This is a genomic window from Chitinophaga flava, assembly GCF_003308995.1.
Classification (GTDB): Bacteria; Bacteroidota; Bacteroidia; order Chitinophagales; family Chitinophagaceae; genus Chitinophaga; species Chitinophaga flava.
Genome location: NZ_QFFJ01000001.1, coordinates 3,633,304 through 3,863,989, shown reverse-complemented (window position 1 = coordinate 3,863,989; position 230,686 = coordinate 3,633,304). Strand labels below are relative to the sequence as shown.

Genomic DNA, 230,686 nt, shown 5'->3' with positions numbered 1-230,686 from the left:
AGATAACAATCTTTTTAAACAAGCCCCCAACGATGAGCGCCATTCCTTTACCGATATCTTCACCATTGAGCCTGTAGGGCTCATAGATCTGCGGAATAAAGTCCGCCGCCCTTACGATAGGCCCCATCATCAGCTTAGGGAAGAAAGACAGGAAAAACAGGTAATCCATGAAACGGTTCACCGGTTTTATTTCACCCCGGTACACATCGATGGTATAGCTGAGGTTTTCAAAAGTATAAAAAGAGATACCGATAGGCAGCAACAGGTGCAACGGACTGATATGTCCGCTGGTAACATCGTTGACGATACCGATAAAGAAGTCGGTGTACTTAAAATAGAACAGCAGCCCGATATTCAGGAGAATACTGAATATCAGCAACGATTTTTTGACGCGTAGACTGGTGGTAAAGTATATCCAGCGCGACAGATTAAAGTCAACAATGGCCGAAAGCACCACCAGACCTACATAAAAGCCGCAGGCCTTATAAAAGAAATAAAGTGAAAAAACAGTGTACACCCATACCCTGCCTGCCTGGCTACGGCTGACAGCCAGATAACACATCAGGAAGAGAGCGAAGAAATAAAAGAAGAAGGCACTGTTGAACAGTACCGGATCTGATGGGTTGTACAACAGCAGGGAATACAGCTTATTAATGTCGATCATCCGTGTTGACTTGGTTTTTCTTTTTTACCTGTAAATATTGATTATAGGATTGTTTCAGTGCCTCATACAGAAGCTGTCCCTGTAACTGATATCCTCTTGGATTAAAATGAATATGGTCTGACGCCCATCCTCCTGCAAAGCGGTCTTTCTCGTCTCTGTTTACAGCGTTAAAATTCCAGCAGGCCACCCCATGTTGCCGGGCATATCCTACAATCTGTTGTGTTGCCATGGATATATACGGATTGGGATAATAGGCGATGGAATGAATAGTGCGGTATTTTTTCTTGCCTATTTTTTTCCTGGTGGTTTTTCTCACAGCCCGCATACAGTCTGGCGGGGTGGTGAGCAGGATGCAGGCGGCAGGCATCTGTTGGCGAATCAGTTGTACTGTTTTGTCGATTTCATTTCTGAACAGCAAGGGGTCAAACTTACCATAGGCTTCGTTGGTACCCAGGGAGATGATGACCAGCCGGGGCTGGAATACCGACATTTGCGCCAGCAGCACATTACTAAGGTCGTTGTAATGCTGGTACATGGCACCGTTGATGCCTACACTATGATATAAAACACCGTTATGTCCATTCTGGAATACGGCGCCGTAAAAGCGGAAAGGAAGGTTGCCTGTATTTTCCCAGCGTACCTGGAAGGACTGGGAAGACTGAGGGAAGTTAAGTGTAGCCATTCTGATGGTCGGGGAGCCGGGAAATGGCATACCCGTTACCGTTACCTCAGCTTCAGGACATACGAGGTTATTGCTGTCGGTATTGGCATCATAAAGCAGCTGCACTTTGCGGAAGTTGTTGTCCATGGCAGCGTCCTGTTTACCGGTAAACGACAGAGCCGGAGCGGCCTGTGTTTGTATGGCGATGGCGCCGGGACCCAGTACAGGTGGTTTGTAGCGGTCTATTACCCTTTCCATGGTCCAGCGGGATGGACTGTTCCAGCGATAGTCTTCGGGACCGTTGGTACCGGCCAGGTTGTACGGGAAAACGAAACCTCTGCCGGCATAGCCAAACTGCTGTTGCAGCAGGGCTGCTGTGGCCAGAGAGAAATAGCCTGCCTGTACATGGGAATCGCCCAGGTGAAGTATGGACACCACATTACTGTCTGCTTTGGACAGCTGGTCGAATGCACGGAACAAGGCAGTATCCTGCTGGATCATGCCTGCATTTTGCGCATAGGTTGAAAAGGTGGTGAGCAACAGTGCCAGCACTGTCAGCATACTTCTTCCGAGGTTATTCTCCGTGCCTGTAGTCATTCATAATAGCTTTATACAGCAGCGCTCCCACTTTGGACGCACCCTGTCTGTTAAGGTGTGTATAGTCTTTATTGGCCAGTACGGTATCGCCTTCCACCCATTTCACCATAGATCCCTGGCCGCCCATGGCAGCGTAGAGGTTCCAGTAAGCGGTACCATATTCTGAAGCGAGGTCATGTTGTACTTTCAGCAGCGCTTCTACGCCGGGAGCGGTGATATATCTGTCACCTTTTTTATAGGATTTGTCTGCAGTACCTACTATCAGGAAAGAAGTACCAGGCAGGTCTCTGCGCAGGGAGTCCACTACTTTTTTCATGGGGCGCTCATACCAGCTATAATCCGTCAGTTCGGGGCGGAAGAGCACGTTGGCACCGTAATGCAGCACGATGAGGTCGTAAGGACGCTCCTGTTGCATGCGACGGACCATATCGGCAGACAGGTGACCTAGCTCTACACCGCTGATACCACGGAAAGAGAAGTTGTCTACGTACACGCCTCTTTCAGTTTCAAAGCAAACACCATAAAAAGGTACGGTAGGCCCGCCACCGTATTTGATGGTCAGGGAAGGGGCGCCGGTATCCTGGCGCAGGTCCAGCCTGTTAACCGGTGCATTGCCGGAAAGCGTGTAGGCTTTATCATTAATATTGATTGTACCGGCTTCTGACGGGCCGTAGAGTACAGATATTTCGTCAAACTTATCCAGGCGTGGCTTTTTGACAGGTGTGTATTTTATCCAGCTGTCGCCGCCAGGATAGAAGGTATGGCCGGAAAGGCCGAGTGAAATATTGGCAGGGGGCGAATTTTTATAGTGATAATCTTTCCAGTTGCCGGAAAAGGTGTGGGTAATGGTAGTCCGGTAACTGGCCACAACGGAAGTGATGGGAACAAAACCAACACCGGCACCGCCGAAGAAGGTCTGGAGACTATCACGCAAATCGGAGGTGATGAGGTCGCCTTCAATCATGGAGTCACCAAAGTAGGCGATGCGGACTTTTTTGCGTTTACCGGCTTTGAGTTCTTTGAGGGCCGTCAGGAAACGGCTTATACCAGCGTTGTCAACACTTCCCTCTCCGGGGGTAGGGTAATTGAGGATGCCTTTATACGCCATGAAGTCGTATGACACATCAGGATTGACGACAGTGCTGGCAGGAGTATTACCTGTAGCAGCGGCAGCCGTATCCGAATGAGAAAGCTTACTGCTGTTTTTACCAGCAGTAAGCTCCTTTTTTTCCGGATTGGACGATCGTAGCTCAGACAACATGTCCAGGCGCCGGAATTGAAAATCTTTAAATGATAAACTAAAGTTGAGCTGGGACAATATCACCAGACACACCAATGATCCTACAATAATGTAAAAAGGATAGGCAGACTTATTTTCGCCAGACATATTCTAAAGTCAATTAGCATCACCGGTCGTCGGTAACTGGCGGCATGCCTACGGTCAACCAGGTAGCTCCCCGCGCCACGCTATCCATTCCTTCGTCCAGTTTATATAGTTTATAACGGTTAATAATGTTTGTTACTTTTCTGATCCATTCATGACCAGCGGAAGAATAACCGCTATGGTTCATGTGTTTCAGCCAAACCGCAAATTCGGGGTTACCTTTCAGCTGGCTAAACCATTTTTTTCTGGCAAGCACTTCAACGAAGTGTTCATAAGAAGCTACCGCAGAAGCATATTGCTTATACCTGGATTTTGTACCAGGGGCAGTCTTCGAAAGATTGTTTTTACCTACAATACCAAAGTGGTTATTCAACAATTTGGCATTTCTACTGGTACCTACACCGGATTCGAGCATGGCTACCCCAAGGATAACACTTGCTGGAACACCGGTTTCCTGCATAAGCTCTACAGATACCGGTTTGTATTTTTTCAGATAGTTACTCGTGGACTGTTGAGCATATCCAACATTACTGAGCATCAGCAATAAAAGCACCGCACTTACGCATATAGACCGTTTGAGGAATGTTGTAAATTTACTCATAGGTGTACTGTTTGTTACAGGTGATAGATTGTTGTTTGTTTTCAGCATCATTTTCTCCTCACATATCAACGATGATCACACCGCAATATTACTTTAAAAAATTAGATAATACGTTCTTTCTCCTTCTAGCCTTATCTTCGTCGTTAATTTCTTGTTAAAAAAAATTGTTTTCTATATTAGCACCAATCCCCTTTGATGCGGCGAAACGGCCATATCAAAGGGGATTTTTTCGCTTAAAGTTCCCTGTTATTGCAAAGACTATGCCGGTAATCTACTTTACCAGACTGATCTTTAATTCATCAAGCTGGGCTTGATCCAGCTCACCGGGAGCATCCAGCATGACATCGCGGCCGTGGTTGTTTTTCGGGAAGGCGATGAAGTCACGGATACTCTCACTACCGCCCAACAGCGAGCACAAACGATCAAATCCGAAGGCGATACCACCATGTGGCGGCGCACCATATTCAAAAGCTCCCAGCAGGAAGCCGAATTTGCGTTCTGCCTCTTCTTTGGACATACCCAGCGCAGCAAACATTTTCTGCTGTAAATCACGCTGATAGATACGAATAGAACCGCCTCCGATCTCTGTACCGTTCAGTACGATGTCATACGCATTTGCCTTGATTTTGGCATATTGTGACATATCGTCCATTAATGCAATCTGCTCCGGTTTCGGAGAAGTGAACGGATGGTGACGGGCTACCCAACGATTTTCCTCTTCTGCATACTCAAACAGCGGGAAGTCTATCACCCACAACGGTTTATACTCATTTTTATTGCGGAAGCCCAGGCGCTCGCCCATTTCCAGGCGGAGCTCGCTCATCGCTTTACGGGTACGCTCTTCTTTGCCAGCCAGCACCAAGATGAGATCTCCCGGCTTAGCCTGACATTTTTGCGCCCACAGCTGCAACTGCTGCTCGTCAAAGAATTTATCTACCGAGCTCTTCAGCGTGCCGTCTGTATTATATTTCACATAGATGAGTCCGGTCATACCGATCTGCGGACGTTTCACCCATTCTGTCAGTTCGTCTAATTGTTTGCGGGTATATTCAGAGCAGCCTGATGCAGCGATCGCTACTACCAGCTCTGCCTCATCAAATACTTTGAAACCTTTTTGTTTTACGGTATCGTTCAGGTTCACCAGCTTCATATCAAAACGGATGTCTGGTTTATCATTGCCGTAAAACTCCATTGCATCATCCCAGGTCATCCGTGGGAAAGCGCCTTCAAACTCAATTCCTTTGATTTCTTTGAAGATATATTTCAGCATATCCTCAAATGTGTTGAGCACGTCTTCCTGCTCCACAAAACTCATCTCACAATCGATCTGGGTAAACTCCGGCTGACGGTCTGCACGCAGGTCCTCATCGCGGAAACACTTTACGATCTGGTAGTAACGGTCGTAACCGCTCACCATCAGCAATTGTTTAAAGGTTTGTGGTGATTGTGGCAAACCATAGAACTGGTTAGGGTTCATACGGCTGGGCACCACAAAATCGCGGGCACCTTCCGGTGTGGAGTTGATCAGGAAAGGGGTTTCAACATCCAGGAAGTTACGGGTATGCAGGAAGTTGCGGGCAGCACGACCTACACTGTAGCGCAGCTCGAGGTTCTGCCTTACCGCATTACGGCGGAGATCGAGAAAGCGGTATTTCATACGCAGCTCATCACCTCCGTCTGTATCGTCCACAATAGTGAATGGCGGTGTTTTGGCCGCATTCAGGACTTTATAGTCACGCACCGTGATCTCAATATCACCAGTGGGGATGTTTTTATTTTTGTTGGTACGCTCAGTAACAATACCGGTCACCTGTATCACAAATTCACGGCCCAGCGGTTGCTCATCCAGCTTGGCATTCAGACTTTCGTGAAATAACAGCTGAGTGATACCATAACGGTCCCGCAGATCAAAGAAATTGATGCTGCCAAATTTTCTGACTGTTTGTATCCATCCTGCCAGCGTCACCTCCTGGCCTACCTGCTCCATTCTTAACTCCCCGCAAGTGTGCGTCCTATACATGCAAATAATTGATTTTAATAGTTTTATGATTGAAGCCCCGAATGTACTGCCAGCTGTTTACGACCACTGTTCAGTTGTTCAGCCATACCCACAAGGGGGGCAAAGATACCCTTTTTTGTCCATCCTTGAGCTTCCTCTGATTTCATCATCAGATTCACAAGGGTCTGAAAGATACGATCTGATAACAAGATTTTACCCCCGTTTTGCTAAAAATATCTGTTCACATTTACTTCCGGCATCAGCTGGGCATCTCCCTGTAACACTGCCGTAAAATGCGCCGCCATGTAGGGTGCCAATGAACAACCTTTGGTACCCAAACCATTGAAGATGCCTACTGAAGGCATTTCAGGATGCAATCCTATCATTGGCCGGCGATCATTACCCGAAGGCCGCACCGCCGCCAGCTGCGCTTCTACCGTATAAGGCACCTTTAACAGCTGCTGCAGGCTTTTCTCCAGTATCTCCCTTTGTTTATCGGTGGGCAGATCATCAACATAATCCCAAACAAAAGAAGAACCGGCCCAAAATAACTCCGGTCCCTGCGGCACCAGTGTAATACTCTTTTTAATGATATCGTCCGTATGCAGTCCCGGAACCCTCACCAGCAGCACCTCTCCCTTGTTCGGCAAAAAAGTAAGGGTACGAAACCAGGGATTACCTGTTGTAGCTACCCCATCACAAAAAATGATCTTCTGCGCAATAATATCTTCATAAATCACCCTCTCCGCGTTTACATCCAGCGCAGCTATATCTACATGTGTTTCCCGCAAAGCCCCTTGTGCCTGCAAAAACTTACGCCAGGCAGGCAGCAGCTCCCGCAGATTCACTGTAGCCCCCTGCACAACAGCTGCCCCATAAGGCTGGTCCAGCAGCTCTTCGTACTCCAGCTGTTCCGGCAGTGCAGTGTACTTACCATCAGCAGCCTTTTTCATAAAGGCGTCCCGCATCTGTTGTGATGGAAATACATTCCATAAACGACGCTCTGTCAACACGGGCACCTGCAGCAGTTCCGACATTTGATGATAGGTATCCTTTGCAAAAGGATAAATGGTGTCATACATCCATGCCGGCTCAAACCGACGACCAGACACCGGATTAATAATACCCGCCGCTACCCGCGACGCACTGTTTTCTTTTGCATCATCAATCACTATTACCTTCTTCCCTGCCTGCCACAAAGCCCAGCTCAGCATAGTGCCAGCAATCCCCTGCCCTACAATGATATAATCTACGTTTACCATATGGTTTATCTGAGCGGTAAAAATAACCTATAAAGTTAAAAGCCCGCCTGGATGAATACCAGACGGGCTTTTAAAACTTTATATCCGTTTCTCCTATTCTACCACTTTCACGGTAATCCCTTCGCTGTGTGCGCTGAATTCAGGCGCATACATGCACTGGGCCGTGCTGATACCATTGGAGAATTTACCTTCATGTGTTACAAAAAGGGTGTATTCAAACACATAGGTACCTTTGGGCAGATAACTGAAGAAGAAGTCTGTTGAAGCATCTTTGGTGCTTTCGTAATAACTCAGACCATTCTGCCATTTAGCGCTGCTGATCACGTTCTGTGGCTCAAAGCAAGCCGCACGCATATCTTTCAGGTGGATGTATTCCATAGTCCTGTCTGCACGTAGCACGATCCTTACTTTTACTTTATCTCCTACTTTCAGCTCGTTGCCTTCTCCTACTTTGGTCAGCACCGGGCCTTTGTCGGTAGTCACTTCCTTGAACAGTTCTTTTTCCAGCACCAACGGAGTTTTGGCGGCAGTGATTTTATCGAGTTCTTCAAAATACTGCCAGTATACAGCACCCCAGGAAGGTTGACCCTGGCTGTTTTTCACGGTAACGCTGATATTACCCATCGCTGGTTTAACAGCTTTGCCATCAATACGTTCCTTGAAATAACCGGTGCCCGCTTCTGTTTTATGCGCTGTGCTGCTGATGGTTTCGTTGCCCAGCTGGATGTTTACTTCCGGGCTGGCAATCAGCCAGTTGCTGCCCTGGAGCAGCATAGCATAACAAGCATCAGCAGTGGCTTTGGTGGTGCTCCAGTTGTTGGTTTGTTTGTTTTTCAGCAACCATGTTTTCATATCAGCAACGGCAGCCATGTCCTGGCCTGCTACCTGGAATGCCTCTATCAGCAATGCCTGTGTTTCGATAGGTGCCTGATGCCAGCCATAACCGGCTACTACATCTTTCCAGTACATGCCCATCTCCTGGTTGTTGATCGCATTTTCTTTCAGCGATTTGAGGATAGCGGCAGCCGTGGCTTTGTCACCTTTTTTGAATTGTGACAGTGCAATCATGCCCTGTGCATAGCGGCCCATCTTGGTCCAATATTGTTGCTGTTGCGCAGCAAAATAGTCGAATGACTTACGCATAGCTGCCGGCACCGGACGCTCGAAGAAGCTGCGTGCATACAGGTATTGCACCTGCAGCTCACTGATATTTTGTTTTTTCAGATCATGTTTTAAGTGAACCAGATTGTAATAATCCTTGTCCAGCTGTGTATCCAGGTAGTCCATGGCTTTGTTGGCAATGCTGGCTGCTACTGGATCTTTAGCGCTGGTGAGCTGTTGCAGATGACCAAGACCAGCTACAATATATTGGGTGATATAGCGATCAGCCCACATACCGTTAAACCAGGCGAAAGAGCCATCAGGCATTTGTTTGGCTGCCAGCTGGTCCAGCGCAGATTTTCTTTCACGCTCCATCCGTTTCAGATCAAACAGCAGCGCGATGTTTTTCTTCTGCTGAGCCTCATTTTTAGCTTCCAATACCCATGGTGTCTGTTGCAGCAGGATGGATTTCAGCTCTTCATTTTTCTGCAGGTTGCTCATCAGCGCTGCGGTATCGGTCGTTTTCCATTTTTCGAAAATGGTTTTGATACCCGGAACTGTGTTGCTGATGTGAGAAGCCAACGCATTAGCGTAATAGCGATTGAACACCTGTTCGGAACAGTCGTAAGGATATTCCATCAGGTAAGGCAGCGCCTGTACTGCATACCAGGCCGGGTTGCTGGTGTATTCTACGGTAACGGCTTCCTGACGCAGCGTTGCAGAAGCATCTGAATGCAGCAGTTTATCGAAGGTAAAAGTATGTTTACCATCACCTCTTACCGGCAGCGGCAGCGATTCTGTTACCAGCATGGAGTTGGTCAGCACCGGCAGTGCATTTTCTTCACCATCGCTGAAGTTGCCTGCCTGTGCGGTAACACGGTACAGCAGCGCGCTGGTGAAGTTGTTGGGTACCTGTAGCTGGAAAGCCACCACAGTACTCTGTCCTGCTTTGGCAGTAAAGTGCTGTACCGGGAAAATGTTCTGGAACCAGCCATCTACAGGTTGCATAGTGGCGGCATCCAGCAGTTCCAGGTGAGCCTGACCAATCAGCAGAGAGTCAGTCAGGTTGCTCACTTTGGCAGTGAAATCAATTTTATCACCGGCTCTTACAAAACGAGGCGCATTAGGCTGTACCATCAACTGTTTCTGCGTTACAATGCTGGCTTTGATATTACCGAAGGCCAGGTCTTTGGTATGCGCCAAGCCCTGGAAGTTCCATTTGGTAAGGGCTTCCGGCATGGTAAATTCAAAAGAGATGTTACCCTCTTTGTCGGTACGCAGTTCCGGCAGGAAGAAAGCTGTTTCCTGGAAGTTTTTGCGGATAGTGATATTGCCGGTATTCTCGGTCTTTTCCAGAGTAGGAGCCAAAGCTGTTCCCTTATCTTCCAGATAACCTATTTCAACACCGTTTGCATCCCCAGCCACTTCGCGGTTGGACTTTGTCAGTTTAGATCTGGAAGCAGCCGGAGCAGGAGCGGCAGCCATAGCCATGACAGGACGGGCAACACCAGCACCACGGCTACCATAAATGGCTGAATTTTTACGCACAACACCTCCCATCCAGTCATTCATCATCCAGCCAAACAAATTGAGTGCATCATAACTTCTTTCCACACCTGGTATTCCCTGTTCATTAGTATTGAAATAATACAGTGAAGTCACCATCCGGAAGTTGTCGTAACCATGGAAGATGCTGCCTGATGAGATATTTGGATAGATACCGGGAGCCATCCATTGATGGGGCGCAAATGCATCCAGCGATGCATCATACATAGCGGCCAGCAATTCAGCAGCTACCTTTTCTCCTTTGTAACCTGAGATTTCCACACTCCACTTTTCTTTTTCTCCAGGCTGCAGTTTATCACGATGAGTGGCCAGTTTAACGTTCAGGGTTTTATTGTTCCAGGGAACAAATATCTGGTGCTGATCACTGAATACACGGTTGTCTTTTACAAACAGGTAATGTAGCATGATACCACCCCTGTCTTCTTCCGTGACATTATATTCATACTTTTTCAAACCTTCCAGTGTGAAGGCAGATAATTGCCTTGACTGATTCACACGTTCCATGATTTGCAATACATGCAGATCTTTAGCAGAAGATCCGAGTACGATACCAGCTTTTTTACCCGGTTCAGTCACTACTGCAGGATCGTAACTCCACAGGTAATCAGGCGCTGCCAGCTCTTTGGCAGCAGGGTCCAGCAGTTCAAAGACCGCTTTTTGTACCACCGGCTGACCGTTTTTATCTGTAGCGCTTACCACCAGCTCATAATAACCAGGAGTCAGTTTTTTGTTATCGATAGAAACAACGCCAGAATCAGTGCTGGTGAGCTGTTGCTCGGATACGGCTGCCTTACGTGCCCATTTGTCTTTGTTATTATCATCATTATAAATATCCAGCGGGAAGGCTTTTACATAATCCTCTTTCGTCATCACAAACTGGTCTGCCTGTTCCCAGTAGCGGGAACGTAACAGGCGTTTATTAGACTCCAGCGGCTGTAAAGCCACTTTGATAGTTGCTGGTTCAAAAGCACCGTTCAGGTTTTTAGTGAAGATATGTACGTTCTTCAGAGCAGCAGCTTCCAGGCGGCCTGGTACTTCCACGCTTATTTCCATTGACTGGTAACCTGCATGGATAAACTGATCTGCGCTGCGTGTTTCACCGTTCAGGTCTGTCACGTCGGCATGTACCACATAAGTGAAGATGGGCTTATTGTCCGGAGACACTGTTCTGTCTGGCACTGCCGGGAAGCTTACTTTGAAACGGCCCTGCTCATCCGTAGTGGTTTCGCCATGCGCGATCTCACGAGAGCTGCCAAATGGAACATATCCCTTAAACAGCCATGGATAAGGGAAACGCACTCTTCTTTCCACGCGGTATTTTACAATGGCTCCATTAATATTATTACCGGCATAGGCCAGCGCTTTGGCGTTGGCAGTAACGGTCTCCCCTAAACGATAACTCGTTTTCACAGTATCAAATGCCACATAAAACTTGGGGCGTTTGTATTCTTCTACCTGAAAAGGAAGATTCCCAAAGCTTTTCTGATCTCTCAGAGAAAACCAGCCATTCATACGGCCTTCGGGGATGGTGAATTTACCGGAGAAAGAACCGAATTCATTGGAAGTAACCACTACAGAATCCAGTTTTTCGCCATTGACATCATACATCACCACCGTGTTTTTCAGGCCGGCTATTATGGTGCTGGTGTTTTTACCTTTCTCATTTTCGAGCGCAATACCTTTGAAATAAATGGTTTGTCCGGGCCGGTAGATGCTTCTGTCTGAGAAGAAGTAAATGTGCGGCTTGGATTCCGAAGTCCGATCGTAGGTATTACGATACAGGTATTTATAATCATCCAGGAACAGCAGGTCGTTTTTCAGTTCCCATTTCAAGCGTACAGACTGGCCATTGCGGCTATAGGGCAGTTCAGCGCTACCATCAGCAACAGTAACAGTAGACTTGTCCACGGCCCATACATCTTCATTGTTCACTCTTTTGTTGATCCAGGAAGACAGGTTCACACCTGCCAGTGGTTTGCCGGAGGTGCGGTCCAATGCATAAAACCGGGTATTGTCTTCCAGGTAGCTGATGTTGGACACCCAGGTAAACTGCAGTGCCATGGGATTTTCGTTCAGGCTGAAGCCTGGCTTTAAACTGGCCAGGATGATATATTGTCCTAATGGCAGGGCGTCTACTTTTATCTCAGTGGAGTGGTCGCTGTAATCTTTAGGATCCGGCAGGGCCTGTTCCCATACCTTCAGGGGAGTTTTGCCTGTCAGCAATTTCCAGTAACCGTTTCCTCCGTCCTGGTAGTTATTCTGCGCTTTTTGAAGGGCAGCCCGGAAGGCTTCATCCACAGCGATGATGCGCAGGTATATTTTATCGGCGTTTTTGTATTTGACGAGGGTCCGAAAAGGAAGCGCTGGAACGTTTACCAGTTCAGTAGACAATTCCAGATACTGCGATTTTATCTGTTCGAGATAGGTGGCGCATTGTATACCGCCCTGTGTTTTAGGGGCCAGCCGGATTGCTTTTTCACAGATCTCTTTAGCCTTCTTGTTGTAGCCGCTGGTATCCGGTTTTCCGTGTTGCACTTTACTCAGGAAATCGGAAGCCATGAGTGCGTAGATGGTGGTTACTTCCTGTTCGCTGCTATAGGCAGTGACCATCTGCTCCAGGGCCTGGGTATATAGTTGTGCTTTGTTGTCGGACACAGCAACCTGGTGCATGTACTGAATCCTTTCCTGGTCGATATCGAGCAGGGCAGCCTTGTCATTTTCGTGCAGGCGTATCAGTTGCTGCAGCAGTACAACAGCCTGGTATTGCAGGGATGCGCTGTCTGTGGTTACAAAGCGGTGTGCCGCAAAGGTGGTGGCAGGTGCAAAGGCAGCAGGGTCGTCGAGTTCGAACTGGTTGGCTGGCTTATTAAGGGCGCTTTCACCGGATTTGAAGTAATCCAGGGCGCGGTGGGCCAGGAGGTCGAACAACACGGGGCGCAGCTGACGGGTGCCGGTACCTTTTACCAGGAGGGGGTCGAACTGGCCGATGGCCGTTTTCTCCAGCGTGGTTTTGTCAGCCAGGGAGGCCAGGTAGGCTGCGGTAATCTGGCTGTGGAGGTAATCGAGGCTCCAGGTACTGATATCCGGGCCTGGATTTTCGGCAGCGATGGCGGTACGGTTATAATATTTGTACCGGTTGTTCTGGAGGTAATTGAACAACATTTCCGCTTTGATGCTTTGCAGGATGGCCTGTTGGGCGCCACCGGACGCAGCAATACGCTGGTTGAGTTTATCCAGGTTTTGCTGGGTGCTGCTGTCGCTGACCTGGTCATTGTATTTCAACTGAAAGATGAGCGCTTTGATCTGTTGTGCCGGTAGCTTGTCTTTCACAGCCTGAGCAAAAATCCGGTCTACCTCTTCGAGGGCCGATTTAGGCAGTCCCTTTTCTTCGAGGGCCGTCACTTTCTTCCAGTAGTTGTCATAGTTGGTCTGGGCCATCATACTGTTGCTTATGAATAAAACAATGAATAATGAAAAGAATAAACGCATATGAATCGTTTTACAGTAGTTACTCTTATTGTACAGAGGATGCAGGTATTATACGGGTTTCCATAAGGGGGGCAAAAAAAAGGTGAAAAGTGATGGGAGACCCGCTTCACTTTTCACCTTTTCAAAATTTATAAGGGTAGGACAATTAAGCCAGTGCAGCAGTTTTGCTCAGCACTTCAGCCATTGTTTTACCGATGTTGGCAGGGCTTTCTACTACGTGAACGCCACATTCAGCCATGATTTTCATTTTAGCAGCAGCAGTATCTTCTGCACCACCGATGATAGCACCGGCGTGGCCCATACGACGACCCGGAGGCGCTGTCTGGCCAGCGATGAAACCTACTACTGGTTTAGTACCGAATTCTTTGATCCAGCGGGCAGCCTCAGCTTCCATGCTACCACCGATTTCACCAATCATGATGATACCTTCTGTTTCAGGATCGTTCATCAGGAGTTCTACGGCTTCTTTGGTAGGTGTACCGATGATTGGATCACCACCGATACCGATAGCGGTGGAAACACCCAGACCAGCTTTAACTACCTGATCAGCAGCTTCGTAAGTCAGGGTACCGGATTTGGAAACGATACCGATTTTACCTTTTTTGAAGATGAAACCAGGCATGATACCTACTTTCGCTTCTTCAGCAGTGATAACGCCAGGGCAGTTAGGTCCGATGAGGCGGGTAGAGGAGCCTTGCAGGAAGTTTTTCGCCTTGATCATGTCCTGAACAGGGATACCTTCTGTGATACATACTACCAGGGCAATACCAGCTTCGGTAGCTTCCATGATTGCGTCTGCAGCGAATGCCGGCGGTACAAAAATGATGGAAACATTTGCACCTGTAGCTTTTACTGCGTCTGCTACGGTATTAAATACCGGACGCTCCAGATGGGTAGTACCACCTTTACCAGGAGTAACACCGCCCACTACCTGGGTACCGTATTCAATCATCTGTGTAGCATGGAAAGTACCTTCAGTACCGGTAAATCCCTGCACAATCACTTTACTATCCTTATTAACTAAAACACTCATCGCGCTTGTTTTATTGGTTTATTATTTTATATGTTTCTTCTATAGGTGCGGCAAAAATAAGCCGATTTCCATAATTCTGCAATTTAGTGCCTTTAAGATAAAGCTACCAAAATGCAGTGGAAATTACTTTTTTTCGTCCCTTTTCAGCTGAGCCTGCAGCTGCTCTTTCCATGCATTGTCCTTGAACATGTCCAGCTGGCGCATTTCTTTGGCTTCCCGGAGGAACTCGGATGCAAAGATGAAGTCGTTTAATTTCTGGTCTTTACTGAAGACAATATCTTTATTACTGCCCTCCCACTGCTTCTGGCCCTGGTACATATACACAATATGGTCGCCACTTTCCATTACAGTGTTCATATCGTGGGTATTGATCACGGTGGTGATATCATATTCTACCGTGAGCTCTTTAATAAGCTTGTCTATCAGCAGGGAAGTCTGGGGATCGAGACCGGAGTTGGGCTCGTCACAGAACAGGTATTTAGGGTTGAGTACGATAGCACGGGCAATACCGACCCTTTTTTTCATCCCACCGCTGATTTCGGCAGGGAATTTTTTAGCGGCATCTTTTAGCTGAACCCTTTCCAGACACTCTGCCACTCTCTTTTTCTTATCTCTGAGTGTGCCATCACCAAACATTTCCAGGGGGAACATCACATTTTGTTCTACTGTCATACTGTCAAACAAGGCTGATCCCTGAAACAGCATGCCGATCTTCTGGCGGACGATCTTTTTGGCGTGGTGGTCCATGGCGGTAAAGTCCTGCTTGTCATACAGGATTTTGCCGGAGCCAACCTCCATCAGCCCCACAATACATTTCATCATCACGGTTTTACCACTACCGCTGGAACCGATGATCAGGTTAACCTTACCGGACTCCATTACAGCTGAAACGCCTTTCAGTATCTCCTTATCTCCAAAGCTTTTGGTTATATCTCTCAGTTCAATCATGATTACAGTAATATAGCCGTTAATGCGTAGTCCATAAATAATATCAGCACGCAGCTCACCACCACAGCGGTGGTACTGGCCTTACCGATTTCCAGAGCGCCACCCTGTACATTATACCCGTAGTAGGCCGACACGCTGGCAATGATAAATCCGAAGGTATATGATTTGGCCATAGCGAAAAATACGTTATAGGCCTTAAACTCCTGTCGCAGTCCCATCATAAACTGATCCGCTGAAAGCACACCGGAAAGTACACCGGCTTCTTTACCACCCCAGATTCCCAGGAAACCGGCAATAGCTACCAGCACAGGTATCATCAGGGTAGCTGCCAGAATTTTGGGAAGTATCAGATAACCTTTGGTATTGATACCCATGATCTCCAGGGCATCGATCTGCTCGGAGATACGCATATTACCCAGCTCTGAAGCTATTTTGGAGCCAATTACCCCGGCCAGTACAATACTGGTAAGTGTAGGCGCAAACTCCAGAATGATGGTATCTCTCACTACCTGGGCAATCGTGCTTCTCGGAATAATAGGGCTTACCAGCTGATAGGCTGTTTGCAGGGTGGTCACACCTCCCATGAAGAGGGAAATAATGAATACTATCCCAAACGACCCTACGCCAATATCTACACACTGCTGCATAAACTGTTTCCAGTACAATTTCATGTTTTCCGGCCGGGAAAACATGCCTTTCAGCATCAGCAAAAAGTTTCCAAAATGATAGAAGAATCTGAACTCCATAACTGGTCAAAGATATGAATGATTTTGCCAATCATATCCGAAATTAAGATTTTATAGTGCGGTTAACGTAAACTACTTACCAGCAAACGCTTCAGACTACGTTCGATGATTTCTCCCATAGTCTTGCAACGTGAAAAAGCAGCATCATGATAATATTCCGCCAGTTCATCGCCCAACTGCTGTACTTTTTCAGGGAAAGACACTTTGTCCGTCATAATCACATCACGCAGATCTTTGATGCGGTGACGCTGCACCTTGAGGCGGCGCGCCATCAGTGCCCGCTCTTCCTGTTGATACTGTTTCACTACCTCCGCATTCAGGTGTTTCATCGCCAGCTCCACAAACACCCTGTTCTCTTTAAAAAACTGCGGCATGTACAGGGTACGTTTCCCTTCATAAAACTGCTGGTCAAAATCGATGGCCCGGATACGGAACTGTACATCATCGAAATCAGGGGTAATGTCGATGATGAAGTTATACGACCGCATATCTCCCAGCAGCCGTACAAAACAACGTTCATTGAATTTCACAAACTCTTTGGCGATACGTTTGGGGTTGAAATCCAACCTGTTGAGATAATGCAGGATAAACTGATCACCGGGCACCCCGGCAATATGTTCTTCCACCAGGGTATTACCATCAATCAGGAAGTTCATCCAGTAAGGAGAAAGGATATGCTCCAGTTCCAGACCATAGATACGGGATGCATCTGCCACCTTGATATAGAAGTAATCGTATACTTCGTTGTAGTTGTTGACAATTTTGATGCGGAATGGGTGGGAATTGCCGAAAGTGCAGTAGTCGATCCGCTCAATATGCAGGTGTTCTTCTGCGGTCTGGTCACCACCGGCTTTCAGGATAGAGTAAATGCGCTTCAGGCCGGCATGGATAGGCCCCATCATACTTTGGGAGTAAAAGACTGTTTCCCATAGGGTATCCTTGCCGTCTTTGTCATATACCGAGATGGAATGATCATAATAGCGCAGTTCCTGGTAACTCAAAGGCAGCTTTACCTCCCGCTCATACAGCTTCAGATAGTTACGAAAAGACTCATTGATCGGGAAAAATATCTTCTTTTTCGAGATAGTCTGCATAATAACAAAATTAAACAAAAAACCCCGCGGGCGCTTCAAACTGCGGTATCCGCGCAAAACAAAGGCGCAAAAAACAGGAAGTTCCCGTTCTTTGCGCCTTTCTGCTTTGCATCTTTTATGGAGACTATTTTTTCTTCTTCTTATCTTTTTCCTTGCTCTCCACTATTTTCCGGCATTTCTCCTGGGCATCCACCACGGCGATGTTCACCATGTTGACAATCTGTCTTACGGTGCTACCCAGCTGCAGAATATGCACAGGTTTTTTCATACCCAGCAGTACGGGTCCGATAGCATCGAAACCGGCTACTTCCTGCAGGAGGTTATAAGCCACGTTACCGGCAGTGAGGTTCGGGAAGATGAGGGTATTCACTTCCTCGTTCATCAATTCAGTAAACGGATAGTTATCTTTCAGGATTTCCTTGTTGAAGGCCATAGCTGCCTGGATTTCACCATCTACCACCAGTGAAGGTTCGCGTTGTTTCACGATTTCGCGGGCTTTAGCTACCAGCTGCGCTTCCGGCGTCTGGCTGGAACCAAAGTTGGAGTAGGACAGCATAGCGATGCGTGGGGTGATATTGAAGTGTTTTACTTCTTTGGCCACCATCAGCGTAATATCTGCCAGCTCTTCGGCGGTAGGGTTGAAATTAACTGTTGTATCAGCCAGGAACAGCGGTCCGCGTTTAGTTTGGATGATGTACATACCAGCCACACGTTTTACGCCGTCTTCCATACCGATTACCTGCAGGGCAGGACGGATGGTATCAGGATATTTACGGGTAAGGCCGGAGATCAGTGCATCCGCTTCACCTGTTTCCACCATCATGCAGCCGAAGTAGTTGCGTTCACGCATGATCTTACGCGCTTCATAGTGGTTAAAGCCTTTGCGTTTGCGTTTTTCGAAGAAGAGATCACCAAACTGATGTCTTTTCTCCTGCATTTCATCGCTTTTAGGGTCGATGATCACCACATCATCGATTTCAATGGAATTCTCTTCCATTATTGCGCGGATCTTGTTTTCGTTACCCAGCAGAATCGGGAAGGCGATACCTTCGTCGTTCACTACCTGTGCGGCTTTCAGGATCTTCACGTTGTCGGCTTCCGCAAATACCACTTTACGCGGATCACGGCGGGCTTTGGTACCGATTACCCTGAACAGCTGGTTGTCGAGTCCGAGGCGATTGTTCAGTTCCTGTTTGTAGGCATCCCAATCGGTGATCGGGTGGTGCGCTACACCGCTTTCCATGGCAGCTTTTGCTACAGCAGGCGCTACGGTGCTCAGCAGGCGCGGATCGAGCGGTTTAGGGATGATATATTTAGGACCGAAAACGATATTCCTTTCGTTGTAAGCCAGGTTTACGATATCTGGCACCGGCGATTTGGCCAGCTCGGCTAATGCCCTTACAGCAGCCAGTTTCATGGCTTCGTTGATCTGGGTGGCTCTTACGTCGAGGGCACCGCGGAAGATGTAAGGGAAGCCCAGCACGTTGTTTACTTGGTTAGGGTAATCAGAACGGCCGGTAGCCATGATGATATCAGGTCTGGAAGCGATAGCAGTGTCGTAGGCGATTTCCGGATCAGGGTTGGCCATAGCAAACACAATCGGGTTTTTAGCCATGCTTTTCACCATTTCTGGTGTCACCACGTTACCTACAGAAAGACCGAGGAATACATCGGCACCTTTCATTGCTTCAACCAGTGTTGTTATTTTGGAAGTGGTGGCAAACTGCATATGCCTGTCTGTAAGATCTGTACGGGATTTATTCAATACGCCGTCCTTATCAAACATGATGAAGTTTTCTGGTTTGGCACCCAGGGCTACGTAGAGTTTTACGCAGGCCATAGCAGCGGCACCAGCTCCATTCACCACTATTTTTACCTTATCAACTTTTTTCTTTACAAGGTCCAGTGCGTTCAGCAGGGCAGCCGCAGAGATAATGGCCGTACCATGCTGGTCATCGTGCATCACTGGTATCTTCAGCTCCTTACGCAGCCTGTCTTCAATCTCAAAGCACTCGGGGCTTTTGATATCTTCCAGGTTGATACCACCAAAAGTTGGTTCCAGAGCTTTTACAGCAGCAACAAAACTATCCGGATCTTTGGTATTCAGCTCAATATCGAACACATCAATATCAGCAAATATCTTGAACAATACTGCTTTTCCTTCCATCACCGGTTTACCGGCTTCCGGACCAATATCTCCCAAACCCAAAACAGCGGTACCATTGCTGATAACGCCTACCAGGTTGCCTTTAGCAGTATATTTATAAACGTTTTCTACATCTTTGTGAATCTCTTTACAAGGTTCCGCAACGCCCGGAGAATAGGCCAGGGAAAGATCCCACTGCGTTTTCGTATCTTTTGTAGGTATTACTTCAATTTTGCCCGGCCTTCCCTTTGCATGATAGTCCAACGCATCCTGCTTGTTCAGTTTTCTTGCCATATAAATAAAAAGATTGTTATTGGGCGTGCAATATACGAAGTATTACACTAAGCATCCTACCAAAATAGTCAAGTCCCTATCAGATATTGCGCATTTCAACCGTTAAATTTACTTACTTTTACGCCGTTAAACATTCACAAATATCATGATACAACGCATTCAGAGTCTTTATCTGTTGTTGGCAGCCGGAGCCGGCGCCGCCTCATTATCCTTTGATCTGTGGAAAGCCAAGCTGAGCAATGGCACACAAACTGCTGTCAATGCCTCCAGCAACTACCTGTTATTCGTGTTGTACGTGATCATTATCCTGCTGGCACTGGGATGTATCATCCTGTTCAAAAAACGTAAACTGCAATTCCGCCTTACCATCTTCAATATCCTGTTTGCATTTGCAGCACTGGGTTATCAGTATTATGTGGTACAGCAAACAGCCAACAAGCTGGTAGCCAGTGGTGTAGCTATTTCCAGCGCTTCTTACCAATTCGCTTCTTTCCTTCCGATACTATTGATCGTATTACTGTTCCTGGCCGCCAGAGGTATTTACAAAGATGAAAAACTCATCAAATCCCTCGACAGGCTGAGATAAAAACTCATTATGCCTATATCCCTGTTTGCCGTTACCGACCATCATCTGACACCCTCCCAGATACTTGACCTGGGCTTGGTATTAAATGAAGATAAAGTACTGAGGCAGTTTTATACATTCCCCTGGCCAAGAAAAGAAAAGGGCATGCCTGACTGGCGGGAAATCTATGATGAAGCTACCCTGGAATACAAGTGGAAAAAAGCCAGAGGAGAACAACCACTTAGTGAAGAGGAAGAAGAGAACATGCCGTTTGTTTACTGGTGGCAGTTTCCTACTTTTTTCAACTATGTAGACTTTAATGAAAAGACGGTCGTCTTTCATGCTTTTGATATCGAGCTGTGGGCTCTGGACCCTGAGAACCGGCAGTGGGAGGATATGAGAGAAAAATACTCCAGGATTCTTTCTTTTTATGACAGGCTGGGGCAGATAATGCAGGAAAAATATTTCATCGTATTCACGGATGGCCGGTCTTCCTGGATAGAGAGTATGATAGGCGAAAATCGGACACTGGATGAAATACGCACAGCAATACTACAACGGACCGGTTCTAACCGTATAGAAGACATTACCGATAAATGGTTGGGAGACCATCATATCTACATCCATACAGTAAAAAGATAAAGGGCGCGGAATCCGCGCCCTTTATCTTTTTAAATAAACTTCCCGGTATAACTTTCTTTCACTTTTTTCAGTCCTTCCGGAACACCGGTATACAGCAGATTTCCGCCGCCGGCACCGCCTTCAGGCCCCAGGTCAATCACCCAGTCAGCACTGCGGATCACATCGAGGTTATGCTCGATCACCAGTACCGTATGCCCCTGATCAATCAATGCATTGAAAGAGTTGAGCAGCTTTTTGATATCATGAAAATGCAGACCCGTAGTAGGTTCATCGAAGATAAACAGGATTTTGCCCTGTGCTTTACCCTTACCCAGGAAGGAAGCCAGTTTCACACGCTGTGCCTCACCACCACTCAGGGTATCGCTGCTTTGTCCCAGTTTGATATAACCTAAACCTACATCACTCAGTGGTTTGATTTTATTGCAAACATCTTTTTCATCCTTAAAAAACTCCAATGCCTCATCTACACTGAGTTCCAGTATTTCGTAGATATTTTTGTTTTTATAGGTTACTTCCAGCACTTCGTCCTTGAACTTTTTACCGCCACAGCTTTCGCACAACAGGTGTACATCCGCGAGGAATTGCATCTCCACCACTACTTCTCCTTCGCCTTTACAAGCGTCACAGCGGCCGCCGTCTACGTTGAATGAAAAATGTTTGGGCTGGAATCCACGCATCTTGCTCAGCGGCTGCTTAGCATACAGGTCTCTGATTTCATCGTATGCTTTGATGTAGGTCACCGGATTAGAGCGGGATGATTTTCCGATTGGGTTCTGGTCTACCATTTCAATCTGGGTGATATCATCTACAGCGCCTTTCATGACTTTGTGATATCCTACCCTTTCGGCAAACTCTCCTTTCAGCTTCATGAGTGCAGGATAAAGGATTTGTTTTACCAGCGTGGTTTTACCGGAACCGCTGACACCTGTTACTACCGTGAGTACCTCCAACGGAAAGTCTACTGTAATATCTTTCAGATTATGCTGACGGCAACCTTCCAGTGTAATGGCCTTTTTCCATTTACGTAGTTTCTGTGGCGGATCTATGCGGAGGGTACCGCCGAGATATTTACCGGTAAGGCTTTTAGGGTCGGTCAGTATCTCCTGATAGGTACCGGCGAAAATCACTTCACCACCCAGATGGCTGGCCAGCGGCCCCATATCGATGATGTAGTCAGCTTCTTCCATGATCTGCTCATCATGCTCTACGATCACTACGGTGTTACCGAGATCGCGCAGCTCCTTCAGTACATTGATCAGCCGGTGTGTATCGCGGGCATGCAGTCCTATGCTGGGCTCATCAAGGATGTACATGGAGTTGGTGAGGTTACTGCCCAGGGTGCGGGTCAGCTGAATACGCTGACTTTCGCCACCACTGAGGGTATTGGCCACCCTGTTGAGTGTAAGGTATCCTAACCCTACGTCCAGCAATGTTTTCAGACGATGATTGATTTCAAACAGGATACGTTTGGCTACCTGCAGATCATATTCATTCAGTTCGAGGTTGTCGAACCATGTTTTCAGGTCTGCCACGGGCATGTCTACCAGCTGTGCGATGTTGTCGCCGCCCACCTTGATGTAGAGTGCTTCCTTACGCAGACGGCCGCCGCCGCAATCGGGGCATATGGTACGTCCGCGATAGCGTGCCTGCAGTACACGGTATTGCACTTTGTAGAGGTTCTGCTCTACCATTTTGAAGAACTCATTGAGTCCGTAGAAATGTTCATTACCGGTCCACAACAGCTGCACCTGTTCGTTAGTAAGGTCTGCTATCGGTTTGTGTATGGGGAAGTTAAATTTGCGGGCCACTTTAACGAGGGCCTCTTTGTATTCGCCCATTTTTTCACCTCTCCACGGCGCGATCGCTCCTTCAAATACACTCAAACGTTTATCCGGCATTACGAGATCAGCATCGATACCCAATACCTGGCCAAATCCTTCACAGGTAGGACAGGCGCCGTAAGGGTTGTTGAAAGAGAACAGGTTAGGTACCGGCTCTTCAAACTGGATACCGTCCAGTTCAAAACGATTCGCAAAGTGGGTGATATTTTTACCATCCACTTCCACGTAGCAATCGCCTTCGCTCTCGTAAAAAGCTGTCTGCACGCTATCGGCTATACGATGTTTATCATCCTCCTCAAAATCCTTGGTTACCAACCTGTCTATGAGCACCCATGCATCTGCCGGTACAGCAGGTTTTTTCTGCTCTATCAGCTCTTCGATGCGCAGCAGTCCGTTTCCTTCCGCTGCAGGAGAATACAGTCGGGAGAAACCTTTCTGCATGAGGATGTTGAGCTCTTCTTTCACATCACGTTTGGCATGACGACGGAAGGGCACCAGCAGCAATACTTTGCTGCCATGCTTCAGCGTGGTGATAAAGTCCACCACATCGCTTACCTCATGTTTTTTCACCAGCTGCCCAGACACAGGGGAATAGGTTTTCCCTATGCGGCCAAACAGCAGCCGGAGATAATCGTAGATCTCTGTCATAGAGCCTACAGTAGAACGGGGCGTGCGGGTGATCACCTTCTGCTCGATAGCGATGGCCGGACAGATGCCTTTAATGTAGTCAACATCCGGTTTGTTCATACGCATGAGGAACTGGCGTGCGTAGGCACTGAGGCTCTCCGCATAACGACGTTGTCCTTCAGCATACAGTGTATCCATTGTGAGGGAGGATTTTCCCGAACCCGAGACACCAGTCACCACTACCATTTTATTGCGGGGAATGGAGACGCTCACATTCTTAAGATTGTGGACCCTCGCGCCTTTTATGAAGATATTGTCCTGAGGGTTAACCTGCTGAGGATCAATGATGGTTTCTTTTTTCTTAGTTTTTGTTGCCATGACAGAACAAATTTAAGGGAAAAGATGTTAGTTGAATAGTAATTAGCCCCGCAAATCCTAATAGAAAATTAACCGGAAAAGGAGACCCCAAACAGGCTAAAAGCTAATATGCGTGCGCTAAAAAGCTATCTGGATTATTTGTTTTATTGAAGTATTCTTTTATATTTGCAGAGAACCTGTTCTATACCTTGGAATAAGTAACGAAATCTTTAACGCTTTAAACTGCTCACTATCGCATAAACTCTACTCAATTTAAACAACCAACAGGCTGTAAAGTCAGTATTTATTTACTAACCCGTTCTAGTTGTAGAAGTTTATGCAAATAATGTACAAATTGTGCGACGAGCAGTTGATTACCCTTTTTAAGAAAGGACACACTTCAGCATTGGAGGAATTGGTTCACCGTCATAAAGACAAGGTGTACACTTCTATCTTATTGCTTGTGAAGGATTCCTTTCTGGCGGAAGATATTTTCCAGGATACTTTCATCAAAATCATCGACACTATCAGGGCTGAACGTTATACGGAGAAAGGGAAGTTTTTACCTTGGGCCATGCGTATTGCGCACAACCTGTGTGTAGACCACTTTAGAAAAATAAAACGGACGCCGATGATCAAAACCGGCGACGATAAAGATATATTCGATGTGCTGGGATTCAGCGATGCCTGTGTAGAAGATAAAATCATTACCCGCCAGAGCCACGACCGTGTCCGGATTATGCTGGATATGTTACCGGAAGAACAACGTGAAGTCATTATCCTCCGACATTACGCAGAACTCAGCTTTAAAGAAATTGCAGATCTCACGCAAGTGAGCATCAATACCGCCTTGGGTCGTATGCGGTATGGCCTGATCAATCTCCGGAAGATGATGACGGAGAAGCAAATTTGTCTATGAACGACCCTTTTTTTTGCTTGCCAGCAGCGGGCGGCCGGATGTAATGTCCGACCGCTCGTTATTTTTAGGTCAGTCCTCAGCATTTTTCAAAAACCATCGCAGCCCCCTGCCCTACGCCAATACACATAGTAGCAAGGCCATACCGTGCTTCCGGACGGCGTTTCATCTCATGTAGCAAGGTAGCGGTAATACGTGCTCCACTACAGCCCAGCGGGTGTCCTATCGCAATAGCACCACCGTTTACATTCACTATATCAGGATTAACAGACAGATCACGCATACATGCCAGCACCTGTACCGCAAAAGCTTCGTTGAATTCGGCCAGGTGTAACTGATCTATTGTGAGGCCTGCCCTTTGCAATGCCTTCCTGGTAGCAGGTATAGGACCTACACCCATGATGGAAGGGTCTACGCCTGCCACTCCGATAGCACGCACCATCGCCAGCGGCTTCAGGTTAAATCTTTGCAGCGCTTTCTCAGAAACAATCATCACGGCAGCCGCGCCATCATTGATACCGGAGGAATTACCTGCCGTCACCGAACCATCTTTGGCGAAAGCCGGGCGCAACGATGCCAGCTTCTCCAGGGTTGTCTCCCGTGGGTGCTCATCCCTGGAAATCACCTGCTCTTCTTTGTTGAGCGTAATGGTAACCGGTATGATTTCATCATTCCAGCGGCCAGCCTGTTGTGCTGCTGCATAGCGCTGCTGACTGTTCAGGGCAAACAGGTCCTGTTCCTCCCTTCCTATCTTCCATTGCCGTGCTACATTTTCGGCCGTTTCTCCCATGGAATAAGGATGATAGAGGTCGGCCAGGGCTTTATTTGTAAAACGCCAGCCAAGGGTGGTATCGAACATCTCCGACTTACGGCTGAAAGGCCCGTCTGCCTTACCCATTACAAAAGGCGCACGGGTCATGCTTTCCACGCCACCAGCCAGGTACACCTCTCCTTCTCCACACATTACAGCCCGGGCAGCATCCATAATGGCCTGCATACCGGAAGCACATAAACGGTTTACGGTATTGCCTGCCACCGTTACGGGCAGTCCTGCCAGCAAAGCGGACATACGGGCCACATTACGATTGTCTTCCCCGGCCTGGTTGGCTGCACCGGCAATTACGTCTTCAATGGCGGCCGGATCTACAGAAGGATTACGGCTCATCAGTGCTTTCAGCACATGGGCCAGCATATCATCCGGACGAACAGTGCTCAGCACACCGCCATACCGGCCTATAGGTGTACGTACCGCATCTACAATGTAGGCAACTTGCATGTTGATCAATTGGTTTACTTGCAATATAAACTCTTTTTCCCTTCAGGCAGGGTCCGCAGAAATGAGGATGCCCGAACGCTCCAATTTACCTGACGCAGCCGTCATTCCCGGACAGATATAGGCTGACTCAACCAGCTGTTAGTGGTCTGAACTACCCACTAAAACCCTATCTAACTTATTTATTTTGAATAATTTAGTAACCAATTATGGTAAACCCAACGGGGCTAACAGCTATTTTATATATCTTTGCAGATGCTTTCCGACTGCCGTAAGGCAGCCATTTGCTCATATAACAGTCAATAATGAAGTCTGACAAAAAAAATATCCGGCATTTAAGCCTCCCAGCATTACAGGAATATTTCGGGTCTATTGGTGAAAAGGCCTTTCGTGCCAAACAGGTGTACGAGTGGATCTGGCTCCGTCATGCAGGTAGCTTTGAGGCTATGACCAACCTGTCAAAAGACCTGCGTCAAAAGCTGGAGGAGAACTTTACCCTCCCTGCCGTGAAAGTGGATGCTACTCAGCATAGCAACGATGGTACTATTAAAAGCCGTTTCCGTTTACACGACAACCACCTCGTAGAAGGGGTACTCATCCCTACCGACACCCGGCAGACTGCCTGCGTGTCTTCACAGGTGGGCTGCAGCCTCAGCTGTAAGTTTTGTGCTACCGGTTATATGGATCGCAAACGTAACCTGGATTACGACGAAATATATGACGAGGTGGCCCTGATCAATCAGCAAGCCCTGGAGCATAACGGGAAAAAACTCACTAACATCGTGTTTATGGGCATGGGAGAACCCCTGCTCAACTATAAAAACGTACTGCACGCCATCGAAAGGATCACCGCTCCTGATGGTTTAGGTATGTCACCCAAACGGATCACTGTTTCCACAGCAGGCGTCGCTAAAATGATCCGCCAGCTGGGCGATGATAAAGTTCGTTTTAACCTGGCCCTGTCTTTACACGCCGCCAACGATAAAAAGCGCAGTGAAATCATGCCCATCAACGATTCCAACAGTCTGAAGGAACTGATTGATGCCCTGAACTACTTTTATAAAGCCACACAAAACGAGATATCATTTGAATATATCCTTTTCAAGGACTTCAATGATTCCAAACAGGATGCCGACGATCTGATTAAAATCTACCGTCAGGTACCTGCTGACCTGGTGAACATTATCGAATACAATCCCATTGATAATGCCCGTTTCCAGAAACCAGACTCACAGACCGCTGAGGAGTTTATGGAATATCTCGGCAAACATCGTGTGAATGCAAGATTACGCCGGAGCCGTGGTAAAGATATCGATGCCGCTTGCGGACAACTGGCCAACAAAGGTTAATCAGAACAATAAAAATTTCTATGGGTCATGCCAGCATGACCATCAATTAATAATAATTTATGAAGAAGAAACAACCTGCTAAGAAGGGTCCCGCTCCTTTTAAAGGAAGAAAAACGGACAGCACCGGTAAACCGGCAGCAGGCAATCGCAACCGCTCCTCCTTTGATGGTGAAAGACCTGGAAGAGCATCTGCAAAAGATAATACCGGTGAGGGAAAGCCCACTTTCCGTAAACGTATCTACGGCAGTGACAAAGAAGGTAACACCAGCGACTTCCGCAAACGTTCCTTCGATGGCGAAGACAAACCACAGCGCAAACGCAGCTTCAGCAAAGACAACGACGATGCTAAACCTGCATTCCGCAAACGTACTTCCGGCTTCGAAGCGGAAGACAAACCACAACGCAAACGCAGCTTCAGCAAAGACAACGACGATGCTAAACCTACGTTCCGCAAACGTACTTCCGGCTTCGAAGCGGAAGACAAAACCCCTTCTCACAAACGCTCTTTCGGCGACGGTAAAAAACCTGTCCGCAAAAGCTTCAGAGAAGACAATACCGCAGATGAATCTGCCACTCCCCGTAAACGGACTTACGGTGACAAAAAGACTTTTGGAAAAAAACCTGCTGACAACTACTCCCGTAAAGAGGAAAGCTCTTTCCACAGAGATGCCAGCGAAGACACCGGCGCACGCCATAAAGAAACACCCAGCGGCTTTAACCGTAAAAAGTTCTTTGACCGTGTTAACGATCGTTTTACCGACAAAAAGGAAAGACGTGTAGCCACCAAAACTACTGGCAAAAGCAGCCGTGACTTCTCCAAAACCAGTAAGGAACCCAAAGAAAGCACTTTCGCGCCGGGCGAAATGCCGTTAAATAAATACATCGCGCACTGTGGGCTCTGTTCCCGCAGAAAAGCGGTAGACTTCATCAAGGAAGGTAAGGTGACCGTCAACGGACAAACCATCACAGAACCCGCTACCAAAGTAACCGGCGCTGATGTGGTGACACTCTCCGACAAAAAGATCAACCTGACCAAAAATCTGGTGTACATCCTTTTAAACAAGCCCAAAGGCTTTATCACCACCACCGACGATCCGGAAGGACGTAAAACTGTGATGGACCTGATCCAGGACGCTGCCGGTGATGAAAGGGTATATCCCGTTGGCCGCCTGGACCGCAACACCTCAGGGCTGCTGCTGCTCACCAACGACGGTGAACTGGCGCAAACACTGGCTCATCCAAAACATAATATCAAAAAGATCTACCAGGTAGAACTGGACAAACCACTTACCAAAGCCGATTTCGAAAAGATCGTGGAAGGCCTCACCCTGGAAGATGGTGTTGCCTACGTGGATGCACTGGGATATGTAGATCCGAAGGATAAAAAGCAGATCGGTATCGAGATCCACAGCGGTAAAAACCGTATCGTACGCCGTATTTTCGAGCACCTTTCCTATTCAGTAGAAAAGCTGGACCGTGTGATGTACGCCGGACTGACCAAAAAGACACTGAATCGTGGCCAGTGGCGCTATCTCAACGAAAAAGAAGTGATCCTGCTGAAACATTTTAAAAAATAACTACTGGTGCGATTAGAAGAGCATATTTTACTGGAAACACCTGATTTTGTAGTCGTTAACAAGCCATCCGGCATGCTAACACTGCCCGACAGGCACGACAACGAACTCACTTCCCTGATTGCCGTCATGAAAAAGGCATATGGGGAAATATTCACCGTACACCGTCTGGACCGCGATACCAGCGGTATTATCCTGTTTGCCCGAAATGAGGCCGCCCACAAATATTTCTCCCAGCTGTTTGAAAGCAGGGATGTACAGAAATATTACATGGGACTGGTACATGGAGAGCCTACGCCAGCAAAAGGCTCTATCAGCGAAGGCATCATGGAGCATCCGGTACAGAAAGGCAAAATGGTTACCAACCGCAAGGGGAAAGCATCTTTGACTGACTATGAGGTGTTGGAAACATTTGGTCTTTACAGTCTGGTGAAATGGCAGATCCACACAGGCCGTACCCACCAGATCAGGGTACATATGAAACATCTGGGACATCCTATTGCCGTAGATGAATTGTATGGCAGTCCGGAGCCGGTATTGTTGTCCGCTATCAAGAAAAAATTCAAACTGGGCAAACATACAGAGGAAGAACGTCCACTGCTGAGCAGACTGGCTTTACATGCAGCCATGCTGGTGTTTAAAGATCCATCCGGTAAAGAATATACGATAGAAGCTCCACTCCCGAAAGATATCAGTGCGGTGCTGAACCAGCTGAGAAAACACCGGAGTTAAGATATAGTGTCTGGTTTAATACTGGCCCGTTGGCATCATGCCGGCGGGCTTTTTTATGGGCAAAAAAAAACGGGGAAAAATCCCCGCTTCGTAAAAATCAAAAACCAACCATTAAAAACTCTTATAATAAAAAGCCGCTACCTGGTTGATAGTAAATCGGCTCTGTTGAATTCATTTTTTATTTGTTAGGCTGTGGTGTTGTTCTCAGATAAGGCTTAATGATTTTATGGCCTTTCGGAAAACGTTCCGGAATTTCTGCGGTGGGCACTGCCGCCGTAACAATCACATCTTCTCCATCTTTCCAGTCTGCCGGTGTTGCTACACTGTATTTAGCAGTCAGCTGCAGGGAGTCGATAACACGTAAAACTTCATTAAAGTTCCTTCCGGTAGAGGCAGGATAAGTAATTGTCAGTTTTACTTTTTTGTCAGGACCGATAATAAAAAGGGACCTTACAGTAAATGTTTCTGAAGCATTTGGGTGGATCATACCGTAGAGGTTGGCCACTGTCTTGTCTTCATCTGCAATAATAGGAAAAGTTACGTCACAATGTTGCGTTTCATTAATATCTCCTATCCAGCTCATATGTTTATCCAGAGGATCTACGCTGAGTGCCAGCACTTTAACGTTTCTTTTGGCAAACTCGCCATTTAAAAGCGCTGTTTTACCCAGTTCTGTTGTACAAACCGGTGTAAAGTCTGCAGGGTGGGAAAATAATACGCCCCAGCTATCACCGAGGTAGTCGTAAAAATCAATTTCCCCTATTGTGGTCTTAGCTTTGAAATTGGGAGCAGTATCGCCCAGTCTTAAACTCATAATTTCAGAATTTACTTGTCCAAAAATAGCATTTTCCTACAAAAATTATAGACTTTAAAGGAACTTTTTCTCATTTTGGACGCTTTTTTTTATGAAAGCTCTCCTGCTGTGTTTTTTCAGGGACAACGAACAGATGAACAGGTTTTGCTGCTTTTTCTTTTGCCTCCTCCGGCTCTTCGGGAATATTTTCCCGAAGAGCACGTCAGATACATGTTTGAGGGACCAGGCACACTTTCCGGACTGAGGCCGGGCTATCAGACAATCACTGAGGAATGAATGTCTTTATACCGGAGGCACTCTTTTGGAATGCGTTTTACCTGACTTCTCCCGGCAATGGTTTTTTCAATAAAGATGCAGGTTGCTTTCATTTTTGCATCTATGGGGTTAAATGGTAAAATAGGGTTATTGGGGTTAACAAACGGGCAAACAAACAGGATTCAATCGGGATTTTAAAAAAGTGGTTAACAAACTATCTGGATTTCAAGGGTTAAGGGACAATGGACAAGAGGTTTTACAAACGTTTGGATGATATGGGGTTTCAAATCATCATGGATGAGAAGATTGTAACTGCCAGGCATAGTAGGCCATGCTAAAGCTGAGATCATCGGCCAGGCCGGCTTTTATTCGGGCTGCTTCATCTTCCAATTCTATTTCAATAAATCCGAGGTACAGGTCATAATTGTTGCGCAGTGTTTGCAAGCACTGCTCCATTTTTTCAGTCAGGTCCGCACGAGCCGGAGGAGGTGGAGGTACCACCGGCATAGCCACTACCTTCTGGATGAAATAACAGGCATCTTCCGCACAGATTTCCCATTCATGGTGTTCGGGCCTGCTCAGATAAAAAATCATGTTATCAAACACCACGGCATTGCCCAGTTCTGTTTCCAGATCAATGATTTCCGGGATGTGACGCATATCTTCCAACTTCTTTACAATGGTCATTTGTACCGCATCATTTTTTTCATGGCTGTACCTTAACATTGTATTCATTACTTCATAAGTAGTTACAAGATCACAAGGATACCACACGCCATCCTGCTGCACATGACCCCATAATGTCAGATAGTTGGAATCGTCCATAATGATCTGGCCTATTGAAACGGCCTGCATTTGCATAGTTGCTGTTGTATGTGTTTGACTCATAACTGTCAGCTTTTTGATAACGATACAAAACTACCGGCTCTGCACGCAAGGGATTTGCGTAGTGACAACATCCTATGAAATTTTTTCCCTGCTACCCCCCTAAAGCCCGGAATTGCTTATTTTTAAGCACAAAAAATTAATTCTTGTGCCAAAAAACAAGGACGCAGTTTCGCGCTATCGCTGGATAGATGAGCGTTTGCGCAATAAAAGGCTGCCAAAACCCACTCTTGATAACCTGATTGAGTACGTATCTGAAAAAATGGATGCTGCCATCTCCACCCGCACCATTCAGAAAGATATACAGGATATGCGCCAGGATCCTGAACTCAACTATATGGCGCCCATCGTATACGACCGTAGCAGCCGCACCTACCGTTATGACGATGAATCCTTCTCTATCAGTAACATTCCCATTGAAGAAGCAGATCTCCAGGGCCTGGAAATCGCTATCGGCATACTCGAACAATTCCGCAGCCTGCCCGTAGTACAGCAGTTTGAAGACGCTATCCTCAAAATAGCCACCAGCCTGAAAATGAACAGGGAAGCCCTGCAACATAAAGGCCTGATCAAATTTGCACGCGCCTCCCAATACAAAGGCGCTGAATATATCCCTGAAATAGTAGACGCCATCAAAAACCTGGAGGTGATCCGCATCGCCTACCAGAGCTTCGATCGCAACGAACCCAAGGAACACTGGGTAGAACCCTACCATCTCCGGGAATACCAGCACCGCTTTTACCTGATCGGCAAAAGCCAGCAGACCCGTGGCGGCGCTGTTGTCACCTTCGCACTCGACAGAGTGGTGGCGCTATGGCCTACTATGAAGCATTTTGATGAAAAAAACTTCGATGATGCCAGCTATTTCAAACATGCCATTGGCATCACCGTACATGATGGAGAACCGGAAAATGTGGTGTTGTCCTTCTCTCCCAAACAGGGAAAATATATCAAATCACAACCCATACATGCCTCCCAGCAAGTGCTGGCAGACAACAGCAAGGAGTGCCGCATCTCCCTCAATGTGGTTATTAATCCCGAACTCACCATGACACTGCTCAGCTATGGTGCCCAGGTAAAAGTGTTGCAGCCGCAACATCTGGCCGATAAAGTGGCTGAAGAAGCCAAAGAAATGATGAAGTTGTACAAATAAAAAATACTGCCGGGGCATCTCTACCCCGGCTGCCATGTTATTTCACCGCCGGCTTCTCAAACAGTGAATCAGCTACCGGCCGATTCACCTCCAGATGATTGACCCGTATCTTTGCCCCTACCGGTGACTGTTCGGTCATACCCGGATAAACATATCCATCCACAGTTTTGCGGTAATCCGACAAACGCGTTACCAGCTCCGCCTTCCGGCCCTGGATATCAATTTCATTGGTAGCCTTCACCAGATAAAAACTCGTGGCATCCAGATAGGCAAACCCTGCAATACCTTCTGCTGTCGTCACTTTCAGCTTGTATACCGGCGCTCCGTCCAGCGTATCTTTGCCGAGCAATTCCACCTGTTTGCCCTTTGCTGCAATATCAAACAACTCACCGGTTACATCCAGCTGCGGCAGCATCAGTTTGCGCACTACCGGCTCAATTTCCTCCACTTCCTGTTTGCCTGTCACCGGCATATACTGCCAGCCGGCATCTTTTCTCAGCACCTGTATATTTTTAGTATCCTTCACATCAAACTCTACCCGCATGGCTTCTCCCTGCTTCACCCATTTTCTGATCGGCACCTTCAGGCCCTGCGCCTCCAGCATCATCTCCCCTTCCATATACTGCGTTTTGAGGGCTTTCAACCTGGAAGCCCCACCCATGGCCTCGGTATAATGATCCAACACCTCTGTCAGGGTTTGTGCCTGCATTGCCATACTACTCATCAACATCCCTGCTGCCAGCGAAAAAACCTTTACATATTTCATAACTATCGTTTGTATTTTTTTGAATGATCAATGGTTACCAAAAAACGTACCCTCCTTTTCATTCCTGCCGAAAATGCCGGCTATTCCTTAGCTTTACGGCATGAATACATACCAGATCTCCGGCAACCTTGTAGATATTCTGCAACAGGAAATTTATCCGGCCACACTGCACATTGCAGATGGACGTATACAGCAAATCGTTCGTAACAGTAACGAATACCCGAATTACATACTGCCCGGCTTTACCGATGCGCATGTACACGTAGAAAGTTCTATGCTCATTCCTTCCGAATTTGCGCGGCTGGCAGTTGTACATGGCACCGTATCCACCGTTAGCGATCCTCACGAGATCGCCAATGTAATGGGCGTGGAAGGCGTACAGTTTATGCTGGACAATGGGAAACAGGTACCTTTTAAATTTAATTTCGGGGCGCCCTCCTGCGTGCCTGCCACCACTTTCGAAACAGCCGGCGCCACAGTAAGCGTACACGATATAGATCAGCTGCTGCAACGCGACGATATCAAATACCTCACAGAAATGATGAACTTCCCGGGTGTACTCCATAAAGACCCGGAAGTAATGGCCAAAATAGCAGCGGCCCATAAATATGGTAAACCGGTAGACGGCCATGCACCGGGGCTCACCGGCGAAGCAGCCAAAGCCTACATCAATGCAGGCATCAGCACCGATCACGAATGTTTCACCCTGGAAGAAGGACGTGAAAAACTACAATACGGTATGCATGTGCTGATCCGCGAAGGCAGCGCTGCCAAAAATTTCGAGGCACTTATCCCGCTACTGCACGACTATCCGGAAAAAATCATGTTCTGCAGCGATGATAAACACCCCGATAACCTGGTGGAAGGCCATATCAACCTGCTGGTCAAACGAGCCCTCTCACACGGTATTGACCTCTTCAAAGTACTACGCGCAGCCTGCGTAAACCCGGTACTGCACTATAAACTCGACAACGGGCTACTACGTGAAAATGATCCTGCCGATTTTATTATTACTGACAACCTCCGGGATTTTAATATCCTTGCTACCTATATCAACGGTCAGAAGGTTGCTGAAAATGGTAAAACACTGATCAGCCCGGTGTCTTCCACGCCTGTCAACAATTTTGTCTGCAACAGCAAAACACCTGCTGACTTTAAAACACCTGCTAACGGCAACGGCTCTACGGCAAAAGTAAAAGTCATAGAAGCCCTGGACGGACAGCTGATCACCAACGCCCTCCAGGCAGCACTGCCGGTAGTTAACGGACTAATTATGACCGATACCGCGCAGGATGTGATCAAGCTGGTAGTAGTAAACCGCTACCGCGAAGCTCCCGTAGCCACCGCCTTTATCCGGGGCTTCGGTCTGAAACAGGGTGCTATAGCCTCTTCCGTAGCACACGACAGTCACAATATCATTGCTGCAGGTATCGACGATGACAGCATCTGCGCTGCCGTCAATGAAGTTATCCGCCACCGCGGAGGCATCAGTATTGCCGGCCCCGAAGGTGCTAAAGCACTACCCTTACCGGTTGCTGGCCTCATGAGTAACCTCGATGGCTACACGATTGCTGACCAGTACAGCTGGTTTGACCAGGCAGCTAAACGACAGGGGTCTACGCTGGCCTCTCCCTATATGACGTTGTCATTTATGGCCCTGCTGGTAATCCCTCATCTGAAACTCAGCGACCTCGGCCTGTTTGACGGAGATCAGTTTGCATTTACACCAGTAGATGCTGCATAATAATATTCGTATCTACATAAAAAGCCCCCGAAAGTACTGTACTTCCGGGGGCTTTATATTTCAGAGAAATTTCTACCTGTTTAATGACTGATCCACAGCGCACCATTGATGGTATCTCGCTCTGCACCTGTCACGGAAGACAACACATTCACTTCCTGTCTCCATCTTAATGTTCCGATCAGCGCCATGATCAAAGCTTCCTTAAACGCCACTGTCTGCTCATCGGGCACAACTACTTCAACACCCAGCGGGGCCAGTTGTTGACGAATATTCTCTACCAGAAAAGTATTAAAGGCACCACCGCCGGTAACCAGCAGTTGGGCAGGGCCTTCCGGCATTTTGGCCTTCAGCGTTTCCACCGCTTTCGCGATCTGCACGGCGATATGTTCTGTATACGTGCGCAGTTTACCCTGTACGGATATACGCAGTGCGTTGATCATCGGCAACACAGTATCAGTGCCAAACTCATTCGCCAGTGATTTAGGCGATGGCTGCTGATAATAAGACAATGCATTCAGCTGTTCCATCAACGCCGCGTCTGTTACGCCGCCGGCTGCCAGCGCACCACCTTCATCATAAGGTTTGTTGAGCATGGCTGCCAGCTCATTGAGCACACGGTTGGCCGGGCAAACATCGAATGCCACAAAACCTTCCGGCAGCTGAGCAGAAATATTGGCAATACCGCCCAGGTTGAGCCAGAACTGATAACCACCCAACAGATATTTTTCGCCTATTGGTACAATCGGAGCACCCTGACCACCCATTGCTACGTCTACTGCGCGCAGGTCGGTGATCACCGGCAAGCCGGTCACCGCTGTAATAGCTGCGCCATCGCCCAGTTGAGCCGTCATTTTACTACCTGGTATATGAAAAGTGGTATGGCCATGTGAGGCGATAAAATGTACTTTATGATCCAGTTCATTCTTCTCGATAAAAGACAGAATACGCTTTCCGGTGTAATGCCCATAGGCAGTATGCAACAGCAGGTATTCCCTGGCAGGAAGTGTAGTGGCCGACGCCAGTTTCTCTACCCATTCCGGTTCGTAAGGCAGGCTTTCAGATGCCTTGATAACATAAGACCATTGCCCCCTGATCTCCGTCAGCTCGGCGAAAACAATATCCAGTCCATCCAGCGAACTACCGGACATGGTACCTATTACGTTATATACCATCAACTAAAATTTTGGCAAAGGTAGGATTTCCCTGTCGGTAATTTTTTTTATTGGGTTTATGGAAAACAGATCTGACCCGACATCATGTGAGCAGAAAATTCCAACATTATGCAGAAATATCTTTCCTTACTCCTGCTGAACTGCCTGCTGGTCTTACAGGCTGCTGGCCAGCTGCGCGTGATTACCGGCAACGTGTTACGCAACGATAACAATACCGCTATCCCTAATGCGGTGGTACGGGTACAAGGCACCGATTATATGGCCGCCACCGATACCAAAGGACATTTCAGTCTGAAAGCCCCTGCCGGTGCGCTTATCCTGGAGGCGATCGCCGCCAGTTACAAAAACGCTGTGATGAATATTACAGCCACACAAAACACTGTGACATTTAAAATGCAGCCCCTTCAGGTTACCCCAAAACCAGAGCAGGAAGTGATGGTAAGCCGCGATGATAAGGCTATTATGATGGAACCTGCCAGCCCCACACCACTGGCAGGCCGTGTGGCCGGAGTGGCCGCCACACAGCATTATTACAAGCGACGCATGACCAATTCCGTCAAAATGGCCTATCCCGCTCCCCAGGGTAATTTTAATACAGAAGACTACAGCCCTATCAATGAAAATATCTTTCATGCTGTAACCGAACAGCCCCTAAGCACTTTCAGCATCGATGTGGACAGGGCTTCCTATAGTAATGTCCGCCGCTTTCTCAACCAGGGACAGATGCCTCCGGCAGATGCTGTACGGGTGGAAGAGATGATCAACTATTTTGATTATCACTACAAAGCTCCTGTCAACAATGATCCGGTATCTATCTATACTGATATGTCCATCTGTCCCTGGAATACCAGCCATCAGCTGGTACGCATAGCCCTGAAAGGCAAGCAGGTAGACGCCAGGGAGCTGCCTCCATCCAACCTGGTATTCCTGCTGGATGTGTCCGGATCAATGGATGAAGACAATAAACTGCCATTGGTGAAACGTGCCTTTGCTGCACTGGTACAACAGTTGCGGCCGCAGGACAAAGTAGCTATCGTTGTATATGCCGGCGCTGCTGGTGTGGTACTCCCTTCTACCAGTGGTCAGGATAAAAAGAAAATACTCGAAGCATTGGAATCCCTACAGGCAGGCGGCTCTACGGCCGGCGGAGAAGGTATTCAACTGGCCTATAAAATAGCCGCTGAAAACCGACATGCCAACAGCAACAATCGGGTAATACTGGCCACAGATGGTGATTTCAACGTAGGTCCTTCCAGCGATGGGGAGCTGCAACGCATCATAGAAAAAGAAAGACAGCAGGGTATCTTCCTTTCCGTACTGGGCTTTGGCATGGGCAACTATAAAGACAACAAGCTGGAACTGCTGGCTGACAAGGGCAATGGCAACTATGCCTACATCGATAATTTTGAAGAAGCACGCCGCACCTTTGTGACCGAATTTGGCGGCACCTTGTTTACCATTGCAAAAGATGTGAAGCTGCAGATTGAATTTAACCCTGCTTTCGTGCAGTCGTACCGGTTAGTAGGCTATGAAAACCGTATGTTGCAGAATGAAGATTTCAACAATGATAAAAAAGATGCCGGTGATATGGGCGTAGGCCACACAGTCACAGCTCTTTATGAGATCATTCCCGTAGCGGGCAAAGATCAGGAAGGTAAAGTAAATTGGGTAGATCCACTCAAATACCAGCATACCACAATAATGGGTAACAAACCAGAAGTGCTGACCGTGAAGCTTCGTTACAAAAGGCCACAGGAAGATAAAAGCCGACTCATGCAGCAGATACTGCCTTATAGCCGGCAGCATGTGGAAGAGGCGCCGGAAGATTTCCGGATGGCCGCTGCTGCAGCATCTTTCGGGCAACTGCTGCGTAATTCCGCCTTTAAAGGCACAGCTACTTATAACGAGGTGATGAAACTGGCTGCCAGCGCCAAAGGCAGCGACACCGAGGGTTACCGGGCAGAGTTTGTTCAGCTGGTGAAAAAAGCCAGTTTGCTTAGCAAGGAGCAGGAATAGGTTTCCGTGAATTTTCGGTAATTTGCCGGCTCAAAGGGAAGCAGAAATATGATAATCAATTTAAGTGAAACAAATTCGCTGGTTGGAGAATGGCTAAGCGAGATCAGAAATGCGGAAGTTCAGCAGGACCGTATGCGTTTCCGTCGCAATATGGAAAGGGTGGGTGAAGTAGCCGCCTACGAAATCAGTAAGACGCTGGAATATGTGGAGAAGGAAGTGACCACGCCTATGGGTATTGCTAACTGCCGGGTATTAAAAGAACAACCGGTACTGGCTACCATCCTTAGGGCCGGACTGGCGCTCCATCAGGGTTTGCTGCATTATTTTGACAAGGCAGACCATGCCTTCATTTCGGCTTATCGTAAACATAATCGTGACGGCTCTTTTGATATCAGCCTTGAATATGTGAGCAGCCCTTCCATTGAAGGCCAGGTGCTGATCCTGTCTGATCCGATGCTGGCTACCGGCGCATCGCTGGTAAAAACCATCGAACATCTGGAAGCTATCGGTAAACCCAGTCACATTCACCTTGTAGTGGCTATCGCCTGCACAGTAGGTATCGAGTATGTGATCCGTAACTGCAAAGCCAATATCACTATCTGGGCTGGTGACATTGATGATGAACTGACCGCCAAAGGCTATATTGTACCGGGCCTCGGTGATGCCGGTGATCTGGCCTTCGGAAATAAATTGCAACAATAATCCGGAATGGACGTTAAATAAAAGGATCTTCCTCTTACAGCATACGGATTTGGATGTTTAATGGTAGTAGATGTAACACGAATTTCCACTACCATCTAAATATCCAAATCCGTAATTTTATTTAATAGATCAGGCATTATTCCATTATTAATATTTTTACACATGGATTTAATTTGAAATATGATTTAATTACTGTACCTTCACCCGACTGCATAAACCCTATGCTTTTAAGCTTATCATATGAAAAGAGCTTTACTATTCTTGACCATATTCTTATGTATTAATTCTTTGCGGGCCCAGGATCCGCACTTTTCTCAGTTTTTTGCTTCTCCGCTTACGCTCAATCCGGCCTTTACAGGTTTATTTTCAGGTGATTATCGTTTATCCGGCAACTACCGCTCCCAATGGCGCAGCATCTCTACGCCCTTTGTGACTGGTACCGCTGCAATAGACTTCGGCATCCTGAAAAACGTGATTTCCTATACAGATATCTGGGGAGTAGGGCTGATGGCGGTATACGACAGAAGTGGCGGCGGAGCACTCACTTCGACCTATCTATCCGCCAGCACGGCTTATCATAAAGGTCTCGATCCGGAAGGCAACCATACCATTGCCATCGGCTTGCAAGGTACCCTGGTACAAAAACGGATAGACAACACCAAACTCCAGTTCGAAAACCAGATGGATAACAATGGCTACAATCCATTGATTCCCAGCAACGAAACACTGGTAAATCCTAAAATATCCTACTTCGATCCCAACATCGGGATTTTATATAATGGTTTGATCGGAGAATCATCCAACATCTACCTGGGTGCTTCCTATTACCATATCACCCAGCCGGTAGAATCTTTCATGGCCGAAACCCAGAACCGTCTCAGCTACCGCTGGACCATCCATGGTGGTGGTTCTGTACCGGTTAACGGGAAAGACCGTTTCCATACCAGCATTCTTTACATGAAACAAAGCACCGCTTCAGAATTCACTTTTGGCGGCGCCTATGGTTTCACACTCGATGATGTGGACGACAACCCCACTACCCTTTTCCTGGGTAGCTGGTATCGTCTGAAAGATGCGATCATCCCTTATGTAGGCATGCAATTCAAAGGCTTCCAGGTAGGGCTTACCTATGATACCAACGTATCTAGCCTGCGCCCTGCATCCAACGCCCGCGGCGGTCTGGAGATATCCCTGATTTATATCCATACCAGAAACGAGAACAACAAATACAAAACGCTTTGTCCGCGTTTCTAATCAGCTCTGTCACTTATCAATATATCACAACCGTGTGGCATTGCTGCACGGTTTTTTTTTATCATGAATGCAGCAAAATCAATTAATTCCATAAATACAGGCCGGAGTAAAATATTTTTGCCTTAGTTTCGTTCATCCTTCAATCATTCGGGATAAATATTTTCTGTCACTAAAAAAACATTCAGGCGTTGTTTTCATTCAGAGAGGTATTGTCGGCTATTCAAGCATATGGAAAGGCCCACCAGTTCATTATGCAGCATAAGTTGTGGAAGTGGATTCTGATACCCGGCATTATATACTGCTTATTGTTCTTTACGGGATTCTATTTTGTTTGGGGATATTCCGGCGATTTTGTGGAATATCTAACCCGACTGCTGCACATCACAGAATGGGTACAGGACCTGGAAAGCAGCTGGGTAAGTTTTCTTTTTATCCTCGTAGCATTTTCGGTGCGGATCATATTTGTATTCTGGTATTTCTCCTATTTCAAATACCTGTTCCTGATAGTAGCCTCCCCCGTTTTTTCGTACCTCTCTGAAAAAACAGAAGCGATCCTGGAATACCGTGAGTTCCCCTTCAGCTGGAAACAACTGGGGCAGGATATCTGGCGGGGCATCCGGATGTCATTCCGTAATATCGTATACCAGACTGCCGCTATTCTTGTTCTGCTGGTGGTTTCGTTTATTCCTGTTGTTGGCTGGATCACGCCCATGATAGGCTTTTTCATAGAAGCTTATTTTTATGGTTTCTCTATGATGGACTACAGCTGTGAACGTCACAAGCTGAGTATGGCACAGAGCATTCAGTTTATCCGCCAGCACCGGGGTATGGCCCTGGGCAACGGGATGGTGTTCTATATATTTATGCTGGTACCAGTATTAGGCTGGATGCTGGCCCCGTCTTATGCTGTCATTGCAGCCACCATAGATTTACAACATAAAAAACTGATATAATGAGTGCTACAGGCAAAGTGTACCTGATTCCGACTGTGTTGAGCGCTGACGCCCTGTTCAGCATTCCTTCCTATATCACTACCATTGCGCAGGAACTGCGTGTATTTTATGTAGAAAACGAGCGGACTGCCCGCCGTTATCTCAAAGCGCTGGATAGAAATATCAATATTGATGAACTGCAGCTGTTGCCCATGCACGAAAACCAGCCACCGGATGTGGCTCTGGCCAAAAAGCTGTTGCTGGCCGGTACAGATATCGGTATCCTTAGTGAAGCCGGATGCCCCGCCATCGCAGATCCTGGTCATCTCGTAGTACAGGCCGCCCACAGTATCGATGCCCGGGTAATACCCATGGTAGGACCCAACTCCATCCTGCTGGCCCTGATGGCCTCTGGTATGAATGGCCAGAACTTCCAGTTTACCGGCTATCTGCCTATCAAAGGGCCCGAAAGAGGAAAAGCATTACGGCAACTGGAAGACGAATCTGAAAGAAAAAAACAAACCCAGTTGTTTATAGAAACACCTTACCGCAACAACCTGCTGCTGAAGGACATTCTGGACCACTGTAAAGACCATACCCGGCTGTGTATTGCCGCTGATATCACCGGCCCGGCAGAATATATCAAAACAAAAACCATCCGGGAATGGCGAAAAGCCTTGCCGGACCTGCATAAACGGCCAGCAATATTTTTACTCTACGCTGTCCCCGCATAACGAAGCTAATTACATAAAAGACGAAGCCCTAAGCAGGATGCTTAGGGCTTCGTCTTTTATAGTCATTCATTATTTATGGCAGGTCCCTGCTGATCGGTTCTCTCACGCTGATCACACTGTCTACAATAAACGGGCTGTAACCACGCCAGGGCAATGCGCCCAGGTATTCCTTGTAATGCAGCTCCACCGTTTTACCGCTGGCCATCATCAGCTGTTGGGCAATCCGCTCATCTGCCACAGAAAACTGAAATTCGTTGGATTGGATTGTTCCGGCTGCACGGCCTTTATAGCCTGACTGAATCAATTTACCTTCATAGGTTTTGAAGATATAGCCTTTCTCTACAAAATAGTTGAGCTCTCCCGCCTTTACTCCTTTACCGAATACAAAGTAAAATTTGTAAAAGACAATGCCGCCCAGTACCAGGATAATGATAGAGACAATAATAAAAATAAACCGGCCCATGTGTATAGTTTAGTAGTGATTATGATCAAAAATAAAGATCTACCAGATAAATCAGGCCGGCCATACCCATGGCACCCAATTCCAGTTCACGTTTATTGACAGCTTCAAACACATCATTGGCAGCATGATGAACATCAAAATAACGTTGTGTATCCGGATAAAGTTCGGCCATCGGTGTGCCGAGGGCCTGATGCAGATGGCCAATATCGGCACCACCACCTTCGCCATCCAGGTCATAGAAGCCATAAGGCTCCAGCAGTGGCTTCCAGCTCAGCAGCTTTGCTTTTTTATCAGCTGGCATGGTGGAGGTAAAACCACGGGGCGCGAAACCGCCGGCATCGCTTTCCAGTGCAAAAACATGCTGTTCATTTCTTTGTTTGGCCAGCTGGGCATATTTTCTACCACCGCGGGTACCGTTTTCTTCGTTGGCAAACAGCACTACACGTATGGTACGTGCAGGTTTGAGGCCCATTGCTTTGAAAGTGCGTAGAGCTTCAATAGACTGTACACAACCGGCGCCGTCATCATGTGCGCCTTCGTTAACGTCCCAGGAATCGAGGTGGCCGCCAACGGTGATAAACTGATCCGGATATTTGCTACCGCGGATTTCCCCGATCACGTTGTGCCCGATGGTATCCTTCAGCATCTGACAATTGGTGCGCAGGTATACCTGGGCAGAATTATCTTTTTTAAGCCGGCTGCTCAGGCGGTCTGCATCCTGTAATCCGATGGCAACTGCCGGGATTTTAGGGTAGGCACTGTCATAAGACATGCCGCCGGTATGAGGGAAGTTATAGGCGCCATGTGTCATGGAACGCAGGATTATCGCCACGGCACCGTATTTCGCGGCCCTGCTGGCGCCCTGTCCTCTGTATATAACTGCGTCACGATAAGAGAGAAAAGTCTTGACGAACTCTGGTTTAAAATGGTAGTTATAAAAAACGATCTTTCCTTTCACCTGGTCTTTTTTGGCTTCCAGGTCTTCAAAGGAAGCTACTTCCAGTACCGGAGCGGTAAGGCCGGCCTTGCCTGTACCTACTGAATTACCGAGGGCCAGTATATTCAGCGGTGGTACAAAATCGCGGAGCTTGGATACGATACGAGCTTCTTCCTTTTCACCTCTTACCCAGTGGGGCACCATACATTCCTGCAGGTACACGGTGTCTGCTCCGGCAGCTTTCAGGGCTTTCACACCCCATTGCTCTGCCTTGGCCATCTGAGGGGAACCCGCCAGCCTGCCACCAACGGTTTTGGTCAGTGTACGGAGGTTTTCATAAGCAGTACTATTTCTCAGTACTTCATCGGCCATCTGTCTTAAAACAAGGGAATCCTGTTGTTGCGCCATGCTCACTACCGGCAGGAGGCAGGTAAGCGCGATTGGCAAAAGGTGTTTTCTCATATAAGCGGCTGTATTTTGCAATAAAACTAATTAATTGGCAGTGTTCTTACAAATAACAAATAAATGGTTTTCGGGCCTCCGCTAATTGAAAATTCAGCGTTACCTTCGTATACGAAGTAATCTGGCCGCTGGCACACATTTACAACAGGGCCTTTTTACTCATCGCTTTCCGTTCGTTAAAAAAAAGATCATGCGTATAGGAATTGTATGTTATCCTACATACGGTGGTAGTGGAGTATTGGCAACCGAGCTGGGCAAGGCCCTGGCAGACAAAGGCCACATGGTACATTTTATTACGTACCAGCAACCGGTAAGGCTCAATGCATTTCACGCCAACATATATTACCACGAGGTACAGGTCCCTACCTATCCTCTCTTCGATTTTCCGCCTTATGAATCTGCCCTCAGCAGCACCATGGTGGATGTAATCCTTAATCAGAAACTGGACCTGCTCCACGTGCACTATGCGATCCCACACGCCTCCACGGCATATATGGCCAAACAGATCGTCAGCAAACAAGGCAGGGTGGTGCCATTTATCACCACACTTCACGGTACCGATATTACACTGGTAGGTAAAGACAAGACCTACGCGCCGGTGGTAACTTTCTCTATCAACGAGTCTGATGCCATCACAGCCGTGTCTGAAAACCTCCGGGACGAGACCTACAAGTATTTCCAGATAGAAAAAGACATCTCAGTGATCTACAACTTTGTGGACACACAACGCTTCCGTCGCCGCGAGATGCCTCATTTCCGCAATGCCATCGCTCCCAATGGCGAAAAGATATTACTCCATGTGTCCAATTTCCGTAAGGTAAAAAGGGTGCCAGATGTAGTAAAGGTTTTTGCTAAAGTGAGAGAAAAGATACCTGCCAAATTACTGCTGGTGGGAGATGGACCCGACAGACCCTCCATCGAATGCCTTTGCCGTGACCTGGGTATTTGTGAAGATGTAAGATTTGTGGGTAAACAGGAACAGTTGGAAGATGTAATGTCGATCAGCGACCTCTTCCTGTTGCCATCTGACTATGAAAGTTTTGGTCTGGCTGCCCTCGAAGCGATGGCTGCCCAGGTACCAGTTATTTCCTCCAACGCCGGCGGTCTTCCGGAAATCAATATTCCAGGTCAGACCGGTTATATGAGTGATGTTGGAGATGTAGACGGTATGGCTGCCAATGCATTAAAACTACTGCAGGATGATGAACTGCTGGCTAAAGTCCGCAAGGGAGCATTGACACAGGCACTGCGTTTTCATATCGACAACATTATCCCGCAGTACGAGGCATTGTACGAGCAGGTGTTACAGCAACAGGCACTGCAGCAGGCACAGTTGCATTAACGATGGCGTATCCACCGTTCGGGGTTCTGCAGCACCATATTACGGTAAATCTGTAATTCTATTTCACCATTGCTGGCTACAGCACTGCCGGCAGCTGCTCCCAACACGTGGCCACGTTTTACTGCCATGCCTTTTTTAACACGCACATCCACCAGCCTTACATAGTTGGTAAAATACTTTCCGTGGCGCAGGGTAACCATATATCCTGCGCCCGGAACACTGAATACCATTATCACTTCTCCATCAAAGATCGCTTTTACAGCTGCCCCTCTGGATGTTGTTATCACGATACCATTGTGTTCTACCTGTACTTTTCCTACTGAGCTGGTACCAAAGCGGCCAGAGATCCTGCCGGCATCTACCGGCCAGGGAAGCCTTCCGCGGTTAGCTTCGAAATCACGTGACAATGACAATGCTTCAGGCGTTGCAGCCAGTACATCTTCTTTAGGCGTTTCTTTTACAGGAGGATCGTCATCGTCGTCGTCTTTTTCAGGTACGGTTATTTTAGGAGGTTTATGACCTGCTTTTTTAGCGGCTGCCAATGCCTTTTTACGGGCAGCTTCCCGGGCAGCCAGCTGTGCTTTCCGTTTGGCTTCTGCCTTCCGTTTACGTGCTGCCGCTGCAGCCAGCTCTCTCTTGCGGGCTTCTTCTATCTCCCGGCGGATAGCATTTTGAATGGCCTTGTCTACCTGGCGGGCTTCTGCCCTGCTTTGCTCCAGGTTTTGCTGTATTTGTTTCTCCTGCTCCTGCAGTTGAACGATCGTCTGGTCTGTTTCTTTTTTGTCGGCGATCAGTGTGCCTCTTACCTTTTGTTCGGAGTATAATGCGCCTGCTTTCTGTGCCCGCTGTTGCTCCAGGCTTTGCAGTTTCTGTCCCAGCTGTTCTTTGGTGGCCAGCAGGTTTTCTGCCTGACGGCGCCTGTTTTCGCGGTATTGCCGCAGGTAGTGGTAACGGCGGAGTGCATCGTTAAAACTGGTGGCCGAAAACAGGAAATTAAGTACATCGTACTCCCGTTTGGTTTTATAGGCGTACACGATCAGTTGCGCATAACGGGCACGCAAAGAATCCACTTCTTTCTCCAGCGTTTGTACGTTATCGTTAGTATTACTGATATCGCCATCTATCTGGTTTATTTCCTGGTTAATGCTTCTGATCTGAGCATTACGGTTTTCTATTTTCTGCTGTAGTTCCTTTTGCAGTCCCAGGTTTTGTTTGGTGGACTTGCGCGTTGACTGCAGGGCGCGGGTAGCTTCCTGAATTTCCTTCAACAGCTCTTGTTTACGATTCTCAAGTGCCGCGCGCGATTGTTTGTTACCGCGCTGTGCATATAGCAATGCCGGTAACAGCCAAAAAGCCATTAAAAACGGGATCAACTTTCTCAAAAAAGGTATGTTTTAGTAAGCAGGATATACTATCTGCGTCTTATCCACTGTTCCGGGTTCTGTTTGGTAACACCTTTCCAGATCTGGAGTTCCACCTCACCTGTGTTCTCAATATCATTCACACTGGCGGTACCGATTACCTGACCTGTTCTAACGTTATCACCTTTTTTCACCCTGGTAGTCTGCAAACGGACATAGGTAGTAAAGTATTGTCCATGACGGATAATAATTACATATCCGGAGCCCGGCATTACTACTACAGATTTCACCTCACCTTCGAAGATGGCTTTCACTGCGCCGCCTTTGTTGGTAGCGATGACGATACCATCTGATGGTACGGTGATATGTTCCATAACAGCATGCTGGTGTATACCGAAATGTTCGATAATATTACCCGCATCTACCGGCCATGGCAGTTTACCCCTGTTGGCTTCAAAGCTTTCTGACAGTGCCAGTGCTTCAGGAGTGGCTTCCAGCACGTTTTCAGTACGGGCCGGAGCAGGTTTTTCAGGTACCGGTGCCGGTCTTGCTGGCTCTGGTGTTGGCGTTGGCGTAGGTGTTGGTTTTACCGGAGCAGGTGTATTAGTAGCATTGTTATTGTTGTGGGCAGCAGCGGCGGCGGCATCAGCTTTTGCTTTTTCTGCAGCGGCCAACGCGGCTCTACGCGCTTCCTCTTCTTTTCTGCGTTTCTCTTCTGCAGCTTTACGGCGGGCAGCTTCTTCCTCCATAGCCTTACGACGCGCTTCTTCGATCTCACGACGGATTACCGCACGGATAGCTGCCTGTACTTTCTGCGCATCTTTGTTACGTTGATTAATATCGGTCACCAGTTCCTTCTCACGTCCCTTCAGTTTGGTGAGTACTTCGTCTTTCTCTTTCTTATCCAGTTCCAGCGTAGACCTTTGCTCCTGCTCAGACTTGAGTACGTCAGCACGTTTTACACGCTGGCTTTCCAGGCTCTGGATCTTTTTGTTCAGCTGGTCCTGGGTAGAAACGATATTGTCTGCCTGACGGCGGCGGTATTCGCGGTATTGTTTCAGGTATTGAAAACGTTTTACGGCATCATTGAAACTCTGGGCAGAAAACACAAAGTTCATCATGTCGTAGGCCGAACGGTTCTTATAGGCATATACGATCAGTTGTGCGTATTGTGCCTTCAGAGTATCCAGGTCTTTTTGCAGTGTTTTAACATCACGTGCGGCAGCGTTGATATCGCCGTTGATGAAGTTGATTTCCTCGTTGATATTATTGATCAGGCGGGTACGAAGTGTGATCTTATCTCTCAGCGCACGAAGCTGACCCAGGCTTTCCCGGGTAGAACGTTTGGTAACTTTCAGCTGTTCGTTTGCTTCTTCGATCTCCTTTTGCAGCTCTTTTTTCCTGCGCTCAAGTTCTTCCCGCGACTGTTGCTGCTGGCCGGTATTCTGGGCCACCAGCATAGCTGGCAACAACCATATGATCAATACAAACGGGATAATCTTCTTCAAATACAACATGACTATTTTAAGTAACTGCAATTAAATACCAGGTTCAAGTATATAAACGATAAATATACAACGTTTATTAGTTTATTGAAGATCAGAGTGCCGGGAAATCTTGTTACATGCGTTTATAGCTCGCCGGCGTATTGAATGGAAAACTTAATGGTACGTCAAAATCATAGCGGGTAAAGTCCAGCGCTATTTTGGTCACACTTTTCTCTTCCACAAAGATACGGCGCACTGTAGGGAACTTCCGGCCGGCCACATTTGCATAATCGCCATAGGTGAGTTCGCAGGAACGTCTGTTGGGATTAAGGCTGTCTTTGTCCATCACCTTGCTTTGCTGCAGTCCGTAGTCATCAGCAAATACATTGAACAGGCTGGTGAACTTCGGATTTTCGCAGCTGAAGGAGATAACGGCCGGTGTTTTTACCAGTCCAAATACAGAATCCGTCAGGTATACCGGGTTACCGATCAGCAGGTCCTGTAAGGTTTTGAAGTCAAATGGAATGTTAAGCAGGTCTTCCGCATCAGACATCTTCCTGAGAAAAACCTGTTTGTCCATACGGTTGTACAGCTTCAGGCTATCTGGGGTTATCACGGCTCTCATGACCTCATCTATGATAGGTGCTGCGACAGATACCCAGATGATGCTATCCTTTTTCATGCGGATAGTGGCGGTCAGGTTGTTATGGCTTTTACTTTCGTTTTCAAAAGCCAGTTTCATCCTGCCGGAGAAAGTATTGAAGTTGATATTATTGTTGCGGATACCTTTCAGCATGTTCTCGACAAAGGCATTCCGTTCTTCTGCCGATGTAGTATCCCGGTGGGCGGCCAGTTTGCTGGTGTCTGTTGCCGGGAAAGTATTGCGGGCCAGTTGTTTCGGGTGACGGCAGGCACTGAAAGCCATACCGGCTATTCCAATTATTAACAGTAATGTTTTTTTCATGCAGCTATAAGCTTTTAGCGGCATCAGCACTCGCCATGGGTAATCAGGAGATACCGGGCATTCTCAGCTGAAGGCTATTGAATATATTTTTTTTCTGCGATCTTACGGACCAGGCCCACGGAGGTAGCTCCTTTGTCTTTTGCCTTCTGCCAGTATTCTACCGCTTTTGTGACATCTTTAAGATTAAACAGGATATCACCATAGTGTTCCAGCACATTTGGATTCTGCTGTGATTCTGGAAACTCCAGGGCTTTTTCTATCCAGTGTTTTGCTTCTTCGAACTTGTCCTGCCGGAATAATATCCAGGCGTAGGTGTCCATGTAGGTTGGACTGTCCGGTTCTATTTCCAGGGACCTTTTGGACATCTCCTCGGCGCGATCCAGGTTTTCGCCTCGGAGTGACAGGTAATAACTATAGTTATTGAGTACCAGGGCATCCTGCGGCCGGAGCTTCAGCGCCCTTTCGTAACTGCTGTCGGACAGCTGGTGCTGGCCGGTAGCATGGTAAGCGTCTCCCAGGAGAGACTGTACGTCGGCCAGGAAACGTTTTTCTCCGGAGCCGATTTCCAGTGATTTGTTCAGCGCACTGATGGCAGCCGGATATTGTTGCAACAGGAAGCTGGCCACTCCTTTAAAGTAGTAGCCCATAAACTCTCTGGGGAATTTTTCTGTTACCGTATTACTGAGTGTGAGGAGAGCATTGGGTTCTTCCTTGCGGGAATAGATCCACATCAGCTGATACCATACCGAAAAGCGGGTAGAGTCCAGGCTCAGGGCTTTGGTATAACATTCCTGGGCACTGTCCAGCATATCCACCTGGGAAAACATATCACCTCTCAGAGCATATGCTTTAGGCTCTTTGGGATGGGCTCTCACTACCAGTGCGGTGAGTTCCAGTCCTTCTTCTACCTTGGTAGAATCCAGCTGCATCATCTGCAGGTAAGGATACACATAAGCTACTTTTTCGTCGATGCTATAGGAGGAATTAGCAAATGCACGGGTGAGGTAGGCCCAGTAGCCGGCTTTGTCATTGTTCTTTTTAGCATATGACGCGAGGCCCAGCAAAGCCCTGGCGTTGTCCGGGTCTTTCTTCAGCAGATTTTTGTAGATGGTGATGGCGTCCTCTGTACGGTCATTGGCATCATATACCTCAGCTAGCAAGTAATGATAACGCAGTTCCTGTGGGTTGACATCCATGAGTTTACGGATCTCCGCAGCGGCCGAATCTACCTGGCTCATTTTGAGCAACAATTTTTGTTTTTGGTAGATGATTTCTTCCACTACCCCTGTTTTCTGCTCCAGCTGGTTGAACGCAGTCAGGGCCTCAGCCGGTTTATTGGCTTTGGCGAGGAACATCGCCTTGTTGAACAGATAGTCTTCACTGTTAGGGAAGCGGGTTGTCAGCCTGTCAAATACGGTGGCCGCACTATCGAATTGCTCATTTACTGCAAATGCATCGGCCAGGGTGATCTGAAACCAGTGATTATCGGGGTCTATAGTGGCTGCACGGCGGGCGAAGCCCAGTGCATAACCCGGGTTCTGGACCTCAAGAAACAAACGGGCCAGTTCGTAATAAACGGTAGGATTGTTTTTGTTTAACCGCAGGTAGTCGGAGTATTGGGTGATAGCTGTGCGGTAATCACCCAGCATCTTGGAACGCTGGGCCGCAAAAAAAAGACTGTCAGCCCGCTGCTCCAATACAGCAGGATCTTTGATAACAGCACCACGACGCAAGGCTTTTTTAGGCCCGCTGCAAGCGCCTGTTATCAAAAGGCTGGTAACACCAATAACGGTTAAGAGTACACGCATTTATCAGGATTTACCGGTATGACCGAAACCTCCTTCACCGCGAACGGTTTCTGTCAGCAACTCCACAGGCTGTATCACCGCCTGTACAAATGGAGCGATGATCATCTGGGCTATACGGTCTCCGGGTTGTATCGTTTGTGGTTCGTTGGACAGGTTGATCATAATAACCTTGATCTCCCCTCTGTAATCCGCATCTATCGTGCCAGGCGTATTGAGCAGGGTCAGTCCCTGTTTGATAGCCAGCCCGCTGCGTGGACGTAACTGAGCTTCATATCCGGTGGGCAATTCCATGAACAACCCTGTTGGCACCAACATTCTTTCCAGTGGCTGGAGGGTTATCGCCGTCTCCAGGTGCGCACGCAGGTCCATACCTGCCGCTTCAGCAGTCGCATAAGCCGGCAGTTCATTACCAGACTTATTGATGATTTTCACAATTATATCAGCCATTGGGCAAAGATAATTTATTATTATTTAGCTATTTTCTCCAATAATACAACCGCATGGGCTGTCACCCCTTCTTCCCGGCCTACAAAGCCCAATTTCTCTGTAGTAGTGGCTTTTACAGACACATCTTCCAGACCGATACGCAGTATTTCTGCAATCACCGCCTGCATCTCCGGCACATAGGCCTTGATCTTAGGCGCCTGCAGACACAGGGTACTGTCTACATTCACTACACCATAGCCCTTTTCTCCTATCAGTTGTGCACAACGGGCCAACAGAATTTTGCTGTCAATATTTTTATAAGTATTGTCTGTATCCGGAAAATGTACACCGATATCTCCAAGCGACAAGGCACCCAGCATAGCATCACAGATAGCGTGTAACAGCACATCTGCATCACTGTGCCCCAGCGCCCCCTTATGATGAGGGACTTTTACGCCACCCAACCAGAAATCGCGACCTTCCACCAGCTGATGAAAATCTACTCCCAGACCAATACGTATACTACTCATAGCTTATATTTTATAACATTTATGCCAATGCGCAAGGTAGGCATTAAAAATAAAAATCCCCCCGTTAAAAAAACGGAGGGACTTAATATATTTCTGAATTCTATTATCTATTTTTTTCAATTACCAACCGGTCCTGCTTTCTTCGTTTCTGCCTCCGAGGTCAAAGGTAAGTGTAAACCGCAGGGTGTTGGAAAGTGGATTACGCTGCGTACCGGAACCTGTAGGCACCAGGTAAGAGAAGTTAAGTCCGAAGATATCATACTTGATACCGACCCCCGCCGTAAAATATTTGCGGTTTCCTTTATTCTTATTCTCATTAAAGTACCCGGCTCTCACAGCAAACTGCTGATTATACCAGTATTCCATCCCTACTGAATACATCAGTTCCTGCATCTCTTCCTTCAAACCTCCCGGTGCATCACCAAAGGAGCTGAACATACCTTGCAGCACACCTTTTTCCTTGTAGTTACCCAGGGAATCAGGCGTAGGCACCATCAACTTGTTGATGTCGAGGGCAAAAGTCAGCTGATTGGTTTCGTCCAGGCTGAGCGTATAGGCAGTACCGATAGCCAGGTTGGTAGGCAGAAAGTCTTTGTTCTGTGCAGAACTGGTATAGGAAATCTTGGTACCAATATTAGAGATGGCCAGGCCCACATTCAATCTGTTGGCCAGCCCGTCGGCCTTTTCAAATTCTTTGGTATAGAAAGCGGAGATATCTGCTGCAAAAGCTTTACCGGGCCTGATCATGGTGCTGCCGTTAGACTGCCCGCCGGCCAGGTTGGAATAAATATAACGCGCGGTCAACCCCATAGAAAAGTTATCAGACAACTTACGCGCGTAACCTGCATCCAGTGCAAATTCCCGCGGACGGAAATCGCCCAGGTCCTGGTTGGTGATATCCCTGAAGTTAATAGTACCCAGTGAAAAATAACGCAGTGAGGCGGAAACAGCCTGGTATTCGTCCAGCTTCGTATATCCACTAACGGTTGCCAGAAACACATCGTTTACCAGCTCTTTTAACCAGGGAGTGTAGGTAACAGCTACACCACCATTAGCCTTTGCGAACGGCAGTTTGGACAAGTTCCAGTATATAGAAGAGGCATCCGGTGACAGTGCTACACCCACATCCCCCATTGCTCCGCTTCTGGCATCAGGTGTAATCCGGAGAAAAGGTACTGCAGTATTGATAGTATTAGTACGGCCATCTATCTCACCTGTGTTTATCTGGGCTGAGGTTTTTAAACTTGTGAAAGTACTGTATATGAACACAAGGCTCAAAGTTACCTTTCGGATCATGCAACGTTCGTATTTAGATAGGGTGTAAAAATAAGCTTATTTATTAATATTAAAACGTAAGGGGGTTGATGTAGGGATAATGGCAAACTTGCTCTCCCAAATGCATAGGTCATAATAGTACCATTTTTCCACCCAACGTCCTGGTTTTACCATTACTGCTAATAATCAGCCTGTAAATATAAATGCCGGCGGGTAACCTAGCTCCCGAATCACCTCTACCGTCCCAGGGGCTTCCATCAAAACGACTGGTACCAGAAAATATTGTGCTCCGCATTTTCTTTACCAATCGCCCATCAGTGCTAAATACCTGTAAATCTACCTGTAGCTGTTGTCCTTGCTGATTGTGCAGAAAAGAAAACCTGGTTACATCGTAAAAGGGATTGGGATAGTTGACAACTTCCTCCACCGTCAATGACCCCGGCTCTGCTACTTTGAAGAAGATCGTTGTTACAGTGCTGTTGTTATAGGTGTCCCAAGCCTTTATGGTAATACGATGCGCCCCGGTTGGCAATGCTGTCAGCGGAAAACGTACCTGTCCCTTCTGATAACTGTCCAAAGATGCTTCAAAATAATCATTTAAAACAAAATATTCTGAACTATCCAGGATCGCCATCAGATGATGCTCCGGGTTATTACCTGATACATTGATACCACTACTGTCGGCAAGATCTATCATCAGCAAAGGAGATGGTCCGGTCATATCACCGTTGACAAAACGTTTGCTGTCCAGCCACACTTTTACATCCGGCCCTGTGACATCTGCCGGTGCATTATTCATCAGGCCCCCGGCTGTGAATCCTTGAAAATAACCACCACCGTCTGACATCTCACCGCAGGCATAATAACTTATCTTGCCACTTGCTTTTCCAGGCTGTAAATCTGCCGGAACTGTAAACGCTACGGTAAAACGACCATCCTTCACCGTTTGTGTTCCTTTGAATAAAACACGCTGCTGTAATTTATATTCCGCCACCTGGCTACGGGGATCATTTCCCCGGGTATGGTAAGTGGCTGGCTGGTCATAAACCACCGTTGTTACCGTTCCCTGATAACCCTCCAGTATATTACCTCTTTTATCTGCTATATGTCCTTTGATAATGCAAGGCTGCAGCCCTTTCAGGGTATCCGTTTCCGTGCCCGCCTTCTGCCCGTTGATACTGTCTGTTATAACGCGCCACTGTGGAAATGCAAGCGTCATCGACGGATCACCCAATAACTGGAACTTGCGGTTATTGATCACATCTCCTGAAGTGCTGTAGGTAGCATTTTTACCTTGTTGTATTGCTTCACCCAAACTACGCATATTACCGTCTGCCAACGGCGTAAATGCTGCCTGTAGGTAATTGGCATTCATCAACCGGTTGGAATTGGCGAAAACAGCCCGTGTGGTGGTCATCAGCGCAATTGCACCAGTATTTTGCTGCAGAAGCAACTGTGCCCCCAGGGAGTTTATGCCCGGATCATCGAAGGGAGCAAAGTCACAGGTAGCTGTAATCAGCAGCGGTAGCCTGTTTTCGTTCACCCATTCCCGTACGCTGGCTGCATCCATGATGGTTTCTTCTGCCAGCCGGTTGTTGCTGCCATGCCCTGTATAATTCATTACCAGAGTACCACTGTTGATCGTATTGGCAATGGCTTTGTTCACCTCAGGTGAGTGGGAGCCGGAGGAGGTATTTTCCTTCGGATAGGCGTCCAGGTATATTTTACCAATGTTGGCCTGTGCATTGCTTTTGGCGATCATCGCGCCCATGGCTTCGGCATCATTAAAATGCAGGTTATCATCTCCATCATCAGCCAGCAGTGTTACCTGATTACGCCAGGGACCAAAAGAAACCGGCTGCTGGTAACGGATGATTTTATCTACTGCCATCCTGGCTTCGGTTGTATTACGAACAGGCAACCGGCCGATACCGATATCCAGCAGGTTGGTGATATCTGTACGGGTAATATCTTCTGTATCATCCAGCAGGCCGAAGAAATCGTCTGACACGTAGGAATGGATAGCATCCAGCGAGGCCTCACTTTGCCAGGACGGTACCAGGTTGGTATTATTTTTCACCCGCTGACGGTAGTCATAAGATGCAGCGCCAAAGAGCAGCAGGTAACGGGGATGATCGCCCCGGTCGTAATGCATCTTCACATAATTCCGGATGGCTGTAGGGTCCGGCGATCCGGACGCAAACTCGTTGTATACCTGGCTGGTAGTCACCACTTGTACATTCAGCTGGTCGTGTTGCTGGCGCCAGGCCGCCAACCTCTCCGCCTCCGCGCGAAAAGCTTCATGAGTAACGATCAGCAGATCTGCCCCGGGAGCGCCATGCAGGTCCTGATTGATCACAGGCCCACCCAGGACGGGCCTCCCGGCACTTCCCGGGTTAAAGGCAATAAACTCCCGCAATGAATCCGCAGAACGGGTGAATGACAGAGAGTCTGCCCTTAATACAGTGCCCATAGCCAGCGGGTGAAGCTGGTCTGTCACTTCCCATATCTGCGTTTGTGCGGTAGCGTTAGACAATACATATTGTAACTGTTGAGGAGTACCCAGGTCAGTGGTGCTGCGAAAATCCAGCATGCCCGAAGCTGGTATCCGTAACGGACAGCTGGCTGTCAGCTCCAGATAATCCAGCCAGCCCCTTGAGTTAATATCTCCGGGTTGAAACTCCACCCCTGCTGATACTGTGGCCTGCGAGACAGCAGCCGTACCGGTAGCCATGGCCGCGGTAGCGATAGATTCAAATACGCTCCCGCCTACGGGCAACAGATAAGCGCTGGCTGCGGCTGTTCCGTTAAGACTCACCTTAAAATTACAACCCGAGGCGCTGCGGGCCGCCGCCCTGAACTTAACAGCAACAGGGCCTTCCGGAGCGCCTGGCAATACAAAGTCATAGGTACGGCTGTTGCCCACCACTTTACTGAATTCCTGCCCCCACCATTGTTTGCCGCTGCTGAGGAAATTGAGACTATCCCGTTCGTAAAAGGTATGGTAATCAAAAAAGAGCACAGTCTTGTCGGGGAGCCGGGCATTGTTATCCTGTCTGATACGGGCGCCGTCTCCGCCGGTGGTGATAAAGTACCAGGAGACATCGTTGTAAAGATTGTACTGGTGGGAGAAACCAGGCTGCCAGGGATTCCATTGCCAGCGGTGGGGACCGGGTGTGTAAAATAGGATATAGTCGTTGCCGTTGAGGTAACCGTCACCTCCGTCATTCACCTGCAGGGCTACTTCAGGCAGATCATCGGGATGAGGCTGACCATTGGCTTCGGGCAACATCTGGCCCCCGCTGCCATAGAGGCGTACGGCCCCTGAAGGCAGCTGCCGGGTGTCTATTCCCATCTGCTGCAACATCGGTACGTCAATCTTATACACGCCCGGGCCTGCTACGGATAATTTAAACCAATTGCCCGATGCCAGTATGCTATGATTATTATAGGATCTTGGTCCTGTTTGTCCGAAGGCTGTCCTGTTATGGTATAGAAAAATTAACAGGAGCACAGGGAAAATATACGAAGGTTTCATTATCTTGATGTCCCTTTTCCATGCTTTCCAAAAGGTTGGTGTAATGTAGAGAAAATATAAGATAAAAAATTCAAATATATCTCTTAATTTTCGCTGCAGTCTTGTTCTTGGCGATAGTTCTATCAAGTCGTGGCCGGGGCATATTACAAATTAATTTTTTTCGCCATAAAATAAAAAAGATTACATTTGCGTTTACTGTAAATATAATCGACTAAAGCTGTATCGCATGCGTAGATTAACCTCTTTATCATTGCTCGTTGGTACCGGCGTAATGCTATCCATGACTGCCTGTCACAAGGACGGTGGAGGACTTTTCGGCAAAAAGAAGGAAGCATCCTCTGCTACGGGCTGGAACTATAATGACCAGAAAATGGGTGGTTTCAGCGTAGCCAAAAATAAAAACCAGATTACAGGTCCGGGCCTTGTATTTGTACAAGGTGGTACTTTCGCCATGGGCGCCACTGAGCAGGATGTAATGGGCGACTGGAACAACATTCCACGTCGTATTACAGTATCCTCCTTCTATATCGATGAATCCGAAGTGGCCAACGTGCACTATCGGGAGTATCTGTTCTGGCTGGCCCGCGTGTACAACGAATCCTTCCCACAGGTTTACCGTAACGCGCTGCCGGACACCCTGGTATGGCGTAGTGAACTGGCTTACAATGAGCCACTGGTAGAATACTACTTCCGCCACCCGGCCTACAACGACTATCCGGTAGTAGGTGTAACCTGGAAACAGGCAACAGACTACTGTAAATGGCGTTCCAACCGTGTAAACGAAAAGCTGTTGATGGACAAAGGCCTGCTTTCCAAAGCAGACATTACCAACCAGTCTGATGATAATACCTTCGACACCAAAGCTTATAGCGCTGGTCTCTATGAAGGTACTCCGGGCAAAATGTCCAGCTCTGTTAAAAACCAGTTCAAAAACGCGGACGGTACTCCAAGGGCCGCCCAGTTTGAAGACGGTATCATGCTGCCTGCCTACCGCCTGCCCACAGAAGCAGAATGGGAATACGCAGCATTGGGTTACATCGGTCAGAACCCTGGCCCTTCCAAAAAAGAAGGCAAACACGGGGAAGAGCTGATCATGAACAAACAGGTTTACTCCTGGGGCACCAACACCAGCGGTCTGCGTGATATCCGCCGTGGTACCATGCAAGGACAGTTCCTGGCCAACTTTAAACGCGGTTCCGGTGATAACATGGGTGTGGCCGGTGGTCTGAACGACCGTGCCTCCATCCCTGGCCCTACCCGCTCTTTCTACCCTAACACTTTCGGTATCTACAATATGTCCGGTAACGTAGCAGAATGGGTACTGGATGTTTACAGGCCTCTCAGCCCTATCGATGGTGAAGACTTCAACTACTTCCGTGGTAACAAGTTCCAGACCGTTTACCAGAACGAAAACAAAGAGTTCGAAAAAGACAGCCTGGGTCACCTGAAAATGCGTGATGTTACTGATGAAGAAAGTGCTAACCGTCTTAACTACCAGAAAGGTGACGTAATCAACTACCTCGATGGTGACACCCTCTCTCAGGTAGAATATGGTTATGGCGTCACTACCCTGATCAACGACAAATCACACGTTGTAAAAGGTGGTAGCTGGAACGACCGCGCCTACTGGCTCTCTCCAGGTACCCGCCGTTACATGCAGGAAGACATGGCCACCAACACCGTAGGTTTCCGTTGTGCAATGGACCGCGTAGGTAGCCCTGAAGGTAACAAGTTCAAAACTGGTAACCTGTTCAAAAAACAAAGACAGAAAAGATAATCATCTCCCTAAAGGAGCATAAAAAAAACGCAAAGATGAAAGTCTTTGCGTTTTTTTATGCCTTTGAGAAACGAAGAAGGAACTACTTCCAGATCTCCAGGATCTCTTCCGTGTGGTTCTGTGTATTCGGCTTTTTGATGATATGATCAATCACGCCGTTTTCATTGATGAGGAAAGTAGTACGGTAAACTCCTTCATACTTGCGGCCCATCATCTGTTTTTCACCCCAGACACCATACTGGTTTACGATCTTATGGTCATCATCTGCCAGTAAGGTAAAAGGCAGGTCATATTTTTCTATAAACTTCAGATGGCTTTGTTCGTCGTCGGTGCTTACTCCTACCACTGCATATCCTTTTTTAGTCAGGTCCTGGTAGTTATCGCGCAGATTGCAGGCCTGCGCAGTACAGCCAGGAGTCATGTCTTTCGGATAGAAATAAAGTACCACACGTTTGCCTGCAAGGTCTTTCAGTGACACGGCTTTGCCGTGCTGGTCCCTGCCGTTGAATACCGGTGCTTTTTCTCCTTCTTTTAAGTTTACCATATCGTGTTTTTTAGGTTATGGGAAGACGATTATGTTTTGCACTAACGTTTGAAAGACAGATGATAGCTACCTTCATTACCTGCTACATCAGTCACTTTCATCACGAGCGTATGATTGCCGGGAGGACAATGCTCATCAAACGTATAGGTGAGCACGTTACCTTTCCGGGAAAACATCAGCCACTTACCATCCAGCTCTCCGCGGAAATCCTTGATACCACTGGCATCGCTCATTGTAAAAGACAGCTTGGCGGCTTTAGACAGGTTGGCGCCGGGTTTCACACCCACCGGCACTACTTTGGGCGCTATCGTATCTACTTCCAGGTGGAAGTTGCCGAAATCGCGGAAAGTGCCTTTGTACCAGCCGTCTTCCAGCACAGTACCGGATACGCTGGTACTGCCAAGTCCTTCCCGTACCATCACTATTTTAGGCTGCAGATATTCGGGTACTGTTCTGGTAGCCTTCAACCGCACGTCAAAGAAGTCGTGTACTGGTACCAGCGGAGTATGGAGGTGATAGATGTTGGAATAATATTTTGCAGATGCAGCCGGGATCTCCTGGTAATTAAAGCAGATCCGGTCATACAGCGCACGCTCATCCAGGTAGAACTCGACCTGGTTGTTTTCGAAGATATTGCGAGAATCAGGATACATGGTATTGGCACAAGGCTTGTCCGGTGTTTCCTCTCCGCCCTGCTGCAGGTTTACCTTCACGGTGGAAGTGTTGCCATAGGCGTCTTTCACCAGTAGTTTCACTTCGTGCACTTGTCCGTCTGCCAGGTTGATGGTACCATCACCTTTCAGATCGTGGTATATGTCCAGTTCATTGCCTGGCAGGGAAAACAGCAGCTGCAGATAAGGGCCTCCGCCTTTTTTCACCTTATAGTCGATATGGGCATTCAGATATCTGGTTTCATCATACCCGATATTATCCAGCTGGAAGTCGATGTCCGGCACATTATTATTCAGCATAAACACTTCGTAGATGCCATAGGTGTTGGGTGCGTCGTTCATGCGGTCGATAGCGTTGATACCAAGACCAACCTTATCGGCTTTCACTTTTACAACGGGCTGAGTGGTCACGTAGTGGTCGCCGGCTTTTTTAACAGCGAGTATCATAGGCTGTTGCTCATAGATGCTTTTCTCCATATCGTAAATGGCTATACGATAAACATCCGGCGGGCGGGTATCAGCTATGTTAAAGCCAAACAGCAGCGGGTTGAGCGGTTTTTCCGTCTGAGTGTTCCGGATTTCGAAGTGCAGGTGCGGGCCGGCAGAACCGCCGGTATTACCACTCCAGGCTACAAAATCACCTTTCTTCACGGGAAACATATTCGCCGGGATAGACAGGTCACTGGCCCAGCTTTCACTGGCATACTGTTGTTTTTTCACGTAAGCCTGAAGGGCAGGAAAGAAGCTGTTCAGATGGGCATATACGGTCGTATAGCCATTGGGGTGGGTAATGTACAATACATTCCCGAAGCCGGTATGCGACACGCCTATACGGCTCACATATCCATCTGCAGCAGCATGCACCGGCAGATTTTCCTTCTGCTGGGTTTTCATGTCCATTCCGGAATGGAAGTGGTTAGGCCTTAACTCTCCGAAGTTACCAGCCAGCTCTATGGGAACATTCAGCGGGTTCCTGAAATAACCCTGAGGGTAATTTTTTTCGGGAACGGATTGTGCCTGTAATAAATGTGGTAGTAAGCAAAATAAGCCAATAACTCTCTTCATAATATTGCAATGGTAGAAAAAAATTACGAATTACAAATTACGAATTACGACCAGGACCGGTGAAAAGACAGGAAGCTCAAGGGTTCTTCCTGCCTCATTCGTAATTCGTAATTCGTAATTCATAAATTTCTTCAGTACATTAGTTGCCGCAAAACGAGCTATCATACATGTCTATCCTGGTATCACAACTTAGTAAGGTCTATGGCGAACAAAGGGCGGTAGATGCTATTTCCTTTGAGCTGAAGAAAGGGGAAATAACAGGATTCCTGGGCCCCAACGGGGCGGGGAAGTCTACCACCATGAAAATGATTACGGGCTTTCTGCCTCCTACCAGCGGCAGTGCCAGTGTTTGTGGTTATGATATTGTCAGCCAGTCACTGGAGGTACGTAAAAGAGTAGGATACCTGCCGGAGTCGAACCCGTTGTATTACGACATGTATGTACGGGAGTTTCTGGAGTTTGTTGCCGGTGTGCATCAGCTGGGACAGACTACTGCGGAGCGTATCAGGAAGGTGATCGATATTACCGGACTGCAGCCGGAAAGCCGGAAAAAGATAGGGGCACTGTCTAACGGCTACAAACAGCGTGTTGGGCTGGCCCAGGCGCTGCTGCATGATCCCGAAGTGCTGATCCTGGATGAGCCCACTACAGGGCTAGATCCCAATCAGCTGGCTGATATCCGTCAACTTATCAAAGACCTCGGAGCCGATAAAACCGTGATCCTTTCCACCCATATCATGCAGGAAGTGGAAGCTCTCTGCGGACGTGTGATCATCATCAACAAGGGAAAAATAGTGGCTGACGACCAGCTGTCGGAGCTGCAGCAGCAAAATACCGCCAACGGCTATCTGCAGGTGACCTTCGGAGAGCCGGCCACAGCTGAAGAACTGGCACAGATCGCCGGTGTTGCCCGCGTCAAAGCTGCAGAAGGCAACAGCTGGCAACTGTATACCAACGAGATAGACCTTGTGCGAAAAAACCTGCTACAATTTGCTTTGATTAATAACAGGAACATCCTTTCTTTGCAAAGCAATTCACAAAGCCTGGAAACCATTTTCCGGGAAATAACCAAGAGCGTTTAGCTATAAGCTTTTAGCTCCCAGACTAAACGCCCGATGCTAACCGCTAATAGCTAACAATTATAACTTTCGAATTATGAGTACTATTTCAGAAATCCATGCCAGGCAAATTCTCGATAGCCGCGGTAATCCTACAATTGAAGTAGATGTAACTACTGAAGATGGTCATTTCGGCCGTGCTGCCGTTCCATCCGGCGCCTCTACCGGTAAGCATGAAGCAGTAGAACTGCGTGATAACGACAAGAGCGTTTATGGTGGTAAAGGTGTACTGGAAGCCATTAAGAACGTAAACGAAATTATTTCGGAAGAACTGGTTGGCTGGGAAGTTACAGACCAGGCTGGTATCGATAAATTACTGATCTCCCTGGATGGCACCCCCAACAAAGCCAAACTGGGCGCCAACGCTACCCTGGCTGTGAGCATGGCCGTTGCCAAAGCTGCTGCAGAACAATGCAATCAACCGCTGTACCGCTACCTGGGCGGCGTTAACGCATTTACCCTGCCTATTCCCCTGATGAACATCATCAACGGTGGTGCGCACGCAGACAACAAAATTGATTTCCAGGAATTTATGATCGTTCCTATCGGTGCATCTACCTTCTCTGAAGGTCTGCGCTGGGGTGTGGAAGTATTCCACAAACTGAAATCTGTACTGAAAGGTAAAGGCTATAGCACCAACGTAGGTGACGAAGGTGGTTTCGCTCCTGAAATCCAGAGCAACGAAGAAGCTATCGAAACTGTACTCGAAGCTATCAAAGCTGCCGGTTACACTCCGGGTGAACAAATCGCTATCGCCCTGGACGCCGCCAGCAGCGAAATGTACAGTGACGAAACCAAAAAATATAAATTCTACAAAAGCTCTCAGAAAGAAATCACCAGCGATGAAATGGTGGCTTACTGGACTGAGTGGTGCAACAAATACCCTATCGTTTCCATCGAAGACGGTATGGCAGAAGACGACTGGGAAGGTTGGAAAAAACTGACTGAAGCTGTAGGCAGCCGCGTTCAGCTGGTAGGTGACGACCTGTTCGTAACCAACGTTAAACGTCTGAAACAAGGTATCGATCAAAACATCGGCAACAGCATCCTGATCAAAGTAAACCAGATCGGTACTGTAACAGAAACCATTGATGCCGTAAACATGGCCCACAAAGCCGGTTATACTTCCATCATGAGCCACCGCTCCGGTGAAACCGAAGATACTACTATCGCTGACCTCGCTGTAGCACTGAACTGCGGCCAGATCAAAACCGGTTCTGCTTCCCGCACCGACCGTATGGCTAAATACAACCAGCTGCTCCGTATTGAAGAAGAGCTGGGCGAAGTAGCAATCTATCCAACTAAAGCTATCAGCGTTAAAAAATAAACCACTTTGATTTAGGGATTTTCTGATTTACGATTTTTTGATTGGATAAAAATGATGATTTACCCACATCAAAAAATCGTAAGTCAAAAAATCCCTAAATTGCATATATGTCTTTCTTCAAATCCATAAAACTGCCCAGGTATGTAAAGAACAAGTTCTTTATCACGGGCGTCGCATTTGTTATATGGATTGCCTTTCTGGACAAAACCAACCTGATGTACCAATATCAGTTCCAGTCTGAAGTCAACAAACTGGAAAACCAGAAAGATTTTTTTATCAAAGAAATCAAACAGACGAAGGAAGAACAACAGGAACTCCTGTCCAGCCCGGAAAAACTGGAGAAATTTGCCCGCGAAAAATACTACATGAAAAAGGATAATGAAGACCTCTTTATTATCACGCCTGCACCCCAAGAGTAGCCCCTCTCCTCCTTGCGAGTCTTAAAAATTTATCCTAAATTAACAATACAATTTATTATTCCGTCGTTATAAAGTTGGGATACACTATTCTTTCATCAAATTGATTATGCATGAGTAATTTTACACTATCCACCCTGTCAACCTTGTATCTTGTTACTGATAGCGATCTCAAACGTCAACAGCAGGAAGCATCATTAACGCGGGAAGAACAGGCTTGTTTCGAGGACACCAAAGCAGTCCTCAACACCATTCGTTATACTCCCCGGGCAGCCACCCTACAGATGATATTTGATTATGCCGCTAGTAAGCCCGAACAGAAATAGTTCAGGACACGGCTATTGATTCTTAACAAGTTACCTATATACTGCTGTACGATCCGTGCAGTTATCGCTTTCATTTTTCCTATCTTTACGGCATGACCAAAAAAGAGCGGTACGCCTTTGTGCTCAACTATTTTGAGACACATGTGCCTAATGCCGAAACAGAGCTTATTTACGATAATCCCTACCAGCTGCTGGTAGCCGTTATTCTCTCCGCACAATGCACCGATAAACGGGTGAATATGACCACTCCTGCCATATTTGAGCGCTATCCGGACACTGCCGCACTGAGTCAGGCTACTTTCGATGATCTGTTTCCCCTCATCAGAAGTATTAGTTATCCTAACAATAAAACCAAACACCTCATAGGCATGGCCCAGATGGTGATGCATGACTTCAATGGGGAAATACCCGACACCGTGGCCGAACTGGTGAAACTGCCTGGTGTAGGCCGTAAAACCGCTAACGTAATCACCTCCGTGATACACCAGCAGCCCAATATGGCCGTGGATACGCATGTGTTCAGAGTTTCCGCCCGCATTGGTCTTACCACCAACGCCAAAACACCACTGCAAACAGAACTGCAACTGCTGAAAAATATACCAAAAGAAAAGGTACATATCGCCCACCACTGGCTGATCCTGCATGGCCGTTATACCTGCCTGGCAAGAAATCCCAAATGTGAAGAATGCGGTTTAAGGCCCGCCTGCAAGTATTATCAGCAGCTTATCAAAGCACAATAACTACTTGTTGTTGCCAAAACAGGGGCGTATATTGGTATCCTAATATCTACCTGCATGCGCCCATTCCTGACTGCCAACTGGCGAAATCTGCTGATGCTGAATTTTGCCGCAGATGCCGCCACCTTACAGCCTTACCTCCCCGCACATACTGAACCCGATACCTGGAACAATACTCATTATGTAAGCCTGGTAGGCTTCCTGTTTGAAGATACCCGCGTAAAAGGGATCTCGTTCCCCGGTCACCGTACCTTCGAAGAAGTAAACCTCCGCTTTTATGTACGCTATAAAGATCAGGGGCAATGGAAACGCGGCGTAGTGTTTATCAAAGAACTGGTACCTAAACACCTGATCACCTTCGTAGCCAATACCCTGTACCGGGAAAACTATGCGACCCACCGCATGCGCCACCAATGGGAATATCCCGGCAACAACATCCTCCGGGTCACCTATGAATGGGAAACAAACGGCCAGCCCAATTACCTCAGCGCTACAGCTACCGAAACAGCCCTGCCACTTACTCCTGGCAGTGAAGCCGCCTTTATCACCGAACATTACTGGGGTTATACCCGGCTCAATGACCGCACCACCGGCGAATATCAGGTTACACATCCGCAATGGGACATCCATCCGGTACAACATTACGACTACCAGTGCAACTCCGCCGAACTATACGGCGCCGCCTTCGGCCCTATCCTGCAACAAGCCCCTCTTTCGGCCCTGCTGGCTCAGGGGTCTGCTATCGCGGTAATGCCCGGAAGGAAGCTACTGGCCTAAACTACAGACACCCGTTCCGTTTTTTTCTTCTATCATAAATTTCGAAACGATTTACAATAATTTGCTATCTTAAGCAGTTCATTAAGACTCAATTCTATAAAGCTAAAAATCCGTTATGAAATCAGCCGTAAGAGTACAATTGTCATTCATGATGTTCCTGGAGTTCTTTATCTGGGGAGCATGGTTTGTGACACTTGGGACATTCGTATTAAAAAATCTGCAGGACACTAACGCCAACCAGGTGAGCGTTGCCTTCCTCACACAATCTATCGGTGCTGTGATCGCACCATTTATTGTAGGAATTATTGCGGACCGTTTTATTTCCGCCCAGGTAATACTGGGTGCTATTCACCTGGCTGGAGCCGCCTTATTATGGACCTGCTCCGGTATGACCAGCTTCGACAGCTTCTATCCTATCCTGCTGTTGTACATGGTGCTATACATGCCTACGCTTGCACTGGTAAATTCCATCTCCTTCCGGCAGATGAGCGACCCCAGCAAAGACTTCTCCTCTATCAGGGTATTTGGTACCGCTGGCTGGATCGTGGCCGGTTTGCTGATCGGATGGCTCAACTGGGAGAAAAACAACACCCTGGACCTCACTTTCAAGATGGCTGCAGGCGCCTCTTTGGTGCTGGGACTTTTCAGCTTTACACTGCCTAAAACGCCACCGTTAAAGAAAGGTACCCAGATCTCTGTAAAGGAAATTCTGGGCCTGGATGCTATCCGGATGTTGAAAAACCGTTCTTATCTGCTGTTTTTCATTGCTTCCATTGCTATCTGCATCCCACTGGCTTTCTATTACAATTTCACCAATCCGTACCTGAACGAAATCGGTATGACTGCCGCCGCTGGTAAACAGTCCCTCGGCCAGGTGTCTGAAGTTTTCTTCATGCTGGTAATGCCACTCTTCTTTGTAAGGCTGGGCGTTAAAAAAATGCTGGCACTCGGCATGCTCGCCTGGGTACTGCGTTACGTGCTCTTTGCATACGGTAATGTGGACTCCAACTACTGGATGCTCATCGCTGGTATCGTGTTGCATGGTATCTGCTACGACTTCTTCTTCGTTACCGGTCAGATCTATACCGATAAACTGGCAGGGGAAGAGTTCAAAAGCTCTGCACAGGGCTTTGTAACCCTGGCCACCTATGGTGTGGGCATGCTGATCGGGTTCCTGATCTCCGGTCCTATTGTGGAGGCATATAAAACCGGCGAAGGCCACAACTGGCACGCCATCTGGCTGATTCCTGCTGCTATTGCCGCGGCAGTACTGGTATTATTCCTGCTCCTGTTCCAGGATAAACCGGAACAAGTAGCAACACCGGCCAAAGCATAATATTCTCGCATAAACCATAGCAACAAAGACGCCTGGCAGGAAAAACACTTCATTGCTGTGCGTCTTTGTTGTTTTCTCCCATAGCATTCCATCAATACGGAAATCCAATAACCCAATACTTGTACTATGGCAAAGATCGCAATGCTTGGCTCGGGCTTTATCGGGCGCTTTTATGCTGATTCCCTGCAGGGACAAAGAAGCAGGGATAAAATCGTGAGTATCTATTCCCGCCGGGAAGAGAGCGCGAAAAAGTTTGCTGCCGACTATGACGTGGCACACTGGACGGTGGATATGGAAGAAGCAATTGCCCGTCCGGAGGTAGAAGTAGTTTGTATATCGCTTCCCAACAACCTGCACGAAGCTGCTGTGCTGCTCTGTTGCAAGCATAAAAAGGCGGTGATCTGTACCAAACCGCTGGGCCGTAATGCCCAGGAAGCCAAAAGGATGCTGGAAGCGGTGGAAAAAGCCGGTATCTTCCACGGTTACCTGGAAGACCTGGTATATACACCCAAGTTCCTTAAAGCGCTGCAGAGCGTGAAAGCCGGCGCTTTAGGCCGTATACTCTGGGCCAAGTCGAGAGAAACTCACCCCGGCCCGCACAGCGAATGGTTTTGGGACAAGGAACAGGCCGGTGGTGGCTGTATCCTCGATCTGGGCTGTCATTGCGTGGAGATAGGCCGTAGCTTTATCGGGAAAGACATCAGACCGGTAGAAGTCATGTGCTGGGCAGACACACAAGTAAAACCAATCGACGCAGAAGATCATGCCATCGGGCTGGTGAAATACGAAAACGGCGCTATCGGCCAGTTTGAAGTAAGCTGGACATTCCGTGGTGGCCTGGACCTCCGTGATGAAGTGATGGGCACGGAAGGTACTATCTGGCTCAATAACTTCCTGCGTACCGGCTTCGATATGTTCACTACCGGTAAGGGCGCCGACTATGTGGCGGAGAAAGCTGAAAGCAATTCAGGCTGGCTGTTTCCGGTAGGCGACGAGCTGAATGAACTGGGATACAATCACATGTTCACGGATATGTTTAACGCGATGGAAAGTGGCACTGCTCCGCATGAAACCTTCTATGATGGTTATGTGGTGAATGCCATCCTCGATGCCGCCTATAAAAGCGCTGCATCCAAAAAGTGGGAACCGGTACACCTGGAAATATGGCGTGGCCAGGAAGGTGTTACCAAAGCCCAGACACTCAATGACTACAATGACCAATACTATCTTGTGAAGGAAGAGATGACCCATTTCGGGGCTAAAAAACTGATCCTGAAAGACAAGGAAACAGGACAGATCATTGAAAAAACAGTCTCCTGATTTATTTAGATATTTAGTTATTTAGATATTTAGGGTAATCACTAAACATCTAAATAACTAAATATCCAAATCAGAAAATTCGTCAGCTGTTTCTTACCAGCACCGCTCTCCCAAAGGTGTGGTTGACCTCTACTTCCACCAGCACCCCATTCATGTATTTGTAGATATTTTTCTTCCCTTCCGGCAACACCAGCTCATATTGACCACCTCCCAGTGAACGGATGGTGAGAAAGCGTCCCAGGGCTTCTGAGAAGATACGGGACAGCTGTTTAGGTTCTGTAAAATAAAGGTCTGCCACACAGTGATCAATCTCTGTATTATCCATCACAGATTTTTCACCGTTTAACACAATCGTATAGTCGTTACCGTTACGACGTGTGGTAGTTTCCTTATCTTCTCCGTTTTTACCCGCTACCCGGGAGGATTTGGCAAGTGTGAGCACATTGTTGTTGTACTCATTGAAGATGTCCGTATTAACCCTGGCCAGAAATGTCTGGACACGTGTTTTAATAGTGATGCTTTTGGCACTGCCACTTACCTTACGATGTGCTTCCAGTGTCCCTACAGCATGATTGGCAACCCGGACCTCAAAAGTGGTTGTCTGGGCCTGTGTCTGAAGGTACAATACAGCCACAATAGCAATGCTTAACAATACGCGAAAAAGGTATTTCATAATAAGAAACTTAAACCCAAAAAATAAATACATCAGGAGGAGTTAGCTGTAATAGTCCTCTTAATGAAAATACAAAAAATCCGGAGGATTTGAACAGGCAGTAGGTTGGGGTATTGGCAGGATTTGGGGGACTGGGGTGGGGCTAGTTACCTAATTATTTGAAATGCAATTAAAGACGGTGTTTGTTAACCGCTTTATTGCATTTCAAATAACCAAATATTAAAATCAGAAAACTAATTATAACATTTCCTTAATACGAGTGACGAGCTCACTTTTAGTGATGGGCACACCCATGATTTTGTGGTATCCCTGTGCATCGATCAGGTATTGGTCGCGAATAATCTTGATCAGTTGACCGTTGTTGATTTCCGGGATCAGTACTTTATCGTAGCTGTGGAGGATTTCGCCCAGGTTCTTAGGGAAGGGGCGCATATGGCGGATATGAGCGTGTGCCACCTGGTGACCTTCAGCCAGCAGATCGAGCACTGCGCTTTTAATGGCGCCAAAGGTGGATCCCCAACCGAGTACCAGTACTTTACCTTTTTCGGGACCTACTTCGATTTTCTGTAAAGGAATATGCTCGGCGATTTTATCTACTTTTTCCTGACGGATTTTCACCATAAGCTGGTGGTTTTCAGGATCGTAGCTAACGTTACCGGTGATATTCTGTTTTTCCAGGCCACCGATGCGGTGTTCCAGTCCTGGTGTACCAGGCACAGCCCAGGGACGTACCAGGTTTTCATCGCGATGGTAAGGCAGGAAATGTTCCTCTCCTTCTTCCAGCTGCTTTTTGAATTTCACTTCAATGGCAGGGAGGTCGGCACTTTTCGGGAAACGCCAGGGTTCAGCACCATTGGCGATGTAGCCGTCGCTCAGGAAGATAACGGGGGTCATATGCTGCACGGAGATGCGGAAAGCTTCGAAGATAGCATCAAAGCAGTCTGCCGGCGTGGACGCAGATATGATAGGCATCGGACATTCACCGTTACGGCCATAATAAGCCTGCAGGAGGTCTGATTGTTCTGTTTTGGTAGGAAGACCAGTAGAAGGACCACCACGCTGAATATCAATAATCAGCAGGGGGATTTCCAGCATAACTGCCAGACCCATTGCTTCACCTTTCAGTGCCATACCCGGACCGGAGGTAGTGGTTATACCCATATGGCCACCATAGGAGGCGCCAATAGCGGAGGTAATACCAGCAATTTCGTCTTCCGCCTGGAAGGTACGGATACCGAAGTTCTTCAGACGGCTCAGTTCGTGGAGGATATCAGAAGCCGGTGTAATGGGATAGGTACCCAGGAACATCGGCAGGTTAGCCTTCTGAGAGGCAGCCACCAGGCCATAAGCCAGGGCGGTATTACCGGTGATGCTGCGGTAGGTACCTGGTTCCATACGTGCTTTTTCCACACGGTAACGGGTGGTGAAAGCTTCTACCGTATCGGCAAAGTTGTAGCCGGCATGCAGTACCCGCAGGTTGCTCTCCAGGATCTCCGGTTTTTTACCGAATTTATCCCGGAGGAAGGTTTCGGTATTCTCCATATTACGGTCATACAACCAATAGAGGAAGCCCAGCACAAACATGTTTTTGGCGCGGTCTTTCTCTTTCATACCCAGACTGGTATCTTTCAGTGCTTCCCTGGTCATTTTGGTCACGTCCATGGTGTGCACCTGATAATTGACGAGAGAGCCGTCTTCCAGCGGGTTCACCCCTTCCGGGTAGTTGGCCAGCCGGAGGTTTTTATTATCGAAGCCGTCTGTATTGGCAATGATGATACCGCCCTTTTTGAGCCCTTTCAGATTAGCCTTCAGCGCGGCGGCGTTCATGGCTACCAGCACATCGCAGGCATCTCCTGGGGTAAATATCCTGTTGGAAGAAAAATGAAGCTGGAATCCGCTCACCCCTGCCAGGGTACCCTGCGGGGCCCGTATTTCGGCCGGGAAGTCCGGAAAAGTACTCAGGTCATTCCCAATCAAAGCGGTATTATTGGAAAACTGGCTACCGGTCAACTGCATCCCATCTCCACTGTCGCCTGCAAATTTTATCACTACGTCATCCAGTTGTTGAATCGAAGTATTAGGCATTAATTATTCTTTTAAAGTATTCTTTGATATAAGGTATTCTCTTCAAAGGTGTAAATTTAGGCAATCGGCAGGTGTTATCACCAAATATGAGCAAAATCATATCCACCTCCCTACAAAAGTACACAACTTCAGTAGACTATTACCAGCAAAAAAGGGGATTCGTATTACTTCTTGTTATGGCTGATAACCCTAGGTTATTGAATAATAAATGCTAATTTTAATACAAATTCATCCATAGCGGGAACTGGATGTCAAATCAAATTGTATTTTTATCCCGTTAAATTTAAACTATTTTTTATGGCACTGTTTCAATCGAACAACCCTGTATTAAAAGAAAGCATTTTCGACAAGGCTGCTCATGCGGAAGGCGCTACCATGACTATTCGTGGTACAGTTAACAAAATGTCCTTTCTGTTGATCATGCTGATGGCGGCGGCAGTATTTTCCTATGGCGAATTTTTAAGAGGCAGCTCCAATGTATTACCGATGGTATTCGGTGGTGCAATTGGTGGCTTTATCATAGCGCTTGTTATCATATTCAAAAAAGAATGGTCCGGTTATCTGGCCCCTGCCTATGCACTGGCAGAAGGACTTTTCCTTGGTGCTATTTCCGCCATGTTTAATGCAAGTTACCAAGGCATCGTTATTCAGGCTGTAGGGCTTACTATCGGCACTTTCATTGCCATGCTGGTATTATACCGCACAGGTGTTATCAGAGCCACAGAGCGCTTTAAATCCATTGTAATGACCGCTACGCTGGGTATTGGTATCTTTTACCTGATTGCAATGGTGCTGCGTTTGTTCCATATCGATATGCCTCTGATCCACAGCAGCGGAATGTTTGGTATTGGCTTCTCCCTGATAGTGGTAAGCATTGCCGCATTAAACCTGATCCTCGATTTTGATATGATTGAGCAAGGTGCTGCACAAGGTGCTCCCAAATATTTTGAGTGGTACGCTTCTTTCGGCCTGCTGGTGACCCTGGTATGGCTGTACCTCGAAATACTGCGTCTGTTAAGCAAATTAAACAGAAAGTAGTTTTTACCCCGTCAATACTTCTTTTAAAAGTCTTCCGGTTATTCCGGAAGACTTTTTTTTGTTTTGTTAATGTCTTCCCAAAGATTTGTTAAAGGCCTGTATGTGAAACCATTATGGCACCGTAATTGCAAAACTCTTATCAGAACACTCAATCAGCTGACACTTAAACCTGCAACTGATACAAATATGAGAAAACAGCAAACGTTTACTGATTGAGATATTCAAAGATATTATTTAGAGCAATAGTTGGTTTTCATAGGGGTTAATCAAAAGCCGGTTCCGTACGTCTGTACGGCCGGCTTATTTTTTTGGGGTTACCTGTAGGGGTATTTGTTTCTTCAGCCGTCATTTCTTGTGGATGCCCCTTAAACATATTTTTTATGAAGAAACAAGCTATCATAACCTACACCAGTCTCAGTGTAAGCTGGTTACTGCTGATGCTGGTAATATTCACTCTTATTCTCAGCAGTTGCACAAGAGATCACATTGCCGGTTCCGGCCATGTGGTAGCTGAAACCCGCAACACTTCCCCTTTTACGGAGGTGGAAATATCCGGTCCGTTTGAAGTGCACCTGATACAGGACAGCACAGCAGCTGTAGAGATCAAGGCGGAAGATAATATCATCAGTGCTATTGAAACAGGTACCCAGAGCAATACTTTATTTATCCGGCTAAAGAACCATGTCTTCCTGCAGCGGCATCTGCCAATACAGGTGTATGTACACAGCCGGCAATATCAAAGTATCAACTTCGCCGGTTCAGGACATTTAGATAATAAGGATACCTTACAATCAGGCATATTTTCCTACCAGATAGATGGCAGTGCCGATGCTGCGCTGACGCTGGCTGTTCAGAAGCTGAATGCTGAAATCAATGGCTCCGGCAACCTGGAACTGAAAGGTAATGCGGCGGCATTAAAAAGTGATATCAACGGCAGCGGACATATTGGCGCCATGGGCCTGGATACGCAGCAGGCTGATATTACCATCAGAGGTTCCGGCGATCATGTGGTTAAAGTAAAAAATGAACTTTATGTTGGTATCTATGGGAGTGGTAATGTGACTTATTCCGGCAATCCCGGGCGGGTAGAAACAGATATTAAGGGATCTGGTAAAGTAAGGAAGATTTAATTTTTTCGTATATCCTACACTGTTATACTGTGGTAATTCGCAGTATACATCAAAATAAAGGCCCCTGCAGCTGTAGCAGGGGCCTTTTGTTATTTAAAGACGGGCATTTATCAGGCGCCGCCCAGTTTGCATTTTTGCAGTACTTCCCAGGATTTGCCGTTATGACGGAGGAAGTAGAGGTTGTTTACTTTGAAAGTAGCCTCGTATTCCTTGTTTTCATATTCTGGCCATGACTTGTTGAACTGATCATCGGTGAGGTCTTTGAAGGCCACGGTAACGTGTGGCGTAAAGCCTGTACGCGCCAGCATAGTACTGAATCCGAATTCCTTACGCAGGAAGTTGATCAGTTGGCGGTGCATAGCGGACATAGTCTCGCTTTTTTCCACGTTGATGAACAGTACACGATTTTGTTTGTTCGGGAAGGTGCCGAATCCTTTCAGGGACACTTCGAAAGGAGCCTGTGTTTTGGCGAACTCAGTGAGTTCATCGCAGAAGGCTTTTTCCAGTGCCGGATCAGCGGTAAAAGGTACCTGCAGGGTGATATGTGGCAGCACTTTCAGTGCATACATTGGACCATATTGTTCTGCAAATTCCTGTTTGATTTTGATGATTTCCTTACCCACTTCTGCGGTAGGCAGCAGTGCGATAAAGTATATTTTATTGTCAGGTCTGGGTTCGGTACGAGGCCTTCCGCGCTGTTGTTTGTAGCCACCGCCACCGCCGCCGCGATCGTAGCCACCACCGCCACCGCGGTTGTATCCACCACCGCCGCCACGGTTGTATCCACCGCCGCCGCCGCCGCGATCGTAACCACCGCCGCCGCCGCCACGGTTGTAACCACCACCGCCACCGCGATCGTAGCCACCACCACCGCCGCCACGGTTGTATCCACCGCCGCCGCCGCCGCGATCGTAACCACCACCGCCACCGCGATCGTAGCCACCACCACCGCCACCACGGTTGTATCCACCGCCGCCGCCACCGCGATCGTAACCACCACCACCGCCACTACGGTCGTATCCACCACCGCCACTGCGATCGTATCCACCACCACCGCCGCTACGGTCATATCCACCACCGCCACTGCGATCGTATCCACCACCGCCGCTGCTGTTGTGATCTCCACCACGGTCGCCGCGATCGTAACCACCACGGTCACCACGGTCATATCCACCGCCGCCGCCACGGTTGTAACCACCACCGCTGCGGTCATAACCACCGCCGCGATCGTAACCACCACCACCGCTACCGCGGTCATAGCCACCACCTTCACGATTATAACCGCCATCGCGGTTGTACTCTGTACGCGGGCGATACCCACCTTCGCGATTGTACTCTGTGCGTGGACGACGTTCTGAGTCTCCACTGTTGTAGTCGGGTTTTCCACCCTCCCGCTCATTGTTTAAGTTGGGTTTGAAGTCACCTCTCTCCTTGTTGGGATCATTCTCTTTGTTGGTATCAGAAGAGTAGGGCCTGCGGGGGCGTTCGTTTCTCTCAAAATTCATCTTACTTAATTAAGCGTTTGAAGCAATATTTGCTATGATTTCATAAAAATGAAACACATCCTGATAAGAGTTATACATCGGCGCCGGTGAAACCCTGATGACTCCGGGTTCTCTCCAGTCAACGATTATACCGGCATCTGTCATTTGCTGATGTACCTCTTTTCCTTTTTCTAGGAACAGCAAAGATAGTTGTGCGCCACGTTCATTACAATTTTTAGGTGTAATAATTTCAAAATTAATGCCTTTCAACTGCTGCAGCAAAAACTCCAGATAACTGGTCATTTTCTGGCTTTTGTCTCGTAAAGCGCCGATACCGGCTGCTTCAAATAGTTCGAGGGAGGCTTTCAGGCTAACCATGTTAAATACCTGTGCGGTGCTGTGTTGCCATCCTTCGGCTTCTTTTTTAGGCACAAACCCTTTTTCCATTTTAAAACGTGCACTCTCTTCGTTGCCCCACCAGCCACCCAGGCGGAGAAATCCGCGGTCGCTGGCATATTTTTCATGCACAAAAGCGCCTCCTACTGCGCCGGGACCACCATTCAGGTATTTATATGAACACCAAACGGCAAAATCTACATCCCAATTGTGCAACTGTACCGGAATATTTCCTGCTACATGTGCCAGATCGAAACCGGCATAAGCGCCTGCAGCGTGTGCTGCTGCTGTAATAGCGGGTATATCAAAATATTGTCCGGTATAATAATTAATCCCTCCTAATAAAACTAATGCTAAACTATCACTTTCTCTATTAATTATCTCTAAAATATCTTCTATTCTTATCAAATGTTCACCACTTCTGGGTGAGACCTCGATGATGGCTGTTTCCGGGTCAAAACCATGATATCTGACCTGCGTTTCCACTGCGTATTGGTCGCTTGGGAAAGCCCCTGCTTCCATTAACACTTTAAACCGCTGTTTGGTTGGCCGGTAAAAACTTAACATCATCAGGTGAAGATTAACAGTAAGTGTGTTCATCACTGTTAATTCCTGCTGGCTGGCCCCTAAAATACTGGTCAAAGGCCTGCTGCAATATTGCTGATAATACAACCATGGATTTTTGGCACCCCAGTATCCTTCTACGGCACACTGTTGCCAATCGGCCAATTCCTGTTCTATGGCTGCTTTTACATTTTTAGGCTGTAACCCGAGTGAATTACCACATAAATAAATTGCGTCCTTTCCTTTGCGTTGGGGAAAATAAAACTGCTCCCTGAATTTATTTAATGGATCCTGCCGGTCCTGCTCTTTAGCAAATGCTAAGGTTGCTACGTACTCCATGGTCTTCCAATCTTTTGCCAGTCCTCATATTTTAATGGCTGAATGTATCTTTCCGTGATACCTGTGTCTTTTCTTCTCTATACTGATAATCTTAGTAAAACAGGCAAACCTATATAACTGTTTAAAACAGATCGTTTATGTCAAAGTTTAATTCCAATGATTTAATGGTATATAAGGTATATAGCTAGTAACGTGAACGCTCTGAGGGTCAAAAGTAACAATAGCTATCGAATTGCCCACCATCCCGATTGTTAAAATTTGTTAATAACCTAAAAATATGGTTTCATCCACAATATACAAAAAAAAATCCGTCCTGAAGAATCAGGACGGAGACTGTTAACCTACAACTGTTACACTGTATTACTAAAAAATGTACTTATCGAGTCTAATTCACTGATACTCCGTCTACTTTCTTGGAATTTTTCCGGAGCAACTCTTCCTGCTGCTCTTTTTCAGGAGACGGGAAGAAGTTGTAAGGCTTGGGCGACAGATACTTAGGATCATGCAGCTTCTTCACCTCTTCCTTCTTCATAAATAATTTTAATATCAGCACCAGGAATGGCACGTACTTCAGTGACCTTGGCATGCCATATCTGTCGAGTACATCAATGGAACGTTTGTTCATGGCGTACGTCACAGGTACCAGGATCAGGGTGAGGAAGGTCGCAAAAATCAATCCGTACACCATCGTCCATGCCAGCGGGCCCCAGAATGCCACGTTATCACCTCCGAAGAAGATATGAGGATTGAAATTACTGAACAGGGTGGCAAAGTCAATGTTAAGCCCCACTGCCAGCGGAATCAGCCCCAGGATCGCCGCAATAGCTGTCAGCAGTACCGGTGTCATACGGGTTTTGCCCGCTTCCACCACCGCTTCATATACCGGCATATTCTGCATTATCAGCAGGTCTGTAAACTCCACCAATACTATACCATTACGCACCACGATACCTGCCAGTGCCATAATACCCACACCGGTCATTACAATGGAGATATCCATCTTAAAGATGCTGAAGCCAAGGAATACCCCTATGATACTGAAAAGAATTTCCATAAAAATTACCAGCGGGCGACCAATGGAGTTAAACTGCGTCACCATGATCATCAGAATCAGCCCAAAAGCACCCAGCATGGCCATCATAAGGAAGTTCATCGTCTCCATCTGATCTTCCTGCTCACCGGTCATCTTGATTGTCACAGAGTTAGGATGACCGAAGTTGGTCAGCGCAGCCTGAATATGCTGCACCACCTCATTGGCATTAAAGCCGGTCAATACGTTGGAGTACAAAGTGATAACCCTTTTCTGGTCTTTACGTTTGATACCCGCATAAGTATTGGAATAGTGAACGTCTGCCACAGCCGACAGCGGCACCTGACGAACAGCTCCGCCCATATTCATATCCCTGTATACCAGGTTGAGGTTCATCAGGTTATTGATATTATTACGCTGATCTTCGCGTAATCTTACCATGATCTTATACTCATCTTTAGCATCTCTGATCTTGGAGGCTTCGAACCCGAAGAGAGCAGTACGCAGGGCGCCACCAATCTGACGCGTAGAGATACCTTCATTGTTAGCTCTTTCACGGTCAATGCTGACAACTATTTCAGGTTTATTGGCCTCAAAGTCGCTCTTCAGCTCTTCCACGCCGTCAATATGCAGGGAGTCGAGATAACGTTTAAGTCTGAACGAAGAATTGGTCAGCTCATCGAAGTTATCACCGGAGATTTCGATATTGATTGGTTTACCGGTAGGAGGACCACCTTGTTCCTGTTCCACAGTAATATTGGTACCGGGTATACCTTTTACGGCATTACGGATTTTCTCGAGATATTGTACCGTAGATTGTCCGTTTCTGGCGCCAAATTCCACGAAAGCGACGGTCACCTTGCCTTTCTGCGGCTGGGTGCTCATGTCCATCTGGGAAGGATCTCCGGCACCTTTGGCTACATTGGAGATGATAGACTCCACGATCGGATTGTTAGGACCCACCACTTTTGTAATACGCTGTTCTACAATACTGGTGATAGAATCTGTGTATTTCTGACCGGTACCGTTGGGCAGCTCTATGTAAGCATAGATAAAGTTGGGATCTGCCTGTGGGAAGAATACCACTTTGGGATTGCGGATACCGGTAAGGACAATGCTGAATATCAGCAGGGCGAAGGTCGCTACCAGGATCCATATCGGACGCCAGCCCACCAGACACCATTTCAATACCTGTTTGTAACGTTCCTGTACTTTGGGCCAGAATTCATTCTGGAAGCGGCGTGCCACGTTACCCAGCCAGAAACGTTCCAGCAGGATCATGAGGTAAGCAAAAACCACGAAGTTGCCCACTCCTCTGCCGTTGGCATAACCAATCAGCGCCAGTGCGGCGAATATACCGGTGAGTATTTTGAACTTACGGTCAAACTTAGGTTTGGGATGACCTTCCCCTTCGTGCCGGTCCATGAAGTCGACCGCAAACACAGGGTTAATGATATAGGCCACTACCAGGGAAGCACCCAGAGTAGTAATGAGGGTTACCGGCAGGAAGAACATGAACTTACCGATCACGCCTGGCCAGAATAACAGCGGTACGAATGGCGCCAGCACCGTCAGGGTTCCTGACAATACCGGCAGAAACACTTCTCCCGCCGCTATCTTGGCTGCTCTTACTATACCCAGGTCTTTTCGTTCATTAAAAATACGGTGTACGTTTTCTATCACCACAATCGCATCATCCACCACAATACCCAATGCCAGCAGGAAGGAGAACAACACCATCATATTGAGGGTGAAGCCATACATCGGCATCAGCAGGAAGGCGATGAACATGGAAATAGGCACGGAGAGAGCCACGAAAATAGCATTTACCGCACCCATGAAGAACATGAGGATGAGGGTTACCAGGATGAAACCGATGATAATAGTATTGATCAGGTCATGCAGGGTAACGCGGGTTGATTTAGACTGGTCAGCCGTGATAGTCACATTCAGTCCTTTCGGAAAGTAGTGAGCTTCCATGTCGGCTTTAATCGCCTGTATCTTATCAGATGCGTCGATCAGGTTTTTACCACTCTGTTTGATCACGTTGAGGGTGATCACATTTTTACCGGCGAGACGGGCGTAGCTTTCCTGTTCCAGGAAGCCGTCCACTACATCGGCCACGTCTTTGAGGTAAACGGTGGCGCCGGACTGTCCGCGGACAATGATGTTCCCAATGCGGGCAGGGTCTTTGTATTCACCTTTTACGCTGAGGGTACGTTTCTGGCCGTCCATAGACACCAGACCGCCGGAGATAGTGATATTTTCACCCTGGATGGCGCCAATGATATCTTCAAAGCCAATTCTGGCGGCATCCATTTTATATTTATCGACATTGATCTGTATCTCTCTTTCCAGCTCCCCTACCAGGTCTACACGGGTGATTTCATTGAGTGCCTCGATGCGGTCTTTCATATCATCTGCATACCGTTTGAGTGTTTGCAGGTCGAAATCACCGGAGAGGTTTACGTTCATGATCGGTATCTGGGACACATCCATTTTAATGATCTGCGGTTCCTGGGTCAGGTCTTTAGGCAGGTCTTTTTTGGCGTCGTCCACTTTTTCCCTCACTTGCTGGCGGGCAGCTTCGATATCTTCGTTGGCATTAAATTCGATGATAATGGCGGAGAAGTCCTGCATGGAAGTGCTTTTGATCTTCTTTACGCCGGAGAGACCGTTGAGCTCTTTCTCAATGACTTTGGTCACCAGTGTTTCCATGTCTTCCGGAGAAGTACCGGCATACACCGTATTGATAAAGAACTGCGGGAACACTACTTCGGGAAACTGTTCCTTAGGCAGGCTGTTATATGAAAGAATACCCGCCAGTGCGATGATAATGGTGGCTACATAGATGCTCACCTTATTATCGATGGCCCAGCTGGTGGGTTTAAATTCTTTATGGAGATTGTCTTGCATAAACTTGGTTTTGGCTGTTAGTGGTCAGCATTACAATTTGATCAGGTCATTGTCATTCAGCCCCTGGTATCCAGTGGTGATGATCCTGTCTCCTGCTTTGAGTCCGTCTTTGATTTCAGCCTTATCGTTGTAGGTGCGACCCATTTCAACGGTTCTGCGTTGGGAAGCCAGCTTGCCATTTTTGGATTCAGCCACCATTACATAGGGTTTTCCGGAAGAATACTGGATAACGTTTACCGGTACCACTAAAGCCTTTGAAGCGGTATAGTCCACTATTTTGATATGTGCGATCATGTTAGGACGCAGCGCATTGTCTGGTTTGAGTGGCACTTCAATTTTGATGGTGCGGCTGAGCGGATCGATAGTCCTGGAAGCGAAGCTGATGTTGGTTCTTATTTCGCGCTGGATATCAGGGAAAGAGAGGACTACAGGGTCTCCTGTTTTGAGGAGGCCGGCATAGGCTTCTGCTACGTTAGCCATCACTTTCAGGTTATTGGCATTTACCACGCGGAAGGCGGGAGCACCGGGAGCAGCGTTGTCGCCCACTTTGGCGATTACTGCGTCTACCGTACCGCTGATAGGTGCGATGATACGCATTTGTGCCAGCTGGTCCTGGAGGGTGGCCATTTTTCTATCGAGTGCTTCTTTCTGATTTTTGGCGTTGAGGTATTGTACTTCAGAGCCTATTTTCTGAGACCAGAGATTTTTCTGCTTTTCGAAGAGGGTGTTGGCGAGGTCCATCTGGGTGCGGAGTTCGGCCATATTGGCTTTCAGAACCTGATCATCAACCTGTGCCAGTGTCTGGCCCTGAGCCACGTGTTGTCCTTCTTTTACATGGATAGCGGTGATCACACCGGGTACGCGGGCGGAAACGTTTACGTTTTCGCGGGCATCTACACTGCCCTGTACATCTATATAGTGTTCAAACAAAGTATCTCTTAATTCGGCAACGGTCACATCTTTCATTCTTTCTACGGTGTCTTTCTTACCGACTTCCTTTTCCAGAGCAGCAATTTTGGAATCGAGTGCAGCCCTTTCCTGTTTCATTTTTTCCAGTTGCTGGGCTTTATTGCCTCCGCCACCGCAGGCAGCAATGATGACAGCGAGCGCAGGGACCATGAAAGCATATCTTTTGTTCATATTATTAGTAGTGAAAGGTGATTAAAAATGGGTTTACACTATAATTTGCCAGAAGCTTTCAGCAGGTCGATCCTGGCCACGATGGCGTTGTACAGTGCGGAGAAATAATTGTTCTGTGCGGTCAGCAGATCATTTTCGGCAGTAGTCATTTCCAGGCTGGACCCCACGCCTTCCCGGTATTTGATCTGGGTGGTGTTGTGCACATCTTCTGCGAGTTTCATGTTTTTTTCCTGCGCCTCGAGCGTGAGCACATTATTGCGAAAAGTGGAGGCAGATTGTTCTCTTTCGAGATCTATGCCCAGTTTGGCATTTTCGATGGCCACTTCACTTTTTTTCACGGCGAGGAGTGCCTGATCAACCTGTCTTCTGCGTTGCATACCGCTGAAGATGGGAACGGAGAGATTAAGACCGGTGTTGATATAACCGTACCACATCTGGTTTTGCAGGTAGTCGAATCTGTCGCTGCCGCGCATGGCGCCGGTGGCGGCGAATAGTTGCAGAGAAGGCAACGCTTTCATACGATATCTTTTCAGATCGTATTCATTGGCTTTTTTCTGTGACTGGAGCAACTGGTATTCGATCCGTTGTGAGTAGTCGAATTTATCTATATCAGTGATGTTTTCAGCGATCCTTTCGGTTGAGAGTGTATCCGTTAACGTTATAGGCTGTTGCAGAGGCATGCCCATCTGATATTTGAGGGCTGCTGTGCCGAGCTCGATGAGATTACGGAGTTTGGTCTGTTCTGTCTGGAGGTTGGTGAATTGCACTACCATCCTGTCTACATCAAGTTTTTCCACGAGACCGTTTTTATATATTTCTCTGGTATCGCTGAGCAGTTTTTCCAGTGTGTTGATATTGTTGGAGAGGATAGAAAGCGCTTTGTTGGCAGACAGCACATTGTAATAGGCTTTATACACGCTGGCTTTCACATCGATCTGTGATTTGGTAACATTCTGGGCAACAAGTTCTTCCAGTGTTTTACGGGCCTGGAGGGCAACGAGTACACTGGGATCGAAGAGGGTTTGTGTGAGTCTTACTTCACCCATGAGGTTTTGGGGGAGCTGGAAAGACACTACGGTGAAGGAATCTTTGGGAGCGCCAAAGTTCTTCATGTTAAACATCTGTTTCTGAATGATCGGGTTGTACTGGTATTGCCCGGTACCAGCTACATTAGGCAGTGCCAGACCGCTGACTTCCTTGTTTTTGGCCAGCTGGATCAGCTGGTCCAGTTTGGCCGTTTTAACGGCCGACTGGTTAGCCAGGGCGTAGTCTACAGCTTCTTTGGCAGACAGCCGTATGGGCTCCTGTGAAACTGTCTGGGCGCCGGCAGAGAGGGCCAGGGCCAACAGTCCCACCATGGAAGCCATGCCGGTGAGCCTTTTGAATAGTTGCATAGTATTATATGTTTAGCGATAGTTGTTTGTATTTTTCTATAAGCTTAAAACCTTTGGCGGATGCTACTCCGTACAGGTAATTCTCCAGCAATACTTTCTGCACCCTTGTCATATCTGAGTTGCCAGGGAACGTTTCCGGCTGGAAGCTGAGCATGCAGCCGTATACGCGGTATTGTGTTAATATTCTGATGTCGAGGTCCGGTCTGTAGAGTCCTTCCTGGATGCCGCGTTCCAGATTTTCGCGGATCATGCTGGTCAGTGAATTGTTCTGATAGTCGAGAAAAACCTGATATGCCCGGGCGTGGAACTTTTGCAGGTCGAGCAGGATCACGGGGTTCATGTTTCGCAGTCGTCTGTCCAGCATTTCCATGACAAGGAATAATTCCTGGATAGCATCGGCTGATTTTTCGCGGTCTGTCAGACATTCCTGGCCGACGATGTTGATAAAGCGGGTGATGGCCTGAAAGACCAGATCGTCTTTATCCATAAAATGGGCATATAGAGTCTTTTTGGAGATGCCCATCCTTTCGGCTATGTCATCCATGGTGATAGACCGGGTGCCATATTGACGAAACAGGCTGAAAGCCGTGTCCATAATACGTTCCTGCGTTTCCATAAGGCTAGTGCTTTAACAGGCTTTGAATGCAGAACAAAACTATGGAAACTTTTTAAACTTCCAAAGTTTCCAGTAATTATTTTTTATATGTGGCAACATCTGTTTTCCGGCAAAAGGGGTCACGAAACAGGATAACAATCTTCCGCTTATTTGTATAATTTTGTGCCTTCATTCCTTTTACCATGTCACCGAAACTCAAGTTTAAAGTGTTTGCGTCCCGTTTGTTGCGGTATTTCTTTCAGGGCCTGCTGATACTGGCCCCTATCGGGATCACTGCACTAACATTATACTGGGCGTTTGTTACGATTGATAATATTATTCCGAAGGAGATCATTCCTGCTAACGGCTCCTATAGCTTTCTGAAATACAAGGGGGTAGGTTTTGCGCTGGTACTGATACTGGTCGTAGTAGTGGGATATCTGAGTTCCTCTTTTATTATAGGGAGGATCTTCGATTTGTTTGATCATCTGCTGGAGCGTACACCTTTTATCAAGTACATTTATACTTCCATCAAAGATGTATTTGATGCATTTGTGGGTGAGAAGAAAAAATTTGATCATCCTGTGCTGGTGCAGATTTACGGGATTGATGTGTGGGAGATGGGATTCATCACGCAGACAGACGTGAGCAGTCTGGGTATGGAAGGATACATGGCCGTATATGTACCACATGCATATGCTATTACCGGTAAAGTATTTATTGTTCCGAAGGAGCGGGTGAAACCGCTGGAAAACATATCTGCCGGCGAAGCGATGAAGTTTGCCGTAAGCGGAGGAGTAACAAATATTTAGTTATTTAGGTATTTAGTTATTTAGGCATTTGACTGGAGCGAATAATAATCAAATGCCTAAATAACCAAATGCTTAAATGGCTTATATTTGAGATACCCTAAATTGTTTGTTATGTTAACCCGTACCCTGATTGTTTTCACAATAAGTTTTATTGTTTTTACTGGTTGCCATGGGAAGGTCTATGGATGGGGCTTTTTTGCCCATGAGCGGATCAACCGGCTGGCGGTGTTTTGTTTGCCGCCAGAGATGATGGTTTTATACAAGCCTTATCTGGAGTACATCCGGGTACACGCCACTGATCCGGACAAACGCCGGTATATGGTGGCGGCGGAGGCACCCCGGCATTATCTGGATATTGATGTCTTTGACAAGCCGCCGTACCGGCAGATCCCACGTAGCTGGCAGGATGCTCTGGCACGTTATGGCGCTGATTCATTACAGCGGAACGGCATACTACCCTGGCATCTGGAGAAGATGATGGCGATGCTGACCAAGGCTTTCCGGGAGCGGGATCAGCAACGTATACTGCAACTTTCAGCAGAAGCCGGACATTATCTTGCAGACGCTCATGTGCCTTTGCATGTATGTTCCAATCACAACGGGCAGCTGACGGGGCAACATGGCATTCATGGTTTATGGGAATCGCGGATACCGGAGCTACTGGCTGATGAGGAGTTTGACTATTGGGCCGGCAAGGCGCGGTACATTGCAGACTGGCGGGTGTATGTATGGCAGATAGTGACCAGTAGCGGACTTGCGGCCGACACGGTATTGAAAAAAGAAAGACTGTTGCGTGAACAGATGCCTGCATCTCAACGTTATGCATATGAGATCAGGAACGGTGTGTTAACAAGGACTTACGCTGAAGGGTATACGAAAGCTTATCAGCAGTTGCTGGGTGATATGGTATCCCGGAGAATGAAGCAGGCAATCGCTGCTGTGGCAGCCTGCTGGTACACGGCCTGGGTAAATGCAGGCCAGCCGGCACTTCAGGAGCTTCAACATACAGCCCTTACTGAAAGCGAGTTACAGGAGATTGAACAGTTGCAACGGCGATGGACAGAGGGACGGATGTTGGGCAGACAGGAATAATCAGCTAAAATATTTAGCCTGATACTGAAATTCTGGAAAAGAAATTTTATCTTTGTTCTACCATCTTTTTAACCTATCCTACACCACGCGCCTTACAGGTTTTAAAACACCCGTGCCGTTTTTTTTCCGTTTCCTTAGAAAAACCAAAACAAAGTGGAAAGATCAAAAAATGAATTTAATCTAGATCGTAACATGAAGGTGCATAATTTTAACGCAGGTCCTTCTGTATTGCCCAACGAGGTACTATACAAAGCCAGTAAAGCCCTTATCGACTTTGAAGGTTCGGGGATGTCTATACTGGAGATAGGTCACAGGACAGCACCGTTTATTGCGGTGATGGAGGAGGCGCGTAGCCTGGTTAGGGAACTGATGCAGCTTGATGACGACTTCGAGGTGCTTTATTTACATGGCGGTGCTACCACGCAGTTTATGCAGGTACCTATGAATCTGCTGGAAAGCAGTGAAACAGCCGCTTATGTAGACACCGGCGTATGGTCCAACAAGGCCATTAAAGAAGCAAAATTGTTTGGCTTCGTAGATGTTGTAGCCAGCTCCAAAGAAAGTAACTACAACCACATCCCAAAACAATTCAACATCCCTCAGCAGGCCAGTTACCTGCACATTACCACCAACAATACCATCTATGGTACACAGTGGCATATGACCCCGGTAACAGACGTACCCCTGATTGCGGACATGAGTAGTGATATCATGAGCCGTACCATGGACTTCAACAAGTATTCGCTGATCTATGCCGGTGTTCAGAAGAACATGGGCGCAGCCGGCGCTACCATGGTAGCCATCCGCAAAAGCATGCTGGGTAAAGTAACCCGCAAAATCCCGGCTATACTGGATTACAGAAACCATATAGAAAACGGGTCCATGCTGAATACCCCTCCCGTATTTGCGGTATATATCTCCATGCTCACCCTTCGCTGGTTGAAAGAGCAAGGTGGTATACCAGCCATCGAAAAGATCAATGATAAAAAGGCAGCCCTGCTGTATGACGAAATTGACCACAACCCGCTGTTCCGCGGCACCGTGGCCAAGGAAGACCGCAGCAAGATGAACGCCTGCTTCATCATGGACAAACCGGAGATGGAAGAAGAATTCCTGAAATTCTGTAAAAAAGAAGATATCGTGGGTATCAAAGGTCACCGCCTGTCTGGTGGTTTCCGCGTATCCATGTACAACGCACTGCCCTATGAAAGCGTGGAAGTTATGGTAGAAGCCATGAAATATTTCTCGCTGAAGAAAGCATAACAGTGCCTGCAAAGTCATATATAACAAAGAGTGCAAAGGTGTTTGAAAAAACAGGCCCCCTTGCGCTCTTTGCTTTTTTATGACTTTGCGGGCGTTGATTTTTATTATTATTTTTACCCCCTCACCCACATTTCAACCATGGCTATTATCAGACCTTTTAAAGGATTAAGACCCAAGGAAGAACTGGCGGCAAAAGTAGCTGCAAGGCCTTATGACGTGCTCAGTTCGGAAGAAGCTAAAGCGGCAGCTGCCGGTAACCCGCATTCCTACTATCATGTTTCAAAATCTGAAATAGACCTGCCGGAAGGAACAGATTCCCACAGCCAGCAGGTATATGATAAAGCAGCGGAAAATCTGCAAAAGCTGGTGAAAGAAGGCGTATTGTTCCAGGAAGAACAACCTGCCTACTACATCTACAAACTTGTTATGAACGGCCGCTCCCAGACAGGTCTGGTATGCGCATCCTCTGTTGATGACTATAACAAAGGCATCATTAAAAAACATGAGTTTACCCGCCCCGACAAGGAACTGGACCGTATTAACCATATCAAGACCACACAGGCCCAAACCGGTAATGTGTTTCTCGCCTATAACGACGTGCCCGAAATGAATGCACTGATCGACCATTGGCAGCAACAAAACAAACCTACCTACGACTTCACCGCCGACGATGGCATCCAGCATACCATCTGGGTGATCAACACTCCGGCTGCTGTACAGGAGATCACTACCCTGTTCGCCGAAAAAGTGCCCTGCACCTACATCGCCGACGGACACCACCGTGCTGCCTCCGCCAGCCTGGTACAGAAAGAATTCCAGGAAAAAGGGAAAATCACTTCTGTGGAAAATCCGGTCAACTACTTCCTGACCACCATCTTCCCTGCCAGCCAGCTGGCCATTCTGGATTATAACCGTTTGGTAAAAGACCTCAACGGCCTGAGCAAAGCTGATCTGCTGTCCCGACTCGACTACGACTTTACAGTAGAAGAAATCGGCCACCAGCCCCAGCATCCGTCTATGCTCCATGAATTCGGCATGTACCTGGAAGGAACCTGGTACCGCCTCGTTGCCAAAGAAGGTACTTACACTACCGATCCTATCGGCATCCTGGACGTAACCATCCTCTCCAACAATATCCTGGACAAACACCTGGGCATCAAAGATCAGCGTACCGACAAACGCATCGACTTCGTAGGCGGTATCCGCGGTCTGCAGGAACTCGTAAAACGGGTAGATAGTGGTGAAATGAAAGTAGCTTTTGCCCTGTACCCCGTTACCATACAGCAACTGTTTGATATTGCCGACAGTGGTAATGTGATGCCACCAAAAAGCACCTGGTTTGAGCCTAAACTGCGCGACGGCCTGATCACACACATGATTTAAAATATAATCATATTCTCTCCCCTGCCCATGACTGGTCAGGGGAGATTTTCCCTCTGACCTGCTACTGTATCCACCATTCCGCCTCCCCCATCTTTGACGATATTTTCCTTCAGGAACCTACTGATCTCAGGCCGCATCCACCTGCTGTGGACCAGTCATATAAATATTGTTTTTTACTTATTTGTAAACTGGCAGGACTGGAAATATTACGGCATCAGGATATCCGCCTGTTGTTTACAATACCCTGTTTGTTCCTGGTGTGGGGACATTTTTCCTTCGGCATATACTCCATTCTTCATAAATTCCAATCCTCTTTAATAAAAGCCCGGAGGTTGACCTGATGGGACATTACCCCATTTTCCTTACTTTTACAACAAACGACAGACAGGAATGCATATGAGGTCTTCTTTATTGAAAACAGTTTTTGTTGCGGGGGTATTATTTTCACAGGTGACAATGGCGCAGGATGCAAGGGAATTGTACAATACCGCCACCAATTTCATGCGTAATGGAGATTACTCCAATGCCGTACTGGTATTGAACCAGGCTTTACAATTGGAACCGGACAATTTTGAATTCCGGAAACAACTGGGCTTTACCTTTTATCTGAAAGGAGATCTTAACAAAGCAAAGAGTGTGATAGAACCGCTGCTCAGCAAAAAAGAAGCGGACGTGCAGGTATTCCAGATCGCAGGCAACATTTATAAGGGCCGGGAAGAATGGAAGACCGTACAGAAAATGTACGATAAAGCGCTGCGTAAATTCCCCAACAGTGGAGAACTTTATAATGACAATGGCAGTCTCCAGATGGGATTCAAAATGTATGATGCCGCTTTACGCAGCTGGCTCAAAGGTATTGAACAGGACCCTGGATTTCCGGGCAATTATTACAATGCCACCAAAACATACTATTACAGCAACACCCCGTTGTGGAGTATCATATATGGCGAGATCTTCATGAACATGGAGAGCTTTACCACCCGCACTGCTGAGGTCAGGAATATAGTGCTGGAATCCTATAAAAGGTTATTCAATGATCCTTCTCTGCTGGACAGTATGGTACCGGAAGAAGAGGGAAAGAAAGGCAGGAAAGGAAGAAGTGAAGATAGTTTTATACAGGCCTACAAACAATGCCTGGGTAAGCAGCTGAGTGTAATTACCGGCGGTGTGGACCCCGATGCACTGATCATGGCGCGCACCCGTTTTCTGCTGGACTGGTACAGTAATCAGAGTGGCCGTTATCCATATTCGCTCTTTGATTTCCAGCAGAAGATGCTGCAACAGGGTATGTTTGAATCCTACAACCACTGGTTGTTTGGCCCTGCCGCCAACCAGGCTGCCTATAAGGCATGGATAGCACTGCATAAGCAGGATTACGATGATTTTCTGAAATATCAGCGGAATCACCCTTTGAAACCCAGACCTGAAGAGTATTATAACGATGGTAAATTTACGCTGATCAACGCAGGATATTGATGGCCGGCAGTAGTGAGTGAAGTGTCAGCAGCATGATTAAGGTCGTTTTCTCAAAAACAATTATATCCCGGGGCCTCGCCCCGGGGCCACCATAATCTCAAAATCTGAATATGCTCGTTACGAAACACCAAAACACGATTGATGCCGCTGTTAAAGCGAATCACGCAAGAACTTTCTATTCGCATTACCCGGAGCATCCCAAAGCATACGGAGAAGAAGCCCATGCAAAAGGCGTACAGAGCTACCAACAGCTGCTCAACAAACCTTTCCGGCAGCTCCTGCAAACCGGCGAAACCGGATGGGTGGGTGAAGAAGTATCTCCCTATACCCAGGAAGTGCTGGGTGTTACCTATCCCATCTTTGCGATAGACGACCTGATAAAAAAAGCCACCGCAGCCGGTCAACAATGGGGCCATACTGATGTCAGGGAAAGAGCAGCCGTACTAACGGAAACGCTCGAACGAATCAAAGACTACTTTTTTGATATTGCCAATGCTACCATGCATACCACCGGGCAGAGCTTCATGATGAGCTTTCAGGCTTCCGGTCCGCACGCCAATGACCGTGCACTCGAAGCCATTGCCACCGGCTATCATGAACTACAGCGGTATCCTTCCGAACTGGAATGGGAAAAACCAATGGGCAAAACCACCATCCGCCTGAAAAAAACCTTCAAGGCTATTCCCAAAGGAATCGGCGTGGTGATTGGCTGTTCCACCTTCCCGGTATGGAACACATTGCCAGGAGTGTATGCCGATCTGATCACCGGTAATCCGGTCATCATAAAACCTCATCCACGGGCTATTCTGCCTATTGCTATTGCAGTAGGTGCCATACAACAGGTGTTGCAGGAAAACGGCTACGATCCTCATCTGTGTCAGCTGGCAGCAGACAGTTCCGATAATCTTATTGCCAAAAAACTGGCAGAACATCCGGATGTACAGCTGATTGATTACACCGGCAGCAGCGCTTTCGGTAATTATGTAGAGTCCTTACCCGGTAAAACCGTTTTCACAGAAAAAGCCGGTGTCAACTCTGTACTGCTGGACAGCGTGAAAGACCTGGACGCCGTTATTCAAAACCTGGCATTCTCTGTGAGCCTTTATTCCGGTCAGATGTGTACTGCTCCGCAGAACTTCTTTATTCCGGAAACAGGGATTTCCACTGCAGCCGGCCATGTAAGTTTCAACGAAGTGGTACAGCGGTTCAAAGATGCGGTGGTGGCCCTTGTTACCAATCCTAAAATGGGTCCTGGAACATTGGGTGCACTACAGAATGAAGCTACAGCTGCACGTGTACAAGAAGCCCAGCAGCTGGGCGGAAAAGTAGTGCTGGCAAGTACTGCTGTTAACAATGAAGAGTTCAGCAACGCCAGGGTAATGGCACCCGCCATCCTGGAGGTCACCAGTGCTGATAACAATATTTACGAAAAAGAGCTTTTTGGTCCGGTGGTGCTGGTCATCAAAACCAAAGACACCGCGCATACCATCCAGCTCGCCAAACAGATGGCCCGGAAACACGGCGCCATCACCTGTGCGGCTTATACCACCGACAATGCTACCAAAGAAATGATAGCCGATGAAATGAACAGTGTATTTACACCTGTTTCATTTAATCTCACCGGTTATATCTGGGTAAATCAGCATGCGGCCTTCTCCGATTTCCACGTCTCTGGTGGTAATCCTGCGGGCAATGCCAGCTTTACCAACCAGGAATTTATTATCAAACGGTTTGTGTGGGTAGGCAACAGGGAACTGATGGAATAGACAAATCATGCCAGCGTTCCGGCCTGCCGGAACGCTGGGTATTATAAATGCTGGGAGATAATTATGAGAAGTATTGTTTTTTTTCTATTGCTATCAGGTATGATAGCAGCCTGCGAGCAGGCTCCTAAGGCAGACAAGGCCAGCGCTACCAACGCGCAGACCGTTGGGACTGCTACCGGACACGCTTATCTGGCAGATACCGCCACCAGTGTGGTAGAATGGATAGGTACCAAACCTACCGGCAAACACCATGGTACCCTTCGGCTGGTAGGTGGTGCTGTGTATATCAAAGACACCCTGATTACCGGCGGCCAGCTGGTGATCAACATGCATTCCCTCCAGGATGTAGACCTGCGCGCAGATACCGCCATGAAAAACAAACTGGAAAGGGAACTGAAGAGTGATGCTTTTTTTAATGTGGAAAGATATTCCACAGCTGTTTTCGAAATCACTGCTATCAAATCTTACCATCCTGTTGTTGGTGAAGAAGTAGAACTGAAAGACGCCACCCACCTGATTTCCGGCAACCTTACCCTCAAAGGGATCACTGAAAATATTTCTTTCCCCGCCCGCATACAGCTTAACAACGATGAGCTGGTAGCCACTGCCAACTTCAATATTGACCGTACACTCTGGGGTATCAACTACCGGGCAGACAAATCCTTACAGGACAAACTGATCAATTCACAGGTGAATATCGGGTTTCATGTGAGGGCTGCCAGATAGCCTTCATTTTTCGCTTTTTTTACGTGAAGCCAATAAAATATTTTAAATTTAGTACAGCCACTATCACGTATAAAAACCACAGAAATGGAAACTACTCAGCAAAGAGATGAACGTCTCTGGCGTATTGCAAAAGCCAGGGCCGGCTTCAAATCTCATCTTATCATTTACCTGGTTATCAATATGGGATTATGGGCTGTATGGTTCCTTACAGACAGGGACATGTCTGAAGGGATACCCTGGCCGGCATGGCCAGCACTGGGCTGGGGCATCGCCCTGGCATATCAGTACTTTAACGCCTTCCGTAAAGACTATGATGATACGCTGAAAAGAATATGAGTGGTTACTACCAGCAGCATATCTGAGCCAAAACAAAACAACAACATGATGGAGCAACCGCAGCGATTATTTGATGTAATCCGTTATCAACTGGAAAACTATCCGCTTGAGGATATGTTGACCAGCAAGGAAAACGGCCAATGGAGAAAATATAGTACAAAAGAAGTGGCCGATATTACCCTGAAATTCAGTTCCGGCTTATTGAAACTGGGTATCAGGGCAGGTATCACCCAAAATGAGGAGAAAGACAAGATCGCTGTTATTTCGCCTAACCGGCCGGAATGGTTGTTGACCGACTTCGCCTGCCAGCAGATAGGCGCCGCCTTAACCCCCATCTACCCCACCATCAGCCAGCACGAACTGGAATTTGTACTCAACGATGCCGAAGCCCGCATCCTGTTTGTCAGCGATAAAGAGCTGCTGGACAAAATACTGGCTTCCCGCGACAGAATCCCTTCTATCCGGGAGATCTTCACCTTCAACAAGGTAGCAGGCGCCCGGCACTGGACAGAAATTCTGGAAATGGCCGATCCGGACAACTACGCCCGCATTGAGGAAATCAAACAAAATATCTCTCCGGAAGAACTGGTCACCATCATCTATACTTCCGGCACCACAGGCACCCCTAAGGGCGTGATGCTTAGCCACCAAAATATCATGAGCAATGTAATGGCCTGCAAGCCTTACCTGCCTGTGAGTAACAACGCCAGAGCACTCAGTTTCCTGCCGCTCAACCATGTGTTTGAACGGATGGTCACCTATCTCTATCTGACCAGTGGTGTACCCATCTATTACGCCGAAACTATGGAGACCATCGCTGACAATCTGAGAGAGGTGAAACCGACCCTCTTTACGACAGTGCCCCGGTTGATGGAGAAGGTATACGAAAAAATCATGACTACCGGGCTGGAGCTTAAAGGTATCAAAAAAGCTCTTTTCTTCTGGGCCGTTGGCCTGGGTAAACGTTATGAGATCAATCATAACATGGGCTTCTGGTACAACATACAGCTGAAACTGGCCAACAAGCTGATATTCAGTAAATGGCGGGCAGCCTTGGGCGGTAATGTTCAGGCTATTATAAACGGCGCCGCCGCCTGTCAGGTACGGCTGCTGAAAATATTCACTGCCGCCAATCTCCCTATTCTGGAAGGATATGGGCTTACCGAAACATCTCCTGTTATCAGCGTCAACCGCTACAACGTGGAAGATCGTATGTTCGGCACCGTAGGACCTGTTATCAGCGGCGTAGAAGTAAAAATAGCTGACGACGGAGAAATCCTCTGTAAAGGCCCCGGCGTCACCATCGGTTACTATAAACGCCCCGATCTTACTGCCGACGCCATCATCGATGGCTGGTTCCATACTGGTGATATCGGAGTACTGATAGATCATAAATTCCTGAAAATCACCGACCGGAAAAAAGAACTGTTCAAAACCTCCGGCGGCAAATTCGTGGCACCACAACCCATTGAAAATAAATTCAAGGAGTCACCCTACATCGAACAGATCATGGTAGTAGGCGAAGACCGCAAATTTACCGCGGCGCTCATCATCCCCTCCTTCAATAACCTCCGCACCTGGGCACAGAAACGGGGTATCCCCACCGACAACACGGAGGCTCTACTGCAAAACAAGGAAGTAATAGACCTCTATAAACAGGCCGTAGACAAATACAACCAGTTCTTTAACCATATAGAACAGGTCAAAAAATTCCTGCTGCTGCCGCAGGACTGGACCGTTGATGGCGGAGAGCTCACGCCCACCCTCAAGGTGAAGCGCAAAGTAGTCCTGAACAAGTACCGCAAGGAAATCGACAGCATTTATACTCCATCCGGCGGGAAAGTTGATATAGAAAGTCTTTAAATATTAATTTAAAACCCTTACTTTTGCAACCCGATACCCGTTTAGGGTATAGACGGCTGGTCCCGTAGTTCAATGGATAGAATAGAAGTTTCCTAAACTTTAGATACAGGTTCGATCCCTGTCGGGACTACAAAACGCTTAATTCGCCCAAACTTAGCTTTACTAAGTTTGGGCGTTTTTCATTTATGGACGTGGGTTTCAGAGGAAAGAGCGGTAAAGGGAGATAAAGGGGAATTAAGTAAAAATACCCCGAAATCCTTCCCCATTTTTCCCCAAACCTTACCCCAAAATATGCCACTATCAGGGCTTTGAATACAGGTAACCAGAGAAACCTTACCCCATATAGCTCGATTTGTTAACCTTAACCTGCGTAACTAGTGCTTACCAACAAATGCACTACTATCAATATTACCCACAGGGAAGTTATATAGGCAGCATATAGCAACTCCTTTGATGCAGCATTTCAGGATAGACTGTCCATAATTCTTATGCAGCGCAATAATCAGATAACCTCCAATTATGAACAGGTAAATAATATCGAAGTAACGCTGGAAGTAAGGAAGACATGGGATCATAACCGATGCCACTATGCCTGCAAAGGCATGGAGGTGCAGCGTAAAAAATCGCATGAACAGCATAGAGTAGAGCCATTGCTTATTCCTGAAGTAAATGAGCTTCAGGAAGTAAGCGAATAATAGTACAAAAGAGCATTATTTAGGGAAGTTGTGATAATACCCTTCCTCAAAGTCTCTATTCATTTATTAAATAAAAAACAAAAGTGTTGCCCATTAGCAGATCTAACCCATAAATTGGTCACAATATTCATTACTTACCTTTAAAGTTTAGCCTACATGAAACATTTTTCAAAGAGCTTATTGTTAATTCTATTTATGGGTGGTTTTGTTTTTGCCACGACCCCAACTAACAATAAAAATATTAGGAAACACCCTAAACCATCAAGAGTATCAGCATCAACAGGCACTCCCCTCTGTGCCGGGGTTCTGCCATGGAATTCATCAGTTGCTTATTATACTGGTTATGAAGTAGTTTATAATGGTCACAAATGGAAAGCGAAATGGTACTCATATAACAATACGCCAAATGGAGATCCATATGGTGTTTGGGAAGACGAAGGTGCGTGCAATTAACGCTTAGGGTGGGTTAAATAAACCCACCTTTATTTAAGATTTATGAGATCAGTTTTTCCATCTTTAAGTTCCCGCTTTATTACCATACCAGAGCCTATAATGGCTTAGTCTGTTTACAAACCGTTTCAAGGATTGTATCAGATTGACTCCCCTGAAGCCCCTGCCTCTTATAACATCCCTCCCCGAACAAAACCCCTTCCTCCACTGTATTTGTATTAGATCAATGTATGTCTTAAAAGCACAACCTGTAATGTTATGAAAAACCCCGAATTACCACTACACCAAACCAACCCAGAGCTATTTAAAACTTACCTCCTGGACAATTCCTCCCATGGCGAGATTTTAATGGTAAAAGGTGTTACGTTGGAGGACCATCTCCTAAAATCAGAGATCCATATCAAAGTCATCATCAAATTCCAGACAGAGGCCTGTGTTAAATTCAAGGGCTCCAGCCCGGTGAGGGTATTGACCAACCTCAGAAGGCGCATCCGGAATTTCATGCGTACTGAGGGTATGGAGATGATGAAACGCAAAGTGAATATGACCTTACCCGGGGACGGCCCCGCGTTGTACGAACTGGATCCTGATTTATTTGAACAGTTTGTATTGGATGATTTTACTATCCGTCCACGGCATGATCATATCAAAGGCATCACACAAAAAGATCGCATGCTGAAAATAGAGATAGCGCTGTTTATTCTCGATGATGAGATCATCCGGCTGAGTGCCAGAGTAAAAAACCAAAGCGTAGAGGTAGTACGCTCTGAGCATGCACGGAATGTAAACAGGGTGCTGGCCGCTTACGGCAGACTATTACCTGTTGACAATAATAACTGAACACTTTCCCTCTTTGTTTGTTACACCTGTTATTCACTTCGCGTAACCTTCCGCTTTAGTCAGACACCTTACGTTTATCAATCTCTAAAACAGCAACTCATGGCTGTTCACAACAGCATGTGCGTGATCATCACGGTACATCAGCCTTATATGTCTGCAGAAGAAGAAGTTTCTTTACTAGCCTGTTACCGGCACCTGAAAGCATATGACTGTTTTCTTGTCTTCCCTGCCGGCATGGATACTGTATCCTATCAGCATATCCATCCACAGCTGATACTGCAACCGGTGGCACCCGAATGGCTTTCTTCTATCCTTCACTACAACAGGATGAAGGTAAATCCCTCCTTCTATGCATTGTTTTCGGATTATCAGTTCATGATGACCTACGAGCTGGATGCGTACATCTTCAGTTCCGACATCGCTGCTCATCACGGATTTGATTATGATTTTATCGGGTCGCCCATCTTCGAAGGGTTTATGAATGCCACACCCGGAGCACCTTTTATGGAGATGCTCAATTCAGGGTTTTCTATCCGCAATATTAGCATTGGCAGAAAGGCTTTGAAACGGCTCCGGCAATACCGGGTAATATGGAAAGGATATCGTTTTCTTTTGTCAAACGCTGCGTGGTTGTGCAAGATGGTACCGGCCAGCACCAGGGAGCTGATCTACAATTATCATCTGACAAACTATTACAAAGGCTTCGACTTTAATGAAGATATTATCTGGTCGCAGGTGTTTCCTGCTATATATCCTGCTTTCAGGGTGGCGCCACTGGAGAGGGCCTACCGGTTTGGATTTGAGGTGAATGCAGCGGAGCTGTATGAGTTAAACCATCACCGGCTGCCGCTGGGATGCCATGCCTGGTCTAAGTTTCCGGGCTTCTGGAAAACTTACATCGAACGCTGATGCATATGATTTTGCGATTACTGTTCCCAGTTTTTTCCGCGCAGCTGGTATTTGTATTTTCTGGACAACAGCCGCAGGTATATCAACCAGCCCATGCTCCTTTTCACCAGCTGAAACTTCTCCTGTTGAAATACAAAATCCTTGTCTTTCGTGAGTGAAGAGAAACCATCCATATTGTACCGGGCAATAGTGATAGGGAGATGAATCTTGGTAAATGTTTTATCGCCCCACACCTGGATGTTCAGCGCATAGTCGGCATACACTTTATAACGCAGATTGTAATGATATTTTTTGAAGACATTGGCAGGATACAGAATAGTTTGATGATTCATACAAAACTTGGCCAGGCGGTAGTTGTTGAATTCCCCTTTCAACAGCAGGTATTGCGGACCTTCTTTCTCAAAAAATTCGGTAGTATTACCATAGTACACAGTATGTTCATCTTTCAGATATTGCATCATCTCTGCAAAACCTGGCAGCAGGCGGTCATCAGCACCCATAAAATAAAGCCATTTGCCGCGTGCCCTTTCCACACCTTTATTCAGGGCATCGTAAATACCTTTATCAGGGCTGCTTTTCCAGGACACCATACGACTATCGAAACTTTTTACGATATCGATGGTCTGGTCCGTACTTCCACCATCCACGATCACTACCTCGATGGTATTGACTCCCAGGGAAAGGATGGACGACAAACACTCGCGGATATATTTTTCCGAGTTGTAGGTGGCGATGATAATACTGACCAGTTTATTTGTTTCCTGCATGCCTAGCTTGTTTTCCATAACGCAATTTGGTAAATTTACTTATAGCATAGAAATTTATTATCCATTATTTGCCTGCTATGGCGCATTACACAGTGCAATCTCCTGTTTTATTACTGGTATTCAACCGGCCGGATGTGGCCCGGCGGGTATTTGACCGGGTGAAAGCTGTCAGGCCCTCCCGCTTGTATATCGCTGCAGATGGGCCCAGGCCAGGTGTGGAAAAGGATGGCCTCTTATGTAAGGCCACCCGGGAAATCTACAACCAGATCGACTGGGACTGTTCTGTGCGCACACGTTTCAATGAGGTCAACAAAGGCTGTAAGGTAGCTGTGGCAGAAGCGATCACCTGGTTTTTTGAGCAGGAGGAAGAAGGGATTATACTGGAAGATGATTGTTTGCCTTCGGCAGATTTTTTCCCGTTTTGTGACCAGCTGCTACAGCGCTACCGATACGATACACGCATTATGAACATCACCGGCACCAACCTTCAGATGGGCAGAAAATGGGGAGAAGCCAGCTATTATTTCTCCCAGTACAGCCATATCTGGGGTTGGGCCAGCTGGCGCCGGGCCTGGCAACATTACGATATGGAGCTATCGGAATACGATGAACCCTCCGTTAACAGACTGCTGGGCAATATTTTTACAGACCCCTTCCTGATAGAAGGCTGGACAGACATCTTCCGCAGACTGAAAGCCGGTCTGATTGACTCCTGGGATTACCAGTTCAACTTCACCACCTTCTTTCAAAACGGGCTGTGTATCGCGCCACAGGTAAATCTTATCAGCAACCTGGGCTTCAGGCCCGATGCCACACATACCTATAACGCCCCCAAAGACCATGCAGCATTGCCTACCGGCGTTATAGACAACCCACTCGTACATCCGTCATACTTTATACCGGAAAAACAGGCAGACTACTTTTTCCTGAACAGGGATTTTGACCTGGAAGGAAAGTGGCGCACTTACCACAAAAACAGGGTATGGAGACGGCGCTTCAAAAGATGGCTCCGCAGCTACTTCCGGCAGCCAGCCTCATAACCTTCGCCAACCAGGAGCAGTACTTCATCTGATAAAAAAATAGCATGATAGACTACTCACTGGTCATATGTACTTATGATCCCGATGAACGAATTTTACGACGCTGCCTCCAGGCTGTACAACTGCTCAACCGGAACGGGTTGCAGACAGAAGTGCTGCTGGTAGACAACAACAGTCCCATCCCACTCAGCAGCCTTTCATATGTAAAGGATTTTCTGCAACGTATCCCCAACATGCAACTCCTCCTGGTAAAGGAACAGGGAGTAGGCCATGCCCGCGTCGCCGCCATAGAAGCCGCCCGCGGGGAACATATCGTTTACATCGATTACGATAATGAACCAGACAGCCACTATCTACAGGAGCTGACTTCGTTGTTTAAAAAGTATCCACAGGTTGCCGCATGGGGCCCGGGACAGGTACAGGTAGACTTTATAGACGGTATAGAAAGCAATATCGAGCACTATGCACGACTGGCATTCCAGCAACGGACAGAAACAACCGTGACTTTCTCCGCAGTACCGGCCTGGCAATCGTGTTATCCTTTTGGTACCGGCCTATGTACCAAAACCTTTCTGCTAAAAGAATATGTTCAGCATGCCCGGAAAGGCACCTTTACATTGCCTGGCCGAAAGGGCAATCAACTCAGCAGCGGAGAAGACACCCAGATGGTACTGCTGTGCGTCCGTAATGGATATGCAGCCGGTGTGGCGCCGACATTAAAACTCACTCATATCATCCCTGCCGGCAGGGCCAACCGCCACTATCTTCAACGCCTCATTTACGGTACGTTTGTGTGTTATGATACCTGCCTCATGCAGGTGTTCCCTTCTCATCGCAATTTACTCGGTACCCGGCTGCTGTCTGCTTCCCGGTTCTCCCGAAAAGCAATCGGGAAGTTATGGAAAGCACGCTGGTCAAGCGATCCGCACCGGCTGTTTGAACTGGTACAGTATATCGCTACGCACGCCAGCGTATATACGGCATTAAACAAACCAGTACCCTTGCCCGTCAGCAGCATCATCAGATACCTCAAAGTAGGATAACATTTCAAACAGGAAATCATGTCTCAACAAGAATTTCATATAGGCGTTTCCGTTATTATCTGTTGTTATAACAGTGCAGCACGGCTACCGCTCACCTTAGGACATCTGCAGTCACAGGAAGTGCCGACAGATTTTTTGTGGGAGATCATCCTCGTCAACAATGCCTCTACAGACAAAACCGTCAGTCTGGCCCTGGACTGGTGGAACAAAGCCCATCCACCCAATGCCCAATGCAGGATTGTAGATGAACCCCGGCCGGGACAGATGCATGCCCGCAAAAAGGGAGCACAGGAAGCCCGTTATGAATGCCTGCTCTTCTGCGACGACGACAACCTGCTCGACAAAAACTATGTATTCAACGCATGGCAAACACTCAAACAACAAAAGATGGCCGGCGCTGCCGGCGGACAATGTCACCCCGTTTCCGACTGTAGCAGCTTCCCTTCCTGGTTTGATACCTTCAAGGATAAATACGCAATCGGTATTCCGGCCGAAACATCCGGCGACGTATCTCATCGTGGCTTTGTGCTGGGGGCCGGCCTTGTTACCAGAAAATCATTATTCCTTTCCGTATTCAACGAAAGATACCCTTCATTACTCAACGGCCGCAACGGAGAAAAGTTAAGTACCGGAGATGACTTTGAATACTGCAAACGCTTGCTGCTATGGGGCTACAGCCTGTACTACAACGAAGACCTGAAACTGGCTCATTTTATACCAAAGGAAAGACTAACCCTCAGCTATCGCGACAGGCTAATGGAAGGCATTGCAGCTGCCACACAAATATTGACACTCTATGATGAAGCCCTGAGCATTCGTCGGAAAACCAAACACAAAAACAAATGGAGACTGTTGCTGCTTACGCCCATCAGAATCTACCTCGCCCGGAAAGGATTATCTGACAGGCATCTGCCCACAGAGCAGCTGGTATTATTCTACCTATCTCCCTTCAACATAAAATCAGATCCTGTCAGGACATCTATCAAAAAATTTCTAAACAAACAGTAATATGTCCCATTCAACAACACAACAGTTCAAAGTCTTTTCATTCTACAAAGAGAATGTCAACCCCGAAGTACCTAAATACCAGAAAGCAGTATTCCGGAGGTTTGGTATTCCCATTCATCATATTACAGAAGAATCCTTTAGCCATGGCGACTTTCTGAACCACGTATGTACTACGGAAAAAGATACCGACTATCTTATATTTTTTGATATCGACTGCATTCCCACTCGTAAGGAATGGCTGTCACAGCTATTAAACGATCTTAGCGAACCCCGCACCATCGTGGGAGCAGCACAAACTGCCAACCATCTGCGTAATGCACAAAACCTGTACGTATCCCCATTCTTTTTCGGTATTTCCACCGCTTATCTGAAAGAACTGGGTTATCCCAACATGAACATGACCGAAGACATGGATGCCGGCCAGAACCTGACGGAACAGATCATACACCAGGGCGGCCAGGTTAAATACTGGTGGCCCACAGCAATCGAAGAAGAAAAATGGTACCTGCATCATCCGGAACACAACAGGTTTGGCCTAGGCACTACCTACAACGACGCCATCTATCACGCATTCTATTCCAGGGCAGACCTCTCGGCAAGGTTTATCAATAAATGCAAAACCATGTTATCTCCACTAGTAAAGTTGCAGCTAAAGCTGACCAGAAAAAAATGGGTACAACCACCGCAGGAATGGTAGTATCAGCAATATTAACTTTTCCTTTACGAAAGCCTTTTTATCTTACCGGCATCTAATATTTCCCTGATGCCTGCACTCAGATTCATCCTGCTATTAAGCCCCTTATTACTGCTATTATACAGTGCAGATGCGCAGAGCGTTGTACAGGGAACAATTACACAGGAAGATAGCATACCTATTACCGGTGTAACGGTGTTGAATAAACGAAATAATGCATCCGCGGTCAGCAACGACCACGGCATTTATGAGATAAGCGCCCGCAAAGGCGATACCCTGTTATTAAAAGCACTGGGCTATGTGCCTTTATTGGTCATCATTTCCAGAGATAGGTCTGCGCTCATTCATCATCTTAAGCGACAACCCCTGGAACTGAAATCAGTCAGCATCATCCATTACAACTACCTGCGTGATTCTCTGCGCCTGCGCGAAGAGTTTCGTAAAGAATTTGATTTCCGGAGGCCCCGGTGGAATGAAGTCATTCGTTCTGTGGGTCCTTTCGTAGGTGTTAATATCAACAAGCTGTATAAAGCCGTTTCTTTTAAACAAAACAAAAAGAAAGACAAGTTCAAAAAGATACTGTTGGCCAAAGAGAAGGAAAACCAGGTACAGCGTGTATTTAATCCTCTGCTGATCAATAAGCTCACCGGCCTGGAAGGCGACAGTCTTACACAGTTCATGACCAGATACCAGCCATCTTATGAGTTCATAAAAGATATCAATGATTATGACCTCTATGTGTATATCAAACAAAAGTATGCCAGGTATGTCAGTGATTCTATAAAATAATACAGCATACTACCCCAACAAAATTTGTCGGTTAATGCTTAATTTAACACCAAATTTACTGTCGGGTATGCACCATACACTGTTACTGATCCTTTCCTTATTATTTGTTGTTTTTATGTTGGTCATGCTGGGCCAGCGATTAAAGATCTCCTATCCTATTTTTCTTGTGCTGGCGGGGCTGGGCATAGGTTTTATACCAGGACTTCCGCATATAGAGATAGACACTGATATGATCTTCCTTATTTTCCTGCCGCCTTTGTTGTATGAAGCAGCCTGGTATACTTCCTGGAATGATTTCTGGAAATGGAAAAGACCTATTATGATGCTGGCATTCGGGGCTGTTATTTTCACCTCCTGTATTGTGGCTTATACTTCGAAGAGTATGATACCCGGCTTTACGCTGGCACTGGGCTTTTTGCTGGGTGGCATTATTTCTCCCCCCGATTCGGTGGCTGCTACCTCAGTACTAAAACATTTAAAAGTGCCTAAAAGGGTGCTTACTGTTCTGGAGGGTGAAAGTCTTATCAATGATGCATCCAGCTTGATTGTATTTCGGTTTGCCATGGTAGCAGTGATAACAGGGCAGTTTGTGATGCAGAAGGCTATCGGTGACTTTTTTCTTTCCGCTGGTATGGGTATTGTGATAGGGCTGGCAGTAGCGCATATCATGTATTATATACATCGCTGGCTGCCTACTACGGCCAGTATTGATTCTGCGCTGACAGTCATGACACCCTATTTCATGTACCTGGCAGCGGAGCAGTTTCATTATTCCGGTGTGTTGGCAGTAGTCAGTGGCGGCTTATTCCTGTCGTACCGCTCACATGCCATCTTTCCCAATGGGGCTACCCGTATGCAAATGCTGGGTGTATGGAGTACTCTCATCTTTGTACTGAATGGTATCATCTTTATACTGATAGGATTGGAACTGCCGACCATCATTCACTCACTGGGAGATTATTCCATTGCAGATGCGATCAGATACGGTGTGATCATCGCGTTTCTCACGATTCTTGTTCGTTTGCTGTGGGTGTATCCGGGTGCTTTTATTCCGCGGATGCTGAGTAAAAAGATCCGGGAGCGGGAACCTAATCCGGGCTGGAAAGGGCCATTGATAGTAGGTTGGGCCGGGATGCGGGGAGTGGTGTCGCTGGCCTCTGCCTTATCTGTGCCATTGTTATTCCCTCATCGTAATCTGATTTTGTTCATCACTTTTATTGTAATACTTGTGACGCTGGTATTTCAGGGCCTCACACTTCCACTGCTGATCCGTATCATCAAAATAGGGGAAATTGATGTCATTACGCCAGCAGATCAACAGGAAGCAGGAATACAACTTACACTAATGAAAGTGGCACTTAACATACTGGAAGAGAAATATGCTTTTGAAGCCACTGACAATGAACTGATAGGCTCTCTCAAAAAAAATCTGGAAAATAATATCCAGAACACCGGTGCGCGGCTGGAATCCCTCGAATGTAGTGAGACTGAAAAAGCAGAAGTAGATCTGTATCACGCGGTACTGAGAGACATTTATGCACTTCAGCGCAAAGAGCTGTTCCAGTTACGGCGGCACAATGTTTTCAGCGATGAGGTGATACGCAGTCAGGAGATGCAGCTGGACCTCGACGAGATGAAGATCATGCGCCCCGGCCATGAATAACCCATATACGCCATGAAAATAAGTATTTCCCGTACGAGGCTGTTAAGCCTTCTTTTTGTCACAGCCTGTGTGCTGAAACTACTGTCTCTCCTGCTGACAGGGCATGGGCACCGGCTTACAGACAATGTTTTGTCCGGGCTGATGGCCGACCTGTTGTTATTGCGGGTCATCATTATGATACATGGCACTGTAAAACACTACAGGATGCTCCGGGAAAGCCGCCCCTGTGAGGACTTCCCGGAGCTGTTACTGCCGGCTCTGCAGCAGGTGATCACGAATGGGAAAATAAGTCGGATGCTGGCAACAGAAAGCACGCTGATGTACTATGCTTTTTTTAAATGGAAAAAGGAGGAAAACGCCCCTGTTACTTCCTGGTATGCACGAAAAGGGCTTGCAGCTGTCTATGGCATTTTTATATTTCTGTTTTTGCTGGAAATGGCCGGTATGGGGTTGTTGGTTTCCCGGCTTCATTACCCGGTCCTGGACCGTATTTTACTGGCTGCAGGGGCCTATTCCATCGTCTTTCTGGTGGCACATCTGAAGGCGGTCCTCTCCCGGCCTGTTCAGGTAGATGCTACAGGTATCTACCTGCGTTATGGCATAGTATCATCTGTTTATATCCCTTTTGCGCAGATGGCCGCCATCCATGATTACCGGAAGGCAAAGCCCGACAGCCATACGGTACACTTCTCCCTGTTAAAGGCATTTGAACCCTGTAATCTTTTGCTGGAGCTGAAACAGCCCTTATCACTTCATCTTTTATTTAAACACAAACCAGCAGTCAGGCAGATAGCTTTCCGACTGGATGATGCTGAAGGCTTCCGGCGAATGCTGGACCAGCAGCTTACTTCCTGACGAGATTATCGAGCGCAAAGCCATTATAGCGTACAAATACCAGCAATACTGTAAAGAAGGCTGCGTGTATCAGCTGCGAAGCTAGTGCACCCCAGTCTTCTATCAGGGTGGTACCTAAGATGAGCATGATCATTACTATAGCTCCTGCTATCAGGGAGGTCCGTGTAAACAGCCCCAGTATCAGCAACAGGCCGATGGCAAATTCCGCCAGCGGTAATATATAACTGAAAGGCAGTACCAATATGCCGGGCAGCATGGATTTTTCAAAGCTTTTTACCATCCAGTCGCTGAAGGCATTCAGCTTGGGAAGTCTTACCAGACCATGTCCGAACATACTGGCAGCTATGGCCAGGCGAGTCAGTACAAATGCAATTGTATTGTTTTCCATTAGTGTAATTTTATATATCAAAGGTCCGGCGCTTCAGGCAAAAAAACTTGTACAATTAGAGGATCATTCAGTAATTTCATAAGATGATACAGGAAAATTTATACCAACCTTTCGAGATCGAATACCGGGAGTGTACAGAATGCCCGATAGACGCGCATAAACATAATTTTTTTGAGCTGGTATATATTGTAGAAGGCAGTGGAGTACAGTGTGTCAACAAGAACCAGTTGCCCTATAGTGCCGACAAGCTGTTTCTGGTCATGCCACAGGACTGCCATTCGTTTGAAGTAAAGGATGCGACGAAGTTTTTCTTTATCCGCTTCAATGATGTCTACTTAAAAAATCAGCATAAAGACTGGATTCAGCAACTGGAGTTCATCTTCCAGAACAACAATCATTTGCCGGGTTGTATTCTAAAAAACAAAAGTGACAAACCGCTGGTAAAATCACTGATAGAAGGGCTGATGCGGGAGTTGATTAATCAGCAGCCTTATCACAAGGCATTGTCGCAACAGATTGTGAATACTATCCTGACCATTGTGGCCCGTAATATCTCTTTTCAGCTACCTGAGCAAACACGCCAGCCTGGTAAAACAGAGGCTTCACAAAATATTCTCCACTATATCCATGAGTATATTTATTCACCGGAAAAGTTAAAGGCAGACCAGATTGCTGCGCACTTCAACATATCACCTACGTATTTGAGTGAATATTTCAAGCGCAACAACGGCGACAGCCTACAGCAGTATATCATGCAATACAAACTGAAGCTGGTGGAAACAAGGCTGCGTTACAGCAGCATGCGTGTGGGAGAAATCGCGGATGAACTGGGCTTTACGGATGAAAGCCATCTCAACAGGATGTTTAAAAAATATAAAGGGGTCAATCCATCTGCTTTCAGGAAGGAATTGCAGTTGCAACCCAACTGATATGCAGAAAAAAAGCGTCCGCAGTTGCGGACGCTTTTTAAATAACTTGCAGTTACTATTCTTCCTCTTCTTCATCATCTTCACCGGTTTCGCCTTCTTCCAGCCACTCCATGTAGGAGTAGTACCAGTCTTCCAGCTGTTCCAGCAGTTCCTGCTTTTTGTCCGGATCATTTTTGTAGAACTCCTCTACATTATCGATCTCTTCAACGATATCGATGTAGGCAGTTTCTTCGTCTTCTTCCACTCGTTTGGCAAAGAAGCGGGGTTTTTCGGTATGAAAAATATACTCATTTTCCGGATCTGTAACAGGATCGTCTGCGATCAGAAATTTAGGTAACTGTGCCATAGTTGATTATTTACGTTTAAATGATGCTATTACAAAAGTAGGTATTTCTTTCACGCAAAGACACAGACAACAAACAGCGTGAAGAACTTTTTAGCAGAAAATCATTTTGATGAAAAAGAAGCTGTTCTGTCCTTTATTACTTTGCTGAAATACCGCTTTTATTTATGGTGAATTTTTTACATCTTTATAGTCGGTACAAACCCACAACCATATGCAAGAATACTGGATACGATGGGAAACCTGGATGCGCCAGCATGCCCCCAAACTTCTGAATATCCTTAATCCTGGCGTGACATACGAAGCAGTAGAGTCTTTGGAAAAGCTGATAGATTCGCCATTACCGGCAGATTTTAAGGCATTTTACGCGGTCCATGATGGTCAGCGTAAAGCCAGGACCGGACTGGTAGACGGCGACCTGTTACTCTCTGTAGAAGATATCGCGGACAACTGGCATTACTGGCAAGACCTGCTGGATGCCGGCACTTTTACCTACAACGATCACCCCATCGCCTCCGAACCCGACACAGGCATTCGCAGCAGCTGGTGGAATCCGTTGTGGATACCCATTACCTCCGATGGATTTGGCAACCATCTTTGCCTTGATCTGGACCCTGCCCCGGAAGGACATCACGGCCAGATTATCGCCCTATGGCATGATGATAATCACCGGGAAATCGTGGCATCCTCCTTCCGGGAATGGATTTCCGGCTATATCGACGCTATAGAAAGAGGAGATTACGTTTTTGTTAAGAAATGGGGTATCGTCCATAAAGGCACCTCTTTCAACTACAATGACTGATATCCGGCCGGACTGCTGCCAGTCCAACGTTTAAACGCCCGGGTGAAAGCACTCAACTCATTATACCCCAGCATATAGGAAATATCTTTCAAAGGATAGTTGCCCGACGATATATAATAAAGGGCCAGTGACTTTCTCACTGCATCCGCCACTTCCTGGTATTTAACGCCTTCATCTTTCAGCTTGCGTTGCAAACTGCGCGGGCTCAGGTTAAAATTAGCCGCCATCTCCTCCAGCGAGATAATGCCCAGATAAGAATTCGCCAGCAGATGGTTGTATACTCTTACCTGCAAAGTATTATTGGTGGCTGGTTGTGGCTGTGATAAGCTGCTCACTTTTTTCAATAACAGGCTTTGTAACCCATAGTTCGCTGTTAGTATTGGCTCATCCCAATAGCGGGCATCAAATACAAGCGTATATTCATCGGCACGTTTTACCGGTTTACAGCGGAATGCTTGTTCATAAGCAGCAGGATCAGGCACTGTATAAGGCATTCGTACTGCCTGCGGTGCAATCTTTTCCAGCAACAGCCCCGACAACTCATGAATCGTAAGCACCATCAGAAACTCAATGAGCATACGAAAAGCCATCGTAGGTCCGTCACCGTGATCCGCTGCGGGAATAAAGCGCACTGTAAAGTTTTTATTGCCCCGGACTATTTCCAGCCGGCACTGGTCTGTTACCAGGTGTGTAAGGGCTACTGCGTGGGTAAGCGCTTCCCCCACTGTGGCACTCGTTTGTATGATCTCTCCCACTACCCCCAGGGCTGCAGGCTGCACTGATGCCGCAAAATGCAGTCCAAACAACGGGTCGTTGGTAAGACGGGCAGCATGCAGCCATAGCATATCCAGCTGATGTTGTGTAACGGGAGCGGTTGTTGTTTTTTTAAGGGCCGTCAGGTCGATGCCTGCCTGCTTACAGAGCTGTGCCGCATCTACATCACGCTGCACAGCGTAGGCGATAATAGCTAATACCAGTTGTTTCATAGGATAAAGTTATTCTTCTGTAATGGCATAAAAAACATTCTGTCGTGAAATGGTAATCGTTTGTCGTGTAATGATAAGTAATACCCTTCTTCCAGGTAGTAGCTTTGTGTCAACAAACAAACAAAACAAAAACAAAAAACATACAATCATGGAAAATCAAACTTTAGCAGTAGTAAAAGATTTCGTTACCGCAGTACAACAGGTAAATCTCGAAAAACTTGGCGCATTGCTCCACCCCGATATTACCTGGGAACAACCCGGCAACAGCCGCTTCTCTGGTACTAAAAAATCCAGCGGAGAAGTATTCCAGATGGTAGGTGGCATGTTTGAAGTATCTCAAAATACGATGGCACTGACAGACATCAAATCTATCACTGTCAATGGCGACCAGGCAGCAGTACTGTTACACTGGAAAGCTTCCAGACCAGGCGCGACACTGGATACAGATAACGTTGACGTATACACGGTAAAAGACGGACAGATAGTTGCCGCGAAAGTATATGCTGCGGACCTCGCTCAGGAGGATCATTTCTGGGGAAACTAACAGCCTCGGGAAGAAGAAAAACAAACCTGTTACAATAATGTCTGCTGGCTACTTTCAAAGAGAAAGCTGACAGCCACAACCCTCTGGAAAAACGGGCCTTCCGGAGGGTTATTTTATTTAAAAAACCAACGGCGTTTTTTGCTTTTCTGCCGTTCATTATCTGTAGGGTAGACGGGATCGACAGGCTTTCCTTCAGGATGTTTGAGCAAACTGCAGTCATCGCGCTGTTGAACTGTTGCTATTGTTGCGCCTACAATGACGACCATTCCTGTATGTGCAGAGTTGGAGAGCCGGCTTGCAAAGCTCGTCACAACCACTTCCGGCAGGTTATAGGATTTAAGGGAAGACTTAGTAGTATCCTCCGGCAACAACTCCGGCGGTGCTGTCAGCTGCATTTCCACCTCTTCCAGTGTTCTTGCTTCTGCATAACCCTGATTGGCAATACCGGTGATCATCCCCGCTGTGAGCAGCAGTGCAGGCAAAAAATTGCTTCGGGATGCCGGTGGTGGTGCAATCAATCTATTCAACTGTGAATGCTGAAAATGACCACACACCTCCCCATTGCTGTTACGAAGCAACTCCAGTATCTCAGCATCCGACATGGAAGAAAAATCTATTACCGTTTTAGCACATTGACTACAGTGTTTACCCGCAGCAGTATGAGTCATCTCATCCCAATTCTCACTGCAAGGCGTAGGAACAGACAGGAACAGACCTTTGGCGTACTTCATAGACACAGGTTATTATTCTTAAATCTACTAAATATGACTGATACCATTTTGCGGGAAAATCCCCGCCAGTTCTTGCCAGAAAAAAAACAGTCATTTGTAAGATAGTGTTTTTCAACAGTATCAAATCAGCATTTCAGGAATGGCATCAAAATTGGATCAGCTACTATCATAATGTTAACTTAAAAATCATACAGTTATGAGAGCTCCCAAAAGCATTTCCGCCATGTTATTTGCAGTAGCCTTTGGCGCAATAGCCACATTACCGGCACAGGCAGTATTTGCACAACACAAAATAGATAGTCTTCCTAAAAAGATAGGTAACAAAACCGCTTCTATAGCCGTAAAAGGCGCATCCACCCTTACCGACAAAACATACAAAGGGAAGGAAGGTCCAAATGGACAACCAGTATACATCGACAAAAAAGACCGGAAATTTATAGTTAACGATAAGGGTAAAAAAATATACCTGAAGCCATCTCAGATCCATGATAAGAAGGAATAGGTTGCAAGTTTTTAATCGCATTCTCATGAGCCGCCAGGTGTTTTACCTGCCGGCTTTTTTGTTGCCCTGCAACCATCATCAAAATTATCAAGGCTTTGTATTACTCATACCGCAACGCCTCTATCGGATCGAGGCGGGAAGCTGCCTGCGCGGGATAATATCCAAAGAAAACGCCGGTCAATGCACATACCAGGAACGATAACATGATAGATGATTCCGATACTATCGTTGGCCATCCCAATGTAAGCGTAATCACCTGAGCAGCGGTGATACCCAGTATCACCCCTATAACGCCACCGGTTACACTGATAATGATCGCTTCCACCAGAAACTGCAACAGGATATCGATACCACGGGCGCCAATAGACATACGCAGCCCTATTTCCCGGGTGCGTTCTGTAACAGACACGTACATAATATTCATGATACCAATACCACCAATAACCAGGGAGATGCCGGCGATAGCGGTGAGCAGTATTGTTAGCAGGCTGCTGGTGGAGCTGAGGGTTTTAATCAGTTCTTCCATAGTCCTTACCTGGAAGTTGTTATCATCGCTGGGGCGCAGCCGGTGTGTTTCCCGCAATATCGCTGTGATTTCATCGGTAGCCTGTGCAGAAGCGCCTTCACTAACCGCAGAAGCATAGATGCTCTGAAAATAGATAGTGGCGAGGATACGCTTTTGTACGGTGGTATAGGGCGTAAGAATGATATCGTCCTGGTCTTGCCCGAAAGAGCTTTGTCCTTTGGGAACCAGCGTGCCTATCACCTGCAGCGGGATGGAGTTGAGGCGTATGACCTTGCCTACGGGGCTTTCTCCACTGGGAAACAGATTGTTGATCACGGTTTGTCCGAGCACACATACTTTGGCAGCCGTGGTCACATCGGCATCGGAAAAGCTGACGCCATCGGCAATATCCAGCTTACGGATATCGAAGTAGGATGGCGCCACGCCCTGCAGGGTGGTAGGCCAGTTGAGGGCACCGTAGATAGCCTGTCCTTTGGTGGAAGACACCGGCGATACGGCAGTGACATGTTCCGCATTTTTCTGTATAGCTTTTACATCCACGATGGTGAGTGTCTGAAAACTGGCGCCTTCGATACGTACTCCTCCGGTCACGTTGCTACTGGGCAATACGGTGATCATGTTGGACCCCATGGCACTGAGCTGCGTTTGTATGCTTTCCTTTGATCCTTCTCCGATGGCCACCATGGCTATCACAGCGGCTACGCCGATGATAATGCCGAGCATAGTCAGGAAAGCCCGCAGCTTATTACGCTGCAAAGCCTTGAATGCAATTCGTATGAGGTTAATTACACTCATGGTGGTGAATTAATAGTCTTCTGCCGGAGGAAGGGCGTCCAGTGCTTCCCTCGCCGAGCGTACGTTTTCGTTGATCGTATCTTTTACTACTTTGCCATCGCGCAGCGTGACCGTTCTCCTGCTGAAGGCAGCGATGTCAGGTTCATGGGTAACAAAGACAATGGTTTTCCCCTCTTTGTTAAGATCCTGCATAAGCGACATGATCTCATAGGAGGTACGGGTGTCGAGGTTACCGGTAGCTTCATCTGCCAGGATCATCACCGGCTGGTTTACCAGCGCCCTGGCGATGGCCACCCGTTGTTGCTGACCGCCGGAGAGCTGGCTGGGCGTATGGTCCAGCCGGTCTGCCAGCTTCACTGCTTCCAGTGCGCTGAGCGCTTTATCTCTTCTTTCCCGTACCGTCAGGGAAGGATTGTAGAACAAAGGCAGTTCCACATTTTCCAATGCAGAAGTCCGGGGCAGCAGGTTATAAGCCTGGAATACAAAACCAATTTTCCGGTTGCGTACTCTTGCCAGCTCATTACGGGAGAGGGCGCTCACATCCGTACCATCGAGCAGGTAGTTGCCGGACGTGGGTTTATCGAGGCAGCCGAGGAGATTGAGCAATGTGGTTTTACCTGAGCCACTGCTACCCATGATGGTGAGGAATTCACCGGCATGTACTTCAAATGAAACCCCTTTGAGGGCATGTACTGTTTCGGTGCCCATCACAAAATCACGCCTGATCTGATTTAATTCGAGAATTTTGTTGTTCATCGTTTGCGCCCTCCCCCCATTCTGGGCAAAAACGGACTTTTAGCTCCGGATGCAGCTACCGGCCCGGTGTTGCCGTTGATGGCCGTTATCACTACATCGCTGGGTGTAAGCCCTGAAATAACTTCTATCTGTGTATTATCATTCAATCCGGTGCGAATATGTTTCTGCAGCAGCGTATCGCCTTTCAGCAGCCATACAAAGTTGGATGTTCCGGCACGCGCAGTGTTTGCAGCCCCTCCTGTGGTATCTGTTCTGTGCCGGGAGCCTCTTCCTACTGCACTCACAATCACATAATCTTTCAGCATTGTTGAATCCGGCCGGAATTTCAGCGCCTTAACCGGTAATAGCAAAGCACTGTCTTTCTCAGCAGTATAGATGGTTACATTGGCCGTCATGCCCGGCTTCAGCTTCATCGATTCGTTGGATGCATTGATGATCGTATTATACGTCACCACATTGGATGACACCGAAGGCTGCAGTCTTATTTCCTGGACCCTGCCGGCGAATACATCCTGCAGGTAAGCATCCACGGTAAAGGTTACACGCTGTGAGTCCTTTACGTTACCGATATCTGCTTCGTCTACGCTGGCTTCTACCTGCATTTTGGTGATATCCCGCGCAATCACAAACAGGGTAGGTGTGTTGAAACTGGCAGCGACGGTTTGTCCTACGCTGACATTGCGATTAAGTACTACGCCATCTATCGGGGAAATGATATCGGTGAAGGAAAGGTTTTTGAGTGCAGATGTCAATTGGGCATTTACGCTGGCTACGTTAGCCCTGGCCTGCCCGATCTGATTGGTAGCGATATCATAATCAGCTTTACTGATGGCGCCGGTTTTATAGAGCAGGTCCTGGCGGTGGAAATTATTGATCTGATAGTCCAGGTTGGTTTGTGCCACCAGCAGGTTGGCCCTGAACTGGTCTACCGGCGCCTGAAACAGCACCTTGTCCAGTTCTCCCAGCTTCTGCCCTTTTTTAACCTTGGAGTTATAGTCCACATACAGATATTTAAGCGTACCGGATACCTGGGCACCCACAGCCACAGTATCTACGGGCTGGATAGTACCGGTGGCAGTAACGGTGGTGGCTATATGGCCATACGCAGGCTGGACGGTCTCAAAACTAATCTGCTGGTGCTTCTTTCTGATAAAAAGGAACCAGATGATCAGCGCGATCAGCAAAACAGCCGCTACGATAATGACCCGTTTATACTTTTTCATACTTCATTGCATTTATAGTTTTACAGGGATGCCCCTGTAAAAATCATATATCCTGATTGTCAGTGCAGCATTGTATTTAGCCTGTATATAAGCCTGAAATGCCTGTATGTAAAGATTTTTCTGTTGAAGGAAAGTCACGATATTGGCCACTCCTACTCTCAGCTGTTCGGAGGCAATACGGTAGCTCTCAGATGCGAAACGCAGTTGTTCTACGGATGCATCATACTGTCCTTGCGCATTTATGACTCCGATATAAGACTGTTCAACGGTTTGGGAGAGGTTGGTCCGGGTATCTTTGAGGGTTAGCTTCGACTGGTCTATTTCTATTTTGGACTTTTCCACGGCTGTTTTAACGGCTCTCCGGGTAAATATCGGAACAGAGAGGGAAAGCCCTATCTGCTGATAGAAGTTGTTGTCCAGCTGTTTAAAGAAATTATTACTCGGATCCCTGAGATAAGAGCTACCAAGTGCTCCTCCGGCTGTTAATGTAGGCTTGTATCCCGTGCGGGCTTTGGCCAGGTCCAGCTCGGATACGTTGATGCCCAGTTCAGCACTTTTCACTTCCGGTCTGGTGGCCAGTGCGGTGTCTTGTGCGTCCTTCAGGGGTGCCACATAATGGCTGGATACCAGCGTATCGGGGGAATAGATATTGAAGTCGTAGCTGCTGGGCAATTGCAGCAGCTGTTTCAGTACCAGTTTATTGATCCGTTCCTGATTTTCGGCAGTGACGAGATTGTAGCGGTCGGCTGCCAGTTGTGACTGCAGCGATACCAGATTCACCAGGGCGATGCTACCAACATCATATTGTTGCTGGGCTTGTTTTACCTGGGCTTCGGAAGTAGTAACTACATCTTTCACATATACGATGTTCTCCCTGGTCAGCAGGATATTGAGATAAGCCTGTGTAAGCTGAATGGTGATATTGTTGACTTCCTGCGCGATGTTAAGGCCGCTGACCTGTAAGAGCAGGTCCTTCTGTTTGATATCATAGTTGAGAAATCCACCCTGGTAGATAGTTACACCGGAGTTAACGGAATAATTGCCTGAAAAGGCCAGTTCATAAGGCCTGCTGCCGGAGGGTGTAATGCTTTTGGAGCCATTCAGGTTTTGGGAAGCTGATCCGGTGAGGTTAGGCAACCGGGCAGCCTTTGACAACAGCAGGTCCTGTTCACTGCTCAGCCGGCTCAACCGGAGGCTGTTCAGCTGGATGTTATTTTTCATAGCGTAATCCAGACAGTCCTGTAAGCTCCAGACTGCAGGCAGCGCCGGTAAAGTGCTGTCCTGTGCCATCAGCAGATTGTTAAAACACGTCCAGCACAACAGGTATAACAAGATAACAAACCGCCGGGGAAGTATCATCGTGTAAGCATTGCTGTTAGTAAAAAACCAAGCGCAGATATGGGGTCAAATAGTACTTCTAATATAACAAAAAAAAACGAAGACCCGGGCAAAAATACCCGGGCCATCGTTTTTTCATTCGTTATACTCAATCCTACTTTCTTTTGTTATATCGCACCTTTAAAGGTAGTATTAACCCTTCCTGTGCCTTCAGGAGGTCCCTGTTGCCAGTCTTCATCATACCTTACAAAGAAAGCCATCCAGATGGTCCTGGACCAGCGCATCAGCAAGGGCTGAAGGGTCAGCAGCAGCAGGCCGTTAAAGCCCAGCCACCAGTAAATACTGTTATCATAGATAGAGAAGCCGATAAACAGCCACCAGGCTATCAGACTGGCTACACATACCGCTACAGACAAAGCATAACTAACATATCCGGTACCGTAATAGAAACCTACTTCCACTTCTACCGGCTGTCCGCACTCAGGGCAGTTGTCCGGCATTTTCATACAGTTTTTAAGATTATAGGGGTTTTTATTGGTGAAAATGGAACCTCTCCGGCAACGTGCGCATTTATTGGTAAATACGCTTTTGAAGATATTCGGTTTCTCGTGTTTTTTATCTGCACACATATATTGAAGCTTTTAATGTCAGGAAATATTTTTCCGAAATTCTTCCGGGGTCATCCCTTCATATTTTTTGAAGAACTTCGTGAAGTAGGAATTGTCAGCAAAGTTCAGCTGATAGGCAATAGTAGCAATGCTTGTATCAGCATTTATCAACAGTCTTTTTGCCTCCAGGATCACCCGGTCACGGATAATTTCACCGGCCGATTTCCCCAGCATATGACGGCAGAAAGCATTGAGATAATTAGGTGTCACATATAACATTGCTGCATATTCTTTGGGCAACCGCATCTGCATATAATGCTGTTCCACCAGTTTGCGGAAATTACTCAGCAATACATAGTTATACGGTGGCTCTTGCCTGGTATCGCTTTTCCGGGTTACCCGGCTTACTTTCACAAACATTTCCAGCAGCAGCAATCTCAGCATATCATAGCTGTACGCTTCTGTAGCTTCTATCTCCAGCAACATCTTTTCAAACAACACCTCTACTTCTGTGCTGGCTTCCGCGGGCAGCATCACCACCCCTTCCGCACTCGCACCACTGAAGAACGGGAAACGTTCTACATAGCCTGCATCCTGCAGAAAAGAATTGAAAAAGCTGGCAGCCACATTCACTACATACCCTTCTACCTGACCTTCAAAAAACCAGCTGTGTACCTGACCAGGTATCATAAAATACAGCTGACCCGCCTGTACCGGAAAACGCTCAAAATCTATCGTATGAGCACCTTTACCTTTTGTAAAAAATGCCAGGTGGTAAAAAGAGTGCCGGTGAGGAAATCTGATATCCTTATGTGCAGCCAGGTAATCAGTAAATCGTATCACCTGGATGTTCTCAGAAGCCGGTTTTCCCATTCCCAGCGTACAGATGTCATATGTATGGATATGTGCCTTTGACATGATATTACAAAGGTACGGGGCGGTATGGGAAGTTGATTGTGTTAAATGGTGCTTGAATGGTACTTTTCAACGATGATTCATTATGATACCTCTGATTCTCCTGATGGACGAAGAATAATATCGATGATAAAAAGCGAAGAACCCATTAGCGTTATTGCTAATGGGTTCTTCGCTTCTATCATCAGGAGCATCAGAAAAATCACATCAATCACAGTTGTTATTGCTTAACATACTTTATCAGCCAGTTATCCATTTCCCACAGCATGTGGAGGATGCTTTCCTTAGCAGCATAACCGTGGCTTTCCTGCGGGAGAAATACCAGTCTGGCTGTACCGCCGTTGCCTTTGATAGCATTGTACAGTCTTTCACTCTGGATGGGGAAAGTACCGGAGTTGTTGTCGGCTTCACCATGGATGAGCAGGATCGGTGTTTTGATCTTGTCGGCATAAGAGAAAGGTGACATCTTGTAGTATACGTCGGGTACCTGCCAGTAGGTACGTTGTTCGTTCTGGAAACCAAATGGTGTGAGGGTACGGTTGTAAGCTCCGCTACGTGCGATACCGGCTTTGAACAGGTTGGTATGAGACAGCAGATTGGCAGTCATAAATGCACCATAAGAATGACCACCAACAGCGATGCGGTTTTTATCACCGATGCCCATGCCGGTGATTTTATCCACGGCAGCCTCAGCATTCATCACGAGTTGATCCACAAAGGTGTCGTTGGGTTCTTTATCCCCTTCCCCTACGATAGGCATTTCGGTGGCGTCCATCACGGCAAAACCGCGGGTTACCCAGAAGATAGGAGAACCATAAGTCACACGGGGGAACTTATACGCAGAGCCCCTTACCTGGGCAGCATCGCTGGCAGACTTGTACTCACGCGGATAAGCCCACATCAGCACCGGCAGACGGCCATCTTTAGCCGGATCGTAACCTTTGGGCAGGTACAGCATAGCAGTGAGATCTACGCCATCTTTACGTTTGTATTTGAGTAGTTGTTTCTGCACACCTTGCAGCTGTGGCTGCGGGTGCGGGAAAGCGGTCAGTGCTGTGCCTGTTTTTTTCTTTCCGCCTTCCAGGTAGTAGTTTATCGGTGTAGTAGCGGATTCGCGGGCTACTACAAAGGTTAGTTTAGCCGGATCTATCACCTGTGTCACCTGTTCATAATATGGAGCTTTGGAGCGCCATACGATGGTTTGTTTGCCGTTTTTCAGGCTGAAAGTAGACAGGAACGGGCGGTCACCTTCCGGAGAAGCACCGGGCGCTGTCATCAGCAGTTCGTTAGCCGGAGAAATATATAATACCGATCTGTCATATTGATTTTTTACCATTACCGGCTCTCCAGGATCGTTGTAGCGATCATTCTCAGAGCGGTCGATGACAGTCACCGGCTTTTGTTCGGGATGAGACGGATCGATGCGGCTTACCTTCATTGTTTGTTTGGAACTGTTGCCTTCTGATACGAGGGCAAGCTGTTGATTACCCCAGTTTACGTGGCTGAAGCGGTCCACGGTTTTCACCAGTTCTGCAGGTGTACCGGTGAACGGAGCTTCCAGTGTGTTCACCACATCACGGAAAGGCACTTCTTTTTTAGGATCACCGCCGTCGAGGGCCTGCACCCAGAACACTGTAGCTGGAGCATCGTTGCGCCATGCATAACTGCGGGGATAGTTGCTGGTGGCATCGAAGCCTTTAGGTCTTACTTCATCCAGCGGATTTTTAGAGAGCAGTTTGATATTTTCTCCTTTCAGATTCCAGATACTGGTTTCTGTAGGGAAACGACCAGCGCCTACCAGGTAAGAATAAGGGCGGCTCAGTTGTTTTACCAGCAGATATTGGTTGTCTGGTGAGGGGCTGATATTCTCATAGATACCTGGTTTGCCGATCACTGTTTCGCCGGCAACACTGATGATCACTGGTTCAGACTGGAAATAGTAGTCGAACAGTTTTTCATCATAGGGATTCTTCAGCATATCCTGGAAAGTAGCTGCGGGAGCGGCTTTACCGGAAGTCTGTTGTACAGTAGGGCCTTCAGGTGCCAGTGGTTTCTCCGGGGCAGCACTGATGGTGGATGGTACAGACAGCACGAGGATGCGGTCTTCATCAATCCAGCGGAAAGCACCATCAAACGTGTCGTTGAGACGGCGGGCGCTCATTTGTTTGGCCACGCCGGTGGTTGCGTCAGCTTTCCACAGGGTGATGCTGTTGTTGGTAGTCACGGTGAAGGCTATACTTTTCCTTAGCGGCGACCAGGTTACATTAGCGATGCGTGCATTAGCTGGCAGGCCGGTTACGGCTTGCTCTTTCAGGTTGTTGACATCTTTGATACGGATACCGGTTACATAGCTGGCTCGGCTCGGGCCGAAGTTGGCCGGATTGATACGGAGGCCGGCAAGACGATATTCCGGCTGTGACAGTTCCTCAATAGTAGGAAAGCCCGTACGGTCCATAATCAGCATCCGATCACCTTTGCTGCTGAACGTTACTGAAGGCGATGGCGCAGCCATAGCCAGCTCCATAATACTTTGAGCAGGCGTCTGATATTTCAGCGCCTCCTGTGCATAAGCACGGAAGGTGATGAACACCGAAAGTGTTAGTACTAGTTTTCTCATAAAGCAATTAGTCTGAAAAAATGAATCTGGCCAAAATAGTACATTAATTTGGTTATCGGAAGCAGGTTATATGAGTGGTCAAATGTACTGGTCGGCCTTTCGGGCTGTTATCCGTAACTGGTTACCGTTTCAGTGTCCCGAATAAACGGTCCCAGATAGTAGTATAAAAGCCGAAGTTATAGTCTTCATGCCGATGGTGATCATGATGAAACGTAGATGTACCCAGGTATTTCATTAGCGGCCACTGCCTTATGTTTTCGGGCATAGGCTCCACACCCAGATGGCCGGTCATACCAAATATCACATTGGCAATGTGGTATATAAGAAGACCGTAGATATTGGAGTTGAACGGTAAGAGTATTATCAGTAATAAAGCGCCGAAGCTGATGGTTTCGAGCGGATGCAGCACAAAAAGGTCGATGGGTACCGGATCGGTTGCTTCGTGGTGCAGGCGATGCAGCGGACGATATAGAAAGGTTTTGTGGATGATATAATGGAAACCATACATCAACAGGTCCATGGCCAGGAAATACGCCAGGGCGTCTGTGAGGATACGCCAGGATACGGCTGCGTTGATACGGATATAACCATGTTTCCACAAAAGAAACCCGGTAAAGGTGACGAGCGCATTGAGCAGCGTGGTGAGCAGACAGACACGCCATTGTTGCCGGCTGTAGTTGAATATTTCTTTACGGGAACGGCGTAGCAGGATATTGCCCCATACCAGTACTATGAGCACAATCAGTGCGTTTTCTGCCAGGAAAAATATCCACAGCAACCAGGAAGGCCATTCGTGCAAAACATTCATGGGTTATTCGGAATTTTACCGGTATCTCACTGCATCAATATACAGTCAAATTCCAATATCAAAAAGACAAAGTTCGTAAAAACCGTGTAGGTGTCCCCGTTCAGGTCTAACGTCAAAAATTCAAAAAAATTCAAAATCTTTCCTTACCTTTGCAAACATCTGATGATATGATGATAACACCGCAACCTTTAAAACGTCAAAGTCTGGCTGAAGAAGTAGCTGCCAGATTGCAGGAACTGATCCTAACGGGTAAGTATACCACAGGGCAGCAGCTGCCTACAGAACCGGAGCTGATGCAACAGTTTGGCGTGGGTCGTTCCAGCGTACGCGAGGCGGTGAAATGCCTGGCCAACAGAGGGCTGGTACGGGTACAACAGGGCGTAGGTACTTTTGTGATATCACAGATCGGTGTGGGAGAACCTTTCTCCCAGCGCGTGCAGCGGGCGGATTTTGAAGAACTGAATGAAGTACGGCTTTTACTGGAAGTAAAAATCGCCGAAAGGGCGGCCATACATCGGACCAATAAAGATATTGAGAAGATGAAAAGCTTTCTGAAAAAGCGGTTCACACATGCTACCGCCAACGAGCTGGAGGCCTGCATACAGGCAGACATCAACTTCCATACGGCTATTGCAGAGGCGTCCAAAAATGAAATCATGCTGGACCTTTACAAGACTGTGGCCACCCACCTGAAAGAATCCTTTATCCTGCGCTATGGCAATACGGATTCTTTTATTGAGTCACAGTCACTCCATGATGCATTGCTGCAAAGCATTGTTGACAAGGATCCGTCAAAAGCGCTGCACTGGGCAACGAAGATCAGTAGCCATATCAAATAAATTTTTTTAACCTTAAACATCAGATGATCTGACCTTAAACGAGTTTAACAATGGCAACACTCACTCAACAAGCGCCCCAAAACGTAGCGCAACAAGCTGCCCAGCAGACCGTCTTTTCCATTCTGATAGCACTCAGCTTCACCCACTTCCTGAATGACACCCTGCAATCTCTGATACCGGCCATGTATCCGCTGGTAAGGGAATCGCTCAATCTCAACTTTACACAGGTAGGGCTGATCACGCTGACCTTCCAGATGTCTGCTTCTATACTGCAACCGTTGGTAGGTATGTATACCGACAAAAGACCACAGCCCTTCTCGCTGGCTATAGGCATGGCCTTTACATTGATAGGACTGGTAAGTCTGTCTTTTGCCCATTCCCTGCCTATGGTGCTGGTATCAGTAGCGCTGATAGGCATCGGTTCTTCTGTATTTCATCCTGAAGCCTCCCGTATGGCGCGTATGGCCTCCGGAGGTAAACATGGCATGGCACAGTCCCTGTTTCAGCTGGGTGGCAATGCCGGCAGTTCCCTGGGACCTTTACTGGCGGCCATGATCATTGTACCGCTGGGGCAGTTCCATATTATCTGGTTTTCCCTGGTGGCGCTGCTGGCTATCGGTGTGATGATCTATCTGGGTAAATGGTATAAGGTCAATACGCACCGGGCCAAACCCAAGGCGATGAAGCTTCCCGGTCAACAGCAACAGCTTCCTTCCACCACGGTAGTGATCTCACTGAGCATACTACTGATACTGATCTTCTCCAAATACTTCTACATGGCCAGCATGACCAGTTATTATACCTTTTACCTGATGGACCGTTTCGGTATATCTGTACAAAGTTCACAGGTATATCTGTTCATCTTCCTGTTTTCCGTAGCCGCGGGCACCTTTATCGGTGGTCCGGTGGGCGACCGTATCGGCCGTAAATACGTGATCTGGATTTCCATACTGGGCGTGGCGCCGTTTTCCTTGTTATTGCCACATGCCAATTTATTCTGGACTGCTGTGCTGAGTGTATTCATTGGCGTTATACTGTCTTCCGCATTTTCTGCCATTCTGGTATATGCGCAGGAACTGTTACCGGGCAAAGAGGGCATGATAGCAGGACTTTTCTTTGGACTGGCCTTTGGTATGGGTGGTATTGGCTCTGCCCTGCTGGGCAAGCTGGCAGACGCTACCAGTATACAGTATGTTTACCAGATCTGTGCTTATCTGCCGTTAATAGGACTCCTTACCGGGTTCCTGCCAAATCTGGAAAAACAGCAGCATAAATAATTTTGTTCCTTAAACAGGATAAAGGGCGCAGAGCTCGCAAAGAATTAACAGACTTTGCGTACTTTGCGCCCCCCTTGTTTTTGGGAGAAAATAAAAACAATTATCAACATGTGGAAAGGAATTCTGCTGGTGCTCACAGGCGCCATCAGCTTTGGAATATTATCAACGATTGTTAAACTGGGCTACCACGAAGGCTTTACCCTCGGCGAGCTGTGCAGCATACAGGCAGGCTTCGGGATGCTGGCATTGTGGGGTATCCATCTGTTATCCGGTCGTACTACCTACGGACTTAAAAACAAAGATGTCCGGACTTCTTTTATTCTGGGCAGTTCAACCGGATTGGTGAGCATCACATATTACCAAAGCGTACAATATATTCCAGCCAGTATTGCCATTATTCTGCTGATGCAGTTTACCTGGATGAGTATGCTGGCCGAATGGCTGATTTATAAAAAGCGGCCCAGTGCTATACAATGGGTGGCCGTTGTATTTATCCTGGCCGGTACCCTGCTGGCGGGCGGGCTATTCAACAGTCGCGGGCTTAACCTCGACTGGCGGGGCATTGGCTTTGGTATGCTGGCAGCCATTTTTTACACCACTTTTATTGTGGTGAGTGGCCGGGTGGGTCAAACGCTTACGCCAGTGCTGAAAAGTGCCTGGATTGTAACGGGCGCCTTCCTGCTGATCACCCTGATATTTCCTCCTACTTACCTGTGGAACGGACGTCTGACTACGCCGCCACTCTGGCTGTGGGGGCTGCCGCTGGCTACCTTCGGTACCGTACTGCCGCCTTTTCTGTTTTCCAAAGGTATGCCTCAGACAGGGGTGGCTCTGGGCGCCATTCTCAGCGCGGCTGAACTGCCAGTGGCCACCATTGCCGCAACCATTGTCCTGCACGAACAGGTAACGCCCCTGCAAATAGCCGGGGTATTGATCATCCTGTCAGCCATTGTAGCGGCTAATCTGAAAAAACCGAAAGCGGCCCTGGCCAAAAGCGAAGTATTAAACCCATGAGGTGTTTTTTTTATTTATCTTTGCCCCCGCTATTAGAACCTAGTGATTTACGAACAGTTTTTTCATGAAAGCATTTAACTTTTTTATCTTATATCGTTTCCCCATCGGGATCGTGTTATTGGTGGCCGGTATTGTACTCGGAGTTACTGTGGGATGGTGGGAAGCTACCCTCGTATTGCTGCTCGCTGCTATCTGTATTGCGACCCATCTTCTGTTTGGGCCAATGCGGCTGGTACAGGAAGCAGTAGAAGCTGGTGATATCGAACGCGCCACTGCCCTGATGAATATGGTGAAATTTCCTAAGCTGCTGTATAAACCAATCCGTTCTGTATACTTCTTCATGCAAAGTAACATGGCCATGTACAGCAACGACCTGGACAAAGCAGAAAGCACCATCCGCCAAAGCATCCAGTCCGGCAGCCCGATGAAGGAATATGAAGGTATGCAGTACTTCCAGCTGGGTACCATCGCTTACCAGAAAAATGATCTGAAAACAGCAGACCAGAACCTGAAGAAAGCAGTACGTATGGGCCTTCCCGATAAGGAAAACACCGCTGCTGCCCTGCTCACACTGGCATCCATTGCCATGAGCCGCCGCGACTTCAAATCTGCCAAGGAATATTTCCGCAGAGCCAAAGCACAGAAACCTACTACCGCTCAAATCGTCAACCAGATCAAGGAAATGGACAAATACATTTCCAGGATGCCGGGATGATAAACAATATTTACTGAAAGAAAGGGCCGGATGATAAACCATCCGGCCCTTTCTTATTCGTAATTTCGCGCATGATGAAACTGAAACTTTACACACTTCCACTTCTTTTATTGTCTGTTTCCGCTGCTGCACAGGACTCCCTATACAGGGTCAGCCAGCTGAACGAAGTTTCCGTGACCGCCACCAAAGGGCCACAGAAAGCCAGCGAAACCGGGAAGGTGATCACCATCCTCCCACATGAATACCTGGAGAAAAACAGCGGCAGAACCATCGCTGCGATCCTCAGCGAACAAGCCGGCATCACTATCAACGGCGCTCAGAACAACCGGGGCACCATCCCTGAAGTATATATCCGCGGCGCCTCCAACGGCAACGCCCTCATACTCATAGACGGCCTGCCCGTTAACGATGCCTCCCAGATCGCCAACACGTTTGATCTCAACTTCATCTCTCCCGAACAGGTGGAAAGAATTGAAATACTCCGTGGCAGCCAGTCTACACTCTACGGCTCCAACGCTGTAGCCGGCGTGATCAACATCATCACCCGAAAAAACAACGGAAAAAAATTCGGCGTTTCTGCCAACACCAGCTACGGCAGCTATAATAGTTTTCAGGGTAACGCCAACGTATATGGCAATGCCGGCAAATTCTCCTACCTGCTGGGCTACAAATATGAAAACGCTACCGGTTTCTCCGACGCCTACGACAGCACCGGCAAAGCCGGCTTCGACAAAGACGGCTTCCGGCAGCATACCGTATTTGCCAAATTAGGTCTGCAGGCTACTTCCCGGTGGAGACTCCAGTACCTGTTTAATTACAGCAACTACCACCACGACCTCGATGAAGGCGCTTTCATCGATGATAAAGACTATACCGGCAAATTCAAATACCTGCTCAATGGCTTCAGCAGCGAATACCAGTTCAGAAAAGGCAGCTGGCATGTGCTGTACAGCTATCAGCAAACCAAAAGGGACATCCTGAACGATTCCGGTTATGTGGCTGCCAACGGGTTTGGCAAATACGACCAGTCAGCATTCTCTTCCAACATCCATCAGGTAGAGTCTTATGTGAACTGGAATGCGACCGATATCATCCGCGTGGTGGCCGGTGGCGCCTTTACCCGGGCCAATATGAACCAGTACGACTGGTACCTTGGCAACTATCCCGGCGCAACACCTTATATCACCGAGCTAGCGAAAGACAGTTCACATGCCAGCCAGACCAGCGTATATGCTTCCATGTTACTGCATAATCTGGGGGGCTTCAACCTGGAAGCCGGCGGCCGTTTGAACTACCATAATCTCTATGGCAGCAATCAAACATTCTCCTTTAATCCTTCCTATCTCATCAACAAAAACAATAAGATATTTCTTAATATATCATCTGCTTACCGAATTCCTTCTCTGTATCAGTTGTATGCTGCCGGTTATGGCAACAAGGACCTGAAACCGGAATCTACTATCAGCTATGAAGCCGGCTACCAGGCTTCTGTAGCACATAATGCGGTGGATTTCCGGGTGACTGGCTTTGCCCGCAATACAAAAGACCTGATCATCTTTTACACGGAAAGTTCCGGTTTGAGTCATTATGCCAATGCTGACAAACAGCAGGCTTATGGTGCAGAGGCAGAGGTGAGCTGGCATATCACACGGCAGCTGAACCTGAATGTGAACTACACTTACGTTGACGGCCGTCTGAAAACGGTTCAGAACGGAAAAGATACTTCCTGGTATAATCTTTACCGGATTCCCAAACATGCGGTGAACGCTACATTGGGCTATCAGATAACCCCAGCCTTGTATGCCAGCGCTACCTACCGTTATACCGGTGAACGCTATCAGGCCAAACAGCCGATGGGTGATTATTACACACTGGACCTTTATGGTGAGTATAAATTTGGTAACTTGCTTAAAATTTTTGCCGGGTTCAGAAATATCACCGATTATCAGTATTTTGATATCCTTGGCTATAATTCCCGCCGGTTTAACTGGAATGCCGGTATCACTTTAAATTTGTAAACATTAAAACCAACATAATGTCTTTAAAGAATCTCAATCCCCGATTTGGTATACTGTTGCTGTTTATGCTGGCAGCTGGTATTATACGCGTGATGTTGGGAGCTGATCAGTCTACTCTCCAACCGATCGCCATGTTTACTCCGGTAGGAGCAATGGCCCTGTTTGGTGGTGCTTCCTTCTCCGAAAAATGGAAATCATATGCTTTTCCGCTGCTGACATTGTTTTTGAGTGATGTGGTACTGATGCAGGTTTTCCATCCCCAATATGCACAAGGCCTGTTATACAAAGGCTGGATGGCTAACTACATCAGCTTTGTGTTTATCGTACTGGTTGGTCAGCTGATGATCCGCAAGATGAGCGCAGGTCGTATTGCCCTGGCTTCTGTGGCAGCAGCACTGGTACATTTCACTGTTTCCAACTTCGGCGTATGGCTGAGCGGTTCCACTGATATCACTACCGGTTTGCCTTATACCAAAGACCTGGCAGGCCTCTCCAAATGCTATATTCTCGCCATACCATTTATGCAGTATTTCCTGGTAGGAACCCTGGTATACAGCGCAGTCTTCTTCGGTAGCTTTGCACTGGTACAGCGCAAGCTGCACCTGGCCCGCTAAGATATTTTTCTGATTTTTTTATTTAGAGATTTACTTATTGTTACAGAGCACGCTGGTTTTTAATAATCGGCAGCGCTGTAGCAATAGCTAAATCTCTAAATGTTTACATAAACAAATAATCCTACCATGCGAAGATTTACTCTCCGACTTCAGCAGCTCTTTCTACTGGCAGCGGCTGTAATGCTAACTTTTTCAGCCTGTACCAAAGAGAATGTTGCAGCAATTGTTGTTCCTGTGATCAGCAGCCCTGGCCTGAAAGACGGAAAAGATACCATTGCTGTTGGTGATACCCGAGTGTTAAGGCCCCAGCTGACCGATGCCAGCAACCCTACTTTTCTGTGGCTCGTGAATGGTGCACCTTCTGGCAGCGACTCTACATTTACCTTTACTCCCACTACCTCCGGCGACTATACGATTTCCTTAAAGATAAGCTCCGGCAACAGTTTCACTTCCTTCTTCTACCGGATCAAGGTTACCGATAAATATGACAACGGTTTCTTTATCGTGAACGAAGGCTGGTTTGGCCATGGCCCCGGAGATGTTAACTTCTACCGTTACGGAGATGATACAGTATATCAGAACATCTTCCAGCGGGAGAATCCTGGTAAGACACTGGGTACTACCACTGAGTTCGGTGCTATCTACAACAACCGGATTTATCTGTTGTCCAAGCAAGGACCGATGGTCATAGCAGATGCACACAACATGAAGGAAATAGGTCGTATAGCCCAGCTACCTGCTGACGGGCGGGCTTTCTGCGGTATCAATCCTAATCTGGGCCTTATCTCTACTGTTAATGGCATCTACCAGCTGAACCTGCAAACCCTGACTGTTGGGGCTAAAATAGCCGGTATTGACGGTCAGGTAGGTACTATGCTGAAAGAAGGCAATTATGTGTTTGTCATGTCTCAGAACAATGGTATCGTAGTGCTGAACGCCAGTGATTTCAGCATTGTAAGCACGCTGGTAAAAGCAGACATCGGACTGGCCCGCACACCAGACGGTACTATCTGGGCAGGAGCCGGTCAGCAGCTGTTTGCCATTAATCCGGCTACACTGACCGTTACCAATATCAATGTGCCTTTCACGCTCAACGGTGCCTGGGGAGCCTGGAACGCGACTATGATCAGCGCTTCCTCTATTGAAAACGCAGTGTTCATCGCTAAAATCAATGCCTGGGGTGCTGGTGGCAGAGAGATCTACAAGTACCAAACGGGCAACCCTTCTTCCCTGCAAACACCTTTTGTGACTTTACCAGCGAACAGAGAGCTGATTGGCGCCGGTTTCCGGTATAATCCGAATAACAACACCCTGGTAGCCACTGCTGTTGAGCCGGGCTATGGGGATCACTATAAACAGAACACACTGTTTATCTATGACGCCACTTCAGCAGCTACGATCAAAAGCATTCCTTATGAAGGCTTTTTCTTCCCTGCTATACCGGTGTTCAACAAACAATAAATTCACCCGGGTTGCGAATAACAAGGATCATGCGTTATTCGCAACCCGTTATCGCAATTTGAAAAGATATGATTACGCTGGTGACAGGTGGCGCCAGGTCCGGTAAAAGCAGGTATGCGCAGGAACAGGCGCTTACTGAGAGCCAACAACCGGTATATGTGGCCACCGCCAAAGTATGGGATGAGGATTTCGCACAGCGTATCCAACGCCATAAAACAGAACGCGGCCCCCAATGGACCAACTATGAGGAAGAGCTGTATGTCAGCCAACTTCCGCTTGTGGGTAAAACCGTTGTGGTGGACTGCGTTACATTGTGGCTGACGAATTTTTTCACGCTCCACGATTATGATGCCGACAAAACGCTTGCAGCTCTGCAGGCGGAGATCGATGCCCTTCAACAACAACAAGGCCACTTCCTGATCGTTACCAATGAAATAGGCATGGGCGTACATGCCGAAACTGCGGTGGGACGGAAGTTTACAGACCTTCAGGGCTGGGCCAATCAATATATAGCACGCATAGCCGATACCGTAGTGCTCATGATTTCAGGGATCCCTGTTGTGATTAAAAAACAGGAAAAATAAATATACGATGCAGCACATAACCATCTCACCACTGTCGAATGAGCTGAAAACAGCATTACAGGATAAGATAGACCAGAAAACAAAACCACCCGGTTCACTGGGTAGACTTGAGCAGCTGGCGTTACAGGTTGGCCTGATACAAAACAGCCTTACGCCTGTATTGAAAAACCCATCCATTATTGTATTTGCGGGCGACCATGGCATTGCAGCCGATGGACTGGTAAATCCTTTCCCGCAGGCCGTTACCGCCCAGATGGTGTACAACTTTCTGCAGGGTGGTGCAGCCATCAATGTATTTTGTAGACAACACCAATTGAAGCTGACAGTAGTAGATGCTGGTGTAAACCATGAGTTCCCACCACATCCGCTGTTAAGAGACCGTAAAATAGCCCGTGGTACACAAAACTACCTCCATGGGCCGGCCATGTCGCCGGACCAGTGCCGGCTGGCCATGCAGGCCGGCGCCGATGAAGTAAAGCTGGCATATGACGCTGGCTGCAATACTATCGGCTTTGGAGAAATGGGCATAGGCAATACCTCTTCTGCTGCCCTGCTGATGAGCTATTTTACCGGCATCCCGGTAGCTGACTGCATAGGGATAGGCACAGGCTCCAACGCCCAGCAGCTGACCCAGAAAATAGCAGTATTGCAGCAGGTAATGGCACATCACGTAAAACCCAAAACCGCAGAGCAGGCACTGGCCACCTTCGGTGGTTTTGAAATAGCGATGATTACCGGTGCCATCCTTCAGGCTGCCGCCCTGAACATGATTGTAGTGATAGACGGGTTTATTGTCACCGCTGCCCTGCTGGCAGCTGCAGCCATGCAGCCTGCCGTGAAAGACTATTGCGTATTTGCGCATTGCTCAGAAGAAAAAGGCCACAAAGCGATGCTGCAGTACCTTGGCGTAAAGCCTGTTATGCAGCTGGACATGCGCCTCGGAGAAGGTACCGGCGCAGCCATGGCTATTCCCGTAATTCAAAGCGCCGTGCTGTTCCTCAATGAAATGGCCAGCTTCAACAGCGCGCAAGTATCAAACCGCACAATATGAGAAAACAGTGGCAGCTATTGCTCACCGCTATCATGTTTTATACACGTATACCCGTTAACGTTAATACGGACTACCATCCAGATATGCTCAATAAAGCCACCCGTTATCTGCCGTTGATAGGCTGGATAACAGGTGGTATTATGCTTTCCGTACTGTATATTTTCGGTGATATCGCTCCCAGGCTGGTAGCCATTCTGTTATCTATTATCCTCAGCATCTGGGTAACCGGCGCCTTCCATGAAGATGGTTTTGCCGATATGTGCGATGGCTTTGGTGGCGGATGGACCAAAGAACGTATCCTGGAAATCATGAAAGACAGCCGTATCGGCACCTATGGCATGCTGGGCCTGCTGTTGCTCATGACCATGAAATACATCTGCCTGATTCCGCTGACGCTCAACAAGGTAATGCTGGCCGTCATCATAGCCCAGCCCCTGAGCCGGTTTGTAGCAGTCAGTATCATCTATACCCATGAGTATGTACGGGAAAATGAAGACAGTAAAGCGAAACCGGTATCCAAAGGCATCTGTCTGCCCGATCTGCTGCTGGCAGCCAGCTTCGGCATATTTCCACTGCTGGGCGTGATCGCTTTTACAGGCAACTATGCCCTCCTGCTGATACTGCCGGCACTGATGCTTGTACGCTGGTATATGGCGCGCCTCATGACCAAGTGGATCGGCGGCTATACCGGCGACTGCCTTGGTGCTGTCCAACAAGTTTCTGAAACAGTCATATATTTGTGCTTTTGTATTCTCGCATGGAAATATACCTCATAAGACATACGACGCCTGCCATCGAAAGCGGTATCTGCTACGGCTTTTCAGACATCGATGTGGCAGACACCTTTGAAACGGAAGTGGCTGCTGTCAAAGCTAAACTGCCCACCGGCGATTTCGACGTGTATACCAGCCCGTTACAACGCTGCAGCAAACTGGCCTCAGCCCTCTTTAACCAGGAAATTACTGCTGACGACCGCCTGAAAGAAATGAATTTCGGTGCCTGGGAGATGCTTGCCTGGGACGCCATCGGGCGGGAAGAACTGCAAACATGGGCCGATGATTTTGTACAGGCCCGCGTTCCGCAGGGTGAAAGCTATGAAGAGCTGTACAGCCGCAGTATGGAACTAATTCATGAACTGGTGGAAAAAGACAGGAATGCTGTGATCTTCACTCATGGCGGCGTGATCCGTTCTATACTGGCGCACGCTACTAATACACCACTGGTTGACTCCTTCGATCTCAAGGTACAATACGGCAGGATTTCACAACTGAAGGTAGAAGATGGAGATATAAAGGTTGTTTTTTATAATTCATAAAGAACTGTCTTTATGGGAATTATGTTAAAATTTTCAAATATCTCTGTAAAAAAGTAAAAAACTCTGATTTCGTGCTAACTTTATGTTCGGAATCGCCGTATATTAAAAGCACACAATAAAAAAACAGTTTATAATGGCAACATCACTTTTGAATATTCCGTTTTTGTTTCTGCAGGAAATAGGTATTAAGGAATTACTGCTGATTGCACTGGTAGTTCTCCTCTTGTTTGGTGGTAAAAAAATACCTGAGTTGATGCGCGGTTTGGGCAGCGGCATACGCGAGTTCAAAGATGCCAAAGATGAACCTAAGAAAGAGTCCAAAGGTACTTCCGAAGCAAAATAATCACGCGGATAAAAATTATTGAAGCGCGAAGCTGGAAACAATTTTTCAGCCTCGCGCTTTTTTGTTTAGTTCACTATTCCTAAATGCAGGCTTTCGCCACTATACTTTTTTTTGAAATACAAGGAAGATAACAGCATCATGAGGATGCCGGTGACACACACACCCAGCAGGGCATTTATAAAAAACTGGCTCCAGGACATTGATAAATTGCCAGCATTTTTAAACAACATCACCCCTACACTACCCAGATACCCAAAAGAATCCGCTACATACATAATAAAACCTACGTTACTGGCATATTTGAACACCGCAATCAGCCGTTCAAAAAAGATACAGTTAAAAGGAATATAACCCATATACAGCCCCAGCCCCGTCAATGTCATCCACCACACAGGGTCCAGCTGATGCTGCCGGAACAACAGTGTACTCACCAGCGCTATCAGAAAGCCGGTAATCACAATCAGATGATTCAGCATAAATGCCTGGTAATTGTTCTTCACAAATACCAGCAATCCCATCACAACAATAATGGCAATAGACACAGGTATTTCCGTTTGTGTGAAGATGCCCGCCGTTGTACCATAACCCAGGTCCTTCCAGATATCTGCAGCAAAATTGTCGCGTATATCCCGTAAAACAGTCAGCAGCACATAACTGCCTATCAACAACACCAAACCAGGCAGAAAGGTCTGTAAAAACCGTTTACGTTCCTGTTTATTCATAGGCACGCGTTTAGTGCGCATCAGCACGTCCTTCTCTCCCGGTGGAGGTATCTGCTCCAGCAAAAGGATAAACACCAGGATAGGTAGTAAAAACACCAGGCCGGTTACAAAAGGCATCCAGTACTCTGATACCTGCCAGTCCATCATAGTCATCTTACCTACCGATTTTACAAAACCAGAAGAAAAAATAAAGCTGATAGAAAGCACCGCTCCCATAAACTCCGTGCCACGCCTGCCTTCCAGGTAACTAAACACCAGCCCCCAGATCATCCCCAGCGGAAACCCATTGATAAAAAGAAAAGGAATATTCCAGGGCGCCGGTACCAAGGCAAACCCCAGCAGGGCAGCCCACGATATCAGTATCAAAACAATAATATATTGTGCACGGTAGTTGCCCTTCATTTCAGCAATAAAGCGGATACCATAAAATTTACTGCAGGCATAACCGATGGTCTGACTGATTACCAGCCAGATCTTATAGTCGACACCCATAAAAGAGAGCCCTTCAAATATGCCCGCCGTAAATGGTTTACGGAATGCATACATGCAGGAATAGGTTCCAAATGCCACCAGGGCGGCATATAAAGATAAAACTACGTTCGGCGCCCGTTCCAGCCGCTTCTGTATCCAGGGAATAGTCAGCATTGCCACAAAATATTTGGGCCAAAGGTGCCGATGCAATGTAAACTAATTGTTAAGCAATACTGAACTAATTGTTAAGTATTACTAAATAATCTACTACACATAATTTCCGGGGCCAATCAATAAAAAAGGGCCAGCCAATGGCCAGCCCTTGTAGTCCCAGGGCTAAAGCCCCGGGCTATATTGTGCATTTTTTATTGCAGCAGCCACATCTGCGCATTGATATCATCTGTAGTGCCACCAAACTGGCTTTGCAGGGAAGCAGACCAGTTAACGGTATTGGTGGCTTTCTCCGTATCAGGATACTTGAAACGTTTTGGAATAACGCCACTGTTGCCGGTACCAGCTCCTGTCAGGAAAGTAGGTACCCCTGTACGGCGCTGGTTGAAATAAGCCTCCCAGCCGGAGTTTTCGAAGAAGGCCAGGTATTTCTGGGTGATGATCTGTTTCAGACCATCTGCATTGTTACCCAGGTATTTCACGGTAGCCTGCTGGTAGTAAGTGTTTTCGAAGTCGAAAGGAATATCATAACGTACACCCTTATACGTTTTGTTTACCGTACCGGCTACAGCAGTAGGGATACCGTAAAAGCCCAGTGACGCTTTGATACCTTTTTTATACCATGCTTCCGCATCACCGTTAACCCATCCGCGATTGATCGCTTCAGCCATGTTAAAACACAGTTCAGGGAAACCGATGATTACACCTGGCTCAGCTGCATAGCTGCTGTAGTAGCGGCTTCTGCTACGCAGGGAATAGGCGGCAGTATCCACGTTAGACATTTTGGAAGACATATCCTCCTGGCTCTCGCCGGAAGAAGCACCTACATAGGCAGTAATATCAGAAGGCAGTTTATGCAGTTCGTTGATCTGTTTGGTAGCCGGTTCAGCTGTCACATAAGCCCTGGGATCATTAAGGCCCACGAGGGTATTAAGATAGGTAGCTGACATATTATACCGGGTAGCGTCAAAGCCCAGGTTATCGGGGTTTGATGGGTATTTGTTGATATTATTGTAGATAAACTGCATGTTCTGATCCATTGATTCCATCAACGGATATTTGGCAGGATTACTAACAATATCATTAAATTGTTTAGCCACATTAATATCTGTATCAGTAGTCTTTTTGCTCAGGGCAATGAGTACACGCAGGCGGAAAGTATTGACAGCACGCTGCCATTTGCCCATATCATTACCAAAATAAAAATCACCTTTCAGTACCTGACCTTCTGCATTGGCACTCATATCCGGGTTGGCAATCTGTGCGGCGAGCTGAGTGTTTGCTTCTTCCAGCCATTGCAGGATTTGTATAAACACGGTTTTCTGCGCATCATAAGCCGGTGTAATATCATCTTTTCCCTGGAGTGCTTTTTTCAGCGGAAGTCCGCCCACCAGACTACTCATCCGGTAGTAGAAAAAGGCACGGGCAAACTTACCAATAGCGGTATAGGGATTGACATCTTTACCACCCAGACGTTTAGCTTCTGCCTCCATCTGCTGCACATTGGTCATGGAGAAGTAACTGCCGAAGTCGGCACCATTCCAGTCGTAGCGCTGATCACCATAGTAGTTGTAGTTACAGCAGTCGAACTGGTTCCAGCGCATTACACTGCTCCAGGGCTTGTCGGCATTCATATCACCCAGGATACCGCCCAGCACCAGGCTTGGTGGAACCTGTGCAGGCTTATTGGAATTGATGGAGTATTCTTCAAATTTTTTGTTGCAACTGCTGAGGACGATGCCTGCGAGTGCAGTGAAGGCAACTATTTTCAATGATTTCATACGATACATTTTTAAGCGGATCAGAAGGTGAGATTTACGTTAAAGCCAAACCTGCGGGTGGTAGGTGTTTGCAGGGTGGAAGAGCCCTGGTCTGCGCCAGGATACTGGTCCAGGTCCACGTCTTTGTTTTTAGCAAAGTACAGGAGGTTTCTCCCTACAAAAGAGACATTGGCAGAACGGATAAAAGTGCCTTTCAGCAGGCTTTCCGGCAAGGTGTAACCCAAGGTTACCTCACGCAGCTTGGCGAAAGTTTTACTGATCAGGTTAGCTTCGTTTGTTTTATAGTATACGCTGATATAATCCTGCAGGAAGGTTTTGGTAGTATTAGGAGCAAACTGAAGTTTGTCCGCATTGGTAATATTACCATTGTTATCGTACTGAATAGGTACACCATTGCTTATTACCACACCTTCTCCCTGCCAGGATTTCACACCTTTGTAATCCTGATAGCGGGCATCTCCCATGGCTCCTTCTGTAGTCAGGATATTACGGCCACCGCGGAAGGTCTGTTGCTGGATATAGTCGATCATCTGTCCGCCTACACGACCATCAAACTGGAAGCTGAAAGTAAAGCCTTTGTAGTTGAAGCTGTTATTGATACCCCATGCCCAGTCGGCGCTGGCATTTCCCAGGTACTGCTGTGTAGGATTCACGATCGGGCGGCCATCAGGGCCGTTGATGATCTGTCCATCCGGTGTTCTGGCGAATTTGGTACCAAAGAATTTATCAACCCTGTCTCCTACTCCTACATAAGCTGTCAGCATTTTCTGATCACCATAGATGCTTACATATTTTTCCTGGAAGGTAGACCAGTTGGCCATTACGGTCCAGGTCAGGCCACGTGGGTTTTTAATAGGTGTGGCATTAACGGATACCTCATATCCTGTTTTACGGGTATTCACCCCGTTGAGCAGGTACGCTTCCTCACCGGTGCTGGGAGGCAGTGAGAGGGTGTAAATACGAGGACCATTGAGATTGGTAAAGTAGGTAGCGTCTACGCCTATACGATTTTTCAGGAAGCGGATGTCCATACCTACTTCAGTTACTTTACTGGTAAATGGTTGCAGGTTCGGGTTGGCGATCACGCGTGTGTAATAAGCGGCTGCCTGGTTGCCATATACCTGCGACACACTATATACCGGAGAGTTATAATTGGGGCCATCATACGAAGATTTGTATTCTGTACCATAACCCAGTGGGTAGTTTGCCTCCGGAGTAGCACCGATAGTTGGTGAAGTGAAGCCGCCTTTTACGTTGGCATAGGAGCCTCTGAATTTCAGGAAGGAGATCACTTCCGGCAGATTCACATAGTCAGATACTACGGTACTTAATGACACAGAAGGATAGGAATAGGAATTGTGGGAAACGGGCAGGTTGGAAGCCTTGTCCAGCCTGTCTGTCAGCGACAGTGTTGCATATTTGCCGAGGTCAATGTCTACATAACCATAGGCACTGAGTACCAGCATTGGTGCGTAGTAGCTGGTAGCATACAACGGATCGCGGGAGTTGCCAAAGCCATACCATCCCGGTGCATTCAGGTAACTGGTAGAAGTAAAGCTGGAGTTATATTTAAAGGAACGGGCGTTACCACCAACAGATGCACGGATACCGATTTTATGCGGGAATACGTTGGCATAGGACAGCATCAGGTCTGTATTGTTTTCATACAGGGAACGTCTATCTTCCCGGTAGTCACCTTTACCTTCTTCACGACCATAAGGGTGGGCGGAATAAGGCATTTTCTCGGTACGCATCAGGTCATAGCTGGTCACCTGTGTGCGGGCCATCAGCTCCAGTTTATCATTGAATTTATAGGTGAGTTTAGCGTAGCCGTTGAGATCTGTTTTATGGTGACCGCGCAGCCATTCATAACTCATAAACCAGGGGTTGTGATAACGTTGGTATTCTGCGTAGATAGACTGAATACCTTCTTTACCAGGCTGCCAGTAATTGCGCATATCATCCATGCTCCAGTCGGCACCTGCCCAGATGAGGGTATTGTAGATGATACTGTTAGGTCCGTAGGTCACATCAGGGAAGTTATCACTGGCCTGACGGTTGTAGTTAAGATATGCTTCCAGACGCAGTTTCGGAGAGAAGCTGTAACCGGCGTTGATATTGAAGTTGACGATATCCAGTGAAGTGTTAGGCACAATACCTTTCTGGTATGAATTGGAGAGGGAGAAACGCAGATCAGCCTTGTCTGTATGAGCAGAAACGGCCAGGTTGTTGGTGCTCAGCATACCCGTGCGCAGGAAGCGCTGCAGGTTGTTTTTACCACGTGCGGTCCAGGGAGTGCCGGTACGTTTGCCGGTAGCAGGATCGATAGGACTGTCGTACTGAGGAATGAGCTGGCCTTCAAATTTAGGCCCCCAAACGTCATAGTCGGCATCGTTTACACCGGCGCCTTTACCGTCTACGAAAGCGTATTTACCGTGATCGCCAGGGCCGTAGAGGTCCTGTACTTTCGGTATGGCGTTGAAGCCTTTTTCGAACATGGTGCTTGAGTTGAACTCGATAGCGTAACCTCTTTTATCACGGGCGCCTTTTTTGGTGGTGATCATGATAGCGCCGTTGAGGCCACGGGAGCCATAGAGGGCGGAAGCGGTGGCACCTTTCAGGACAGTATAACTTTCGATATCATCCGGAGAGATATTCCAGGTGTCGGAGTTAATAGGTACACCATCTACTACGTAGAGGGTGATATTAGTACCGCGGAGCTGCACCATTGGAGCAGCCAGCAGTTCGGCAGAAGCACCTACAGTGAGGCCGGCTACTTTACCTACCAGACCGTTGATGGGATTGGGTTCCCTGGCCTTTACGAGGTCGGCGCCTTTTACTTCCTGTACAGCGTAGCCTACGCGTTTTACTTCTTTTCGTATACCCAGTGCCGTTACTACCACTTCATCCAGCGCTTTTTTGTCCTGCTGCAGGGTAATGGTAAGGCTACTGCGGTTATTGACGGGATATTTAACGGGGAGAAAGCCGATAAAAGTTACTTCCAGGACGTCGGTACCGGCGGCGGCGATGCTGAAGTTTCCATTCGGATCGGTGACAGCGCCCTTGTTTGCACCGATAACTTTGATGGTGGCGCCGATAACGGGCTGGTTATCGCCTTCGGAAATTACTTTTCCATTGATGACCTGTTGTGCTGTGGCAGTTGTTACAGAAAACAAAAGCAATAGCAGGGCACTTAACAGTGCAAGTGCCTGGCGTAGGTTTGATTGCATAGCAATTTAGATTAGGGGGTAATTTTGATTACTGTGCAAAGGTTAGGTTCGAATATGATGGAAATGTTAAGTTATACTAAAATTAACGTTAAGTATTTGTATATGAAAGTCAGGAAGGTTTACTATTTATCACTGTCGAGGAAGAAATACACGACGAGGATTTGAGCGGTATCCTCGCCTATATTGGCGGGTTTGTGTCCAAGGCGGCCATCGAAAAAGAGGGAATCCCCTTCTTCCAGAATATATTTTTCGTTATCGATGAGGTATTCGACGGAGCCTTTGATAATATATTTATACTCGTAGGCGTCGGTTTTAACGATCTGGGAGCGGCGGGCGCCTTTTTTCAGTTCGAGGATAACGATATCCACGGGGAAGTTCTTCACATTTTTGGTGAGAACTCTTTTGTACTGAAATCCTTTGGCAGGCTCTTTTTCGAATTCCTGGTAGGATGATTTCTGTTTGATGATGACCTTAGCCTGCTGGGAATGCTGGTCTATTTCATTAAAAAACTCGTTCATATCAAGGTTGAGTGCCCGGATAATGTTGATGAGCACCAGCAGGGATGGCACGGTACGATTGTTCTCTATCTGGGAGATGAGTCCTTTGCTGACATCTGCTTTGTCTGCCAGTTCCTGAATGGTAATGCCTTTGGCTTTCCGTTTTTCCTTGATCTTGTTACTGATCTGAATAATGATATCCTCCGTCATATAGGTCGCTCTTAGAGACAAAGATATATATTTGCTGCATGTTCAGTATCGACCAAATCCTAGCTATCGCTTTTACTCTTTTTGCGGTTATTGATATTGTGGGGTCTATCCCCGTGCTGGTGTCCCTGAAGGAAAAGCTGGGGCATATTGATGCCGGTAAGGCCACACTGGCATCCGGATTCCTGATGGTATTATTTCTGCTGGTAGGAGAGAAATTCCTGCGGCTATTCAGCGTAGACGTGCACTCATTTGCGGTAGCCGGTTCCATCGTCATTTTTGTAATCGGCCTGGAGATGATCCTGGGACTTGAACTTTTCAAGAGCGGCCAGGACGTTAAATCGGGCAGTATCGTACCGATTGCTTTCCCTATGATAGCCGGTTCCGGGACCCTCACCACCATTATGTCGCTCAAAGCCAATTTCGGGGAGTACAATATCCTGGCTGGTATCCTGCTCAATCTGATCATCGTATTTATTGTGCTGCGCAGCCTCAACTACATAGAACGCTTACTGGGCAAGGCCGGACTGATGGTATTGCGTAAGTTTTTCGGGGTTATCCTGCTGGCAATTGCCGTCAAGATTTTTAAAAGTAATATCAATCTTTAATGTAATTTGGGATTTTAGAAGGGAAAATGTAACTTCGCGTTCCCTTGGCCTCGTAGTACAATGGATAGTATAAGAGTTTCCGAAGCTCCAGATTCAAGTTCGATTCTTGACGAGGCTACCAAAAACTTAATCCGCCCAATTTCAGCTTCACTGGAATTGGGCGTTTTTCTTTTACAGAGGAAAGAGCCCTATCTGCGATACCACTTTTCATTAAATATTTAAGGAATAAACGACCACCGTCCTGGATATCTTCGAAACAATTCCGGTTGTGATCCCGGTACCAGCTTAAACATGTATTAAACTTAATGATGTTTGAGTAGTCTTACCAAAAACGATGTTAATAAATTATTAATTCCCCACCCAATAGCTCATAGCTATATTAAATTTTATTAACAAAATGAAGATCACTAAAATCCAGGTAATTGGAGGTTGTCACATTGCCGGCTATGGCCTGCAGAATCAGAAGGATAATTTTGTAGACGTTCTGATGTCCTCTGTTAATTCTGAGCAAATCACGTTTGTAAAAAAAACACAGGCTTATGTTTCATTAAAAAAGTTTTTTCAGGAAGCCAACAATATTCATGAATTTTCTCCTGATATCCTATTGATACAGTTGGGGAATCACGAATTCACAATCAATCTCAGAGCAAAACTATTCTCTTATCTGAAAATCAAACAGGAGAAGAAGGTAGGCGGCGAAACCAGTCCAGCTATCCCCTACCCTCCCGGAGCAACAGTGGTCTCCAAACCAAAGTATTTTAAAATATTGGTTTATTCCTCACTAAAATTAGCATTTGATTCTTTTTTGTCCTTCACAAAAAAGAATATGCAACAAAGGGAAGTAGAGCTGAAACAATTCATAGATATATTAGATCAGTTGAATTATAACATCATTCTTTTACCACCACTCCCTTCATTAGATAGGTTCACTCAAAAATCAAGAAAATCTGCAGTTGATTTTATTAAGAACTATGACTTCAAGAATAAGAAGGTCAGGTATATAGATTCGCATGCACTAATCCCTCTTAAAAGGACGTATTTTCAGGATGGGGTCCACCTCAACAAGGAAGGTCATATGCAGGTAGCTAATAAGCTGCAATCAATATTTAATGAACTATCTACACTAAATCAATCAGAGACCTTTTTAATCAAAGATCATATTAACTTAAGTAAAATGGCTAATTAAAACCCAGTTGACCAATTCTTAAAGATAAGGGATTTTGTCAGGGACACTTGGGAAAAGTGCGGCTGTTTTGAGGCAATTTGTTTAACAATGATGATACAAATAAAGCCAGCCATATCACTACTCACAGAATAAAAATTACCAATGCAGCTGCTGACTGGCCCGACTATGCTGTTTAAAAAAGTAGAGGAACTGACCCTGTATATTATTCAGCAACAGGAATAAATTACAACACTGAATGAAAGGTTAAAGAAAGTAGAAAAACAATAAATAAACGTATATACGTCTCCGGTAGTTCACGCTACAGACATGCTTTTTAAGCAGCCATTCAACTAACTTTTATTTCCAACGCCAAAGCTTTTTACTTTTATGTCTTAATTTTTGCCAGCGGGTAGGCTCACACACTACCACTTCTGTCAATCCTGTTCTAGCGGATGTCAGCTCAGTTTTCAACATATGCCCTTCCCGATATTGTGCGTTTACCAGCATCTCCTGTATGTCAAATCCAACAAAAGCAAAAACAAGGATCAGGTCCTTTCCTGCCAGAGATGGCGGTACAGAAAGCTTATAATTTCCAACACTATCTGTTAAGGCTTTGAATGCTGTGCCTTTCAAAGTAACCGTTGCTCCCGGCAGAGGATTGCCGGAGTTATCTTTTACCGTACCGGTAACGTGCTGGACTGTATCAATAGCAATAGCGTTGGTTGGGGTAGCGGTTGTTACGCCTCCTGCTGTCATCAAAAGGGCGGTGATAATCACTGCCGGCAATAACGAAGCAGCTGGCTTTTCGGCTACCAGCATACGATCCAGCTGTGTGGTGTTAAAACGGCCACAATATCTGCTGGAAGTATCCGATAAGATCTCTACTATCTGGCTATCGGAAAGTCCGGTGAAATCCACCACCACCTTATTACAGTTGCCACAAAAACGGCCGGCTCCTTCCGGAGACATACTATCCCAGGATTGTGCACATGGTTGAGGAACGGATATCTTCAATGATAACGGACGCATATACGAACATTTTATTTTAAGAGGTCTGCTTAACCGTGACTCCATAACCGGCTCCAGGCATATTTTGCTTTTTGCCAGGACCCTAGCCTGACGGCTACAACCCCACCTGCTATCACCGCATCTTCATCCAGTAATTTCGGATCGTCCTGCAGTTGTATATCCAAACGGTTTTTTCCCTCTGGCAATACTTCCTTCGTTTTGTAACCTATAAAGGAGAAAATCAGTTTCAGCGGCTTCTTGCCCAGCTTATCCGGCACAGTGAGACGGTAATTACCTTCAGGATCAGCGATAACGCCTACACGGCTCTTTTTAATCCTTACCGATACAAATGGAATTGGGACACCCTGCATATCCGTTATTTTACCGGTAATGACAACAGCCGTATCTGCGATTTCATTTGTAGCTATCGCCGGAGCATGGTCTGCCACCTGTGTCTCCATTGGATGAGGTTCCCGGGGCATGGCGGATGCTCCTTCCGCGGCGAAGCTTGCTGCCAGGGCAGTTCCCAGCATGGCGGCAGGTATAAAGGCTGGAGACTTTTTATTCTGTATCAGGACGCGCTCCAGTTGAGAAGCCTTAAAACGGCCACAGTGGCTCTTGGAAGTATCAGCCAGTATACTAATGATCTGGTTATCGGAGAGTTGAGAAAAATCGACGACTGTTTTGTTGCAGTTGCTGCAATAGCGGCCTGCGCTATTGGGTGCCATCTTTTCCCAGGGTTGCTGGCAGGGATGCGGGACAGATACAGACAGGGATATTTTACGCATAACGTACCAATATAGAGATAAGATACGCATTTTGTATTGAGATATCCACGCAGTACATACCGGCAGCATACAACGTGCTGGTGGCCAGCTTAAACGGAATTGCCCACCCAATACCAATTTATCCTGTTCCTCTTCAAACCTTCCGGCTACCGGACTACAGACCGATATCAAAAATGGGATTACAAATATCCAATGGATTTTTCCATATGGACATGAGTAATCCCACCACTAAAAGATGAAAATATTATTATAGCAAGGCTTCCTGCCTATTTACTGTTTAACCGGGCTCTAACATTAGAGAAATCAACAGGAAGTAGAGATGGCTGCCTGGAGAATACCAAATTATAAGCTTTACTTACTTTATATTTTGTCAGCAAGGAAAACATCTTTTCATTAATCTTCTTTTTAGTGAAAAGATGAATATTTATGTTATTGGTATAATAGTTAAGTGAAAATTTTTGGGCGAGCATTTCAAGTGAGTGCTGGGAATATAAGGAAACGTGTTGCCCTGTTTCCGGCACAAAGTACCACCAGTTTTCAACATTGACATCAGGCCGTGGCTGCAGTTCTGTACTAAAAAGTATATTGTCACTGAGCTTAAGCATTTTCTCCAGTTCTGCAACAGGGTCCACAAGGTGCTCGAAGACTTCAAATGCGGTGAGTAACTCAAACCGCTGGTCTTGTGGAGCATCCTGAAGATCAAAGTGCTTGGCGAAAACATTTTCGCAATACATATCCTGCCTATAAAAATCCAGTCCTTTATCCCGCATTAACCTCACAAAGACACCATAACCGCCACCATAATCCACAAACTTTTTTCGTATATCAAAAAAGCGATGCAAAATGGAATTAGTGATCGGCACGGTATAATTGTTCCGGGACAACAGCCCTAAATCCAGTGAGGTAATTGCACTTTCATAAGCTTCATTTAGCCAAAAAGGACTTTCTGTCTGTATGAATTGACACACAGGACATTTGTAATAGGTGATTTCATATTTCCCTAATATCTGGTGTTTTAGATACTCCTGGGAATCGGTGCAACAAATACGACAATTCATACAAGAAATTTATATGCAGAAATTACGTTAACAGCGATTTTTTTAGCTTACCGAGATTTTCCATCAACCTCCCTTTCAAACTGAGATAATATTTAAAACTGTCCAGCAATGTCTTCTCATCTGCCTCCAGACATGGTAAGTATATCTCAGGATGTTTTATCTCAGTCAATTCAGTAGTCGCATTATTGGCAAAAACACTATCCGTGTCCATGGTATGAGTTCCTCCCTGCCCAAAGCCAATATTGCTTACCAGGTTTTGGTTGGGGATAATACTAAGGCCATTATTCTTCCATACTGAATACACCCATTGATAATCCCAGGTATTTATTTTATTCTGAGCAGTAGTTTCAAAAATAGTTTTGTATACACGTCGCAGTTTGGAATCAGGTATAATAGATACTAAAAGATCATTGGACATAATTTCCGCCCAATCTTTCAGTTGGATATCATAGTTTAACCATGCTCTTTTCCATGTAGCCCATCCCCATACATGACAAAGTCTGGAGAAATAATAAGAAGCATTGCCACGAGTTATGCCGTTTTGGAAATTGGTTCCTCCGATGTGCATAATCCTTGTATCGTTCCTATATTTGGCGAGCATCGTTTCACAAAAACGGAAAAAAGTTGCATTGGGCAAACAATCATCTTCAAGAATGATCCCTTCTTCCTCATGCTCAAAAAACCAGGATATTGCTGTACTTACCGCAACTTTACAACCCAGGTTTTTTTCTCTGTACAAATAAGCAACTTCACAAGGCCAGTCTATTTGGCTAACAACATCCCTTGTTTGCTGACATAGTTGCGCTTCGCCTTCCTTGTCAGCTCTGGGACCATCTGCAGCAATGTATAATTTTGTTGGTTTTAATTTACTTACAACGTCAAAAACCCTTGCAGTAACATCTGGTCTGTTAAAAATCAAAAACAATATAGGTGTTTTGTACGCTGTCATGATCTCTTATCTATAAAAAGGAGTGATATATTTTGGCATTAAGGTATACCCATAACTTCTGCTCCTTCCTTCCGGAGCATGATGTAAATCCGGGTTTAATCCATCTGTTTTTTAGTAATTATCCGCGTTGCATTTGAATTTCATTATTTAATGCTGCTTATTCAAAAAAGATAATATTTATGGTTCCAGATATGCCTGTTTGGAAAAATTGTCGATGCAAAATAAGAAAATACTATTATATTTAAAGTACAGCCTGTAAAAACGTTTTAAACGTTAGCTTCAGCCTTATTCTATCCAAAAAGTTCTTATAACTTGTTATCAAGTGTTTGTACAAACACACCGGATTTGTACAAACACTTGACAACAAATCCGGGTGAACTATTTTTCCAGCACCAGCTTATTCAGTTCTGTAGTAATAAAAACAATCTCCTCTTTTGTCAGCTGTATAGCCGCTGCCTTGGCATTCTGCAGGGCTTGTTCGGCGTTCCGGGCACCTACCAGAGCAATGGTGATACCAGGTTGTTCAATCGTCCAGCGAATAACAAGTTGAGATAAGGAAGCATTTTTAGCAACTGCCAGTGGATGGAGTTTTTCCAGAAAAGCGTTAGTTCTTTTCAGATTTTCATCCTTATAGAAATAGAGACCTGCCCGGTGATCTCCAGGCGCAAACTGATGGCCTGGCTTCATTTTACCAGTCAACAGTCCTCTTTCCAACGGACTATATGCCAACACCGACAAACCATTATCTATGCAATACGGCAGATCAACAGCTTCAATATCCCGTTTCACCATACTGTAGGGGACCTGATCAGATACCAGATGTACATGCTGACGGGCTTCCTGCAGCTGATCAGCATTATAGTTGCAAACGCCGGCATAACGAACCTTTCCTTGTTTGATCAACGTTTCAACTGTATCCATGGATTCCGCAATAGGTGTTGTGGAATCTGGCCAATGTATCTGGTAGAGGTCAATATAATCTGTACCCAACCGACGAAGGCTGTCCTCACATTCCTTGATGATACTGGCTTTGCCGGCATACTTGTAAATATCGATGTCTTTGCCGTGGTTGTTCTGACTTTTGAAAGCGAAGTCACCTTGAGCTAGGTCCCAACGCATGCCGAACTTTGTCAGGATCTGTACTTTATCGCGCGGAATTCCTTTGATGGCTTCTCCCACAATCTCTTCACTGGTGCCTTGTCCATAAATAGGTGCGGTATCGATAGAAGTCACTCCTTCTTCATATGAAGCCCTGATGGCTCTAACTGCATCCTTTCGCTCTGTGCCGCCCCACATCCAACCGCCAGCAGCCCAAGCGCCAAATGTTACGACAGATACATTCAGATCTGACTGTCCTAATTGTCTGTATTCCATAGCCTGTTTTTATTTCAGAAATTAAAAAGTCCGAAGTTTACCCTCGGACTTCTGATATATAACCTTTGTATTATCCATTCAGTTCACTCAACTCCAGCCACCGCATGCCTTTTTCATCCAGCAGCTGTATCACTTCTCCGATACGATGTGTGAGTGGCTCCATTTCTTCATAAGCCAATGTTCCGCTGGACAACTTCGATTCGATCGCTTTCTTTTCCTCTTCCAGCGCCTCCATGTCTTTTTCCAGTGTTTCAAACTCCCTCTTTTCCTTGAAGGTCATTTTTCTGGAAGCATTGTCTGCTGTAGCTGTTGCTGCTATAACAGGAGTTGCTGGTTTAACCTCTTTTTTCTCTTCTGACTTGCGCTTATCCTCTTCTTTCTGCCATTCACGGTACTGGGTATAGTTACCAGGATAATCCCTTACAACGCCATTACCTTCAAATACAAACAGATGGTCCACCAGTTTGTCCATGAAATAACGGTCGTGGCTTACGATGATCACACAGCCCTGGTATTCCTGCAGGAAGTTTTCCAGGATACTGAGGGTGGGCAGGTCCAGGTCATTGGTAGGTTCGTCCAATACCAGGAAGTTGGGGTTGCGGAACAGGATAGACAACAGATGCAGCCTTCTCTTTTCCCCACCACTTAGTTTAGAGATATAGGTATATTGTTTATCACCCGGAAACAGGAACAGTTCCAGGAATTGAGCCGCGCTCACCTTGGTACCATCAGCCAGCGGGAAGTTTTCGGCAATATTTTTTACAAATTCGATTACCCGCATATCTTCTTTTACCGGCAAGCCAGACTGGGAATAGTTACCGAATACGATCGTTTCTCCCACGTTGATTTTACCGGAATCTGGCTGTTCTGTACCCAGCATCATGTTCAGGAAGGTAGACTTACCCACCCCGTTTTTACCGACGATGCCTACACGCTCTCCCTTTTTGAAGGTATAGTCGAAGCCTTTGAGAATCACATGATCTCCGTAAGCTTTATATACTTTTTTGAGCTCCAGTATTTTACCACCCAGACGGGTCATTTTTACATTGAGCTCCAGCTGTTGGTCTGCTATTCTGGTAGTAGCTTTTTCTTTTACTTCATAAAAAGCATCCTGGCGGGATTTGGACTTTGTAGTACGGGCTTTAGGCTGCTTACGCATCCATTCCAGCTCTTTACGGTAGGTATTGCGGGCTTTTTCCACGCTGGCCTTGTCCATCTCTTCACGGGAGGCTTTCCGCTCCAGATAGCTCTCGTAATCGCCTTTATAGATAAAGAGCTGTTCCTGGTCCAGCTCCATAATTTCGTTGCACACGCTGTCCAGGAAGTAGCGGTCGTGGGTAACGAGCAAGAGGGTTACTTTTTCCTGATCGAGATAGTTTTCCAGCCATTCGATCATGCTAACGTCGAGATGGTTGGTGGGCTCATCCATGATGAGCAATACATGTTTATGCTCAAACCCTATATCTATTAAAACTTTAGCCAGTGCCACCCTTTTTTGCTGTCCTCCTGAAAGAGAACCTATGGGTTGATCCAGATTATGGATATTGAGTTTGCCCAATATCTGTTTTACTTTGGAATCGAAGTGCCAGGCGTTTAGTTCATCCATACGGGCGAAGGCAGCCGTGAGTTTGTCCACATCCGGTTCATGTCCTTCTTCTGTGAGTAGTTCATACTCTTTGATGGCGTTCAGTATGGGGTTATCGTAATTGAAGATATTTTCTATGACTGATTTGGAGAGATCAAAATCGGACTGTTGCTCCAGCATTACCACAGTAACGTCCTTATGTATCCATACTTTCCCATCATCAGGAGCTTCTTTTCCCAGGATAATCTTCAGGAGCGTGGATTTACCTGTTCCATTAAGCGCTACCAGCGCTATTTTATCGCCTTCTTCTATATGAAATGAAATATTCCGGAATAATGGCTTGATACCATACGATTTGGTGAGCCCTTCTACTGTTACGTAATGCATAAGTGCGAAGTTATACATATTCGGGAAAACTCTCCCTGATCCGGAAATTATGTATTTGATATTATGATATTTTTCGTATATTCAATATAGGAATGGATGGCTGAACAGATATCCTACACCTAATGATACATCTTTTTGTTGTTCGTTCTTTTTCGGCCTTTGTCCATTATCCTTGCCCCTCTTTTGCGTTAAAATAAAAAGCCCTTGCGCATATAGCGGAAGGGCTTGTGTGTTTCTAAAAGACCCATATCCAAATCATCAAGTATATGAAAAAAATAATCTTTATATTTTCTCTTTTGTTTGGTGCGTTGGGCTGCACCTCTCAGGTTCCGGGCCCTGGGATAAGCCTGGTAGATCCTTTAAAAAAACTACTGCGTACCGATACTGATTTTGGTCCGGAAAGCGCTGTTACTGACGTGGCAAGGGGGGAAGTGGCCAGTGTACAGCTGGCTGTAAGAAGTAATACCCCAATAAAAGGTCTGAGGGCAGTGGTCACGGAGTTAAAAAATGGTAATACCAGTCTGAAAAACATACAGGTAAAGTATGTCGGGTATGTCAAGCTGGCTGCATTAGCAAAAAACCCGGCGAAAGATGTTATCAGAGCTCCGGATATGCTTTATCCCGACCCGTTGCTGGAACAGTCCGACATCAATGTGGATGCCAATACTACTCAACCGGTGTGGCTCAGCATCGATATACCGGTAAATACGCTCCCTGGTTTATATAGTGGGAAGATAAAAGTTACAGGAAATACTGCCGGAGGATCCTTTACTACCATCAAGGCATTTAGTGTACAGGTTTATCCTGTTCAGATCAAAAGTACCCGGTTATTAGTCAGTATGACCCCAGCTATTGAAAATGACAGGATGAGCAACACTGTCAATCAATTGACCCTTATCAGTAACAAAGCGAAGGTAGCGCCTTATTCAGCACAGTATTGGGCCAGTGTGCAGAAAATGGCTCAGATGATGCATGCCTACCGGCAGAATGCAATACTGGTTTATACATTGCATATAATAGATTATACACCGGACAGCAATGGCAATTTTCAATTTGACTTCAGCAAGTTTGATCAGATAATCGAAACTTTTCAGAAGAACGGGGATATCAAGAGGATCATTGGAGGCTGGCTGGGTGGTAGAAATGGAGGCTGGTATGAAGGCTTTGATCTTTTTTACTACTATTTTAAAGATGGTAAAGCCCAGTTAGGCAGCGGAAAAGTTACCAATAAAGATGTTGTAAAATTTTACCAGCAGTTCATTCCGGCTTTCATGAAACACCTGAAAGAAAAACGATGGGATAACATCTACTATCAACATTTGGTAGATGAGCCTATTGATGCCAATGCAGGTTCTTATCTGGAGATAGCGGCGTTCTTCAGGCAGCTCGCTCCTAATATGAAAACGCTGGAATCTGTTCAAACAACAAAGGTAACATCAGCGGTCAATATACCGATTCCTGTATTGGATTTTCTTGATCAAAATTATGAGTACTACCGTGTACAACAGTCTCAAGGTAAAGAGCTCTGGTTTTATACTTGCTGGTTGCCACAGGGTGAATATGCCAACCGGTTTATTGAACTTCCGCTGATTAAAACAAGATTACTTCATTGGATAAATTATAAATACAGACTCCCTGGATATGAACATTGGGCATATAATAACTGGTCTGCTAATCCCTTACAGGAAGCGGGGAGTCTACTATCAAATGGAGAAACGCTTCCGGGTGGCGACAGTTGGATTGTTTATCCGAAACAAGGCGGTTTTTTAAGTTCAATCAGACTGGAAGCCATGCGGGATGGGATTATTGATTATGAATTACTCAAAATGCTGGAAGCCCGAAAACCAGCATTGAGTAATAGTCTTGCCGGTCAGATCATTAAGAGTCTGAAATCCTACGAAACCAATATCCAGGAGTTCAGAAAAGTACGGAGGCAGCTCCTGCAGGCTCAGTAAAAAGGCTAATGCCAGGTATAATCGGGCGTTTGCTGATTATACCTGGCATTAGTAGCTTCTTTTCTTACTTATTAGAAATCGTAATAAAATTGTCTGAAGCTGCTACGTAAACCGAAGTTAAAAATCAGGTCATTCCTTGATTCAATATCATTTTTCACGCGACGAGCTGCGAGAGAGGCTTCTATACGAAGATTATACTTAGGGTTAAGCACATAGGCAATAGTTCCCTGCGCATACAACAAGTTGGTTTTCAACCCTTGTCCTATCCAGTTACCATACTCAGAAGGGTGGTCATCATATGGTTTGGAGATATCATGTCCATAGTTGGTTTTTTGATCCGGATCATCACCATAGCGGGAATACATCAGTTCTCCCCTTGCATACCAGCGTTTTAGCCGGTAGGAAGCGATTCCCAGCACTTCCCAGAAATTAGCTCCCAGCGGATGTGCCAGAGACTGATTATAGTGCTCATAGTTGATAAGCGTGCTTTTGTAGGAATAGGTGTATGGCCTTACGGCGTTCAACTCTCCCTGCAGATCGAGTTTACTGATTTTAAAAGCATCAAATGTGCGAAAGCCTAGTTGTGCCGACTGTTTATTGGCCCACCAGCCCTTACCACCAAATACTTCCTTGAGTTTAAACTCATCCAGTACCAGCTGTCCATAGATAGTTGTTTTGGGAAAGAGTTTAAACTTTGCATTCATTCCAACCAGTGCGTTATCGGAGGAGCCTTCAGAGAATTCAGCGGAGCGGAGGAAGATGATAGGATTCATATAACTCCAGTCAAAGCCTCTTTTACGGCCAGATGAGTCGGCATCGGGCCATATTACCGCGTCGAAAAGGCCAATGGTCAATCTTTTACTGACGTTCCAGTCGAGAAAATGAAAAACGCCCCATTTTTTATAATAGCCCAGATCATTATATGCTGAAGCAAAGCTTTTGCTATGTTTATCCATAAACTGAGCCCACATAGCCGTATATTGTACATTACCCAGTGTACCTGTGAGTTTCAGGTATGGATAACTGAACTGGATATCTGAGAGGATCAGTGACCGGTAGCCATCACCAATAAAATTCTGTCCATACCCCGCGGTCACGTTCAGGTATTTACTGGGTGTATAAGACAGTAACGCAGTAGCATAGTTGAAATCAAAAGCTTTACCGTTACTGTAATCTTTGATTCCTCCTTGTCCGGGGACAATTTGTTGTTTACGGATAAAGTCATCCAGATATCCAGGGAATTTGCCTTGATTTTCGAAAAAGGAAGATTCGAAATAGAACTTCTCTCCGATGTTAGCCTGAATAATGGCCCCCCTTGTGTTGAGCCAGGTAGTTCTGCTACCATCCTGCGTTTTACCTATCTGGAAGTCTGGCAGAAAGTCAATAAACACATTATAGTCCTTTGTTCTAAACTCCAGGAGGTGCTCATTGAATAGTTTGCGATGGAACAAACTGCGCCGGGTTGTGTCCGGTCGGGTATACATTGCACTTGTATCTACATGGAGAATGGGTTTTAAAGCGGTGTGGTGATTACTGGTATCCAGATATAATTCCCGTATATCCAAATAGTTATAGGGTACAATTACCGGTAATTTCTCCTGTGCATTTACTGCACTGGTAAGCAAGATGATTGCTACCGTCCAAACGAGATGCTTCATTAATTTCTTTTTGATTCTTTAAATTCCATCCAGTGCACAGAACCAGGTTCACAATATTTTTCGGGTATTAATAACCTGTAAAAAATCATACAGGGCTAATAAGCCGCAAAGATAATATTTTCGGTAAATCGTGTTGACAGTAAAGGGATATAGGAGTAACAAAGCGTTACCCTTCCGGCGAGGATCCATTAGGGTAACGCAGATAAAGCTATAAATAATGTGTTTGATTTTGTGATTTTAGTCTTTCAGTGATTTGTTTGATTTCCTGCTCATCTTGTTTGGGATATATGAGCAGAACATTGTTATCATCTACCACAATATAATCCTTCAGCCCTTTAATAACCGCCAGCTTTCCCGGTGGAAGATGGATGATACTGTTCTCGGTATTCTCAAGCTGATGGTTTCCGGAGAAGACATTATCACCGTTCTGTTTATCGGCAACCTCATATAATGAGCCCCAGGTACCCAGGTCACTCCATCCGAAATCAGCAGGAATAGTGTAAACGTTATCAGCCTTTTCCATGATAGCGTAATCTATTGAAATACTGGGAGAGGCTGGATATTCAGCATCTATAAAATGTTGTTCTTCTGCGGTATTGTAGAGACCATCCCCTTTGCTGAAGAGGGAATAAATCTCAGGAGCATGTTCATGGAAAGCTTGCAGGGCAGCTTTTACATTCCAGATAAAAATACCGCCGTTCCATACATAGCTTCCACTGGCAAGAAATTCCTTTGCTTTTTCCAACGGAGGTTTTTCTGTAAACTGCTTTACCTTATGAACACCATTCTCCCCACTTTTTTCAAAGTTGATGTAGCCATAACCAGTATCTGGTCTAGTAGGGGTAATACCGAGTGTTAGCAATACAGGGTCTGTAGCTGCCAGGTCCAATCCCAATTTAACCTTCTCAATAAATATGTCTTCATAGAGAATAAAATGGTCTGAAGGGGCCACCACCATATTAGCGTGAGGATCTTTCGCCGCCAGTTTAAAGGCAGCATAAGCAATACAGGGGGCCGTATTGTTTCGTGAAGGTTCACACAAAATATTGCTCTCAGCTACGCCGGGCAGTTGTTCCTGTACCAGAGACTTGTACTGCTTGTTGGTAACGACATGGATATTCTCCTCAGGGCATAATTTCAAAAACCTGTCGTAGGTTAGTTGCAATAATGATTTCCCTGTTCCCAAAATATCGATAAACTGTTTGGGATAATCGTTTCGACTCTTAGGCCAAAAGCGGCTACCAACGCCACCCGCCATAATAAAAACATGATTACTGGTTTTCATATGATGCTGCCCCATTGGGTCTTTTTCACGTCTTCGTATACATTCCGGATGCCGTCTTCCAAAGCAATCCGGGCCCGCCATCCGTAGCTGTGTAATTTAGTCACATCCATAAGTTTGCGGGGGGTACCATCCGGTTTGCCGGGATCAAATACCAGCTGCCCTTCATAACCTACGATCTTCTGAATCAGCTCGGCTAACTCTTTTATGCTAATATCTTCACCGATTCCGATGTTCACCAATCCTGGCTCCTGGTAATGCTGCATCAGATAAAAGCATGCATCTGCCATATCATCTGCATGAAGGAATTCACGTCTGGGCGTGCCTGTTCCCCATAAAACCACTTCGGGCTGGTTATTTACCTTCGCTTCGTGCATTTTGCGAAGCATTGCCGGCAATACATGCGAGTTATTGAGATCATAATTATCATTAGGCCCGTAAAGGTTGGTCGGCATTACTGATACAAAATTGCTCCCGTATTGAGCCCGGTAAGCATCGCACATTTCAATGCCTGCAATCTTGGCTATTGCATATGGCTCATTGGTTGGTTCCAGCGGGCCTGTCAGCAAGTATTCTTCCTTCATTGGCTGCGGAGCCATTTTAGGATATATGCAGGAAGAGCCCAGGAACATCAGTTTTTTAACCTCATGCAAGTGAGCCTGATGAATCACATTATTCTGAATCATCAGGTTCTCATAGATAAACTGTCCTCTATACGTATTATTTGCCAAAATCCCTCCCACCTTAGCTGCAGCCAGAAAAACATAATCCGGCTTTTCTTCCTGAAAAAAACGGGCCACAGCCAGTTGATCCCTCAGGTCCAGCTCTTGAGAAGTCCGGGTAATAATGTTACTAAACCCGTCTTTTTGTAAACGTCTGACGATTGCAGATCCGACCATTCCACGATGGCCAGCAACGTATATTTTATCCTGACGTTCCATGTTTATTCAAATTGGTTTAATACTTTATAACCTGCATCTTTAAGCAGTTTTTCGCGTCTGAAAAGCTCAAGATCCGCAGCAACCATTTCCTGAACCAGTGCAGGCAGATCATATTTGGGTTTCCAACCCAGTTTGGTTTTAGATTTTGTAGGATCACCAATCAGTAACTCAACCTCAGTAGGGCGGAAGTAACGCGGATCTATAGCAACGACCTCCTGACCTGGTTGTAATGGGCAGTCGGGATTATTTATTGCCTTAACATATCCTTTTTCATCAATACCTTCTCCTTTAAACTCCACTTCCACACCTACCTCTGAAAAAGCCATACGAATAAACTCCCTTACGGTAGTGGTTATTCCGGTAGCGATTACAAAATCCTCCGGTTTCTCTTGTTGCAGGATCAACCACATCGCTTCTACATAATCCTTTGCATGTCCCCAATCCCGCTTTGCATCCAGGTTACCCATATACAATTTATCCTGCATACCAAGAGCAAGTTTCGCAACCGCCCGGGTAATCTTTCTGGTTACAAAGGTTTCACCACGCAATGGACTCTCGTGATTAAACAGGATACCATTACATGCAAACATATTATAAGCCTCCCGATAGTTAACAGTAATCCAGTAAGCATACATTTTAGCCACGGCATATGGGGAACGCGGATAAAACGGTGTCCTCTCTGACTGTGGCACTTCCTGTACCAGACCATATAATTCTGAAGTGGAAGCCTGGTATATTTTGGTTTTCTGAGTCAGTCCGAGTAAACGCACAGCTTCAAGGATACGTAATGTACCGATACCATCAGCATCAGCAGTATATTCCGGAGCCTCAAAACTTACCTGTACGTGGCTCATTGCGCCAAGGTTATAAATTTCGTCTGGTTGAACTTCCTGTATTATCCGGATCAGATTCGTGCTATCAGTCAAGTCACCATAGTGCAATTTAAACCGCACGTGATCTTCATGAGGATCCTGGTAAAGATGATCGATTCTATCTGTATTAAAAAGTGATGATCTACGTTTAATTCCATGAACTTCGTATCCCTTTTTCAGAAGAAACTCTGTTAAATATGCACCATCCTGACCAGTTATTCCTGTGATAAGACAAGTTTTCATTATATGATTTTTTTTATTTCTACATTATTCCAATTAATATTCTTTTCGGCAGTTCTGATATCTGTAAAATCATGTTCTTTTAAAAGTACTGCCAGCTTATCTAAAGCATTTTTTAATCCATAATAGGATTTAAATTTCCTTACCAGGCTCAACTCCTTGATGACTGGTTGTTCACTATCAAAATCCCTTGGATGAAAATAGGTCATTACATAATCGGTTTCTCTGAAATATCTTTTCAGCATCCCCATTGGTAGTAACCTGAAATAGCCTCCTCCGGAGAATATAAAAGGGTATCTGTTTCCTATCATCCGCAGGTTTATGGGAAACTCTTTCAATTCTATGCCATTAATGTCAACCTTGCAGGGACGGGAAATCCCAAAATCGGGGAATCCCCCATGAGCTCTGGCTGCAGGGAAAATAGAGGCATCTGTTTTAATACCGTACTTGGCCAGGATTTCAAACACCCATGGATGACTTTTCTTAACAGAAAAACCAGGAGCCCGGTAAGTTGTTACTTTCTTTCCTGTGATATCTTCAAGAGAGTAAACAGATCGTTTAAGGTCTTCTTCATATTCTTTAGCTGACTGCTCATATACCAGTTGATGCAGATCCGAATGCGTACCAATTTCGTAACCTGAATCATCAATTCTTTTTATCACATCCGGATACTTACGGGCAATCCATCCCAGACAGAAAAATGTCGCAGGTCGGTCCGCCTCTGAGAGCAGCCCCATAATTTTATCCATATTACGGTGAATCCTCGACTCGTAATTCGACCAATCCGCTTCTGATTTCGTGGAGTCATTGTCCAGAATATGAAACCATTCTTCTATATCAAAAGTAAGTATTTTCATTCACTTGAATTTTTGAAGTAATGCCTCCTTTCTTTACCAGCATTACAGAACCAGACATCCGAACGATGGGACCATCAGCCTGCAGGTTATCCGTATAAAAGAGATCGATATGGTTAATCCCGCGTTGGTACATCGCAGTTCGCTTCGCTTCATGATAACAATTGAAGGCCACCCCTTCTACCTCTCCTTTTCCGGAATAACGTAAAGAGGAAGCGATTACTTTTTCAGGGTCAAAGATATATTTAAGATATTCGTAAAATGATGCAGAAATAACAACTTTTGCATTCTCTGTAGAACAATAGTCATTAAAAAACACCTGATTAAGTTTTATGGATTTAGCATACAACTTTGACTGTTGTTCTATCTCTGCTTTACTTTTCCCTTTTAAAAAAAGATAGACCCCCACCTCTTTAAGCCTTGTATTAGACAAGAATCTGGTTTTTGTCAAGCAGGCACACACAAAATATAATAATAATTTTACATTTCTATGTTTTACTGTTCCTGCCAGGAAAAACCCCAATAGTGTATCCTTATCAGTCAACGTACCATCAAAATCAAATGCCGTATTCATGCTTATTTAACCCCCAAGACCTTTTTTATATGTTTAACACTAAAAACGGAATAGAAAATAAAAAGAAAACTGCTGAAAAAAGTTGCATAGGTAAATCCTATATAACAGGTTTTTCTTTTATTCCATTTCCAGAAACCAGGGATCCTTCCTCGCTTTTTAGCATAAGAGATGAGATCCCAGGGGAAAAACCACCGGATGTAGGTATCAAAATTCACTTCGCTTGTCTGTACAGGTTTTCCAAGCGATAGCTCTATATACTTATTGATAAACCTTGCATTATTGAACTCCGAAAGCAAGATGGAACCCCAGGCGCGAGGGTTTATTTCAATTATATAGTAATCCTTCAGCTCTTCATCGTACAGGAACTCGATCATTGCCCAACCCGACCATTGCAGCTTTTTTAGTAACCTCTCACCAATTTCCTTAATATCGTCATTTTGAACAGACTTGGAATAAACCGATACCCCTCCCTGTTCCGGATAAGTTCTAATCCTTTTATGACTGTAAAACCCTTTCAACTCACCATTGCTCATCAGATAAAATCCCCCGCACACTTCCTTTCCATCTCCTACAAACTGCTGAAAAAAATAGTCGGGATGAGGTTCCAGTGTTTGCAAATCCTCTGGCTGCAGTATAAACCTGACGCCTGCACTTCCACTTCCTTTTTTAGGTTTATAGACCAATGGTTTGAATTCAGTCTTCCAGGTATCCAGCCTGTCAAAAGAAATAATCTCTGGTGCTTTTATTCCGTTCTCAGTACAAAAAACATTCAAAAGATATTTATCTCTGCTTATATTAAAAGCAGTCAGCTGAGGAAGAGCAAACAAAAAACGGGGGGCAACGGCCGGATTTTTTTCCAAAAACTCATAAAACAAAAGCGTTGTTCTTTCCTCAACCGGCAGGTATACTATATCTTCTCCATTACTTAGCAGACTGATTATTTCCTTCAGGTCCCTTTCAAAATTCATATAGTCAGCAGTCCGCAGCAAATAGAGATTGGCATAAATCACCTTCAACACCCTACTATCTTCACTACTGGCGTAGAGGATATCCGCAGGCGGATAATTTCTGCCGACAATATTTGCGATGTCAAACGACTTTCTTAACTCAACGTCAGAAATTAATATTTTCATTGATTTCAGGCTGTTTGTTGACGCAATAGTCTATGGTAAATAAATGACAACGCCTTTTTGGGTAGTAACCTTAAGGGCAGTCTGAAAAATGTTGCATATAAAAAGTTACCTGTTGAGATCAACTGCTCTTTATATCCTCTCCAGAAAAGGTTCATTTCGTTTCTGGCATATCCCCATCCCTGTCTTCTGCCTATTACATCATTTCCAATCCTGAAATACAACAGGGGCTCCGGCAAATTCGCAAATTCATACCCCTTCTTCATTACCCTCAGCCATAAATAGTAGTCTTCCAGAAAAGGCATTTCCTGATAAGATCCGGCAGCTATGATAGCAGCCTTATTCAGCATTACAGAAGAATGATTAAACGGACACCGCTTTCCCGCATATTTCACCAGCTCTGCATTTGAAGAAGGTAATATTTTAACAGAGGACATATCATTCGGCTGTTCATTGAACTCCATTATACCGGTACCCAATACTGATATATTCCTGTTTTGCGCTATAAATAAAACCTGTTTCTCAAACCTGTCCAGATAACAAATATCATCAGAATCCATCCTGGCTATATAATCGTACTGACAGTGCATGATACCAATCTGTAATGCTCTTCCAAGTCCGACATTTTTTTCCAAAGGAACAATATGAAAGCCATCCACCCATCTCTTCCTATACTCTTCAATTACTACGTCCAGTTCCGGTGTCAACGGTCCATCCTTTACAAGGACGACTTCATCGGGCATATGGCTCTGATTGAATATACTTTCCAGGCTGGCCCTAAGAAAACCAGGATTCTCCTTAAAATAGACAGACATCAAAACAGAAAACTTAATCACTACTTCTCCTTTTACTTTAAACTATCGATTATTTTTTAGCCTTACTTCTACCAAAATTATCTTGAAAGTCTTTAAGAACCATTGTACGCCTTAATGCCAAAAGTCCAATCAATCTAAATAAAAAATAAAATAATCCAACCAGAAAAAAAAGATACCCAAAAGGCACCTTGTAAACATAACTGATTATTCCTGATACCGAGGCATATACGAAATAGTACTTCACTCTGAAAGTATCCATGTTGAAACTATCAGCATAAGGAAACACTTTCTTATACCGTGGCATTGTACTGAACTCAATAAACTTAGGGAAAGGATATAAAAACAGACTGAAAATGATAAAGAGCCCAAGCTCACTTCCACGGACAAAAGGAAGAATAAAGCCATAAAACCGAATGTAGGACAACGGAATAATCAAAAAAAGATTTCCAATGTTTCTTATTCTATTGTAAATCAGATAAAGCACCTGCAAACAGGCCAGAATAGCCAACATCGTCCAAAACGCGGTAGCATCCGGTGAAATACCGGCATATGCTGCCAGTAACAGACTGCAGATTATCAGTCGCAATGTCACAATTTTTCCCAGATTAGCCTGAATATTTGATATGGCCTCAGGAGATAACCTCAACGTTGGCTTCGCCTCTTTTTTAATCGTAAGCACATCATTCTCAAGATACCCATTGTCATAAACATAATTGACCAGCAAAATGCCCAATACAAGCAGTCCCAGAGCACTCAACCCTGGCAATGCGACAGCGTAATAGTATAAAAATATACCGGGAATAAAATAGATAAACAACCAGGATATTCTTTTAAAATTCCCGATTAGTCTGGTTTTCAAAAAGAATCCGAATGGCAGATATGTAAAAGCCGGAATCATAAAGTTTTCTTTTTTTCTATCAATGTCATTTTTCCCCCCAGGTGGCCTTTCCAATAAGCATTGTCTGTTACCGGAGCGATAACATATACTTCATTGGCCATCTGTGCCAATTTAAGATCGGTTTTATCATCTGTAATCACTACTACCTGAGGAACGATATCACTGCCTGATAATATAGAGCGAGCAACCAGATGTTTGTTGCCAAGCAGATCATTTCTGATCAGTCCATCACAGATTCCGTTATTGTACCCAAGACCCGACGCATACACTTTATCTGCTTTAAGGCCGGCTCCTATGGAATGAGCAATAAAATCAAGCGTTGCTGATATCAATACAATCTCATATCCCTTTTCTCTCAATTGCATTACTATTTCATGCACCTCGTTCCGTTCCCTTCCTTTTAAATATTCGTTGACAAACCCTTCAGCCTCTTTGTATAATCCATCTCTGGATTGCCCCTTCAAACCAGCTACACCTCTGCTTCTGACAAAATCACGCTTCCAGATCATCCTAGAAATTTTGTTCATCACCCTTACAAAAAAATTACTTCTGTAATGGGCAAAAGCAGGATTCTTCAGAGACAAAAAATCCATTGTTGTATTGGAATCATACAATGTGCCGCATATATCTACAAAAGCAATATTTCTCATCTCTTTTTGATTAATTTAGTTAACAACCCGATGATTTAAAAATGAATACACATTAGCAGAAACCAGTTCCAGCAAGGAATTATTCATATAGGCATTTGTATATGCCGAATTGAGTGTAGCCAGTAAATAGGCTGAATTTACCAGGAGGCTAAAAGAAAAAAGCAGCGTTACAACAACAGTCTTTTCCCTGCTTTGTTTCCTGGTGATTAATAATAAATAGAAGGCAATAACATAGAATGGAGAATACAGGTAAGAAAAACGAACAAAATTATGCACCGTATGCATCTGAATCAATAACAAACAAAAACTCAGGAAACAAATATTAAAGCAACTGTCTTCCCTTTTTAACACGTTTGTTCGCTTAACCATTCCCAGGTAACTGTACGCTATCAGTATCCCATAAAATATAAACAAGGTATAGTTAATCTTATTAATCTGCCAGTTTTCAATACTGGCGTAGAAATTTGCTTTCTCCGCGAATACACCACCTAACAAAATCGCTAATAAACTGTTGATATCAATACACGAAAGCAAAAGACTAATCAGGAAAATAGGAAGTCTATATCTTTTTACAATCTTTTTGTCAAACAGAATAAAAATCGGCAGAAAAAGTATAACCGAGGTATGTAAAAAAAAAGCCAATGCAAAGAACCAGCCTCCAGCCTTCTTATGATTCAATTTTCGTACAAGAGCATAGGCAGCTACGGCTGTGGCACTACTTTGTTTTAACAACTCCACTTCCATTGTAAACAGTGTTGTTCCGAACAAGAGCAGTAGGATCAACACCAGCAATATCTTCTTTGAGTATAAGTACAAGTCCCGACGAGTCAGCTCCAGCACGGTAAGTAACAAAAAGAAATAGCTTATTGTAACCCAGAAAAAGGGTAATACCTGTGGATTGGCCGGAAATAGTTTTGAAAGGAAAAAAGTAAGTAACTGGAAAACAACATATATCCCGCCGTCCATCAATACTGCCGTTAAAAACAATTCCCCAACCGATCGCACTTCCGAATAGGTTTTGAACTGTGCTGTATAACGTGTAATATCTGTGGACTCGCCTCCCCGATCCATATACTCTGCTGTATAAGCAATAATCCCAAATGTAAGAGCAATCAGAAAACACAAGTATCCATGATTAACCTCCCTTGGCGAAAGTTTGAAAATAGTATACAATATAACCAAAACAGACAAAACAGGGGATGCCATCCATATCATGGATATTACCATACTGAAAAAGATACGTTGTTGTTTTGTATCAAGTGTATCTATTGACATATTCCCTTCAATTATCCGACAATTGTTTATGTAACTGATTTTCTACATTTTTAATTAAAAACCTTTCGAGCAACAGATGAACATTTTTTGCCTGTTCTTTATATTGAGCAATTAATTCCTCATCCTTATTGATTAACCTCTCTAATAATACTTTCATCTCTTCCGGACCCTCACACAGGAAGCCAATATTTCCACCTTTGTCAAACAGGTATTGAAAATACGGTTGCTTAAAGGCTATAATCGGTTTCCCATAAAACAATGCGTCCATCAACGATCCGCTAACCCTGAATACATAGTTATCTGAATCAAAAGTAAAGACTGCATAATCTACGTCTCTAATGAAGTTGGCATAATCCAGCTCTTCAATAGACTTGTTATTTTTTGACAGGATCTTTACCGGGGTATTTTGTTCCACAATAAATCCATCTTCTACTCTCCCTACAAGATGAAATTCAGCCCGGCCTAATGCCGCAGCCTGGCTTAAACGAGCTGCCATTTCGAAGAAACAGGAAGACCCCTTTTTGCTCATTGCCACGCCCAGGTGTCCGAATATAAGTTTGTCTACATTTAATGGATGACGCTCCGGTACTTGTCCAACCAACGGATGTTCAATTGTAACAATCTGCTCCGGACGAACCAGGTTATCCTTCACTAACGCTTCTTTCACAATTTCCGAGAGTACAATGACCTTAGTTCTTTTTCCCAGCTTACTCAACAGCCGCCGGTATAGTTTCCCTTTAATCTTATCCGCCAGCCTCAGTTCTTTTTTAAACAAGAACTCCACTTCTCCATGCAACACAAAAAACACTTCCTTGTTTCCTCTCCTAGCCTTATAATTCGCATAATACAGGGAGGTTGTGCTCAGACATGTAAAAAAAACAGAACTTTCGCTGGCAACCCTACTATATACTTTTCTGATAAAGAGAATATCGCCCAGCTTTTTCCGGATCCAGGGAAGCACCTTTGCCAGTTTTTTTTCCGGAAGCGGAAGCTCCTGATATCCTTCATAACGGATATTGGAAATATTCCCGTTCCTTTTTTCCACCAGGCTAACATGTTTCTCTTCTCCGATAAACACTACTTTCCTTTCTCTGAAAAGATGGCTGATCATAGTACTAAACGCAGCATTGAACATAACATGATTATGTCCCATCACCAGTTTGTCTACTATGTATATTTCACTACTCATTGTATCCGTATCATCAATCAAAATATGCAAACCAACTGGGGTTGTAATCCAGATTTCTGCTTCTTTCCTTTATTTTCTTTGCTGGTATACCAGCCACCACAGCAAACGCTTCCACATCTTTAGTAACTACTGCTCCTGCACATACCACCGCTCCCTCACCAATATGTACACCTGGCAGAATCATAGCCCGGGTACCAACCCAGACATAATCATCTATCCGTACATCCTGAGAACGAAACGCAAAAGACGGGGAATTATAATCATGGTCCCCTGTGATGATCTGTACCTCCGGCGAAATGGAAACTTTATTGCCGATAGACAACTGTCCTCTTCCATCCAGAAAACATTTCCTGTTTATGGTGGTGTTTTCGGCTATCGTAATATTGGTACCACACAAAAAACAATTCATATGGATACTTGTACCCTTTCCCATATGTATTCCCAACACCCGCTTATAGTACTGGTGCCGGATAAAATAAAACGGTACTTTATTAATCCAATTATTGGCAAAATAATCCTGAAAAAAGATCTTGAAGAGCAGAAATATTTTTCTAAAAATAGTCCGGCTCAATACAACTCTGGTATACTTGTAAGCATAAAATAATCTTGCCTTCAGGTTCCAGTCTTTATGTTTCTTCAGAATATAAATACTGTCTTTCAGGTGCGTATAAGGATTGTCCGAAACGCCTTCTTCCTGAAAAGCCAGGATCACCTGATCGATGGGGTAAAACTGATATCCGTTCTTATAACATCTGTAAATGAATTCGTAGTCTGCCGCAATCCTCAATTCTTTAGATAGTATGAAGCGTTCCTTCTGAAGCAGAGCCGTATTGCAGAGCAGGGCACCATGTCTGAAAGCGGGCCCACGCCATAACTCATCATGGGAATGCGGGAAGGTCAGGTCAAAGAGCGCACCATCTTTTTTGAGAATTTTAGCACGTCCATATATTAACGGGTATTCATCCAGCGCTTTTGCATGATTGTTGAGAATATCCTCGAATAATGTTTCACTGGGAAAGTGGTCCCCACTGTTGAGAAAAACAGTAAACTTCCCGGTGCATTTGTCTATGCCTTTATTCATGGCATCGTAAATACCTGTATCCTTTTCAGAGATCCAATAGTCAATGTTATCCTGATATTTTTTGATTACATCTACAGAACCATCTGTAGAGCCTCCATCAATAACAATATATTCAATGCTTTTACAGGTTTGTGCGATAACACTCTGAATCGTTTTCTCCAATGAAGTCACAGCGTTATAAACAACTGTTATAACAGAAAATGTAGGTTGAACAGTAATAGTATTTTCTTGCATCCGACTCATTGAGCGTACTGTTATTTTAGTATATATAAACGGCCATTCATCTGCAGTCCTCACTACATCTGACGGCCATTAATTTACATTGTTTAGTTCTTCTGCTATCAGGAGATCGAGTACTTCGAAAAAACTCAACTTATATTCCCATCCGAGATCTTCTATAGCAGCACTATTATCACCATAAATGTCCAATATATCTGTAGGCCTGTATAGTTCATTACTGATCACAATTCTATCTCTATCCAGATCCAGTTTATCCAGTACATAATGAACAATATCCTTTAAGTGGTAGCTTTTACCGGAACAGATAATGTAATCAACCGGCTTATCCTTTTGCAGCATAAACCACATGGCTTCCACATATTTAGGGGAATACCCGAAATCCCGCCATACATCGATGTTGCCCAATTTCAGCTTCCAATCTTTATTATCCCGGTTTTTTACAGCTTCGCTGATCACTTTCTTAATGAAGAAATTATCTGACCGCAGAAATGATTCATGATTAAACAACACCCCGTTGCAGGCAAATAATCCGTAAGACTCCCGGTAGTTAACCACCGTCCAGTAAGCCGATGCTTTGGAAATAGCATAGGGGCTGAGCGGATGCATAGGAGTACCTATTGTTACAGGTAGCTGTTTTACCATCCCATACATTTCACTGCTCGATGCCTGATAAAACCTGGTGTCCTTTTTTAAAAGCCGGATAGCCTCCAGCAGATTAAGAACCGATATGGTATTAAACTGAATGGTTCCTATAGGCTGACTAAAGGAAAGACCAACAGAACTTTGGGCGGCAAGGTTATAGATTTCGTCTGGCTGATATGTCTTAATCAAACCTATTACACCAGACATATCCATTAAATCACATTCCACAACAGTAACCAGCTTATCGATCTCCAGGTAAACCAATTTATCAAGGTTAGCTGTATGGCTGCTTCTGGTAACACCAATGACATTGTAACCATTGTTAATCAAAATCTGCGCAAGATAAGCCCCGTCCTGACCTGTAATCCCTGTGATTATAGCTGTTTTCATATAATTTCTTTATAATAGGCTAAGGTCTCTTCCACGGTCTTTGCCCAGGTAAACTTTTTCTCTTGCTCATAGCCTTTTTTAATCAATGACTTTCTGAGTGATTCGTCGCTGAGAACGTTCTCAATAGCAGCTGCAATAGATTCCGGGTCCCGTGGATTAAAATATACGGCAGCGTCTTCCCCTACTTCAGGGAGTGATCCTCCTGTGCTCAAAATACAGGGGGCACCGCAGGAAAACGCTTCCACAACGGGGATACCAAAACCTTCGTAAAGACTTGGAAAAATGAAGGCAAGCGCGTTCCGGTATAATTTTGCCAGTTTTGCATTGTCTATTGAGGTATAAACGATTCTGTCCTGTACTCCCATTCCAGCAAAGACTTCCAGCTCTTCCTTATTAAAATTTCCTCCGCCAGCACAAACAAGTTTTATATCACTGTATTTCGAGAAAACAGATTTTACTGACTTTAGCAGATTGCTGAAATTCTTGTAGCCATTCCTGTTCCCTACGTGTAGCAGATAAGGGAAGTCGAATCCCTGGAAATCTGTTGTTGCATTTGCATTTAAAGAGCTGCCAAGATAGATGACTTTTATCTTATCCGGATTAACCTTAAACAGATCAACAATATCATTTTTAGTCTGTTGGGATATTGCAATCACTCCACGCGCTTTTTCAAGTATTTCCCTTTTTTTTGCGACCACCTGGGAGTCCTGCTTAAGATCAGCAAATTCATGAGAAAATTTCTCATGAATCATATCCAGAAACGTTGTTACATAGGGCCTGTTTCCAATGGTTTCAATAAAATATGGATCGTAATATGTTGGATGGAAAATATCATATTTCCCATTCCGTGCCGCTCGCAGACTTTTGTTTCTATTCACCCATTCGATCAGCCGGTGTTTTCCTTTAAACTCCTTTTCAGGCAACAGGGAATATATTCCAGGATATGTATGCGGATTGAGATAAGCATTGTTGGAAATAGTGAGGGCTACAGCAGCTTCATGTTCTCCGCCCTTTCTGATTCCATCAATTAGCTCATAGTAGTATCTGGATATACCGCCATATTGCTGAAATGTAAATATCTGATAGTCAAAAGTAATTCTCATACTGATCAATTATAAATTAGCTTAGTATTCTCTCCCATCTATCACTTTTACGTGTTGAAAAAATGAAATAATATGCCTGAATAGGTGAAATAACAGAGCTCAAACTAAGACAAAGTATATTACTCAGAATAATTCCATTCAGCCCCAGATTTAAATTCCTGGCAAAGAAAATTGACAAAGGGATATTAACACAGCCGATAAAGACTGTAGTTATCATACCCAGCCTAACCTTGCTGATACCTCCCAACATGAATCCATAGATATTATTCCAGACAGAAATAACAGCATATACACCCATTAAAGCCGGAAGGTAATCGGGGATTACAACAGCTTTTCCCAACCAAACATTGACAATCGTATTAAACAGTAGTACTACCACCCCAACCCCAATAATATAGGGAATCATCAGTTTATTCAAAAACACGATTTTGCCTTTTATCCATCCCAGGTCTCCCTTTGCATATGCTTCCGTATAAGAAGACCAAAGCGGGGCCATTAGCATATTAACAAACACCGCCATATTATTAAATACGAGCAGCACGACCCCATATGTGGTAACGTGGCTAGGCCCCAGCAGTTGCGTTATCACGAAATTATCAGTCGAAAATATAATTACTACTGTGATCTGAATAATAAAAAACTTCAGACCAAGTCCCATAATAGATCTTATCTTATCTTTTTTGAAGTTCTTCCGGAGTGGCTTCAGGTAATCATATTCCCTGAAAAAAAGACTTGATACTATAGCGATCGCTATAAGCTGACTGGCAGTATAGGCACAGGTAACAAACAGCAGGTTCAGTGGATGGAAGAGGGAGTAGATATATACACTTGTTATAAAAAGAACGTTAATAATAATCGGAATCATGGTTGTGAGTGAATTCCGTTGAACAGCATTGATAATCTGGTTGATAATCGCGAGTATCAGATAACTCAGGATACCATAAAAAAAAACGAACACACATCCACTTAAATCAAGGCTGCTGATACTATGTGTATTAAAAACACTATTCCAGTTAACCAGAAAAAAAAATGGTACAAACAATGCAGCCAGTACGGCACCTATTAAAAGCAACGTAATGTAGGCAGTGGAAACATATTCATTGGCTTCTGTCAGATCTCCTTTTGCCAGGGCTTCGGTAAGTTTATTCCTCAGGCCACTGCCAATGCCAATATCCATAAGTGTTATCCATTGTGCAGTAGATAACAAGGTAGCCCATACCCCATATTGTTCTGTTCCAAGCCTGCCTATAAGAAGAGGCACCAATAGCAGGCTGATTCCAACTGACAAAAATTTAAAAACGACAGATGACTTTAGTTGTAAAACTAAATTTTTATCCCGCTTTTCGTTGTCAATTTCATCAATCCTGACCTTATTATGTCTGAATATATTTAATCGCGCAAATCTCATCTGAACCAACTATTAAACAACAATAACTCCCCATTTCAGCCTAAAATCCGCTTACTGGAGTTTTTCAGGTAATCTGATCCCAGACACCATAAAACACTGGATTTTCATCAAATTGACTGGAGAATTGAAACATTAGTATTTGTTCCTATTGCATAATTTCATTAAAAATCTTCCTTGCAATCAGGAAAGCACAAGCCAGAAATCCCAATACCAGTCCTCCAAAAATCATTCCTTTGAATTTACTTAAGCGGTCACGCATCAGTGGGTATCTTGGCATATCTACCAGCTGAATCAGGGGTGTTTCCTGGGCCATAGCGATCTTACTCATCTCAAGGTTTTTTACAACCTCTCCATACATTGTTTGCAGTACCAGTTTATCCCTGGCTCCTACTTCAGCTCCCACCAAAGCTATTCTCCTGGCCGGATTAAGATTGAGGTCCTGTGAAGCCGCAACAGCATATGTTTTTTTATTCAACAGTAACTCCAATGAATCTGCTTTGGCTTGTAATACATCCACGCTTGCTTTTGAGCGTTTGGTTTTGGTGATTGTATAGAACTCAATAGCTTCTTTTACCAGACGTTCTGTAAACTCTTTGGAAAAAACCGGGTTCGGGGAAGTACATTTCACAAAAATAAAACCAAGCTTTTTATCCGGTTTCACCACTGTCAGGGAAGATTTAACAATCCGTTCATAGATCACACTTAAGATACTGTCCTGCAGTTGGGAGAGCGGTTGTTTTTCGGTAGGAAAATGGATGTTTTCAACCAATGGATCTTTTTTCCAGCTTTTTCTTAATTCATTGGAATTAATATACAGGTCCGCCAGGCTGATTACTTTTCCACTATCTTTTATAGGCGTTAACAAGGCCTTCTCAACCATTAAGCGGGTCTTAAGAAACTGTAGAATGTTCTCCCCGGAGAAAACCCCACTGGTTCCTCCTCCTCCAACATCAATTCCAAACTGACTTGCGAGGCCTGCATATGCACCTAATGAGCTGGACTTACCCTCTTCCATTACAAAAGTAAGTTCAGCAACATAATTTGTCTTTTTAAAATAGGCATAGGTAATCCCTAAAGCCGCTCCAAGGATACCACATAAAACAATGATATACCATTTTTTTAATAGGAAACGGCCCCATTCCCCCAATTTGAGAAAGAGGTCCTTTAATGATATTTCAGGATTGGTTTCGACACCCTCTTTATGTTGACTTAATGGCTCCATTAATATTGGTCTTTGGCAGCTTGATTAAATTATTTGACTGTATTGAGAATCGTAACAATAACCAACGCTACTGAAGCCAATCCGCTTGCCAGTCCCACAGCCTCTCCGCTTGTCAGTCCTTTCCGTTCCTTACGTGTTGGCACATAGATCTCCGCTCCTGGCTTCACTTTAGGATAAGAGTTGAACAGAAACACTTTTTTCGTATTCTTTACCTCTCCATTTGCGTATACGATATAACTTCTTTTTTTAAGGGCTTGCGCTGTAAATCCTCCTGCACCGTGTATGTAGTCTCTGAATTTGTATGCACCATCATACCTTACTTTCTTTGGGAAATAAATTTCGCCAAACAGCTGTACTGTCTGAAGTTTTTTAGGCACTTTAATGATATCTCCTTCTTCCAGCAACAGGTCATACTTAGAGCCCGGATGTTTCATGATTTGTTCGAGGTTGATACCCAGCAGCTGCTCCTTTTTGTCTACAGCAGCCTGCACTCTTACGATGTCAGTGCTATCCTGCAGTTTGTTATAAAACACCTGTAGTTTATTGGCCAGCAACGTACTGTCTCCCTCGTTAATAAACGTCTTACGCATCATCACTGCACCTTCCGGATAAGCTTCCGGACGGAGCCCACCAGCTCTTTTAATCAGGTCGGAAATTCGTTCAGAGCGACTGTTAATTGTATAATCACCCGGGTATATCACTTCTCCGCTGACCAATACGTTGGATTGGCTGGCATATGCCGGTGAACGACGAACGACGATTTCATCAAATGGTTGCAGCACAAAAGCTTTTGCTTCAGGATTGTTACTGAGGTCTGCATTGATGTCGAAGCGTTGAACAATAGCTTTGGTGCTGTCTTTAGGATCGTATACCCCTCCACGTTTTCTGCGGGAGATCTCTACTTGCTGAATAGAAGCAGCATCTGTCAAGCCCCCTGCCATCATGATCAGGTCTTCCAGATGCATATTTTCAGCATAGTTAAAGTAACCCGGCTTATTTACTTCTCCATCTATTCTCACCTCATATTCTTCCCGCAGGTCGAACTTGGAATAGATCATCACACTATCTTCTTTCTGTAAGCGCACCTCAGACCTTCCGGTTAAAGCATCCTGTACATTGAAGTTGATGTAGGAAGGTGTATAATCGGCCTGTAAACGGCGGATGAGCCCTCTTGATAAAGCAGCAGTTTCTTTTACTCCGTCGGCTCTTTTAATCAGATCTTTTACCGTCATATTGTCCTCCAGTGCGTAGTTGCCAGGATGGAATATAGCTCCGGAAATGGTCACCCGGTTACTGTAACGGTTTAAGATAGAATCTATAAAAAACTGGTCTCCCGATTTCAATTTAAAGGAGCCCACTTCACTGGCTGATATATTAACCACCTCACGCTCCTTATTATTCACCCGGTATGCCCTGATCACATCTTTGAAAGACATGTCCGTATAACCGCCAGCGTAGTCAATGATGTTCTGCAGGCTTTCATTCTCTTTCGCTTCAAATATGGCCTGACGTTTCACTTCACCCATCAGCTCCACGCGGGTTTTGTAGGGGTTTACCTTTACAATGTCCTGGTCCTGTAATACGATATTGTTGGTAAGGTCGCCATGAGCGAGGAAGTCATACAGATCGAATGTAACTACTGGCGAACCATTACGGATCACCTGAATGTTACGGAATGAACCATTTTCGCTGGGGCCGCCAGACACATACAATGCATTGGCCACAGTAGCCAGGGATGGAATAGTATAAGACCCGGGATTTACCACTTCCCCGATCAACAGTACCCGGATACTCCGGATATTGCCCAGGGAAATCGCGACCGAGGTGTTACCAGACCTGATTCCTCCATAAATAGTTGCTAACTGTTTGGTAATCCTGTTTTTAGCCTCTTCCATGGTCAACCCATTCACGTATACAGGTCCCAGATTGGGAATACGGATATAGCCGTCTGGAGTCACCTTCAGCCGGTGCTGTACTTCGGAATAACCATAAACATCTATCAGAATCTCATCATCTGCTGCCAGGCGGTAATTGGGAGGGGTGGGCATTTTGAGGTTGGGCTCAAACGTCAGGTTTTTGTTATTGAAGAGTTCGGATCCAAAAATTTTCTTACGTTTTTTCTCCAGTTCCCTCTCTTCCCGTGTTTTTGGCCTGTCTCTATCCTTTTTGTCAGTTGTTCGTTCCTCAGTATTATCATCCTCTATTTTACGTGTTCCGTTCTCCTCATCTTTATCCTTGTTCTTTTTGTCCTGATTCTTCTGGTCCAGCTCTTTGTCCAGCCCCATCTGCTGAATACGGCTCTTCAGTTTGCTCACCTCAATATCCGGAATGCCCTTCTGCTGAGCATAAGCATCTATATCCGAAAATGCAATGTTATTCTTCTTCATTTCAGCTACCAGCGCCCTCACCTGATCATCGCTCAGGTTGTCTACCTTCATCTGCTTAATTTGTTCTTTGGATAATGCTGGATTCTGAGCAGTTGCACAATAGCCAATAAACAGTAAAAGCTGTAACAGCAGTAATTTTCTGAACATGTATTAATAGGATAAAAAACTTCTCGAAAATCTTTCTGGAAAACAATTGTAAAGCACGATCCCTCTTAGGGTACCGCCAAACAAGTTGCAAATCTATTAAAAATAACATATAAATGTTACCGGATTCCCATTGTCTAACCATTTTGTTTTTAAATGGTTAGGCAATTTTCAATATACGTTTAAACATTTAAATCAGTTACCTCATAACATTAACGAAAATAAGTGTATATAATTGAGATTAAAATTAGTTTTAAGCAAATTATAATATAAAATAATTTATAATACATTATATTTTACATAACTCCAACATTTCCAATCCGTTTTTATCTTTTTATCGTTAATTATATCAGAGAGTCATGCGGAAAGACCTGTTGTTATATTGATCCACCCAAAATCGAGCTATTGTCATCAGAAAGGAAAACTCAAAAAACCATGTTCGAGAAAGGAAACGACGTCCTGAAACCATTATAAATCAATTCATTGCACCACAAACGTCTGACTCACATGTGAATTTGTTTAATTAGTTAAACCTTAAACATTATGTCATCTGTTGAATTTAACACCTTGCTTGTCGGAAACGCTGATTTCCTGAAACCCTTTGCATTCACCCTTACCAAAGACACCGAACAGGCAAAAGACCTATACCAGGAAACCCTGTTCCGTGCTCTATCCAACCAGGAAAAGTACCTGGAAGGCACCAACATCCGGGCCTGGCTTTTCACCATCATGCGAAACATCTTCATCAACCATTACCGCAAAAAAGCCAAAAACAGGATGATAGCCGAACCCACCGTAAGTGACTTCTTCCTCAACTATCAGCAAAGCCCTTCCACTAACAAGGCCGACACCAACCTCCGCATGAAAGACATACACGTAGCCGTTTATCACCTACCCCAGATCTTCAAACAGCCTTTTCTCCTCTATTACGAAGGATACAAATACTTTGAAATAGCCGATATCCTTCAGGAGCCACTCGGAACCATTAAAAGCAGAATACATTTTGCCCGCAAAATACTTAAGACACAGGTACCCCGGCACTAAGAACCAGTTGTGATGATCAGCTATAATAGTTATCTTGGCGAATTACCAAACAACCAAATAATCTGTATAGTGACTGCTTCACAACGTTTTTTATCGCTGGATGTGTTCCGGGGCCTGACAGTGGCCGCCATGATCCTGGTCAACAATCCCGGGAGCTGGGAGTATGTGTATGGGCCGCTTGAGCACGCCAAATGGCACGGCTGTACGCCTACCGACCTGGTATTTCCCTTCTTTCTTTTTGCTGTAGGCAACGCCATGAGCTTTGCCATGAAAAAATACGCCGACGCCGGCAATGCTGCCGTCATCCGCAAAATAATGACCCGTACCCTGCTAATATTCGGTATCGGTCTTCTGCTCAACTGGTTCCCGTTTGTAAAATGGTCTGACGGACAACTGGTAGGTAAATCGCTCAGTAACCTCCGTATCCTGGGCGTATTTCCCCGTATTGCCCTCTGCTACGGAGCTGCAGCCTTCATTGTACATTATCTGAAAGATAAAGGAGCCTTCGTGGCAGCCTGTATCATCCTGCTGGCATACTGGTTCATCCTCGTCGCCTTCGGTGGCAGCGATCCTTACAGTCTGGAAGGATACGCCGGCCTACCCCTTGATAAGTTAATATTGGGAGAAAATCATATGTACAAAGGAGAAGGAGTACCCTTCGATCCGGAAGGTATTCTGAGCACCCTCCCGGCTATCTGTAACGTTATCTTCGGCTACCTCGCCGGTAAATTCATACAGGAAAAGGGCAAAACATACGAAATGCTGGCCCGCCTTCTGATCATGGGCTGCATCCTCATCTTCGCCGCCCTCTGCTGGAACATAGTGTTCCCCATCAACAAAAAAATATGGACCAGCTCCTACGTACTCTACACTGTAGGCATCGCCCTGCTGCTCCTCTCCATACTGATGTATATCATAGAATTCAGAGCATACACCAAATGGACCACCTTCTTTACCGTATTCGGTAAAAACCCGCTGTTTATCTATGTGCTGTCCGGCGTGGTCGTAAAACTCTACCTGCTTATCAGGCCGGTACCCGGACAAAACATGTACACCTGGCTGTATCAAACTGTCTTCCAGCCCATCGGAGGCAACATGGTAGGGTCGTTCCTATTCGCCCTCTTCCATGTATGTGCATTTGCCGCCATTGGCTACTGGATGGATAAAAAGAAAATCTACGTACGGGTATAACCATATACCAGCCGGTAGTATTCCTTCCGCAGGCGCGACTGGTAATAAATGGCTGTAGCCAGTACCAGTCCCGCCAGCGTCACCAGCGATGGATGCGGCCAGCAGTAAAACAATGCAAAACACAACACCCCGTACCGGGCATATTCCAGATAAAACACCCAGCGCTTCTGCTCCAGAATAGCGCCACAGTTGATCAGGGTCAGTAATATGAGTAAGGTCACACATACCTGGATGAATACTGGTACGTAATACTGCAATAGCAAAAAAGCAAACAATAATGTGAGTGTGGTAGCTATCTGCCACACCACATAATTATTCAGTTTAGGCGTTTCCGTTATACTTCGGTTACGCAACAAAAAAGATTCTTCCAGCACAGCCCTCGCCGCAGGGTCCACATTATCCGGCTTTCCGAATATCACCCGCAGCCTGTTACGCCATCCCCTGGCTGCCCTCACGGAATATAACATCTCCAAAATAAAATGAAAATGCTGCCACAGGAAACTGTTACTCTCCAGCGGCTTGGTTAACCCATACACGGGCTCTTCTTCCTCCTTCTGAAAAGTACCAAACAGTTTATCCCAGATGATAAACACATCTCCATAGTTTTTGTCGAGATACTTAGGATTACTGGCATGATGCACCCGGTGATGGGAAGGTGTTACCAGTATATATTCCAGAATGCCCAGTTTACCAATCGTACGGGTATGAATAAAAAAGGGATAGAGCCCATGTACCAGCAGCATACTGGTGATCATCGCCGGCGGAAAACCAATCACCGGTAATATGGCCCAGAAACCCGTCCGTATAAACGCCTGAAATACCGTGATCCTGGCAGAAACGGTATAGTTAAACTCCTCACTCTGATGGTGCACTACATGTGCACACCACAATACCGTTACTTCATGTGCCAGCCGGTGATACCAGTACCAGATAAAGTCTGTACACATCAGCAGGGCCACCCATAACAGCACACTGGCTTTGATATCGAAAAGGGCATAACGCCGATACAGGTAGTCGTATATAAAATAAAACAACCCTACCGTAAAAGTGTCCAGCAGCCGCTCAGCTATTCCTACGCTGATGTTGGCCACTGTATCATTGAACTTAAAATAACGCTTCCTTTTTTTTTGCGCCACCAGATACTCCAGACCCATGAATGTCAGGAAAAAAGGAACCGCCAATGCCAGATAATTCAAATGCACTTGATAAAGTTTTATACAGGTAAAAATGAAAACACGGGTTTCCCTACATGGTGCCAGCCCATGCACAGGGTATATTCTTCTTGTTATTGGTGGTAACTAATGACAATATTAGAAAATATATTTCTAATATCCTACTAAATTTGTAGACTATAAAACACAAAAGGCGAAAAACAGCTGTTCGCCGTCTTCCGCCTTTGTTTCATTGCATATGTGTATTTAGTCTTCTGCTGGTCCTCCATCGGCCATCCGCACCATTTTGGGCTGGAACCGACCTACTGTTTCCACGAGGTCTGACTGCGCCGACATCACGGTATTAATATCCTTATAAGCACCAGGTGCTTCATCCAAACCGCCACCAATCAGCGTCACGCCGTTATCCTGCAGCATCTTCCTCATTTCCTCCGCGGTAATAGAGGCGATCGCCTTGGTACGGGACATCTGCCGCCCTGCTCCATGGGATGCAGAATGCAGGCTGCTTTCCTCCCCTTTACCCCGCACAATAAAGCCTGGCGCAGTCATAGAGCCGGGGATAATCCCTAACATACCTTTACCGGCAGGTGTAGCACCTTTACGGTGTACAATCAGTTCTTTACCATGATGTATTTCTTTCCAGGCGAAGTTATGGTGGTTTTCCACCCTCGCCAGCAGCGTAGCGCCCATTTCAGCAATCATCCGCTGATGGATCAGATGATGACAGGCGGAGGCATAGTCACCAGCCAGGTTCATTGCCAGCCAGTACTCCTGCCCAGCCTCTGTATTCATATCCAGATATGCCAGGTGTTGTGCTTCTTTAGGCAGTACACACAACTCTTTGGCCAGCCGGGTATAATGACCGGCTACCTGGGCGCCCATACCGCGGGAACCGGAGTGTGACAGCAGCCCCACATAATTGCCGGGTGCCAGATTCCACTCGTTATTAGCATCGAGGATGGTCACAATACCCCACTCCACAAAGTGGTTTCCGGAGCCGGAAGTTCCCAGCTGGCCGGCAGCTTTGTCGAGCAGATTACGCAACACCGGTATTTCCCTGAATTCTGACCGTTCCAACACAGGGTCTGCGTCATTACGTTTCCATTCTGCGCCGGCGCCGAACTTCGTTTTATTCTTCAGTGCTTTCTGATAGTTGGAAGCCTGCGTTTCAAGGCTTGCTTCCGGCAGGTCCAGGATGCTCAGGCACATACGGCAACCAATATCCACTCCTACGCCGTAAGGTATCACAGCGTTGTCGGTGGCTAGTACACCGCCGATAGGCAGGCCATATCCCTGGTGGGCATCCGGCATCAGCGCCCCGGCTACGGCCACGGGTAAACGAATCGCGTTATTCAGCTGTTTGATAGTACCTTCTTCAATAAACTCAGCACCAAAGATGGCATAATCCACCGGGGTATCCCGCAGTGCTATTACTTCCGGTTTTTCTTCCACCATCAGATGAGCTGCGATAGCGCCCAGTACCGGATCATGCTGATAAGCAACAGGGTCTTTCAACACGCTGGACAGCACAGCCTCTGCTTCTTCAGGGGTGGCTGCGGGGTAATGTTCAGCGATAACGTCTATGGCCACACGAATTACCGGACCTTGCGGATAACCGAGGCCCAGCAGTTGTTTGCCGGTCATTTTCAATTCAGACATAACAATTAAAGGGGTTCATTCAATGTTGTAATATGTTTCCTGCAGCAGTTGCGGCAGGGGTTTCTTTTGATATTGGTATTTTTCTTTCGGGCCAAACAGCTTTTTGTTCCACGAAGTATGCCTGCTTTGTGTCAGCCACCGCATCCTGGGTCTCAGATGATATTTATCCATGTAGTTTTCCAACTCCTGGATCTGAGAATCCAATTCCGGATTAGCCTTTCGCACATGTGTTAAAAGATGCGGTCGTATCTGCAGCACAAAACGCCAGGGCTCCGTAAATACTATCCTGGGAACTTCCCGCGTCTTCCAGCCGGTCGGCACCATTCGCTTTTCAAAAAAGATCTTTTCATCACGCGTTAGTTTAAGTTTGTTAAACTCGTCAGGATAAAAGGTCTGCAGCTTCTGTTCTTTCACGACTATTACCTTTTTACCTTTCTGCCGCTTTTTCACCTTAAAATCCTTCCGGTGAAAATACTGAACCGTATTGATTTTGTCCAGTATACCCTGAAAAAATGATGCCTGTTTTCCGCGGGCTACGTCATCTCTTAAAATAAAGAAACGTTTGTAACCTTTCTTCACCGGCGGTTCCAGTGGCACATATTCCGGATGACGGTCCTGTCTCCAAAGTGCTCTTATACGCTTGTCGAGCTGTATCAGCTGTTTGTCTTTTTCAGTTTTTACTACGCGCAGGCGCCTCCTGGCCGTCCTGATACGCATCGTATCGATATAGTATTGTAATTCGTCGGGTAATAACTTGTCCATGACGGATGATCTGTGATCGTTGCAAATGCCTGCACCTGTTGGTGGAGGTTGTTTTCCATTCGGTTGTATATGGACAAGTGATTCTTTTTCATGATAGCATTTTTTTAGATAGATGAACAATATTAAACCGTTTCTCCCACCATGGTGCGACGGAATCCGATCACATTTTTCGGTGCTTCAAAAGAAGGTTCGTGCTGGTTAGAGATTTCTGCGACACTCATAGGTTTGTCGACTACAGTATCAAAGCCCAGGTGAGCAGACAGCCGTTGTGCTTTTTCAGCTGGCAGCTTTTTGAATTCGTATTTGGCGATCAGCCTTCCTTTACGCAGCAGGGCACTGTCGATGGAAGACAGATCGCTGTTGAAGGAACATACCAACTGTATATTCAGACAATCCGCCAGCAAGCCATCAGACAGGTTCAACAGATTAGACACAGATGAATTACCAGTAAATTTCCTGTCCATGATCACATTCTCCGCATCTTCTATGATCACCACACAGTCAGGATTGTCAATCAGTAACTGCATAAACTCCGGGCTCATGATATTGTTGGCCAGATCGGGTGAAACAAACAGAATACGTTTTTTTATTTTCCCGATCAGGTAACGCAGATAGGTGGTTTTGCCGGTTCCGGGCATACCATGCAACAGCACGATGCCTTTGTCTTTTTCTTTACGTAACCGTTGTTGTATCACCTTATCCACTTCTCTGAAATCATTATCGTAAAACAGATCGATATCCAGTTTGGTACGTTTGATTTCCATGCTCTTCAACTCCAGTCCTCTGCGACCGCTCACGATCAGGTTAATCTCATGTGGTTCACGACGTTGTTTTTCCTTATAGCGTATAACCATTTCCGTTACCTTCCCTACAAATTCCATATCTGATCCATCATGCAGGATCTCACACCACGAATGCCAGAAGGCTACTACACTGCGGTTATTCAACACCATTACCGTCTGTGAGTGTTTATATTTTTTCTTCTTGGTGTCATAGTCGGTGTATTTGTAGGTATTCACAATCATGCTCTCAAATGCCTTTACAAACGCCGCCGATGCTTTGTCACCATCTATATCATATATATTGTTGATATTGGGTATTCCGTTGAAGTGAACAGTATACACCCCTTTGGGTGCAAAGTATTCACCATCGGTAATATCTATCTGGTTATTGACCATTGTTTTCATTTACAAATTGATCTTTTAAAATTAATCCACCCTGATAGAGATTTACCGGAGCCCGGAATAGGCTCCCGGCAAATCATGCTTATCATTTGAAGTACTTTTTGCAGTACTTGTTGGGGGGAAGTTACAAGTTATCCTCTTGATAACCTGAAGATGGGGGTTAATTCAAACAGAGACGAAAAAAAATATCGTTAAAGGAGCAGATTTAGCGGAGCAGGATTACTCCGCTACCTGATTATTAATTGTACCTCCTCAAATAATCTCTTCGTTATGAACACAAAAAAACCCGGTCAGTTTTTACACAGACCGGGCTACTAACGTTAACGCATACACTACGTTAAGACATGCCGGGTCCGTTTAGCATCCATGTTTTGAATGCTATCCTGAAACCATTTACTGCGGCGGATTTCAGCGCGCAGTGTCCGGATATTTGTTGTGTTCAATGGTAATTTCATTACAAAAACTATAACAAAAAAGCCCGGACCAATTGATCCGGGCTTCAGTTATATTATACAAATATTTTGCACTACCTGTAAACATAAAACGCCCGGAACCTGCCACTGCCTTGCTCTGAGCAAGGGACTGTGCGATCCATATTTAAGTTAAAGCGTTTCATTTTTATAAGTGTTTACCTATTATCAATTTTTACGTTGCAAAGATAATAGGATAAATACAGATTATGCAAATTTTTAACAGACTTTTTTCAGATTTTTTTTCTATGTAGATAAATATGTTTTTTATTTAGCTACATAGAAAAAAGCCGGAAGTATTCATACTCACGGCTTTTGTACAATAAGGATAACAATAATAGATGCGTTGCTGGTCGACCAAAAAAAATCAGATCAGGATTGCGCTTTCTTCAAATTCTTTCTCCAGTCTTTTCATTTGACGGATATGACGTTCAATATGTTTAGTCAGGAAATAGATGTACTGATAGATGTCCAGTTTACCCAGGTGGTTAACAGACATGTTGGTGAATACCAGCACGCCTTCCCCGTTTTTGAGTAAAGACACGTTGTACATGCATTGTGCATACTGTTGTTTCAGTAATGCTTTTATTTCCTCCATATTTTTAAAGCCTGTAGGCTCCATATGTTCCGGTCTTACCCAGCCGAAAGACTTGCTACTGATCACGTCGATCTGGCTGAATTTTTCGTGATAATCTGCCGGCACTACAACAGTATAACCATTGCTTTTACGGTCAAGTGCACGGCGGGTGCTTTTGTTGATAATCAGCAACAGGAAATAATTAGTGAGGGTGATATGTTCCAGCACTTCCCGTATGCTCCATTGATCACGGTCCGGCTTAAAGTCCAGTAATGCCGTATCTTTTTCGAACCACTGGTCCAGCTCCCTGAAATTGGTGAGTAAAGCCTCTCTTACAACTTGAATAACGTTCCTCATATACTAACGTTTTTGGGGTTATGCACTGTACCTGTTTGTTATAATCAGTAGGGTTTAGTACATAACATAATTGAAAATAGTGTTTGCCATTATTGTGCCGGAAATTCTGCAACAAAAAACCCGGCCGCATTTACGGACCGGGCAATAATGTAAAGGGTTAGCTTACATAACTACATAACAGGTCCGTATGGCTTTTTTAAGGCAAAGCCATTCCGTTTACACCATTCGGTGCATTGAATAAAATGATCAGTTATCGTCTGAATCTCTTTCAATGTCGTCATTTCAGTACTGCTTCAAAAGCAAAAGGTCCCGCCTGTTAGTGCGGGACCTTTGTTTGTATCGTTTGATAACTTTTTTTGTTAACAATCGGTGCAACGTGCCCGCCATCCGTCCTTGACCTGCTTTTGCTTGCAGGCCATCGCTGAAATCTTATATATTGACAGAAGTTGCACTAAGAAATTTTGTTATTTACAACAAAGGTAGATTTTATTTTTTTTATTACACAACATTACAGCCTACTTTTTTTGTAGCCTTAACAATTAGTTTATACGTGCAGGTGGCTGTTTCGGTTGTTGTTGTAACTGTTGCTGTATTTCCCGGTTTTGCTGCTGTAATTTTTCGATCTCTTCCTGTTGACGAATAAGATGTAGTGTCAACTCCTCTACTTTTTTCAGCAGACGTGCATTCATATCACCGAGGTCCAGCCCGGTGCTGTCTACCTCTCTGGCAGACGGCATTTCCGGCAGATGTTTATGCTGCTGTATAAAAGCGGCTGTGCTCTTCAATGACGGTAACGGATAATCTTTTTCAAATACATAATCCGGCCAGGTACCGAAAGGCTTTACCCTGACGCGCTCTGCGATCATAGTACCGGCGACGGCTAACTGATAACCCGCTGTCTGATTGGTTCCTATGCCCACGGTGTTGTCGAGTGCAGATACAAACACAGCAGGTTTGGAAGCATATTTCAGGCTATCATAGCTGTTCGATCTACGGGCGCCCACAATAAACAAACCATGACCAAACCCGTCTACATCAGCCCCCATCTTAACTCCATATGACTGCAGGTCACTACTATGATTTACAAATTCCAGTGCATATGCACCGTTGTTCCCATCCTTGCCGATATTGAACCGCTCAAAGTTATAAATACCAGGAAAGGTAACCTTTCCATCCCGTTGCAATACTACTTTAGACCAGGGCATGGCCGGATCATTATTGGTTTTTCTGAAATACAGGTCCTGATCATAGAAACTACCGGCAAATTGCATAGCGAAGTTGTTGTACTGATTTCCATGTCTGACATCCAGCAAATGCCACCAACTATCGGCTCCGGCCGGGTAATTAACAGGTGTCATCGTTTGAAAAAAGCCAGACAAAGCCCCTGCATCACCACGTAAACCAGCATCATTTCTAAATTCAGTGCGGGACCCCCATTCGCCCCATACTAATGGTTGGGTTTGTGCCACAGCCGCCACAGCACTTCCCAGCGCCAGGGCTAACATACATATCTTCTTCATAGATATAGGATTTTTTAAAACAGGTAAAACAATAACGCTCAAGATAAAATAAATCCTAGAATAAGCTCAGCTGGCTGGTAGGCCTGCGGAAGGATTCCGTATTAAACTCGAAACGTTCCTGATTTAACCCGTTCTTTTTGGTATGCACTCTGAACTGTTGCCTGATCAGATCGGCGATATTACCGTCTCCTCTCATCCGGCGGCCAAACTCGCTGTCATTCACATTGCCACCATGCATACTTTCAATCTGGTGCCATACCTTGTCAGCACGATCAGGGAAATTCTTATAAAGCCAGTCATTAAAAATTATCTTGACTGCATCGTTGAGCCTTACTACCGTATAGCCGGCATAACGGGCTCCATTGGCTGCGGCCGTCTCCAGGAGCTGGGGCATCTCGTGGTCATTTAGTCCAGGGATCATTGGGGCCGTCATAACGCCAACGGGTACACCGACTTCACTCAGTTCCTTCACAATCTTAAACCGTTGTGCGGCTGTGGTGGTTCGAGGCTCCATTTTCTGCCTCAGCTCTTCCTGCATGGTAGTAATGGAAACATATACACAGACCAGGTTTTCCTGTGCCAGCTGCTGTAACAGGTAGCGGTCGCGTAATACCAGCGAATTTTTAGTAATGATGCCTACCGGCTGCTTATACTCCAGGGCTACCTCCAGCAACTGCCGGGTCAGCCACATTTTGCGTTCCACCGGCTGGTAGCAGTCGGTGTTCCCTGAAAGGGAAATGGGTTTGGGTACCCAGTTCTTGTTGTCCAGAAACTTACGCAGCAGTTCCGGCGCATTATGTTTTACGATGATCTTCCGTTCGAAGTCGAGCCCTGCACTCAGTCCCCAGAACTGATGGGCATTACGGGCATAACAATAAATACAGCCATGTTCACAGCCCTGGTAGGGATTCATGGAATACCACATCCCTACATCCGGACTATCTACCTTATTGACCAGGGTCTTGGCATGTTCCTCAAATATCTGGGTGGGAACATCTGCCTGCCACCACTCATCAATACCTTCAATGTGCTCCTTCACATATTCCTCTTTCAGGTACTTATTCCTGGGATTGACCTGGGCGCCACGTCCCTTATAATAGGGCGTTTCCGCGCCACCTTCCTGGAACGGCAATGTCATACACTAATATTTTTAGTAAAACTACTAAAAATATTGGCATTTAGATTTTTTTTATTTATTGAAGGGACTGCTGATTGATATAAGTCTAGATGATCTCCATCTGCTTCATCAGGAAAGTAGCATTCTTATTTCTTGCAATACCAGCTCTGATGCGGTAATCAAAGAACAGATGGTCACCCTGTATAGTGCTTTCGAAGCAGTAGTTCTTTATTTTTTCGGGGTAACTGTCTTCCAGATGGCCCAGCTCCAGGTCATGCGTAGCAATCATCCCCAGGCAGTTATAGGCCAGGAAATGCTCTATCAGGCTGCGGGAGCCGGAGAGTTTGTCTTCTGAATTGGTCCCCTTCAGAATTTCATCCAGCAGAATAAACACCTGCCCTCCTGCTTTCAGTTGCTGGATGATATGCTGCAGGCGCAGCAGCTCTGCCTGAAAATAAGAAGTATGGCTGGCAATAGAATCCTTAATACGCATAGATGTCATAATGCGCATGGGGGTGAACACAAAACGTTGTGCACATACCGGAGCCCCGCACATGGCCAGCAACAGGTTAGAACCTATACTACGCAGAAACGTGCTCTTTCCTGACATATTAGATCCTGTAATGATCAGGAAACTGGCCGGACGCCCGATACTGCCATCATTTTTCACAGACTCATTGTCGGGGATCAGCGGATGACCCAGGGCTTCAGCCTCCAGCACCATCGGTGCCGCCTGTGGTTTCGGATAGGCATACTGCGGATGATTATACGCATAGGTAGCCATACTATTCCACACCTCCAGTTGCGCGATCACACCAAACCAGCGCTCTACATCTGTTTTATGTTTCGATTTCCAGCGTTCCAACCGCAGGATACAATGCAGATCGTACAGGAAAAGAGAGTTCAGGATAACAGCCACCAGCAGGTTCAGTCGCTGATCAAAAGCCGATCCGATCCGGGACAGCTGATGCAGCGCCACATCTGCCTCTCTCGCAATTCCCTGCTGTTCCTTCAGTAATGCTGACTGCTCAAAAGAACCCTTGCGGATCAGGTGCAGCAATAAGGAAAACTTCTCCAGAATACGTTCCTTATGAGATATCAGCTTATACTGCTCCATGATCTTCCCCTGGATGCTGCCCAGCAGCAACCAGTTCAGTATCACCATACCGATAAAAAGATAATAATGCCCGGCATAGGCGTATATTGCCATCATCAGCAGGGCCAGCGCAGGGAACAACCAAGCGGCGATCTGCATAAATTTATTGTGTATAAAGGCAAAAGGCATGTTCAGCCACAGTGCCAGCTCCCGGCGGTCGCTGCCCTCTTCTTTTGCCAGCATTGCGTTGGCCGTCAGATGTTGCCGGAAGTCGATTTCCGGCGCCAGTACCTTTAACGCTTCCTGTGTAGCCAGAATGGTCTGGACATCCTGTATAGGACTCCGCAAGGCATCTGCCAGCTGTCGTTTGCCAGACAAAGTACCTGTACGGTTGATGGACTGAAAAATAGAGGCAGGGCCAAACACGTCCAGATCGTTACTATAATCATGCTGATCATCGATAAACTCTCTGCCGTCTTCAAAAGTGGACTTCCATTCAGTAGCCTGCTGCAGCTCTTTCTGATTCAGCTCCAGCAAGGTTTTTAACAACGCCAGTTTTTGTTGCGACCGGTTATGCTTCTTCAGAAAAAAAGCAAAAAACACCACACCCACAACGGAAAGGAGTAACCATCCTCCCATCCATCCCTGTCGGAAATAAAACACCACCCCGGCAACAATCAACAGAAAACTCAATAATCTCGCCCACGACAGCAGGGAAGTTAGTCCCTTCTCTTTATCAATAGCCTGCTGAAAATCGTTTATGCGTTGCTGATATATACCGGCGTGCTGCATCTGGATCGTTTTTAAAAGTGAAATGCAGCAGAAGATAATCATCTCCGCTGCATTTCAAATATCAAACTAAAAAATTAAAAAATGCTAAGCATATTGCCTTTTCAGCAAATCAGGATATTCCTGGCTCACTTTGAGAATAAGCTCTCCGAATAAGGTACATGCCCAGGCAAACCATTTACGGGTAAACTTGCTGGGATCGTCTTTATGGTAAGACTCATGAATAAAGCCGGTGTTTCCATCTGTATTACGCAGTGTTTTGATACACTCAGCTATTTCTTCCTTATTATGGCTGGTCAAAGCTCTCATGATGATACTCATCGGCCAGATGTAGTTTTCTCCGGTATGCGGACTACCTACGCCATTGCCAAACTTACCTTGATAGAACCAGGGATGGAAAGTACTCCATACAAAGTGCCTGGAGGCCTGGTACAGCGGATCATCCGCAGTAGTATATCCCAGGTAAGGGATAGACAGCAGGCTGGGCACGTTGGTATCGTCAATGAATAAACGATTACCATAACCATCTACCTCAAAGCCGTACATGTTACCCAGCTTAGGGTGTTCTACGATAGCATAGGCTTTGATAGCGCGGTCTACTTCATCAGCCAGGTCGGTGCACTCTTTTGCAAAAGCAGCATCTTTATAGATCTCCGTGCTGATTTCCGCCAGCTGGCGCAGTGAAACCACCGCGAACATATTGGACGGGATCAGGAAAGGGAATACAGTAGCGTCGTCAGACGGGCGGAAGATCGAAACGATGAGGCCTACCGGCAGCATCGGTGCACCATAACCGGAATTAGGAACGGTATCTGACTGCCAGGCAGTTACGCGCTGAAATTTATAAGGGCCTTTCCCTTCCTTACGCTGTTGCTCCTTGAACGTTTTCACGATCAGGCGGGCAGATTGTTTGTATTTATCGTCAAACACTTTGGTATCGCCACCTTGCTTCCAGTAGTGATAAGCCAGACGTACAGGGTAACAGAGCGAGTCTATTTCCCATTTGCGTTCATGCAGCTCAGGCTTCATGTCCGTGAGGTCTTTCTCCCATTCACTACCGGTAGGGCCGTCGTTGAAAGCGTTGGCATACGGGTCTATCAGGATGCATTTCACCTGGCGGTTGATCACGCCGGCGATCATCTGCTCCAGTTTAGCATCTTCCTTAATCAGCGGAATATAAGGCCATACCTGTGCAGAGGAGTCACGCAGCCACATCGCATGGATATCGCCGGTGATGACAAAAGTATCGGGCCTGCCATCCTGTACTTTAAAGTTCACAGTGGTGTCAAGGGTGTTCGGGAAACAGTTCTCAAACATCCAGGCGAGTTTGTTGTCCGCAATCTGTTTTTTAACGCCGGCAATAGCCTTTTCTACAGCATCACTGCTGAATTTGCGCTGGGCCAGCGGCGGACGTTGGGAAGTGTAACCATTCCAGCCTAAAACCGTTTTGGGCATCCCCAGCCCTACAGCACCTGCCAGCAGCGCGCTGTTCCTGATAAAATCTCTCCTTGCTACCATACTGTTTTATTACGTTTAGATGGCTAAAATAGAAAAGTTTCCCGGATTTGCTTAATCGATTTATCAATCGTCATCCTCTTCCTTCGCCTGCAGCTTCACAAACGCACTTCTGCGGGGTGCCGGCATCACCGCATTTTCGCCATGGATGGCCTTCCACACTATTTCGTTCAGCTCCAGGTCTGGCACGCGGTCTTCATGCGCCAGATCAAAAGCAGCAGAACGGCGGGCACTTTCATTCCAGGCAGTATTACGTTCCCGGATATCTACATTGGCATCCACTGCCACATAAGGGGTCAGGTCGGGCGTAGCAGTGAAGAGTTCCCACATAGGTGTGGCAGCAGCATCGTACTGGCTCATCGGCGGCAGCCCCAGAATCAGCTCCATGGTACGCAACATACCGGAGGTGGAATACATGTTATGATTTACAGTTTTACGTTTTATATAAGGACTGATCACATAAGCAGTGGAACGGTGTGCATCTACGTGGTCAGGCCCGTTCTGTGCATCATCTTCCAGAATAAAAATGGCGCTCTCTTTCCAGATTTTGCTGTGGGAAATATATTCTATCAGTTTACCTACAGCCAGGTCGTTATCAGCCACGGATGCATAAGGTGAATAGGCGCCTTTGCGCATACCGCTGGTATGGTCGTTGCCCAGGCGGACAGTATTGAAATGAGGCACTGCATCAGCAGCCAGCAGAGAATCGAAATCATGCTGCCAGACCTTCTGCCTGTCCACATCCAGAATAGAAAGATCAAAAGCAGGATAGTCTTTGCAGAAATGCCCTTCCAGTGATTTAAGCGTAGCGGAACCTTTGCCGGTAAACTCGCCATAGCTGCGGTAGCTTACCCCTGCCCGCTGGCAGTAATCCCAGATAAATCCTTTTTTAGGATATGCTATTTTGCGGCTGCCTTCATAATCGTAAGTACCACCGCGGCCGCCGTAGCTGGTAGGCCAGGTTTTCTCCGTATAGTCAGTAGCGTAAGCGGCAGTACTCCAGTTGTGTCCGTCTGCGCTCACTTCTGCATCTACATAAAAATTATCCAGCAGTACAAAATCCTTCACCAGCTTATGCTGATTAGGTGTAATACGCTCAGGGAAAATACACAGACTGCTGTCTCCGTTACCTTCTTTGATATCGCCCAGCACCTGGTCATAGGTACGGTTTTCCTTGATCACGTAAAACACGTATTTAATAGGCGAAGGTTTTCCTACTTCCCTGGGGATAGGGTTGCCCTCTTCTCCGGCAGCACGCAGCTCTTTGTTTTTATTATAGGGAGTATTGTCGTACACCAGCTTAGACCATTGTCCCAGCACCTTTTCACCCGGCTCACGGAACATGGAAAGCGTACCTTTGAACAGTCCGGCAATATACTGTACCGGCCGTCCCTGGCGGGTATTGGCGGCATGCGAACCGCTGGCATCTTTACGGCTGATAGGATTAGGCCCTTCAGGATTGGCCATGGAAGTAAATCCTTTACCATTAGCCACCAGCACTTTTTTACCGGTGATACGCACACAGGTAGGATACCATCCCACAGGGATAAAGCCTTCAGAATGGCTCTTGCCTGGGGTGGCTACATCAAATACAGCGAGACAGTTATTATCGGCATTAGCGATGTACAACGTTTTGTTATCAGCAGACAAAGCCAGACCATTGGTGGTAGATCCAGCCGGAGCATCAGGATACAACGCAGTCTGCAGGGTTTCAATCACCTTACCATCTGCAGTGGTGATCACAGATACGGAGTTATCGTTAGCATTAGCCACGTACAGATACTTCCCGTTTTTGGAAATAATTGTTTCATTAGGATGGCTACCTGTTTTAATTTCCTGTACCACTTTATCAGCAGCAATGTCATATACTGCAATGGCATCACCGCCCCATAAAGAGATATACAGCGTTTTATTGTCTTTCGACAGCACACAGGTATAAGCCTCTGCTGACAAAGGAACACGCTTGATCACCTTCCTGGTGGAAAGATCCAGCAGATAGAGGCTGTTATCTTCTTTGGTAACTACGTATAACCGGTTACGTGAGTTATCCAATGCCATACCGGTAGGACAAATTTTTTCTTTGGGCCATGACAGTCCCAGGCGGATACTGTCTGCCAGCTTCAATTTATTGTCCTGAATACGATATTGCCAGATCACATTGTCATTGGCTCCGGAGGCGTACAATGATTTTTCATCCTTACTGAAAGCAAGTCCCAGCCATGATTTAGGGATTGTCACCTCATCCAGCAGTACTTCCTGTTGCGGATCAATCAGTTGAAGCGTGTGTTTGCTCTGTCCGTTATTATTTACCACCAGGTATTTCTCAGAACCGGAAAGGACCATGTTCAGCGGAAGATCTCCCAGTGGAAGGGAACGGCCTGCTGGCGTGAGTGCCCAGCCATTTGGCAACAATATCCGTGAAGCCACGGTATCTGTTGTTTTTTGTGCGACCGCCTGCAGAGAGGACAGCAGCAACATACTGAAAACCAATTTTTTCATATGCATATCAGGTAATAAGCCGGTAAAAATAGCGCAGCAGCAGAGGCAGATACAATAGCCTCACGATTGATAATACTAATATAATATAGGAATTTCGTTCTTTTAAGTGTTTACAAAAGCGAAGACCCCATTGGTTTTTATACCAATGGGGCCTTCGCTTTATATACATTTTCATCTTCGTTCTAGTCTTCACTCATCAAAGTCATCACCTAACATCATCACTATCACAGTTACATGTTTCTGCGATACTGTCCACCTACTTCATAAAGCGCATGAGTGATCTGTCCCAGAGAACAGTGTTTCACAGTCTCCATGAGTTCCGCAAAGAGGTTACCGTTATTAACAGCCACCTGTTGCAGTTGTTTGAGGGCTGCTTCGCTCTTATTTCCGTGCCGTTGCTGGAAGGCTTCCAGGGTATTAATCTGGAAGGTTTTTTCTTCTGTGGTGGAGCGGATCACTTCTGCCGGAATGATGGTGGGTGAACCATTTTTATTCAGGAAGGTGTTAACGCCTATGATAGGGTATTCACCAGTATGTTTGAGTGATTCGTAGTAAAGACTTTCTTCCTGTATTTTGTTACGCTGGTACATTCTTTCCATAGCACCCAGTACGCCACCGCGTTCTGTGATACGGTCAAATTCCGCCAGCACAGCCTCTTCTACCAGGTCGGTCAGTTCTTCGATGAAGAAAGAACCCTGTACCGGGTTTTCGTTTTTGGCGGTACCCAGTTCGCGGTTGATGATCAGCTGAATAGCCATAGCCCTTCTCACGCTTTCTTCTGTAGGCGTGGTGATGGCTTCATCATATGCGTTGGTGTGCAGGGAGTTGCAGTTATCGTAGATAGCATACAGCGCCTGCAAGGTAGTGCGGATATCGTTGAAGTCGATCTCCTGAGCATGGAGACTGCGGCCGGAAGTCTGAATATGGTATTTCAGTTTCTGGGAACGGTCGTTGCCTTTGTATTTGTATTTGATGGCTTTGGACCAGATACGGCGGGCTACGCGGCCGATCACCGAATATTCAGGGTCCATACCATTGCTGAAGAAGAATGAGAGGTTCGGCGCAAAATCATCGATATTCATACCTCTGCTGAGATAGTACTCCACATAGGTGAAACCGTTGGCCAGTGTAAAGGCCAGCTGGGTGATCGGATTGGCGCCGGCTTCTGCGATATGGTAACCGGAGATACTGACAGAATAGAAGTTACGCACCTTCTGATGGATGAAATACTCCTGTACGTCACCCATGAGTTTGAGTGCAAATTCTGTAGAGAAGATGCAGGTATTCTGTGCCTGATCTTCCTTGAGAATATCAGCTTGCACAGTACCTCTTACAGTACTGAGAGCATATGCACGGATTTTTTTGTATACATCTTCAGGCAGTACTTCATCACCGGAAATACCCAGGAGCTGCAGTCCCAGTCCGTCGTTACCTGCGGGCAGGTCACCATTATAATGTGGCAGCGGATGGTCTTTGAATTTTTGCTGGATAGTGGCTTTTACCTGTTCGGTAAGACTGTTTTCAACGATATATTTTTCGCACTGCTGATCGACGGCGGCATTCATGAAGAAAGCCAGCAGTACAGGCGCAGGGCCGTTGATAGTCATGGATACGGAGGTCTTCGGATCGCAGAGATCGAAGCCGCTGTAAAGTTTTTTGGCGTCATCTACAGTGGCGATGCTCACGCCGGAGTTACCAATTTTGCCATAGATATCCGGACGAACGGCAGGGTCTTCCCCGTAGAGGGTTACGCTGTCAAATGCAGTAGACAGACGTTTAGCCGGCTGATCGATGGATACATAGTGAAAGCGTTTGTTGGTCCTTTCAGGGCCGCCTTCGCCGGCAAACATGCGGGTAGGATCTTCTCCTTCCCTTTTAAGCGGGAATACACCGGCTGCATAAGGGAATTCGCCTGGTACATTTTCCGTGAGCTGCCAGCGCAGGATATCACCCCAGTCATTGTATTTAGGAAGACTAACTTTCGGAATACGGCTGTGACTAAGACTTTCTGTAAAGAGTGGCAGTTTGATCACTTTATCCCTTACCTGGAATTCGTAGAAGTCGGCTGCATATTTTTTCAGCAGCGCCGGCCATTCGTCTACCAGTTTTTTGCATTCAGGATGCAGGGAGGACTGTAGCTGTGACTGTATATCTGCCAGCATCGCAGCTTTTGAAGGATCGATATCTATCACACCCTGGATCTGATACAGCTGTGTAGCTATTTTACATTGTTCATCTACCCACTTACTGTAATCGGCAATCGCTTCACCGATTTCGGCGAGATAGCGCACTCTGGCAGGCGGGATGATCTGTGATTTGGTGGTGGTGGATTTGAGGCTTTCATGTACCAGCGGTCCAAAGGGGGCGTTGGTTTTTTCCACTACTTTTTCCATCACTCTTTCGAAGAGCAGGTTGATGCCTGCATCGTTGAACTGGGAGGCGATGGAGCCTACCACTGGCAGTTCCTCGTCTTTAGCGGTCCAGAGGCTGTGGTTACGTTTGTATTGTTTGCGCACGTCGTGCAGTGCATCGAGGGCGCCGGCTTTGTCAAATTTGTTGATGGCAATGACGTCGGCATAGTCCAGCATGTTGATTTTCTCCAGCTGGGATGCGGCGCCGTATTCAGGCGTCATTACATACAGCGATACATCGCAGTAGTCGGTGATGGCGGTGTCGCTTTGACCGATACCGGAAGTTTCGAGGATGATAAAATCGAAGCCTGCCAGTTTGCAGATATCGATGGCTTCCTGGATATGTTCGCTGATGGCTTTGTCGCTTTCCCGGGTGGCGAGAGAGCGCATATAGGCCCGTGGGTGGTGGATGGCGTTCATACGGATACGGTCACCCAGCAAGGCGCCACCGGTTTTCTTTTTGGACGGGTCTACCGAAATCACGGCTACGGTCTTGTCGCCGAATTGGGTCAGGTAGCGGCGCACCAGTTCGTCTGTCACGCTACTTTTACCAGCACCGCCGGTGCCGGTGATACCCAGTACAGGAGTTGCATTATCTTCTGCAGGCGTGCTGGTGATCTGAGTGCCAGCTTCAACATCTACCGTTACCGCTTTTCTGGCTTTTACGCCGCTCAGCAGTGCTACCGGCATATCGTTTTCTGCCAGGCTGATAGCGCGGGCGATGATTTTAGGATTCCTGCTTTTTTTCAGCTGCGGGATATCTTCCACGTTGCTGCCGCTGGCCAATGGTTTAACAGGGATGTCACACTGATGGATGAGGTCTTCGATCATGCCTTCCAGGCCCATCTGGCGGCCATCATCCGGAGAGTACAGCCGGGCAATACCGTAAGCATGCAGTTCTTCTATCTCTGTAGGCAGGATGGTACCACCTCCGCCACCGAAGATCTTGATATGTCCGCACCCTTTCTCCTGCAACAGGTCGTACATGTATTTAAAAAACTCTACGTGTCCTCCCTGATAAGAAGTAACGGCAATACCCTGTGCATCTTCCTGAACAGCACAGTCTACTATTTCTGCAGCGGAACGGTTGTGTCCCAGATGGATCACTTCGGCGCCTTTTGCCTGCATAATTCTCCGCATGATATTGATGGCGGCATCATGCCCGTCAAATAAAGCTGCTGCAGTTACAATGCGAACCTTATGTTGTGGTGTATATGACATATGATCTTTTTTTCTCCTACAATGAAACCAGGGGAGCAAAGGGGCAGCAGACCGCTGTCACTTTTCCAGGGACCTTTGCAAGCAATGCAAGTTACGGAAAAAGCGGCTCAACTACAGGCCTGCCACGGGTTTAGAAGAGATCAAACAGGAAAACAGTCTTATTGCAAATTATTTAACCATTCCTGAAAAGGGTTAGTTTTTCCCTAAAACAACTTTCCCCTGTACCATCAACCGGCACAAGGGAAAGTGAACGGATAAGACACCATGCAAAAGTGCTTAGCAGCCTTCTTGTTTCATAACGTGGAATTATAAAATCAAACTATTGATAAAAATATTTTATTGATTTCTTTTTGGCATACTTGATAAAAGGAAAATTTCTAATACCGGTTCGTTGGCAATTCGCTGATTTAAATTCTGGTTTTCATCTCCCCCTGAAAAACCGTTTTTTCAGGATGTGTATATTTTACACAATCTTACTTAATTTTTTGTTAAAAACAAACTTTTTTTTCATTTTATGGAGAAATAAATCAAGATAATGGTCCGTACCGGGCACAGAGTATCTAACCCTTCCTGGAAGAGGGTTTGAGTAGAATTGATATTAATGGGGAAACGAGTGGAAATGAAGTGGTAGCTAAAAAAATATCATACTTTCTTATCTAGAAGCCTATGCCCAGATAACGCTTTTTACGCTGGTCGTATTTCTCAAAATTAAACTTGTAGAGTTTGGCAGGTCGGTGCGGTACATCTTCCTCTTCTTCATTCAGGTCCAGCAAAAGATCCATTGAAAGAAACTTCTTACGGAAGTTGCGGCGGTCCAGCTCTACATCCAGGATGGCTTCATACAGATTTTGCAGCTCGCGCAGGGAGAATTTTTTCGGCAGCAGATTGAAGCCTACAGGCTGTACCATCACCTGCTGTTTGAGTCGTTCGTGACAGGTTTCCAGAATCTGTTTATGGTCGAACGCCATGTTCTGTAAGTCTTTCACAGAATGCCAGTGCAGATCGTTATTATTTTTTTTCAGTTCTACGTGTTCAATATTCACGAGCGAATAATAGGCTACTGTAATTACACGACCTGCAGGGTGACGGTTGATAGCACCGAAGGTCTGCACCTGCTCCATATACACATTATCCAGGCCAGTACGTGCTTTGAGCACTCTGTAGGCTGCCTCGTCCAGCTCTTCATCCGGCCGTACAATGTCTCCCAGTAATGACCATTTGCCTTTATATTCTTTCAGATCGGATTCAATCAACAACACTTTCAGCTCGTCGTTATTAAATCCAAAAATGACACAGTCTACCGAAATGGCGACTTTGAAATAGCTCTTTATCTCAACAAGGTGAGTATTGATGTTTTTGGTGTACATAGACATCATAAAATACGTGGAATTTCTGTTATGATTCTAAATCTTGCTGAAAGGTATTCATTATCCGAATGAAAGCAAAAATTAGCCTGTTAAAAGCAGAAAAAAAGCGGATTTTTTTGGCTGTTTATAAGGAAGCAGAAAGATAAGTTTATTTTTACAGCTCAGTATTCGATAATTATGTACACAAAGGAAATAGAAATAACCCTGACACAGCTGGCCAAAGATATGCTCAGCCACCTGCAGCAACAAACATTGTTGCAATCCATTGATGAAACCCTGGAAGCATTACGTCGGGTAATCACCTACAACGACTGGCGCTACTATGTGCAAAGTGATCCGGTACTCAGCGACTACGAATATGATCAGCTCTTTGCCTGGCTCAAAAAACTGGAACAGGAACGTCCGGACCTTATCAGCCCCGACTCTCCCACCCAGCGCGTCGCCAAAGGACTCACCAAGGAGTTTGTCACCGTACAGCACCTGGTGCCTATGCTCAGTCTCGAAAACTCCTACAATGCCGACGATCTGATCGACTGGGACCGCAAAGCCCGCGAAGGCGCTGGTCTGCCGGAGATAGAGTATTGTATTGAACCGAAGTTTGATGGCGCCAGCATCTCACTCATTTATGAGAATGACCGCCTTACCCGTGGTGCCACCCGTGGCGACGGTATTGCCGGAGAAGACATCACTACCAATATCCGGCAAATACGTTCTATTCCACTATCTGCCAGCTTCTCCAAATATGGTATCCATCAGATAGAAATACGCGGCGAAGTACTGATCAACAAAAACACCTTCAAAGCATTCAACGATAAACGCATTGCCGAAAACCTGCCACCACTGGCCAATCCACGCAACGCCGCCTCCGGCTCGCTGCGCATGGTAGACCCTAATGAAGTGGCCAAACGCGGACTGGAAGCTTTTCTCTACCATATGAGCTATCATACTATGGAAGATGAACAGCAGGAACCCGATGCCATCAAAACACATAGCGGTACGCTCGATCTCCTGTCTACACTCGGTTTCCGTAGTCCTGCCAAAGAGAAAAAAGTAGTAAAAGGCATCCAGGCTGTGATCGATTACTGCCTGCAGTTTGAAGCAGAACGCGACAACCTGCCTTATGAGATTGATGGTATGGTGATCAAGGTAAATGACTACGCCCTGCAGGATAAACTGGGGATGACCACCCACCATCCACGCTGGGCCATTGCCTATAAATTCAAAGCACGCCAGGCTACCAGCAGACTGCGTGCTGTAGAATTCCAGGTAGGCCGCACCGGCTCTATCACCCCGGTAGCTAAAATAGATCCGGTACATATCGGTGGCGTGACTGTTTCTTCTATCTCCCTGTTCAACGAAGACGTGATCCGGGAAAAAGATCTCAAACTGGGCGATATGGTGCTGGTAGAAAGAGCCGGCGATGTAATCCCCTATATCGTGAAGTCAGTTGCCGACCTGCGTACCGGCGAAGAACAGGATATCATATTCCCTACCAGTTGCCCTGTTTGTAACGACAAACTGGTAAAACCCGAAGGAGAAAGCGTATGGCGCTGCTCCAATATCAACTGTGAAGCACAGGTGGTAGAACGTATGATCCACTTCGTCAGCAAAGATGCCATGGACATCAAAAGCTTCGGAGAAAGCAATGTGCGCAAGTTCTACGCCCAGGACCTGATGAAAGATATACCCGGCATCTATCAGCTCGACTTCGACAAAATCGGCGCCATGGAAGGCTTTGGTAAAAAATCCCTCAGCAATCTGCAAACAGCCATTGAGCAGTCCAAAACCCAGCCGCTGCATCGCCTGATATTCGGCCTGGGCATCCGTTATGTAGGTGAAACCACTGCCAAAACACTGGCCAATGCCGTCACCAATATCATGGACCTGAAAGACTGGACAGAAGAACAGATACTTGCGCTGGAAGACATCGGTCCAAAAGTAGCCGGCGCCATCCGTCAGTTCTTTGCCAATGAAGACAATATTCACATGCTCGAAAAACTGGCTTCGCTGGGCATCAATATGACCAACACCAAAAGCCAGCTGCATACTTCCGGTACCCTCAGCGAACAAACCTTCCTCTTTACCGGTACCCTCCACAAGCTGAAACGCAGTGAAGCAGAAGAAATGGTAGAACAACAAGGCGGTAAAATCGTGAGTGGCGTAAGCAGTAAACTCAACTACCTCGTAGTAGGAGATGATGCCGGCAGTAAACTGGAAAAAGCAAAAAAAATCAACACCATCCGGATCATCACAGAAGATGAGTTCCTGGAGATGATCAAATAGTACTATGATTGATGATACTTTTTATATGAAGCAGGCGCTGAAAGAAGCGCATAAAGCTTTTGAAGATGGCGAAGTGCCTATTGGCGCCGTGGTGGTACTCAACAACCAGATCATCGGTCGTGGACACAATCAGGTGGAGCGATTAAACGATTGTACCGCACATGCGGAAATGATCGCGCTCACCGCAGCCTTTAATACGCTGGGCAGCAAATATCTGATGGAAGCCACCCTGTATGTGACCGTAGAGCCTTGCCTGATGTGCGCCGGAGCCCTGTACTGGAGCAAAATAGGCAAGATCGTATATGCGGCAGCGGATGATAAAAACAGCTATCGCCGCGCCACCGGCGACCGTTCTCCTTTTCATCCCAAAACCAAACTGGAGGCTGGTCCCTGCCGCGAAGAAAGCCTGCAACTGATGAAGACTTTTTTTGAGCAAAAACGCTAACCATATTCTTAATCAAAAAATGTTGAAAGACCGGAATTATGCATCAGAAAAACATCGTTATCATTGGTTCTTCAGGCCATGGTAAGGTAGTGGCAGACATCCTTTCCCTGATGCCGCAATATAAGGTGGCAGGCTTTATCGATGGCTTCAAGGAAAAAGGGACCGTTTGTACCGGAGGACTAACTGTTTTGGGAGCAGAGCAGGACCTCCCAGCTATCATGCAAAACCTGAACGTGTGTGGAGGCATTGTGGCCATTGGCGACAACTGGGTCCGCAGCCAGGTAGTAGCTAAAATACTGGCTATCGCTCCCAGCTTCGAATTTATCAATGCGGTACATCCTTCTGCAGTGATATCTGCCAGCGCTACTATCGGTACCGGCAATATGATTTCAGCCAATGCTGTCATCAATGCCTATAGCAATATCGGCCACCATTGTATCATCAATTCGGCAGCCTGTATAGAACATGACAACCAGATGGATGACTACGCCAGCGTAGCACCCCGGGTGGTCACTGGCGGAAACGTTGCCATCGGGACATTTACAGCAGTTAGTATAGGCGCCATCGTTAAACATGGTATCAGGATCGGAGAACACAGCCTGATCGGCGCCGGCGCCCTGGTACTCAAAAACGTGGATGCTTTCAGCACCTGGTATGGCGTACCCGCCAGGAAAATGGCTGAACGCAAAGCCGGTGAAAAATACCTGTAGAAACATTCCATAAAAAAGAAAAGACGCAAAGGACATCCCTTGCGTCTTTTCTTTTTTATGAAAGAAGATTACTTCATGCTTTTGTTTTCCATCAGTTTGTTGAGGGCCATCATCTGTTTCATAGTCTGGTCCATTCCTTCAGAAGAACCATCCAGGAAGATCACATTACCTTTGGAGTTTTCAGCAAAGTTTTTGATAGCTTCGGTCCACATGGAGAAAAGGATCACAGAGGTGTCGAGGTTAGCCTGCTGCATTTCTTTAGCGGCGGTGGTCATACCTTTGGCCACTTCTTCGCGGAACAGGGCTACACCCATACCACGCAGCTGTGCTGCCTGACGTTCAGCTTCTGCAGCGATTTTGATGGCATTACCATCTGCTTCCGCTGCTTTGGTTTTAGTGATCAGCAATGCCTGTCCTTCGTTTTCTGCGGCGGCTTTCAGGTTGTTGGAAGATACTACCTGTGCCATGGATTTCATGATCACTTCATCGAAGGTGATATCATTCATCTGCAGGTCTAACAGGTGAAAGCCCCACTCTTCCAGGGTTTTATCGATCTGTTCTTTTACGTGTTCAGTAATGTCTTTACGCAGGCCAAGTACTTCCGCCTGTCTTTTGGTGGCTACAAATCCACGGATGGAACCTTCGATGGTGCGTACCAGCGCCTGCATGAAACTTCTTTCATCCATGAATTTAAAGGCTACGTTTTTCAGTGTTTCTTCTTCCTGGTTCCATACAGAATAAAGCAACATCGCTTTGAAGTATACGTTGGCCTGATCAATGGTGATGGCCTGGAATTCCAGCTCCACAGACCTGTTCTGGACAGAGATCTTTTTAAATACTTTTTCAACAAGGGGTATTTTCCAGTTCAGACCAGGGAAGAGGATGCGGTTGTATTTACCGAAAATGGTGGTAATAGCAACATTGCCCTGCTGTACAGTTACGAAGGAAGACAGGGCTACAATAAGGCCCAGGAATGCCACAATCATCAGGAATACATTCATAATGCGTATTTTTTGTTAGGTAGGGTTTGAAGACCTAAATATAATCAAATAAACCGCAATATCTGAGATGGGCATATGGTTCCGCAAGCTGGATGCAGGTTAGATTTTGAGGGTGTTTGTGTGAAGACAAACAATGGACGAAAAACTGAGCTTAAAAAGACAACGAATGAATAATAAAAAAAGCTTAGTGATTAAATCCTTTGTTTTCTTCTGAAAAATATGAATACATCATCTAGTTCAATTTGTTTCAATTGGTAAGCCAACCGTGTTCTCAGATCTTCAGTCTCGTCTTTGATCCTTCGATACTGATCTTTCAGATTTTCATAACGCTCCACAATTTCCTCCGCAGTGGCAGTTTGATCCAGTTGTAAGATATAAAATGCTCTTTCCTCGGTTATCATAGTGATAGGGGTATTTCAGCCAATAATCATGTCCGGATGTTTAAAAAACATGCTTCATTTTAATTCACTAAATTAGTGGAGATTCAAAAGCAAGCAAATACCCAACCTTGGGTATTTTTAGGAAAATTTAGCAAAGTTTAGCAATTTTCTTTTCGCATTTTTTTGCTCCACAAAGGTTGATAATCAGCAAAATACAATTTAGCAATATACTTTTCATTCCCGGGCATTCATTTTGAGGGTATATAAAAAAACGATGACAGAATGCGAAAAACCAATACTATTTTAACAAAAAAATCATTGATAGCCGATCTTTCGGGCGATGGCGACCAGCTCTGTAGTATTGCGGACTTTTAGTTTCAACCGGATATTCTTACGATGTGTTTCTACGGTATAGCGGCTTAGGTTCAGGGAATGGGCTATCTCTTTATTGTTCAGTCCCTGTACAGCGAGACCCAACACGTCTTTTTCCCTTGCAGTGAGTTTATTCAACAGATTTTCGTTCTGCCGTCGCAGTATCTCACTGAGTGCCACAGAAATTTGTGCATTGGTATCAATAGCATGAGTGAGATCCAGAAAGGCACAGATAATCTCCCTTACACGCCCATCGGCATCCCAGGTGAAGGGTACTTCCAGCCCCAGCAGCCAGCGGTATTCTTCCTCCCCTTTTTTACGGATCCGGGCTACTCCTCCAAAATGGCTTTTGTTGTCAATGAAAGATTGCTGGGCCACCACAGCCAGCGCGAAATCGTCGGGATGCATAATATGCTGGAAAAATTCCATTCCCATGCCAGTCAACTCTGTGACAGTAAATCCAAATGTCTCCGCCAGACCAGCATTACACCAGGTAATGGATTTGTTGTTGTTATCATAACAGTAAAGCATTGCGGGTACACTGTTCAGAATGCTCTCTAACAACTGATTACGATCTCTTAATTGCTCATTTTCCTTTCGCAAAGCGGAGAGAGAAAGGTTTTGCCCTAAGTCCGAGCCTGTATGCATACTATACGTTTTAAACAAACAATAGGTAAACAACTGTCAGGCACATACGAAAAAACATGTCTGATGTTACGTCCTGTAAACCGAGTACATGTAAATATAAAATAATTTTCAATATGACCCAGCATTCGGCTGGTGCTAATTTAGTAATTGAAAAATGAAATTGATATTTAACGGATTGGCAGTAAATTTGGCGACTATCAGTAAATAATATTTTCAAACCCAATAAAAACAGAAGTTATGGCATTTACACTCCCGAGCTTACCCTACGCTACTGATGCGTTAGAGCCTCATTTTGATAAATTGACAATGGAAATTCACCACGGTAAGCACCATCAGGCATATGTTGACAATCTGAACAAAGCGATTGCCGGCACTGAGAATGAGAATAAATCCCTGGAAGAACTGGTGGCAAATGCTGGTAAAATAAGCCCTGCTGTAAGAAACAACGGCGGTGGTCACTGGAATCACAGCTTCTTCTGGACAAGCCTCGCTCCTAATGCAGGTGGCAAACCTTCCGGTAAACTGGCAGAAGCAATCGACAGCACCTTCGGTTCTTTCGATGCTTTCAAAGAAAAATTCAACGCTGCCGGCGCTACCCGCTTCGGTTCCGGTTGGGCATGGCTGCTCCTGAAAGACGGTAAACTGGAAGTTACTTCCACTCCTAACCAGGACAACCCGCTGATGGATGTTGCTGAAGTAAAAGGCACTCCTATCCTGGGCGTTGACGTATGGGAACACGCATACTACCTGAAATATCAAAACCGTCGTCCGGAATACCTGAATGCATTCTGGAACGTAATCGACTGGAACGCTATCAGCAAAAGATATGAAGCTGCCGCTAAATAAGGCTTGTAGCTGATATATAAAAAACAAACCCCGCCAGAAAATGGCGGGGTTTGTTTTTTTAACAAGGACTGCATACTACAGTTCCTTGATTTTAATATTCTTGAGCCAGATCTCACTACCGTGGTCCTGCAACGCAATGTGGCCTTTTTTAGACATTCCGTAGCCTTTGGCATCTTTCCATTTTCCTTCTTCCTTGTGTTTCTTCCATTCATCTGTCCACAACTCATACTCGGCTGTTTTCTGTCCGTTCAACCAGTGTTCCACATGGCCTTTGTTGACAACAATCCGGGTAGTGTTCCATTGTCCGATAGGATTGGATGCCGCTACCAGCGGAGGATTCATCGCATAGTTGGCACCGGTCTTCTGCCAGTCTTCCAGTTTATCCGGGAAGTTGTTATCATCAATGATCTGATATTCCGGACCACTCAGATAAGGAGCATCAAATGCTTCGGTCACCATATACAGAATGCCGCTATTACCCTGTGCCGCCAGTTTCCAGTCTGCTGTCAGTTCAAAGTTCTCAAATTCCTTATCGGTGATCAGGTCACCACGTTTATCGCTTTTATCGGTAGCACTGCCCAGGCAATGCAAGATACCATTCTCTGCTACCCAGGTATCCGTAGGTTTGTTTCTGAAACCACGCCAGCCATCTTTGCTGGTACCATTGAACAGCAGCTGCCATCCTGCTGCCTTGTCAGCTTCGCTGAGGGCAGTGATGGCGGAAGTATCCACTACTGCCGCAGATGTATGTGCAGCGGTAGAATCAGCATGTACGGCTGTTGTATCTTTGGTTTCCTTTGTAGCGCCTCCGCCACATGACATCACGGTAACGGCCATTACAGACAAGGCTGGTACTAATAACTTTTTCATATGGTTCACTATTTTGTGGATTAAATAACTTTCAGATTCTGTGGATCCCACTGAATGATCTTGTTGTTGAAATAACTTTCATTGCACAACAAGGCAGGTGCTGCTGCACGGAAGCCGAACAGCGGATCTTCTGCTACTTTACCACCGGTACGCATAGCATTGAAGAGATTGTAGAAGTGGTCAAAATGCGCACCTTTATAACCTTTCTCTGCTTCATACACCATTTTATCCTGCGGCAGGATGTCTGCACGGTGATAGGTAAACGATTTTTTAGCTTCAGCAGCTGCGTTGGCAGCAGCCAGCGGATCATTTTCATCCACGGCTACATTGTTACGGTACAAGGTTACACGATCCCACTCTACTGTCATGGAACCTTCGCTGCCCACCATACGCAGGTAGTTGGTACCACCGGTGCCATCTACGAAGTTGACACGCAATGACAGGTTAAATGCCGGATGAACCGCTGTTTCAGGATAATCAAACATACCCAGCATAACGTCTGGTACTTCCCTGCCATCGTTCCAATAACGCAGACCACCTGTAGCCATCACTTTATTCGGACCGATAGAACCGGTCACCAGGTGCAGACTGGAGAACAGATGTACAAACAGGTCGCCGGAAACACCGGTACCATAGTCTTTGTAATTACGCCAGCGGAAGAAACGCAGCGGGTCAAATGCACGCTTGGGCGCGTTTTTGAGATAAGCGTCCCAGTCTACTGTTTTAGGAGAGGCATCGGCCGGGATAGGATACTGCCAGGCACCGGTAGGCGACATACGTGCCCAGAACCCTTCTGCATAGTTGAGTTTACCGATAGCACCATCTTTCAGCAACTGACGGGCTTTTTCGTTACCCAGTGAACTCATGCCCTGGCTACCTACCTGGTACACCACTTTGCCGTTTCTTTTCTGTGCGTCCACTACAGCAGGACCTTCGCTCACATCATGAACCATAGGCTTCTCGCAATACACCGATTTACCTTTGTTCATGGCGGCTACAGAAATCTCTTTATGCCAGAAGTCGGGTACCGCAATGATCACGGCATCAATATCCTTACGATCCAGGATCTCATTATAGTTGCGGGTAGTGAATATATCATTGCCCCATTTCTTTTTTGCATCTGCCAAACGGCCGTCATACAAATCACAGGCTGCTACCAGCTTCACACCTGGTACGGTGATCGCGGTGTTGGCATCTGCTGTGCCCATACCACCGGCACCAATCAGGGCTACCTGGATATGATCGTTGGCTGCATATTTTTCGTTTAGGCGTGATAGTGATTCAATATTCCGTTTTCTATCAGCAGCGGTAATAATGCTGGGTAGCAGAGAGGCCCCTACTACACCTTTGGCAAACTTGCTGATAAAATGCCGGCGGGAGTTTTCGTTGGAATTTACTGGCATGTATATCTTTTTACTTTAGTTGAACAAAAGATGATTGTTAATACTCAATGAGTTTGTTAAAATAAAAACAATAAATGGGAAATCATAATTTTTACAAGTGCAAAGCCTGCTCCGGTAAGGGAAGCAGGCTTTGCAGTTATATTGTCCGGCAAATGTGGTTATTTCCGGTCGGCCGATAACAGTTGTTTATATTTCACAGGGTCGCGCAGCATACTGATGGCGGCATTTACATCCCTGTCCCAGGTCAGCGCCCTGGCAATCCTTCCCTGCTGGGAATAATAGCGGTTGGTGATTTCTTCTTCCAGCAGCTGCCTGATCTCCGTTTTATTCTTCAGCAGATCCTGTTTCTTATCATGTTTCATTTTCTGTTCCAGCTGTTCCAGTTCCTTGGACACAGCATCGTAGTATTTCTCTTTCTTCGCGGTGTTCTTGAAATTCTCCAGCGCGTCTTCACTCCGTGTTTTATAGCTGTAGTCTTTATTGTCGAGGTAACGCTCAAAATCGGCGAATGCTTCGTCTGTTAGCGTAAAGCTTGCAGCTGGTGCTATTTTAGGATGGCTGTAGTAGTAGGAAGTAGCATAATCAAAGATATACTGTTTACGCAGCAGGCTTACAGCCACCTGGCTGATATAGGTAGGTGCCACGCTGGTGTCCGGTTCTATACCGCCGCCGTCTTTTACTGTACGGCCGTTTTGGGTAGTAAATTTTTTCTTCAGGGAGTCGGGCACATAGTCTACACTACCATCTTCATTACGGTGGGAATAGTCGATAGCCTGTATACAGCGGCCGCTGGGCGTATAGTACTTGGCGGTAGTCACCTTCAGTTTGGTATTATAAGGCAGCTGGCGGGTTGTTTGCACCAGCCCCTTTCCGTAGGAGCGTTGCCCTATTACGAGGCCCCTGTCGAGGTCCTGAATGGCCCCTGCCACGATTTCTGAAGCGGAAGCAGAAGAGTGGTTGGTGAGCACAGCCAGCGGGATATGTGTATCCAGCGGAAGATCGGCAGTTTCGTAATTACGGTCCCAGTTCTTCACTTTGCCTTTGGTGCTAACGATCAGTTTGTTTTTATCCACGAAGATATTAGCCACTACCACGGCCTCATCCAGCAAACCGCCGGGGTTGCCGCGCAGGTCCAGGATAACCCCTTTCATGGCGGGGTTGTTCTGTTTCAGCTGCTGGAAGGCGGCGCGGACCATGGCACCGCTGTTTTCGGTGAACTGCGTCATGCGGATATAACCGATGTCTTTGCTGGCCATACCGGAAAAACTAACCGGTTTTACATTGATTTCCTCCCGGATGATTTTTTTGGCGGTTTCCGCGTTGGTTACCGGGTTACGGAAGAGGATATCGAGGTGGGTACCGGGAGCGCCTTTCAGCAGTTTGCTGATTTCTTCCTGGGGGGTATCCTTTACAGATTTGCCATCCATAGTAACGATGATATCACCGGGTTTTACACCGGCTTTGTCCATGGGACTGCCCTCGTAAACGTCGGTGATTGCTGTCCATTCTCCGTTTTTATTGATGGAGGCACCTACTCCGCCATATTTGCCGGTGGCCATAAATTTCAGGTCGTCCAGGTTTTCTTCCGTCACAAAATCGGTGAAGGGATCTGTTTCTTCAAGGATGGCTTCTATGCCTTTATGCATCACTTTCTCCGGGGGCAGATCATCTACGTAGTAGGTATTCAGTTCCCGGTAAAAAGCGGCGAAAATATCCAGGTTTTTGGCAATCTGGAAGTAGCGGTCGCTTTCGTTGTAAGCGAAGAGGCCGCCGGCGGTGATCAGTAACAGCAGTGCTGCTGCCAGTTTTTTTCTTTTATTAAAAAAAGCACGCATGCAAGAGTATATAAGATGAATGATGGTTATCGTTGGTCCATAGGATACTATCAGGGTACGGGATCATAGCCGTGCCCACCCCAGGGATGGCAAGACAAGATACGTTTTATCGTGAGATAGCCTCCTTTAAAGACGCCATATTTTTTAAATGCTTCCAGCCCGTATTGGGAGCAGGAGGGCGTATAACGGCATTTGGCGCCAAGTAGTGGAGATATAAACCACTGATAGATTTTTATCAGGAAGATAAACGGGTAACTTAACCAGCGCTTCATCATGGCATTGCTTTTAATGGTGAGCGTACAGCCATTAAGGTGTCGGCTTTTAGTAAACAACCTTTCTCAGCATTCCCTAAAAGCTAACAGCAGCGGCTAGTAGCTAGTTTTCAATTTCTCTAAAATTACCGAAATTTTGTGGTGCAGGGTAGAAAAATCCGCTATTTTTTTGTCGGTGTACACGAGGAAAACGGCGAGCCGGCGGGATTCGGCATGCAGGTGGTCATAGAGCCCCTGCTTTTGCAGGCGCCAGGCTTCGCGGGAGAGACGCTTGATACGGTTACGATCAACCGCATGGGGGAAACGACGGGAAGAGGCGCTAAAACCTACCTGCACCGGGAATTTGTTCACCGGCAGCTCCTTAACGGGCAGGTAAATAACACGGAACGGGAAAACAGAAAACGCTTTTCCTTCACGAAAAAGCGTTTCAATAAGTTTTCTGCTCTTTAACCTCTCTTCTTTTGTAAAAGAATAAGTTTTTATGGCAAATAGTATTTAGCTACCGGATTATTTCAGCTTACGTTCGTCAGAAACAGTCAGCTTCTTGCGACCTTTTGCTCTGCGGGAAGCCAGTACCTTACGGCCGTTTGCAGTTTCCATTCTCTTTCTGAAGCCGTGAACGCTCTTTCTGCGTCTGTTATGCGGTTGAAAAGTACGTTTCATTTCTTTTTTATGTTTTTACCTGTACTATACTAAAAGACCCCTATACGGGGATACAATTTTAAAACGGAAGGCAAAGGTAGCAGAAATAATTTAAAAAGTAAAATAAATCCCCAAAATATCGCCTCCCGTAAAATATAAAATGGAATACGGCTCACACCGCATTCCATTTTAAATATTAATAACGTTAATTATTTGATACCCAGTTTGGCTTTTACAGCTGGCAGCAGGTCGTCTGCAGAAGGAGAAACCAGCAGCAGGCCGGCAGAGCTGTCGATTACATAACCGTAACCTTTTTCTTTAGCTACGTCTTCGATCGCTTTGCGAGCTTTATCGTAGATAGGTTTCAGCAGCTCCTGTTGTTTCTGCTGTACTTTCTGTTCTGCCTGATCGCGGTAGTCCTGGATACGTTTCTGTGTGTCCTGGATTTCACGGCCTTTGATTTCTTTCATATTTTCGGTCATGCTGGCCGCTTTCTCGTCGAATTCCTTTACTTTTTTAGTGTACTCGTCCACCATTGTTTTACCTTCTGCTTCCAGGCCTTGTGCAAATGTCTGGAGGTCAGTTTCTGCTTTTTTAGCTTCCGGCATACTTCCTACGAGCGCCTGCGCATTGATATGAGCTACTTTGGACTGGGCCATTGCATTCACGCTGAACAAACCGGTAACTGCCACAAAAGCAATAATTACGTACTTCTTCATGATGTTGTCTGTGTTTAAAAAAATTTAAATACTTATAGTTAAAAAATAGGTACAGATTATTTCTTTACGCCCAATGCTCTTAATATCTCCTCGCTTTTATCCAGTTTGGGATCTGAAAAGATCACAGTGGTACCGCCGGACTTATCGAGTACAAAATCATACATTCTGCTGGCAGATAACTTCTGTATAGCATTGTAGATCTTGTCCTGTATCGGCTTTACCAGCTCCTCTCTTTTTTTGAACAGATCACCTTCGTATCCGAAACGTTTTTTCTGCAGGTCTTTGGCTTCTTTTTCCTTTGCCACAATTTCATCTTCCCGCTTGCGTTTCAGCTCTTCTGTGAGCATCACCTGCTCCGCCTGGTAAGACTTATACATTTTATCTACGTCCTGGAACTTGACATCAATTTCTTTCTGCCATTGTTCCGCCACCGCATCCAGCTTTTTCTGGGAGTCCTTGTATTCAGGAATGCTCTCCAGGATATATTTGGTATCTATCACACAATAGCGTTGTGCATTGGCTGCACCTGCCATAGCCATCATAAAGGCTGCTGTAATAAATAATTTCTTCATGCTACATGTATTTTTTTGCCATCTCCGGAATTCCGGTTGATTTCGCAATATATAAATTTATTTGGCAATTATTCTGGTTCGAAGCCGAGCATGAAGGTAAACTTAGCCGCATCCTTCAGACCTCCACCAGGCTGGATACGGTCAAATCCTATACCATAATCAAATCCAAGCAATCCAAACATCGGCAGATAAAAGCGCATACCTATACCAGCAGAGCGACGCAGCTGGAAGGGATTGTACTCTTTCATATCACGGTAACCGTTGGCCGCCTCCAGGAACGCCAGACCAAAGATGGTGGAACTGGGGTTCAGGCTAAACGGATAACGCAGCTCCATTACATATTTGTTGAACACAGTGAAACCCTGGTAGCCTTGTGGCTGACCGTTTTCCGGGTTTACACTAGGATTGGAGGTATAGTATACCGGATAACCTCTCTGGGAGATGATATCACGGTCATAGATCGCAAAGTTACTCAGACCATCACCGCCCAACTCAAAGCGACCGAACGGCGACAGCGTAGTACGGTTGTTGTAGCTGGTGATATAACCGAATTTGGCGGCCACTTTCAACACAAAAGTCTTGTTGTCGCTACCCATCGGACGGCTCAACGGCACGTACCATTCTGCGTTGAAGCGGTATTTCTGGTACTCGATAAAATTGAACTGCGTAGTAATTGGCTCCTTGGTATAATCTTTCTGTGGATTGAACAGAGAGTAAGGAGGCGTATACTGTGCAGACAGCATGAAATTGGAACCACTACGCGGGAAGATCTGCTGGTCTACAGAAGAACGAGCCAGCGTGAACTTCAGGTTCAGGTTGTTGGAAGTACCGTTATCAAAGCCCGCAATACCAAAGTAATTATAGTTCTTCAGTTTATACTGCTGATAGTTTACGGAATAGATCAGCGTAAAGAAGTCATCCGGCCATTTCAGCTGTTTACCCAGTGACACGGAAGCACCCAGTACTTTAAAGTGACCGTCAGTGGTGGTAGTGTTCTGGTTATAAACGTTCTGGTAGTAGTTGCTGTAGGCGTAAGGGTTCTGATAGCTGCTGTAGAAACTAACGGAGAACTGATTCCTTTTCTTACCACCCAGCCATGGCTCGGTGAAGGAGAAGTTGTAGGAACGGTAAGCCTTACCATTGGAAGACACACGTACAGAGAGCTTTTGGCCATCACCGCTTGGCAACGGGTCCCAGGTTTCTTTGCGGAAGATGTTGCGCAGGGAGAAGTTGTTGAATGTTACACCGAGTGTACCGGTCAGACCGATATAACCACCCCATCCTGCAGACAGTTCCAGCTGGTCGTTGGCTTTTTCTTCTACGGTATAGTCGATGTCCACAGTACCATCAGCTACGTTAGGCACGGGGTTCATACCGATCTTTTCCGGGTTGAAGAAGCCGAGGTTGGCGATCTCACGGTTGGAACGGATCAGGTCTGCACGGCTGAATTTTTCGCCGGGGATGGTACGGAGTTCACGACGGATAACGTGTTCGTTGGTTTTTTCGTTACCCGCGATACGCACTTCCTTAATGGTAGCCTGCGGACCTTCACGTAAACGGATCTCGTAGTCGATGGTATCGCCACGGATACCGATTTCCACCGGGTCAATCTGGAAGAAGAGGTAACCATAGTCCATGTAGTAGCCGGTGATGTCACCACCTTCCTGGGACATTTGTTTACCCAGTCTTTTCTCCAGCAGTTCCAGGTTATACACGTCTCCTTTTTTGATACCCAGGATACGGGTCAGTATGGAGTCACTGTAGCGGGTATTACCTTTCCAGGTAATGTCACCGAAGTAGTATTTTTTACCTTCAGAGATAGCCAGATCGATATTGAGGTTCTGGGAAGGGGATTTGTAAGTAGTGTCCTTCAGGATGAGGGCGTCCCTATAACCTTTGGAGTTGTAGTAGCTTACAATTTTCCCTTTGTCCTCGATATATTTTCCTTCGTTGAATTTGGCGGAGCTGAAAAGCTTAAACCGGAAGTAAGGGTCCAGCTTTTCAAGTGCGCGGGTTGGCTGCAGGTAACCATAGGTTTGCCAGAAGTCATCCGGTTTGGACAGGGAGTCTACGTATACCCTTTGAGTATTTGGATACAGGGTGATACGGGTGCGCTCCTTGGTACCCTTCATTTTCTTTTTGAGCCTGGAGTCCGCGATATTGTAGTTGCCTACGAAGTTGATGTCTTCGATACGGACCTTTTGGCCTTTATTGACAAAAAACACCAGGCCCATGGAGTTTACCTGGCCGGTATCTTTTCTTTCTTCGATTTTTACGGTAGCATTACCAAAACCTTTGTCTGCATAGTATTTATGTACTACGCCGATTACGTTTTGTTTGATGCTGGGGGTCACCACGGTACCTTTACGCAAGCCGGATTTGGTGGTGATATCATCAGCTTCTGATTTTTTGATGCCTTTGAAGGAGAAGCTGCTGATACGGGGCATTTCGATAAGACCTATTTCGAGCCAGATCTTACCGTCTTCGATTTTGGTAACATAGATGGTTACATCAGCAAACAGGCGCTGAGACCAGAGGCTTTGGATAGCCTTGGTGAACTGGTCACCGCCGGGATATACAACCTTATCACCTACACTGAGGCCTGAGAGCGACAGCAGTAATGATTTATCCAGGTATTGGGTACCAGCAACGGTGATATCGGCAATTTCGTACTGTTGCGGAGCGCCCATGCTAAGCGGGGAAACTGCCGGCGGATTAGCGGGAGGCTGTACAGGGGGGACGGTATCTTTCTGTTGAGCGGATACACGTATGCCAGCACTGCAACATAATGCTATAGCCAGAAGGCCCTTAGGAAATAATTTCTTCATTCTGCTGAATTTGTTCGCTTGTTTTGCCAAAGCGCCGTTCTCTGGTTTGAAAATTTAAGATGGCTTGGTAAAGATGTTCATTGCGGAAGTCCGGCCAACGGGTATCTGTAAAGTACAGTTCCGCGTAAGCCAGCTGATATAGTAAGAAATTACTGATCCGGCATTCTCCACTGGTACGGATCATTAATTCCGGGTCGGGCAGTCCGGCAGTACAGAGATATTTTTCCCATACTTCCGGCGTAACAGTCGCCGGGTCCAGGGTCCCTTTTTTCACATCCAGCGCTATTTTCTGGGCAGCATTCACGATTTCCCACCGGGCACTATAGCTGAGGGCCATGACAAGATTAAGGCCGGTATTATGGCTTGTAAGGGCTATTGCCTCTTCCATTTCCTGCCGGCATTGGGGTGGCAACATTTCCATATCGCCAATAACACTCAGCCTGATATTGTTTTTGGATAGGGTGCCTACCTCCTTCCGGATGGTGTTAACCAGCAGTTCCATAATGCCATTTACTTCATATACCGGACGGTCCCAGTTTTCGGTAGAAAAGGCATACAGGGTAAGGTAACCTATTCCAAGTTCTGCACAGGTTTCAACGATATTGCGCACACTTTCCACGCCTTCGTGATGCCCATACAGCCTGTCTTGTCCTCGCTCCTTAGCCCAACGGCCGTTACCGTCCATGATAATGGCGATGTGGCGGGGTAACCGTTGTAAGTCTAATTTATCCTTCAAGCTCATTTGTGTCAGGCGTATTATATCAGATTATTACAGATTTACTAATAAAAGTGTGCAAAGATACAAAAATAGAGTAATGACTTTTTTAGCAAAGCTCAGCCCTCTGTTTTAACGTAGTTTTAACAGCGAAATCAATACCAGTGGGGATTCTAAGGATTTTCGGAGGTATAACCCGGTCATCCGGAGTCAAGAAACGGCTACCCGTAGAAAAGTAAGTTAACCGTAATTTAAAATTTACAATTATAGGAAGTAAACAGGATACTTATCGTGAGTTCGATGGTCAGGTACTGGTCTTTATCACGGCTATTGCCACGCTGCCGGCCGGCTACACCAATAGGCGTACCAGTTACATAAGAACGGTCCTGTAATAATGAAGCTACTGAAGGCTTTCCGTCACCCAATGCCGGGAAAACCATTGGCCCGGCGTAAGTGCCGCTAACATCATCCAGATAATCTGTCTGGGTAAAACGATACAGGGCTTCCAGGCCCACATTCACTTTTTTTGAAATATTATACTTAAAACCTCCTCCGATCAAAAAAGCGTAAGATACCAGACTGTAAGGTTTACGGTCCGGATACAGGGCCGATCCCTGCCCCTCCGTACGTAACGGCTGCAAAAAGTATTTTTTCCCGTCCAGGTAAGCGTAAGGATTGAAGTGGAATATACTGGCACCGCCCGTCAGATAAGGAGAAAAACGGTGGTCCAGCGTGCCCGGCTCAAACTTGAAAAAGTTGAAATCCCCCTGCAACGCCAGCTCAAACAAATTGGTATTAAAGCTCAGGTTTCTGCGATGTTGAAATTCATTTTTATTATATACATCGGAGTAGCCCAACTGCATAAAACGAGCATGGGCACGTACCCCCACATATTCGTTGAGGTATTTCCGGTAGTATACGCCCACAGCCGGCTTCATTGCATTTAAAGCCCCTCTGGTATTGAGGTCCCCGAAATAATGCGCCCCTCCTATCGACAAACCCAGCTCCCCTACATATTCCAGCTCATTTTGTGCCGCCACCCTATTGGTCAGCAGACAAGCAGCTGCCAACAGTAATGATAACACGAAGTTTTTTGGATATAAAAAAGATTTCAGCATAAATCAGTTACTTAAACGCAATAATGCCGGATTTATTTAATGTGTGACTGAGCATTATGCTAACAACTTCATTATCAAACGGTTTCCACAAGGCATAATAACATTTGTAATCGGCAGGCAATATATTTGTAAATGTAGCAATATATTTAACAATAATATGTCCTGTCACACTTTAATCCTGTTCCTGGCATCGATACCCCAGAGCAGCTTATTACGCAGGGTATGCAGGAAATTACTTTCATCCAGCCGCAACAGGCTGAGTGAGAATCGTTCCTTTTTTATGGCCAGCTGCACAGTACTGTCAATAGTTTCCATGCGGCTGTCGAGCGTACACAGGAACTGATCGCTGCGGCCCTCTACTTCAAAGGATATCACACTTTCATTAGGCACAATAATCGGACGTACATTGAGGTTATGCGGCGCCACCGGCGTAATCACAAAGTTATTGGCATCCGGGAATACAATCGGGCCACCACAGCTAAGCGAATAACCGGTAGAACCGGTTGGGGTGGATACGATCAGTCCATCAGCCCAGTAAGTATTGAGAAACTCTCCGTTCAGATAAGTATGGATCTTTACCATCGCGGAGGTATCCTTTTTATGGATGGTAAACTCATTCAGCGCATAAGGGATTTCTCCAAACAACGGTACATTGGCGTCCAGATGTATCAGCGAACGCTGATCTACCACGTAGGTACGGTCCAGCAGGGCCTTTACCAGGGAATGGATTTCGTCTTTGCCAATGCTGGCCAGAAAACCCAGCCGGCCAAAATTAATCCCTACCACCGGAATATTGGTATCCCGCACATAACACACCGTATCCAACAGGGTACCATCGCCGCCCAGACTCATCAGAAAATCAATCTTCCCCGGCAGATCTTCTGCCCTGGAGAACAAAGAAGGTTCCTCCTTAAAAGAAATATATTCTTTCAGCGTATGGTAAAAAGGTTCGTAAAGGGTAGCGGAGATCTCCGCACGATGCAATTCATCCAGCAACAAGCGGATATTTGCAATATCTTCTGTAATAAATCCCCGGCTATAGAGAGCAACCTGCATGTGTGCATTTCTTTAAGTAATCCAACAAACCGTGTACGCTGTAGTTCACTGTTCCTGCTACATATCTACACTTGTGTGTAAAAATAGTCCTTTTTGCCCTAACTGGTTAACGCTGTACTCTATACGCAAACAGGTATCATAAAAAGAAACAATGTCAAGGCCGATGCCACCGGTATACAGGAAACGGTTGTTGAGGAAACTGTTTCCAGGGAACTTATTGTATGCATATCCCCCATCTGCAAAGGTTTTGGCGAATATGCGGAAAGGTACGGTATTGAATTTTCTGGGGACGATGGGCAGCTTCAGTTTAAAGGCCAGTATCTCCTGACGCAGGGTGGATTTGAGGATAGCGAAACTGGTACCGTCTACCACATAATACTCGAGGCCCCTCAGGTAATCATCGGCATAACCCAGCGCCTGCTGGTTCATATAGGGCTGTTCATCCGAAAACTTGACCTGTCCCCGCATACCCAGCGACAGAAAAGTCCTGGGCTTCAGTTGCCAGTACCGGGATGCATTCAGCCGGAACCGGATATCATCAATATCACTCAGCGGGCCGATACCCCGCTTGGCCGCCTCTCCCATAATACTGACGCCTTTGAGCGGGTACACCCAGCTGTCTGCCCGGATATAGGTAACCCGGTAGATCAGGTCCAAAAAGCGTACGCTGGTGCGGCCTTTCCCCAGGTAATTGGGGTTGATGATGGCCACCGAATCAGCCACTTTTTCGTAGTTGTAGTTGAGAAATACCTGATGCCTGGTATTGATGGCTTTACGGTAACTGTAACGGATACCAACCGTATATACCTGACGCAGGAACTCATCCTTGCGGAAAAACTGCTGTTTATTGTTGCTGGTGCTGTCGTTTACCTCACGGTTACGGCTATATGAAAATAGAATTCCCAGGCCATGACGGAAGCCTTTATCGATATAGGGCAGGTTATATTGCAGACTTATCCGCTGAGTATATCCGAACTGTAAAGTGGCATCCAGGCCATCATTACGTCCGGTGAGGTTTTCCTGGGTTCCTTTCACGCCCCAGTTGACACGATTAAAATTATGTCCTTTCTCCACCCACCATTGGTTGAAGTTTCTGTCGGCCAGTTTGAAAATAGGGAATGCGAAGGTGTACCATCGCTCCCATACTTCAAATACCAGGTCGGCGCTGTTGCCGTCCCAGTTTTTGACATTGGCAGTGGCATTGAGGAACAGGGAGGTATTCAGGATCTGTTTCCTGCGTTCCTCCAGCGTTTCCGCCAGATTGTTGAGGTAGATGGTGTCTCCGGGAACCGTGCTTATTTCACGTTGTATGATGGAGGTACGGGTTTTCTTATTACCGATAATGATAATATTGCGAACGACCAGGTAGCCGGAATCCTGTGCCAGCGCTGCAGCTCTACTTTTTTCTTCTATCCGGCTTTTCGCCGCGCCAGGTAATACTATACCGAGCAGGCATAAGTATCCCAGCAAGTAATAACAGCATCTCAGCATGTAGGCTATCTCTGATTTAGATTGCTAAAGTTACATTAAATGTGTGTCGTTATCATGGAAGATAAACAACCCTAACAACATAAAAAAATTAACCGGGAGGAGTTACATGCTGATATAATTCATCAACAAATCGTAGTTCTTTTTGACCAGGTCTTCTTCCTGCTCTTCGGAGTAGATGTATTTGATAGTATAATTAAAGCGCTCGTAAGTAGCCACCAGTGAGTGTAGTTCCTGGCGGTTGGTTTTGAGCAGCACTTCCAGCTTACCGGAAGGATCGGTAATCGTATTTACGCTGAGCAGGATTACATCATTGGACTCAGCAATGCGGGCAATTTCGCTGAGGCTATAGTCGCGGGGATCCATTTCCAGCGCCAGAATGCCGCCAGCTTCCTTTGCACCGTTGTATTGGGCCAGGGCAGCCAGCAGGTTATCTTTGGTGATAATGCCCAGGTATTCGTTTTCTTTGGTCACGACCGGCAGGGCGCACAGTTTGAATTCATGGAACAGTTTCAGCGCTTCAAAAAGATGAGCGCCTTCCTGAATAGCGGTACGGCTGGCTCCGTTGTATTGCAGGGATTCCAGCAGTTGTTCCGGCTCTTCCAGGTCCATGATCTGATCTTCCTCTACCAGTGCCACATACTTATTATCCACTACCATAGGCAGTTGCGTAAGATGATATTCATTCATCAGACGCAATGCTTTAGTTCCTGCATCCGAAGGTTGCAGGATTGGCACGGTGGATATGAGTTCTCTGGCAGTCATTTTCGTGTATTCTTACACAATAATAACAAAGAATCTTCCAACAGAAAAAGAAAATTACATGTACTGTCACCCTGCCGCACCTGCAGAGGGCGGTCTATAAGCAATACCAGGGACGGTTCAGCTGTTTGGCTGCGTCTTCAGTTTCTCCAGAAAAGCGTGCAGGATCTTGTTAAACTCGTCGGGAACTTCCATCATGGGCGCATGGCCGCATTTATCAATGAATTCCAGTTCAGAATTAGGTATAAGCTTTTGAAATTCTTCGCCCACCATAGGAGGTGTAACGGTATCATTTTTACCCCAGATCAGCAGTGTAGGTTGTTTGATGTCCTTTAACTCATCTCCCAGGTTATGGCGGATAGCAGATTTTGCCAGGGTGATGATTTTGATCACTTTCAGACGATTGTTGACAATCTCAAACATTTCGTCCACCAGCTCTTTGGTAGCGATCTTCGGATCATAAAAAGTAAGCTCAGCTTTCTTACGGATGTATTCGTAGTCTCCTCTTTTAGGATAGGTTTCGCCCATACCATTTTCAAACAGACCGGAACTACCAGTGAGTATCAGCGACTTAATAGGTGCTTCCGGATGTTTGAGCAGATATACCAGCGCCACATGGCCACCCAGGGAATTACCCAGCAGGTGCACATTCTGGTAGCCTCTGGCTTCAACAAACTTGTGTACAAACTTAGCCAGGCCGCCAACAGAAGTTTCCAGGATGTTTAAATCATACAGGGGCAACATTGGTATCACAACCTTGTTATACTGCCGGAAATACTCGACCATGTGCGAGAAATTACTCAAAGCACCAAAAAGTCCATGCAATAATACCAATGGTTCTCCTTCTCCTTCTTCTATATAACTAAACTTACCCTGTGTTTTGATTTCGTAATCCATTGCCAAATCTTGAAAGTCAATTTTACGCTAAAATAATTCTTTTTATTAATCTAAATACTGTCAGGCTGATTGTAAGTGTCCGGCAGCTTTATCAAAAAACGCCTGCAGCTGGGAGAATATGTCCTTAAAGACCGGTATCCACTCTCCCATATGATCCAATACCCAGGGACCTACGTGTTCAATATAGGGATATACCACTGAATGCAATTTGGTTTCCGGGCTCAGCAGATAGATCTGGTTGGCAATCCACAATACTACACTATAAACGGTCGTGAATAATATACTGTACAGCAGAATGCCGCCCAGCCTGTTAAGCCATCCCATCATGGCCAGTTCCATCAGCTTCTGCAATGCGCTGGCACCCAGTCTTACCAGTAATGCCACTCCCACAAAAAGGCAAACGAAACAAAGCATAGGCACCCAACGGGAATGTATATCCCACCGTTGCTGCACCAACGTAGCGGTAACTGCAGAAAGTTTAAGGGCAACAGCCAGTCCGAGTGTTACGGCAACCAGCGAAAAAACGGCCACTATCAATCCACGTGTATACCCTTTATAAAGGGCTATTACCATGATAATGGCAAAAACGATATCTATTGACAAAGTAATAATTTTCGATTTCCTGATTTCTGATTTTTTGATTCTGGAAAGAAAGAAAAACAAATTTGATTTCTAATCCAAAATCAAAAAATCAAAAATTAAAAAATCTTTAAATATTTATTTAAGGAGTTCTTTTACCATAGCGGAAATAGCTTTTCCGTCTGCTTTACCAGCCAGTTGTTTGGTGGCTACGCCCATTACCTTGCCCATATCAGCAGGAGAGGCAGCACCTACAGAAGCGATAATTTCAGCCACAGCAGCTTTTAACTCGTCTTCGCTCATTTGTTTGGGCAGGAAACGTTCAATCACAACCAGCTCTTCTTCTTCTTTCACAGCCAGGTCTTCCCTGTTCTGCTGACGGAAAATATCCAGGGAGTCTCTCCTTTGTTTGGCCAGTTTCTGTAACAGCTTTAATTCGTCGGCTTCCGTCAACTCTCCGCTGCCACCTTCTGCTGTTTTAGCCAGCAGGATAGCGGCTTTGATAGCGCGCAACGCACGCAGGTCAGCTTCTTTTTTGCCCAGCATCGCCGTTTTGATCTCGGCGTTGATATTTGTTTCTAAAGACATATGTGGTTACGTTTAAATGGATTAGGATTCAGCCTGCTGTTTGTCCTGGAATTTCTTAAAGAACTCTTTGGCAAAAGTCCTTAATTCATCCGCCTGGTCACGGTATTGTGTAGCCCTGGCATAAGTATCAGCCATGGTCATCATCGTCTGAAAAAAGAAGTCGGCCATTTCATCCACCATCATATCTTTCGTCCACAGGTCAATCCGTAAAGCGGCCTTTTCTGCCGGGTCCCAGAAAGATATCATCATGGCTTTGGCCTTGATCAGGCGATCTTCCTTGTTATCTGTGGCACTCCACTCAATCGATTCCGGCACTTTATTCTCGTCCAGACCCACCTGGATCTGTATGTTTTTCTTATTCATGTTTTTTCATTAAAGCGCAAAAATAACTATCATTTAGGGATTTTGATATTTGGATATTTGGATATTTGACCCGAATAACGATTAAATCCCCCAATTCCCTGCATCCCAGCCATTTGCCGGAATTACCGGTGGCTCCTTGGCCAGCAGCCTGCTTCTCAGCTGTTCATCCTTGTACAACAGGCTCATCTTCTCTGCCAGATCGTCCACGTTGGCAGGGTCTGTATATAGTGCCGTATCACCGGCAGCTTCCCGGGCAGCCTCACTTTCCAGGGCTATCACCGGCACTTTGCACCGCTGGGCCATATAGATGGGCAGCGGCAATCCATCAAAACGAGCAGGATACACCAGTGCATAGGCAGCACCTGTTACCTCCGCCAGCTGGGCTATCGTCAGATCCTGCAGCCACACTACATCATGTCTGAACTTAAAACTTTCAAGTGCCTGTACGATATCTGCCCCGGCAGCCGTCAAATTGCCGGCCAGTACCAGTTTCAGATTGGTACGCTGCCGTTTTTTCAGCGCCGAAAATGCTTTAAAAACCGGCATTATATTATTTCTCGGATGAATGCTTCCTGTTACCAGAAAATACTCCACTCCGCCAGACCACGCCTTTTTAGCCGCTTCCCGATCGTCCCATTCCAGTGGCCGGAACAAACTGCTGTCTACAGCAGCTTTCAGCGCTGATACCTTATTACGGGCCCCCGGGGCGTAGCGTAGCAACTCCGCTTTGGCGGTATCAGAAAGCACCACAATCTGTTGTGCCCGGTCGAGATAACGGGTAATCTTCTTTTTCAGGGAAGCCTGTTCCTGCGCGGGCTGCAGACCGGCATCCTTCAGGAAAGACAGGTCCCGGAGCAGGATAGTAGCCGGCACCTTGCTTCTCAGAGGCAAAGCACTGTCCAGTCCTATGTAATGGTCTGCCTTTATAGCCTTCATCGCACGTGGCAGCTGCCATTCCAGCCACCAGTAATGGTGCCAGGCCTTGTTGCCCTTGAGTGGCAGCACGACCGTAGTAACATTGGCTGGAAAATTAAGCTGGGCAGGAACCTCCCCGTCGAAATAAAAGGTAAACCGGTGCTCCGGCTGTTGCCGGCATAATGCAGATATGATCTCAGTAGCCACCTGGCCGGTATCGGCGGGCAAATCCCTTCTCAGGCAAGTAGCATTAACAGCAATTTGCATAGACATTTCACTTAATGTGACAGCCTGCAAACCTACATTATTTTGACATGCCGCAACAGGGATAATTTATCAGCCGGCCGACTTGTTGGTGATGAGGAATTCCACCGGCGTGGTAATATTGGCTGTATTACCCAATGATGCCAGGGTAAGCGTTACTTTATAAGTCTTTACCTCCTTGAGATGCCGGAGCGTAATATTGATCGTACCAGTAGTGGCATCCGGTATAGCATCCTGTGCCAGCGGAATACCTGCAGGGTCTGTTACCACGTTCATGGTTACCCGTACCCCTTTTTCCGGCATTTTGGAAGTGATCTTCACCTGAAAGGTAAAGGTGCTGTCCATCGCTACATTGGCCTTGCCTGCTACCACTCCGGACAACTCCAGCTTCAGGGCTTCCTCCTGGGTAGATGGAACCGGATCCTCACCCCCCTTCTTCTTTTTACAGGCAGTCAGTGCAAACAAAGCACCTATGAGAAACAAGGATAGATATTTTTTCAGTGGCATAACAAGGGTATATAGGATGAAATTACAATTTTATCATATGTAAATCAAATTTTACTTCTCACATCCAGGGCATCCCGCAAGCCATTACCTAACAGGTTGAAAGCCAGCACCAGCATCATGATAGCGACTCCAGGCGCCAGCGCCAGCAGCGGGTTATGTGTAATAATGAAATTGTAATTTTCTTTGATCATCAGGCCCCAGGAAGGCTGCGGCGGTTGTACCCCCACTCCCAGGAAGCTAAGCCCCGCCTCTACTACAATAGCCGTCGCAAAGTTGCCGGCAGCTACCACCATTACAGGCCCCAGGATATTGGGCAGGATATGTTTTACAATAATACGGGTATGTCCATATCCCAATGCCCGGGCAGCTTCCACAAACTCCAGTTCCCGCAGGGTCAGTATCTGACCACGGATAATACGGGCCACCCCTACCCACAACGTCAGTCCCACAGCAATAAACACTTGCCAGAAACCCTTTCCCAGCGCGAGTGTCAGCGCAAATACCAGCAGCAGCGAAGGCATAGACCACACCACGTTTACCAGCCACATCACCATATCATCAGCCGTACCTTTGAAATAACCGGCTACAGCACCCATAAACACTCCTATAGTAAGGGAAATGATTACCGCAATACATCCTACTCCCAGGCTCACCCGGGTACCTACCAGCAGCCGGCTCAGGATATCCCGGCCAAACTTGTCGGTACCCAGCCAGTAGGTAACCGGAAAGATGCGGTGGCGGACAATATTTTCCTGTAATTGAGGTATGGAGAGCCCGGCTTCCTGCCGGCTGCCATACCATACGTCACGGAGGTTATATTTTTCTTCCCTTGAGGTAGTCTCGTCTACATAACGCTGCACCAGTAATGTGCTGTCTTTAAATTCCCAGGAACGGACCGGCGTCCACGTCATATCCGACTCCTGGCCGAATAATAATCGCTGAAAAAAAGAAACCCTGGCCACCGGCTGCGCCTTTTTGACTGCCAGCATATGAATACGGAAGCCCGGATGCTGGCCTCCTACTTCGAGGACCATCCTGTTGGCATCGGGAGTGTTATCAGGAGCAATGATATAAGCGAAAAAACTGACTACTACAGCCGCTGCGATGACGATCAGGCCTGCCAGCGCGCCCTTGTTTTTCCGCAGCCTTCTCCAGGCAGATTGAATATCGGACAACTGTAAAATAATTTTTTAGTTCACCTGCCGGCCCTTCCATTGATAACTTCCAAACTTGCCCAGCCATCCGGCGAGAACAATATAAGGAATATGAAACAACTGACCGGGGATAAACCATATCAATAAAGCTGTTTTACGGAAAAAGCCGGCTACCGGCACCAGGAAATAAAGCTCCAGTGTTACCTTCAGCAGCAGCAGGATCAGGAACGCAGGCCACCAGTGCGGTACAAACAAGGCGATAGCCCCCAACACCAGCATACTTACGTTAAAAAGATATACCAGTAACAACACCCAGGTAAGGCGCTTATCTTCATACTTATCGGCTTTCGACGACCAGCGTATACGCTGGTTCATAAACCCTTTCAGGGTATCTACCGGTAAAGTACGCACGATAGCTTCTTCACTTTTAAGATACATAACTCCATCAGGATAGGCGCTGTAGATCTTGTACATCAGCAGCATATCATCGCCGGAGGCGATATTATCGATCCCTGCAAAACCACCTACCGCATGAAAAGCAGCCTTCTCATAAGCCAGGTTGGCCCCATTACACATAGTGCCCGATTTAAGCCAGGCCGCAGCACCCGTGATGCCCTGCATGGTGATAAAATCAAGCGACTGAAGATTCATGAAGAAATTACGCTCCTTATAAAAGCTCACCGGCGCCGCAATAAATTTGGGGCGGTACGTTTCATAAAACTGTACAATGGTTTCTATCCACCGGGGCCCCATTACACAGTCTGCATCTGTAGTAACGATAAGGTCTCCTTTAGCCCGGGCGATAGCCATGGCAATTGCTTTTTTCTTGTAGGAATTAAGCCGTTCATCTTTACTAAGCAGGTCCTGCATACGGAGCAGATGAACATTGGTAGCTGGAAAGCGGGTGATAATTCCGGCGGTATCGTCTGTGGAAAAATCGTCTACAATGATCACTTCCAGCAAATCTGCGGGATAGGTTTGTTGTTGCAGGGATTTCAGCAATGCCGGTACATTTTCAGCTTCATCGCGTGCGGGGATAATAACGGTCACGCGGGTATTACCAGCCGGCGGCTGTGCAGGTACAAATTCCGGCAGTTTCCTCCAGCCAAGGCTGTACCACAACATCAGTACGCTGTATCCAAGTGCCAGTCCGGTAACTATAATCAGAAAAAAATACATCCAGGTTAAATATTTGTTTTGATGATGGAGCCCAGCTCCTTTGAAATCAGCTGATGCCCTTTTTCCAGCACCAGCATTTTACAGGTAAATGAACCGTCCATAAAACGTGTACCCAATACCGGTGGTATTACCCGGTCATATTTCCCGAATATCAGGAGTGTTAAAACGTTGTAGCGGGCCAATAATTGTTTGCACTTCTTTTTATCCGGCATCATACGTCGCATGGTTGTCCAGACGTTGTATACCTGCAGTCTTTTTTCTGTTTTGTCCATCCGGTGCAGTGCGAATTTGTAAACGCTTTGATTAAGCAGTCCCAGTTTCCGCCATCCTTTCAGCAGCGCAAAAAATAATTGGGGATGATCAGTGTTGTACTTGAAAAGTTTGTTACCTACGCTGGTTTGAGTAACAAACATATGCCATGGATTGTTTCTGAGGCCATCAGCAGCCAGCATGATCAGGTGATCTATGCGGCTGGCCATGATTTCCACCAGGCAGAGTGCCAGTCGTCCGCCCATGCTGTATCCCAGCAGTGAAAATCGTTCTTTGCCCTGCCGTTCCAGTACCAGCTGTATAATGGCTTCCAGATCGGTCTTTTCAAAAGGACGTTCTTCATTCCATTTGGTTTCCCCATGCAAGGGCATGTCCAGTGCCACGATGGTGAACATATCACCCAAACCAGCTGCCAGCGGGGCGAAGTGTGCTGCACTTTCACCAAATCCGTGCAAACAGATCAGCAGTTGCGGACCTGTTCCGCTGCTGGTTCCATGAAACTGGCTTTTAGCATATGGCAAATAGAAATCCATAAAGGGGAACAATGATAGGGAAAAAACTTTGTCTTACCCAGCTTTGGGCGCAGGTTTTCCGGATACTGTTTTGGTTTTGTTAAAATATTTCTACTCCGGCAGGTGGTTATCCTGTCAAGTGCCCGCAGTGATGGCAACCAGCGTGGCAAGCGTTTTAATAATGCAGGGAGGGCATGGTTTTATTTCAGCTTAATTCGGTAAATTACGGAAGTACCAAAAATCAGATAAACATGGACGCAACAGTAGAAAATAAGCAGGCGCTGAAAGGCGCAGAGTTCCTGGTAAAGGAAAGTGTTCCGGAAGATGTGTTTACTCCCGAAGATTTTTCGGAAGAACAGCTGATGATCAAAGATATGGCCGACCAGTTCATCAGTAAAGAAATAACGCCGATCGTGGAGCGTATTGATAAACTGGAAGAGGGCCTGATGCCTTCTCTCCTGGAGAAAGCAGGTGAACAGGGACTACTGGGTGCTTCTTTCCCTGAAGAATATGGAGGACTGGGCAAAGATTTCGTAACAGCCACTATCATCAATGAAGGGCTGGGTGCCGGCCACTCGTTCTCTGTAGCTATGGCCGCCCATACGGGTATCGGCTCGCTCCCTATCCTGTATTTTGGTACAGAAGCCCAGAAACAAAAATATATTCCAAAACTGGCCACCGGCGAAATGAAAGGCGCCTATGCCCTCACAGAACCGGATTCCGGCTCTGACGCTCTGGGAGCCAGAACTACCGCCAAACTCACCGAAGATGGCAAATACTATGTACTGAACGGACAGAAAAGCTGGATCACCAACTCCGGTTTTGCTGACGTGTTTACTGTATTTGCTAAAATCGATGGCGATAAATTCACCGCCTTTATTGTGGACAAAGGTACTCCCGGATTTACCCTGGGCGCCGAAGAACACAAAATGGGCATCAAAGGCTCTTCTACCCGCCAGATCTATTTCCAGGACGCTAAAGTACCTGTTGAAAACGTACTGGGCGTAATTGGTAAAGGACACCTGATCGCTTTTAATATCCTGAACATAGGCAGGCTGAAACTCTGTGCGGCCGCACTCGGCGCAGCCAAGAAGTGTATCACCACTTCCGTACAGTATGCCAACACCCGCCACCAGTTTAAGCAGCCGATATCCAATTTCGGCGCCATCAAACATAAACTGGCGGAAATGGCCATCCGTACCTGGACTTCTGAGTCTTCCCTGTTCCGTACTGCACAGCTCATCGACGAAAAAGAAAAGGAACTGCTGGCTTCCGGCAAACCTTTCGCCGAAGCCTTGCTGGGTGCCGCGGAAGAATATGCTGTAGAATGCGCCATCCTGAAAGTGAATGGTTCTGAAGTACTGGACTACGTAGTGGATGAAGGCGTACAGATACACGGGGGCAACGGCTTCAGCGATGAATACATCATCTCCAAAGCTTACCGCGACTCCCGTATCAACCGCATCTTCGAAGGTACCAACGAAATCAACCGCCTGCTCACCCTCGATATGACACTGAAACGGGCCATGAAAGGTAAACTGGACCTGATGACCCCTGCCATGAACGTCATGAAGGAACTGATGAGCATACCTGATTTCGGCAGCGACGATGAAAGCGCTTTCAGCAAGGAAAGAAAGATGATCGCCAATTTTAAAAAGGCCATCCTTATGGCCGCTGGAGCCGCCGCACAGAAACTTATGATGAAGCTGGAAACAGAACAGGAAGTGCTGATGGACATCGCTGATATGGCTATCGAAACATTTGTGGCCGAAAGTGCCCTCCTGCGCCTCCAGAAACTTGTTCAGCATAAAGGAGAAGCCGCCGCAGAGCTGCAGATTGACATCGTACGTACCTACATCTACGATGCAGCTGACCGTATCAACAAATCCGGCAAAGACGCTATCAACGCCTTCGCTGAAGGTGATGAACAACGGATGATGCTGCTGGGCCTCAAACGCTTCACCAAAGCAGAACCATTCAACGCAAAAGAAGCCCGCAGAAGAATTGCGGACAAACTGATTGCTGAAAATAAATACATCTTCTAAGATTGGATGATGGACTGTTTGATGATGAGATGATGGTTTCTTCCCACTCCATTGTCCCATCATCAAACAGCTAAATCATTAAATACCAATCGCGCTCTCCTATTTCCCTCTTATCTTTACATGATTACGCAGGGATATGAAGCAAGCATTGAAACTAATACTACAGACTGTTATTGCCATTGTAGTTCCCCTTTGGGCCAGCAGCCAGGCTTATCTCCGGCTCAGCCAACCTTCCCGGGAACAAACCAATGTGAACACTGCCCGGCAGTTTATTGCCGGCAAGACGTGTACCGATTGCAAGGTTACCATCAACAACGAACCGGTATACGTATACAGCACCGGCACCTTCGCCGTTAAAAAAGAGCTGAAGGAAGGAAGAAACACTTTCACCATCACAGCCGAAGACACTACTAACGGCAAAACATACACGAAAAATATTACCTGGTATTATGCTCCGGTTCCTCCTCCCAGAGTAACCAGCAGCTTCCGGATAGATTTTGTGGAAATCTCTCCCAAAGGAAACCTGCAGCTGTCTGTAGGTGACTCCTTACATGTACGCATGAAAGGTTATCCCGGCGGACGTGCCAGCTGGTTCAACAATTCGCCCCTGCGCGAATTACCGGCTTCTCAATCAGGGGGCGTACCAGGATACTACGTTGGCAGCTATGTGCTGCAGCCCGCAGATTCCATGCTGAACGGTAAAATACAGGTCAGGCTCCATAATGGCAGCGAAACCGCCATCTTAAACAGCACCTACCATTACAGCGTGATGCGTAATGAGATACCACTCACCGGCCGCACCATCGACAACATGACCTACCTTACCTCCGCAGCCGAAGGCGACCGCCTCGGCCCGGATAAAATAGGTTATCTCGATAAAGACGTATTACTCCACATCATAGGCAGGCAGGGCGATTACTATAAAGTACGCCTCTCCTCCCAGCGGACAGCCTTTATCCCCGAACCACTGGTGGAAACAGATATCCCGCAGGAACCCATGCCAGTCAGCATCGTGTCTGATGCCAAAATATGGGGCGACGAAAAAGCTGATTATGTATCAGTCGCACTGTCAGACAAACTGCCCTACACATCCACTCAGATGGTGTCTCCGGGCAAAATCATTGTTGACATCCACGGTGCCTACGCCGAAAACAGCATCAGCACGCAACTCCAGGGTACCCGTGAAATCACCGGCGTACAATGGCAACAGCCGACCCATGACGTACTCCGCATGGTGATATCTCTCAAACATGCACCCTGGGGATACCAGATCTATTATGAAAACAACCGTATAACGGTGAAGGTTAAACGTGTTCCGGCCAACCTGTCCCTGCGCAACCTGGTGATTGGTATAGACGCAGGTCATGGCGGCAGTAATATGGGCTCTGTAGGCCTCACCGGCGTGTATGAAAAAACACTTACCCTCAACCTCGCCCTGCAGCTGGAGGCCGCACTGAAAAGAGAAGGCGCTACTATCATCATGTCACGTACCACAGAAAGACTGGTACCCAATGAAGAACGCCTTTCCCTCTTCCGCCGCGCCAATCCTGATCTGTTGCTCAGTATACATCTCAATTCTTCCGGTAATCCCGTGGATGTTTCCGGTACCGCCACCTATTACAAACATCCGTTCTGCGAACCGCTGAATGCCGCCATCCACAAACGATTGCTCGAAACAGGGCTGAATGATTTCAAAAACAACGGCGACTTCAACTTCATCCTCAATAATCCAACAGAGTTCCCGGACGCACTGATAGAAACGCTTTTCATCAGCAATCCCGGTGATGAGGAAAAAATACTTGAACCACAGTTCCAGCAGGAAATCATCAACAAAATAGTGCAGGGCCTGAAGGATTACCTCAAAACCATGTAATATATCAGCGATATAGAAAAGGGCTGACCAGCATCACTGGTCAGCCCTTTTTAGTGATATATGCCGTATCAGCGGCCGCTTAGCGGCTGCAAATACTTCGTCAGTCTATTGATGGCAGCGGCCACTGCATCTATCTGTTCAGCAGCTTCTGTCCATCGACGTTGTTCGATCGCTTCTCTCACACCTGGAACAGTTTTAACACCGTATCCGGTATAAAAGCCTGGCGCATAAAGGGTGTGTTTATACCATGCGCGGGAAGGCAGTCCTTTTTCATTCAGCAGCTGTTGTTCTGCTTGATAGCGTATTTTGTTCAGCGCAGGATTACCTGCCAGCTGTTTGTTGCTGCTGATAGCCTGGGTAATGGAGTCCAGCCCTGCCAGTGCGTTCTGCAGCGGTGAGAAGTCGATATAAGGGACCGGCGCTTTAGCGGCCGGAGGCAACAAGTGTTTAGCCGTGTCCGTAACCAGCTGGTATTTGTTTTCCTTTACAAGCTGGTTTTCCAGGGCAGTTGTTTCACGCAGGTCTGTAGCCAGTTCTGTAAGCTCGCTAACGTATCCGTTTACTGTTTCATACAGTTTGCGGAAGTCGAATGGCAATACAACTGAATTGGCTATACGAAGTACGGTATGACCGGCTGTCTTTGACAACGCCACACCGTAGCTGAAGGTGGGATCTTTAAACCTGACGTAGTCGTCGTAAGAGTCGTAGATGGAGTGGTATTCTCCGCCGGCATCTTCGCCGGAGAAGCCGAAGTCCAGAGAAGGTACGCCCAGGTGCTGCAGAAAGGAGGAATAGTCTGATCCGGAGCCCATTGCGCTGATATTGATACCCTGGCGGGAAAGTTTCTCTTTTTTCTGTCTGGTGGTAGCAGCCTTGAGCACATCAGAAGCCTGGCGGCGGGCCAGAATACTGACATTGGTTTGTGGGTCAGTGATATCACGGGCCACCTGGTTGACCAGTGTTTCCAGGGCATGAGAGCCGCTAGCGCCGAGGAAACCACGACCGTTTCCATCAGAATTGATATATACCACAGCTTTCTCCTGTAATTCAGCAGCATGGTCTTCCGCCCATTCGGTAGACCCCAGCAGTCCGGGCTCCTCACCATCCCAGGCGCAGTATACCAGGGTACGGCGTGGTTTGAAACCCTCCTTACTCAGCTGACCGATAGCCTTAGCCTCTTCCAGCAGAGCTGCCAGACCACTGATAGGGTCAGAAGCGCCGTTTACCCAGGCATCATGATGGTTGCCACGCACTACCCACTGGTCGGGCTCTTCAGTACCTTTTAATTTGGCGATCACGTTGTGACAGGGGCGTATTTGCCAGTCGAAAGACAGTTTCAGGTGTACTTTGGCTTTTCCCGGACCGATATGATAGGTGAAAGGCAACGCGCCACGCCAGGCTTCGGGTGCTACGGGTCCATCCAGTGCCTTGAGGAGCGGAGCCGCGTCATGATAACTGATAGGCAACACCGGTATCTTCAGCAGATTGGGAGCCTGAAGGCGGTCCAACCTTTTGGCGTTGGCAGTAGCTCCAATATTGGGAGTAAGCGGATCTCCGGGATAAATGACCATGTCCATCACGGATCCGCGCTGTACGCCATATTCATTTTTAAAAGCTCCTTGCGGATATACGTCTCCGTTAAAATAGCCATCATCTTTGGGATCGGAATAGATGATACAGCCAATAGCACCATGTTCCTGGGCTACTTTGGGTTTGATACCCCGCCAGGAGCGGCCGTATTTGGCGATCACTATTTTACCGCGTACGTCTATGCCGGCACGTTCCAGGTATTCATAATCTTCAGGCAGGCCGTAGTTGACAAATACCAGCGGGGCGCTCACATCACCATCGGCACTCCACGCGTTGTAGGTAGGCAGCTGACCTTCCTGGCCGGAAGTGGCATCTTCTTTCAGGGCCGGCTCTTTCAGAAGAGCCTTGTAGGTAGTGGGGGAAGTCATTTCCAGCACCCGCTCTTTAGGTGTGGGAAACAACACCTGATAAGTCACAATTTCTGCATCCCAGCCATAACTTTTAAAGCGTTGCAGGATGTCTTCTGCCACCGCTTTGCCTCCGGCCGAGCTGATATGATGTGGCCTGGAAGACAGGGTTTTGATGGTTTCCCCAATGTGGCTGCTACTGAGTTGCTGATCAAAACGGGCTTCCAGCTGCTGCTGGCTGGCCGCTTCATTATCGGTGTATCCCAGCATTTTTTTGTCCTGCGCCCGGGCTGTGGCACCCGCGCATAAACATAATGCCAGTAAAAAACGAGTTCTCATCATAAGAGGTTTAGATGTGTTGGTTGAAGAGATATTGGTATATACAACAATATACAAATAGTCTACCATACCAATAGGCTTTTTTTGAGCAAAAATCATCAACATAACTTTTAGTTATCCTTCATAATCATACGTTATAGGTCAAACAGTCCACTTAAACAGTAGATTAATGTATATTTGTAAACACTTTCATAGCTTTATCCCTGTGAAATAATATAGCTAACATTTAAAGAGGAACAATATGTCAAATGCGATTCAGGAGTTTAACGACTACCGCGGGAAAATGAATGAAGTGATACTGGGGAAGCAGAATAAGGTGATCAACCGGTTATTTAACCTCGATACCAACACTTATGCCGAAGGTGCGCTGAGTACCAAAACCAAGGAAATGCTGGGGCTGGTAGCGTCGATGGTACTGCGTTGCGACGATTGTATCAAGTATCATCTGGGCAAATGTTATGAACAGGGTATCACCACCGACGAAATGTATGAAATCTTTGCGGTGGCCAATATTGTAGGCGGAACGATTGTTATTCCGCATACCCGCCGGGCAGCCGAATATTGGGAAGAACTGAATAATCAGTAACTTTACAGGATTACATATTCATACTCATATATATATTTAATTCATACAAATGTCAACAGCAACTATAGCTCCGCAAGCCTTAACTGCAAAAGATTTTGCAACGGACCAGGAAGTGCGCTGGTGCCCTGGATGCGGCGACTACTCTATACTTAAACAGGTACAGACTATCATGCCCGGGCTGGGTATCCCCCGCGAAAATATTGTGATCGTTTCCGGCATTGGTTGTTCGTCGCGTTTCCCATACTATATGAATACCTATGGTATGCACTCGATCCATGGGCGTGCTACTGCTATTGCCTCTGGCCTGAAAGCCACCCGCCCTGAGCTGAGCGTATGGATTGTGACAGGTGACGGTGATGGTCTTTCCATTGGTGGTAACCATACCATCCATCTGCTACGCCGTAATTTTGATGTGAATATCATGTTGTTCAACAACCAGATTTACGGTCTGACTAAAGGACAATACTCCCCTACTTCCGAAGAAAACAAGGTGACCAAGTCTACCCCCTTCGGTAGTATCGACCACCCTTTCAACCCGCTGGCACTGGCACTGGGAGCGGATGCAACCTTCATTGCCCGCAGCATGGACCGCGATCCCAAACACCTGCAGGAGATGCTGAAACGCAGCCATGCCCACAAAGGAGCCTCTTTCCTGGAAATATACCAGAACTGCAACATCTTCAATGATGGCGCTTTTGAAATATTCACCGAAAAATCCACCAAAGCGGAAGAAACCATCTTCGTAGAGCAAGGACAGCCGCTGATCTTCGGTGCCCAGAAAAATAAAGGCCTCCGCCTCGACGGTCTGAAGCCTGTAGTAGTGGAATTAGGCAGCGAATACAGCGCCGGCGACCTGTGGATTCACGACGAAAACGATTTCTACAAAGCCCAGCTGCTCACCCGCCTCTTCGATGATACCCGCATAGAAGGCCATATGCCTCGTCCTTTCGGCGTATTCTACCAGGCTCATCGTCATACCTACGAAGAAGTAATGGCTGCCCAGCTGGCAGAAACCATCAGCAGAAAAGGTGAAGGCGATCTGGATAAATTACTGGCAGGAAATGAAACATGGGTCATCAATTAACTGTGATGCATGTGATGATCCTGATTCTCCTGATGAAAGAAGATAAAAGCGAAGAGCCCATTGACATAAAATCAATGGGCTCTTCGCTTTTATAATATTTTCTGCGTAATCTCCGCTCAAATCTTCGACTATCAGGAGAATCAGCGGTATCACATACATCACAGTTGCGGTATCACATACATCACAGTTTTAGTGGCCTAATGTACCTACCTCAAACAACACCTTATACAGCAATACTACGCCGAAAATGATCATACTGGCGCCAGCTATGCGGTTCAGCCATTCTACGTTGGTAAGGGTGAGTTTATGACGGATTTTATCAGAGATAAACACCTTCATGATATCTGCGGAAAGCACCAGTGAAAGACATACGCCATACATCACAAAACGGTGTCCTACAGAGGTGGCACTATTGGCGACACATACGCCCAGCCAGAAAATGATCACACCAGGATTCAGGGTATTCATCAGAAAGCCGGCCAGCCATATCTTGAGATAGTCGTGGGTACGGAACATCTCCGGTTTTTCATCTCCGGTGCTGATCTTCACCTTCTTGAAGAGCAGTCCGTAAACACCCATGCCTATCAGCAAAATTCCACCAACCACTCCGATAGAGCGTTTGTATTCTTCCAAACCGCTGATAAAAGAGGTGGTCAGGTTGCCTGCAAGTACAAACATAATATCGCTGAAAGACACGCCCAGCGCAAAGCTGATACCTGCCTTAAAACCATTGTTAATGCTGTATTTGATGATGGCGAAAATTACCGGCCCCACCGATAACGACAGAAACAAACCCAGTCCTAGTCCTGCTACAATTGATGCTATCATGCGTTTAAATTCGGGGTCACGGATTATGCCTGTGGCTTAACAGCTTTTCCTGCCAGAAATTTCTCCCAGTCTTTCAGTTTCTCGCCCTTCATTACCCTGGGGAACTTATTCATCGCTCCCTCCTTGCCTTTGCAACGGAGATAGTCGATAAATACATCATTGGGTAATACTTCTACAAAAACTTCTTTCAATGCAGAGGTTCTTTCCACTGCATAGTCATCGTTCACTTCTGCCAGGGTCTGATCAATGATTTCCCGGATTTTCTCCACATCAGCCACTGGCTGGTCTGTACCAATATACCAACGGTGTGCGAAGAGGTTTTCGTATGGGAAGCCTGCTACGGTAAACTCACGGATGGTAATGCCCATCTTCCTCTGTACCGTATCGATGGCTTTGTTCATGTTATCAACACTCATGTGCTCCCCTGCAAGGCTGAGGAACTGTTTGGTACGGCCTACGATCACGATTTCATGTTCCTTAACGGAAGTGAATTTCACCACGTCACCAATGAGGTAACGCCAGGCACCTGCACAGGTAGACAACATTACGGCATATTCCACATCTTCCACTACCTCGTTGATCATATACGATTTAGGATTGGGTTTCACCTCCCCTTCTGCATCAAAGTTTTCTTCATTGAATGGAATAAATTCAAAGAAGATACCGGCATTCAGTACCAGTTTGATACCTCTGACACCGGGACGGGCCTGGAAGCCGAAAGAGCCTTCAGACGCCATATATGTTTCGATGAAGTTGATCGGTTTGCCAAGCAGTTTCTGGAAGCTCTCACGGTAAGGCTCAAAAGAAACCCCTCCATGAATGTAGATAGCCAGGTTAGGCCATATTTCATGGATATTTTTAACGCCGTGGTATTTGATGATTTCTTCAAACACAATCTGTACCCAGGCCGGAACACCACATACGGTGCCTACGTCCCAGGTAGGTGCTTTCCGTACAATCAGCTTGATACGCTGCTCCCAGTTAGGCCGGCGGGAAATGCTGCCGCCTGGCTTATAAAAACGGCGGAACCAACGGGGAATATTTTTGGCTTGAATGCCACTCATATCTCCCTCATAATAGTCGCCCTTTTCAAACAATGAAGTAGTACCTCCCAGCATCAGAATCCCTTTGGTAAAGGATTTAGGCGGAATGTTAAAGTTAACCATGGAATATAGCTGCTTCACACCTACCTTCTTCACTGTTTTCAGCATGGCTTTGGTAACAGGAATATGTTTGCTCGCCGACTCCGAAGTACCCGAACTCAGGGCGAAATACTTAACCTTCTCCGGCCAGCTGACGTTTGCTTCACCTTCCAGGCAACGGTACCACCACTCCTGGTGCATCTTACTATAGTTGTGTACAGGTATTTTATCCCGGTACTGACCGATAAAATTAGGACTGTCTAGTATGTCCTGGAAATCGTAGTGTCGCCCGAACTCAGTATCCTTGGCCTTTTCCAATAAACGGTGCAGCACCTGCAGCTGGTATTGGCGAGGTGTCCCTAACTTAAACGTGAACTTCTTCCTGATACGTAGTGACCTGGAAATCAGATTACCTATGATGGCCATTAACTTTCCCTCTCTTTAATTGAACTGCAAAAATAAGTTGATTATTGAATATAAACGCGAATTACAACTTAGGACTTGCAATTTAAGGAATAACACATGTATTTTTTACTAATAAAGTCCTAAAATTGGCAAACGGCAATTGGCAATTCATAATTACCTTTGCGGGATGCTAAAATCTACTTTACTCAAAGCTACTGAAGCCAGCGGAAAAATACTTCAACAATATTTCAATGGGCGTTTCGAGGTGAGCAGTAAGAGCACTGTCAACGACCTTGTGACCGAAGCCGACAAAAAATCTGAAGCGGTTATTATCGAGGTAATCCGCTCAGCTTATCCAGATCACTTTATCCTCAGTGAAGAGGTAGGCGAGATAAAGACAGATTCTACCATTAAATGGATTATTGATCCCATAGATGGTACGGTTAACTTCGCCAATGGCATTCCTCTCTGTTGCGTATCCATTGGAGTGGAGAAAGAAGGAGAAATGATACTGGGCGCCGTATATAACCCATTCATGAATGAACTGTTTGTGGCAGAGAAAGGCAAAGGAGCTACGCTCAACGACAAGCCCATACATGTTTCTACTAAAACCAATGTGGCCACGTCCTGTCTGGTAACGGGTTTTCCTTATAAATGGGAAGAAAGTGAAAACGATCCATTAAATGTACTGGGCAACGTGATAAAACAAGGCATTCCCGTACGCCGCCTCGGCTCTGCAGCCATAGACCTGTGCTGGGTGGCCTGTGGCCGGTTCGATGGCTTCTGGGAACATCACCTCCAGGCCTGGGATTCTGCCGCCGGATACCTGCTGGTAGAAGAAGCCGGTGGAAAAGTAACTGACTTCTCCGGCAATAAATACTCCCCCTATCAAAAACAAATACTGGCCACCAACGGCCATATCCATAGTGCATTGAAAGACCTCATTAACGGTAAATAAAGATGGAAGAAAGAACTGAAATAAGCGACCTGGGAGAATTCGGACTCATCGATTACCTCACCAGAAACATAGAAATACAGAATGCCAGCACCGTACTCGGTGTAGGCGACGACGCCGCTGTAATTGACCATTTCGGCAAACAAACCGTTATCAGCACAGACATGCTGGTGGAAGGCATACACTTCGACCTGATGTATACACCG

At 46.3% G+C, this 230,686-nt stretch carries 195 protein-coding genes and 2 tRNA genes (2 of these 197 running past the window's edge); 78 read left to right on the top strand and 119 right to left on the bottom strand.

Annotated features, from left to right (window positions below):
* The 12 genes from DF182_RS15685 to DF182_RS32930 all read right to left on the bottom strand — a co-directional run.
* Nucleotides 1–664, bottom strand: the start of a protein-coding gene (locus tag DF182_RS15685) for an MBOAT family O-acyltransferase (protein WP_113616534.1). 809 nt of this gene lie to the left of the window's left edge; only the first 664 of its 1,473 coding nucleotides appear in the window; it begins with the start codon at nucleotides 662–664; the stop codon falls past the left edge of the window.
* Nucleotides 651–1,922, bottom strand: a complete 1,272-nt coding sequence (locus DF182_RS15680) for a GDSL-type esterase/lipase family protein (RefSeq protein ID WP_113616533.1) — start codon at nucleotides 1,920–1,922, stop codon at nucleotides 651–653. The genes DF182_RS15685 and DF182_RS15680 overlap by 14 nt, the downstream gene beginning before the upstream one ends.
* A complete protein-coding gene (locus tag DF182_RS15675) occupies nucleotides 1,900–3,309 on the bottom strand; it encodes a GDSL-type esterase/lipase family protein (protein WP_113616531.1) in 1,410 nt (469 codons plus the stop codon). The genes DF182_RS15680 and DF182_RS15675 overlap by 23 nt, the downstream gene beginning before the upstream one ends.
* A 19-nt stretch (nucleotides 3,310–3,328) precedes the next feature.
* The gene (locus DF182_RS15670) at nucleotides 3,329–3,907 is read right to left on the bottom strand and encodes a glucosaminidase domain-containing protein (protein ID WP_161964154.1); all 579 of its coding nucleotides are present in this window, start codon (nucleotides 3,905–3,907) and stop codon (nucleotides 3,329–3,331) included.
* 271 nt (nucleotides 3,908–4,178) lie between these two features.
* A complete protein-coding gene (aspS, locus tag DF182_RS15665; protein WP_113616527.1) occupies nucleotides 4,179–5,927 on the bottom strand; it encodes an aspartate--tRNA ligase in 1,749 nt (582 codons plus the stop codon).
* A 206-nt stretch (nucleotides 5,928–6,133) separates the two neighbouring features.
* On the bottom strand, nucleotides 6,134–7,168 hold the full coding sequence (locus DF182_RS15660; protein ID WP_113616526.1) for an NAD(P)/FAD-dependent oxidoreductase: 1,035 nt from the start codon (nucleotides 7,166–7,168) through the stop codon (nucleotides 6,134–6,136).
* A gap of 93 nt (nucleotides 7,169–7,261) precedes the next feature.
* Nucleotides 7,262–13,324 (bottom strand): alpha-2-macroglobulin family protein, encoded by a 6,063-nt coding sequence (locus tag DF182_RS15655; RefSeq protein ID WP_113616524.1) that lies wholly within the window; start codon nucleotides 13,322–13,324, stop codon nucleotides 7,262–7,264.
* A gap of 145 nt (nucleotides 13,325–13,469) precedes the next feature.
* Nucleotides 13,470–14,357, bottom strand: coding sequence for a succinate--CoA ligase subunit alpha (gene sucD, locus DF182_RS15650; RefSeq protein WP_113616522.1), 888 nt, complete (start codon nucleotides 14,355–14,357; stop codon nucleotides 13,470–13,472).
* 123 nt (nucleotides 14,358–14,480) lie between these two features.
* Entirely contained in the window at nucleotides 14,481–15,305 is an 825-nt protein-coding gene (locus DF182_RS15645) for an ABC transporter ATP-binding protein (protein WP_113616520.1), read from the bottom strand.
* Nucleotides 15,306–15,307: 2 nt separating this feature from the next.
* The gene (locus DF182_RS15640; RefSeq protein WP_113616519.1) at nucleotides 15,308–16,051 is read right to left on the bottom strand and encodes an MlaE family ABC transporter permease; all 744 of its coding nucleotides are present in this window, start codon (nucleotides 16,049–16,051) and stop codon (nucleotides 15,308–15,310) included.
* 62 nt (nucleotides 16,052–16,113) lie between these two features.
* Nucleotides 16,114–17,145 carry a hypothetical protein gene (locus tag DF182_RS15635; RefSeq protein ID WP_113616517.1) on the bottom strand — a complete coding sequence of 344 codons (1,032 nt, stop codon included), beginning with the start codon at nucleotides 17,143–17,145 and terminating at the stop codon, nucleotides 16,114–16,116.
* Between the two features lie 124 nt (nucleotides 17,146–17,269).
* A complete protein-coding gene (locus DF182_RS32930) occupies nucleotides 17,270–19,585 on the bottom strand; it encodes an NADP-dependent malic enzyme (protein ID WP_113616515.1) in 2,316 nt (771 codons plus the stop codon).
* A 145-nt stretch (nucleotides 19,586–19,730) separates the two neighbouring features.
* On the opposite strand from DF182_RS32930, the gene DF182_RS15625 reads away from it, so the two are divergent.
* Both DF182_RS15625 and DF182_RS15620 read left to right on the top strand, forming a co-directional pair.
* Complete coding sequence (locus DF182_RS15625) at nucleotides 19,731–20,171, top strand: DUF4293 domain-containing protein (protein ID WP_113616514.1); 441 nt, start codon at nucleotides 19,731–19,733, stop codon at nucleotides 20,169–20,171.
* Between the two features lie 9 nt (nucleotides 20,172–20,180).
* Nucleotides 20,181–20,792: a hypothetical protein gene (locus DF182_RS15620; RefSeq protein ID WP_113616512.1), complete on the top strand. Its 612-nt coding sequence runs from the start codon at nucleotides 20,181–20,183 to the stop codon at nucleotides 20,790–20,792.
* A gap of 29 nt (nucleotides 20,793–20,821) precedes the next feature.
* Here the strand turns inward: DF182_RS15620 and uvrA are convergent, their stop codons facing one another.
* Nucleotides 20,822–23,638 (bottom strand): excinuclease ABC subunit UvrA, encoded by a 2,817-nt coding sequence (gene uvrA / locus DF182_RS15615; protein ID WP_211327112.1) that lies wholly within the window; start codon nucleotides 23,636–23,638, stop codon nucleotides 20,822–20,824.
* Between the two features lie 325 nt (nucleotides 23,639–23,963).
* On the opposite strand from uvrA, the gene DF182_RS15610 reads away from it, so the two are divergent.
* Nucleotides 23,964–24,536: an RNA polymerase sigma factor gene (locus DF182_RS15610; RefSeq protein ID WP_113616510.1), complete on the top strand. Its 573-nt coding sequence runs from the start codon at nucleotides 23,964–23,966 to the stop codon at nucleotides 24,534–24,536.
* 76 nt (nucleotides 24,537–24,612) lie between these two features.
* Here DF182_RS15610 and DF182_RS15605 read toward each other — a convergent pair whose 3' ends face one another.
* Nucleotides 24,613–25,809 carry a thiolase family protein gene (locus DF182_RS15605; RefSeq protein ID WP_113616508.1) on the bottom strand — a complete coding sequence of 399 codons (1,197 nt, stop codon included), beginning with the start codon at nucleotides 25,807–25,809 and terminating at the stop codon, nucleotides 24,613–24,615.
* A 302-nt stretch (nucleotides 25,810–26,111) separates the two neighbouring features.
* Here DF182_RS15605 and rlmN point away from each other — a divergent pair, with 302 nt between their 5' ends.
* Genes rlmN through DF182_RS15590 form a run of 3 tightly spaced genes read left to right on the top strand, consistent with a single transcriptional unit; the run spans nucleotide 26,112 to nucleotide 29,461 of the window.
* Nucleotides 26,112–27,155, top strand: a complete 1,044-nt coding sequence (gene rlmN / locus DF182_RS15600) for a 23S rRNA (adenine(2503)-C(2))-methyltransferase RlmN (RefSeq protein WP_113616506.1) — start codon at nucleotides 26,112–26,114, stop codon at nucleotides 27,153–27,155.
* 59 nt (nucleotides 27,156–27,214) lie between these two features.
* Entirely contained in the window at nucleotides 27,215–28,732 is a 1,518-nt protein-coding gene (locus DF182_RS15595; protein ID WP_113616504.1) for a pseudouridine synthase, read from the top strand.
* Nucleotides 28,733–28,738: 6 nt separating this feature from the next.
* Nucleotides 28,739–29,461: an RluA family pseudouridine synthase gene (locus DF182_RS15590; RefSeq protein ID WP_113616502.1), complete on the top strand. Its 723-nt coding sequence runs from the start codon at nucleotides 28,739–28,741 to the stop codon at nucleotides 29,459–29,461.
* Nucleotides 29,462–29,639: 178 nt separating this feature from the next.
* Here DF182_RS15590 and DF182_RS15585 read toward each other — a convergent pair whose 3' ends face one another.
* The gene (locus DF182_RS15585; RefSeq protein WP_113616501.1) at nucleotides 29,640–30,275 is read right to left on the bottom strand and encodes a peroxiredoxin; all 636 of its coding nucleotides are present in this window, start codon (nucleotides 30,273–30,275) and stop codon (nucleotides 29,640–29,642) included.
* A 546-nt stretch (nucleotides 30,276–30,821) separates the two neighbouring features.
* Nucleotides 30,822–31,418, bottom strand: coding sequence for a hypothetical protein (locus DF182_RS15575; protein WP_113616497.1), 597 nt, complete (start codon nucleotides 31,416–31,418; stop codon nucleotides 30,822–30,824).
* 145 nt (nucleotides 31,419–31,563) lie between these two features.
* Here DF182_RS15575 and DF182_RS15570 point away from each other — a divergent pair, with 145 nt between their 5' ends.
* Nucleotides 31,564–32,568, top strand: coding sequence for a helix-turn-helix transcriptional regulator (locus DF182_RS15570; protein WP_113616496.1), 1,005 nt, complete (start codon nucleotides 31,564–31,566; stop codon nucleotides 32,566–32,568).
* Between the two features lie 37 nt (nucleotides 32,569–32,605).
* On the opposite strand, the gene DF182_RS15565 is transcribed toward DF182_RS15570, so the two are convergent.
* Nucleotides 32,606–33,334 (bottom strand): hypothetical protein, encoded by a 729-nt coding sequence (locus tag DF182_RS15565; protein ID WP_113616495.1) that lies wholly within the window; start codon nucleotides 33,332–33,334, stop codon nucleotides 32,606–32,608.
* 100 nt (nucleotides 33,335–33,434) lie between these two features.
* Between DF182_RS15565 and ade the strand changes: the two genes are divergently transcribed.
* Nucleotides 33,435–35,078, top strand: a complete 1,644-nt coding sequence (gene ade, locus DF182_RS15560; protein ID WP_113616494.1) for an adenine deaminase — start codon at nucleotides 33,435–33,437, stop codon at nucleotides 35,076–35,078.
* A gap of 80 nt (nucleotides 35,079–35,158) precedes the next feature.
* On the opposite strand, the gene DF182_RS15555 is transcribed toward ade, so the two are convergent.
* Complete coding sequence (locus DF182_RS15555) at nucleotides 35,159–36,250, bottom strand: anhydro-N-acetylmuramic acid kinase (protein ID WP_113616493.1); 1,092 nt, start codon at nucleotides 36,248–36,250, stop codon at nucleotides 35,159–35,161.
* A 108-nt stretch (nucleotides 36,251–36,358) separates the two neighbouring features.
* On the opposite strand from DF182_RS15555, the gene DF182_RS15550 reads away from it, so the two are divergent.
* The 5 genes from DF182_RS15550 to DF182_RS15530 all read left to right on the top strand — a co-directional run bounded on the left by DF182_RS15550 (nucleotide 36,359) and on the right by DF182_RS15530 (nucleotide 41,888).
* The gene (locus DF182_RS15550) at nucleotides 36,359–38,266 is read left to right on the top strand and encodes a YfbK domain-containing protein (RefSeq protein WP_113616492.1); all 1,908 of its coding nucleotides are present in this window, start codon (nucleotides 36,359–36,361) and stop codon (nucleotides 38,264–38,266) included.
* A gap of 48 nt (nucleotides 38,267–38,314) precedes the next feature.
* Nucleotides 38,315–38,968: a uracil phosphoribosyltransferase gene (gene upp, locus DF182_RS15545; protein ID WP_113616491.1), complete on the top strand. Its 654-nt coding sequence runs from the start codon at nucleotides 38,315–38,317 to the stop codon at nucleotides 38,966–38,968.
* A gap of 240 nt (nucleotides 38,969–39,208) precedes the next feature.
* The gene (locus DF182_RS15540) at nucleotides 39,209–40,222 is read left to right on the top strand and encodes a PorP/SprF family type IX secretion system membrane protein (RefSeq protein WP_113616490.1); all 1,014 of its coding nucleotides are present in this window, start codon (nucleotides 39,209–39,211) and stop codon (nucleotides 40,220–40,222) included.
* A 188-nt stretch (nucleotides 40,223–40,410) separates the two neighbouring features.
* On the top strand, nucleotides 40,411–41,175 hold the full coding sequence (locus tag DF182_RS15535; RefSeq protein WP_113616489.1) for an EI24 domain-containing protein: 765 nt from the start codon (nucleotides 40,411–40,413) through the stop codon (nucleotides 41,173–41,175).
* Nucleotides 41,175–41,888, top strand: coding sequence for an SAM-dependent methyltransferase (locus tag DF182_RS15530; RefSeq protein WP_113616488.1), 714 nt, complete (start codon nucleotides 41,175–41,177; stop codon nucleotides 41,886–41,888). Before DF182_RS15535 ends, DF182_RS15530 begins: the two co-directional genes overlap by 1 nt.
* Before the next feature lie 73 nt (nucleotides 41,889–41,961).
* Here DF182_RS15530 and DF182_RS15525 read toward each other — a convergent pair whose 3' ends face one another.
* Together DF182_RS15525 and DF182_RS15520 are read right to left on the bottom strand one after the other, a co-directional pair.
* Nucleotides 41,962–42,351 (bottom strand): hypothetical protein, encoded by a 390-nt coding sequence (locus DF182_RS15525; protein ID WP_113616487.1) that lies wholly within the window; start codon nucleotides 42,349–42,351, stop codon nucleotides 41,962–41,964.
* Nucleotides 42,352–42,376: 25 nt separating this feature from the next.
* The gene (locus DF182_RS15520; protein ID WP_113616486.1) at nucleotides 42,377–43,750 is read right to left on the bottom strand and encodes a M20/M25/M40 family metallo-hydrolase; all 1,374 of its coding nucleotides are present in this window, start codon (nucleotides 43,748–43,750) and stop codon (nucleotides 42,377–42,379) included.
* 190 nt (nucleotides 43,751–43,940) lie between these two features.
* Between DF182_RS15520 and bshA the strand changes: the two genes are divergently transcribed.
* Entirely contained in the window at nucleotides 43,941–45,092 is a 1,152-nt protein-coding gene (gene bshA / locus DF182_RS15515) for an N-acetyl-alpha-D-glucosaminyl L-malate synthase BshA (RefSeq protein WP_113616485.1), read from the top strand.
* Here the strand turns inward: bshA and DF182_RS15510 are convergent.
* The 8 genes from DF182_RS15510 to porU all read right to left on the bottom strand — a co-directional run bounded on the left by DF182_RS15510 (nucleotide 45,089) and on the right by porU (nucleotide 56,481).
* Nucleotides 45,089–46,474, bottom strand: coding sequence for a murein hydrolase activator EnvC family protein (locus tag DF182_RS15510; protein WP_147243446.1), 1,386 nt, complete (start codon nucleotides 46,472–46,474; stop codon nucleotides 45,089–45,091). The two genes, bshA and DF182_RS15510, sit on opposite strands and share 4 nt — an antisense overlap.
* A gap of 29 nt (nucleotides 46,475–46,503) precedes the next feature.
* A complete protein-coding gene (locus DF182_RS15505) occupies nucleotides 46,504–47,961 on the bottom strand; it encodes a murein hydrolase activator EnvC family protein (RefSeq protein ID WP_161964153.1) in 1,458 nt (485 codons plus the stop codon).
* Nucleotides 47,962–48,073: 112 nt separating this feature from the next.
* Nucleotides 48,074–48,904, bottom strand: coding sequence for a DUF4292 domain-containing protein (locus tag DF182_RS15500; protein WP_161964152.1), 831 nt, complete (start codon nucleotides 48,902–48,904; stop codon nucleotides 48,074–48,076).
* A 74-nt stretch (nucleotides 48,905–48,978) separates the two neighbouring features.
* A complete protein-coding gene (locus tag DF182_RS15495; RefSeq protein ID WP_113616481.1) occupies nucleotides 48,979–50,712 on the bottom strand; it encodes a tetratricopeptide repeat protein in 1,734 nt (577 codons plus the stop codon).
* 3 nt (nucleotides 50,713–50,715) lie between these two features.
* Nucleotides 50,716–51,159, bottom strand: a complete 444-nt coding sequence (gene dut, locus DF182_RS15490) for a dUTP diphosphatase (protein ID WP_113616480.1) — start codon at nucleotides 51,157–51,159, stop codon at nucleotides 50,716–50,718.
* Between the two features lie 20 nt (nucleotides 51,160–51,179).
* Complete coding sequence (gene ispF, locus DF182_RS15485) at nucleotides 51,180–51,668, bottom strand: 2-C-methyl-D-erythritol 2,4-cyclodiphosphate synthase (protein WP_113616479.1); 489 nt, start codon at nucleotides 51,666–51,668, stop codon at nucleotides 51,180–51,182.
* Between the two features lie 120 nt (nucleotides 51,669–51,788).
* A complete protein-coding gene (porV, locus tag DF182_RS15480) occupies nucleotides 51,789–52,964 on the bottom strand; it encodes a type IX secretion system outer membrane channel protein PorV (RefSeq protein WP_113616478.1) in 1,176 nt (391 codons plus the stop codon).
* Nucleotides 52,965–53,073: 109 nt separating this feature from the next.
* Nucleotides 53,074–56,481 (bottom strand): type IX secretion system sortase PorU, encoded by a 3,408-nt coding sequence (gene porU, locus DF182_RS15475; protein WP_113616477.1) that lies wholly within the window; start codon nucleotides 56,479–56,481, stop codon nucleotides 53,074–53,076.
* Nucleotides 56,482–56,707: 226 nt separating this feature from the next.
* Between porU and DF182_RS15470 the strand changes: the two genes are divergently transcribed.
* Nucleotides 56,708–58,258 (top strand): SUMF1/EgtB/PvdO family nonheme iron enzyme, encoded by a 1,551-nt coding sequence (locus tag DF182_RS15470; protein WP_113616476.1) that lies wholly within the window; start codon nucleotides 56,708–56,710, stop codon nucleotides 58,256–58,258.
* A gap of 82 nt (nucleotides 58,259–58,340) precedes the next feature.
* Here the strand turns inward: DF182_RS15470 and bcp are convergent, their stop codons facing one another.
* Entirely contained in the window at nucleotides 58,341–58,802 is a 462-nt protein-coding gene (gene bcp / locus DF182_RS15465) for a thioredoxin-dependent thiol peroxidase (protein ID WP_113616475.1), read from the bottom strand.
* Between the two features lie 41 nt (nucleotides 58,803–58,843).
* Entirely contained in the window at nucleotides 58,844–60,538 is a 1,695-nt protein-coding gene (locus DF182_RS15460; RefSeq protein WP_113616474.1) for a peptidoglycan DD-metalloendopeptidase family protein, read from the bottom strand.
* 167 nt (nucleotides 60,539–60,705) lie between these two features.
* On the opposite strand from DF182_RS15460, the gene gldA reads away from it, so the two are divergent.
* The 8 genes from gldA to DF182_RS15420 all read left to right on the top strand — a co-directional run bounded on the left by gldA (nucleotide 60,706) and on the right by DF182_RS15420 (nucleotide 67,895).
* Entirely contained in the window at nucleotides 60,706–61,620 is a 915-nt protein-coding gene (gldA, locus tag DF182_RS15455) for a gliding motility-associated ABC transporter ATP-binding subunit GldA (RefSeq protein ID WP_113616473.1), read from the top strand.
* A gap of 73 nt (nucleotides 61,621–61,693) precedes the next feature.
* Complete coding sequence (gene eno, locus DF182_RS15450) at nucleotides 61,694–62,983, top strand: phosphopyruvate hydratase (protein WP_113616472.1); 1,290 nt, start codon at nucleotides 61,694–61,696, stop codon at nucleotides 62,981–62,983.
* A 107-nt stretch (nucleotides 62,984–63,090) separates the two neighbouring features.
* Nucleotides 63,091–63,402, top strand: coding sequence for an FtsB family cell division protein (locus DF182_RS15445; protein WP_113616471.1), 312 nt, complete (start codon nucleotides 63,091–63,093; stop codon nucleotides 63,400–63,402).
* Between the two features lie 110 nt (nucleotides 63,403–63,512).
* Nucleotides 63,513–63,725: a hypothetical protein gene (locus DF182_RS15440; RefSeq protein WP_113616470.1), complete on the top strand. Its 213-nt coding sequence runs from the start codon at nucleotides 63,513–63,515 to the stop codon at nucleotides 63,723–63,725.
* Between the two features lie 92 nt (nucleotides 63,726–63,817).
* Nucleotides 63,818–64,465 (top strand): endonuclease III, encoded by a 648-nt coding sequence (gene nth / locus DF182_RS15435; protein ID WP_113616469.1) that lies wholly within the window; start codon nucleotides 63,818–63,820, stop codon nucleotides 64,463–64,465.
* Nucleotides 64,466–64,519: 54 nt separating this feature from the next.
* Entirely contained in the window at nucleotides 64,520–65,239 is a 720-nt protein-coding gene (locus tag DF182_RS15430; protein WP_113616468.1) for a YqjF family protein, read from the top strand.
* Between the two features lie 115 nt (nucleotides 65,240–65,354).
* Entirely contained in the window at nucleotides 65,355–66,575 is a 1,221-nt protein-coding gene (locus DF182_RS15425; RefSeq protein ID WP_113616467.1) for a nucleoside permease, read from the top strand.
* A 126-nt stretch (nucleotides 66,576–66,701) separates the two neighbouring features.
* Nucleotides 66,702–67,895 (top strand): Gfo/Idh/MocA family protein, encoded by a 1,194-nt coding sequence (locus DF182_RS15420; protein WP_113616466.1) that lies wholly within the window; start codon nucleotides 66,702–66,704, stop codon nucleotides 67,893–67,895.
* An 82-nt stretch (nucleotides 67,896–67,977) separates the two neighbouring features.
* Here DF182_RS15420 and DF182_RS15415 read toward each other — a convergent pair whose 3' ends face one another.
* Together DF182_RS15415 and DF182_RS15410 are read right to left on the bottom strand one after the other, a co-directional pair.
* Nucleotides 67,978–68,568: a DUF6134 family protein gene (locus DF182_RS15415; protein WP_147243444.1), complete on the bottom strand. Its 591-nt coding sequence runs from the start codon at nucleotides 68,566–68,568 to the stop codon at nucleotides 67,978–67,980.
* A 237-nt stretch (nucleotides 68,569–68,805) separates the two neighbouring features.
* Nucleotides 68,806–70,653: a 2-oxoacid:acceptor oxidoreductase subunit alpha gene (locus DF182_RS15410; protein ID WP_113616464.1), complete on the bottom strand. Its 1,848-nt coding sequence runs from the start codon at nucleotides 70,651–70,653 to the stop codon at nucleotides 68,806–68,808.
* 297 nt (nucleotides 70,654–70,950) lie between these two features.
* On the opposite strand from DF182_RS15410, the gene DF182_RS15405 reads away from it, so the two are divergent.
* Together DF182_RS15405 and DF182_RS15400 are read left to right on the top strand one after the other, a co-directional pair.
* Entirely contained in the window at nucleotides 70,951–71,691 is a 741-nt protein-coding gene (locus tag DF182_RS15405; RefSeq protein WP_113616463.1) for a Bax inhibitor-1/YccA family protein, read from the top strand.
* A gap of 380 nt (nucleotides 71,692–72,071) precedes the next feature.
* Nucleotides 72,072–72,821: a head GIN domain-containing protein gene (locus DF182_RS15400; protein WP_113616462.1), complete on the top strand. Its 750-nt coding sequence runs from the start codon at nucleotides 72,072–72,074 to the stop codon at nucleotides 72,819–72,821.
* 110 nt (nucleotides 72,822–72,931) lie between these two features.
* Here the strand turns inward: DF182_RS15400 and DF182_RS32765 are convergent, their stop codons facing one another.
* The 6 genes from DF182_RS32765 to DF182_RS15370 form a co-directional block, all read right to left on the bottom strand.
* The gene (locus DF182_RS32765) at nucleotides 72,932–74,326 is read right to left on the bottom strand and encodes a 2'-5' RNA ligase family protein (RefSeq protein ID WP_262511087.1); all 1,395 of its coding nucleotides are present in this window, start codon (nucleotides 74,324–74,326) and stop codon (nucleotides 72,932–72,934) included.
* A 9-nt stretch (nucleotides 74,327–74,335) separates the two neighbouring features.
* Nucleotides 74,336–75,604 carry a kynureninase gene (kynU, locus tag DF182_RS15390; protein ID WP_113616461.1) on the bottom strand — a complete coding sequence of 423 codons (1,269 nt, stop codon included), beginning with the start codon at nucleotides 75,602–75,604 and terminating at the stop codon, nucleotides 74,336–74,338.
* A gap of 385 nt (nucleotides 75,605–75,989) precedes the next feature.
* Entirely contained in the window at nucleotides 75,990–79,550 is a 3,561-nt protein-coding gene (locus DF182_RS15385; RefSeq protein WP_113616460.1) for an efflux RND transporter permease subunit, read from the bottom strand.
* 30 nt (nucleotides 79,551–79,580) lie between these two features.
* The gene (locus DF182_RS15380) at nucleotides 79,581–80,690 is read right to left on the bottom strand and encodes an efflux RND transporter periplasmic adaptor subunit (protein ID WP_113616459.1); all 1,110 of its coding nucleotides are present in this window, start codon (nucleotides 80,688–80,690) and stop codon (nucleotides 79,581–79,583) included.
* 38 nt (nucleotides 80,691–80,728) lie between these two features.
* Nucleotides 80,729–82,084, bottom strand: a complete 1,356-nt coding sequence (locus tag DF182_RS15375; protein WP_113616458.1) for a TolC family protein — start codon at nucleotides 82,082–82,084, stop codon at nucleotides 80,729–80,731.
* Between the two features lie 4 nt (nucleotides 82,085–82,088).
* Nucleotides 82,089–82,700 carry a TetR/AcrR family transcriptional regulator gene (locus DF182_RS15370; RefSeq protein ID WP_113616457.1) on the bottom strand — a complete coding sequence of 204 codons (612 nt, stop codon included), beginning with the start codon at nucleotides 82,698–82,700 and terminating at the stop codon, nucleotides 82,089–82,091.
* 182 nt (nucleotides 82,701–82,882) lie between these two features.
* Between DF182_RS15370 and DF182_RS15365 the strand changes: the two genes are divergently transcribed.
* The 14 genes from DF182_RS15365 to DF182_RS15300 all read left to right on the top strand — a co-directional run bounded on the left by DF182_RS15365 (nucleotide 82,883) and on the right by DF182_RS15300 (nucleotide 96,290).
* Nucleotides 82,883–83,491 carry a DUF502 domain-containing protein gene (locus tag DF182_RS15365; protein WP_113616456.1) on the top strand — a complete coding sequence of 203 codons (609 nt, stop codon included), beginning with the start codon at nucleotides 82,883–82,885 and terminating at the stop codon, nucleotides 83,489–83,491.
* Between the two features lie 111 nt (nucleotides 83,492–83,602).
* Complete coding sequence (locus DF182_RS15360) at nucleotides 83,603–84,583, top strand: zinc dependent phospholipase C family protein (protein WP_245957451.1); 981 nt, start codon at nucleotides 83,603–83,605, stop codon at nucleotides 84,581–84,583.
* A 192-nt stretch (nucleotides 84,584–84,775) separates the two neighbouring features.
* On the top strand, nucleotides 84,776–85,846 hold the full coding sequence (gene serC / locus DF182_RS15355) for a 3-phosphoserine/phosphohydroxythreonine transaminase (protein ID WP_113616455.1): 1,071 nt from the start codon (nucleotides 84,776–84,778) through the stop codon (nucleotides 85,844–85,846).
* A 138-nt stretch (nucleotides 85,847–85,984) separates the two neighbouring features.
* Complete coding sequence (locus DF182_RS15350) at nucleotides 85,985–87,229, top strand: DUF1015 domain-containing protein (protein WP_113616912.1); 1,245 nt, start codon at nucleotides 85,985–85,987, stop codon at nucleotides 87,227–87,229.
* 456 nt (nucleotides 87,230–87,685) lie between these two features.
* Entirely contained in the window at nucleotides 87,686–88,705 is a 1,020-nt protein-coding gene (locus DF182_RS15345; protein ID WP_161964151.1) for a tetratricopeptide repeat protein, read from the top strand.
* A 110-nt stretch (nucleotides 88,706–88,815) separates the two neighbouring features.
* Nucleotides 88,816–90,471, top strand: coding sequence for a phenylacetic acid degradation protein PaaN (gene paaN, locus DF182_RS15340; RefSeq protein WP_113616453.1), 1,656 nt, complete (start codon nucleotides 88,816–88,818; stop codon nucleotides 90,469–90,471).
* A 63-nt stretch (nucleotides 90,472–90,534) separates the two neighbouring features.
* Nucleotides 90,535–91,197: a YceI family protein gene (locus tag DF182_RS15335; RefSeq protein ID WP_113616452.1), complete on the top strand. Its 663-nt coding sequence runs from the start codon at nucleotides 90,535–90,537 to the stop codon at nucleotides 91,195–91,197.
* 84 nt (nucleotides 91,198–91,281) lie between these two features.
* Complete coding sequence (locus DF182_RS15330) at nucleotides 91,282–91,533, top strand: 2TM domain-containing protein (RefSeq protein ID WP_113616451.1); 252 nt, start codon at nucleotides 91,282–91,284, stop codon at nucleotides 91,531–91,533.
* A 45-nt stretch (nucleotides 91,534–91,578) separates the two neighbouring features.
* Nucleotides 91,579–93,396 (top strand): AMP-dependent synthetase/ligase, encoded by a 1,818-nt coding sequence (locus DF182_RS15325; protein ID WP_245957450.1) that lies wholly within the window; start codon nucleotides 91,579–91,581, stop codon nucleotides 93,394–93,396.
* Nucleotides 93,397–93,454: 58 nt separating this feature from the next.
* Nucleotides 93,455–93,526: transfer RNA gene (locus DF182_RS15320), tRNA-Arg, on the top strand.
* Between the two features lie 358 nt (nucleotides 93,527–93,884).
* Complete coding sequence (locus tag DF182_RS15315) at nucleotides 93,885–94,091, top strand: hypothetical protein (protein WP_113616450.1); 207 nt, start codon at nucleotides 93,885–93,887, stop codon at nucleotides 94,089–94,091.
* 156 nt (nucleotides 94,092–94,247) lie between these two features.
* Entirely contained in the window at nucleotides 94,248–94,544 is a 297-nt protein-coding gene (locus DF182_RS15310; protein ID WP_113616449.1) for a hypothetical protein, read from the top strand.
* A gap of 255 nt (nucleotides 94,545–94,799) precedes the next feature.
* Complete coding sequence (locus DF182_RS15305) at nucleotides 94,800–95,381, top strand: hypothetical protein (protein WP_113616448.1); 582 nt, start codon at nucleotides 94,800–94,802, stop codon at nucleotides 95,379–95,381.
* A gap of 99 nt (nucleotides 95,382–95,480) precedes the next feature.
* Complete coding sequence (locus tag DF182_RS15300) at nucleotides 95,481–96,290, top strand: DUF5672 family protein (RefSeq protein WP_113616447.1); 810 nt, start codon at nucleotides 95,481–95,483, stop codon at nucleotides 96,288–96,290.
* Between the two features lie 17 nt (nucleotides 96,291–96,307).
* On the opposite strand, the gene DF182_RS15295 is transcribed toward DF182_RS15300, so the two are convergent.
* Entirely contained in the window at nucleotides 96,308–97,075 is a 768-nt protein-coding gene (locus DF182_RS15295; RefSeq protein ID WP_113616446.1) for a glycosyltransferase family 2 protein, read from the bottom strand.
* Nucleotides 97,076–97,134: 59 nt separating this feature from the next.
* On the opposite strand from DF182_RS15295, the gene DF182_RS15290 reads away from it, so the two are divergent.
* The 7 genes from DF182_RS15290 to DF182_RS15260 all read left to right on the top strand — a co-directional run bounded on the left by DF182_RS15290 (nucleotide 97,135) and on the right by DF182_RS15260 (nucleotide 104,149).
* On the top strand, nucleotides 97,135–98,097 hold the full coding sequence (locus tag DF182_RS15290) for a nucleotide-diphospho-sugar transferase (RefSeq protein WP_113616445.1): 963 nt from the start codon (nucleotides 97,135–97,137) through the stop codon (nucleotides 98,095–98,097).
* A 44-nt stretch (nucleotides 98,098–98,141) separates the two neighbouring features.
* Nucleotides 98,142–99,140, top strand: coding sequence for a glycosyltransferase (locus DF182_RS15285; RefSeq protein WP_113616444.1), 999 nt, complete (start codon nucleotides 98,142–98,144; stop codon nucleotides 99,138–99,140).
* Between the two features lie 18 nt (nucleotides 99,141–99,158).
* Nucleotides 99,159–100,148: a glycosyltransferase gene (locus DF182_RS15280; RefSeq protein WP_113616443.1), complete on the top strand. Its 990-nt coding sequence runs from the start codon at nucleotides 99,159–99,161 to the stop codon at nucleotides 100,146–100,148.
* A gap of 1 nt (nucleotide 100,149) precedes the next feature.
* Nucleotides 100,150–100,845: a hypothetical protein gene (locus DF182_RS15275; RefSeq protein ID WP_113616442.1), complete on the top strand. Its 696-nt coding sequence runs from the start codon at nucleotides 100,150–100,152 to the stop codon at nucleotides 100,843–100,845.
* 66 nt (nucleotides 100,846–100,911) lie between these two features.
* Nucleotides 100,912–101,631 (top strand): peptidase associated/transthyretin-like domain-containing protein, encoded by a 720-nt coding sequence (locus DF182_RS15270; RefSeq protein ID WP_113616441.1) that lies wholly within the window; start codon nucleotides 100,912–100,914, stop codon nucleotides 101,629–101,631.
* 67 nt (nucleotides 101,632–101,698) lie between these two features.
* Nucleotides 101,699–103,294: a Na+/H+ antiporter gene (locus DF182_RS15265; RefSeq protein WP_113616910.1), complete on the top strand. Its 1,596-nt coding sequence runs from the start codon at nucleotides 101,699–101,701 to the stop codon at nucleotides 103,292–103,294.
* 12 nt (nucleotides 103,295–103,306) lie between these two features.
* Nucleotides 103,307–104,149 (top strand): hypothetical protein, encoded by an 843-nt coding sequence (locus tag DF182_RS15260; protein WP_113616440.1) that lies wholly within the window; start codon nucleotides 103,307–103,309, stop codon nucleotides 104,147–104,149.
* Here DF182_RS15260 and DF182_RS15255 read toward each other — a convergent pair.
* On the bottom strand, nucleotides 104,139–104,537 hold the full coding sequence (locus DF182_RS15255; RefSeq protein WP_113616439.1) for a DoxX family membrane protein: 399 nt from the start codon (nucleotides 104,535–104,537) through the stop codon (nucleotides 104,139–104,141). The genes DF182_RS15260 and DF182_RS15255 overlap by 11 nt on opposite strands.
* An 83-nt stretch (nucleotides 104,538–104,620) precedes the next feature.
* Here DF182_RS15255 and DF182_RS15250 point away from each other — a divergent pair, with 83 nt between their 5' ends.
* Nucleotides 104,621–105,466 carry an AraC family transcriptional regulator gene (locus DF182_RS15250; protein ID WP_113616438.1) on the top strand — a complete coding sequence of 282 codons (846 nt, stop codon included), beginning with the start codon at nucleotides 104,621–104,623 and terminating at the stop codon, nucleotides 105,464–105,466.
* A gap of 55 nt (nucleotides 105,467–105,521) precedes the next feature.
* Here the strand turns inward: DF182_RS15250 and DF182_RS15245 are convergent, their stop codons facing one another.
* Nucleotides 105,522–105,812: a hypothetical protein gene (locus DF182_RS15245; protein ID WP_113616437.1), complete on the bottom strand. Its 291-nt coding sequence runs from the start codon at nucleotides 105,810–105,812 to the stop codon at nucleotides 105,522–105,524.
* A 211-nt stretch (nucleotides 105,813–106,023) separates the two neighbouring features.
* Here DF182_RS15245 and DF182_RS15240 point away from each other — a divergent pair, with 211 nt between their 5' ends.
* Complete coding sequence (locus DF182_RS15240; RefSeq protein ID WP_113616436.1) at nucleotides 106,024–106,611, top strand: SMI1/KNR4 family protein; 588 nt, start codon at nucleotides 106,024–106,026, stop codon at nucleotides 106,609–106,611.
* Here the strand turns inward: DF182_RS15240 and DF182_RS15235 are convergent.
* Entirely contained in the window at nucleotides 106,599–107,597 is a 999-nt protein-coding gene (locus DF182_RS15235) for an AraC family transcriptional regulator (RefSeq protein WP_113616435.1), read from the bottom strand. The genes DF182_RS15240 and DF182_RS15235 overlap by 13 nt on opposite strands.
* Nucleotides 107,598–107,745: 148 nt before the next feature.
* On the opposite strand from DF182_RS15235, the gene DF182_RS15230 reads away from it, so the two are divergent.
* On the top strand, nucleotides 107,746–108,141 hold the full coding sequence (locus tag DF182_RS15230; protein ID WP_113616909.1) for a nuclear transport factor 2 family protein: 396 nt from the start codon (nucleotides 107,746–107,748) through the stop codon (nucleotides 108,139–108,141).
* A 113-nt stretch (nucleotides 108,142–108,254) separates the two neighbouring features.
* Here DF182_RS15230 and DF182_RS15225 read toward each other — a convergent pair whose 3' ends face one another.
* The gene (locus tag DF182_RS15225) at nucleotides 108,255–108,872 is read right to left on the bottom strand and encodes a hypothetical protein (protein ID WP_147243443.1); all 618 of its coding nucleotides are present in this window, start codon (nucleotides 108,870–108,872) and stop codon (nucleotides 108,255–108,257) included.
* 196 nt (nucleotides 108,873–109,068) lie between these two features.
* Here DF182_RS15225 and DF182_RS15220 point away from each other — a divergent pair, with 196 nt between their 5' ends.
* Nucleotides 109,069–109,374: a hypothetical protein gene (locus tag DF182_RS15220; protein ID WP_113616433.1), complete on the top strand. Its 306-nt coding sequence runs from the start codon at nucleotides 109,069–109,071 to the stop codon at nucleotides 109,372–109,374.
* A 100-nt stretch (nucleotides 109,375–109,474) separates the two neighbouring features.
* Here DF182_RS15220 and DF182_RS15215 read toward each other — a convergent pair whose 3' ends face one another.
* The 8 genes from DF182_RS15215 to DF182_RS15180 all read right to left on the bottom strand — a co-directional run bounded on the left by DF182_RS15215 (nucleotide 109,475) and on the right by DF182_RS15180 (nucleotide 118,960).
* Complete coding sequence (locus DF182_RS15215) at nucleotides 109,475–110,695, bottom strand: ABC transporter permease (RefSeq protein ID WP_113616432.1); 1,221 nt, start codon at nucleotides 110,693–110,695, stop codon at nucleotides 109,475–109,477.
* A gap of 9 nt (nucleotides 110,696–110,704) precedes the next feature.
* On the bottom strand, nucleotides 110,705–111,451 hold the full coding sequence (locus tag DF182_RS15210) for an ABC transporter ATP-binding protein (RefSeq protein ID WP_113616431.1): 747 nt from the start codon (nucleotides 111,449–111,451) through the stop codon (nucleotides 110,705–110,707).
* Nucleotides 111,448–112,674: an efflux RND transporter periplasmic adaptor subunit gene (locus tag DF182_RS15205; protein WP_113616430.1), complete on the bottom strand. Its 1,227-nt coding sequence runs from the start codon at nucleotides 112,672–112,674 to the stop codon at nucleotides 111,448–111,450. The genes DF182_RS15210 and DF182_RS15205 overlap by 4 nt, the downstream gene beginning before the upstream one ends.
* 12 nt (nucleotides 112,675–112,686) lie before the next feature.
* Nucleotides 112,687–113,964 (bottom strand): TolC family protein, encoded by a 1,278-nt coding sequence (locus tag DF182_RS15200; protein WP_245957449.1) that lies wholly within the window; start codon nucleotides 113,962–113,964, stop codon nucleotides 112,687–112,689.
* A 215-nt stretch (nucleotides 113,965–114,179) separates the two neighbouring features.
* A complete protein-coding gene (locus tag DF182_RS15195; RefSeq protein ID WP_317048423.1) occupies nucleotides 114,180–114,512 on the bottom strand; it encodes a hypothetical protein in 333 nt (110 codons plus the stop codon).
* 147 nt (nucleotides 114,513–114,659) lie between these two features.
* The gene (locus tag DF182_RS15190) at nucleotides 114,660–115,538 is read right to left on the bottom strand and encodes an AraC family transcriptional regulator (RefSeq protein ID WP_113616427.1); all 879 of its coding nucleotides are present in this window, start codon (nucleotides 115,536–115,538) and stop codon (nucleotides 114,660–114,662) included.
* A 217-nt stretch (nucleotides 115,539–115,755) separates the two neighbouring features.
* On the bottom strand, nucleotides 115,756–118,152 hold the full coding sequence (locus tag DF182_RS15185; RefSeq protein WP_113616426.1) for an alpha/beta hydrolase family protein: 2,397 nt from the start codon (nucleotides 118,150–118,152) through the stop codon (nucleotides 115,756–115,758).
* A 121-nt stretch (nucleotides 118,153–118,273) separates the two neighbouring features.
* A complete protein-coding gene (locus DF182_RS15180; RefSeq protein ID WP_113616425.1) occupies nucleotides 118,274–118,960 on the bottom strand; it encodes a sterol desaturase family protein in 687 nt (228 codons plus the stop codon).
* 167 nt (nucleotides 118,961–119,127) lie between these two features.
* Between DF182_RS15180 and DF182_RS15175 the strand changes: the two genes are divergently transcribed.
* From DF182_RS15175 to DF182_RS15120, 12 genes are all read left to right on the top strand, one after another.
* Nucleotides 119,128–119,799 (top strand): FadR/GntR family transcriptional regulator, encoded by a 672-nt coding sequence (locus DF182_RS15175; RefSeq protein ID WP_245957448.1) that lies wholly within the window; start codon nucleotides 119,128–119,130, stop codon nucleotides 119,797–119,799.
* Nucleotides 119,800–119,849: 50 nt separating this feature from the next.
* A complete protein-coding gene (locus DF182_RS15170) occupies nucleotides 119,850–121,076 on the top strand; it encodes an MFS transporter (RefSeq protein WP_113616424.1) in 1,227 nt (408 codons plus the stop codon).
* Nucleotides 121,077–121,184: 108 nt separating this feature from the next.
* Nucleotides 121,185–122,090 (top strand): EamA family transporter, encoded by a 906-nt coding sequence (locus DF182_RS15165; RefSeq protein ID WP_113616423.1) that lies wholly within the window; start codon nucleotides 121,185–121,187, stop codon nucleotides 122,088–122,090.
* 64 nt (nucleotides 122,091–122,154) lie between these two features.
* Nucleotides 122,155–122,805: a tetratricopeptide repeat protein gene (locus tag DF182_RS15160; protein ID WP_113616422.1), complete on the top strand. Its 651-nt coding sequence runs from the start codon at nucleotides 122,155–122,157 to the stop codon at nucleotides 122,803–122,805.
* Between the two features lie 71 nt (nucleotides 122,806–122,876).
* Nucleotides 122,877–124,823, top strand: coding sequence for a TonB-dependent receptor plug domain-containing protein (locus DF182_RS15155; protein WP_113616421.1), 1,947 nt, complete (start codon nucleotides 122,877–122,879; stop codon nucleotides 124,821–124,823).
* Between the two features lie 17 nt (nucleotides 124,824–124,840).
* Nucleotides 124,841–125,437 carry a DUF6580 family putative transport protein gene (locus tag DF182_RS15150; protein WP_113616420.1) on the top strand — a complete coding sequence of 199 codons (597 nt, stop codon included), beginning with the start codon at nucleotides 124,841–124,843 and terminating at the stop codon, nucleotides 125,435–125,437.
* Between the two features lie 126 nt (nucleotides 125,438–125,563).
* Nucleotides 125,564–126,898, top strand: coding sequence for a DUF5074 domain-containing protein (locus tag DF182_RS15145; RefSeq protein ID WP_113616419.1), 1,335 nt, complete (start codon nucleotides 125,564–125,566; stop codon nucleotides 126,896–126,898).
* A gap of 68 nt (nucleotides 126,899–126,966) precedes the next feature.
* Nucleotides 126,967–127,482 (top strand): bifunctional adenosylcobinamide kinase/adenosylcobinamide-phosphate guanylyltransferase, encoded by a 516-nt coding sequence (cobU, locus tag DF182_RS15140; RefSeq protein ID WP_113616418.1) that lies wholly within the window; start codon nucleotides 126,967–126,969, stop codon nucleotides 127,480–127,482.
* A 7-nt stretch (nucleotides 127,483–127,489) separates the two neighbouring features.
* On the top strand, nucleotides 127,490–128,533 hold the full coding sequence (gene cobT, locus DF182_RS15135; protein WP_113616417.1) for a nicotinate-nucleotide--dimethylbenzimidazole phosphoribosyltransferase: 1,044 nt from the start codon (nucleotides 127,490–127,492) through the stop codon (nucleotides 128,531–128,533).
* Nucleotides 128,530–129,309, top strand: a complete 780-nt coding sequence (locus DF182_RS15130; protein ID WP_113616416.1) for an adenosylcobinamide-GDP ribazoletransferase — start codon at nucleotides 128,530–128,532, stop codon at nucleotides 129,307–129,309. Before cobT ends, DF182_RS15130 begins: the two co-directional genes overlap by 4 nt.
* Complete coding sequence (gene cobC / locus DF182_RS15125; RefSeq protein WP_113616415.1) at nucleotides 129,291–129,848, top strand: alpha-ribazole phosphatase; 558 nt, start codon at nucleotides 129,291–129,293, stop codon at nucleotides 129,846–129,848. Before DF182_RS15130 ends, cobC begins: the two co-directional genes overlap by 19 nt.
* 133 nt (nucleotides 129,849–129,981) lie before the next feature.
* Nucleotides 129,982–130,191, top strand: a complete 210-nt coding sequence (locus DF182_RS15120; protein WP_113616414.1) for a Sec-independent protein translocase subunit TatA/TatB — start codon at nucleotides 129,982–129,984, stop codon at nucleotides 130,189–130,191.
* A 65-nt stretch (nucleotides 130,192–130,256) separates the two neighbouring features.
* Here DF182_RS15120 and DF182_RS15115 read toward each other — a convergent pair whose 3' ends face one another.
* From DF182_RS15115 to DF182_RS15100, 4 genes are all read right to left on the bottom strand, one after another.
* Nucleotides 130,257–131,558, bottom strand: a complete 1,302-nt coding sequence (locus DF182_RS15115; protein WP_113616413.1) for a DUF5690 family protein — start codon at nucleotides 131,556–131,558, stop codon at nucleotides 130,257–130,259.
* A 191-nt stretch (nucleotides 131,559–131,749) separates the two neighbouring features.
* Nucleotides 131,750–133,336, bottom strand: a complete 1,587-nt coding sequence (locus tag DF182_RS15110; RefSeq protein WP_113616412.1) for a SusD/RagB family nutrient-binding outer membrane lipoprotein — start codon at nucleotides 133,334–133,336, stop codon at nucleotides 131,750–131,752.
* Nucleotides 133,337–133,356: 20 nt separating this feature from the next.
* Entirely contained in the window at nucleotides 133,357–136,566 is a 3,210-nt protein-coding gene (locus DF182_RS15105; RefSeq protein ID WP_113616411.1) for a SusC/RagA family TonB-linked outer membrane protein, read from the bottom strand.
* Nucleotides 136,567–136,688: 122 nt separating this feature from the next.
* Nucleotides 136,689–137,294 (bottom strand): helix-turn-helix domain-containing protein, encoded by a 606-nt coding sequence (locus DF182_RS15100; protein WP_245957447.1) that lies wholly within the window; start codon nucleotides 137,292–137,294, stop codon nucleotides 136,689–136,691.
* A 17-nt stretch (nucleotides 137,295–137,311) separates the two neighbouring features.
* On the opposite strand from DF182_RS15100, the gene DF182_RS15095 reads away from it, so the two are divergent.
* From DF182_RS15095 to DF182_RS15085, 3 genes are all read left to right on the top strand, one after another.
* Nucleotides 137,312–137,878 carry a MarC family protein gene (locus DF182_RS15095; protein ID WP_113616409.1) on the top strand — a complete coding sequence of 189 codons (567 nt, stop codon included), beginning with the start codon at nucleotides 137,312–137,314 and terminating at the stop codon, nucleotides 137,876–137,878.
* Nucleotides 137,879–137,924: 46 nt separating this feature from the next.
* Nucleotides 137,925–137,999 (top strand) — tRNA-Arg (locus tag DF182_RS15090).
* Nucleotides 138,000–138,275: 276 nt separating this feature from the next.
* Nucleotides 138,276–139,064 (top strand): SGNH/GDSL hydrolase family protein, encoded by a 789-nt coding sequence (locus tag DF182_RS15085; protein ID WP_113616408.1) that lies wholly within the window; start codon nucleotides 138,276–138,278, stop codon nucleotides 139,062–139,064.
* A 336-nt stretch (nucleotides 139,065–139,400) separates the two neighbouring features.
* On the opposite strand, the gene DF182_RS15080 is transcribed toward DF182_RS15085, so the two are convergent.
* The 6 genes from DF182_RS15080 to DF182_RS15055 form a co-directional block, all read right to left on the bottom strand.
* Nucleotides 139,401–140,072 carry a carboxypeptidase-like regulatory domain-containing protein gene (locus DF182_RS15080; RefSeq protein WP_161964150.1) on the bottom strand — a complete coding sequence of 224 codons (672 nt, stop codon included), beginning with the start codon at nucleotides 140,070–140,072 and terminating at the stop codon, nucleotides 139,401–139,403.
* Between the two features lie 29 nt (nucleotides 140,073–140,101).
* On the bottom strand, nucleotides 140,102–140,839 hold the full coding sequence (locus DF182_RS15075) for a carboxypeptidase-like regulatory domain-containing protein (RefSeq protein ID WP_161964149.1): 738 nt from the start codon (nucleotides 140,837–140,839) through the stop codon (nucleotides 140,102–140,104).
* Between the two features lie 266 nt (nucleotides 140,840–141,105).
* Nucleotides 141,106–141,897 (bottom strand): class I SAM-dependent methyltransferase, encoded by a 792-nt coding sequence (locus DF182_RS15070; protein ID WP_113616405.1) that lies wholly within the window; start codon nucleotides 141,895–141,897, stop codon nucleotides 141,106–141,108.
* A 22-nt stretch (nucleotides 141,898–141,919) separates the two neighbouring features.
* Nucleotides 141,920–142,846, bottom strand: coding sequence for a nucleotide-diphospho-sugar transferase (locus DF182_RS15065; RefSeq protein ID WP_113616404.1), 927 nt, complete (start codon nucleotides 142,844–142,846; stop codon nucleotides 141,920–141,922).
* A gap of 378 nt (nucleotides 142,847–143,224) precedes the next feature.
* Nucleotides 143,225–144,220: an aldo/keto reductase gene (locus tag DF182_RS15060; protein ID WP_113616403.1), complete on the bottom strand. Its 996-nt coding sequence runs from the start codon at nucleotides 144,218–144,220 to the stop codon at nucleotides 143,225–143,227.
* Nucleotides 144,221–144,290: 70 nt separating this feature from the next.
* Nucleotides 144,291–146,192 (bottom strand): ABC-F family ATP-binding cassette domain-containing protein, encoded by a 1,902-nt coding sequence (locus DF182_RS15055; protein ID WP_113616907.1) that lies wholly within the window; start codon nucleotides 146,190–146,192, stop codon nucleotides 144,291–144,293.
* Between the two features lie 266 nt (nucleotides 146,193–146,458).
* On the opposite strand from DF182_RS15055, the gene DF182_RS15050 reads away from it, so the two are divergent.
* Nucleotides 146,459–148,147, top strand: coding sequence for a DUF4091 domain-containing protein (locus DF182_RS15050; RefSeq protein WP_113616402.1), 1,689 nt, complete (start codon nucleotides 146,459–146,461; stop codon nucleotides 148,145–148,147).
* A gap of 71 nt (nucleotides 148,148–148,218) precedes the next feature.
* Here the strand turns inward: DF182_RS15050 and DF182_RS15045 are convergent, their stop codons facing one another.
* The 18 genes from DF182_RS15045 to DF182_RS14960 all read right to left on the bottom strand — a co-directional run bounded on the left by DF182_RS15045 (nucleotide 148,219) and on the right by DF182_RS14960 (nucleotide 169,145).
* Nucleotides 148,219–149,805: a hypothetical protein gene (locus DF182_RS15045; RefSeq protein WP_113616401.1), complete on the bottom strand. Its 1,587-nt coding sequence runs from the start codon at nucleotides 149,803–149,805 to the stop codon at nucleotides 148,219–148,221.
* Nucleotides 149,806–150,013: 208 nt separating this feature from the next.
* Nucleotides 150,014–151,090 (bottom strand): mannose-1-phosphate guanylyltransferase, encoded by a 1,077-nt coding sequence (locus tag DF182_RS15040; protein ID WP_113616400.1) that lies wholly within the window; start codon nucleotides 151,088–151,090, stop codon nucleotides 150,014–150,016.
* Nucleotides 151,087–152,028: a GDP-L-fucose synthase gene (gene fcl, locus DF182_RS15035; protein WP_113616399.1), complete on the bottom strand. Its 942-nt coding sequence runs from the start codon at nucleotides 152,026–152,028 to the stop codon at nucleotides 151,087–151,089. Before fcl ends, DF182_RS15040 begins: the two co-directional genes overlap by 4 nt.
* A gap of 2 nt (nucleotides 152,029–152,030) precedes the next feature.
* Nucleotides 152,031–153,143, bottom strand: a complete 1,113-nt coding sequence (gmd, locus tag DF182_RS15030; protein ID WP_113616398.1) for a GDP-mannose 4,6-dehydratase — start codon at nucleotides 153,141–153,143, stop codon at nucleotides 152,031–152,033.
* On the bottom strand, nucleotides 153,143–153,997 hold the full coding sequence (locus DF182_RS15025; RefSeq protein ID WP_113616397.1) for a polysaccharide deacetylase family protein: 855 nt from the start codon (nucleotides 153,995–153,997) through the stop codon (nucleotides 153,143–153,145). The genes gmd and DF182_RS15025 overlap by 1 nt, the downstream gene beginning before the upstream one ends.
* Nucleotides 153,978–154,568 (bottom strand): HAD family hydrolase, encoded by a 591-nt coding sequence (locus DF182_RS15020; protein WP_113616396.1) that lies wholly within the window; start codon nucleotides 154,566–154,568, stop codon nucleotides 153,978–153,980. Before DF182_RS15020 ends, DF182_RS15025 begins: the two co-directional genes overlap by 20 nt.
* A 2-nt stretch (nucleotides 154,569–154,570) precedes the next feature.
* Nucleotides 154,571–155,701 carry an ATP-grasp domain-containing protein gene (locus DF182_RS15015; protein ID WP_113616395.1) on the bottom strand — a complete coding sequence of 377 codons (1,131 nt, stop codon included), beginning with the start codon at nucleotides 155,699–155,701 and terminating at the stop codon, nucleotides 154,571–154,573.
* A 5-nt stretch (nucleotides 155,702–155,706) separates the two neighbouring features.
* Nucleotides 155,707–156,513, bottom strand: coding sequence for a glycosyltransferase (locus tag DF182_RS15010; RefSeq protein ID WP_113616394.1), 807 nt, complete (start codon nucleotides 156,511–156,513; stop codon nucleotides 155,707–155,709).
* Between the two features lie 49 nt (nucleotides 156,514–156,562).
* Complete coding sequence (locus tag DF182_RS15005) at nucleotides 156,563–157,411, bottom strand: hypothetical protein (protein WP_113616393.1); 849 nt, start codon at nucleotides 157,409–157,411, stop codon at nucleotides 156,563–156,565.
* Nucleotides 157,408–158,061 carry a haloacid dehalogenase-like hydrolase gene (locus DF182_RS15000; protein ID WP_113616392.1) on the bottom strand — a complete coding sequence of 218 codons (654 nt, stop codon included), beginning with the start codon at nucleotides 158,059–158,061 and terminating at the stop codon, nucleotides 157,408–157,410. The genes DF182_RS15005 and DF182_RS15000 overlap by 4 nt, the downstream gene beginning before the upstream one ends.
* Nucleotides 158,062–158,076: 15 nt before the next feature.
* Nucleotides 158,077–159,336 carry an EpsG family protein gene (locus DF182_RS14995; protein ID WP_113616391.1) on the bottom strand — a complete coding sequence of 420 codons (1,260 nt, stop codon included), beginning with the start codon at nucleotides 159,334–159,336 and terminating at the stop codon, nucleotides 158,077–158,079.
* A 7-nt stretch (nucleotides 159,337–159,343) separates the two neighbouring features.
* Nucleotides 159,344–160,381, bottom strand: a complete 1,038-nt coding sequence (locus tag DF182_RS14990; RefSeq protein ID WP_147243442.1) for a glycosyltransferase family protein — start codon at nucleotides 160,379–160,381, stop codon at nucleotides 159,344–159,346.
* Nucleotides 160,382–160,538: 157 nt separating this feature from the next.
* Nucleotides 160,539–161,849 carry a glycosyltransferase gene (locus tag DF182_RS14985; protein WP_113616389.1) on the bottom strand — a complete coding sequence of 437 codons (1,311 nt, stop codon included), beginning with the start codon at nucleotides 161,847–161,849 and terminating at the stop codon, nucleotides 160,539–160,541.
* A 69-nt stretch (nucleotides 161,850–161,918) separates the two neighbouring features.
* Nucleotides 161,919–162,878, bottom strand: coding sequence for a GDP-mannose 4,6-dehydratase (locus tag DF182_RS14980; RefSeq protein ID WP_113616388.1), 960 nt, complete (start codon nucleotides 162,876–162,878; stop codon nucleotides 161,919–161,921).
* Complete coding sequence (locus DF182_RS14975; RefSeq protein ID WP_113616387.1) at nucleotides 162,875–163,981, bottom strand: glycosyltransferase family 4 protein; 1,107 nt, start codon at nucleotides 163,979–163,981, stop codon at nucleotides 162,875–162,877. Before DF182_RS14975 ends, DF182_RS14980 begins: the two co-directional genes overlap by 4 nt.
* Nucleotides 163,982–163,997: 16 nt before the next feature.
* Entirely contained in the window at nucleotides 163,998–165,389 is a 1,392-nt protein-coding gene (locus DF182_RS14970) for a lipopolysaccharide biosynthesis protein (RefSeq protein WP_113616386.1), read from the bottom strand.
* Between the two features lie 145 nt (nucleotides 165,390–165,534).
* The gene (locus tag DF182_RS14965) at nucleotides 165,535–166,611 is read right to left on the bottom strand and encodes a GumC domain-containing protein (RefSeq protein ID WP_113616385.1); all 1,077 of its coding nucleotides are present in this window, start codon (nucleotides 166,609–166,611) and stop codon (nucleotides 165,535–165,537) included.
* Between the two features lie 29 nt (nucleotides 166,612–166,640).
* A complete protein-coding gene (locus DF182_RS14960; protein WP_113616384.1) occupies nucleotides 166,641–169,145 on the bottom strand; it encodes an SLBB domain-containing protein in 2,505 nt (834 codons plus the stop codon).
* Between the two features lie 540 nt (nucleotides 169,146–169,685).
* On the opposite strand from DF182_RS14960, the gene DF182_RS14955 reads away from it, so the two are divergent.
* Both DF182_RS14955 and DF182_RS14950 read left to right on the top strand, forming a co-directional pair.
* Entirely contained in the window at nucleotides 169,686–170,186 is a 501-nt protein-coding gene (locus DF182_RS14955; protein ID WP_113616383.1) for an RNA polymerase sigma factor, read from the top strand.
* 69 nt (nucleotides 170,187–170,255) lie between these two features.
* Nucleotides 170,256–171,377 (top strand): acyltransferase family protein, encoded by a 1,122-nt coding sequence (locus DF182_RS14950; RefSeq protein ID WP_245957446.1) that lies wholly within the window; start codon nucleotides 170,256–170,258, stop codon nucleotides 171,375–171,377.
* Here DF182_RS14950 and DF182_RS14945 read toward each other — a convergent pair.
* The 12 genes from DF182_RS14945 to DF182_RS14890 form a co-directional block, all read right to left on the bottom strand.
* Nucleotides 171,362–172,579 (bottom strand): sterol desaturase family protein, encoded by a 1,218-nt coding sequence (locus tag DF182_RS14945; RefSeq protein ID WP_113616906.1) that lies wholly within the window; start codon nucleotides 172,577–172,579, stop codon nucleotides 171,362–171,364. The genes DF182_RS14950 and DF182_RS14945 overlap by 16 nt on opposite strands.
* 216 nt (nucleotides 172,580–172,795) lie before the next feature.
* Complete coding sequence (locus DF182_RS14940) at nucleotides 172,796–174,208, bottom strand: RtcB family protein (protein ID WP_113616381.1); 1,413 nt, start codon at nucleotides 174,206–174,208, stop codon at nucleotides 172,796–172,798.
* A gap of 15 nt (nucleotides 174,209–174,223) precedes the next feature.
* Entirely contained in the window at nucleotides 174,224–174,970 is a 747-nt protein-coding gene (locus DF182_RS14935; RefSeq protein ID WP_147243441.1) for a hypothetical protein, read from the bottom strand.
* Between the two features lie 122 nt (nucleotides 174,971–175,092).
* On the bottom strand, nucleotides 175,093–176,157 hold the full coding sequence (locus DF182_RS14930; protein ID WP_113616379.1) for an AAA family ATPase: 1,065 nt from the start codon (nucleotides 176,155–176,157) through the stop codon (nucleotides 175,093–175,095).
* Between the two features lie 834 nt (nucleotides 176,158–176,991).
* Nucleotides 176,992–177,558, bottom strand: coding sequence for a DinB family protein (locus DF182_RS14925; protein WP_113616378.1), 567 nt, complete (start codon nucleotides 177,556–177,558; stop codon nucleotides 176,992–176,994).
* Between the two features lie 539 nt (nucleotides 177,559–178,097).
* Nucleotides 178,098–179,078, bottom strand: a complete 981-nt coding sequence (locus DF182_RS14920) for a hypothetical protein (protein WP_113616377.1) — start codon at nucleotides 179,076–179,078, stop codon at nucleotides 178,098–178,100.
* 55 nt (nucleotides 179,079–179,133) lie between these two features.
* Nucleotides 179,134–180,216, bottom strand: coding sequence for a PA0069 family radical SAM protein (locus DF182_RS14915; protein ID WP_113616376.1), 1,083 nt, complete (start codon nucleotides 180,214–180,216; stop codon nucleotides 179,134–179,136).
* An 85-nt stretch (nucleotides 180,217–180,301) separates the two neighbouring features.
* Nucleotides 180,302–182,083, bottom strand: a complete 1,782-nt coding sequence (locus tag DF182_RS14910) for a MutS-related protein (RefSeq protein WP_161964147.1) — start codon at nucleotides 182,081–182,083, stop codon at nucleotides 180,302–180,304.
* Between the two features lie 84 nt (nucleotides 182,084–182,167).
* Entirely contained in the window at nucleotides 182,168–183,598 is a 1,431-nt protein-coding gene (locus DF182_RS14905; RefSeq protein ID WP_113616374.1) for a glycoside hydrolase family 125 protein, read from the bottom strand.
* Between the two features lie 63 nt (nucleotides 183,599–183,661).
* Complete coding sequence (locus tag DF182_RS14900; RefSeq protein ID WP_394337288.1) at nucleotides 183,662–186,124, bottom strand: beta-propeller fold lactonase family protein; 2,463 nt, start codon at nucleotides 186,122–186,124, stop codon at nucleotides 183,662–183,664.
* Nucleotides 186,125–186,324: 200 nt separating this feature from the next.
* A complete protein-coding gene (locus tag DF182_RS14895) occupies nucleotides 186,325–189,726 on the bottom strand; it encodes a methylmalonyl-CoA mutase family protein (RefSeq protein ID WP_113616372.1) in 3,402 nt (1,133 codons plus the stop codon).
* Between the two features lie 656 nt (nucleotides 189,727–190,382).
* Nucleotides 190,383–191,102: an NUDIX hydrolase gene (locus DF182_RS14890; RefSeq protein ID WP_113616371.1), complete on the bottom strand. Its 720-nt coding sequence runs from the start codon at nucleotides 191,100–191,102 to the stop codon at nucleotides 190,383–190,385.
* 168 nt (nucleotides 191,103–191,270) lie between these two features.
* On the opposite strand from DF182_RS14890, the gene ligA reads away from it, so the two are divergent.
* The 3 genes from ligA to DF182_RS14875 are packed head-to-tail and all read left to right on the top strand — an operon-like array spanning nucleotide 191,271 to nucleotide 194,531.
* A complete protein-coding gene (gene ligA / locus DF182_RS14885) occupies nucleotides 191,271–193,376 on the top strand; it encodes an NAD-dependent DNA ligase LigA (RefSeq protein ID WP_113616370.1) in 2,106 nt (701 codons plus the stop codon).
* A gap of 4 nt (nucleotides 193,377–193,380) precedes the next feature.
* The gene (locus tag DF182_RS14880) at nucleotides 193,381–193,821 is read left to right on the top strand and encodes a nucleoside deaminase (protein ID WP_113616369.1); all 441 of its coding nucleotides are present in this window, start codon (nucleotides 193,381–193,383) and stop codon (nucleotides 193,819–193,821) included.
* Nucleotides 193,822–193,859: 38 nt separating this feature from the next.
* A complete protein-coding gene (locus tag DF182_RS14875; protein ID WP_113616368.1) occupies nucleotides 193,860–194,531 on the top strand; it encodes an acetyltransferase in 672 nt (223 codons plus the stop codon).
* Nucleotides 194,532–194,599: 68 nt separating this feature from the next.
* Here DF182_RS14875 and DF182_RS14870 read toward each other — a convergent pair whose 3' ends face one another.
* Together DF182_RS14870 and DF182_RS14860 are read right to left on the bottom strand one after the other, a co-directional pair.
* Complete coding sequence (locus DF182_RS14870) at nucleotides 194,600–195,532, bottom strand: SPFH domain-containing protein (protein WP_113616367.1); 933 nt, start codon at nucleotides 195,530–195,532, stop codon at nucleotides 194,600–194,602.
* A gap of 695 nt (nucleotides 195,533–196,227) precedes the next feature.
* Nucleotides 196,228–196,932: a LuxR C-terminal-related transcriptional regulator gene (locus tag DF182_RS14860; RefSeq protein ID WP_113616365.1), complete on the bottom strand. Its 705-nt coding sequence runs from the start codon at nucleotides 196,930–196,932 to the stop codon at nucleotides 196,228–196,230.
* Nucleotides 196,933–197,169: 237 nt separating this feature from the next.
* On the opposite strand from DF182_RS14860, the gene DF182_RS14855 reads away from it, so the two are divergent.
* Nucleotides 197,170–197,778 (top strand): superoxide dismutase, encoded by a 609-nt coding sequence (locus DF182_RS14855; RefSeq protein ID WP_113616364.1) that lies wholly within the window; start codon nucleotides 197,170–197,172, stop codon nucleotides 197,776–197,778.
* Between the two features lie 75 nt (nucleotides 197,779–197,853).
* Here the strand turns inward: DF182_RS14855 and DF182_RS14850 are convergent, their stop codons facing one another.
* From DF182_RS14850 to DF182_RS14740, 23 genes are all read right to left on the bottom strand, one after another.
* Nucleotides 197,854–198,648 carry a 3-keto-disaccharide hydrolase gene (locus DF182_RS14850; RefSeq protein WP_113616363.1) on the bottom strand — a complete coding sequence of 265 codons (795 nt, stop codon included), beginning with the start codon at nucleotides 198,646–198,648 and terminating at the stop codon, nucleotides 197,854–197,856.
* 20 nt (nucleotides 198,649–198,668) lie between these two features.
* Nucleotides 198,669–200,051: a Gfo/Idh/MocA family protein gene (locus tag DF182_RS14845; protein WP_113616362.1), complete on the bottom strand. Its 1,383-nt coding sequence runs from the start codon at nucleotides 200,049–200,051 to the stop codon at nucleotides 198,669–198,671.
* 158 nt (nucleotides 200,052–200,209) lie between these two features.
* On the bottom strand, nucleotides 200,210–201,886 hold the full coding sequence (locus DF182_RS14840; protein WP_113616361.1) for a S41 family peptidase: 1,677 nt from the start codon (nucleotides 201,884–201,886) through the stop codon (nucleotides 200,210–200,212).
* 50 nt (nucleotides 201,887–201,936) lie between these two features.
* Entirely contained in the window at nucleotides 201,937–202,161 is a 225-nt protein-coding gene (yidD, locus tag DF182_RS14835; RefSeq protein ID WP_113616905.1) for a membrane protein insertion efficiency factor YidD, read from the bottom strand.
* Nucleotides 202,162–202,254: 93 nt separating this feature from the next.
* Entirely contained in the window at nucleotides 202,255–202,590 is a 336-nt protein-coding gene (locus tag DF182_RS14830) for a ribonuclease P protein component (RefSeq protein ID WP_245957467.1), read from the bottom strand.
* Between the two features lie 75 nt (nucleotides 202,591–202,665).
* On the bottom strand, nucleotides 202,666–202,821 hold the full coding sequence (rpmH, locus tag DF182_RS14825; protein ID WP_012788729.1) for a 50S ribosomal protein L34: 156 nt from the start codon (nucleotides 202,819–202,821) through the stop codon (nucleotides 202,666–202,668).
* Between the two features lie 188 nt (nucleotides 202,822–203,009).
* On the bottom strand, nucleotides 203,010–203,519 hold the full coding sequence (locus tag DF182_RS14820; protein WP_113616359.1) for an OmpH family outer membrane protein: 510 nt from the start codon (nucleotides 203,517–203,519) through the stop codon (nucleotides 203,010–203,012).
* A gap of 56 nt (nucleotides 203,520–203,575) precedes the next feature.
* The gene (locus DF182_RS14815) at nucleotides 203,576–204,091 is read right to left on the bottom strand and encodes an OmpH family outer membrane protein (protein ID WP_113616358.1); all 516 of its coding nucleotides are present in this window, start codon (nucleotides 204,089–204,091) and stop codon (nucleotides 203,576–203,578) included.
* 68 nt (nucleotides 204,092–204,159) lie between these two features.
* Nucleotides 204,160–206,919 carry a BamA/OMP85 family outer membrane protein gene (locus DF182_RS14810; protein WP_113616357.1) on the bottom strand — a complete coding sequence of 920 codons (2,760 nt, stop codon included), beginning with the start codon at nucleotides 206,917–206,919 and terminating at the stop codon, nucleotides 204,160–204,162.
* On the bottom strand, nucleotides 206,900–207,661 hold the full coding sequence (locus DF182_RS14805; RefSeq protein ID WP_113616356.1) for an isoprenyl transferase: 762 nt from the start codon (nucleotides 207,659–207,661) through the stop codon (nucleotides 206,900–206,902). The genes DF182_RS14810 and DF182_RS14805 overlap by 20 nt, the downstream gene beginning before the upstream one ends.
* Before the next feature lie 224 nt (nucleotides 207,662–207,885).
* Nucleotides 207,886–208,752, bottom strand: coding sequence for a type IX secretion system protein PorG (porG, locus tag DF182_RS14800; RefSeq protein WP_113616355.1), 867 nt, complete (start codon nucleotides 208,750–208,752; stop codon nucleotides 207,886–207,888).
* 165 nt (nucleotides 208,753–208,917) lie between these two features.
* Nucleotides 208,918–209,808 carry an NAD kinase gene (locus DF182_RS14795; RefSeq protein WP_113616354.1) on the bottom strand — a complete coding sequence of 297 codons (891 nt, stop codon included), beginning with the start codon at nucleotides 209,806–209,808 and terminating at the stop codon, nucleotides 208,918–208,920.
* Between the two features lie 57 nt (nucleotides 209,809–209,865).
* Nucleotides 209,866–211,299, bottom strand: coding sequence for a POTRA domain-containing protein (locus DF182_RS14790; protein ID WP_113616353.1), 1,434 nt, complete (start codon nucleotides 211,297–211,299; stop codon nucleotides 209,866–209,868).
* Nucleotides 211,300–211,401: 102 nt separating this feature from the next.
* Nucleotides 211,402–212,061, bottom strand: a complete 660-nt coding sequence (locus tag DF182_RS14785) for a CBS domain-containing protein (protein ID WP_113616352.1) — start codon at nucleotides 212,059–212,061, stop codon at nucleotides 211,402–211,404.
* A gap of 117 nt (nucleotides 212,062–212,178) precedes the next feature.
* Nucleotides 212,179–212,955, bottom strand: a complete 777-nt coding sequence (locus DF182_RS14780) for an alpha/beta fold hydrolase (protein ID WP_113616351.1) — start codon at nucleotides 212,953–212,955, stop codon at nucleotides 212,179–212,181.
* 60 nt (nucleotides 212,956–213,015) lie between these two features.
* Nucleotides 213,016–213,558 carry a CvpA family protein gene (locus tag DF182_RS14775; RefSeq protein ID WP_147243440.1) on the bottom strand — a complete coding sequence of 181 codons (543 nt, stop codon included), beginning with the start codon at nucleotides 213,556–213,558 and terminating at the stop codon, nucleotides 213,016–213,018.
* A 114-nt stretch (nucleotides 213,559–213,672) separates the two neighbouring features.
* Nucleotides 213,673–214,122: a GatB/YqeY domain-containing protein gene (locus tag DF182_RS14770; RefSeq protein ID WP_113616349.1), complete on the bottom strand. Its 450-nt coding sequence runs from the start codon at nucleotides 214,120–214,122 to the stop codon at nucleotides 213,673–213,675.
* Nucleotides 214,123–214,143: 21 nt separating this feature from the next.
* The gene (gene gldC, locus DF182_RS14765) at nucleotides 214,144–214,485 is read right to left on the bottom strand and encodes a gliding motility protein GldC (protein WP_113616348.1); all 342 of its coding nucleotides are present in this window, start codon (nucleotides 214,483–214,485) and stop codon (nucleotides 214,144–214,146) included.
* A gap of 81 nt (nucleotides 214,486–214,566) precedes the next feature.
* Nucleotides 214,567–215,667 carry a glycosyltransferase family 4 protein gene (locus DF182_RS14760; protein ID WP_161964146.1) on the bottom strand — a complete coding sequence of 367 codons (1,101 nt, stop codon included), beginning with the start codon at nucleotides 215,665–215,667 and terminating at the stop codon, nucleotides 214,567–214,569.
* Between the two features lie 69 nt (nucleotides 215,668–215,736).
* Nucleotides 215,737–216,171: a hypothetical protein gene (locus DF182_RS14755; protein ID WP_113616346.1), complete on the bottom strand. Its 435-nt coding sequence runs from the start codon at nucleotides 216,169–216,171 to the stop codon at nucleotides 215,737–215,739.
* Nucleotides 216,172–216,215: 44 nt separating this feature from the next.
* Nucleotides 216,216–217,346 carry an ABC transporter permease gene (locus DF182_RS14750; protein WP_245957445.1) on the bottom strand — a complete coding sequence of 377 codons (1,131 nt, stop codon included), beginning with the start codon at nucleotides 217,344–217,346 and terminating at the stop codon, nucleotides 216,216–216,218.
* Nucleotides 217,347–217,361: 15 nt separating this feature from the next.
* The gene (locus DF182_RS14745; protein WP_113616344.1) at nucleotides 217,362–218,504 is read right to left on the bottom strand and encodes a glycosyltransferase; all 1,143 of its coding nucleotides are present in this window, start codon (nucleotides 218,502–218,504) and stop codon (nucleotides 217,362–217,364) included.
* A 5-nt stretch (nucleotides 218,505–218,509) separates the two neighbouring features.
* Nucleotides 218,510–219,307: an alpha/beta fold hydrolase gene (locus DF182_RS14740; RefSeq protein ID WP_113616343.1), complete on the bottom strand. Its 798-nt coding sequence runs from the start codon at nucleotides 219,305–219,307 to the stop codon at nucleotides 218,510–218,512.
* A gap of 230 nt (nucleotides 219,308–219,537) precedes the next feature.
* On the opposite strand from DF182_RS14740, the gene DF182_RS14735 reads away from it, so the two are divergent.
* Together DF182_RS14735 and DF182_RS14730 are read left to right on the top strand one after the other, a co-directional pair.
* Nucleotides 219,538–221,331, top strand: a complete 1,794-nt coding sequence (locus DF182_RS14735) for an acyl-CoA dehydrogenase family protein (RefSeq protein ID WP_113616904.1) — start codon at nucleotides 219,538–219,540, stop codon at nucleotides 221,329–221,331.
* A gap of 136 nt (nucleotides 221,332–221,467) precedes the next feature.
* Nucleotides 221,468–223,204 (top strand): N-acetylmuramoyl-L-alanine amidase, encoded by a 1,737-nt coding sequence (locus tag DF182_RS14730; protein WP_113616342.1) that lies wholly within the window; start codon nucleotides 221,468–221,470, stop codon nucleotides 223,202–223,204.
* A gap of 68 nt (nucleotides 223,205–223,272) precedes the next feature.
* Here DF182_RS14730 and DF182_RS14725 read toward each other — a convergent pair whose 3' ends face one another.
* Nucleotides 223,273–225,483: a M28 family metallopeptidase gene (locus DF182_RS14725; RefSeq protein WP_211327111.1), complete on the bottom strand. Its 2,211-nt coding sequence runs from the start codon at nucleotides 225,481–225,483 to the stop codon at nucleotides 223,273–223,275.
* 238 nt (nucleotides 225,484–225,721) lie between these two features.
* Between DF182_RS14725 and DF182_RS14720 the strand changes: the two genes are divergently transcribed.
* Nucleotides 225,722–226,066: a carboxymuconolactone decarboxylase family protein gene (locus DF182_RS14720; protein ID WP_113616341.1), complete on the top strand. Its 345-nt coding sequence runs from the start codon at nucleotides 225,722–225,724 to the stop codon at nucleotides 226,064–226,066.
* Between the two features lie 49 nt (nucleotides 226,067–226,115).
* Nucleotides 226,116–227,150, top strand: a complete 1,035-nt coding sequence (locus tag DF182_RS14715) for a 2-oxoacid:ferredoxin oxidoreductase subunit beta (RefSeq protein ID WP_113616340.1) — start codon at nucleotides 226,116–226,118, stop codon at nucleotides 227,148–227,150.
* Between the two features lie 189 nt (nucleotides 227,151–227,339).
* Here the strand turns inward: DF182_RS14715 and DF182_RS14710 are convergent, their stop codons facing one another.
* Both DF182_RS14710 and DF182_RS14705 read right to left on the bottom strand, forming a co-directional pair.
* On the bottom strand, nucleotides 227,340–227,978 hold the full coding sequence (locus DF182_RS14710; protein WP_113616339.1) for a LysE family translocator: 639 nt from the start codon (nucleotides 227,976–227,978) through the stop codon (nucleotides 227,340–227,342).
* 23 nt (nucleotides 227,979–228,001) lie between these two features.
* The gene (locus tag DF182_RS14705) at nucleotides 228,002–229,546 is read right to left on the bottom strand and encodes a GH3 family domain-containing protein (RefSeq protein WP_113616338.1); all 1,545 of its coding nucleotides are present in this window, start codon (nucleotides 229,544–229,546) and stop codon (nucleotides 228,002–228,004) included.
* Nucleotides 229,547–229,712: 166 nt separating this feature from the next.
* Between DF182_RS14705 and DF182_RS14700 the strand changes: the two genes are divergently transcribed.
* The gene (locus DF182_RS14700; RefSeq protein WP_113616337.1) at nucleotides 229,713–230,483 is read left to right on the top strand and encodes an inositol monophosphatase family protein; all 771 of its coding nucleotides are present in this window, start codon (nucleotides 229,713–229,715) and stop codon (nucleotides 230,481–230,483) included.
* Nucleotides 230,484–230,485: 2 nt separating this feature from the next.
* On the top strand, nucleotides 230,486–230,686 hold the 5' end (the start) of the coding sequence (gene thiL / locus DF182_RS14695) for a thiamine-phosphate kinase (protein WP_113616336.1). Its footprint extends 837 nt past the window's final position; 201 of the gene's 1,038 nt are visible here — the first part of the coding sequence; it begins with the start codon at nucleotides 230,486–230,488; its stop codon lies off the right edge, out of view.

Excerpts from the sequence above, each read along its gene's own strand:
- DF182_RS15680 (WP_113616533.1), bottom strand. The coding sequence starts at position 1,922 with ATGACTACAGGCACGGAGAATAACCTCGGAAGAAGTATGCTGACAGTG.
- DF182_RS15675 (WP_113616531.1), bottom strand. The coding sequence starts at position 3,309 with ATGTCTGGCGAAAATAAGTCTGCCTATCCTTTTTACATTATTGTAGGA.
- DF182_RS15670 (WP_161964154.1), bottom strand. The coding sequence starts at position 3,907 with ATGAGTAAATTTACAACATTCCTCAAACGGTCTATATGCGTAAGTGCG.
- aspS (WP_113616527.1), bottom strand. The coding sequence starts at position 5,927 with ATGTATAGGACGCACACTTGCGGGGAGTTAAGAATGGAGCAGGTAGGC.
- DF182_RS15660 (WP_113616526.1), bottom strand. The coding sequence starts at position 7,168 with ATGGTAAACGTAGATTATATCATTGTAGGGCAGGGGATTGCTGGCACT.
- DF182_RS15655 (WP_113616524.1), bottom strand. The coding sequence starts at position 13,324 with ATGCGTTTATTCTTTTCATTATTCATTGTTTTATTCATAAGCAACAGT.
- sucD (WP_113616522.1), bottom strand. The coding sequence starts at position 14,357 with ATGAGTGTTTTAGTTAATAAGGATAGTAAAGTGATTGTGCAGGGATTT.
- DF182_RS15645 (WP_113616520.1), bottom strand. The coding sequence starts at position 15,305 with ATGATTGAACTGAGAGATATAACCAAAAGCTTTGGAGATAAGGAGATA.
- DF182_RS15640 (WP_113616519.1), bottom strand. The coding sequence starts at position 16,051 with ATGGAGTTCAGATTCTTCTATCATTTTGGAAACTTTTTGCTGATGCTG.
- DF182_RS15635 (WP_113616517.1), bottom strand. The coding sequence starts at position 17,145 with ATGCAGACTATCTCGAAAAAGAAGATATTTTTCCCGATCAATGAGTCT.
- DF182_RS32930 (WP_113616515.1), bottom strand. The coding sequence starts at position 19,585 with ATGGCAAGAAAACTGAACAAGCAGGATGCGTTGGACTATCATGCAAAG.
- DF182_RS15625 (WP_113616514.1), top strand. The coding sequence starts at position 19,731 with ATGATACAACGCATTCAGAGTCTTTATCTGTTGTTGGCAGCCGGAGCC.
- DF182_RS15620 (WP_113616512.1), top strand. The coding sequence starts at position 20,181 with ATGCCTATATCCCTGTTTGCCGTTACCGACCATCATCTGACACCCTCC.
- uvrA (WP_211327112.1), bottom strand. The coding sequence starts at position 23,638 with ATGGCAACAAAAACTAAGAAAAAAGAAACCATCATTGATCCTCAGCAG.
- DF182_RS15610 (WP_113616510.1), top strand. The coding sequence starts at position 23,964 with ATGTACAAATTGTGCGACGAGCAGTTGATTACCCTTTTTAAGAAAGGA.
- DF182_RS15605 (WP_113616508.1), bottom strand. The coding sequence starts at position 25,809 with ATGCAAGTTGCCTACATTGTAGATGCGGTACGTACACCTATAGGCCGG.
- rlmN (WP_113616506.1), top strand. The coding sequence starts at position 26,112 with ATGAAGTCTGACAAAAAAAATATCCGGCATTTAAGCCTCCCAGCATTA.
- DF182_RS15595 (WP_113616504.1), top strand. The coding sequence starts at position 27,215 with ATGAAGAAGAAACAACCTGCTAAGAAGGGTCCCGCTCCTTTTAAAGGA.
- DF182_RS15585 (WP_113616501.1), bottom strand. The coding sequence starts at position 30,275 with ATGAGTTTAAGACTGGGCGATACTGCTCCCAATTTCAAAGCTAAGACC.
- DF182_RS15575 (WP_113616497.1), bottom strand. The coding sequence starts at position 31,418 with ATGAGTCAAACACATACAACAGCAACTATGCAAATGCAGGCCGTTTCA.
- DF182_RS15565 (WP_113616495.1), bottom strand. The coding sequence starts at position 33,334 with ATGAAATATGTAAAGGTTTTTTCGCTGGCAGCAGGGATGTTGATGAGT.
- ade (WP_113616494.1), top strand. The coding sequence starts at position 33,435 with ATGAATACATACCAGATCTCCGGCAACCTTGTAGATATTCTGCAACAG.
- DF182_RS15555 (WP_113616493.1), bottom strand. The coding sequence starts at position 36,250 with ATGGTATATAACGTAATAGGTACCATGTCCGGTAGTTCGCTGGATGGA.
- DF182_RS15550 (WP_113616492.1), top strand. The coding sequence starts at position 36,359 with ATGCAGAAATATCTTTCCTTACTCCTGCTGAACTGCCTGCTGGTCTTA.
- upp (WP_113616491.1), top strand. The coding sequence starts at position 38,315 with ATGATAATCAATTTAAGTGAAACAAATTCGCTGGTTGGAGAATGGCTA.
- DF182_RS15540 (WP_113616490.1), top strand. The coding sequence starts at position 39,209 with ATGAAAAGAGCTTTACTATTCTTGACCATATTCTTATGTATTAATTCT.
- DF182_RS15530 (WP_113616488.1), top strand. The coding sequence starts at position 41,175 with ATGAGTGCTACAGGCAAAGTGTACCTGATTCCGACTGTGTTGAGCGCT.
- DF182_RS15525 (WP_113616487.1), bottom strand. The coding sequence starts at position 42,351 with ATGGGCCGGTTTATTTTTATTATTGTCTCTATCATTATCCTGGTACTG.
- DF182_RS15520 (WP_113616486.1), bottom strand. The coding sequence starts at position 43,750 with ATGAGAAAACACCTTTTGCCAATCGCGCTTACCTGCCTCCTGCCGGTA.
- bshA (WP_113616485.1), top strand. The coding sequence starts at position 43,941 with ATGCGTATAGGAATTGTATGTTATCCTACATACGGTGGTAGTGGAGTA.
- DF182_RS15500 (WP_161964152.1), bottom strand. The coding sequence starts at position 48,904 with ATGAAAAAAACATTACTGTTAATAATTGGAATAGCCGGTATGGCTTTC.
- DF182_RS15495 (WP_113616481.1), bottom strand. The coding sequence starts at position 50,712 with ATGCGTGTACTCTTAACCGTTATTGGTGTTACCAGCCTTTTGATAACA.
- dut (WP_113616480.1), bottom strand. The coding sequence starts at position 51,159 with ATGGCTGATATAATTGTGAAAATCATCAATAAGTCTGGTAATGAACTG.
- ispF (WP_113616479.1), bottom strand. The coding sequence starts at position 51,668 with ATGAGTAGTATACGTATTGGTCTGGGAGTAGATTTTCATCAGCTGGTG.
- porV (WP_113616478.1), bottom strand. The coding sequence starts at position 52,964 with ATGATCCGAAAGGTAACTTTGAGCCTTGTGTTCATATACAGTACTTTC.
- porU (WP_113616477.1), bottom strand. The coding sequence starts at position 56,481 with ATGAAACCTTCGTATATTTTCCCTGTGCTCCTGTTAATTTTTCTATAC.
- DF182_RS15470 (WP_113616476.1), top strand. The coding sequence starts at position 56,708 with ATGCGTAGATTAACCTCTTTATCATTGCTCGTTGGTACCGGCGTAATG.
- bcp (WP_113616475.1), bottom strand. The coding sequence starts at position 58,802 with ATGGTAAACTTAAAAGAAGGAGAAAAAGCACCGGTATTCAACGGCAGG.
- DF182_RS15460 (WP_113616474.1), bottom strand. The coding sequence starts at position 60,538 with ATGAAGAGAGTTATTGGCTTATTTTGCTTACTACCACATTTATTACAG.
- gldA (WP_113616473.1), top strand. The coding sequence starts at position 60,706 with ATGTCTATCCTGGTATCACAACTTAGTAAGGTCTATGGCGAACAAAGG.
- eno (WP_113616472.1), top strand. The coding sequence starts at position 61,694 with ATGAGTACTATTTCAGAAATCCATGCCAGGCAAATTCTCGATAGCCGC.
- DF182_RS15445 (WP_113616471.1), top strand. The coding sequence starts at position 63,091 with ATGTCTTTCTTCAAATCCATAAAACTGCCCAGGTATGTAAAGAACAAG.
- DF182_RS15440 (WP_113616470.1), top strand. The coding sequence starts at position 63,513 with ATGAGTAATTTTACACTATCCACCCTGTCAACCTTGTATCTTGTTACT.
- nth (WP_113616469.1), top strand. The coding sequence starts at position 63,818 with ATGACCAAAAAAGAGCGGTACGCCTTTGTGCTCAACTATTTTGAGACA.
- DF182_RS15430 (WP_113616468.1), top strand. The coding sequence starts at position 64,520 with ATGCGCCCATTCCTGACTGCCAACTGGCGAAATCTGCTGATGCTGAAT.
- DF182_RS15425 (WP_113616467.1), top strand. The coding sequence starts at position 65,355 with ATGAAATCAGCCGTAAGAGTACAATTGTCATTCATGATGTTCCTGGAG.
- DF182_RS15420 (WP_113616466.1), top strand. The coding sequence starts at position 66,702 with ATGGCAAAGATCGCAATGCTTGGCTCGGGCTTTATCGGGCGCTTTTAT.
- DF182_RS15415 (WP_147243444.1), bottom strand. The coding sequence starts at position 68,568 with ATGAAATACCTTTTTCGCGTATTGTTAAGCATTGCTATTGTGGCTGTA.
- DF182_RS15410 (WP_113616464.1), bottom strand. The coding sequence starts at position 70,653 with ATGCCTAATACTTCGATTCAACAACTGGATGACGTAGTGATAAAATTT.
- DF182_RS15405 (WP_113616463.1), top strand. The coding sequence starts at position 70,951 with ATGGCACTGTTTCAATCGAACAACCCTGTATTAAAAGAAAGCATTTTC.
- DF182_RS15400 (WP_113616462.1), top strand. The coding sequence starts at position 72,072 with ATGAAGAAACAAGCTATCATAACCTACACCAGTCTCAGTGTAAGCTGG.
- DF182_RS32765 (WP_262511087.1), bottom strand. The coding sequence starts at position 74,326 with ATGAATTTTGAGAGAAACGAACGCCCCCGCAGGCCCTACTCTTCTGAT.
- kynU (WP_113616461.1), bottom strand. The coding sequence starts at position 75,604 with ATGGAGTACGTAGCAACCTTAGCATTTGCTAAAGAGCAGGACCGGCAG.
- DF182_RS15385 (WP_113616460.1), bottom strand. The coding sequence starts at position 79,550 with ATGCAAGACAATCTCCATAAAGAATTTAAACCCACCAGCTGGGCCATC.
- DF182_RS15380 (WP_113616459.1), bottom strand. The coding sequence starts at position 80,690 with ATGAACAAAAGATATGCTTTCATGGTCCCTGCGCTCGCTGTCATCATT.
- DF182_RS15375 (WP_113616458.1), bottom strand. The coding sequence starts at position 82,084 with ATGCAACTATTCAAAAGGCTCACCGGCATGGCTTCCATGGTGGGACTG.
- DF182_RS15370 (WP_113616457.1), bottom strand. The coding sequence starts at position 82,700 with ATGGAAACGCAGGAACGTATTATGGACACGGCTTTCAGCCTGTTTCGT.
- DF182_RS15365 (WP_113616456.1), top strand. The coding sequence starts at position 82,883 with ATGTCACCGAAACTCAAGTTTAAAGTGTTTGCGTCCCGTTTGTTGCGG.
- DF182_RS15360 (WP_245957451.1), top strand. The coding sequence starts at position 83,603 with ATGTTAACCCGTACCCTGATTGTTTTCACAATAAGTTTTATTGTTTTT.
- serC (WP_113616455.1), top strand. The coding sequence starts at position 84,776 with ATGAAGGTGCATAATTTTAACGCAGGTCCTTCTGTATTGCCCAACGAG.
- DF182_RS15350 (WP_113616912.1), top strand. The coding sequence starts at position 85,985 with ATGGCTATTATCAGACCTTTTAAAGGATTAAGACCCAAGGAAGAACTG.
- DF182_RS15345 (WP_161964151.1), top strand. The coding sequence starts at position 87,686 with ATGGCGCAGGATGCAAGGGAATTGTACAATACCGCCACCAATTTCATG.
- paaN (WP_113616453.1), top strand. The coding sequence starts at position 88,816 with ATGCTCGTTACGAAACACCAAAACACGATTGATGCCGCTGTTAAAGCG.
- DF182_RS15335 (WP_113616452.1), top strand. The coding sequence starts at position 90,535 with ATGAGAAGTATTGTTTTTTTTCTATTGCTATCAGGTATGATAGCAGCC.
- DF182_RS15330 (WP_113616451.1), top strand. The coding sequence starts at position 91,282 with ATGGAAACTACTCAGCAAAGAGATGAACGTCTCTGGCGTATTGCAAAA.
- DF182_RS15325 (WP_245957450.1), top strand. The coding sequence starts at position 91,579 with ATGATGGAGCAACCGCAGCGATTATTTGATGTAATCCGTTATCAACTG.
- DF182_RS15315 (WP_113616450.1), top strand. The coding sequence starts at position 93,885 with ATGCAGCGCAATAATCAGATAACCTCCAATTATGAACAGGTAAATAAT.
- DF182_RS15310 (WP_113616449.1), top strand. The coding sequence starts at position 94,248 with ATGAAACATTTTTCAAAGAGCTTATTGTTAATTCTATTTATGGGTGGT.
- DF182_RS15305 (WP_113616448.1), top strand. The coding sequence starts at position 94,800 with ATGAAAAACCCCGAATTACCACTACACCAAACCAACCCAGAGCTATTT.
- DF182_RS15300 (WP_113616447.1), top strand. The coding sequence starts at position 95,481 with ATGGCTGTTCACAACAGCATGTGCGTGATCATCACGGTACATCAGCCT.
- DF182_RS15295 (WP_113616446.1), bottom strand. The coding sequence starts at position 97,075 with ATGGAAAACAAGCTAGGCATGCAGGAAACAAATAAACTGGTCAGTATT.
- DF182_RS15290 (WP_113616445.1), top strand. The coding sequence starts at position 97,135 with ATGGCGCATTACACAGTGCAATCTCCTGTTTTATTACTGGTATTCAAC.
- DF182_RS15285 (WP_113616444.1), top strand. The coding sequence starts at position 98,142 with ATGATAGACTACTCACTGGTCATATGTACTTATGATCCCGATGAACGA.
- DF182_RS15280 (WP_113616443.1), top strand. The coding sequence starts at position 99,159 with ATGTCTCAACAAGAATTTCATATAGGCGTTTCCGTTATTATCTGTTGT.
- DF182_RS15275 (WP_113616442.1), top strand. The coding sequence starts at position 100,150 with ATGTCCCATTCAACAACACAACAGTTCAAAGTCTTTTCATTCTACAAA.
- DF182_RS15270 (WP_113616441.1), top strand. The coding sequence starts at position 100,912 with ATGCCTGCACTCAGATTCATCCTGCTATTAAGCCCCTTATTACTGCTA.
- DF182_RS15265 (WP_113616910.1), top strand. The coding sequence starts at position 101,699 with ATGCACCATACACTGTTACTGATCCTTTCCTTATTATTTGTTGTTTTT.
- DF182_RS15260 (WP_113616440.1), top strand. The coding sequence starts at position 103,307 with ATGAAAATAAGTATTTCCCGTACGAGGCTGTTAAGCCTTCTTTTTGTC.
- DF182_RS15255 (WP_113616439.1), bottom strand. The coding sequence starts at position 104,537 with ATGGAAAACAATACAATTGCATTTGTACTGACTCGCCTGGCCATAGCT.
- DF182_RS15250 (WP_113616438.1), top strand. The coding sequence starts at position 104,621 with ATGATACAGGAAAATTTATACCAACCTTTCGAGATCGAATACCGGGAG.
- DF182_RS15245 (WP_113616437.1), bottom strand. The coding sequence starts at position 105,812 with ATGGCACAGTTACCTAAATTTCTGATCGCAGACGATCCTGTTACAGAT.
- DF182_RS15240 (WP_113616436.1), top strand. The coding sequence starts at position 106,024 with ATGCAAGAATACTGGATACGATGGGAAACCTGGATGCGCCAGCATGCC.
- DF182_RS15235 (WP_113616435.1), bottom strand. The coding sequence starts at position 107,597 with ATGAAACAACTGGTATTAGCTATTATCGCCTACGCTGTGCAGCGTGAT.
- DF182_RS15230 (WP_113616909.1), top strand. The coding sequence starts at position 107,746 with ATGGAAAATCAAACTTTAGCAGTAGTAAAAGATTTCGTTACCGCAGTA.
- DF182_RS15225 (WP_147243443.1), bottom strand. The coding sequence starts at position 108,872 with ATGAAGTACGCCAAAGGTCTGTTCCTGTCTGTTCCTACGCCTTGCAGT.
- DF182_RS15220 (WP_113616433.1), top strand. The coding sequence starts at position 109,069 with ATGAGAGCTCCCAAAAGCATTTCCGCCATGTTATTTGCAGTAGCCTTT.
- DF182_RS15215 (WP_113616432.1), bottom strand. The coding sequence starts at position 110,695 with ATGAGTGTAATTAACCTCATACGAATTGCATTCAAGGCTTTGCAGCGT.
- DF182_RS15210 (WP_113616431.1), bottom strand. The coding sequence starts at position 111,451 with ATGAACAACAAAATTCTCGAATTAAATCAGATCAGGCGTGATTTTGTG.
- DF182_RS15205 (WP_113616430.1), bottom strand. The coding sequence starts at position 112,674 with ATGAAAAAGTATAAACGGGTCATTATCGTAGCGGCTGTTTTGCTGATC.
- DF182_RS15200 (WP_245957449.1), bottom strand. The coding sequence starts at position 113,964 with ATGGCACAGGACAGCACTTTACCGGCGCTGCCTGCAGTCTGGAGCTTA.
- DF182_RS15195 (WP_317048423.1), bottom strand. The coding sequence starts at position 114,512 with ATGCCGGACAACTGCCCTGAGTGCGGACAGCCGGTAGAAGTGGAAGTA.
- DF182_RS15190 (WP_113616427.1), bottom strand. The coding sequence starts at position 115,538 with ATGTCAAAGGCACATATCCATACATATGACATCTGTACGCTGGGAATG.
- DF182_RS15185 (WP_113616426.1), bottom strand. The coding sequence starts at position 118,152 with ATGAGAAAACTAGTACTAACACTTTCGGTGTTCATCACCTTCCGTGCT.
- DF182_RS15180 (WP_113616425.1), bottom strand. The coding sequence starts at position 118,960 with ATGAATGTTTTGCACGAATGGCCTTCCTGGTTGCTGTGGATATTTTTC.
- DF182_RS15175 (WP_245957448.1), top strand. The coding sequence starts at position 119,128 with ATGATGATAACACCGCAACCTTTAAAACGTCAAAGTCTGGCTGAAGAA.
- DF182_RS15170 (WP_113616424.1), top strand. The coding sequence starts at position 119,850 with ATGGCAACACTCACTCAACAAGCGCCCCAAAACGTAGCGCAACAAGCT.
- DF182_RS15165 (WP_113616423.1), top strand. The coding sequence starts at position 121,185 with ATGTGGAAAGGAATTCTGCTGGTGCTCACAGGCGCCATCAGCTTTGGA.
- DF182_RS15160 (WP_113616422.1), top strand. The coding sequence starts at position 122,155 with ATGAAAGCATTTAACTTTTTTATCTTATATCGTTTCCCCATCGGGATC.
- DF182_RS15155 (WP_113616421.1), top strand. The coding sequence starts at position 122,877 with ATGATGAAACTGAAACTTTACACACTTCCACTTCTTTTATTGTCTGTT.
- DF182_RS15150 (WP_113616420.1), top strand. The coding sequence starts at position 124,841 with ATGTCTTTAAAGAATCTCAATCCCCGATTTGGTATACTGTTGCTGTTT.
- DF182_RS15145 (WP_113616419.1), top strand. The coding sequence starts at position 125,564 with ATGCGAAGATTTACTCTCCGACTTCAGCAGCTCTTTCTACTGGCAGCG.
- cobU (WP_113616418.1), top strand. The coding sequence starts at position 126,967 with ATGATTACGCTGGTGACAGGTGGCGCCAGGTCCGGTAAAAGCAGGTAT.
- cobT (WP_113616417.1), top strand. The coding sequence starts at position 127,490 with ATGCAGCACATAACCATCTCACCACTGTCGAATGAGCTGAAAACAGCA.
- DF182_RS15130 (WP_113616416.1), top strand. The coding sequence starts at position 128,530 with ATGAGAAAACAGTGGCAGCTATTGCTCACCGCTATCATGTTTTATACA.
- cobC (WP_113616415.1), top strand. The coding sequence starts at position 129,291 with ATGGAAATATACCTCATAAGACATACGACGCCTGCCATCGAAAGCGGT.
- DF182_RS15120 (WP_113616414.1), top strand. The coding sequence starts at position 129,982 with ATGGCAACATCACTTTTGAATATTCCGTTTTTGTTTCTGCAGGAAATA.
- DF182_RS15115 (WP_113616413.1), bottom strand. The coding sequence starts at position 131,558 with ATGCTGACTATTCCCTGGATACAGAAGCGGCTGGAACGGGCGCCGAAC.
- DF182_RS15110 (WP_113616412.1), bottom strand. The coding sequence starts at position 133,336 with ATGAAATCATTGAAAATAGTTGCCTTCACTGCACTCGCAGGCATCGTC.
- DF182_RS15105 (WP_113616411.1), bottom strand. The coding sequence starts at position 136,566 with ATGCAATCAAACCTACGCCAGGCACTTGCACTGTTAAGTGCCCTGCTA.
- DF182_RS15095 (WP_113616409.1), top strand. The coding sequence starts at position 137,312 with ATGTTCAGTATCGACCAAATCCTAGCTATCGCTTTTACTCTTTTTGCG.
- DF182_RS15085 (WP_113616408.1), top strand. The coding sequence starts at position 138,276 with ATGAAGATCACTAAAATCCAGGTAATTGGAGGTTGTCACATTGCCGGC.
- DF182_RS15080 (WP_161964150.1), bottom strand. The coding sequence starts at position 140,072 with ATGCGTCCGTTATCATTGAAGATATCCGTTCCTCAACCATGTGCACAA.
- DF182_RS15075 (WP_161964149.1), bottom strand. The coding sequence starts at position 140,839 with ATGCGTAAAATATCCCTGTCTGTATCTGTCCCGCATCCCTGCCAGCAA.
- DF182_RS15070 (WP_113616405.1), bottom strand. The coding sequence starts at position 141,897 with ATGAATTGTCGTATTTGTTGCACCGATTCCCAGGAGTATCTAAAACAC.
- DF182_RS15065 (WP_113616404.1), bottom strand. The coding sequence starts at position 142,846 with ATGACAGCGTACAAAACACCTATATTGTTTTTGATTTTTAACAGACCA.
- DF182_RS15060 (WP_113616403.1), bottom strand. The coding sequence starts at position 144,220 with ATGGAATACAGACAATTAGGACAGTCAGATCTGAATGTATCTGTCGTA.
- DF182_RS15055 (WP_113616907.1), bottom strand. The coding sequence starts at position 146,192 with ATGCATTACGTAACAGTAGAAGGGCTCACCAAATCGTATGGTATCAAG.
- DF182_RS15050 (WP_113616402.1), top strand. The coding sequence starts at position 146,459 with ATGAAAAAAATAATCTTTATATTTTCTCTTTTGTTTGGTGCGTTGGGC.
- DF182_RS15045 (WP_113616401.1), bottom strand. The coding sequence starts at position 149,805 with ATGAAGCATCTCGTTTGGACGGTAGCAATCATCTTGCTTACCAGTGCA.
- DF182_RS15040 (WP_113616400.1), bottom strand. The coding sequence starts at position 151,090 with ATGAAAACCAGTAATCATGTTTTTATTATGGCGGGTGGCGTTGGTAGC.
- fcl (WP_113616399.1), bottom strand. The coding sequence starts at position 152,028 with ATGGAACGTCAGGATAAAATATACGTTGCTGGCCATCGTGGAATGGTC.
- gmd (WP_113616398.1), bottom strand. The coding sequence starts at position 153,143 with ATGAAAACTTGTCTTATCACAGGAATAACTGGTCAGGATGGTGCATAT.
- DF182_RS15025 (WP_113616397.1), bottom strand. The coding sequence starts at position 153,997 with ATGAAAATACTTACTTTTGATATAGAAGAATGGTTTCATATTCTGGAC.
- DF182_RS15020 (WP_113616396.1), bottom strand. The coding sequence starts at position 154,568 with ATGAATACGGCATTTGATTTTGATGGTACGTTGACTGATAAGGATACA.
- DF182_RS15015 (WP_113616395.1), bottom strand. The coding sequence starts at position 155,701 with ATGAAAATATTAATTTCTGACGTTGAGTTAAGAAAGTCGTTTGACATC.
- DF182_RS15010 (WP_113616394.1), bottom strand. The coding sequence starts at position 156,513 with ATGTCTGTCTATTTTAAGGAGAATCCTGGTTTTCTTAGGGCCAGCCTG.
- DF182_RS15005 (WP_113616393.1), bottom strand. The coding sequence starts at position 157,411 with ATGATTCCGGCTTTTACATATCTGCCATTCGGATTCTTTTTGAAAACC.
- DF182_RS15000 (WP_113616392.1), bottom strand. The coding sequence starts at position 158,061 with ATGAGAAATATTGCTTTTGTAGATATATGCGGCACATTGTATGATTCC.
- DF182_RS14995 (WP_113616391.1), bottom strand. The coding sequence starts at position 159,336 with ATGTCAATAGATACACTTGATACAAAACAACAACGTATCTTTTTCAGT.
- DF182_RS14985 (WP_113616389.1), bottom strand. The coding sequence starts at position 161,849 with ATGAGTCGGATGCAAGAAAATACTATTACTGTTCAACCTACATTTTCT.
- DF182_RS14980 (WP_113616388.1), bottom strand. The coding sequence starts at position 162,878 with ATGAAAACAGCTATAATCACAGGGATTACAGGTCAGGACGGGGCTTAT.
- DF182_RS14975 (WP_113616387.1), bottom strand. The coding sequence starts at position 163,981 with ATGAGAATTACTTTTGACTATCAGATATTTACATTTCAGCAATATGGC.
- DF182_RS14970 (WP_113616386.1), bottom strand. The coding sequence starts at position 165,389 with ATGAGATTTGCGCGATTAAATATATTCAGACATAATAAGGTCAGGATT.
- DF182_RS14965 (WP_113616385.1), bottom strand. The coding sequence starts at position 166,611 with ATGGAGCCATTAAGTCAACATAAAGAGGGTGTCGAAACCAATCCTGAA.
- DF182_RS14960 (WP_113616384.1), bottom strand. The coding sequence starts at position 169,145 with ATGTTCAGAAAATTACTGCTGTTACAGCTTTTACTGTTTATTGGCTAT.
- DF182_RS14955 (WP_113616383.1), top strand. The coding sequence starts at position 169,686 with ATGTCATCTGTTGAATTTAACACCTTGCTTGTCGGAAACGCTGATTTC.
- DF182_RS14940 (WP_113616381.1), bottom strand. The coding sequence starts at position 174,208 with ATGTCTGAATTGAAAATGACCGGCAAACAACTGCTGGGCCTCGGTTAT.
- DF182_RS14935 (WP_147243441.1), bottom strand. The coding sequence starts at position 174,970 with ATGGACAAGTTATTACCCGACGAATTACAATACTATATCGATACGATG.
- DF182_RS14930 (WP_113616379.1), bottom strand. The coding sequence starts at position 176,157 with ATGAAAACAATGGTCAATAACCAGATAGATATTACCGATGGTGAATAC.
- DF182_RS14925 (WP_113616378.1), bottom strand. The coding sequence starts at position 177,558 with ATGAGGAACGTTATTCAAGTTGTAAGAGAGGCTTTACTCACCAATTTC.
- DF182_RS14920 (WP_113616377.1), bottom strand. The coding sequence starts at position 179,078 with ATGAAGAAGATATGTATGTTAGCCCTGGCGCTGGGAAGTGCTGTGGCG.
- DF182_RS14915 (WP_113616376.1), bottom strand. The coding sequence starts at position 180,216 with ATGACATTGCCGTTCCAGGAAGGTGGCGCGGAAACGCCCTATTATAAG.
- DF182_RS14910 (WP_161964147.1), bottom strand. The coding sequence starts at position 182,083 with ATGCAGCACGCCGGTATATATCAGCAACGCATAAACGATTTTCAGCAG.
- DF182_RS14905 (WP_113616374.1), bottom strand. The coding sequence starts at position 183,598 with ATGGTAGCAAGGAGAGATTTTATCAGGAACAGCGCGCTGCTGGCAGGT.
- DF182_RS14895 (WP_113616372.1), bottom strand. The coding sequence starts at position 189,726 with ATGTCATATACACCACAACATAAGGTTCGCATTGTAACTGCAGCAGCT.
- DF182_RS14890 (WP_113616371.1), bottom strand. The coding sequence starts at position 191,102 with ATGATGTCTATGTACACCAAAAACATCAATACTCACCTTGTTGAGATA.
- ligA (WP_113616370.1), top strand. The coding sequence starts at position 191,271 with ATGTACACAAAGGAAATAGAAATAACCCTGACACAGCTGGCCAAAGAT.
- DF182_RS14880 (WP_113616369.1), top strand. The coding sequence starts at position 193,381 with ATGATTGATGATACTTTTTATATGAAGCAGGCGCTGAAAGAAGCGCAT.
- DF182_RS14875 (WP_113616368.1), top strand. The coding sequence starts at position 193,860 with ATGCATCAGAAAAACATCGTTATCATTGGTTCTTCAGGCCATGGTAAG.
- DF182_RS14870 (WP_113616367.1), bottom strand. The coding sequence starts at position 195,532 with ATGAATGTATTCCTGATGATTGTGGCATTCCTGGGCCTTATTGTAGCC.
- DF182_RS14860 (WP_113616365.1), bottom strand. The coding sequence starts at position 196,932 with ATGCATACAGGCTCGGACTTAGGGCAAAACCTTTCTCTCTCCGCTTTG.
- DF182_RS14855 (WP_113616364.1), top strand. The coding sequence starts at position 197,170 with ATGGCATTTACACTCCCGAGCTTACCCTACGCTACTGATGCGTTAGAG.
- DF182_RS14850 (WP_113616363.1), bottom strand. The coding sequence starts at position 198,648 with ATGAAAAAGTTATTAGTACCAGCCTTGTCTGTAATGGCCGTTACCGTG.
- DF182_RS14845 (WP_113616362.1), bottom strand. The coding sequence starts at position 200,051 with ATGCCAGTAAATTCCAACGAAAACTCCCGCCGGCATTTTATCAGCAAG.
- DF182_RS14840 (WP_113616361.1), bottom strand. The coding sequence starts at position 201,886 with ATGCGTGCTTTTTTTAATAAAAGAAAAAAACTGGCAGCAGCACTGCTG.
- yidD (WP_113616905.1), bottom strand. The coding sequence starts at position 202,161 with ATGATGAAGCGCTGGTTAAGTTACCCGTTTATCTTCCTGATAAAAATC.
- rpmH (WP_012788729.1), bottom strand. The coding sequence starts at position 202,821 with ATGAAACGTACTTTTCAACCGCATAACAGACGCAGAAAGAGCGTTCAC.
- DF182_RS14820 (WP_113616359.1), bottom strand. The coding sequence starts at position 203,519 with ATGAAGAAGTACGTAATTATTGCTTTTGTGGCAGTTACCGGTTTGTTC.
- DF182_RS14815 (WP_113616358.1), bottom strand. The coding sequence starts at position 204,091 with ATGAAGAAATTATTTATTACAGCAGCCTTTATGATGGCTATGGCAGGT.
- DF182_RS14810 (WP_113616357.1), bottom strand. The coding sequence starts at position 206,919 with ATGAAGAAATTATTTCCTAAGGGCCTTCTGGCTATAGCATTATGTTGC.
- DF182_RS14805 (WP_113616356.1), bottom strand. The coding sequence starts at position 207,661 with ATGAGCTTGAAGGATAAATTAGACTTACAACGGTTACCCCGCCACATC.
- porG (WP_113616355.1), bottom strand. The coding sequence starts at position 208,752 with ATGCTGAAATCTTTTTTATATCCAAAAAACTTCGTGTTATCATTACTG.
- DF182_RS14795 (WP_113616354.1), bottom strand. The coding sequence starts at position 209,808 with ATGCAGGTTGCTCTCTATAGCCGGGGATTTATTACAGAAGATATTGCA.
- DF182_RS14790 (WP_113616353.1), bottom strand. The coding sequence starts at position 211,299 with ATGCTGAGATGCTGTTATTACTTGCTGGGATACTTATGCCTGCTCGGT.
- DF182_RS14785 (WP_113616352.1), bottom strand. The coding sequence starts at position 212,061 with ATGACTGCCAGAGAACTCATATCCACCGTGCCAATCCTGCAACCTTCG.
- DF182_RS14780 (WP_113616351.1), bottom strand. The coding sequence starts at position 212,955 with ATGGATTACGAAATCAAAACACAGGGTAAGTTTAGTTATATAGAAGAA.
- DF182_RS14770 (WP_113616349.1), bottom strand. The coding sequence starts at position 214,122 with ATGTCTTTAGAAACAAATATCAACGCCGAGATCAAAACGGCGATGCTG.
- gldC (WP_113616348.1), bottom strand. The coding sequence starts at position 214,485 with ATGAATAAGAAAAACATACAGATCCAGGTGGGTCTGGACGAGAATAAA.
- DF182_RS14760 (WP_161964146.1), bottom strand. The coding sequence starts at position 215,667 with ATGCAAATTGCTGTTAATGCTACTTGCCTGAGAAGGGATTTGCCCGCC.
- DF182_RS14755 (WP_113616346.1), bottom strand. The coding sequence starts at position 216,171 with ATGCCACTGAAAAAATATCTATCCTTGTTTCTCATAGGTGCTTTGTTT.
- DF182_RS14745 (WP_113616344.1), bottom strand. The coding sequence starts at position 218,504 with ATGTATTTTTTTCTGATTATAGTTACCGGACTGGCACTTGGATACAGC.
- DF182_RS14740 (WP_113616343.1), bottom strand. The coding sequence starts at position 219,307 with ATGGATTTCTATTTGCCATATGCTAAAAGCCAGTTTCATGGAACCAGC.
- DF182_RS14735 (WP_113616904.1), top strand. The coding sequence starts at position 219,538 with ATGGACGCAACAGTAGAAAATAAGCAGGCGCTGAAAGGCGCAGAGTTC.
- DF182_RS14730 (WP_113616342.1), top strand. The coding sequence starts at position 221,468 with ATGAAGCAAGCATTGAAACTAATACTACAGACTGTTATTGCCATTGTA.
- DF182_RS14725 (WP_211327111.1), bottom strand. The coding sequence starts at position 225,483 with ATGATGAGAACTCGTTTTTTACTGGCATTATGTTTATGCGCGGGTGCC.
- DF182_RS14720 (WP_113616341.1), top strand. The coding sequence starts at position 225,722 with ATGTCAAATGCGATTCAGGAGTTTAACGACTACCGCGGGAAAATGAAT.
- DF182_RS14715 (WP_113616340.1), top strand. The coding sequence starts at position 226,116 with ATGTCAACAGCAACTATAGCTCCGCAAGCCTTAACTGCAAAAGATTTT.
- DF182_RS14710 (WP_113616339.1), bottom strand. The coding sequence starts at position 227,978 with ATGATAGCATCAATTGTAGCAGGACTAGGACTGGGTTTGTTTCTGTCG.
- DF182_RS14705 (WP_113616338.1), bottom strand. The coding sequence starts at position 229,546 with ATGGCCATCATAGGTAATCTGATTTCCAGGTCACTACGTATCAGGAAG.
- DF182_RS14700 (WP_113616337.1), top strand. The coding sequence starts at position 229,713 with ATGCTAAAATCTACTTTACTCAAAGCTACTGAAGCCAGCGGAAAAATA.